General features: G+C 66.4%; 228 protein-coding genes, 5 tRNA genes and 1 other RNA gene (2 of these 234 cut by a window edge). 90 read left to right on the top strand and 144 right to left on the bottom strand.

Annotated elements, in window-relative coordinates:
- The 5 genes from secF to queA all read right to left on the bottom strand — a co-directional run.
- Positions 1-726: the 5' portion of a protein translocase subunit SecF gene (secF, locus tag AC5P8C_RS12460; RefSeq protein ID WP_495218853.1), read on the bottom strand. It extends 255 nt beyond the left edge of the window; 726 of the gene's 981 nt are visible here — the first part of the coding sequence; it begins with the start codon at positions 724-726; its stop codon lies off the left edge, out of view.
- 15 nt (positions 727-741) lie between these two features.
- Positions 742-2,598 (bottom strand): protein translocase subunit SecD, encoded by a 1,857-nt coding sequence (gene secD, locus AC5P8C_RS12455; protein ID WP_019661260.1) that lies wholly within the window; start codon positions 2,596-2,598, stop codon positions 742-744.
- A gap of 61 nt (positions 2,599-2,659) precedes the next feature.
- Positions 2,660-3,004: a preprotein translocase subunit YajC gene (gene yajC, locus AC5P8C_RS12450; RefSeq protein WP_006434333.1), complete on the bottom strand. Its 345-nt coding sequence runs from the start codon at positions 3,002-3,004 to the stop codon at positions 2,660-2,662.
- Positions 3,005-3,137: 133 nt separating this feature from the next.
- Positions 3,138-4,268: a tRNA guanosine(34) transglycosylase Tgt gene (tgt, locus tag AC5P8C_RS12445; protein ID WP_233652970.1), complete on the bottom strand. Its 1,131-nt coding sequence runs from the start codon at positions 4,266-4,268 to the stop codon at positions 3,138-3,140.
- A 237-nt stretch (positions 4,269-4,505) separates the two neighbouring features.
- On the bottom strand, positions 4,506-5,582 hold the full coding sequence (gene queA / locus AC5P8C_RS12440) for a tRNA preQ1(34) S-adenosylmethionine ribosyltransferase-isomerase QueA (protein WP_019661258.1): 1,077 nt from the start codon (positions 5,580-5,582) through the stop codon (positions 4,506-4,508).
- A 211-nt stretch (positions 5,583-5,793) separates the two neighbouring features.
- On the opposite strand from queA, the gene AC5P8C_RS12435 reads away from it, so the two are divergent.
- Positions 5,794-7,290, top strand: a complete 1,497-nt coding sequence (locus tag AC5P8C_RS12435; protein WP_495218852.1) for an aminotransferase class III-fold pyridoxal phosphate-dependent enzyme — start codon at positions 5,794-5,796, stop codon at positions 7,288-7,290.
- Between the two features lie 183 nt (positions 7,291-7,473).
- A complete protein-coding gene (locus AC5P8C_RS12430) occupies positions 7,474-8,067 on the top strand; it encodes an LOG family protein (RefSeq protein ID WP_019661256.1) in 594 nt (197 codons plus the stop codon).
- Between the two features lie 20 nt (positions 8,068-8,087).
- Here the strand turns inward: AC5P8C_RS12430 and AC5P8C_RS12425 are convergent, their stop codons facing one another.
- Entirely contained in the window at positions 8,088-10,931 is a 2,844-nt protein-coding gene (locus AC5P8C_RS12425; RefSeq protein WP_019661255.1) for a bifunctional diguanylate cyclase/phosphodiesterase, read from the bottom strand.
- 247 nt (positions 10,932-11,178) lie between these two features.
- Between AC5P8C_RS12425 and AC5P8C_RS12420 the strand changes: the two genes are divergently transcribed.
- The 5 genes from AC5P8C_RS12420 (at position 11,179) to AC5P8C_RS12400 (ending at position 15,365) form a co-directional block, all read left to right on the top strand.
- The gene (locus AC5P8C_RS12420) at positions 11,179-11,697 is read left to right on the top strand and encodes an RNA polymerase sigma factor (protein WP_229301621.1); all 519 of its coding nucleotides are present in this window, start codon (positions 11,179-11,181) and stop codon (positions 11,695-11,697) included.
- Positions 11,694-12,698: a hypothetical protein gene (locus AC5P8C_RS12415; protein ID WP_495218851.1), complete on the top strand. Its 1,005-nt coding sequence runs from the start codon at positions 11,694-11,696 to the stop codon at positions 12,696-12,698. Before AC5P8C_RS12420 ends, AC5P8C_RS12415 begins: the two co-directional genes overlap by 4 nt.
- A gap of 40 nt (positions 12,699-12,738) precedes the next feature.
- Positions 12,739-13,335: an IMPACT family protein gene (locus tag AC5P8C_RS12410; protein WP_100448361.1), complete on the top strand. Its 597-nt coding sequence runs from the start codon at positions 12,739-12,741 to the stop codon at positions 13,333-13,335.
- Positions 13,328-15,100 carry an ABC transporter transmembrane domain-containing protein gene (locus AC5P8C_RS12405; RefSeq protein ID WP_100448359.1) on the top strand — a complete coding sequence of 591 codons (1,773 nt, stop codon included), beginning with the start codon at positions 13,328-13,330 and terminating at the stop codon, positions 15,098-15,100. The genes AC5P8C_RS12410 and AC5P8C_RS12405 overlap by 8 nt, the downstream gene beginning before the upstream one ends.
- A 70-nt stretch (positions 15,101-15,170) precedes the next feature.
- A complete protein-coding gene (locus AC5P8C_RS12400; RefSeq protein WP_005409247.1) occupies positions 15,171-15,365 on the top strand; it encodes a hypothetical protein in 195 nt (64 codons plus the stop codon).
- 227 nt (positions 15,366-15,592) lie between these two features.
- Here AC5P8C_RS12400 and AC5P8C_RS12395 read toward each other — a convergent pair whose 3' ends face one another.
- The 3 genes from AC5P8C_RS12395 to AC5P8C_RS12385 all read right to left on the bottom strand — a co-directional run bounded on the left by AC5P8C_RS12395 (position 15,593) and on the right by AC5P8C_RS12385 (position 19,514).
- Entirely contained in the window at positions 15,593-16,717 is a 1,125-nt protein-coding gene (locus AC5P8C_RS12395; RefSeq protein WP_495218850.1) for a prephenate dehydrogenase, read from the bottom strand.
- Positions 16,714-17,622, bottom strand: a complete 909-nt coding sequence (gene pdxY / locus AC5P8C_RS12390; protein ID WP_019661249.1) for a pyridoxal kinase — start codon at positions 17,620-17,622, stop codon at positions 16,714-16,716. The genes AC5P8C_RS12395 and pdxY overlap by 4 nt, the downstream gene beginning before the upstream one ends.
- Positions 17,623-18,314: 692 nt before the next feature.
- Complete coding sequence (locus AC5P8C_RS12385; protein WP_495218849.1) at positions 18,315-19,514, bottom strand: MFS transporter; 1,200 nt, start codon at positions 19,512-19,514, stop codon at positions 18,315-18,317.
- A gap of 72 nt (positions 19,515-19,586) precedes the next feature.
- Between AC5P8C_RS12385 and AC5P8C_RS12380 the strand changes: the two genes are divergently transcribed.
- Positions 19,587-20,384, top strand: a complete 798-nt coding sequence (locus AC5P8C_RS12380) for an AraC family transcriptional regulator (protein ID WP_019661247.1) — start codon at positions 19,587-19,589, stop codon at positions 20,382-20,384.
- 59 nt (positions 20,385-20,443) lie between these two features.
- Here AC5P8C_RS12380 and dnaJ read toward each other — a convergent pair whose 3' ends face one another.
- The 4 genes from dnaJ to hrcA all read right to left on the bottom strand — a co-directional run bounded on the left by dnaJ (position 20,444) and on the right by hrcA (position 25,467).
- The gene (gene dnaJ, locus AC5P8C_RS12375; RefSeq protein WP_495218848.1) at positions 20,444-21,565 is read right to left on the bottom strand and encodes a molecular chaperone DnaJ; all 1,122 of its coding nucleotides are present in this window, start codon (positions 21,563-21,565) and stop codon (positions 20,444-20,446) included.
- 154 nt (positions 21,566-21,719) lie between these two features.
- Positions 21,720-23,642, bottom strand: coding sequence for a molecular chaperone DnaK (gene dnaK, locus AC5P8C_RS12370; protein ID WP_005416183.1), 1,923 nt, complete (start codon positions 23,640-23,642; stop codon positions 21,720-21,722).
- Between the two features lie 181 nt (positions 23,643-23,823).
- Positions 23,824-24,339: a nucleotide exchange factor GrpE gene (gene grpE / locus AC5P8C_RS12365; RefSeq protein ID WP_019661244.1), complete on the bottom strand. Its 516-nt coding sequence runs from the start codon at positions 24,337-24,339 to the stop codon at positions 23,824-23,826.
- A 63-nt stretch (positions 24,340-24,402) separates the two neighbouring features.
- Positions 24,403-25,467 carry a heat-inducible transcriptional repressor HrcA gene (gene hrcA, locus AC5P8C_RS12360; RefSeq protein WP_019661243.1) on the bottom strand — a complete coding sequence of 355 codons (1,065 nt, stop codon included), beginning with the start codon at positions 25,465-25,467 and terminating at the stop codon, positions 24,403-24,405.
- 115 nt (positions 25,468-25,582) lie between these two features.
- On the opposite strand from hrcA, the gene recN reads away from it, so the two are divergent.
- Positions 25,583-27,244, top strand: a complete 1,662-nt coding sequence (gene recN / locus AC5P8C_RS12355; protein ID WP_019661242.1) for a DNA repair protein RecN — start codon at positions 25,583-25,585, stop codon at positions 27,242-27,244.
- A gap of 110 nt (positions 27,245-27,354) precedes the next feature.
- Here recN and AC5P8C_RS12350 read toward each other — a convergent pair whose 3' ends face one another.
- Complete coding sequence (locus tag AC5P8C_RS12350; RefSeq protein WP_495218847.1) at positions 27,355-28,272, bottom strand: LysR family transcriptional regulator; 918 nt, start codon at positions 28,270-28,272, stop codon at positions 27,355-27,357.
- Positions 28,273-28,370: 98 nt separating this feature from the next.
- Between AC5P8C_RS12350 and AC5P8C_RS12345 the strand changes: the two genes are divergently transcribed.
- Entirely contained in the window at positions 28,371-29,615 is a 1,245-nt protein-coding gene (locus tag AC5P8C_RS12345) for an SGNH/GDSL hydrolase family protein (protein WP_111099306.1), read from the top strand.
- 58 nt (positions 29,616-29,673) lie between these two features.
- Here the strand turns inward: AC5P8C_RS12345 and fur are convergent, their stop codons facing one another.
- Positions 29,674-30,090: a ferric iron uptake transcriptional regulator gene (gene fur, locus AC5P8C_RS12340; RefSeq protein WP_014646807.1), complete on the bottom strand. Its 417-nt coding sequence runs from the start codon at positions 30,088-30,090 to the stop codon at positions 29,674-29,676.
- A gap of 103 nt (positions 30,091-30,193) precedes the next feature.
- On the opposite strand from fur, the gene AC5P8C_RS12335 reads away from it, so the two are divergent.
- Positions 30,194-30,586, top strand: coding sequence for an outer membrane protein assembly factor BamE (locus tag AC5P8C_RS12335; RefSeq protein WP_005409234.1), 393 nt, complete (start codon positions 30,194-30,196; stop codon positions 30,584-30,586).
- Between the two features lie 36 nt (positions 30,587-30,622).
- Here the strand turns inward: AC5P8C_RS12335 and AC5P8C_RS12330 are convergent, their stop codons facing one another.
- On the bottom strand, positions 30,623-30,880 hold the full coding sequence (locus AC5P8C_RS12330; RefSeq protein ID WP_019661240.1) for an RnfH family protein: 258 nt from the start codon (positions 30,878-30,880) through the stop codon (positions 30,623-30,625).
- A 3-nt stretch (positions 30,881-30,883) separates the two neighbouring features.
- Positions 30,884-31,309, bottom strand: coding sequence for a type II toxin-antitoxin system RatA family toxin (locus tag AC5P8C_RS12325; protein ID WP_019661239.1), 426 nt, complete (start codon positions 31,307-31,309; stop codon positions 30,884-30,886).
- 57 nt (positions 31,310-31,366) lie between these two features.
- On the opposite strand from AC5P8C_RS12325, the gene smpB reads away from it, so the two are divergent.
- Positions 31,367-31,870: an SsrA-binding protein SmpB gene (smpB, locus tag AC5P8C_RS12320; protein ID WP_019661238.1), complete on the top strand. Its 504-nt coding sequence runs from the start codon at positions 31,367-31,369 to the stop codon at positions 31,868-31,870.
- A 157-nt stretch (positions 31,871-32,027) separates the two neighbouring features.
- Here the strand turns inward: smpB and AC5P8C_RS12315 are convergent, their stop codons facing one another.
- Positions 32,028-32,600, bottom strand: coding sequence for a hypothetical protein (locus AC5P8C_RS12315; protein WP_019661237.1), 573 nt, complete (start codon positions 32,598-32,600; stop codon positions 32,028-32,030).
- 219 nt (positions 32,601-32,819) lie between these two features.
- Between AC5P8C_RS12315 and ssrA the strand changes: the two genes are divergently transcribed.
- Together ssrA and AC5P8C_RS12305 are read left to right on the top strand one after the other, a co-directional pair.
- Positions 32,820-33,173: a transfer-messenger RNA gene (gene ssrA, locus AC5P8C_RS12310) on the top strand.
- A 105-nt stretch (positions 33,174-33,278) separates the two neighbouring features.
- Entirely contained in the window at positions 33,279-34,544 is a 1,266-nt protein-coding gene (locus AC5P8C_RS12305) for a tyrosine-type recombinase/integrase (protein ID WP_495218925.1), read from the top strand.
- Positions 34,545-34,547: 3 nt separating this feature from the next.
- Here AC5P8C_RS12305 and AC5P8C_RS12300 read toward each other — a convergent pair whose 3' ends face one another.
- Positions 34,548-35,051 (bottom strand): hypothetical protein, encoded by a 504-nt coding sequence (locus AC5P8C_RS12300; RefSeq protein WP_495218846.1) that lies wholly within the window; start codon positions 35,049-35,051, stop codon positions 34,548-34,550.
- 244 nt (positions 35,052-35,295) lie between these two features.
- Between AC5P8C_RS12300 and AC5P8C_RS12295 the strand changes: the two genes are divergently transcribed.
- On the top strand, positions 35,296-35,961 hold the full coding sequence (locus AC5P8C_RS12295; protein ID WP_495218845.1) for an SOS response-associated peptidase: 666 nt from the start codon (positions 35,296-35,298) through the stop codon (positions 35,959-35,961).
- A gap of 32 nt (positions 35,962-35,993) precedes the next feature.
- Here the strand turns inward: AC5P8C_RS12295 and AC5P8C_RS12290 are convergent, their stop codons facing one another.
- The 8 genes from AC5P8C_RS12290 to AC5P8C_RS12255 are packed head-to-tail and all read right to left on the bottom strand — an operon-like array spanning position 35,994 to position 41,809.
- Entirely contained in the window at positions 35,994-36,746 is a 753-nt protein-coding gene (locus AC5P8C_RS12290; protein WP_495218844.1) for a LamG-like jellyroll fold domain-containing protein, read from the bottom strand.
- Between the two features lie 5 nt (positions 36,747-36,751).
- On the bottom strand, positions 36,752-39,070 hold the full coding sequence (locus AC5P8C_RS12285) for a hypothetical protein (RefSeq protein ID WP_495218843.1): 2,319 nt from the start codon (positions 39,068-39,070) through the stop codon (positions 36,752-36,754).
- A gap of 9 nt (positions 39,071-39,079) precedes the next feature.
- Positions 39,080-40,114 (bottom strand): hypothetical protein, encoded by a 1,035-nt coding sequence (locus AC5P8C_RS12280; RefSeq protein WP_495218842.1) that lies wholly within the window; start codon positions 40,112-40,114, stop codon positions 39,080-39,082.
- Positions 40,111-40,386, bottom strand: a complete 276-nt coding sequence (gene lysC, locus AC5P8C_RS12275; protein ID WP_495218840.1) for an Rz1-like lysis system protein LysC — start codon at positions 40,384-40,386, stop codon at positions 40,111-40,113. The genes AC5P8C_RS12280 and lysC overlap by 4 nt, the downstream gene beginning before the upstream one ends.
- On the bottom strand, positions 40,362-40,796 hold the full coding sequence (locus tag AC5P8C_RS12270; RefSeq protein ID WP_495218839.1) for a hypothetical protein: 435 nt from the start codon (positions 40,794-40,796) through the stop codon (positions 40,362-40,364). The genes lysC and AC5P8C_RS12270 overlap by 25 nt, the downstream gene beginning before the upstream one ends.
- Positions 40,783-41,007, bottom strand: coding sequence for a DUF7940 domain-containing protein (locus AC5P8C_RS12265; RefSeq protein ID WP_134730544.1), 225 nt, complete (start codon positions 41,005-41,007; stop codon positions 40,783-40,785). The genes AC5P8C_RS12270 and AC5P8C_RS12265 overlap by 14 nt, the downstream gene beginning before the upstream one ends.
- The gene (locus AC5P8C_RS12260; RefSeq protein WP_483008118.1) at positions 41,004-41,315 is read right to left on the bottom strand and encodes a hypothetical protein; all 312 of its coding nucleotides are present in this window, start codon (positions 41,313-41,315) and stop codon (positions 41,004-41,006) included. Before AC5P8C_RS12260 ends, AC5P8C_RS12265 begins: the two co-directional genes overlap by 4 nt.
- A 2-nt stretch (positions 41,316-41,317) precedes the next feature.
- Positions 41,318-41,809, bottom strand: a complete 492-nt coding sequence (locus tag AC5P8C_RS12255) for a glycoside hydrolase family 24 protein (RefSeq protein ID WP_495218838.1) — start codon at positions 41,807-41,809, stop codon at positions 41,318-41,320.
- Between the two features lie 120 nt (positions 41,810-41,929).
- On the opposite strand from AC5P8C_RS12255, the gene AC5P8C_RS12250 reads away from it, so the two are divergent.
- Positions 41,930-42,394, top strand: coding sequence for a hypothetical protein (locus AC5P8C_RS12250; protein ID WP_495218837.1), 465 nt, complete (start codon positions 41,930-41,932; stop codon positions 42,392-42,394).
- Between the two features lie 493 nt (positions 42,395-42,887).
- The gene (locus AC5P8C_RS12245; RefSeq protein ID WP_495218836.1) at positions 42,888-43,100 is read left to right on the top strand and encodes a hypothetical protein; all 213 of its coding nucleotides are present in this window, start codon (positions 42,888-42,890) and stop codon (positions 43,098-43,100) included.
- On the opposite strand, the gene AC5P8C_RS12240 is transcribed toward AC5P8C_RS12245, so the two are convergent.
- From AC5P8C_RS12240 to AC5P8C_RS12190, 11 genes are all read right to left on the bottom strand, one after another.
- On the bottom strand, positions 43,038-45,143 hold the full coding sequence (locus AC5P8C_RS12240) for a hypothetical protein (RefSeq protein WP_495218835.1): 2,106 nt from the start codon (positions 45,141-45,143) through the stop codon (positions 43,038-43,040). The genes AC5P8C_RS12245 and AC5P8C_RS12240 overlap by 63 nt on opposite strands.
- Positions 45,143-46,249, bottom strand: coding sequence for a hypothetical protein (locus AC5P8C_RS12235; protein ID WP_495218834.1), 1,107 nt, complete (start codon positions 46,247-46,249; stop codon positions 45,143-45,145). The genes AC5P8C_RS12240 and AC5P8C_RS12235 overlap by 1 nt, the downstream gene beginning before the upstream one ends.
- Before the next feature lies 1 nt (position 46,250).
- Positions 46,251-46,880, bottom strand: a complete 630-nt coding sequence (locus tag AC5P8C_RS12230) for a hypothetical protein (protein ID WP_495218833.1) — start codon at positions 46,878-46,880, stop codon at positions 46,251-46,253.
- 23 nt (positions 46,881-46,903) lie between these two features.
- Complete coding sequence (locus AC5P8C_RS12225) at positions 46,904-47,341, bottom strand: hypothetical protein (RefSeq protein WP_111097958.1); 438 nt, start codon at positions 47,339-47,341, stop codon at positions 46,904-46,906.
- Entirely contained in the window at positions 47,338-47,952 is a 615-nt protein-coding gene (locus tag AC5P8C_RS12220) for a hypothetical protein (protein WP_111097957.1), read from the bottom strand. Before AC5P8C_RS12220 ends, AC5P8C_RS12225 begins: the two co-directional genes overlap by 4 nt.
- Entirely contained in the window at positions 47,952-48,461 is a 510-nt protein-coding gene (locus tag AC5P8C_RS12215; RefSeq protein ID WP_495218832.1) for a hypothetical protein, read from the bottom strand. The genes AC5P8C_RS12220 and AC5P8C_RS12215 overlap by 1 nt, the downstream gene beginning before the upstream one ends.
- Before the next feature lie 37 nt (positions 48,462-48,498).
- A complete protein-coding gene (locus tag AC5P8C_RS12210) occupies positions 48,499-50,979 on the bottom strand; it encodes a hypothetical protein (RefSeq protein ID WP_495218831.1) in 2,481 nt (826 codons plus the stop codon).
- On the bottom strand, positions 50,979-52,391 hold the full coding sequence (locus AC5P8C_RS12205; protein ID WP_495218829.1) for a phage adaptor protein: 1,413 nt from the start codon (positions 52,389-52,391) through the stop codon (positions 50,979-50,981). Before AC5P8C_RS12205 ends, AC5P8C_RS12210 begins: the two co-directional genes overlap by 1 nt.
- A gap of 69 nt (positions 52,392-52,460) precedes the next feature.
- Positions 52,461-52,991, bottom strand: a complete 531-nt coding sequence (locus AC5P8C_RS12200; RefSeq protein ID WP_495218828.1) for a hypothetical protein — start codon at positions 52,989-52,991, stop codon at positions 52,461-52,463.
- Positions 52,991-53,302, bottom strand: coding sequence for a hypothetical protein (locus AC5P8C_RS12195; RefSeq protein WP_281055519.1), 312 nt, complete (start codon positions 53,300-53,302; stop codon positions 52,991-52,993). The genes AC5P8C_RS12200 and AC5P8C_RS12195 overlap by 1 nt, the downstream gene beginning before the upstream one ends.
- Before the next feature lie 47 nt (positions 53,303-53,349).
- Positions 53,350-54,411, bottom strand: coding sequence for a phage major capsid protein (locus AC5P8C_RS12190; RefSeq protein ID WP_495218826.1), 1,062 nt, complete (start codon positions 54,409-54,411; stop codon positions 53,350-53,352).
- A gap of 238 nt (positions 54,412-54,649) precedes the next feature.
- Between AC5P8C_RS12190 and AC5P8C_RS12185 the strand changes: the two genes are divergently transcribed.
- Positions 54,650-55,138, top strand: coding sequence for a hypothetical protein (locus AC5P8C_RS12185; RefSeq protein WP_495218825.1), 489 nt, complete (start codon positions 54,650-54,652; stop codon positions 55,136-55,138).
- A gap of 35 nt (positions 55,139-55,173) precedes the next feature.
- Here AC5P8C_RS12185 and AC5P8C_RS12180 read toward each other — a convergent pair whose 3' ends face one another.
- The 7 genes from AC5P8C_RS12180 to AC5P8C_RS12150 form a co-directional block, all read right to left on the bottom strand.
- Entirely contained in the window at positions 55,174-56,259 is a 1,086-nt protein-coding gene (locus AC5P8C_RS12180; protein WP_495218823.1) for a hypothetical protein, read from the bottom strand.
- A 24-nt stretch (positions 56,260-56,283) separates the two neighbouring features.
- Positions 56,284-58,329: a hypothetical protein gene (locus AC5P8C_RS12175; protein ID WP_495218822.1), complete on the bottom strand. Its 2,046-nt coding sequence runs from the start codon at positions 58,327-58,329 to the stop codon at positions 56,284-56,286.
- Positions 58,326-59,681, bottom strand: a complete 1,356-nt coding sequence (locus tag AC5P8C_RS12170) for a phage terminase large subunit (RefSeq protein WP_495218821.1) — start codon at positions 59,679-59,681, stop codon at positions 58,326-58,328. The genes AC5P8C_RS12175 and AC5P8C_RS12170 overlap by 4 nt, the downstream gene beginning before the upstream one ends.
- The gene (locus AC5P8C_RS12165; RefSeq protein ID WP_495218820.1) at positions 59,668-60,186 is read right to left on the bottom strand and encodes a terminase; all 519 of its coding nucleotides are present in this window, start codon (positions 60,184-60,186) and stop codon (positions 59,668-59,670) included. Before AC5P8C_RS12165 ends, AC5P8C_RS12170 begins: the two co-directional genes overlap by 14 nt.
- 321 nt (positions 60,187-60,507) lie before the next feature.
- Positions 60,508-60,921 carry a hypothetical protein gene (locus AC5P8C_RS12160; RefSeq protein WP_495218819.1) on the bottom strand — a complete coding sequence of 138 codons (414 nt, stop codon included), beginning with the start codon at positions 60,919-60,921 and terminating at the stop codon, positions 60,508-60,510.
- Between the two features lie 29 nt (positions 60,922-60,950).
- The gene (locus AC5P8C_RS12155) at positions 60,951-61,481 is read right to left on the bottom strand and encodes a hypothetical protein (protein ID WP_495218817.1); all 531 of its coding nucleotides are present in this window, start codon (positions 61,479-61,481) and stop codon (positions 60,951-60,953) included.
- The gene (locus AC5P8C_RS12150; protein WP_495218816.1) at positions 61,466-61,861 is read right to left on the bottom strand and encodes a Ref family recombination enhancement nuclease; all 396 of its coding nucleotides are present in this window, start codon (positions 61,859-61,861) and stop codon (positions 61,466-61,468) included. Before AC5P8C_RS12150 ends, AC5P8C_RS12155 begins: the two co-directional genes overlap by 16 nt.
- A gap of 31 nt (positions 61,862-61,892) precedes the next feature.
- Between AC5P8C_RS12150 and AC5P8C_RS12145 the strand changes: the two genes are divergently transcribed.
- Positions 61,893-62,141 carry a hypothetical protein gene (locus tag AC5P8C_RS12145; RefSeq protein ID WP_495218815.1) on the top strand — a complete coding sequence of 83 codons (249 nt, stop codon included), beginning with the start codon at positions 61,893-61,895 and terminating at the stop codon, positions 62,139-62,141.
- Positions 62,142-62,198: 57 nt separating this feature from the next.
- Here AC5P8C_RS12145 and AC5P8C_RS12140 read toward each other — a convergent pair whose 3' ends face one another.
- From AC5P8C_RS12140 to AC5P8C_RS12110, 7 genes are all read right to left on the bottom strand, one after another.
- Positions 62,199-62,651 (bottom strand): recombination protein NinB, encoded by a 453-nt coding sequence (locus AC5P8C_RS12140; protein WP_495218814.1) that lies wholly within the window; start codon positions 62,649-62,651, stop codon positions 62,199-62,201.
- Positions 62,648-62,818 carry a hypothetical protein gene (locus tag AC5P8C_RS12135; protein ID WP_495218813.1) on the bottom strand — a complete coding sequence of 57 codons (171 nt, stop codon included), beginning with the start codon at positions 62,816-62,818 and terminating at the stop codon, positions 62,648-62,650. The genes AC5P8C_RS12140 and AC5P8C_RS12135 overlap by 4 nt, the downstream gene beginning before the upstream one ends.
- Positions 62,815-64,296, bottom strand: a complete 1,482-nt coding sequence (gene dnaB, locus AC5P8C_RS12130; RefSeq protein ID WP_495218812.1) for a replicative DNA helicase — start codon at positions 64,294-64,296, stop codon at positions 62,815-62,817. Before dnaB ends, AC5P8C_RS12135 begins: the two co-directional genes overlap by 4 nt.
- The gene (locus AC5P8C_RS12125) at positions 64,293-65,132 is read right to left on the bottom strand and encodes a hypothetical protein (protein ID WP_495218811.1); all 840 of its coding nucleotides are present in this window, start codon (positions 65,130-65,132) and stop codon (positions 64,293-64,295) included. Before AC5P8C_RS12125 ends, dnaB begins: the two co-directional genes overlap by 4 nt.
- The gene (locus AC5P8C_RS12120) at positions 65,081-65,452 is read right to left on the bottom strand and encodes a hypothetical protein (RefSeq protein ID WP_495218810.1); all 372 of its coding nucleotides are present in this window, start codon (positions 65,450-65,452) and stop codon (positions 65,081-65,083) included. Before AC5P8C_RS12120 ends, AC5P8C_RS12125 begins: the two co-directional genes overlap by 52 nt.
- Positions 65,453-65,713: 261 nt before the next feature.
- Entirely contained in the window at positions 65,714-65,929 is a 216-nt protein-coding gene (locus AC5P8C_RS12115; RefSeq protein ID WP_134730596.1) for a hypothetical protein, read from the bottom strand.
- A gap of 3 nt (positions 65,930-65,932) precedes the next feature.
- Entirely contained in the window at positions 65,933-66,133 is a 201-nt protein-coding gene (locus AC5P8C_RS12110) for a helix-turn-helix domain-containing protein (protein WP_111097938.1), read from the bottom strand.
- A gap of 92 nt (positions 66,134-66,225) precedes the next feature.
- Between AC5P8C_RS12110 and AC5P8C_RS12105 the strand changes: the two genes are divergently transcribed.
- The 9 genes from AC5P8C_RS12105 (at position 66,226) to AC5P8C_RS12065 (ending at position 72,125) form a co-directional block, all read left to right on the top strand.
- Entirely contained in the window at positions 66,226-66,900 is a 675-nt protein-coding gene (locus AC5P8C_RS12105; protein WP_134730597.1) for a S24 family peptidase, read from the top strand.
- Positions 66,900-67,220 carry a hypothetical protein gene (locus AC5P8C_RS12100; RefSeq protein ID WP_495218809.1) on the top strand — a complete coding sequence of 107 codons (321 nt, stop codon included), beginning with the start codon at positions 66,900-66,902 and terminating at the stop codon, positions 67,218-67,220. Before AC5P8C_RS12105 ends, AC5P8C_RS12100 begins: the two co-directional genes overlap by 1 nt.
- Entirely contained in the window at positions 67,210-67,584 is a 375-nt protein-coding gene (locus tag AC5P8C_RS12095) for a hypothetical protein (RefSeq protein WP_495218808.1), read from the top strand. Before AC5P8C_RS12100 ends, AC5P8C_RS12095 begins: the two co-directional genes overlap by 11 nt.
- Before the next feature lie 226 nt (positions 67,585-67,810).
- Positions 67,811-68,134 (top strand): hypothetical protein, encoded by a 324-nt coding sequence (locus tag AC5P8C_RS12090; RefSeq protein WP_495218807.1) that lies wholly within the window; start codon positions 67,811-67,813, stop codon positions 68,132-68,134.
- Between the two features lie 109 nt (positions 68,135-68,243).
- Positions 68,244-68,393, top strand: coding sequence for a hypothetical protein (locus AC5P8C_RS12085; RefSeq protein ID WP_495218805.1), 150 nt, complete (start codon positions 68,244-68,246; stop codon positions 68,391-68,393).
- Positions 68,394-68,443: 50 nt separating this feature from the next.
- Positions 68,444-68,971, top strand: coding sequence for a hypothetical protein (locus AC5P8C_RS12080; protein WP_164158749.1), 528 nt, complete (start codon positions 68,444-68,446; stop codon positions 68,969-68,971).
- A gap of 97 nt (positions 68,972-69,068) precedes the next feature.
- The gene (locus AC5P8C_RS12075) at positions 69,069-69,485 is read left to right on the top strand and encodes a hypothetical protein (protein WP_495218804.1); all 417 of its coding nucleotides are present in this window, start codon (positions 69,069-69,071) and stop codon (positions 69,483-69,485) included.
- Between the two features lie 94 nt (positions 69,486-69,579).
- The gene (locus tag AC5P8C_RS12070; protein ID WP_495218803.1) at positions 69,580-70,428 is read left to right on the top strand and encodes a recombinase RecT; all 849 of its coding nucleotides are present in this window, start codon (positions 69,580-69,582) and stop codon (positions 70,426-70,428) included.
- Positions 70,429-70,430: 2 nt separating this feature from the next.
- On the top strand, positions 70,431-72,125 hold the full coding sequence (locus tag AC5P8C_RS12065; protein WP_495218802.1) for a lambda-exonuclease family protein: 1,695 nt from the start codon (positions 70,431-70,433) through the stop codon (positions 72,123-72,125).
- 47 nt (positions 72,126-72,172) lie between these two features.
- Here AC5P8C_RS12065 and AC5P8C_RS12060 read toward each other — a convergent pair whose 3' ends face one another.
- Positions 72,173-72,790 (bottom strand): hypothetical protein, encoded by a 618-nt coding sequence (locus AC5P8C_RS12060; protein ID WP_495218801.1) that lies wholly within the window; start codon positions 72,788-72,790, stop codon positions 72,173-72,175.
- Between the two features lie 38 nt (positions 72,791-72,828).
- Between AC5P8C_RS12060 and AC5P8C_RS12055 the strand changes: the two genes are divergently transcribed.
- Positions 72,829-73,119, top strand: coding sequence for a hypothetical protein (locus AC5P8C_RS12055; protein ID WP_495218800.1), 291 nt, complete (start codon positions 72,829-72,831; stop codon positions 73,117-73,119).
- 107 nt (positions 73,120-73,226) lie between these two features.
- Here the strand turns inward: AC5P8C_RS12055 and AC5P8C_RS12050 are convergent, their stop codons facing one another.
- A complete protein-coding gene (locus AC5P8C_RS12050; RefSeq protein WP_495218799.1) occupies positions 73,227-73,937 on the bottom strand; it encodes a hypothetical protein in 711 nt (236 codons plus the stop codon).
- Here AC5P8C_RS12050 and AC5P8C_RS12045 point away from each other — a divergent pair.
- From AC5P8C_RS12045 to AC5P8C_RS12025, 5 genes are all read left to right on the top strand, one after another.
- Positions 73,936-74,088: a hypothetical protein gene (locus AC5P8C_RS12045; protein WP_366559711.1), complete on the top strand. Its 153-nt coding sequence runs from the start codon at positions 73,936-73,938 to the stop codon at positions 74,086-74,088. The genes AC5P8C_RS12050 and AC5P8C_RS12045 overlap by 2 nt on opposite strands.
- Positions 74,081-74,272, top strand: coding sequence for a hypothetical protein (locus tag AC5P8C_RS12040; protein ID WP_495218798.1), 192 nt, complete (start codon positions 74,081-74,083; stop codon positions 74,270-74,272). Before AC5P8C_RS12045 ends, AC5P8C_RS12040 begins: the two co-directional genes overlap by 8 nt.
- Positions 74,269-75,183: a DNA cytosine methyltransferase gene (locus tag AC5P8C_RS12035; RefSeq protein WP_495218797.1), complete on the top strand. Its 915-nt coding sequence runs from the start codon at positions 74,269-74,271 to the stop codon at positions 75,181-75,183. Before AC5P8C_RS12040 ends, AC5P8C_RS12035 begins: the two co-directional genes overlap by 4 nt.
- 55 nt (positions 75,184-75,238) lie before the next feature.
- Positions 75,239-75,457, top strand: coding sequence for a helix-turn-helix transcriptional regulator (locus AC5P8C_RS12030; RefSeq protein ID WP_065183319.1), 219 nt, complete (start codon positions 75,239-75,241; stop codon positions 75,455-75,457).
- 253 nt (positions 75,458-75,710) lie between these two features.
- Entirely contained in the window at positions 75,711-76,193 is a 483-nt protein-coding gene (locus tag AC5P8C_RS12025; RefSeq protein ID WP_026347159.1) for a hypothetical protein, read from the top strand.
- Positions 76,194-76,207: 14 nt separating this feature from the next.
- Here the strand turns inward: AC5P8C_RS12025 and AC5P8C_RS12020 are convergent, their stop codons facing one another.
- Entirely contained in the window at positions 76,208-76,669 is a 462-nt protein-coding gene (locus tag AC5P8C_RS12020) for a methyltransferase family protein (protein ID WP_495218924.1), read from the bottom strand.
- A 145-nt stretch (positions 76,670-76,814) separates the two neighbouring features.
- Between AC5P8C_RS12020 and AC5P8C_RS12015 the strand changes: the two genes are divergently transcribed.
- The 6 genes from AC5P8C_RS12015 to AC5P8C_RS11990 all read left to right on the top strand — a co-directional run bounded on the left by AC5P8C_RS12015 (position 76,815) and on the right by AC5P8C_RS11990 (position 82,095).
- Positions 76,815-78,824, top strand: coding sequence for an esterase/lipase family protein (locus AC5P8C_RS12015; RefSeq protein WP_495218795.1), 2,010 nt, complete (start codon positions 76,815-76,817; stop codon positions 78,822-78,824).
- Between the two features lie 84 nt (positions 78,825-78,908).
- Positions 78,909-79,781, top strand: coding sequence for a glyoxalase III HchA (gene hchA, locus AC5P8C_RS12010; protein WP_026347157.1), 873 nt, complete (start codon positions 78,909-78,911; stop codon positions 79,779-79,781).
- Between the two features lie 5 nt (positions 79,782-79,786).
- Positions 79,787-80,491: a PA1136 family autoinducer-binding transcriptional regulator gene (locus AC5P8C_RS12005; RefSeq protein WP_019661232.1), complete on the top strand. Its 705-nt coding sequence runs from the start codon at positions 79,787-79,789 to the stop codon at positions 80,489-80,491.
- Between the two features lie 87 nt (positions 80,492-80,578).
- Positions 80,579-80,815, top strand: a complete 237-nt coding sequence (locus AC5P8C_RS12000; RefSeq protein WP_021203968.1) for a hypothetical protein — start codon at positions 80,579-80,581, stop codon at positions 80,813-80,815.
- Positions 80,816-80,874: 59 nt separating this feature from the next.
- Positions 80,875-81,102 (top strand): hypothetical protein, encoded by a 228-nt coding sequence (locus AC5P8C_RS11995; RefSeq protein WP_227200225.1) that lies wholly within the window; start codon positions 80,875-80,877, stop codon positions 81,100-81,102.
- A gap of 138 nt (positions 81,103-81,240) precedes the next feature.
- Positions 81,241-82,095, top strand: coding sequence for an endonuclease/exonuclease/phosphatase family protein (locus tag AC5P8C_RS11990; protein WP_043399271.1), 855 nt, complete (start codon positions 81,241-81,243; stop codon positions 82,093-82,095).
- A gap of 19 nt (positions 82,096-82,114) precedes the next feature.
- Here the strand turns inward: AC5P8C_RS11990 and AC5P8C_RS11985 are convergent, their stop codons facing one another.
- Positions 82,115-82,378 (bottom strand): hypothetical protein, encoded by a 264-nt coding sequence (locus tag AC5P8C_RS11985; RefSeq protein ID WP_021203970.1) that lies wholly within the window; start codon positions 82,376-82,378, stop codon positions 82,115-82,117.
- A gap of 140 nt (positions 82,379-82,518) precedes the next feature.
- Between AC5P8C_RS11985 and AC5P8C_RS11980 the strand changes: the two genes are divergently transcribed.
- A complete protein-coding gene (locus tag AC5P8C_RS11980; RefSeq protein ID WP_111104702.1) occupies positions 82,519-82,896 on the top strand; it encodes a VOC family protein in 378 nt (125 codons plus the stop codon).
- A 41-nt stretch (positions 82,897-82,937) separates the two neighbouring features.
- Here the strand turns inward: AC5P8C_RS11980 and AC5P8C_RS11975 are convergent, their stop codons facing one another.
- The 6 genes from AC5P8C_RS11975 to AC5P8C_RS11950 all read right to left on the bottom strand — a co-directional run bounded on the left by AC5P8C_RS11975 (position 82,938) and on the right by AC5P8C_RS11950 (position 90,765).
- Complete coding sequence (locus AC5P8C_RS11975) at positions 82,938-84,359, bottom strand: efflux transporter outer membrane subunit (protein WP_495218794.1); 1,422 nt, start codon at positions 84,357-84,359, stop codon at positions 82,938-82,940.
- The gene (locus AC5P8C_RS11970; RefSeq protein ID WP_233652984.1) at positions 84,353-85,090 is read right to left on the bottom strand and encodes an SDR family oxidoreductase; all 738 of its coding nucleotides are present in this window, start codon (positions 85,088-85,090) and stop codon (positions 84,353-84,355) included. Before AC5P8C_RS11970 ends, AC5P8C_RS11975 begins: the two co-directional genes overlap by 7 nt.
- Positions 85,091-85,154: 64 nt before the next feature.
- Complete coding sequence (locus tag AC5P8C_RS11965) at positions 85,155-88,325, bottom strand: efflux RND transporter permease subunit (protein ID WP_155029349.1); 3,171 nt, start codon at positions 88,323-88,325, stop codon at positions 85,155-85,157.
- A gap of 127 nt (positions 88,326-88,452) precedes the next feature.
- Complete coding sequence (locus AC5P8C_RS11960) at positions 88,453-89,679, bottom strand: efflux RND transporter periplasmic adaptor subunit (protein WP_019661223.1); 1,227 nt, start codon at positions 89,677-89,679, stop codon at positions 88,453-88,455.
- 91 nt (positions 89,680-89,770) lie between these two features.
- Entirely contained in the window at positions 89,771-90,541 is a 771-nt protein-coding gene (locus AC5P8C_RS11955) for an SDR family NAD(P)-dependent oxidoreductase (protein ID WP_019661222.1), read from the bottom strand.
- Positions 90,538-90,765 (bottom strand): hypothetical protein, encoded by a 228-nt coding sequence (locus AC5P8C_RS11950; RefSeq protein ID WP_019661221.1) that lies wholly within the window; start codon positions 90,763-90,765, stop codon positions 90,538-90,540. Before AC5P8C_RS11950 ends, AC5P8C_RS11955 begins: the two co-directional genes overlap by 4 nt.
- A 146-nt stretch (positions 90,766-90,911) precedes the next feature.
- On the opposite strand from AC5P8C_RS11950, the gene AC5P8C_RS11945 reads away from it, so the two are divergent.
- The gene (locus AC5P8C_RS11945) at positions 90,912-91,943 is read left to right on the top strand and encodes a LysR family transcriptional regulator (protein ID WP_005416157.1); all 1,032 of its coding nucleotides are present in this window, start codon (positions 90,912-90,914) and stop codon (positions 91,941-91,943) included.
- A gap of 222 nt (positions 91,944-92,165) precedes the next feature.
- On the opposite strand, the gene AC5P8C_RS11940 is transcribed toward AC5P8C_RS11945, so the two are convergent.
- Both AC5P8C_RS11940 and AC5P8C_RS11935 read right to left on the bottom strand, forming a co-directional pair.
- Complete coding sequence (locus AC5P8C_RS11940; protein WP_005416156.1) at positions 92,166-92,861, bottom strand: YiaD family glycine zipper/OmpA-like lipoprotein; 696 nt, start codon at positions 92,859-92,861, stop codon at positions 92,166-92,168.
- Between the two features lie 140 nt (positions 92,862-93,001).
- Positions 93,002-94,417 (bottom strand): cryptochrome/photolyase family protein, encoded by a 1,416-nt coding sequence (locus AC5P8C_RS11935; protein WP_495218793.1) that lies wholly within the window; start codon positions 94,415-94,417, stop codon positions 93,002-93,004.
- 109 nt (positions 94,418-94,526) lie between these two features.
- Here AC5P8C_RS11935 and AC5P8C_RS11930 point away from each other — a divergent pair, with 109 nt between their 5' ends.
- Positions 94,527-95,111: a hypothetical protein gene (locus AC5P8C_RS11930; RefSeq protein WP_134730638.1), complete on the top strand. Its 585-nt coding sequence runs from the start codon at positions 94,527-94,529 to the stop codon at positions 95,109-95,111.
- Between the two features lie 19 nt (positions 95,112-95,130).
- Here AC5P8C_RS11930 and AC5P8C_RS11925 read toward each other — a convergent pair whose 3' ends face one another.
- The 4 genes from AC5P8C_RS11925 to AC5P8C_RS11910 are packed head-to-tail and all read right to left on the bottom strand — an operon-like array spanning position 95,131 to position 100,748.
- A complete protein-coding gene (locus AC5P8C_RS11925) occupies positions 95,131-95,745 on the bottom strand; it encodes an inorganic diphosphatase (protein WP_021203979.1) in 615 nt (204 codons plus the stop codon).
- Between the two features lie 10 nt (positions 95,746-95,755).
- Positions 95,756-97,105 carry a purple acid phosphatase family protein gene (locus AC5P8C_RS11920; RefSeq protein ID WP_233654136.1) on the bottom strand — a complete coding sequence of 450 codons (1,350 nt, stop codon included), beginning with the start codon at positions 97,103-97,105 and terminating at the stop codon, positions 95,756-95,758.
- Between the two features lie 14 nt (positions 97,106-97,119).
- Entirely contained in the window at positions 97,120-98,235 is a 1,116-nt protein-coding gene (locus AC5P8C_RS11915) for an NHL repeat-containing protein (RefSeq protein WP_233652986.1), read from the bottom strand.
- Entirely contained in the window at positions 98,235-100,748 is a 2,514-nt protein-coding gene (locus AC5P8C_RS11910; RefSeq protein ID WP_495218923.1) for a TonB-dependent receptor, read from the bottom strand. Before AC5P8C_RS11910 ends, AC5P8C_RS11915 begins: the two co-directional genes overlap by 1 nt.
- A gap of 218 nt (positions 100,749-100,966) precedes the next feature.
- On the opposite strand from AC5P8C_RS11910, the gene upp reads away from it, so the two are divergent.
- Together upp and AC5P8C_RS11900 are read left to right on the top strand one after the other, a co-directional pair.
- Positions 100,967-101,599 (top strand): uracil phosphoribosyltransferase, encoded by a 633-nt coding sequence (gene upp, locus AC5P8C_RS11905; RefSeq protein ID WP_005409099.1) that lies wholly within the window; start codon positions 100,967-100,969, stop codon positions 101,597-101,599.
- Between the two features lie 186 nt (positions 101,600-101,785).
- On the top strand, positions 101,786-102,079 hold the full coding sequence (locus AC5P8C_RS11900; RefSeq protein ID WP_019661214.1) for a PsiF family protein: 294 nt from the start codon (positions 101,786-101,788) through the stop codon (positions 102,077-102,079).
- A 40-nt stretch (positions 102,080-102,119) separates the two neighbouring features.
- On the opposite strand, the gene AC5P8C_RS11895 is transcribed toward AC5P8C_RS11900, so the two are convergent.
- The 6 genes from AC5P8C_RS11895 to rsmD all read right to left on the bottom strand — a co-directional run bounded on the left by AC5P8C_RS11895 (position 102,120) and on the right by rsmD (position 106,935).
- Positions 102,120-103,007 carry an MBL fold metallo-hydrolase gene (locus AC5P8C_RS11895; RefSeq protein WP_019661213.1) on the bottom strand — a complete coding sequence of 296 codons (888 nt, stop codon included), beginning with the start codon at positions 103,005-103,007 and terminating at the stop codon, positions 102,120-102,122.
- Between the two features lie 119 nt (positions 103,008-103,126).
- A complete protein-coding gene (gene ggt / locus AC5P8C_RS11890; protein ID WP_495218792.1) occupies positions 103,127-104,857 on the bottom strand; it encodes a gamma-glutamyltransferase in 1,731 nt (576 codons plus the stop codon).
- A complete protein-coding gene (locus tag AC5P8C_RS11885) occupies positions 104,854-105,135 on the bottom strand; it encodes a YfhL family 4Fe-4S dicluster ferredoxin (RefSeq protein WP_010484376.1) in 282 nt (93 codons plus the stop codon). The genes ggt and AC5P8C_RS11885 overlap by 4 nt, the downstream gene beginning before the upstream one ends.
- A gap of 133 nt (positions 105,136-105,268) precedes the next feature.
- On the bottom strand, positions 105,269-105,760 hold the full coding sequence (locus tag AC5P8C_RS11880; protein ID WP_495218791.1) for a hypothetical protein: 492 nt from the start codon (positions 105,758-105,760) through the stop codon (positions 105,269-105,271).
- Between the two features lie 60 nt (positions 105,761-105,820).
- Positions 105,821-106,330, bottom strand: coding sequence for a pantetheine-phosphate adenylyltransferase (coaD, locus tag AC5P8C_RS11875; RefSeq protein ID WP_005416145.1), 510 nt, complete (start codon positions 106,328-106,330; stop codon positions 105,821-105,823).
- A 26-nt stretch (positions 106,331-106,356) separates the two neighbouring features.
- Positions 106,357-106,935 carry a 16S rRNA (guanine(966)-N(2))-methyltransferase RsmD gene (rsmD, locus tag AC5P8C_RS11870; RefSeq protein WP_495218790.1) on the bottom strand — a complete coding sequence of 193 codons (579 nt, stop codon included), beginning with the start codon at positions 106,933-106,935 and terminating at the stop codon, positions 106,357-106,359.
- Positions 106,936-107,560: 625 nt separating this feature from the next.
- Between rsmD and htpG the strand changes: the two genes are divergently transcribed.
- A complete protein-coding gene (gene htpG, locus AC5P8C_RS11865) occupies positions 107,561-109,450 on the top strand; it encodes a molecular chaperone HtpG (RefSeq protein ID WP_495218788.1) in 1,890 nt (629 codons plus the stop codon).
- 180 nt (positions 109,451-109,630) lie between these two features.
- Here htpG and AC5P8C_RS11860 read toward each other — a convergent pair whose 3' ends face one another.
- A complete protein-coding gene (locus tag AC5P8C_RS11860; protein ID WP_019661209.1) occupies positions 109,631-109,930 on the bottom strand; it encodes a hypothetical protein in 300 nt (99 codons plus the stop codon).
- A 129-nt stretch (positions 109,931-110,059) separates the two neighbouring features.
- Here AC5P8C_RS11860 and ftsY point away from each other — a divergent pair, with 129 nt between their 5' ends.
- From ftsY to AC5P8C_RS11845, 3 genes are all read left to right on the top strand, one after another.
- Positions 110,060-111,340: a signal recognition particle-docking protein FtsY gene (ftsY, locus tag AC5P8C_RS11855; RefSeq protein ID WP_019661208.1), complete on the top strand. Its 1,281-nt coding sequence runs from the start codon at positions 110,060-110,062 to the stop codon at positions 111,338-111,340.
- A 94-nt stretch (positions 111,341-111,434) separates the two neighbouring features.
- Positions 111,435-112,559: an A/G-specific adenine glycosylase gene (mutY, locus tag AC5P8C_RS11850; protein WP_019661207.1), complete on the top strand. Its 1,125-nt coding sequence runs from the start codon at positions 111,435-111,437 to the stop codon at positions 112,557-112,559.
- Between the two features lie 5 nt (positions 112,560-112,564).
- The gene (locus AC5P8C_RS11845; protein ID WP_019661206.1) at positions 112,565-112,834 is read left to right on the top strand and encodes an oxidative damage protection protein; all 270 of its coding nucleotides are present in this window, start codon (positions 112,565-112,567) and stop codon (positions 112,832-112,834) included.
- A gap of 67 nt (positions 112,835-112,901) precedes the next feature.
- Here AC5P8C_RS11845 and AC5P8C_RS11840 read toward each other — a convergent pair whose 3' ends face one another.
- The 10 genes from AC5P8C_RS11840 to AC5P8C_RS11795 form a co-directional block, all read right to left on the bottom strand.
- Positions 112,902-113,351: a DUF6491 family protein gene (locus AC5P8C_RS11840; protein ID WP_021202024.1), complete on the bottom strand. Its 450-nt coding sequence runs from the start codon at positions 113,349-113,351 to the stop codon at positions 112,902-112,904.
- A 188-nt stretch (positions 113,352-113,539) separates the two neighbouring features.
- Positions 113,540-114,253, bottom strand: a complete 714-nt coding sequence (gene lolD, locus AC5P8C_RS11835; protein ID WP_019661204.1) for a lipoprotein-releasing ABC transporter ATP-binding protein LolD — start codon at positions 114,251-114,253, stop codon at positions 113,540-113,542.
- Positions 114,246-115,487, bottom strand: coding sequence for a lipoprotein-releasing ABC transporter permease subunit (locus AC5P8C_RS11830; protein ID WP_019661203.1), 1,242 nt, complete (start codon positions 115,485-115,487; stop codon positions 114,246-114,248). The genes lolD and AC5P8C_RS11830 overlap by 8 nt, the downstream gene beginning before the upstream one ends.
- A 23-nt stretch (positions 115,488-115,510) precedes the next feature.
- A complete protein-coding gene (locus AC5P8C_RS11825) occupies positions 115,511-115,960 on the bottom strand; it encodes a hypothetical protein (protein WP_021202023.1) in 450 nt (149 codons plus the stop codon).
- Positions 115,911-116,159 carry an FAD assembly factor SdhE gene (locus AC5P8C_RS11820; RefSeq protein WP_495218787.1) on the bottom strand — a complete coding sequence of 83 codons (249 nt, stop codon included), beginning with the start codon at positions 116,157-116,159 and terminating at the stop codon, positions 115,911-115,913. Before AC5P8C_RS11820 ends, AC5P8C_RS11825 begins: the two co-directional genes overlap by 50 nt.
- Before the next feature lie 132 nt (positions 116,160-116,291).
- The gene (locus AC5P8C_RS11815; protein ID WP_005409079.1) at positions 116,292-117,077 is read right to left on the bottom strand and encodes a succinate dehydrogenase iron-sulfur subunit; all 786 of its coding nucleotides are present in this window, start codon (positions 117,075-117,077) and stop codon (positions 116,292-116,294) included.
- Positions 117,078-117,143: 66 nt separating this feature from the next.
- Complete coding sequence (gene sdhA / locus AC5P8C_RS11810) at positions 117,144-118,934, bottom strand: succinate dehydrogenase flavoprotein subunit (RefSeq protein WP_014036803.1); 1,791 nt, start codon at positions 118,932-118,934, stop codon at positions 117,144-117,146.
- 31 nt (positions 118,935-118,965) lie between these two features.
- The gene (gene sdhD / locus AC5P8C_RS11805) at positions 118,966-119,352 is read right to left on the bottom strand and encodes a succinate dehydrogenase, hydrophobic membrane anchor protein (RefSeq protein WP_005409077.1); all 387 of its coding nucleotides are present in this window, start codon (positions 119,350-119,352) and stop codon (positions 118,966-118,968) included.
- On the bottom strand, positions 119,349-119,741 hold the full coding sequence (gene sdhC, locus AC5P8C_RS11800; protein ID WP_005416132.1) for a succinate dehydrogenase, cytochrome b556 subunit: 393 nt from the start codon (positions 119,739-119,741) through the stop codon (positions 119,349-119,351). Before sdhC ends, sdhD begins: the two co-directional genes overlap by 4 nt.
- A gap of 56 nt (positions 119,742-119,797) precedes the next feature.
- A complete protein-coding gene (locus AC5P8C_RS11795) occupies positions 119,798-119,968 on the bottom strand; it encodes a DUF1674 domain-containing protein (RefSeq protein ID WP_005409075.1) in 171 nt (56 codons plus the stop codon).
- A 39-nt stretch (positions 119,969-120,007) separates the two neighbouring features.
- Between AC5P8C_RS11795 and ygfZ the strand changes: the two genes are divergently transcribed.
- A complete protein-coding gene (ygfZ, locus tag AC5P8C_RS11790; protein WP_346470169.1) occupies positions 120,008-120,883 on the top strand; it encodes a CAF17-like 4Fe-4S cluster assembly/insertion protein YgfZ in 876 nt (291 codons plus the stop codon).
- Between the two features lie 159 nt (positions 120,884-121,042).
- Here the strand turns inward: ygfZ and AC5P8C_RS11785 are convergent, their stop codons facing one another.
- Complete coding sequence (locus AC5P8C_RS11785; protein WP_019661198.1) at positions 121,043-122,125, bottom strand: ABC transporter ATP-binding protein; 1,083 nt, start codon at positions 122,123-122,125, stop codon at positions 121,043-121,045.
- A gap of 352 nt (positions 122,126-122,477) precedes the next feature.
- On the opposite strand from AC5P8C_RS11785, the gene zwf reads away from it, so the two are divergent.
- The 5 genes from zwf to eda all read left to right on the top strand — a co-directional run bounded on the left by zwf (position 122,478) and on the right by eda (position 128,477).
- Positions 122,478-123,914 carry a glucose-6-phosphate dehydrogenase gene (zwf, locus tag AC5P8C_RS11780; protein WP_019661197.1) on the top strand — a complete coding sequence of 479 codons (1,437 nt, stop codon included), beginning with the start codon at positions 122,478-122,480 and terminating at the stop codon, positions 123,912-123,914.
- Positions 123,911-124,918, top strand: coding sequence for a glucokinase (gene glk, locus AC5P8C_RS11775; protein ID WP_019661196.1), 1,008 nt, complete (start codon positions 123,911-123,913; stop codon positions 124,916-124,918). Before zwf ends, glk begins: the two co-directional genes overlap by 4 nt.
- Entirely contained in the window at positions 124,915-125,637 is a 723-nt protein-coding gene (gene pgl / locus AC5P8C_RS11770) for a 6-phosphogluconolactonase (protein WP_019661195.1), read from the top strand. Before glk ends, pgl begins: the two co-directional genes overlap by 4 nt.
- A 58-nt stretch (positions 125,638-125,695) precedes the next feature.
- Positions 125,696-127,612, top strand: coding sequence for a phosphogluconate dehydratase (gene edd / locus AC5P8C_RS11765; protein WP_021202019.1), 1,917 nt, complete (start codon positions 125,696-125,698; stop codon positions 127,610-127,612).
- A gap of 205 nt (positions 127,613-127,817) precedes the next feature.
- Positions 127,818-128,477 carry a bifunctional 4-hydroxy-2-oxoglutarate aldolase/2-dehydro-3-deoxy-phosphogluconate aldolase gene (gene eda, locus AC5P8C_RS11760; RefSeq protein ID WP_019661193.1) on the top strand — a complete coding sequence of 220 codons (660 nt, stop codon included), beginning with the start codon at positions 127,818-127,820 and terminating at the stop codon, positions 128,475-128,477.
- 319 nt (positions 128,478-128,796) lie between these two features.
- Here eda and AC5P8C_RS11755 read toward each other — a convergent pair whose 3' ends face one another.
- The 3 genes from AC5P8C_RS11755 to ispG form a co-directional block, all read right to left on the bottom strand.
- Positions 128,797-129,444 carry a response regulator gene (locus tag AC5P8C_RS11755; RefSeq protein ID WP_004153112.1) on the bottom strand — a complete coding sequence of 216 codons (648 nt, stop codon included), beginning with the start codon at positions 129,442-129,444 and terminating at the stop codon, positions 128,797-128,799.
- 200 nt (positions 129,445-129,644) lie between these two features.
- Entirely contained in the window at positions 129,645-130,394 is a 750-nt protein-coding gene (locus tag AC5P8C_RS11750) for a phosphatase PAP2 family protein (protein ID WP_058980273.1), read from the bottom strand.
- Complete coding sequence (gene ispG / locus AC5P8C_RS11745) at positions 130,375-131,640, bottom strand: flavodoxin-dependent (E)-4-hydroxy-3-methylbut-2-enyl-diphosphate synthase (RefSeq protein WP_495218785.1); 1,266 nt, start codon at positions 131,638-131,640, stop codon at positions 130,375-130,377. The genes AC5P8C_RS11750 and ispG overlap by 20 nt, the downstream gene beginning before the upstream one ends.
- A gap of 114 nt (positions 131,641-131,754) precedes the next feature.
- Here ispG and AC5P8C_RS11740 point away from each other — a divergent pair, with 114 nt between their 5' ends.
- Positions 131,755-132,981, top strand: a complete 1,227-nt coding sequence (locus AC5P8C_RS11740) for an ATP-binding protein (RefSeq protein ID WP_019661188.1) — start codon at positions 131,755-131,757, stop codon at positions 132,979-132,981.
- Positions 132,978-133,541, top strand: a complete 564-nt coding sequence (locus AC5P8C_RS11735) for a response regulator transcription factor (RefSeq protein ID WP_005409063.1) — start codon at positions 132,978-132,980, stop codon at positions 133,539-133,541. Before AC5P8C_RS11740 ends, AC5P8C_RS11735 begins: the two co-directional genes overlap by 4 nt.
- Before the next feature lie 21 nt (positions 133,542-133,562).
- Here the strand turns inward: AC5P8C_RS11735 and AC5P8C_RS11730 are convergent, their stop codons facing one another.
- The 8 genes from AC5P8C_RS11730 to pcnB form a co-directional block, all read right to left on the bottom strand.
- Positions 133,563-136,460, bottom strand: coding sequence for a type 2 lanthipeptide synthetase LanM family protein (locus AC5P8C_RS11730; protein ID WP_495218784.1), 2,898 nt, complete (start codon positions 136,458-136,460; stop codon positions 133,563-133,565).
- A gap of 80 nt (positions 136,461-136,540) precedes the next feature.
- A complete protein-coding gene (locus AC5P8C_RS11725; RefSeq protein ID WP_010484314.1) occupies positions 136,541-136,747 on the bottom strand; it encodes a DUF6229 family protein in 207 nt (68 codons plus the stop codon).
- A gap of 280 nt (positions 136,748-137,027) precedes the next feature.
- Positions 137,028-138,542 (bottom strand): glucose-6-phosphate isomerase, encoded by a 1,515-nt coding sequence (pgi, locus tag AC5P8C_RS11720; protein ID WP_019661186.1) that lies wholly within the window; start codon positions 138,540-138,542, stop codon positions 137,028-137,030.
- The gene (panD, locus tag AC5P8C_RS11715; protein WP_005409061.1) at positions 138,539-138,919 is read right to left on the bottom strand and encodes an aspartate 1-decarboxylase; all 381 of its coding nucleotides are present in this window, start codon (positions 138,917-138,919) and stop codon (positions 138,539-138,541) included. The genes pgi and panD overlap by 4 nt, the downstream gene beginning before the upstream one ends.
- 160 nt (positions 138,920-139,079) lie before the next feature.
- The gene (panC, locus tag AC5P8C_RS11710) at positions 139,080-139,919 is read right to left on the bottom strand and encodes a pantoate--beta-alanine ligase (RefSeq protein ID WP_021202011.1); all 840 of its coding nucleotides are present in this window, start codon (positions 139,917-139,919) and stop codon (positions 139,080-139,082) included.
- Positions 139,916-140,731, bottom strand: a complete 816-nt coding sequence (gene panB, locus AC5P8C_RS11705) for a 3-methyl-2-oxobutanoate hydroxymethyltransferase (protein WP_111103699.1) — start codon at positions 140,729-140,731, stop codon at positions 139,916-139,918. Before panB ends, panC begins: the two co-directional genes overlap by 4 nt.
- Positions 140,732-140,765: 34 nt before the next feature.
- A complete protein-coding gene (folK, locus tag AC5P8C_RS11700) occupies positions 140,766-141,251 on the bottom strand; it encodes a 2-amino-4-hydroxy-6-hydroxymethyldihydropteridine diphosphokinase (RefSeq protein WP_019661182.1) in 486 nt (161 codons plus the stop codon).
- A gap of 3 nt (positions 141,252-141,254) precedes the next feature.
- Positions 141,255-142,634 (bottom strand): polynucleotide adenylyltransferase PcnB, encoded by a 1,380-nt coding sequence (gene pcnB, locus AC5P8C_RS11695; protein WP_111098753.1) that lies wholly within the window; start codon positions 142,632-142,634, stop codon positions 141,255-141,257.
- A gap of 52 nt (positions 142,635-142,686) precedes the next feature.
- Between pcnB and AC5P8C_RS11690 the strand changes: the two genes are divergently transcribed.
- Positions 142,687-142,761, top strand: a tRNA-Glu gene (locus tag AC5P8C_RS11690).
- 387 nt (positions 142,762-143,148) lie between these two features.
- Here the strand turns inward: AC5P8C_RS11690 and AC5P8C_RS11685 are convergent.
- Entirely contained in the window at positions 143,149-144,573 is a 1,425-nt protein-coding gene (locus AC5P8C_RS11685; RefSeq protein WP_019661180.1) for a sugar porter family MFS transporter, read from the bottom strand.
- 193 nt (positions 144,574-144,766) lie between these two features.
- Here AC5P8C_RS11685 and fdxA point away from each other — a divergent pair, with 193 nt between their 5' ends.
- Positions 144,767-145,090 (top strand): ferredoxin FdxA, encoded by a 324-nt coding sequence (fdxA, locus tag AC5P8C_RS11680; RefSeq protein ID WP_004153066.1) that lies wholly within the window; start codon positions 144,767-144,769, stop codon positions 145,088-145,090.
- Between the two features lie 169 nt (positions 145,091-145,259).
- On the opposite strand, the gene AC5P8C_RS11675 is transcribed toward fdxA, so the two are convergent.
- Together AC5P8C_RS11675 and dapA are read right to left on the bottom strand one after the other, a co-directional pair.
- Positions 145,260-145,775, bottom strand: coding sequence for a hypothetical protein (locus AC5P8C_RS11675; RefSeq protein WP_019661179.1), 516 nt, complete (start codon positions 145,773-145,775; stop codon positions 145,260-145,262).
- A gap of 32 nt (positions 145,776-145,807) precedes the next feature.
- Positions 145,808-146,701, bottom strand: coding sequence for a 4-hydroxy-tetrahydrodipicolinate synthase (gene dapA, locus AC5P8C_RS11670; RefSeq protein ID WP_019661178.1), 894 nt, complete (start codon positions 146,699-146,701; stop codon positions 145,808-145,810).
- 164 nt (positions 146,702-146,865) lie between these two features.
- Between dapA and AC5P8C_RS11665 the strand changes: the two genes are divergently transcribed.
- The 10 genes from AC5P8C_RS11665 to AC5P8C_RS11620 all read left to right on the top strand — a co-directional run bounded on the left by AC5P8C_RS11665 (position 146,866) and on the right by AC5P8C_RS11620 (position 152,763).
- Complete coding sequence (locus tag AC5P8C_RS11665; protein ID WP_019661177.1) at positions 146,866-147,426, top strand: glycine cleavage system transcriptional repressor; 561 nt, start codon at positions 146,866-146,868, stop codon at positions 147,424-147,426.
- A gap of 79 nt (positions 147,427-147,505) precedes the next feature.
- The gene (locus AC5P8C_RS11660; RefSeq protein ID WP_019661176.1) at positions 147,506-147,985 is read left to right on the top strand and encodes a peroxiredoxin; all 480 of its coding nucleotides are present in this window, start codon (positions 147,506-147,508) and stop codon (positions 147,983-147,985) included.
- A gap of 84 nt (positions 147,986-148,069) precedes the next feature.
- Positions 148,070-149,470 carry a PhoH family protein gene (locus AC5P8C_RS11655; protein WP_019661175.1) on the top strand — a complete coding sequence of 467 codons (1,401 nt, stop codon included), beginning with the start codon at positions 148,070-148,072 and terminating at the stop codon, positions 149,468-149,470.
- Entirely contained in the window at positions 149,467-149,973 is a 507-nt protein-coding gene (locus AC5P8C_RS11650; protein ID WP_019661174.1) for a hypothetical protein, read from the top strand. The genes AC5P8C_RS11655 and AC5P8C_RS11650 overlap by 4 nt, the downstream gene beginning before the upstream one ends.
- Before the next feature lie 12 nt (positions 149,974-149,985).
- A complete protein-coding gene (locus AC5P8C_RS11645) occupies positions 149,986-150,654 on the top strand; it encodes a YoaK family protein (protein WP_019661173.1) in 669 nt (222 codons plus the stop codon).
- A 65-nt stretch (positions 150,655-150,719) separates the two neighbouring features.
- Positions 150,720-151,529, top strand: a complete 810-nt coding sequence (thiD, locus tag AC5P8C_RS11640; protein WP_329832638.1) for a bifunctional hydroxymethylpyrimidine kinase/phosphomethylpyrimidine kinase — start codon at positions 150,720-150,722, stop codon at positions 151,527-151,529.
- Positions 151,526-152,452 (top strand): alpha/beta hydrolase family protein, encoded by a 927-nt coding sequence (locus AC5P8C_RS11635; protein WP_495218783.1) that lies wholly within the window; start codon positions 151,526-151,528, stop codon positions 152,450-152,452. Before thiD ends, AC5P8C_RS11635 begins: the two co-directional genes overlap by 4 nt.
- Positions 152,443-152,519 (top strand) — tRNA-Arg (locus AC5P8C_RS11630). The genes AC5P8C_RS11635 and AC5P8C_RS11630 overlap by 10 nt, the downstream gene beginning before the upstream one ends.
- Before the next feature lie 58 nt (positions 152,520-152,577).
- Positions 152,578-152,654 (top strand) — tRNA-Arg (locus AC5P8C_RS11625).
- 32 nt (positions 152,655-152,686) lie between these two features.
- Positions 152,687-152,763: transfer RNA gene (locus AC5P8C_RS11620), tRNA-Arg, on the top strand.
- Positions 152,764-153,376: 613 nt separating this feature from the next.
- On the opposite strand, the gene AC5P8C_RS11615 is transcribed toward AC5P8C_RS11620, so the two are convergent.
- Positions 153,377-154,297 (bottom strand): LysR family transcriptional regulator, encoded by a 921-nt coding sequence (locus AC5P8C_RS11615; RefSeq protein WP_111097995.1) that lies wholly within the window; start codon positions 154,295-154,297, stop codon positions 153,377-153,379.
- A 140-nt stretch (positions 154,298-154,437) separates the two neighbouring features.
- Here AC5P8C_RS11615 and AC5P8C_RS11610 point away from each other — a divergent pair, with 140 nt between their 5' ends.
- On the top strand, positions 154,438-155,139 hold the full coding sequence (locus AC5P8C_RS11610; RefSeq protein ID WP_171952198.1) for a pirin family protein: 702 nt from the start codon (positions 154,438-154,440) through the stop codon (positions 155,137-155,139).
- Positions 155,140-155,220: 81 nt separating this feature from the next.
- Here the strand turns inward: AC5P8C_RS11610 and AC5P8C_RS11605 are convergent, their stop codons facing one another.
- Positions 155,221-155,916, bottom strand: coding sequence for an alpha/beta hydrolase (locus AC5P8C_RS11605; RefSeq protein WP_019658847.1), 696 nt, complete (start codon positions 155,914-155,916; stop codon positions 155,221-155,223).
- Positions 155,917-156,100: 184 nt separating this feature from the next.
- On the opposite strand from AC5P8C_RS11605, the gene AC5P8C_RS11600 reads away from it, so the two are divergent.
- Entirely contained in the window at positions 156,101-157,240 is a 1,140-nt protein-coding gene (locus AC5P8C_RS11600) for an MFS transporter (protein WP_019658848.1), read from the top strand.
- 80 nt (positions 157,241-157,320) lie between these two features.
- Here AC5P8C_RS11600 and AC5P8C_RS11595 read toward each other — a convergent pair whose 3' ends face one another.
- A complete protein-coding gene (locus AC5P8C_RS11595; protein ID WP_019658849.1) occupies positions 157,321-158,439 on the bottom strand; it encodes an alpha/beta hydrolase in 1,119 nt (372 codons plus the stop codon).
- A gap of 183 nt (positions 158,440-158,622) precedes the next feature.
- On the opposite strand from AC5P8C_RS11595, the gene AC5P8C_RS11590 reads away from it, so the two are divergent.
- The 4 genes from AC5P8C_RS11590 (at position 158,623) to AC5P8C_RS11575 (ending at position 165,504) form a co-directional block, all read left to right on the top strand.
- The gene (locus AC5P8C_RS11590) at positions 158,623-159,969 is read left to right on the top strand and encodes a c-type cytochrome (protein ID WP_019658850.1); all 1,347 of its coding nucleotides are present in this window, start codon (positions 158,623-158,625) and stop codon (positions 159,967-159,969) included.
- On the top strand, positions 159,966-160,892 hold the full coding sequence (locus tag AC5P8C_RS11585) for a c-type cytochrome (RefSeq protein WP_495218781.1): 927 nt from the start codon (positions 159,966-159,968) through the stop codon (positions 160,890-160,892). The genes AC5P8C_RS11590 and AC5P8C_RS11585 overlap by 4 nt, the downstream gene beginning before the upstream one ends.
- Before the next feature lie 116 nt (positions 160,893-161,008).
- Positions 161,009-163,387, top strand: coding sequence for a TonB-dependent receptor domain-containing protein (locus AC5P8C_RS11580; protein ID WP_164145208.1), 2,379 nt, complete (start codon positions 161,009-161,011; stop codon positions 163,385-163,387).
- 8 nt (positions 163,388-163,395) lie between these two features.
- A complete protein-coding gene (locus tag AC5P8C_RS11575; protein ID WP_019658853.1) occupies positions 163,396-165,504 on the top strand; it encodes a phosphocholine-specific phospholipase C in 2,109 nt (702 codons plus the stop codon).
- Between the two features lie 108 nt (positions 165,505-165,612).
- Here AC5P8C_RS11575 and AC5P8C_RS11570 read toward each other — a convergent pair whose 3' ends face one another.
- The 4 genes from AC5P8C_RS11570 to AC5P8C_RS11555 form a co-directional block, all read right to left on the bottom strand.
- On the bottom strand, positions 165,613-167,208 hold the full coding sequence (locus AC5P8C_RS11570) for an alkaline phosphatase D family protein (RefSeq protein WP_495218780.1): 1,596 nt from the start codon (positions 167,206-167,208) through the stop codon (positions 165,613-165,615).
- 10 nt (positions 167,209-167,218) lie between these two features.
- Complete coding sequence (locus tag AC5P8C_RS11565) at positions 167,219-170,152, bottom strand: TonB-dependent receptor (protein ID WP_019658855.1); 2,934 nt, start codon at positions 170,150-170,152, stop codon at positions 167,219-167,221.
- Between the two features lie 143 nt (positions 170,153-170,295).
- Positions 170,296-171,318 carry a FecR family protein gene (locus AC5P8C_RS11560; RefSeq protein ID WP_019658856.1) on the bottom strand — a complete coding sequence of 341 codons (1,023 nt, stop codon included), beginning with the start codon at positions 171,316-171,318 and terminating at the stop codon, positions 170,296-170,298.
- Entirely contained in the window at positions 171,315-171,830 is a 516-nt protein-coding gene (locus AC5P8C_RS11555; protein WP_019658857.1) for an RNA polymerase sigma factor, read from the bottom strand. The genes AC5P8C_RS11560 and AC5P8C_RS11555 overlap by 4 nt, the downstream gene beginning before the upstream one ends.
- A 139-nt stretch (positions 171,831-171,969) precedes the next feature.
- Between AC5P8C_RS11555 and AC5P8C_RS11550 the strand changes: the two genes are divergently transcribed.
- The 3 genes from AC5P8C_RS11550 to aceE all read left to right on the top strand — a co-directional run bounded on the left by AC5P8C_RS11550 (position 171,970) and on the right by aceE (position 175,188).
- A complete protein-coding gene (locus tag AC5P8C_RS11550) occupies positions 171,970-172,110 on the top strand; it encodes a hypothetical protein (RefSeq protein WP_495218779.1) in 141 nt (46 codons plus the stop codon).
- Between the two features lie 9 nt (positions 172,111-172,119).
- On the top strand, positions 172,120-172,269 hold the full coding sequence (locus tag AC5P8C_RS11545) for a hypothetical protein (RefSeq protein WP_495218778.1): 150 nt from the start codon (positions 172,120-172,122) through the stop codon (positions 172,267-172,269).
- A 246-nt stretch (positions 172,270-172,515) separates the two neighbouring features.
- Positions 172,516-175,188 carry a pyruvate dehydrogenase (acetyl-transferring), homodimeric type gene (gene aceE / locus AC5P8C_RS11540; RefSeq protein WP_495218777.1) on the top strand — a complete coding sequence of 891 codons (2,673 nt, stop codon included), beginning with the start codon at positions 172,516-172,518 and terminating at the stop codon, positions 175,186-175,188.
- A 51-nt stretch (positions 175,189-175,239) separates the two neighbouring features.
- On the opposite strand, the gene AC5P8C_RS11535 is transcribed toward aceE, so the two are convergent.
- Positions 175,240-175,722 carry a LuxR family transcriptional regulator gene (locus AC5P8C_RS11535; protein ID WP_495218775.1) on the bottom strand — a complete coding sequence of 161 codons (483 nt, stop codon included), beginning with the start codon at positions 175,720-175,722 and terminating at the stop codon, positions 175,240-175,242.
- Positions 175,723-175,943: 221 nt separating this feature from the next.
- Here AC5P8C_RS11535 and AC5P8C_RS11530 point away from each other — a divergent pair, with 221 nt between their 5' ends.
- Complete coding sequence (locus tag AC5P8C_RS11530) at positions 175,944-178,274, top strand: TonB-dependent receptor (RefSeq protein ID WP_019658861.1); 2,331 nt, start codon at positions 175,944-175,946, stop codon at positions 178,272-178,274.
- Between the two features lie 119 nt (positions 178,275-178,393).
- Complete coding sequence (locus tag AC5P8C_RS11525; RefSeq protein WP_019658862.1) at positions 178,394-178,849, top strand: DUF4189 domain-containing protein; 456 nt, start codon at positions 178,394-178,396, stop codon at positions 178,847-178,849.
- Between the two features lie 74 nt (positions 178,850-178,923).
- Here the strand turns inward: AC5P8C_RS11525 and AC5P8C_RS11520 are convergent.
- The 15 genes from AC5P8C_RS11520 to rlmE form a co-directional block, all read right to left on the bottom strand.
- Positions 178,924-179,016: transfer RNA gene (locus tag AC5P8C_RS11520), tRNA-Ser, on the bottom strand.
- A 78-nt stretch (positions 179,017-179,094) separates the two neighbouring features.
- Entirely contained in the window at positions 179,095-179,298 is a 204-nt protein-coding gene (csrA, locus tag AC5P8C_RS11515; protein WP_004152909.1) for a carbon storage regulator CsrA, read from the bottom strand.
- A 147-nt stretch (positions 179,299-179,445) separates the two neighbouring features.
- Positions 179,446-182,094, bottom strand: a complete 2,649-nt coding sequence (gene alaS, locus AC5P8C_RS11510) for an alanine--tRNA ligase (RefSeq protein ID WP_495218773.1) — start codon at positions 182,092-182,094, stop codon at positions 179,446-179,448.
- Positions 182,095-182,203: 109 nt separating this feature from the next.
- The gene (gene recX / locus AC5P8C_RS11505; protein ID WP_019658864.1) at positions 182,204-182,695 is read right to left on the bottom strand and encodes a recombination regulator RecX; all 492 of its coding nucleotides are present in this window, start codon (positions 182,693-182,695) and stop codon (positions 182,204-182,206) included.
- A 110-nt stretch (positions 182,696-182,805) separates the two neighbouring features.
- Positions 182,806-183,843, bottom strand: a complete 1,038-nt coding sequence (gene recA / locus AC5P8C_RS11500; protein WP_026346904.1) for a recombinase RecA — start codon at positions 183,841-183,843, stop codon at positions 182,806-182,808.
- A 204-nt stretch (positions 183,844-184,047) separates the two neighbouring features.
- On the bottom strand, positions 184,048-184,683 hold the full coding sequence (lexA, locus tag AC5P8C_RS11495) for a transcriptional repressor LexA (protein WP_005412936.1): 636 nt from the start codon (positions 184,681-184,683) through the stop codon (positions 184,048-184,050).
- 209 nt (positions 184,684-184,892) lie between these two features.
- Entirely contained in the window at positions 184,893-186,575 is a 1,683-nt protein-coding gene (gene ubiB / locus AC5P8C_RS11490) for a 2-polyprenylphenol 6-hydroxylase (protein WP_495218772.1), read from the bottom strand.
- Between the two features lie 34 nt (positions 186,576-186,609).
- A complete protein-coding gene (locus tag AC5P8C_RS11485; protein WP_495218771.1) occupies positions 186,610-187,104 on the bottom strand; it encodes a CinA family protein in 495 nt (164 codons plus the stop codon).
- Between the two features lie 119 nt (positions 187,105-187,223).
- Positions 187,224-188,534: a ribosome rescue GTPase HflX gene (gene hflX, locus AC5P8C_RS11480; protein ID WP_005412934.1), complete on the bottom strand. Its 1,311-nt coding sequence runs from the start codon at positions 188,532-188,534 to the stop codon at positions 187,224-187,226.
- 14 nt (positions 188,535-188,548) lie between these two features.
- Complete coding sequence (gene hfq, locus AC5P8C_RS11475) at positions 188,549-188,824, bottom strand: RNA chaperone Hfq (protein WP_004152891.1); 276 nt, start codon at positions 188,822-188,824, stop codon at positions 188,549-188,551.
- Positions 188,825-188,920: 96 nt separating this feature from the next.
- Positions 188,921-189,874 carry a tRNA (adenosine(37)-N6)-dimethylallyltransferase MiaA gene (gene miaA, locus AC5P8C_RS11470; protein ID WP_058980123.1) on the bottom strand — a complete coding sequence of 318 codons (954 nt, stop codon included), beginning with the start codon at positions 189,872-189,874 and terminating at the stop codon, positions 188,921-188,923.
- A complete protein-coding gene (gene folP / locus AC5P8C_RS11465) occupies positions 189,874-190,770 on the bottom strand; it encodes a dihydropteroate synthase (RefSeq protein ID WP_495218770.1) in 897 nt (298 codons plus the stop codon). Before folP ends, miaA begins: the two co-directional genes overlap by 1 nt.
- Before the next feature lie 594 nt (positions 190,771-191,364).
- The gene (locus AC5P8C_RS11460) at positions 191,365-191,550 is read right to left on the bottom strand and encodes a hypothetical protein (RefSeq protein WP_019658870.1); all 186 of its coding nucleotides are present in this window, start codon (positions 191,548-191,550) and stop codon (positions 191,365-191,367) included.
- A 101-nt stretch (positions 191,551-191,651) separates the two neighbouring features.
- Positions 191,652-193,586: an ATP-dependent zinc metalloprotease FtsH gene (gene ftsH, locus AC5P8C_RS11455; RefSeq protein WP_058980127.1), complete on the bottom strand. Its 1,935-nt coding sequence runs from the start codon at positions 193,584-193,586 to the stop codon at positions 191,652-191,654.
- Positions 193,587-193,655: 69 nt separating this feature from the next.
- Positions 193,656-194,288 (bottom strand): 23S rRNA (uridine(2552)-2'-O)-methyltransferase RlmE, encoded by a 633-nt coding sequence (gene rlmE, locus AC5P8C_RS11450; protein ID WP_005409014.1) that lies wholly within the window; start codon positions 194,286-194,288, stop codon positions 193,656-193,658.
- Positions 194,289-194,353: 65 nt separating this feature from the next.
- Between rlmE and yhbY the strand changes: the two genes are divergently transcribed.
- Both yhbY and AC5P8C_RS11440 read left to right on the top strand, forming a co-directional pair.
- Positions 194,354-194,659, top strand: a complete 306-nt coding sequence (yhbY, locus tag AC5P8C_RS11445) for a ribosome assembly RNA-binding protein YhbY (protein WP_019658872.1) — start codon at positions 194,354-194,356, stop codon at positions 194,657-194,659.
- A 13-nt stretch (positions 194,660-194,672) separates the two neighbouring features.
- Positions 194,673-195,047 (top strand): Mth938-like domain-containing protein, encoded by a 375-nt coding sequence (locus AC5P8C_RS11440; RefSeq protein ID WP_019658873.1) that lies wholly within the window; start codon positions 194,673-194,675, stop codon positions 195,045-195,047.
- A gap of 139 nt (positions 195,048-195,186) precedes the next feature.
- Here the strand turns inward: AC5P8C_RS11440 and AC5P8C_RS11435 are convergent, their stop codons facing one another.
- From AC5P8C_RS11435 to surE, 4 genes are read right to left on the bottom strand one after another with little or no spacing between them, the layout of a single operon-like run.
- Positions 195,187-195,972, bottom strand: a complete 786-nt coding sequence (locus AC5P8C_RS11435; RefSeq protein WP_180832955.1) for a peptidoglycan DD-metalloendopeptidase family protein — start codon at positions 195,970-195,972, stop codon at positions 195,187-195,189.
- Entirely contained in the window at positions 195,969-196,583 is a 615-nt protein-coding gene (locus AC5P8C_RS11430; protein ID WP_021204087.1) for a YqaA family protein, read from the bottom strand. Before AC5P8C_RS11430 ends, AC5P8C_RS11435 begins: the two co-directional genes overlap by 4 nt.
- An 18-nt stretch (positions 196,584-196,601) precedes the next feature.
- Positions 196,602-197,279, bottom strand: a complete 678-nt coding sequence (locus AC5P8C_RS11425; protein WP_010485977.1) for a protein-L-isoaspartate(D-aspartate) O-methyltransferase — start codon at positions 197,277-197,279, stop codon at positions 196,602-196,604.
- Positions 197,276-198,055 carry a 5'/3'-nucleotidase SurE gene (gene surE / locus AC5P8C_RS11420; protein WP_495218768.1) on the bottom strand — a complete coding sequence of 260 codons (780 nt, stop codon included), beginning with the start codon at positions 198,053-198,055 and terminating at the stop codon, positions 197,276-197,278. Before surE ends, AC5P8C_RS11425 begins: the two co-directional genes overlap by 4 nt.
- Positions 198,056-198,264: 209 nt before the next feature.
- Between surE and AC5P8C_RS11415 the strand changes: the two genes are divergently transcribed.
- On the top strand, positions 198,265-198,804 hold the full coding sequence (locus tag AC5P8C_RS11415; protein WP_019658878.1) for a Smr/MutS family protein: 540 nt from the start codon (positions 198,265-198,267) through the stop codon (positions 198,802-198,804).
- Between the two features lie 123 nt (positions 198,805-198,927).
- On the opposite strand, the gene truD is transcribed toward AC5P8C_RS11415, so the two are convergent.
- From truD to AC5P8C_RS11365, 10 genes are all read right to left on the bottom strand, one after another.
- Positions 198,928-199,959: a tRNA pseudouridine(13) synthase TruD gene (gene truD / locus AC5P8C_RS11410; RefSeq protein WP_164145311.1), complete on the bottom strand. Its 1,032-nt coding sequence runs from the start codon at positions 199,957-199,959 to the stop codon at positions 198,928-198,930.
- Positions 199,956-200,453, bottom strand: coding sequence for a 2-C-methyl-D-erythritol 2,4-cyclodiphosphate synthase (ispF, locus tag AC5P8C_RS11405; RefSeq protein ID WP_005409005.1), 498 nt, complete (start codon positions 200,451-200,453; stop codon positions 199,956-199,958). The genes truD and ispF overlap by 4 nt, the downstream gene beginning before the upstream one ends.
- Positions 200,454-200,487: 34 nt before the next feature.
- Positions 200,488-201,186, bottom strand: a complete 699-nt coding sequence (ispD, locus tag AC5P8C_RS11400) for a 2-C-methyl-D-erythritol 4-phosphate cytidylyltransferase (protein WP_418081862.1) — start codon at positions 201,184-201,186, stop codon at positions 200,488-200,490.
- Complete coding sequence (ftsB, locus tag AC5P8C_RS11395; RefSeq protein ID WP_019658881.1) at positions 201,183-201,536, bottom strand: cell division protein FtsB; 354 nt, start codon at positions 201,534-201,536, stop codon at positions 201,183-201,185. The genes ispD and ftsB overlap by 4 nt, the downstream gene beginning before the upstream one ends.
- A 4-nt stretch (positions 201,537-201,540) precedes the next feature.
- The gene (gene eno / locus AC5P8C_RS11390; RefSeq protein ID WP_014036739.1) at positions 201,541-202,833 is read right to left on the bottom strand and encodes a phosphopyruvate hydratase; all 1,293 of its coding nucleotides are present in this window, start codon (positions 202,831-202,833) and stop codon (positions 201,541-201,543) included.
- A gap of 96 nt (positions 202,834-202,929) precedes the next feature.
- Positions 202,930-203,259, bottom strand: a complete 330-nt coding sequence (locus AC5P8C_RS11385; protein WP_197602326.1) for a hypothetical protein — start codon at positions 203,257-203,259, stop codon at positions 202,930-202,932.
- Positions 203,259-203,606 carry a hypothetical protein gene (locus tag AC5P8C_RS11380; protein WP_197602325.1) on the bottom strand — a complete coding sequence of 116 codons (348 nt, stop codon included), beginning with the start codon at positions 203,604-203,606 and terminating at the stop codon, positions 203,259-203,261. Before AC5P8C_RS11380 ends, AC5P8C_RS11385 begins: the two co-directional genes overlap by 1 nt.
- On the bottom strand, positions 203,603-204,433 hold the full coding sequence (gene kdsA, locus AC5P8C_RS11375) for a 3-deoxy-8-phosphooctulonate synthase (RefSeq protein WP_010485995.1): 831 nt from the start codon (positions 204,431-204,433) through the stop codon (positions 203,603-203,605). The genes AC5P8C_RS11380 and kdsA overlap by 4 nt, the downstream gene beginning before the upstream one ends.
- Positions 204,434-204,522: 89 nt before the next feature.
- Positions 204,523-206,187 (bottom strand): CTP synthase, encoded by a 1,665-nt coding sequence (pyrG, locus tag AC5P8C_RS11370; protein WP_005416023.1) that lies wholly within the window; start codon positions 206,185-206,187, stop codon positions 204,523-204,525.
- Positions 206,188-206,586: 399 nt separating this feature from the next.
- Positions 206,587-206,820, bottom strand: coding sequence for a hypothetical protein (locus AC5P8C_RS11365; protein WP_019658885.1), 234 nt, complete (start codon positions 206,818-206,820; stop codon positions 206,587-206,589).
- A 170-nt stretch (positions 206,821-206,990) separates the two neighbouring features.
- Here AC5P8C_RS11365 and parE point away from each other — a divergent pair, with 170 nt between their 5' ends.
- The 3 genes from parE to AC5P8C_RS11350 all read left to right on the top strand — a co-directional run bounded on the left by parE (position 206,991) and on the right by AC5P8C_RS11350 (position 211,219).
- Entirely contained in the window at positions 206,991-208,880 is a 1,890-nt protein-coding gene (gene parE, locus AC5P8C_RS11360; protein ID WP_019658886.1) for a DNA topoisomerase IV subunit B, read from the top strand.
- Positions 208,881-209,033: 153 nt separating this feature from the next.
- Positions 209,034-209,612 carry a GNAT family N-acetyltransferase gene (locus AC5P8C_RS11355; RefSeq protein ID WP_019658887.1) on the top strand — a complete coding sequence of 193 codons (579 nt, stop codon included), beginning with the start codon at positions 209,034-209,036 and terminating at the stop codon, positions 209,610-209,612.
- A gap of 110 nt (positions 209,613-209,722) precedes the next feature.
- A complete protein-coding gene (locus tag AC5P8C_RS11350; protein ID WP_021204094.1) occupies positions 209,723-211,219 on the top strand; it encodes a S10 family peptidase in 1,497 nt (498 codons plus the stop codon).
- Positions 211,220-211,592: 373 nt separating this feature from the next.
- On the opposite strand, the gene AC5P8C_RS11345 is transcribed toward AC5P8C_RS11350, so the two are convergent.
- Positions 211,593-212,714, bottom strand: coding sequence for an inorganic phosphate transporter (locus AC5P8C_RS11345; protein ID WP_019658889.1), 1,122 nt, complete (start codon positions 212,712-212,714; stop codon positions 211,593-211,595).
- Positions 212,715-212,727: 13 nt separating this feature from the next.
- Complete coding sequence (locus AC5P8C_RS11340) at positions 212,728-213,354, bottom strand: DUF47 domain-containing protein (RefSeq protein ID WP_004152833.1); 627 nt, start codon at positions 213,352-213,354, stop codon at positions 212,728-212,730.
- Positions 213,355-213,646: 292 nt separating this feature from the next.
- Here AC5P8C_RS11340 and AC5P8C_RS11335 point away from each other — a divergent pair, with 292 nt between their 5' ends.
- Together AC5P8C_RS11335 and AC5P8C_RS11330 are read left to right on the top strand one after the other, a co-directional pair.
- The gene (locus AC5P8C_RS11335) at positions 213,647-214,951 is read left to right on the top strand and encodes a hemolysin family protein (RefSeq protein ID WP_005416017.1); all 1,305 of its coding nucleotides are present in this window, start codon (positions 213,647-213,649) and stop codon (positions 214,949-214,951) included.
- Positions 214,935-215,594 carry an exopolysaccharide biosynthesis protein gene (locus tag AC5P8C_RS11330; RefSeq protein ID WP_019658891.1) on the top strand — a complete coding sequence of 220 codons (660 nt, stop codon included), beginning with the start codon at positions 214,935-214,937 and terminating at the stop codon, positions 215,592-215,594. Before AC5P8C_RS11335 ends, AC5P8C_RS11330 begins: the two co-directional genes overlap by 17 nt.
- A 92-nt stretch (positions 215,595-215,686) precedes the next feature.
- Here the strand turns inward: AC5P8C_RS11330 and AC5P8C_RS11325 are convergent, their stop codons facing one another.
- The 4 genes from AC5P8C_RS11325 to AC5P8C_RS11310 all read right to left on the bottom strand — a co-directional run bounded on the left by AC5P8C_RS11325 (position 215,687) and on the right by AC5P8C_RS11310 (position 218,871).
- Entirely contained in the window at positions 215,687-216,184 is a 498-nt protein-coding gene (locus AC5P8C_RS11325) for a pyridoxamine 5'-phosphate oxidase family protein (protein WP_495218765.1), read from the bottom strand.
- 69 nt (positions 216,185-216,253) lie between these two features.
- Entirely contained in the window at positions 216,254-217,249 is a 996-nt protein-coding gene (locus AC5P8C_RS11320) for an LLM class flavin-dependent oxidoreductase (RefSeq protein ID WP_423161279.1), read from the bottom strand.
- A 201-nt stretch (positions 217,250-217,450) separates the two neighbouring features.
- Positions 217,451-218,218: a sulfurtransferase gene (locus AC5P8C_RS11315; protein ID WP_019658894.1), complete on the bottom strand. Its 768-nt coding sequence runs from the start codon at positions 218,216-218,218 to the stop codon at positions 217,451-217,453.
- 287 nt (positions 218,219-218,505) lie between these two features.
- Positions 218,506-218,871, bottom strand: a complete 366-nt coding sequence (locus tag AC5P8C_RS11310) for a DUF6164 family protein (protein WP_019658895.1) — start codon at positions 218,869-218,871, stop codon at positions 218,506-218,508.
- A gap of 70 nt (positions 218,872-218,941) precedes the next feature.
- Between AC5P8C_RS11310 and AC5P8C_RS11305 the strand changes: the two genes are divergently transcribed.
- Both AC5P8C_RS11305 and AC5P8C_RS11300 read left to right on the top strand, forming a co-directional pair.
- Positions 218,942-219,376, top strand: a complete 435-nt coding sequence (locus AC5P8C_RS11305) for an FKBP-type peptidyl-prolyl cis-trans isomerase (RefSeq protein ID WP_019658896.1) — start codon at positions 218,942-218,944, stop codon at positions 219,374-219,376.
- Complete coding sequence (locus AC5P8C_RS11300; RefSeq protein ID WP_233653009.1) at positions 219,363-220,610, top strand: TIGR03862 family flavoprotein; 1,248 nt, start codon at positions 219,363-219,365, stop codon at positions 220,608-220,610. The genes AC5P8C_RS11305 and AC5P8C_RS11300 overlap by 14 nt, the downstream gene beginning before the upstream one ends.
- Positions 220,611-220,732: 122 nt before the next feature.
- Here AC5P8C_RS11300 and AC5P8C_RS11295 read toward each other — a convergent pair whose 3' ends face one another.
- Positions 220,733-220,769, bottom strand: partial view of a GNAT family N-acetyltransferase gene (locus AC5P8C_RS11295; protein ID WP_019658898.1) — the 3' portion only. Its footprint extends 425 nt past the window's final position; the window shows 37 of its 462 coding nt (coding positions 426-462); its start codon lies beyond the right edge, outside the window — the gene reads right to left on this strand; the stop codon is at positions 220,733-220,735.

Genomic DNA, 220,769 nt, shown 5'->3' with positions numbered 1-220,769 from the left:
GTTCAGCACTTCCATCGAGTCCACGCGCAGGCTGCGGAAGTTCTCGCGGACGCGGTCGAAGACCACGATGATGTCGTTGATCGCAAAGCCCATCACCGAGAGCAGGCCGGCCAGCACGGTCAGGTCGAACTCACGGCCCAGCAGGGACACGTAAGCCACCGTCACGATCAGGTCGAACATCGCCACGATGCTGGCGGTGACCGCGAACTTCCATTCGAAGCGCACCGCGATGTAGATCAGGAAGCCGGCCAGCATGAAGATGGTGGCGTACAGGCCATTCATCGCCAGGTCCTTGCCGATCTGCGGGCCGACGAACTCGTTGCGCAGCACGGTGGCCTGGTTGTCAGCCGTGGACAGTGCCTTCACCACGGCAGCGGCAGTGGCCTTGTCCTCGGCAGCGACATCACCGGTGCCCGGCGCATGCTCGCCGTGCGGCGCCAGGCGGATGAGCAGATCGGTGTTGCCACCGACGCTCTGCACCTGCGCGCCTTCGAAGCCGTTCTGCTCGAGCTTGGTGCGGACCTGCTCGACGTCCACCGCCTTGTCGAAGCGGGCTTCGATCAGGGTGCCGCCGGTGAAGTCCAGTGCGTAGTTGAAGCCCTTGATGCCGATGATGGCGACCGAGGCCAGGAACACCACGATGGTGACTGCCATGGCGACATGGCGCCAGCGCATGAAGTCGATCTTGGTGTCGTTCGGGAGGATGTGCAGCGGAAACAGTTTCATGTGCGTGTCGTCCCGTCAGATGGCCACGTTCTGGAGCTTCTTGCGGCGGCCGTAGATCAGCGTCGCCAGCGCACGCGACACGGTGATCGCGGTGAACATGGAGGCGAAAATACCGATGATCATGGTCAGCGCGAAGCCCTTCAGCGGACCGGTACCGAATGCAAACAGCGCCACACCGACGATCAGGCCGGTCAGGTTGGCGTCGAGGATGGTGCCCGAAGCACGCTCGTAACCGGTCACGATCGCGGTCTTGCCCGGCACGCCGGCACGCAGCTCTTCTCGGATACGCTCGTTGATCAGCACGTTGGCGTCCACCGACAGGCCGACCGACAACGCCAGGCCGGCGAAGCCCGGCAGGGTCATGGTCGCGCCGAACAGCGACATCACCGCCACCACGATCAGCAGGTTGAACAGCATCGCCGCCGACGTGATCACACCGAACATGCGGTAGTAGATGCTGAAGAACACCAGGGTGAACAGGAATGCGAACACGACCGCGCGCATGCCGTTCTTGACGTTCTCGGCGCCCAGGCTCGGGCCGACCACGCGCTCTTCGACGAAGTCCATCGGCGCAGCCAGCGAACCCGACTTCAGCAGCTTGGCCAGGTCCTCGGCTTCCTTCTTCTGCAGGCCGGTGGTCTGGAAGTTCTTGCCGAACACACCATTGATGTTGGCCACCGAGATCACTTCCTCGTTGACCTTGAAGCCACGCACTTCCTGGCCGTCGACGACGGTCACGGTCGGCACGCGCTCGGTGTAGACCACCGCCATCGGCTTGTTCACGTTGGCGCTGGTGAAGTCGAACATGCGCTGGCCGCCGACATTGTTCAGCGTCACGCTGACGGCCGGAGAGCCACTGTTCGGATCGGTCACCGCCTGCGCGCCGACCATCTGGTCACCGGTGACGATCACGCGCTTGTTCAGCAGCACCGGGCCCAGGCCGTCACGACGCTGGTACACCTTCGCCTCCGGCGGGATGCGGCCGGAATTGATGGCGTCCTGCGCATTGCCCTCGACCACCGCGCGGTACTCCAGGGTGGCGGTGGCGCCGATCATGCGCTTGGCTTCGGCGGTGTCCTGCACACCCGGCAGCTGCACGACCACGCGGTCCGCACCCTGCCGCTGGATGATCGGTTCGGCCACGCCCAACTGGTTCACACGGTTGCGCAGGGTGTTGATGTTCTGCTCGATGGCGCCATTGGCGATCTGGGTGATCTCGGTCTCCGGCACGGTGACCGTGATGCGGTTGCCACTGACGTCATAGCCCAGCGTCGGCTGCGCCTTCACCAGGGCGGCGCGCGCACGCTGCGCGGCGTCGTCGCCGGCGGACGGGCTCAGGTTGGCCACGATGCTGTTGTCGGCACGGCGTTCCACCGACTGGTACGGAATGCGGGCGTCGCGCAGCGTGCTGCGCACGTCTTCGGTATAGGCGTCCAGACGCTTGTCGAGGGCAGCCTTCTGGTCAACCTGCAGCACGAAGTGCACGCCGCCCTGCAGGTCCAGGCCGAGCACCATCGGGCGGCCACCGAGTTTGGCCAACCAGTCCGGCACGGTCGAGGCCAGGTTCAGGGCCACGGTGTAGTTCTCGCCGACGGTGTCACGCAGGGCGTCGCTGGCGGCGGACTGCGCCTTCAGGTCCGGCAGGCGGACGATCAGGCTTTCCCCTTCCTTCTCGGCGCCGACGGGAGTGATACCGGCCTTCTTCAGGTCGGCCAGCACACGGTCGCGCAGCGCATCATCGATCTGCCCGCCACGGTTGGCGGTGATCTGGACGGCCGGGTCCTTCTGGTAGATGTTGGGCAGCGCATACAGCGCACTGAGCGCCAGTACGATCAGGATGACGACGTACTTCCAGCGTGGAAATTCGAGCATTGCTTGGGTCCCGCGCGGCGCCATCCCCGGCGCCGCGGTTGTGCATCGGAAAGGGAGTGGCTTACTGGGCCGACTTCAGGGTACCGGCCGGCAGCACGTTGCCGACAGCGCCCTTCTGCACGCGGATGCGCACGTTGTCAGCCACTTCGATGGTGATGAAGTTGTCGCCGATGTCGGTGACGATGCCGGCGATGCCGCCGTTGGTCAGCACTTCGTCGCCGCGCTTGATCTTCTCCAGCATGGCCTTGTGCTCCTTCTGCCGCTTCATCTGCGGGCGGATCATCAGGAAGTACATGATGGCGATCAGGATGATCGGGAACAGCAGCGTGGTCAGGCCCATGCCCTGCGGTTGGCCGCCGGCGGCCTGGGCGTGGGCGGCGGGAATCAGGAAGGCAAGCAGGTTCATCGTTGGTCCTTTGGTTGGGCGGCGCTCCCGTCCCTTCAGGGGCGGGGGTGTCGACCGCGGATCTGGGTCAGCCTTGAAGTATGCCACGGCCCCGGGCGTTCGTCCTTGGGCCGTTTGGCAGGGGGCGTCCGGGTTACAGGACCGGCGCGACCGCTCCGCGTGCCGCGTAGAAAGACTCACGGAAGGCCAGGAAGGTTCCCGCCTCGATCGCCGCGCGGATGTCGGCCATCAGCTTTTCGTAATAGAACAGGTTGTGCAGCGTGCCCAGCATCGGCGCCAGCATCTCGTTGCAGCGGTCCAGGTGGCGCAGGTAGGAGCGGGTGTAGCCGCCGGTGCAGGCCACGCAGCCGCAGCCCGGCTCGATCGGATCCATGTCCCGCGCGTACTGGGAGTTGCGGATGCGGACGGTACCGAACGAGGTGAAATAGTGGCCGTTGCGGGCGTTGCGGGTGGGCATCACGCAGTCGAACATGTCCACGCCACGTGCGACACCCTCCACCAGGTCCTCCGGCCGTCCCACGCCCATCAGGTAGCGCGGGCGGTCACCCGGCAGCTCCGGGTCCAGGTGGTCCAGCATGGCGTTGCGCTCGTGCTCCGGCTCGCCCACGGCCAGGCCGCCGATGGCATAGCCGTCGAAGCCGATCGCCTGCAGGGCATCGGCCGAACGGCTGCGCAGATCGGTGTGCACGCCCCCTTGGACGATGCCGAACAGGGCCGCGTCGTTGCCGAGCTCGTCATGCGCGTTGCGGCTGCGCTGGGCCCAGCGCAGGCTCAGCTCCATCGAGCGGCGCGCCACATCCTCGGTGGCCGGATAAGGGGTGCACTCGTCGAAGATCATCACCACGTCCGAATCGAGCACCTTCTGGATCTTCATGCTCTCTTCCGGGCCCAGGAACACGCGGGCACCATCGGTGGGCGAGGCGAAGGTCACGCCCTGCTCGGTGATCTTGCGGCGGTGGGCCAGCGAGAACACCTGGAAACCACCCGAATCGGTCAGGATCGGGCCATCCCAGCGGCAGAAGCCGTGCAGGCCGCCGTGGTCGGCGATGATGTCCAGGCCCGGGCGCAGGTACAGGTGGAAGGTGTTGCCGAGGATGATCTCGGCGCCCAGCGCCCGCACCTGGTCCGGCAGGATGCCCTTGACCGAGCCATAGGTCCCCACCGGCATGAAGGCCGGCGTTTCCACCGTGCCACGCGGGAAGGTCAGGCGGCCACGGCGGGCACGGCCGTCGCGGGTCTGGAGCTGGAACTGCAATCGGGACATGGAGCGGTCATTCGGGCAAATAGTTGCCCATTGTCTCCCAAAACCGCCCTCCCTGCTCCGGTAGCGCCGGGCCATGCCCGGCGGAGCGGTTTGCCCGGGATGGCCGGGGCTACCGGATTCATCACGCATGGTGTGGATCTACCTGGGCAGTAGAGCCACGCCTTGCGTGGCTTTCCTGGTCTCCAGGCACCTGCAAGTGCGCACCAACGGTGCGCACCCACCACAAGCAGGCAGAGGTCAGCGCCCTACCCCCGCCTGCGGGAACAGCAGCATCGCGTCGCCGTAGCTGAAGAAGCGGTAGCGCTGCTCGATCGCGTGCCGGTAGGCCTCGAACACGCGTTCTTTGCCGGCAAACGCGGAGATCATCATCAGCAGCGTGCTTTCCGGCAGGTGGAAGTTGGTCACCATCGCGTCGACGCTGCGGATGCGGTAGCCCGGGGTGATGAAGATCTGCGTTTCACCGGCAAACGGCAGCAGCTCGCCATCGCGCATCGCGCTTTCCAGCGCGCGTACCACGGTGGTGCCGACGCCGATCACCCGGCCGCCGGCGGCGCGCGTGCGCCGCACCTGCTGCACCAGTTCGGCGCCGACGTTCAGCCACTCGCGGTGCATCACGTGGTCCTTCAGGTCATCGGCGCGCACCGGCTGGAAGGTGCCCGCCCCCACGTGCAGGGTGACATGGCCGAAGTCCACGCCCTTCTCCTTCAGCGCGGCCAGCAGCGGTTCGTCGAAATGCAGGCCGGCGGTCGGTGCCGCCACCGCGCCTACCTCGCGCGCGAACACGGTCTGGTACCGCTCGCGGTCGTCCACGCCCGGCTCGCGCTGGATGTAGGGCGGCAACGGCAGGCGGCCGGCATGCAGCAGCCACTGCTCCAGCGACTCCGGCACATGGAACTGCAGCACGTAGAACTCGCCATCGCGGCCCAGCACCTCGGCTTCGCCACCGGCATCCAGCGCGATGCGACTGCCGGCCTTCGGCGACTTGCTGGCGCCGACCTGCGCACGCGCCTGCTGACCGCCGAGCAGGCGCTCGATCAGGATCTCCACGCGGCCGCCGCTGGCCTTCTGCCCGAACAGGCGCGCCGGAATCACCCGGGTGTCGTTGAACACCAGCAGGTCGCCCGGCTGCAGCAGCGACGGCAGGTCACGCACCTGCAGGTCGGTGAAGACGGCAGGTGCCGGCGGTACCAGCAGCAGGCGGCTGGCGGAGCGTTCGGCCAGGGGAGCCTGCGCGATCAGTTCAGCCGGCAGGTCGTAGTGGAAATCGGACTTCTTCAAGGCAGTGGGCGGCAACAGGTCGACAATGGCGCGCATTGTACGCCCAGCGTCTGCGAGCCGGCGCGCTTCGCGGCGAACGTCGCGCAAAATGCTGCTATGCAGCAGGTTTCTGCGGGGTTATCGCGCAAAAAAACAAGTGCTAGCATCGAGTTGGAAGTCCGCTGCACGAGCCTGCCCCCAAGCGCGCGTGATGACGCGCGTTTTGCATTTGAAGGCCCGTGCGACCCATCGTTTCAGGAGATCTGCAATGAGCTTCATCGAACGCCTCGCCCCCCTGCGCGCCCAGCCCGGCACCCGCCTCACCTCCGGCCTGGACGACGCCACGCTGACCGCCCTGTCCGCCAACCACCCGCAGCTGATCGCCGCGGTGGACGCCGCCGCCGAGGAATTCGCGCGCGTGCAGGCCGACCTGGGGCCGCTGCTGGCGCAGGACGAACAGGCGCAGATCGACGCGATGCAGGATGGTTTCGTCAACTTCTACGCCGATGACGCGGTGACCCCGTACGTGGCACTGGCTGCGCGCGGCCCGTGGGTGGTCACCCTGAAGGGCGCCGTGCTGTACGACGCTGGCGGCTACGGCATGCTCGGCTTCGGGCACACCCCGGACGCCGTGTTGGAGGCAATGGCCCGCCCGCAGGTGATGGCCAACATCATGACCCCCAGCCTGTCGCAGCAGCGCTTCATCACCGCCCTGCGCGCCGAGATCGGCCATCGCCGTGGCGGCTGCCCATTCGCCCGTTTCATGTGCCTGAATTCCGGCTCCGAGGCCGTCGGCCTGGCCGCGCGCATCGCCGACGTCAACGCCAAGCTGCAGACCGACCCGGGTGCGCGCCACGCTGGCGCTGCGATCAAGCGCGTGGTGGTCAAGGGCAGCTTCCATGGCCGTACCGACCGCCCTGCCCTGTATTCCGATTCCAGCCGCAAGAGCTACATGCAGCACTTGGCCAGCTACCGTGGCGAGGATTCGGTGATCACCGTGGCGCCGTACGATGAGGCCGGCCTGCGCAAGGTGTTCGAGGACGCCGCACGCAACCAGTGGTTCATCGAGGCGGTGTTCCTGGAGCCGGTGATGGGCGAAGGCGACCCGGGCCGCTCGGTGCCGCCGTCGTTCTACGCCGTGGCCCGCGAACTGACCCGTGCGCATGGCAGCCTGCTGCTGCTCGACTCGATCCAGGCCGGCCTGCGCGCGCATGGCGTGCTCTCGGTGGTCGATTACCCGGGCTTCGAAGGCCTGGACCCGCCGGACATGGAAACCTATTCGAAGGCGCTGAACGCCGCGCAGTACCCGCTGTCGGTGCTGGCGGTGACCGAGCATGCCGCGCAGCTGTACCGCAAGGGCATCTACGGCAACACCATGACCAGCAACCCGCGTGCGCTGGACGTGGCCTGCGCCACGCTGGCCCAGCTGACCCCACAGGTGCGCGCCAACATCGCCGAACGTGGCACCGAAGCCGTACGCAAGCTGGAGCAGCTGAAGAACGAGCTGGGCGGCCTGATCACCAAGGTGCAGGGTACCGGCCTGCTGTTCTCCTGCGAGCTGGCGCCGCAGTTCAAGTGCTACGGTGCCAATTCCACCGAAGAATGGCTGCGCCAGCACGGCATCAACGTGATCCACGGTGGCGAGAACTCGCTGCGCTTCACCCCGCACTTCGGCATGGACAGCGAGGAGCTGGACCTGCTGGTGGGGATGGTCGGCCGTGCCCTGCGTGAAGGCCCGCGCCGCGAACAGGCCGCTGCCGCGTAAGCCTGCTTGGCGTTTGTAGAGTCGAGCCATGCTCGACTCGGCCTTTGCCGCGATCTGAACGAAGAGCAGCCGAGCATGGCTCGGCTCTACAGAAGGGCTCATAATCCAAGGACACCCCGTCCCCGACCGCCCTGCGGTTGGCGACGGGGCGTTTTCGTTTCCGGCCAAGAGACAGGAAGATCCATGAAATCGATCTGTGTGTACTGTGGTTCCAACGCTGGCAGCAAGCCGGCCTACACCGAACGCGCCATTGCCCTGGGCGACCGCATTGCCCGCGACGGCCTGCGCCTGGTGTATGGCGGCGGCAACGTCGGCCTGATGGGAACCGTGGCCAATGCCGTGCTCGCCGCTGGCGGCGAGGTGACCGGCGTGATCCCGCGCCAGCTGGCCGACTGGGAAGTGGCCCACCGCGGCCTGACCGAACTGGAGATCGTCGGTTCGATGCATGAGCGCAAGTCGCGCATGTTCGATCTTGCTGACGGCTTCGTCGCCCTGCCCGGCGGCTTCGGCACCATGGAAGAGATCTTTGAAATGCTGACCTGGCGCCAGCTGGGCATCGGCAACAAGCCGTGCGCCTTCCTCGATGTGGAAGGTTTCTACGCCCCGCTGATCGGCATGATCGATCGCATGGTGGAAGAGCGCTTCCTGCACCCGGACCAGCGCCAGGACCTGTGGTACGGCTCGGACATCGAAGCGATGCTGGAGTGGATGCAGAACTACCAGCCGGCCCAGGCCTCGAAGTGGATCGACGAGAAGCGTCGCGCTGCCCTGCGTTGATGCAGCCGCACGCGGTGGGCTCAGGCCGCCGCGTGCGACCACGGGGCGGGCCGCCCCAACAGGTAGCCCTGGCCGTAGTCGCAACCCAGTTCGCGCAGGGTCTGCCGCTGCGCCTCGGTCTCGATTCCTTCGCCGATGGTTTCGATGCCCAGCGTGCGCGCCAGCGACAGCACGCCCTCGACCAGCGCGCGCGTGCTCTGCACTTCCGGCCCATGCAGGCCAGCGATGAAACTCTGGTCGATCTTCAACGTGCTGATCGGGAAACGGTGCAGGTAGGACAGCGCGGAGAAGCCCGTACCGAAATCGTCCAGCTGCACCTGGATGCCGCGCTCGCGCAGCCCCTGCAGGATGCGCAGGGTGTGCGGGGCATCATCCAGCAGCGCCACCTCGGTTATTTCCAGCCGCAGCCGCTGCGGATCGGCCCCGTATGCGTCCAGCAGGCCGAACAGGCGGCCGCTGAACTCTGCAGAGCGGAAATGCCGCGGTGATACGTTGACCGATACATAGCTGTGCCCGCCTTCGGCGAGGCCAATGATCACCTGTTCGTAGATCAGCCAGTCGACCTGCTCGATCAGGCCGCTTTCCTCGCCCAGCTCCAGGAACGCGCCGGGCAGCAGCAGGCCACGGCGCTCATGCTGCCAGCGCAGCAGCGCCTCGTGGCCGACCACTTCACCGTCGGACAAGCGCACGATCGGCTGGTAGAACGGTACGAAATCGCGGTTGTTGATCGCACGGCGCAGGTCGGCTTCCAGGTCCAGGCTGCGCATGGCTTCTTCGCGCATGTCCTCGTCGAAAATCGCACAGCGGTCATGGCCCTGCGCCTTGGCCCGGTACATGGCCGCATCCGCATCGCGCAGCAGCTCTTCTCCGGTGCGGTAGCGCGGATTCCACAGGGCAATGCCCAGGCTGCCGGACGGAAACAGTTCGCGCCCGGCGATCCACATCGATTCCTGCAACGCCAGCAGCAGCCGCTGGCCGAAATCCAGTGCCTGGGCCAGACCTTGCGGGCATTGCAGCAGCACCGCGAATTCATCACCGCCCAGCCGTGCCACCACGTCGTCGGCGCCGGCCATCGATACGATGCGCTTGGCCACTTCCTCCAGCATGCGGTCGCCGGCGGCATGCCCGATGCTGTCGTTGACCAGCTTGAAGCGATCCAGATCGAGGAACAGTACGGCGAACACCGGGCCACCCTCACGCCTGGCCAGCACCAGCGCATCCTGCAGTCGATCCAGCAGGTGCAGGCGATTGGGCAGGCCGGTCAGCGCATCGTGCATGGCCTGATGGGTGAGCCGCTGCTCGGCCCGCAGCCGCTCGCCGATCTGCCCGAGCAGCTTTTCGTTGACCTCGGCCAGCTCGCGGGTACGTTCTTCCACGCGCTTTTCCAGTTCGGCATGCGCCGAACGCAGCCGCTGCTGGTCGCGTTGACGGGCCAGGCCGGTACCGATGTTCTGGGCGACGAAGGTCAGCAGGCGCTGGTCGTGAACGCTGAACGTGCTGTTTTCGCTGTAGCTCTGCACCACGATCGCGCCGACCACTTCGTCGTCGCGCAGCAGCGGCACGCCCAGCCAGCAGTGCGAACGTGCACCGGATTCACGCACCTCGCCACTGGCCAGCAGCGCATCGATCTGCGCGCGCGAGGCCAGCAGCGGGCGCCGGTTGCGCACCACGTATTCGGTCAGGCCCCGGCTGAAGGGCCGTGGCGCGCGGCTGGCATTGTGCTCGTCCACCGAATACACGAAATCCAGGCCGTTGCCGGCCGGGTTGACCAGGGCGATGTAGAAATTGCGCGCGTCGAGCAGGCGCCCGACCACGCCGTGCACCTGCCCGTAGAACTGAGCCAGGCTGTCGGCCGACATCGCCATTTCGGCGATGTTGTACAGGGCGGTCTGCAGCTGTTCGGCACGACGACGCTCGGCTACCTCGTCCTGCAGGCTGTGGTTGGCCCGCTGCAGTTCCTGGGTGCGCCGCGCCACCTGCTGTTCCAACCGGACCTGCGCCTGGCGCCGATCCATCGCGGTCTGCACGTGCTGGGCGACGAAGCCCAGCAGTGCGCGCTCGGCCTCGCCGTAGCGGGCGGCCTGTTCATAGCTCTGAACCACGATGGCCCCGCAGACGCGGCCGTCGCGCAGCATCGGCACGCCCAGCCAGTCCAGGCTTTCGGGACCGCGCTGCGGGTCATGCTCCTGTTCCATCACCTGCGCCAGCAGTTTGCGCGAAGGGCCACTGAGCGGCTTGCCATGGCGCAGCAGCGCCACGGTCAGGCTGCGCGGCATCTCGCTGGCGTCATGGCTCTGCGTGGGATCGGCGACGAAGTCATCGACCTGATCGGCAAAGTACAGGAACCGGATCTGGTCGCGCACATCGTCGTATTCCACGATGTAGCAGTTCTCGGCATACATCAGCGTGCCGAGCACGCCATGCACGTGGCGCAGCATCTCGGGCATTTCCAGATCGGCACCGGCCAGATCGGCAATCTGGAACAGGGCCTGCTGCAGCCGCTCGGCCTCTTCCAGTGCCTTGATCTGGCCGGCTTGGCGGCCGCGCTGCAGCGCCAGTTCCATCGCCTGCCGGGCAACCCCCCACCATGCAGGCGAAGGTGCCGCCCCGGCTACCGACAACAGCAACCGCGCACCGTCGTATTCCCAGCCATGCTGACCCTCGCCGATTCCCGGCTCCGCGGCCACCTGGCCGGCAACTGCTGGCGACGGCCAGCCGCCCTGGCCACGACCGAGCTGCGGGTCGTCCCAGCCAACGCGAACCACGGCCGTTTCCGGCAAAAGCGCATGCAACGCGCGCACCAGCGCCGTGCTCAGCACGGCCTCGTGTGGTGACTCTTCCGCCGGTTCAGCATGCGTGGACAAATGACAATCTCTTGGCGCCGTCTGTGCGTCGCCTCCCCTGAGCCGCCGAGCATAGCGCGCCACCCGGGGGGCAATGGAAGCCCGTAAACCCCGAATCGTGCACCCGTACGTTTTTCCTGCTGTCCGTAGCCCCATCCGAGCCATGACCCTCGCCCTGCCCGCCCCCGCCACCGGCTATGCGCCATCGCCCGCAGGCCTTACCCTGTACGCCGTGGAAGCCAGCGCACTGCCAACCGATGAAGCCTTGATGCTGGCCTGGGCCGGTGGCGACCTGCGCGCCTTCGAAAGCCTGTATGCGCGCCACCGCAAGCGCCTGTTCGGCTTCCTGCTGCGGCAACTGCGCGACAACGCGCTGGCCGAGGAGATCTTCCAGGACGTCTGGCAGCGGGTGATCAGCGCCCGCGCCGGCTGGCAGCCCGAGGCCGCGTTCAGCACCTGGCTGTTCCGCATCGCCCACAACCGCCTGAATGACCATTGGCGTGCCGCCCGTCATCGCCCCGCCGCGCCGGCCGACGCCGATCTGCGCCTGGCCGCGATCGAGGATGGGCAGACCCCGGAGGGCGAGCTATCCGAATTCGAGCAACGTCGCCGCATCCAGCTGGCGATGGAACAACTGCCGCCGGAGCAGCGCGAAGTGCTGCAGCTGCGGCTGGATCAGGAACTGAGCCTGGAGGAGATCGGCCAGATCACCGGCGTAGGCCGGGAAACCGTGAAATCGCGGCTGCGCTATGCGATGGACAAGCTGCGTGCGGGATTGAACGCATGAACCGAGACGAACCACTGACGCCGGAAGAACGCGAGCTGTCCCGGCTGCTCGGCCGTCGCGCCGAACAGGCACCGCCGGCTGCACTGGACACCGCCATTCTGGCCGCGGCCCGTGCCGCCGTGGATGCTCCGCCTGCCGATGCAGTGGCCTCTCCGGAGGCGCCGCGCACGCAGCGCACACGCCCGCGTTGGCCGGCCGTGTTCGGCATCGCCGCCTCGATGGTGTTCGCCATCGGCATCGCCTGGCAGCTGCGTCCGGAACCGCCGCCGATTCCGGCCGGTGAGGCGGCCGTGGCTGCGGCACCGGCTGCGGCAGAAGACAGCGCGGCTGCCGATCAGGCCGCTGGCAACCACGCAGCCGACAGCGCGGTGGTGGCAGCGGATCCCGCTACTGCGCCCGCAGCACCCGAGGCGGCCCCCGTTGCCGCCGCCCCGGCACCGGCCATAGCGCGGGCGTCCAAGCCCGTTCCGGCCGAACCCGATGAAGCGTCGGCCCAGGCAGCACGATCGATGGCTGCGGATGCGGCCGCCGATGTCTCCTTTGCGGCCCTCCCGCCCGCACCGGCAGCGGCGCCGCCTGCGCCACCTGCGCCACCGGCACCCGCCGCCTACTCGGCACCCACACCGGCACCGGCCCTCGCGCCGGCAGCGTCCGGGGCACTGAAAGCACGCGCGGCCAGCGCACCGGCCGCCAATGCAGCCGAGGTCGAGCGGGCGCAGGCGCTGGATCGGGTGGAGATCACCTCGATGAAGCGTGAGGCTCCCAGCCGTTCCGCACCGGGCATCATGCGCCGCGGCAGCGATGCGCGCCTGAGCGCGGATGCCGTGCAGGCCGAAGTGGACGCCGACGCACGACTGCCGCGCCGGCAGTGGCTGCAGAAAATCCGTACACGACGCGACGACGGCCAGCGCGATCTGGCCCGTGCCAGCCTGGAGCGTTACATGCAGCAGTACCCGGAAGCGCGCCTGCCACGCGACCTGCGCCCACTGCTGGACGACTGAAGCGGACGGGAATACCCGGCAACCCCGTAGAATGGCGGGAATGCTCGATACTCTCGCCCAGCCGGTCAGCCACACGCTGGAAGTCAAACACAGCCGTTTCATCGCCCATGCCGCGCCGATCGAAGGCGCCGCAGCGGCCATGGCGTTCCTGCAGCAGGTCGCGGTGACCGATGCCACCCACAACTGCTGGGCCTACCGGCACGGCCAGGACTATCGTTCCAGCGACGATGGCGAGCCGGCCGGCACGGCTGGACGTCCGATCCTTGCGGCGATCGACGGGCAGGGCTTCGACCGGGTGATGGTGGTGGTGACGCGCTGGTTCGGCGGCATCAAACTCGGCGCCGGTGGCCTGGTACGCGCCTACGGTGGCGCCGCCGCCGAGTGCCTGCGCACCGCCCCGCGCCTGCCGCTGGTGGCGCTGGCCCGGTTGCAGCTGCTGGCTGGCTTTGAGGACCTCGGCACCCTGCACGCCACCCTGCCCGCCTTCAGCGCGGAAAAGCGCGATGAACAGTTCGATGCCAATGGCGTGTGCCTGCGGATCGAATTGCCTGCCGATCAGGTCGACGCATTGAAAATCCGCCTGCGCGACGCCACCCGTGACCGTATCCGCATAGAAGACGACGACCAGGATGACTGACAAGGACGACGCCCCCGCTTCGACCCCGCCGCTGCGGCGCCTCGGCAGCCTGCGCACGCTGTGGCCATTCGTGCGCCGCCATAGCGGGCTGTTCACCGCCTGGCTGCTGGCCCTGGCGGTGTCTTCGGCCGCCACGCTGAGCCTGCCGCCGGCGGTGAAGCAGATGATCGATCATGGTTTCAGCAGTGGCGGCCAGATCAACCGCGCCTTCGCCCTGCTGATGCTGGTGGCGGTCGTGATGGCGTTGGGCACGGCCGCGCGTTTCTACTTCGTGTCGCTGCTCGGCGAAAAAGTCGTGGCCGACCTGCGCAGCCAGCTGTATGCCCACCTGATCCAGCTGGGCGCCGGCTTCCACGACCGCAGCCGCAGCGGCGAACTGGTCTCGCGCCTGACCGCGGACACCGAACTGCTGCGCAGCGTGGTCGGCTCGACCATGTCCGTAGCATTGCGCAGCACGGTCACTGTCATCGGCAGCCTGGCGATGCTGTTCGTCACCAGCCCGCGGCTGGCCGCATGGTCGCTGCTCGGCATTCCACTGGCGGTGCTGCCGATCATCATCGGTGCGCGCAAGCTGCGCACGGTCGCGCGCAACAGCCAGGACCGCATCGCCGATGCCAACAGCCTGGCCAGCGAGACGCTGGGCGCGGTGCGCACGGTGCAGGCACATGCACGCGAACCATACGAACGCGGTCGCTTCGACAAGGCGCTCGGTGACGCCATCGGCGCCGCCCGCCGCCGCATCGGTGCACAGTCGCTGGTCACCGCCAGCGCCATCCTGCTGGTGTTCGGCGCCATCGTCGGTGTGCTGTGGCTGGGCGCGCACGACGTCATCGACGGCCGCCTCAGCGCCGGCACGCTGGGTCAGTTCGTGCTGTATGCCTTGATCGGCGGCGGCTCGGTGGGCGCCCTGGCCGAAGTATGGAACGAGCTGCAGCGCGCGGCCGGCGGCATGGGCCGCATCGGCGAACTGCTGCAGGAAGACATCGAGATCCGCGCACCGGCACAGCCGCACGCACTGCCGCAGCCGCTGCGTGGCGAAATCCAGTTCAACGACGTGGTGTTCCACTACCCGCAGCGACCGGACCAGGCCGCACTGGACCACTTCAACCTGCATGTGCGCCCCGGCGAGACCGTAGCGCTGGTGGGTCCGTCAGGGGCGGGCAAGAGCACGGTGCTTTCGATGCTGCTGCGCTTCCATGACCCGGCCGGCGGCCGCATCGACGTGGACGGCATCGACGTGCGCCAGGTCGACCCGGCCGAGCTGCGTGCGCAGCTGGCGCTGGTGCCACAGCAGCCTACGCTGTTCGCTGCCAGTGCCCGCGACAACATCCGCTATGGCCGCCTGCAGGCCAGCGACGCCGAGGTCGAGGATGCCGCACGAGCGGCCGAGGCCGACGGTTTCCTGCGCGCGTTGCCGCAGGGCTATGACAGCGAGCTGGGTGAGCGCGGTGCCCGCCTGTCCGGTGGGCAGCAGCAGCGTGTGGCGATTGCCCGTGCGCTGCTGAAGGATGCGCCGATCCTGCTGCTGGATGAAGCCACCAGCGCGCTGGATGCACAGAGCGAACACAGCGTGCAGCAGGCATTGGAACGGTTGATGGCGGGTCGCACCACGCTGGTCATCGCCCACCGCCTGGCCACCGTGCTCAAGGCCGACCGCATCGTGGTGATGGACCAGGGCCGCATCGTCGCCGAGGGCACGCACGCACAGCTGCTGGCCGAAGACGGACTGTACGCTGAACTGGCACGCCTGCAGTTCATCGATTGATGACGTCCGGCTAACATCGGCGCGGCCAAGCTGGCCGCGCAACTGCAGCATCCGCTGAAGGAGGTGCACGGTGTCGTTCCGTCAGTTCCCCGCCGTCGACAGCAACGGCGAAAGTCACATCATCATCGAGTTCAAGCCCGAGGCGAATGGCAGCGGGCACCATTCCGAAGCCACGCCGCGCTACGAGCTGGATGATGGGCGGCCGCTGGTGCGCGATGGCCGCGAGTTCACCACCAGTGGCGGCGAGTTGAGGTTGACGATCTGAGGTTCGCCGGGCATGGGCCGGCGCTATCGGATTTCATTCCGCCCCGCTCTGGTGGGTGTCGACCTTGGTCGACATGCTTTTTGCCAAAGGCGGTCGAGCATGGCTCGACGCTACAAAAAAGCATGGTCAATTTTTCACCAAGCATCTTGACAGCCTTGGCTGCCAAGGGCTGCGCGCGGTTATCCACACCTTTGCTCAGAAACCATCCACATCGCCTGTGGATGAATTCAGCCCAGCACCCGTCCGATGCCGCTGGCGTCCACCTCGGCCGCCGCCCGGGTGATCGCCGCCGGATCGCTGCCGGCCACGAATCCGATACGGAAATGCACTTCGCCGCCAGGCGTTCGCGAAGAATGGATCGACGCCAGGCTGATGCGGTGCTGCTCGAACACGTTCAGCAGTTCACGCAACGACCCCGGCCGGTCTTCCGGCAGGTGCACTGACAACGCATTGCGCTCGGTCAGGTCAGCCAGCAGATAGCCCACGCGTTCGAATGTGTAGTTGCCGTCCGCCAGCGCCTGCTCGCCGAAGGCAGTGCGATTGGCCGACAGCAGCTGCTCCCGGAATGCAGCACGTGCACCGTCGTCACCCTGACCGACCTGCGCCTGCAGGGACTGCAGCTGGCCGACCAGCCGCTCCAGCATCGGCGCTACGTATGGGTTGCCGAACTGGATGTCTTCGTAGATCGCCGGGTTGAGCGACAGGATGCGCGAGATGATCGCCGTATCCAGCTCGAACGATGCCGACCGGTACGGCATCATCGCGGCCAGATCGCCCAGCTGCGGCTGGTACTGGCGCAGCACGCCGGCCTGGGCCAGGTGAGTGGCATGCACCATCGCCTGTACCAGCGCCATCATCTGGTCGTGGTGCTGCGGCGTGGCGCGCACGCACTCAGCCTGCAACGCCGTGCACAGCGTATCAACCCACGGTTGCCAGTGCCGCAGCCGCACTTCGCAGACCACCATCACCCGGCCCTTCAGGGTCGGCGCCTTGGGCGGCGCGGTCATCGGGTGCAGGCCGACCACTTCGGCTTGAGAGGCCAACATCGCCTGCACCGGCGCTTCTTTTACCGAGGCCACGTCCAGCCACAGCCGGTCCTGCTCGCGACCGGCCGACTGCTGCACGTACGCGGCAATCAGAGCCGGCGTATGCCGGATCGGTGCCGAGAACACCAGCACGTCAGCCTGCGCCAGCAGCTGTTCCGGCGTATGCGAGTCCGGATCGGCCGGATCGTGGCCGATCACCTGCAGCTGCATGTGCTGCTGGAAGAAGCGGGTCAGCCAGCGCCCGTAGGCGCCGGCACTGCCGATGATGCCGACCGTGCGCGGCGTGCGTGGGTCCAGGCCGCTCATGCCACGCGTTCGGCGCGGAAGCGCGTTCCTTCAGCCAGCGCCGCCGGCGCTGCAGCAATCACGTCGAACTCTTCGAAGCCGTTGTCGAGGGTCGCCTCCAGCGCCGCATGGGTGCCGGCAATCGCGCGCGAGATCGCTTGCTGCATCGATTCGCCGCGCAGCAGGAACGACACCACCAGCGACATCAGCACATCACCGGTGCCTGCCACGTCCACTGGCAGCAACGGCGAGGTCCAGCGCCAGGTTTCCTCGCGGCCAACGGCCAGGGTTACCAGTTCACCCGGGGTGCCGCCCACGCTGTGCGCGATCACCCAATGCGGGCCGCGATCCAGCAGCGTGCGCGCGGCGGCGATGGCATCGGCCTCGGCCAGCGCTGGCATGCCGGTCAGGCGATTGAGTTCAAAGGCGTTCGGGGTCACCAGCCAGGCATGGGGCAGCAGGCGCTCGGCGAAGATCGCTTCCAGGCCCGGTTCCACGTACGGGCCGGTGTGGGTGTCACCGATCACCGGGTCCAGGCAATAACGCAGTTGCGGGCAGCCCGGCAGGATCGCGTCCAGCCAGTCGGCGAAGGCGGCACCGTTGGCGGTGCTGCCGAAGTAGCCGGACACCAGCATCTTCGCGCGTTGCGGCAGGCCGCGCTCGTGGCTGCCGAGCAGCAGGTCGGCGAACCAGTCGGCCGGCAGCACGCGGCCACGCGTGGTGTCGTAGAACGGCGCGTTGCTGAGCAGCACCGTCGGAATGCTTGCCACACGCACGCCCAGCGCGCGCATCGGTGGGATTGCCGCGCTGTTGCCGGCATGACCGTAGACGAGTTGCGACTGGACCGAGATGACATCGATCGGCGACGGACCGTCGGGCCGCTGGCGGCGGCCGTGGACCAGGTGGTTATCAAGGGATTCGCTCATGGCCGCATTCTACGCCCAAGGGGGTTTTCGGCAGGGCTTGCAGCCCTGCACCTGCCGAAGGCGAAGCAAGATCAAGAGCCGCATTCCGTGGGATGGCGGGGCGGTGTGGGTGGTCAGGACACGCCGTAAACCCATCCATGGGGGCTCGATGGCGCCATCCATGGCGCCAACGGTCCTGCCCACCCACACCGCCCCGCCTCTGACAGATTCCCGCGACTGTTGGTGGGTGCCGACCGTTGGTCGGCACATCTGTGGGATACCGAAATAAATCGGGGTCAGATCCGTTTTCCGAAGGAAAACGGATCTGACCCCACGAGCTGTTCCGACAGATCGCGGAAAACTGTCGAAGGCGGGGTGGGCCCGGTTGAGGGGGCGAGAGCCGCATGGGCCCGAGGTATGCCTCGGGCGGGTTGGGCAGGACGCCCAACCCCGGTCTTGCCGTGTGCGCAGGACTGCGCACACGAGCAAGCGGCGACTGAGCTTACATGGGTGAGGGCGCTTTGCTTGCGAAGCACCGCTTCGCAAGCGCCCGAACGCACAGCCGCCAGCGGCTGGGCCGGGCCCCGGAGGGGGACTTGCAGCGTCCCCCTCAACCGGACCCACCCCGCCAACCCACGGATAGCCAGCTTCTGCTGTTGACGTTGACGTTGCCTCGGCAGGTGCAGGGCTGCAAGCCCTGCAACCCAACCCCCTCATTGAGCGGCAGGCCGCGACGGCGGCAGCCACGCCGCCACGATGCCCAGCAGCGGCAGGAACGCAGTCAGCTGATAGACGTACTCGATGCTGGTCTTGTCCGCCAGCAGGCCCAGCACGGCGGCACCCAGCCCGCCCATACCGAACGCGAAACCGAAGAACAGGCCGGACACCATGCCGATCCGGTGCGGCATCATTTCCTGCGCATAGACCACGATGGCCGAGAACGCCGAGGACAGCACGAAACCGATCAGCACCGCCAGCACCGTGGTCCAGAACAGATCGGCATGCGGCAGCATCAGTGCGAACGGCGCAACGCCCAGGATCGAGGTCCAGATGATCGGCTTGCGGCCGATGCGGTCACCCAGCGGGCCGCCGAGGAAGCCGCCGGCCGCGGACGCCACCAGGAATGCGAACAGGTGCAGCTGCGCCTTTGCCACCGGAATGCCGAAATGGTGGATCAGGTAAAAGGTGAAGTAGCTGCCGATGCTGGCCATGTAGAAGTACTTGCTGAAGATCAGCACCAGCAGGATCGCCAGCACCTTGGCCACGGTGCGCGGCGGATGGCGCGGCGCCGTCGAGGCGGTGCTGGCCGGGCGCGGGATGCCCAGGTGCAGCGCGTACCAGCGGCCGACATAGGTCAGCAGCGCGATGCCGATCAGGGCGGCGCCGGCAAACCACGATGCGGCATGCTGGCCATACGGCACGATCACCGCCGCTGCAATCAGCGGGCCCAGCGCGGTACCGAAGTTGCCACCGACCTGGAACACCGACTGCGCGAAACCATGGCGACCGCCCGAGGCCAGCCGCGCGATGCGCGAGGCTTCCGGATGGAAGATGGCCGAACCAATGCCGACCATCGCCGCCGCCATCAGCACCACCGCGTAGTTCGGTGCGAAGCCCAGCAGCAGCATGCCGCACAGGGTCGAGGCCATGCCGATCGGCAGCGAGTACGGCGCCGGGCGGCGGTCGGTAGCCATGCCGATCAACGGCTGGAAGATCGAGGCGGTGAGCTGGTAGGTCAGCGTGATCAGGCCGATCTGGGTGAAGCTGAGGTTGAAGCCGCCCTTGATCACTGGATAGATGGCCAGGATCAGCGACTGCATCATGTCGTTGACGACATGCGAGGTGGAGATGGCGGCCAGCACGCCGGGGGCCACCGGGCGTGAGGTGGTTGCGGGAGAAGCCAGGGTCGACATGGATACAGTCAGGTTGGGGGCGAGCCACGCATGCTACGGTGACCTCCCCCTCCCTTCTGCCGCGTTCGGGTCATGGCATATCGCAAAAAGGACATCCCCTGCCAGGTCCGCGAGACTGCGCCGTGGAACGAGGTTCCGGTGCACCGCCCAGTGACCTGCCGCGCCCGCCATTACAAGCCCGGGACACACATCGCGCCCCACCGGCACCGGCGTCACCAGCTGGTGTTCGCCATGTCCGGACTGATGGTGGTGCGTGCAGACGGCGGCCGCTGGGTAGTGCCTTCAACCCGCGCGATCTGGGTCCCGGCCGGCATGGCCCATGCGGTGGACTGCATCGCCGAAGTACACATGCGCAGCCTGTACGTGGAGCCGGACTTCGCGCCGCAGCTGCCGGACGAAGCGTTCGCGGTACAGGTGGCGCCGCTGCTGCGCGAGCTGCTGCTGGCCGCCAGCCTGATCGAGACCGCGCATGTGGACGACAGCCGCGACGGCCGCGTGGTGCGCCTGCTGCTGGACGAGCTGCACCGCATGGACGTGCTGCCGCTGCACCTGCCCTCGCCCACCGACCCGCGCCTGCAGCGGATCTGCCAGCACATCCAGAAGCATCCCGGCGACGACGCCACGCTGCAGGATTGGGCGCAGGCCCTGCAGGTGGACGTGAAAACCATCCAGCGCCATTTCGCCAGCGAACTGGGCATGACCTTCGGGCAGTGGCGACAACAGGCGCGGCTGCTGGCCGCACTGGAACGGCTGGCCGTCGGCGACAAGGTCATCGATGTCGCGCTGGCGATGGGTTACGACAGCCCAAGCGCGTTCACCAGCATGTTCAAGCGGCAGCTGGGGCAGACACCTGCGGCGTTTTTCCGCTGACCGCATACGAAAACGCCGGGCATGGCCCGGCGCTACCGTTCAATGCTTGCGTTGAGAACTCAGGACGTCATGCGGTCCCAGAAGCCCTTCACGCCATCGATGAAGGTGGCCGACTTCGGCGAATGCTTGCGCGCTTCCTCACCGACGAAGGTGGCTTCGAACTGCTCCAGCAGCTTGCGCTGCTCGTTGGTGAGGTTGACCGGGGTCTCCACCACCACACGGCAGTACAGGTCACCCTCGCTGCGGCTGCGCACCGAACGTACGCCCTTGCCACGCAGGCGGAACAGCTTGCCGGTCTGGGTCTCGGCCGGGATGCGGATCTCCGCCTCGCCGCCGAGCGTGGCCACGCGCACGGTGTCACCCAGTGCCGCCTGCGAGATGCGGATCGGCACTTCGCAGTGCAGGTCGTCGCCATCGCGCTGGAAGATCGCATGCTCGCGCACGCGCACTTCCACGTACAGGTCACCCGGCGGCGTACCGGCCGGACCGGCTTCGCCCTCGCCCTGCAGGCGGATGCGGTCGCCGGTATCGACGCCGGCCGGCACCTTCACCGACAGCACCTTGTCTTCCTCGACGCGGCCGTTGCCATGGCAGGTCTTGCAGGGCTTGGCGATGATCTGGCCACGGCCGCCGCAGTTGTGGCAGGCCTGCTGCATGGCGAAGATGCCGCGCTGGATGCGCACCTGGCCACGGCCGTGGCAGACGTTGCAGGTCTCGACCTTGCCGTCCTCGGAGCCACTGCCATCGCAGTCGCTGCACTCGGCCAGGGTCGGAATCTCGATGCGGCGCTCGACGCCGCGCACGGCTTCTTCCAGGTCCAGCTCCATCACGTAGCCGATGTCGGCGCCGCGACGGGCCTGCCGCGGACCACCGCCGCCACCAAAGATGTTGCCGAAGATATCGCCGAAGATATCGTTCATGTCCGGGCCGCCCGGACCACCGCCGCCCATGCCGTGCTCGAACGCGGCGTGGCCGTGGCTGTCGTACATGCGGCGCTTGTTGCCGTCGGACAGTACTTCGTAGGCTTCCTTGCACTCCTTGAAGGAGGCCTCGGCCGCCGCATCACCCGGGTTGCGGTCCGGGTGGAACTTCATCGCGCAGCGGCGGTAAGCCTTCTTCAGCTCTTCGTCGGTGGCGGTGCGGGCAACGCCCAGCACTTCGTAGTAATCGCGCTTGCTCATATCGTGAATCGGGTTCCGGAACGTCGGGATTCGTCAAAGCGGAAGAGCGGAACCAGGTCCGCTCTTGCGTCGGGCGCCCCGACACGCCGGTGGGCGGTCAGGACCCTGATGCGACAACGGGACGCTGGTGGCCAGCGTCCCGCGTCGGTCCGGATCAGGACTTCTTGTCGTCCTTGACTTCGGTGAACTCAGCGTCGACCACGTCGTCCTGCGCCTTGCCGGCATTGCCGGCGTCGGCACCCGGGGCACCGCCCTGGTCGGCCGAAGCAGCGGCGAACAGCGACTGGCCAGCTTCTTCCAGTGCCTTCGACTTGGCTTCGATCTGTGCCTTGTCGTCGCCCTTCATCGCGGTTTCCAGGTCAGCCAGCGCTGCCTCGACCTTGCCGATGACATCGCCGCCGACCTTGCTGCCGTGCTCGGTGATCGCGCTACGGGTGCCGTGGATCAGGGCGTCGGCCTGGTTGCGGGCCTGCACCAGTTCCTGGAACTTCTTGTCTTCTTCGCGGTTGGCTTCCGCGTCGGCGACCATGCGCGCGATCTCCTCCTCGGACAGGCCCGAACCGGCCTTGATCTCGACCTTCTGTTCCTTGTTGGTCTTCTTGTCCTTGGCCGACACATGCAGGATGCCGTTGGCGTCGATGTCGAAGGACACTTCCACCTGCGGCAGGCCGCGCGGGGCCGGCTCGATGCCGGACAGGTCGAACTTGGCCAGCGACTTGTTGAAGCGGGCCTGTTCGCGCTCACCCTGCAGCACGTGCACGGTCACGGCCGACTGGTTGTCCTCGGCGGTGGAGAACACCTGCGAGGCCTTGGTCGGGATGGTGGTGTTCTTCTCGATGATCTTGGTGAACACGCCACCCATGGTCTCGATGCCCAGCGACAGCGGGGTCACGTCCAGCAGCAGCACGTCCTTGACGTCGCCGCCGAGCACGCCGCCCTGGATCGCCGCACCCAGTGCCACGGCTTCGTCCGGGTTGACGTCCTTGCGCGGTTCCTTGCCGAAGAACTCGGTCACGGCCTGCTGCACCTTCGGCATGCGGGTCTGGCCGCCGACCAGGATCACTTCGCTGATGTCGCTCGAACGCAGGCCGGCATCGTTCAGGGCGACGCGGCACGGCTCGATCGACTTCTTGATCAGGTCGTCCACCAGTGCTTCCAGCTTGGCGCGGGTCAGCTTGATGTTCAGGTGCTTCGGACCCGACGCGTCAGCGGTGACGTACGGCAGGTTCACTTCGGTCTGCTGGGCGCTGGACAGCTCGATCTTGGCGCGCTCGGCAGCGTCCTTCAGGCGCTGCAGGGCCAGCGGATCCTTGCGCAGGTCGATGCCCTGGTCCTTGTTGAACTCTTCAACCAGGTACTCGATGACGCGGTTGTCGAAGTCTTCGCCGCCCAGGAAGGTGTCGCCGTTGGTGGCCAGCACTTCGAACTGCTTCTCGCCGTCGACGTTGGCGATCTCGATCACCGAAACGTCGAAGGTGCCGCCGCCCAGGTCGTACACCACGATCTTGCGATCCTTGTTGTCGCCCTTGTCCAGGCCGTAGGCCAGCGCAGCCGCGGTCGGCTCGTTGATGATGCGCTTGACGTCCAGACCGGCGATGCGACCGGCGTCCTTGGTCGCCTGGCGCTGGCTGTCGTTGAAGTAGGCCGGCACGGTGATGACCGCTTCGGTGACCTTCTCACCGAGGAAGTCCTCGGCGGTCTTCTTCATCTTCTCCAGCACCTTGGCCGAGATTTCCTGCGGGGCCATCTTCTTGCCGTCGCTGGTGGCGACCCAGGCGTCGCCATTGTCATGGGCCAGGATGCTGTACGGGACGTGGGCGATGTCCTTCTGCACCTCACCATCGGTGAACTTGCGGCCGATCAGGCGCTTCACCGCGTAGAAGGTGTTCTTCGGGTTGGTCACGGCCTGGCGCTTGGCCGAGGCACCGACCAGGACTTCGCCGTCCTTGGTGTAGGCGACGATCGACGGGGTGGTGCGATCGCCTTCCGAATTCTCGATGACGCGGGCCTTGCCGCCGTCCATGATCGCCACGCACGAGTTGGTGGTGCCGAGGTCGATACCAATGATCTTGCCCATGGGGGAGACTCCTGAGGATGCTTGTTGGGGTCAGTCCGGCCGTTCGGCCGGTGGATGAATACGATGTGGGGGAGGCTCGTGGAACATTCAAGCCATCCTCCGAACGCTGTGTTTCCGGTCATCCGGCGCGTTCAGCGTCGGGTCGGGTGGCGGGTCTGTCCGCCGCCCCGGCCCTGCGGGATCACTCGGCGGCCACCACCACCAGCGCCGGCCGCAGCAGGCGCTCGTTGAGCAGGTAGCCCTTCTGGAACACGGTCACCACGCTGCCCGGGGCGGCGCCCGGGGTCGGCGCCTGGCTGATCGCCTGGTGGTGTTCCGGGTTGAACGGCTGGCCGATCGGGTCCAGCAGGACCAGGCCGTTGTCGGCAGCGACCTTGAGCAGCTGCTTGTAGGTCAGCTCCAGGCCTTCGCGCAGCGGGTGCGGGTCGTCGCCGGCGGCCTTCAGGCCGGCGTCCAGGCTGTCGAACACGGGGAGCAGATCGCCCAGCAGCTTCTCGTTGGCGAACTTGCGGGCCTGTTCGATGTCACGGGCAACGCGCTTGCGCTGGTTCTCCAGGTCGGCGCGCTCACGCAGGGCATCGGCCTTGACCTGTTCGATTTCGGCGCGCAGGCGCTCGACTTCGTCGTTGACGCCGGCGGTGGCGGCCGCATCGGCGGCACTCTGCTGGGATTCGATATCTGGCTGTTCGTGGTTCATGTCTGGGTCCCTGGCGGTCAAACTCCGCCTCCAACCACCCTAGTGTGGGCGGGATGCTGCGTTTCAAGCGTCGGATGTTCCCGGCGTGCGCGAGGCCGGTGAAAAGGCCGCGCCGAGCACATCGGCCGTGGCCTGGACCAGCGGGATCACGCGGTCGTAGGCCATCCGCTTGGGACCGATCACGCCCAGCACGCCCAGCACCTGGCCGTTGGCGGTGTACGGGGCGGTGACCAGCGAGACGCCCTGCAGCGGCATCATCCCGGTCTCCTCGCCGATGAAGATGCGCACGCCCGGCGCCTGGATGGTCCGCTCCAGCAGCTGCAGGATCTCGCGCTTGCTGGAGAACAGCTCGAACAGTTCGCGCAGGCGCTCCAGGTCAGACAGGTCCTGCACCCCCATCAGCCGGGTCTGGCCGGCCACCAGCATGTCGTCGGCCGGCGGCTGCAGGGCCTGTTCGGCCAGTTCGATGCTGTGCGCCAGCAGCTGTTCCAGTTCGGACCGGGCATCGCGCAGTTCCAGCAGCAGGCGGGTGCGGATCTCGGCCAGCGGCAGGCCGGCGAAATGCGCATTGAGGTAGTTGGCGACCTGCTCCAGCTGCCCCGGCGCAAACTCCTGGCGGGTCTCAATGACCCGGTTCTGTACCTCGTTGTCGGCGAACACCAGGATCGCCAGCACCCGCCGTCCGTCCAGCGCCACGAAATCGATCTGGCGGAAGGCGAACTGCTCCCGCCGCGGGGCGCTGACCACGCCGACGAAGTGGCTCATCGCCGACAACAGTTCCGAAGCGCTGCCGAGCAGGGCCTGGGTGCTGCCACCGCCGGCCAGCTCCTGGCGCAGCCGGGCCAGCTCGCCCTCGCCCGGCGGCTGCATCTGCAGCAGGCTGTCGACGAATACCCGGTAGCCGTGCGCGGTCGGTACCCGCCCGGCCGAGGTATGCGGCGAGGCCAGCAGGCCCAGGTCCTCCAGGTCGCCGAGGATGTTGCGGATGGTGGCCGGGCTGACCTCCAGCCCGGCCACGCGTGCCAGCGTCTGCGAGCCCACCGGCTCACCGTCCTGGATATAACGCGCGATCAGCGTGCGCAGCAGATGGCGCGCACGCGGGGCAAGCTGGTCGGGAGAACCGTGCATGGAATCAACCTGTGAGACACGGACACTAGATAATGGCGGCGCATCACCTTGGCAAGTCATTGGACCTCGCGCGCCCGCGTGCTAGCGTTGCGCGGCTGCTGATACCCCCTTACCCATGCTCAGACATCTTTCGATCAAGGATTTCGCCGTCGTCCGCGCTACCGAACTGGAGTTCGGGCCAGGCATGACCGTGGTTTCAGGCGAGACCGGCGCCGGCAAGTCGCTGATGGTCGACGCGCTGGGCTTCCTGTCCGGCCTGCGCGCCGACAGCGGCGTGGTCCGCCATGGCGCCGCCCGCGCCGAGCTTTCCGCAGAGTTCGTGCTGGACCAGCTTCAGGCTGCGCGCCAGTGGCTGGCCGACAACGAGCTGGACGACGAGGACCAATGCCAGCTGCGCCGCGTGATCCGCGCCGACGGCGGTTCCCGGGCCTGGATCAACGGCCGCCCGGTGACCCTGGCCCAGCTGGGCGACCTGGCCTCGTTGCTGGTGGAGATCCACGGCCAGCACGAACAGCAGGCCCTGCTGACGCGCCCGTCGCAGCTGGCGCTGCTGGATGCCTATGCCGGCAACGAGAACGAACGCCGCCAGGTACGGCGCGCCGCCGCGGCCTGGCAGGCACTGGTCGATGAATCGCTGGCGCTGTCGCAACAGGGCGACGTCAGTGACCGGATCGGCTTCCTCGAGCACCAGCTGCGCGAACTGGACCGGGAAGACCTTGAGCCGGAATCGATCGCGGCACTCGGCGCCAGCCACCGTCGCCAGGCCCACGCCAGCGCCCTGCTGAGTGCCTGCCAGGCGGCCAGCAACCAGCTCAACGGTGACGACGGCAGCTCCGCGCTGGACCTGTTGCAGCAGGTGCGCCACGAGCTGTCGCGCCTGATCGAACACGACCCACGGCTGGGCGAGGTGGACGGCCTGATCGAGAATGCCTCGATCCAGCTGCACGAAGCCCTGTCGCTGCTTGACCGCGTGCATGACGATCTGGATGCCGACCCGGAACAGTTCGAGGAGAACGAGCGCCGCCTCGGCCGCCTGCACGACCTGGCCCGCAAGCACCGCGTGCCGATGGACGAGCTGGGCGCGCAACGCGAGCGCATGCATGCCGAAGTGGAGCAACTGCGCGGCGCCGACGAGCGCCTGCAGCGCCTGGCCGGCGAGATCGACAAGGCCGCCGCCGCCTGGCGCGTGCAGGCTGAAGTGCTGACCGCCAGCCGCCGCAGCGCCGCCGCCGAACTGTCGGCCACCACCACCGGCATCATCGCCGAGCTGGGCATGGGCGGCGGCCAGTTCCTGATCGAGCTGGAACCCCAGGACGCCGGCAAGCCCGATCCGCAGGGCGCCGAACGCGTGGAGTTCCTGGTCGCCGCCAACGCCGGCCAGCCGCCGCGCGCCCTGCGCAAGGTGGCCTCGGGCGGTGAACTGTCACGCATCTCGCTGGCCATTGAAGTGGCCGCGCTGGATCTGGACGCGGTGCCGACGATGGTGTTCGACGAAGTGGATTCAGGCATCGGCGGCGCGGTGGCCGACATCGTCGGCCAGAAGCTGCGCGCACTGGGCGAGAAGCGCCAGGTGCTGTGCGTGACCCATCTGCCGCAGGTCGCCTCCAAGGGCCATGCCCATTACCGGGTCAGCAAGGCGCCGGTGGAAGGCATGACCCAGAGCGCCGTGGAAAAGCTGGACAGCAAGGCGCGCGAAGAAGAGCTGGCGCGCATGCTGGGTGGCGTGGAAGTGAGCAAGGAAGCGCGCGCCGCCGCACGCAAGCTGCTGCAGGTGTAACGCCGCCCGAGCCGGGCATAGGCCCGGCTTCCGCGCGGTAGTGCCGGCCGCTGGCCGGCAACCCAACACGGGTGGGCGAAGATCGTGAGGTTGCCGGCCAGCGGCCGGCCCTACCCCCGTGGCTGCGTCAGATCGACCTGTTCCACCAGGAAATCGAGGAACGCGCGCACCCGCAGCGGCAGGTAACCGCCCTGCCCCAGGAACACGGCGTGCACTTCTTCCAGGTCACCCGGATTGGCCTCTTCCAGCACCGGCAGCAGGCGCCCGGCGGCGACGTCGTCCTGCACCTGGAACGCGGCCAGGCGGGCCATGCCCAGACCACCCAGCACCAGCTGGCGCAGTGCATCGCCGTTGCTGGCACGGGCGTTGCCGCTGGGCAGCACCATCCGCTCTCGCCCCTCCTGCAGCAGCGGCCAGCCCTGCATCGCACGCGCGTGGCCGATGTCCAGCCGGTTGTGCGACTGCAGTTCGTCGGCGTTGCGCGGCATCCCGTGCCGCTGCAGGTACGCCGGCGCGGCCACGATCATCATCCGCGTCGCGCCCAGCCGTCGCGCCACCAGGCTGGAGCTCTTCAGCGGACCGGCCCTTACCGCAACGTCGGTGCGCTGCTCCAGAAGGTCAATCACTTCATCATTGAGGGTCAGGTCCACCCCCACCTGCGGGTTGCGCGCCAGGAACGCCGGCAGCAGCGGCAACAGGAAATGCTGGCCGAACGGCACGTTGGAGTTGACCCGCAGGCGTCCACGCGGTTCGGCATGGGCACTGGCGCAGCGCTCTGCTTCTTCCAGATCGGCCAGCACCCGCAGGCCCCGCTCGTAGAACGCGCAGCCTTCCGGGGTCAGCTGCAGCTGGCGGGTGGATCGCAGCAGCAGTCGCGTGCCCAGCCGCTGCTCCAATCGTGCCACGAGCTTGCTCACCGCAGACGGCGTCATGTCGAGCGTGCGCGCGGCGGCGGAGAAGCCGCCGGTCTCGATGACCCGCACGAACACTTCCAGCTCGCCGGATCGGTTGATGTCGGGTCGCGCCATGACGATGAATCCAGTTCACAGATGATTATCCATGCGCAGTCTAGTTCACAGATGGCCGGAGAATCACCATGGCGATTCCTCCTTCCCGGGATTGCCCGATGAACCGCTTGAGCCAGTTCACCGCCGCCGCATTGATTGCCCTGTCCGGCGCTGCCAGCGCGGCCACGGCCCCGCACTGGGTCGCCAGCTGGCAGGCCAGCCCGCAACCGGTCTGGGGCGCGGATTTCCTCTTCCCAACCCTGGTTCCGGCCGCGCTGCATGACAAGACTTTCCGCCAGACCGCGCGCATCAGCCTGGGCGGGGCGCGGCTGCGGGTGCGGCTGAGCAATGCCTACGGTACCCAGCCGTTGCGGATCGGAGCGGCCAGCATCTCCGCACGCATGGGCGGCGCGCCTCACCCGCTCAGCTTCGACGGCCAGCCCAGCGTGGTGATCGGCCCCGGCCAGGAACGGCTGAGCGATCCGCTGGCGCTTGCCACGGATGACCGGCAGGCGCTGCAGGTCAGTGTCTTCGTGCCGGGGCCGGCGGCGGTCCAGACGTTCCATTGGGACGGTCGCCAGACCAGCTGGATCGCCGCTGGCGACCAGAGCCGGGCCCAGGCGCTGCGCGCTGCCAGCAGCACCACCGCGCGCCTGCTCCTGGCCGGTATCGAGGTCGAGGCCAACGCCAGCGCGCGCAGCGTGGTGGTGATCGGCGACTCGATCACCGATGGCGCCACGGCCAGCCTCGACCAGGACCAGCGCTGGACCGACCATCTGGCCGCGCGCCTCGCCCCGCGCGGGGTGGCGGTGGTCAATGCGGGCATTTCCGGCAATCGGCTGCTGAGCGACGGCATGGGTGAGTCCGCCCTGGCCCGTTTCCAGCGCGATGCACTGGATCAACCCGGCGTGGCGAGCGTCATCGTGCTGATCGGCATCAACGACATCAGCTGGCCCGGCACGGCGTTCGCCCGGGGCCAGGCCAGGCCAACGCTGGCCGAACTGCAGGCGGGCTATCGCACCCTGGCAGAACAGGCCCGCAGGCGTGGTGTGCGGATAATCGGCGCCACCCTGCCACCGTTCGCTGGTGCCCTGCCCGGCACGCCGCTGGACGACTACTACCACCCGGACAAGGACGCCCTGCGGCGGCAACTCAATGCCTGGCTGCGTACGGACAGCCCGTTCGACGCGGTGATCGACCTGGACGCGGCGCTGCGCGACCCGGCCGAGCCGTTACGGATGGCCGCCGCCTACGACTCCGGCGATCACCTGCATCCGGGTGATGCAGGGAACCGGGCGATGGCCGAGGCGGTGGACCTGGACCTCCTGATGGGATCATCCAGGCGTGGCGGGAATCTACCGTAAGCAACGAAAAACCCCGGGCAGGCCCGGGGTTTCGTCGCATCCAGCGGGCCTGAACGGCCTACTTCCGCTTCTTGCGCACGTACAGCACCAGCGAGTGCTCTTCCAGCTCGTAGCCATGGTCGGCCGCGATCTTGCGCTGCAGCTCCTCGATCTCATGGCTCTCGAACTCGATGATCTTGCCGCTGTCCACGTCGACCATGTGGTCGTGGTGGCCACCACGGTCCAGTTCGTAAACGGCCTGGCCGCCCTCGAAATTGTGCTTGAGCACGAGGCCGGCAGCCTCGAACTGGGTCAGCACCCGGTAGACGGTCGCCAGGCCGATCTCGTCGCCATGCTCGAGCAGCTGGCGGTAGATGTCCTCGGCGGTCATGTGATGCTGGTGGTGCTGGGCATTGCGCTGCTCGAGCAGCGCCAGGATCCGCATCCGCGGATGGGTCACCTTCAGGCCGACTTTACGCAGGTCGTGGGTTTCCATAGGTCTCCGTTCATTGGCGATTTAGCGCCAGCTGCCTCGGATTGGGTCGCGGTGGCACGCCGGGAGTGTATCATCGGTTTGATTTCCCCAACCGCCAGTCCCGATGCGCAATCTCCTGTTGGTCGCCGCCGTCGCCCTGTCCACCACCGGGTGCGGCATCATCTACAAGCAACCCATCTATCAGGGCAACCTGATCCGGGAAGATGCCGTGGCCAAGCTGCAGGTCGGGCAGAGCAAGCAGCAGGTCACCGCGCTGCTGGGCACCCCGTCCATTCCCGACCCGTTCCACGCCCAGCGCTGGGACTACACGTCCAGCCAGCGCGTGAACCGCCTGGGCCGTACCGAAGTGAAGAACTTCGTGGTGTTCTTCGAGAATGACACCGTGACCCGCTGGGAGGGCGATTACTTCCCGGGCAACGACAAGGCCCTGGCCCAGCAGACCGTGCGCCAGTTCGGCCGCAACCTGCCCAAGGACAAGAAGAAGAAGGGCCGTTAAGCGCCCAGCCCCGTCCGCAGGGACGGGTTGCCGGGATCAACCGCCGAGCGCGCGACGCCGGCGGTTGTCCTTGGGATCGGCCAGCAGCGGGCGCAACAGCTCGACGCGGTCGCCATCCAGCAGCACCTGCTGCGGACGCGCCAGGACGCCGTGCACGGCAGCGGCCGGACAATCGGCACTGCCTTCCAGCGCCGCAGCGGCAATGGCGTCGGCCACGGTGGCACCCTCCTCCAGTTTCAGTCGGCGCGACAGCACCTGCTGCGGCCAAGCCAGTACCACTTCGACCTCGATCACCGCTCAGTCCTCGTCGGCGACGCGGACGAAATCGTTGACCATCCGATCGGCCAGGCCCTGGAAGCCGATCGCCAGCGCCGGACCGAGCAGGCGCGAGCTGGGCTCGAACTCCAGGGTGAGGGTGACCTTGCAGGCGTCCTCGGCCAGCGCATGGAATTCCCAGCGGCCGTGCAGCCGCTTGAACGGTCCATCGCGCAGCTGCATATCGATGCTGTGTGGGCGCTGCAGGGTGTTTTCGGTCTGGAACCAGGTGCTGAACGAACCCAGGCCCAGGTCCAGGCGTGCCACCAGGCGGTCCTCGCCCTGCTCCAGGATCTGGGCGGCCGAACACCAGCGGAAACGGCGCGGATAGGCCTGGACATCGTTGACCAGGTCGAACATGCGCGCAGCCGAATGTTCGACCAGGGCGCTGCGGCGGATAGTAGGCATGAATACAGGACGTTTCGGCAATCGACCGGGCGGGCCCGAATCGGAGACAATACGGAAATGAGCAAGAACAGCGGCAAGGATAAAGCAAAGAGCGCGACGGCCAACAAAACCATCGCGTTGAACAAGCGTGCCCGCCACGAGTATCACATCGAAGAGCGCTTCGAGGCCGGCCTCGCCCTGCAGGGCTGGGAGGTCAAGTCGATCCGCGCAGGCCGTGGCAACATCATCGACGCCTACGCCTATGTGAAGCGCGGCGAGATCTACCTGATCGGTGCACAGATCACCCCGTTGATCCAGGCCTCCACCCACGTGGTCGCCGAGGACCGCCGCGAGCGCAAGCTGCTGCTGCACCGGAACGAGATCGACAAGCTGATCGGCAAGGTCGAGCGCGACGGCTACACGATCGTGCCTACCGCGATGTACTGGAGCAAGAACAAGATCAAGCTTGAGATCGCACTGGCCAAGGGCAAGCAGAACCACGACAAGCGCGATGCCGCCAAGGACCGCGACTGGGCGATCGAGAAACAACGCGTGATGCGTCGCGGCAACCGCGACGCGTAAGGCGGCTGCGCAGCACCCTGTAGAGCCGAGCCATGCTCGGCTGCTTTGGCTTTCTGTAGAGCCGAGCTGTGCTCGGCTTCCGCGTTCGTAGAGCCGAGCTGTGCTCGACTGCCGTGAAGCAGCCGAGCATAGGCTCGGCTCTACAACACGATGCGGCTCAGCTGGCCAGAACGCCCTGCCTGCGCATCCTCGGCGCCAGCGCCGCATGCATCACCGCCAGGTGCATCACCACCGAAAGTTCCGGAGCGTGGCGATCATCACCGGCGCGCCACTGCTGCGCCAGCCGCGCGGCGTCGACGGGCAGCAGGGCCAGCAACTGGGCGTCGTCCAGCGCATCGGCGGAAGCCTGCAACTGCCGCGCAACTTGCCGCGACTGCCACACATGCACGCCAATGCTGAGGCTGGCCAGCGACATCAAGGTCAGGGCCAGTCCATGTTCGAACCACTGTGACAGTACATCCGGGCCCCACAGCAGCGCGGCGAGCACCGCCAGCGCCGGCAGCCGCCAGCCCAGCCAATGCAAGCGCCCACGCTGCGGCCAGTGCACCACCACCGCACTGGAGACCAGCGCGGCTGCCGCCGTCGCCGGCAGCTCGGTCGGCCAGGTGGCCGCCAGCAGCACCGCCAGCACCGCCCAGACCCAGCCGGGCGGCAACGCGCGCCGCTGGTAGTCGGCCCCGACGGGTCCAACCAGCTGTCGCAGGCTGCGTTGTTGGCTTGCCTCGGTCACCCACAGTCTCCCTGTCTGTCCTGGCTTGGATGGTCGTCGCCAGTGTGTCGCAAATTCGTGCCCATGACGTTACCAATCCGCTATGACGGAGGCTCTACAACTTGTTGTGGATTGCCACGGTGACTGTTCAGCTGTTTTGGCGTAGCATTGGCAGCGTTGGGCAGGCCCCGCTCGTGGCAACACGGCATTGGCCCTGTACCTTGCAGCACTGTAGAAACCGGGGGTGCATTGGTTTCGACGGGGGTTGTGAAGTCGCCTGGCGCATGCCGAGGGGGTAGCTTTCCTCGTAAATCCAGCTGCAAAACTCTAGTTGCCAACGACGACAACTACGCTCTGGCCGCTTAAGGCCTAAGCCTCGAAACCGCTTGTGTCCATGCTCGCGGTGTAGAGTCACTATCATGGAATCGCGCTGGGCGGCTGCCTGTCAGCCCGGCACTAGAACACAACAGGCTGGTTCCCGGATGCGCTTTGCGCACCGTGCTGTTCGGGGACGAGATCCAACGGTGAGCTAAGCATGTAGTGCTGGGGATGGAGTGCCTTCGGACGGCGGTTCAATTCCGCCCACCTCCACCAACGAACGGTTCGTAAAGGACCGGAGAAGCCCGGAAACCCCCGCATCACAAGGGTTTCCGGGCTTTTTTATTGTCCGCAGCAGACCGGGGCAATCCGTTTCAATCCATGAGACGGTGGGGGTATATCAAGGGGTATCCGACCGCCCCCACTGAAGCGATACCCCCAATGCCTCTGACCGACGCAGCCATCAGGCGCGCCAAGCCCAGCGACAAGCCGCAGAAGATCACCGACGGTGGCGGCCTTTACCTCTACCTCACCCCGACCGGCGCACGCAGCTGGCGCTGGAAGTACCGCATCGCCGGCAAGGAGAAGCTGCTGTCGATCGGCCTGTACCCGGATGTCTCCTTGGCGCGCGCCCGCGAGGCCCGCGACGAAGCCCGCCGACTGCTGGCCCGAGGCGTCGACCCTGGCGCGCAGAAGAAGGCCGCTGCCCTCGCCCACTCCGCCCTTGGCTCGGACAGCTTCGAGACCATCGCCAATGAGTGGCTGGCCACACGCCCATGGGTGCCCAGCTATGCGGAGAAGGTCGAAGCCTGGATGAAGAACGATGTGTTCCCTTGGATCGGGTCACGCTCTGTGGCCGACCTCACCGCACCGGACTTCCTCCGGGTGGCCCGGCGCATTGAGGAACGCGGCGCGATCGAATCCGCGCACCGGATCATGCAGAACTGCGGCCAGATCATGCGCTACGCCGTGGCCACCGGCCGCGCCGAGCGAAACCCGGTTGCCGACCTGAAGGGAGCGCTCGCGCCGCCGAAGGAAGCCCACCACGCAGCGATTACCGACCCAGTGCAGCTGGGTGGCCTGCTGCGCTCCATCGAGGCATACAGCGGATCTGCCATCACCCGGGCGGCGCTGCGGCTGGCGCCGCTGGTGTTCCTGCGTCCTGGCGAACTGCGGCATGCGGAATGGGAGGAGTTCGACCTCGACGCGGCCGTGTGGACCATCCCTGCCAGCAAGATGAAGATGCGTGCTGCGCACCTGGTGCCGCTGTCCAGGCAGGCGCTGCAGATCCTGGAGGACATCAAGCCGATCACCGGCCGGCACAAATGGGTGTTCTCTGGCGCCCGCGATGCCAAACGCCCGATGTCGGAGAACGCCGTTACTGCGGCGCTGCGCAATATGGGTTACGACCGAACGATGATGACCGGCCACGGCTTCCGCGCGACGGCTCGCACCATTCTGGACGAGGTCCTGCACTTCCGCCCGGACATCATCGAGCACCAGCTTGCGCACGCGGTCAAGGATCCCAACGGCCGGGCCTACAACCGCACATCGCACCTGCAGGAGCGCGTGCGGATGATGCAGGTCTGGGCGGATTACCTCGATGGCCTGCGCGATGGCAACGTGGTGAAGCTGCGGGCTGGATGATGCCTACACGCCCCGCCGCATCTGCCGCAGCCCTGCCCTCACCCACGCCTTGGTGCGAATGTCCCTCGCTCGGGGCTTGGTCTCTGCCGGCGGCTTACGCGGTTCGAGCGCTGCCTTGATACGCTCGATTTCCCTTGCCCCGGCCTCGGCCAGACGCCGGGCCTGTTGCCGCTGCTCGCGGGTCGGAGGCAGACCGGGCAATGGCGGCTCCGGCTGAATCGGGGTGCTGTCGGTCAGCCGGGCGACGGCCTCACGCAGCGGGAGCTCGGGATAGAGCCTGGCCGCACACCAGCGCTCGGCGTAGCGCTTCGCCTGCCGGACGTTGGCGGCGCGCACTTCCTTCACCTGCCACATCTTCTGGCCTTCCATCCATAGCCTGACCCCAGGACCGCCATCGGGCGTGACGCTGGCCGTCTCGCGGCCGTTGTACCAGAGCGCCCAGCGCTCACCGGTCTGGACCCAGCCAGATGGGATCGGGGCGGTGCGGAAGCCGTGGGAGTACTGCATAGCCGGAAGGATACGGCTGGCGGTCGCAGATCCTGCGAACACGGCGGCGACCTGGCTGAATCGTTCGGACTGGGTGCCGGCGCGGCGCTGCTCACGCGCCCCCGGGTTGAGCTGCCTGCGGCCCCGGATCCGGCGAAGTCAGGATGCCCGCCCTGCCCCGCCGACACCATCGGGCAACCTCGCCCTGTCGGGTCGGGGTGTCCCTACACGCCCCGGGCACGGCCGGCCGGACTACCCTCCGGCCATGTGCGGCCGATTCGTCCAGCTCCCCGTGATCGACTTCGGCCAGCCGGGGCTGGCTGACCTTGCGCCCGGCCTGGCCGAGATCCAGCCCAGCTACAACCTCGCACCGACACAGCGGGCCTCGGTAATCCTGGACCGGGCCGAAGGCCGGCAGGTCACCCGCCTTGCGTGGGGCCTGCTGCCGTTCTGGGCCAAGGCCAAGGGCCTGCAGGGCTCGACCATCAACGCCCGGATCGAGACGGTGGCCACCAAGCCCGCCTTCCGATCGGCCTTCAAGAAGCGTCGCTGCGTGATCCCCATGGCCGGGTACTACGAGTGGTCGGTCAGCCCCGAGGACGGGAAGAAAGACCCGTGGTTCATCCACGCGACCGGGCCGCTGCTGGCCGCCGGCCTGTGGGAGGACACCAGCCCCCTGCTGCCCGACGGCAACCTGGGCACCTTCACCATCATCACCGGCGACAGCAGCGGCGTCTCGGCCGACATCCACGACCGCATGCCGGTGTGGCTGCAGGCCGGCCAGATCGATGAGTGGATGGCAGCCGGCCCGGACGACGCGATGGCGATGCTGCTGGCCAGCGAGACGCCGGCAATGGAGGCCTACCGCGTCAGCCGCGCGGTGAACACGCCTCGGAATAACCGCGAGGATCTGCTGCAGCCGGTTGCCTGAGAGGGTCGAGACAAACTCGACCCTGCCAGGTGTCAGGCAGTCAAGCCGTACACGTTCTGGAAGTAGTTTCGCAACTTGGCTGCCACCTCGTTCCCTGCGGCGCTGCCATCGAGCGCACCCAGCCCGTTGCAGAAAATCACGTCACTGACTGAACCATTCCAGAATTGAGACCCGCCGGGCAGTGCGCCCAAGGCAATGTTGGTAGTTCCGGGGGCGCCAGAGGCCGCTGCGGTATTCACCTGCCCCCCGATCGCCAAAGCAATGTTGGTGCCGTCATAGCTCGCGATGAACGCGAACGGCACTCCTATCTGCACCGGCAGCTGCGCTGTCGACGTCCCTCGTTGGAATCGGAGGATGCTCGTTCCAGCGCTCACGTTGAGAATGCTGCGCGTGCTGCTGTTCGTGAAAACTGCCAGCAGGTTTCCAGTCGACGCGTTGTTGTCGAGCCTGGCAATACCGGCCCAGGTATATGGCTGGGTGAGGTCCACGGACTCGCCAAGGATGCAGTAGTCGGGGTCCGCTGGATTGAAGACCGCCCCGCTGTACCCCGCGAACTGGTTGGGAGAAAGGTCCGGCGAGTTGGCAGCACCGTTTCTGTTGAACTTCGAGTTGGCGTTCTTCCGGTTGATGAAAGCGGAAATCCCGCTGGAATCGGTCTCGGTGAAGCGCGCATCCGCTTGGAACCAGTGAGAGACCCTTGCATCAGCCAGCAGCGCGCTTGCATGGCTCGGGTACACCGGGATACCCGGATTATTGAACGGCTGGGGATAGGTGAATCCAGACATGAGGGTTACTCCGTAACGGGGATTTCAAAGCGGATGGCGTAGTGGCGCACATGAGACGGGACATCAATTCCCCGCTGGCGCCACCAGCTCGCGCGGTCCGTCGTCACCATCAGATTGCCGCGGCGGGTAGGCCAGTAGGGAACGTCACTGAAAGCGTCGATCGCATATCGGAGCTTCTTGCCACCGCCGGTGGGTGCCGTCGCGAGGGTGATCCGCACAGTTCGCGGGCCTTGCAGAGCCACAGCAGCGATTACCGGTGGCGAGGCGTCATCGGTGTAGCTGAAGCCATGATTGAGCGTCGCCGGCACCCAATCGGCGTCGATGGCCAGAGCCGCACCAGGGCGATCCAGCATGGTGCCCTCGAACGTCACGTCGATGATGTTCCCCGAACGCACTGCCGAAACAGGCTGGATAGGCTTCCACGCGCCCTTGTCGACAATCGACGCATACACGTCCGCATAGGTCTCGCCCAGCATCAGCCGCCCTTCCGGTCCGGTGTGCACCGTGCTGGGACCCGTCGATTCATCCCCAAGCTTGAACTGGTACATGGGGCCAGCCAGGAAAGAGTCGGCGCGCGAATTCGCAACATCCCACTGCCCTTGGCTGGCGTAGTTCTCGCTCGCACTGGCCTTGCTCATGTTCGTCTGCCAGATTGCAACCCTCACATCGGCCGTCTGACCGGTTGCGGCCTTGAATCCGGGCAGAACAGTGTCGAACAGGTCATTGAGCTGGGTCGCGTAGTTCTCCCTGCCGGATGGCCCTGCCTCGCCTTGGATCCACTGCATCACATCCAGCTCAGCGGTCCGGCCATAGGTTGCCGCCAGAGCGACGGAACGCTGCAGGAAGGTCACAGCATTCTCGTAGTTCCAGAATCCGCTGATGGCGTTCGGATAGAAGCTGGTGATCGGCTGAGACCCATGCCATGCCGTCGCAGCGATGTAGCCGGGATCCTGCCGACCTGCCCATGCGTTGTACTGGGTGATGCCGTAGCTTGAACAGATCGCGGGCGTCTGTGCCAGGTCGAAATCCAGCGCCGCCACGAAGTCGGTCAGCGTCGCCGCAGACATATGCACGGTGCCCTGCTGGCTAGAGCCGTTGACGCCGGCAAAGCCCACGGTGGAATGCGGCCAAGGTGCATCGGACACGATCCGACCGGTGGATCCACCCAGGCCAGCGTTGGACTGGCCGTAGACGAACACCACCTTCATTCGCTGGCTCGACGGTGCAGCCATCATCAGCGTGGGCTGTGCCCCCGCAATCAGCTGACGCGCGTCGTAGGTGCGCGAGGCGCGGTCGGACACCGTCGCCGTGTTGTACGCGGCATTTGCATAGTGACGAACGTTGTAGACGTTGCTACCCCAGTCCCCGCGCAGTGATGGCGGCGCGCCGGCAATGTTCTCGCCGATGTAGGCGAGAGAGGCTGCGTCCGGCAGCACATAGGTGAGGCCGGTGCTTGGATCGAACCCGATACCCACTTTCCCATCCACCGACGATGCAACTACCCCGATCATCCGCGGGCCGTCTCGCGACGGGACGGTGTTGGTGCCAGGCACCACCACGTCTGCAACGTTTACGCCACCTTTCGAATTGAACCCGACCACACGGCCGTCGCGCGCTTGAATCGGGAACGAAAAACCGGTGATTCCATCGCGCTCCAGGTTTCGCAGCGCCTCCCCTTGCTGGGCGACCGCGAGACCCCGTGCCGTTGCCGCTACCGGCGCCAACGCAGACTTATCCGCTTTCTGCGCAAGAATATCGGCGCGCAGCCACTGCCAGGCCGTGCCGGTCCACTTGTACTGCCCCGAGTTACTCACCGGCTGACCACTGACAGGATCCGTGTGGTTGCCGTTGTCGCTGGTGACGAACGCACCCTGCCCCGCGAAGGTGCCAGACGATGCTGCCAGCTCGGCCCAGGTAGCAGTGTAGATAGCGTCGCTGGACTGCGCCGCCTCCAAGTTGTCCACACGTACATTGGTTGCGGCGTTGGTCGTGTCGATCTTCGCATTGATCACCGCAACCGAGGCGTCCAGTACCGCAGGCTGTACGGCGCTGGCGGCTAGGCTGCCCTGGGCGGCTGATGCGAAAGCATCTGTCGGTTCGAACGCCGCGCTACCAAGGCTCTCGGTCAGGTTTTCCAGCGCTCCCACCTTAAAGTCTATGGAATCGACGTCATCGGACTCATTTACTCCCAACTTGCGCTGCACAGCCTCGATGGCGTCGTTTGCGTCGCCGTGCTGATCTGAGTGCGTGCGCGCCTGCGCTTGACTGTCGTTCGGCCGCGGGTTCTCGAACTGGTCGATTTCGGCAGGAAATTTCGTAGTCATCGGGCTACCTCAGGAGATGCGAACGCAAAGGACGGAACCGTTGCGGTACATCGCACCGACCGCCACACCAGCGGTTGCGGCTGCGGCGTCATCAACGGCGTTGGGAAGGGTGGCCAGCGAAGCGATGGCCACGAAGTCGGTGGCGGCGCGCGTGGCGGCAGTGCCAAGGCCGAGGGCGTCGGCGATGTCCGTCGCGGTCACGTCGCCCTGCAGGCCCACCACGGAACGGGTGGCATCCACGTCCGCTGCGTCCAGCGAGACGGTGCCGGTCTGACCGTTCACGGATTGCACCAGGTCGGGCGGCGTCTGCAGCAGCGTCCAGTCGGCCATCGTGCCGGCGTTGCCGCCGTTCTGGATGTAGGTGCGGCTCTGGTCCGTGCGCACGGCGACATCGCCCTCCTGCGCATCCAGCGCCAGCTGCGCGGCCTGGCTGTTCACCACAAAGGTGGACGTGATCGCCAGCGCCGGCAGGTACTGCGTGGGGATCTTGCTGGCCGCATCCAGCGGTGCCAGGCCGTTGGCGGCACCCTTCTGTGCGGTGATGCGCGCATCGGCCCGTGCATCAGCACGCGCGGCGGTGAAGTACAGGTTGCTGCCACCCTCGGCCAGGTCGTCGGTGCTTGCTGCCGCGGTGGCGATGACACGGCCATATACGTCGCGGGTGATCTTCACCAGCGCCTGGCCGTCTTCGGTGTTGCCGACTTCCTCCAGCCGCAGAACGGTATCCCCGTCCCGGCCGTTACCGTTGACGACGGTAATTCCACCACCGGCGCGGAACGTGCGCATGCGCCAATCGCCCGGTCCAGTCAGCGCCGGGTACCCGATCCCCGACAGTTTGGCGAACGCATCCAGGTCCTTCGGGACGTTGGTGACTTTTTCCCAATCAAGGCTGCTGTTGCCGCTGCCGCCGCCGAGTTGGGCCGGATCGATCAGTGTCTTGCCATCTGCCGCGTACAAGTTGACGCCCACGATCGCGCCCTTGGTGGCATCTGCGTTGATGTTCACCACACGGCCGAGATTGTCCTGGAGCTTTACCTTGCTCACGGCTGGGTCTTCCCCTCGCCCAAGCTGCGGATCTCGCCCATGCGGTTGTCGCAGTCCTGCAACGTCACCAGGTTGGCGTTATAGGCGGCCACCACGGCCTCAACCGTGCGGGACGTGGCGCGTTTGACCGGGCACGGCTTGGTCAGGCGGGCGTCGACCGGTACCTGCTTCTCGACAGGGACCAGCACCTTTTCCGGAATGGCCGGTCGCTGCGGCGCGCTGGCACACCCGGCCAGCACCAGCAGGATCAAAGCAGCGGGATGGAATCGCACAGGGTCTGCTCCAGTTGTGCCCGGCACGCGGGCTGGGTCTTGGCGGCCTGCAGGGCCTTCTCGGCGGCAGTGGCACGGCGCTGGCCCTCAGCCGCTGCGGCTTCAGCCCGACGGGCCGCGGCATCGGAAGCCTTGCGTGCTGCCTCGGCCGCATCGATGGATGCCTGGGTCTGTCGGTTCACCTCCTGCAGCAGCTCGCCGGCGGCGTTGGCCGCGCGCAGGTTCTCTGCAGCCTCGGCGCGCGCGCCTTCCAGCTGTCGCTGCACGGCCTCGATCTGTTCCTGGTCCTGTGCAGCCTGACGATCCTCGCCACGCTGGCAGCCGGCCACGAACAGGCCGCCGGCAAGCAGCGCCGCAAGGCCCCAGCGCATCAGGTCCGCATACGGCCGGATCGGGTCAGGGATTTGCATCGGAACGCCTCCGGGCCTTCAGCACACGGGCCACCACGCCGACCGCGCCAAGCACACGGATCGACCACTTCGCCGGCTCGGGCAGCTCGTCCATCCAGCCCATGGCGGCGATCGCGTCGTACATGTCCGGGAACAGGCACACCAGGCCGAACACCCATACCGAGGCCAGCTTCCAAGCGCGGCGCCACCCGTCGATCAGCTCGACCTTCATTTCAGCCCCCTGAGCTGCTTCAGCTCCTTGATGTCGGCCTTGTTCTGCTCGACCTGCACGGCCTGCTTGGCCAGTTCGAGCTTCAGCGCCGGCACGTCGGCCAGCTGCGTGTTGAAGGTCTGCAGCTGCTGCTGCACGGTGGCCATCTGCTGGTTCGTGACCTGCTGCTGGGTCAGCACCGCCTGCATGGAGCTGATCAGCCAGTAACCGCCAGCAACGATGAATCCGGCGAAAGCGGTCACGAACCACTTTTCCACCGGGCCTAGGGAAACGCGGGTGCGGCCGTCCTGGCTCGGCTGGGCTTCCATGCTCATACGCCCCCACCCAGAGTGCCGCCGGCGTTCTTGTAGATCTGCCGCAGCTTCTCCAGGCTCTGCTCGTGCTGGCCGTAGTTGGCGCCCGGCAGGCTGGCCCACTCCTTGGCGCAGAGGGACACGGCACGGTCGAACTGGCCGGCCTTCACCGCGTCGAGCGCACGGCGGCCGCGGATCAGCTCGATGCAGCCCTTGTCTTGGCTCAGCGGGCCGAAATCGGGCAGCTTCAGCCTCGCCTGCAAGGTGGCCCAGGTCCGCTTCAGGAACTGGTACCGGCCGGCAGCGGTGGAGCTGAGCGTGGAATTCAGCCGTACCAGCCGTTCGGGGTGCTTGCTGAGGTCGGAGAACACGCCGCCGCCTACCAGGACGTCGTAGCCGTGCTGCTTGGTCGGCTGCCGGCCGTTGTCGGTCCCCTCGGACCAGGCCAGCATGTCCAGGAACGCCACGACGTTCTGCCCGCCCGCCTCCTGTGCTGTGATTCGTGCCACTGTCGGCCCCCTTGGAAGTGATGGGCCTACGGTGCCTTCAGGGGGTACCGGTTCAATGGGCGCTAGACGCGCGGTCCTACGCGCGGGCTAGAATCCGGGCTCCAACCAAGGAGACGGTTAGTGGCTATCAAGGCAAGCGTTTTCGAAATCAGGAAGGACTACGACCTTCCGCTTGGTTCATTGATACAGCAGGGCACTGATTGGTACATGCGGATTCAGCTCGAAGAGAATGGGCGGACTGCGGAACTCGCTTTGTGCCTGACCGGTGCGGATATGGGCACATGGAAGTACTTGGACCAGCCGACGAACTGCGTGACCTTAAAAGCTGGGACAAAGCTCGATCTCCGTGTCGAAGGGCCCATTGAGGGGCCGAACCATCCCCCAATAGGCTCGTTGGTCTGGTCGGTGGACGGTGTGTCCCAGGCGATTTGTGTGCCGCACAACTTTTTCGTAACGATGGATGGCAAGCAGTCCAAGCTGTTTTCTGGGCACCGCAGCTACTTCTCACGCAACTGGGGCATCTGGTTGATCAGCGAGGACGGAAAGGACGTTTGCAACGAACCGTTGGTGGCTGTGAGCGCGTAACGGTCTGGCCCGGGCAACCGGGCCCTCCTTTTGGCGCAGGAGCCGGCCGGGGCTGGTGGTACCATCCGCCTGCCCGGGATGGCCGGGTCATGGAGGACCTATGAGAATTTCCACGCTCGCTCTAATTGCCTGGGCAAGCACTGCGGTTCCTATGAGCGCTAGTGCGGACCAGTTGGAAGATCGCTTCCAAGCGTTCGCCCGAATCACCTATGCGTGCAAGGCGCAGTATTTGAGTGACTCTGGACTTGCTGCCAGCCTCATCCGAGCCAATGTCGGATCTCTCTCATCACATTGTGAATGCGTAGCTTTGACCGCTACGGCAAGCCTAGCCGACGCTGAGATTCAGGTGGTACTGAATGGCACCGATCCTCAAAAGTCTCTCGAAATATTGAGAAACAACACCGCGGCCTGCGTCCGGATGGGCAAATAGGCGTTCCAGAGAGGCGGCCCGCCGTTTGGCGGGCTACCATCGCTGCAGTGATAGGGAATGACTATGAGCGAAGACCGATTCAAGGGAACCGGTGAGTTCCACCCGGAAAAGGCCTGGAGCGAGATCCAGCGCAAGGACTGGGAGCGCAAGCATGAAGCTGGCGGCCGTGGTGGCGGCCGCGTTGCCATCTACCTTGTAGCGGGGATGATTCTTCTACTCGGCGGCCTGGCCGTTTTCTTCTTCCGCGTTCCTCAGCTGCTCAGCAATCTGCTGTAGCTCCGGATCGTTGGTGTTGGCTGCAATGTTTCGCAGCGACGCCAGGCTGCCAGCAACTGACCCGATCGGAGCAGTGGTAGCCCTGGCCAGCCACTTCACGAATCGCGGATTCACCATCGCCCGGGCGACAACGTTCGCCCCCGCGCCACTTCCAAGCAGGCTCGCAGTGGACACGCCACTCACGTCCATCAGGGACGCGACCAGCGCAGCGCCGTAGGTGTATGCAGCAGCGCGGTTTGCGCTGCCACTGGGGTTGGCGAAAACCTGCGATCCGCTCTTGATGTTGTCGGCCACCCGGGCGATCTGGTCCATATCCTTGGCGAAGCCCGGGCCATAGTGGCCGAACAGTTCGCGCCTCGCCTCGTCGGACAACCTGCTCCAGTTGGTCATGAAAGTGCCTGGGCTGAACTGCTCGGCCGGCAGCCCAGCCTGGCCGGGCGTCGGACGGCCCATTCGGTTCAGCACAGCGGCCGTCAGGGACTTTTTCCCATCATCCGGCAAAGCCTCCATCACGCGCTTCAGCGTGGTTCCGCCTTCGCCAGCACCGGCCATCACGGCGTTGTAGACCTTCTCCGGGCCGCCAGCCTTGTTCACCACGCGCTCCAGCTGCTTCAACTGTTCCTGCGTTGACTTGAAGTAGGCGTTCGCGCGCGCCAGCGCCTCGGGTGCCTTGCCGCCCTGAGCCTGCACAGCCGCCTCGATGTCGTCACCCATGGCGCGGTACACGCCGCGCAGCTGCGAAGTAGCTCGGTCAGGGGTCAGTGTGAAGTCGAACAGGCCGTTGCCCAGGTTTGACCGAAGATCCTTGAAGGTCTGGTAGGGCAACGCGGTTCCCCCCTCACCCAGGTCCGACGCGATGTTGCGCGCCAGCTGCGTGACTTCGTCAGGAATCATCGACGCGGCGGAGGCCGGCGCGCCGGGATCGACTGCGGTCAGCCGTGCCAGCTCGGCATTGGTCCGATCCAGGCGTACTGGGGTATCCGACGGCACCAGCTGGTCCACGGCGTCATACAGCGCCCGGCGGCGTGCGGTGACGTCGCCCTTGAAGGCCGCGACGCCCTTTTCGATGGCGGTGCCGGCGTTTTGCCGGGTGGGATCTGCCGCCAGTGCGCGCGATCGCTCCCCGAGGTTCCTGGCGATATCGTCGCCCTGCCCCTCGGCGAAACGGCGCATCACCCCCGAGCTGGTCGGCGCGCCCGCCAGCAGGTTTTCCACACCCTGCAGATTGGTGTTGCCCGATGCCTGGCCGACGGAGGGTGTCGTCCCCAGCGCTTCGAAGTCGGCGATGGTGTTCCGCATAGCCTCGCCAGAACGGCCACGCACTGCACCTCGCACAGCTGCGGCGCCGCCCTGCATGAGAGCCGCCGGGCCGATGCCGCCGGCGAGCGCGGCCGCCAACTGGCCAAAAGGACCTGCGCCGCTCTCTCGGGCCAGCCCGGCCGCACCAGAACTGCCTATCGTGCTGATCGCCTGCAGCACTGGCTGAGCAGTGAGGAATTCTCCAGCGCGCCTGGCAAGACCAGGTACTGCCGTGGTCGCCGGTGCAGCTGAAGTCAGGGTGGGTGCCACCGCACGCCCTGCATTGAGGGCTGCACCGCCGCCAAGCGTCAGTGCGGTACCAGTCAGCGCCTCGCCGACATCGCCCAGCACGCGGTCGCCGGCGGTCTGTGCCTGCGGTAGACCCAGAACATCGGCCAGGCGAGCCGCGTTGTCGCGGAAGCTGGCCACGGGGCGGCCGGTGATCTTCGTCTCCAGTGCGCCCAGGGCGTCACCACCCAGGGCGCCGAGCAGGCTGCCGCCGCCCTGCAGGATTGAGCGTAGGCCGAAGGCAGCATCACGCCCTATGCCGTACTCCCAGCCATCGGGTGCCACGGCCTGCACCGGAGGCAGATCGGTGATTGGCGGCTTGGCAGGCGCAGTCGGAGCCCCTTGCTCCGCGTCGCGCTGTGTCTTGTAGGCCTGCGCCAACCGGCGCGCGTCTTCAGTGTTGCCGGCAGCGTCAGCCGCACGCAGGGCCTGTTCGATCTGTTCCAGAGTGGCCATCAGCGGATCCCGTACTTGCCGAGGAGGTCATCCACACCGCCTGCACCAGGAGCCGGTGCCGCACCGGGTTGTGATGCGGCTCCACGCATGAGGGCGCGGTAGATCAGGTCGGCATTGACGCTGGCCGGCTTGGTAGAGCTGAAAACCGAGCGCTCCGCAGCCTTGAAGTCGGCATCGGTGACCGGGCCAGATGGGTTGTTGATACGTGCCTGTCTGCCGGCTGCCGAGCTGGTGTACGCGTCAAGGTCGCTGTTGGCCAAGATGTTGGCACCAGGCAAGCGCCCGATCAGCGGGCCGGCAGTGAGCCGCCCACCCTTAGCCACTGCGTCACGGATATCCTTCGGACTCATCTGCCGGATCTGCTCAGGAGTCTTGCCGAGGTACGCCGCAGCGAAATCGTAGGCATCGTCGGCCAGGGCCTTACCGGCAAACGCTTGCTTCAGCTCGTCGCTGCTCATCTTCTGGCCGGCGCTGCCAGTTGCACCGCCGGCGGCAGTTCCGCCTGGGTTCCAGCGGCCATCCCTCTGCAGGCCAAACTGCTCCTGCGCGATCGCCAGCCGTTGCCGCGTTGAGTCGGCAGTGGCGTAGGAACTCGCCGCGCTTGCGTCGGAGGCGCGCGCGCGAGCGGCGTCTGCCGCGATGCTTGCCCGCCCCTGGTCCGTCGTGCTGACGCCACCGCCGCCGGGCAGCAATCGGTTGTTGATCAGGTTCTGCCCCTGGATGGCGGCCAGCTCGACGGGGCCGTTCGCTACGCCCATCAGGTAGGCGTTGCCGCCGCCGAAGTCGCCGGCGAGCGATCGCGCCACCGCGCCTTGGCGGAAGTCCTGCTCCTGCAAGTCGCCGCGGTATCCGCTGATCTGCGTCGGGTTGAAGCCGGCCCGGAGTGCATTGGAAAGCACGCTGGCCTGCTCAGGCGCATACCCGGCATCTGCAAGGCTGGCCTGGAACTGGTCGCGCGCCATCGCTTCGTCGCGCTTGATCTGTGCACCGGCCAGCAACGTGGCCAGCTGTGCGGCACGCGTCTGGCCGGCCTGATATGCCCGCTCCTGCCCCGCGCCACCGCCTGCAAATGCCTGGCCCAGAGAGGCCCATCCATTCGTCGCCATCTCAGCGCCTCCAAAGGTTCGGATTCTGGTACCAGGTGCCGGCCTGGTTGCCGAAGTTGGCCGTAGCGCCAGCATTGGTCTTGGGCGCAGAACCACCACGCGCGGCCATGCCGCTTCCGATGCCCTGCGCGATCTGGCCTGCGGCGGTCAGCCACGGGTCGGGGCGAATTGCCTGCAGCCGGAGCTGTGCCAGGAAGTCATCGCTGGCCGCCTCGCGCCCAATCAGGCCCAGCTGCGATGCGAGATTCCCGCTCTGTAGCGCCTCGCGCCTGCGCTGCTGCTGTGGCGCGTCGATTCGGGCCATCAGGCCGGCTGCGCGCTGGCCGTAATCGCTGATCCCCAGCGCGGCATCATTGGCCGAAGTTCGATATGCGTCGCTGACCGCACCCGCCTGATTCAGCCCCCGGCTCGCCGCCATCTGGGCGGCCTGCGACTGGTCCATCAGGCTGCGGGTGACGTTGGCCCGCTCGGCGCTGCCGTCGTCGGTTGCGCGCTTGGTCAGCAGCTGGTTCACCGCATAATCGGCCCGCTCCTGGTTGGCCGCCTGCTGGTAGATCCGGTTCGCCGCCTGGTTGTCGGCCTTTTTGGCAGCCTGGTGCTGCGTGAACTGCTGCGTTGCGGCGCCGATCACCGCAATGGCCGTTGCGACCCACGTCATGGCTGTGCCTCCAATTCCAGCGGCTCGTCGTCGGGCATGATCACCAGCGCCTCGATCCGCTCCAGATCTGTTTCGTCCGTGAGGTGGACGGTTACCAGTTCGCTCGGCGCGTGCGCGTAGATGGCGCGCTTCATGCCAGGCGGCGAGTCGATGACGTGGAAGCCCTGCAGCTCCACCATGCCGTCGGCAGTGCGCAGGGTGACGTGGCCAGAGACAATCAGGGCGTGCCGGAAGCGGTGACGCTTCCCCACCACCAGCGCGCCGGCCGGCATCGACATACGGCGCAGATACTGGCCGGGGAGGAATGTGTGCTCCACCGGCATGTCTGCCTGCGGCAGCTGCGCGCACAGGTCCTGCAGCTGCACGATGTCAGCCAGCGAAGGCTGGCTCACCAGCCGTGCCATGGTACTGATCACGTCAGGCAGCGCGCTCATCGTGCACCGCCGTAGCCGAAGCCGGGCTGGTACAGCGTGTTGTAGACGTCGCGGAAGCCCCGGCGGTCCGCTGCCGCCTCGCGACTGCGGGTGTACACGTCAGCCAGGCCGCCGAAGATCTCGCCCAGCGAATCAGCCCGAAGTCGGCCCTGCGCGGCCTGCAGGTTACCTTGCAGCGCCTGCGCCGACTGCGTGGCGCCGCTGGTCAGGCTCATGCCGCCGGCGACCTGCGACAGCAGGTTCTGGCGTGAGGTCTCGTCCGATGCCTTCAGGTCGGCCAACGCTCCCTGCGCCAGGCGCTCGGCATCCAGCACGCCGCGCTGATAGTCCTCGCCCAGGCGGCGGTTGGCGTCCACGGCCGCAGATCCGCCGGCGAGACCGCTGCGGGCCATCGCGAACTTCAGGCTTCGGTCTGCCTGCTCCTTCTGCCGACCGAGCTCGCCGCCGTAGAAATCCCGAGTGGCGCCCAGGAAGTCGTCGTAACCGGCCTGCCGCGAGGGTGCGCTGTAGAGCCGGTTCACCTGGTCGGTGGCGCGATTGATGTTCGAGGTTCGCCACGCCTCGGTCTGTGCCGCGGCGTTGGCCGCCTTGCTTCCGCTACTGCCGCCCATCAGGCACCTCGCATACGTGAAAAGTGAGCGATGTCCTCGCCGTTGGCGCCCTGCCCGCTCCAGACACCGTCGTCCTGCATCCCCAGCGATCGTTCGAACCATTCGATGGCTGCCAAGCGGTCAGCCAGAGCGTTCACCTGCAGCCGCCGCGCTCCGGCTGCAAACAGCTGGTCGATCAGCCAGCGGCTGGCCTTCGTCATGGCGCGCCACTGCTCGGCCCAGCCCTGTTCCGTGCCAACCATCCACGATTGCCAGATGCCCGGGCCGACTGGCTCGAATCCACCAGCGGCAGCCGGTGTGCCATCGGCGCGCAGGACAGTGAGGGCATACGGTGAAGAGGTGGCCCAGGCATTCACCAGCGCGTGTGCGGTGGTGTCGGGGCTGTAGGCGGGGCCGCCCAAAACGGCCCGGAACTGGCGCTGCTCGTCGTGCCGAAGGATGTCGGCCAGCACCACCAAGTGGAGTGGCCGACAGGGCACAACATTGCGCGGGAGACGGGGGGAAATCATGCCGAAATGCTGACTTCCTACCCCCCTTGATCAATGGTCACGCCATCGGGCGGAAGTCCTGCACATAAAGGCCGAAGGCATTCCACTGCCACGCCTCGGTGCCGTCGTAGACCAGCCGCACCGCGAACGTTGGCGCCGCCATCGACATTGGCACCGGGCCACCGGTGAGCGTGTCCGGATCGACCTGGTATGCAGGGGTGAACGCCCCGCCATTGGTCTGGTCGAAACCGATCTGAATGCCGACCTTGCCCCGCCCGACCACCTCGAACCCGTACAGCATCTTCGTGACGCCCGCCGGGCCGAAGTCGAGCCACGGCCACTGGATGACGCCTTGGAACGGGGTGACCACGCCTGGGGAGAGCTCGTCCCCGATCGCACCGTCCACCATGCGATAGATGCGGTTGGCCGAACGCAGATAGAGTGCGTCGCCCTGGATGGCCCAGGTGTGCACCTCGAACGGGAAGACATACCGCGACCAGGCGCCCACCTGCCCGATCTGGGTCATGGTGTAGACGAACACCTCTGTCTGGCCGTCCTTCGCGAACATCAACCAGTACTGGCCAGCGGCCGGGAAGTACAGGCCGCGCGGCACCACCGAAGCCTGCGCCAGCCATGCCTGCACCAGCGGGTCGATCGGCATGCCTACGTCGCCGGCCTGGAAGTTGGTGCTGCTGGCGGCGATGCCCACGCTGCGCACGCCCTGGCTGGCCAGGAACAGCAGGTCGTTGCCCACGGCTGCGATGGCGCGGTGCTGGGTGCTACCCACCGGCAGCGCGTCGAGCAGCGACATGCTGGCCGGGTCTTCATCGATCTGCCACAGCTGGAATGCCTCGGCGTTGAAGACGGTCAGGTTGCCGCGATAAAGCCCCATCGCTGCCACTGGGTTCGCGCCGTAGTTCTGCAGGCCGGTGGGGAGGAACCCTGCATCGTTGGCGCTACTCCAGTCCTTCGGCGCCACGGTTGCGCTGTAGGGCACGGTGTCGCCATCGCCGGCGAAGACCTTCGAGGCACCGATCAGCACCACCTTGCTGTTCGGGCAGTTCGGGTCCTCCACGCGTCGGCTCACGGCTTGCCACGTCACGCTGCCATCCGCGACGGTACCACCCACGCTGGTCGGCCATGCTGGCTCACTGCCGCCGCTGACGTACAGCGGAGAGGCCGTCCAGGTCACGCGGGTGACCGCGACAGCTTCCCAGGTCACCCCGCCATCGACCACGCGCTTGCCCAAGATGTTTGGCCAGGCCGGTTCCGTGGCACCGGTATGAGCTACCACATCCTGCACGGCGCGATACACCAGGCCAGCAGGGAGACCGTTCACCGCTCCACTGACAGTGAGATTGTCGGCGTAGGTCAGGTGGTCATGGTCACCCACCGACCACAGCGCGACGACGGCCCTGGCATATGCCGCGCCGCTGGGCTTCTGCGAGACGGCAGTGGAGATCGCCGCATCGCTGCTGACAATGTTCCCCTGCGCGTAGGAGATCATCACGTCGTCCTTGTCGTACCACCGGACCTCCACCCAGCCGCGCGTTGCGCCGGCCTTGGCCGGTCCTTGCTCAATCAGGCAGTTCGCCGTGAGCGATGCTCCATCAGCGACCACAAAACGCGCCTTGTTCACCGCGGCGCCGTCGCTGATGCGCCCCGGCAGTTGCAGCTTGCCCGCAACGATCTGTGCACCGCCTTCCAGATCCCAGCCGGTGTTGCCGTCGGTGAAGTTGCCGTTGATCGGTGCCGTGTCCGTCGGACTGGGCAGGTTCACCGGCCGGATCAGGTCGCCCTTGGCTACCTGCTTGGCAGCAGTCCACTGCGGCACCGAGCCGCCGGCAGTGCCGCTGCCGGCATTCCCCAGCGGGTTCTCCAGTGGAACGTCCTCGTTCACGGTGCCGCCGGTAATGGCTGGCCACTGCGGCTCAGTGTCGCCGGAGCGCGCGTTCGCTCCGCTCACCGAGCTGACCGTGTACTTGAAGCCGTTGTTCGCCGTCGGCACTACGACGTTGCCCACCGTGCGCGCCGCGTAGGCCTCCCACGTGGCGTGGCCACCACCGGTGTCGACCAGCGAATAGGCCAGGCCGTTGGGGGCCGTCGGACTGACCAGTGCCCCCGGCAGGTAGGTGGTGTTGGCTGCCCACGGCTTCCCCTCTTCCAGCCAGTAGTGATAAGTCGACCCGTCGGAGAACTCGGCCACCACGTACAGGAACCCAAGGTATGGCAGCGAGTAGTGGATCTCCTTCAGCGTCGCCGCGCCGTTGCTCGGGTGCTTCAGCACCACCACCGAGTAGCCAGGGCCAGCCGGCATCACCTGGTCGGCATAGACCACGAACGCGCCCTTGAAAGAGGTCAACCCGATCGTCCCGGGCGGCAGGTCCAGCTGGATGCGCGCCGCCTGGCGCATGCGGATGGTCCGCGCAGCAGTAACGTAACCATTGAGCAGGTCGAACAGCGCATCCTCCGATGCGCCGCCCTTGTCGCGCAGGCGGGTGATGCCGGCCTTTACGGCAGTCAGGTAGGTGGCGCGCATCAGTAATCCTCCGGCCAGCCGCCAACGGGGATCGGGCGCCGCGCCGGCGGGATCTGCCGCGTGCCGGGGATGTAGCGTCGAGTGCCATGGGACCCGGCGATCAGCTGCCGCACGTAGGCCTGGGCCTGCTGCATGTAGTTGCCGGCGTCTGGCTGCTTGTAGTGCGCCTTTGCGTTCGCCAGCGCGTGCAGGAACACCGCGCGGCTGTTGACCGTCAGCAAGTCGTCGTCACCGGTGAGCCACTTCAGGCCCAGGTGACCGCGGATCTTGATCGTGTACGCACGGTCAGGCGCCGGGAAAATCTCTATGCAGTCGGTGATCCGGTAACAGGCGGGCTTGCTCAGCGAGGTGCTGGTGTACAGCACCGGGTCGATGCCCTCGATCAGCGGCGTCCACTGCACGTCGTCCTGAATCCCCGCCCACGTGATGCGCCGGAAGTCCAGGTACTGGTCCAGATCCAGCGGCACGTCGTACAGATTGGCACCGGGCACGCACTGGATGGTCCACCAGCGCTCGGTGCGCAGTTCCTTGTACTGCTGGTACAGCTGGTCCTGAGCGTCACGAATGAAGCTGTCGACCATCGCATCGAGGTCAAACGGCCGGCGCTGCGCCATCTCCTGCAGGCGGCTGTAGTAGGCCTCGGCATCCTTCTGGCCGTACTTCGCCTTCGCATCGGCGATCGCCTGCATTTCCACGGCCACGCCGTCGATCAGGGTCTTGTCGTCGCCTTCGACCAGCGGCGCCTTCCCGTCGCTGTAGCGATCCATGGCGTACCGCTGCAGCAGCGAGTCCTGCGCGGTGTTGATGATCTGGTCCACGTCTGCAGACTTGGCCACCGTGGTGATGTAGCCGCCCAGCTGGTCGTAATAGGCCTTCGCGTCCTGCTGGCCGTGGTGGGCCTTGCCGTTGGCCAGGGCCAGCAGGAAGACGGCCCAGGGGTCGAGCGTGGTCACGTCGGCGTCGTCATGGAACGGTGCCAGCGGCGTGCTGACGCTCAGCCGGTACTGGTGCTGCAGCGCAACCTGCGCTTCGGAAAGGAAGTTGGTCAGCAGCTCCTTGACGCCCGGCGCCCAGGCATCGGCCGTGGCCTGAGCAGAGAAGCCGAGCCGGCGCAGCAGGTCCAGCCGCAGCGATGCCATCGTGCGCGGTGCAGGCGTGCCCACATAGGTGAAGCCAAGCGCCGTCGATACCGTCTGCCGCAGCTGGTCGAACGTGCGCTGCACCTTCACCGGCTCGACCACGAAGCCAAGCCGGCGGATCACCTCCTGCCGTGCCTTCTTCAGGGACCATTCCACGCCCAGCGATGACAGGTTCACCTGGCCGGTGTCGTAGTTGATCGGCGCGTCATACCCCAGCGGGCTGTCGTAGACGTTGCCGCCATTGACAATGATCGGTGCGTTGTTGCCGCCCATATCGTTCTCCAGAAAGAAAAACGGCCGACCGAGTCGCCCCGGCCGGCCGCCAGCCCGCCGCCAGCGGACTTAAACGGTTTCGCTGCCCTGGTCGCCCAGCGCCGCGCTGATGGCGTCGATCACGCCCTTGCGGTTCTTGCCTGCCTTCTCGATCTCGGCCAGTTCCTGCAGCTCTTCATCGGTCAGGTTGTCCAGCGCTTCCTCGATCTCGGCGACGGTCTTGCCGGCGAGGGCTTCCAGCTCGGTCGGCTGGTCGTCTTCTTCCTCGTCGTCTTGGTCTGCCTGCTGGGCTTCGTCCTTGGCCGCAGCGATGCTGGATGCCACCGCCTTGGCGAAGTCACGTTCGTTGCGGTAGGCGTACTTCAGTGCCTCGGCACCTTCCGCAGTACGGCCGTACTTGTTCTGCAGGCCGGCGAACACTTCCGCCATATCGAAGTTTTCAACCCCGATGGCCTCGCGCTTCGATTCGCTGATGGATTCCGGCGGATACAGCTCTTCCACGATCGGCAGCTCGTAATCGAAGATCTGCACCGGAAGCTTGGTGGTTGCGTCGCGGTCGATGACCAGCGTCAGCAACAGCAGGGATACGGTCTTGGCCATTACTGCACGCCCTCCAAGGTGATTGGCGCCGTCGCGGCGGTGCCAGTGCGGATGAAGTCCGGCAGGTCGGCGATCTCGACCACCGGCGCCAGGTTGGCGGCCGCGCTCAGCACGGTGAACCAGCCCGAGCTGCCTGCGGCCGGGGTGCTGCCGTCGGCCGGCGCTTCATGGCCTTGCAGCAGAACTCCGGTGGTCACAGCAGTGTTGTCGCCCAGGTTGGCAAGGCCTTCGCGGCCCCAGCCGCCCAGCAGCGGGGTCTTGTTGAGCTTGACGATGGTGCCCCCGGTCGGGAGCGTCTTCACGTTCGGCATTTCGTTCTCCTGCCGGCGAGGCATGCCCCCGCCGGCGTTGCGTGGGGTCAGGCGATCGAGAAGACCGCGTTGCTGTTGCCCTTCTTCAGCGTCAGGCCGTAGTGCGCCGTCATGCCGAAGTAGTGGGTGTGGCGGTCGTACACGCGCGGCGGCGTGCGGCGGACCATCCAGCGGCCCTTCACCGGGCGCAGCTTCAGCGACTTGCTGTTGAGGAAGTAGCCGCGCTTCTTCCACGGCACCGCGATGGTGCCCAGCAGGTCGTCCAGGGCGTCGAAGGTCGGATCCCACACCACCGGCACGCCCTTGAAGGCCAGGGCCTTGGTGGACGGATCGAGGGTGACGCCACCGGTGGCCGAGGTGCCCATGGTGATCTGGCGGCTCATGACCTTCAGCGCGTCAGCCTGGATGGCGTCGTACATGTCAGAGCCGACCACGATGAAGTCGGGCGCACCCAACTTGCCGTAGGCGATGGACTTGCGCCACAGGGTTTCCAGATGCGAGATCAGGTTGCCGGCCGTGGTGGTGCTGATGCCGATGTCGGCCCAGTTGCGCCAGTACGGGGTGGCCGCGCGATCGATGCCGCCGACCGTGCCCACGGTCGGGGTGGTGCTGACCAGCGCGTCCAGACCTGGAACAGCCTTCGGGTTGGTGGCGCCGTCCAGGTGCACTTCGATGTCCCAGTTTTCCTGGAAACCGTCCTTCAGGGTGGTCCAGTTCTCGTCCAGGATGTTGACGATCTGGATCTTCTCGGCTTCGGTCATCACCGCGTTGCGGTCATCGGTGAGGATGATGCCGTTGTTGGCCAGCTCGGTTTCGTTGAGGGTGAAGCCGTCGAAGGCCTCGTAGGCCTGGAACGGGGCCAGGCGCACGGTCTTCTTGCGGTTGTAGGTGACCTGGTCGTCACCGGTGTAGTTCTGGTAGTTCGAGTCGTTGGTGTAGCGGATCTTCTCGTTGAAGACGCCGTTGCCGAAGATCGAATCCTGGCGGTTCTGGATCAGCCAGTTGGCCAGCGGGCGCTGGGTGGTGAACTGATCGATCGGGTCGTTGGTGGCGTAGGACTGCAGCTGGGTATTGGCACCAGACAGCAGTTGCGCTGCGGTAAGCGGCATGGGAATGGCCTCGGAAGGAAAGATGGCCAGCCCGCAAGGGCTGAGGGTCTTTCCGCGTTCCGAGGGCGCGAGGCTCGTTACAGCGCTACCGGCGGCGAACCCGGCTTACGTCACACGCGGGGCGGCTGGTGCGCCGCTCGGTGGTCAAGATGCCAGCGCTGGTGGACCCGTCAATGGGCGCTGGCGGTACACTCGGCGAGCCGGGGCAAGCCGGCTATCCAAAAACAGGGGCAATGGAATGATTTTTCCCGCAGAAGCATTTTTCGCTGCTGAAGCACGCGAGGTTCCCGCCGGTCATTTCTATTTGAAGGACGGCAATTGGTTTCTCTCAGTTGATGCAAACCAGGGCCAAGGCGGGTACATGTCCGCCGTGCAGCTCACTGGCGATTTGGTAGGGCTGTTTCTCCCCAACCCGGCCGGCGTTTCGACCTACATCGGCGGCGGATGGAAGGTGGAGGCGCGCATCGAATGGATTTCTGAAACCGTCGATGGCCAACGCGGAAACTGGAACGCCGCATTGGTGCTGGGCGACAAGCCCTACCTCTACGCCCAGTACGGCCAAGGCGACAGGTTCTTTGGCTTGGACGGTACCCAGTCGAATGGAAGTGGTCTCAGCGATTCGCGCCGTCGCTTCACCCAGTGGTCTGGATGGATGGTCGGGCCGGATGGCGATGACATCGGCGACCAGCCATTGTTCGAAGTGGTTTCGGTCCCGCGAATCTACTGATCCAGAAGAGAAGGGGCCGAAAGGCCCCTTCTCCGTTACTGCCCGCGCGCCCGGGCCGCTTGCACACCGATGTCGAACGCGTTCTCGGGAGTGATCTTCGGCGCCACCGGCGCAGCAGAGTTTGCCCTGACCGGGTTGGGGGCACTTCGGGCGATAGGTGCCGCCGCCGCGGGAGCAGCGACGGCCGTGGCGGGCAGGGCCAGGTAGGCGCGGTGGATCTCGGTCTGCCACTGAGCAGGCGGCAGCGTGCGCTGGATGATGTCGATCGTCGGTGCCAGCAGCGCCAGCTTCTGGTCGAACTGGGCATCGCCTGCCCGGAGCTGCGCGCCCAGCTGCTGCACGGACGTCAGCCCCTGCTGGTACTGCAGATCCTGCTGCTGGCGCTCCTGCTGCGCCTGAGTGTGGTTCTGCTGCAGCTGGCCGGTCTGCCGGTGCTGAGCCAGTTCCAGCGCCACGTCGCGGGTGATGTCGCCCGAGTTCACGCGGCCGGCCAGGTCTGGGTGCGCGCTCAGCGGGTCGAAGCCAGGCGCCTCGCGGCCCAGCTGCTGGCCCAGCCACTGCAGTTCGCCCTGCATGCGCTCGTAGGCGTCTGCCATGCGCCTCGGGTCGCCGGAGTTGATGTCGGACAGGTACCGCAGCGCGCCGCCAAACTGCTCCGGCGTGGCGCCGGTGCTCTGGACGGTTTCCTGCCACTGGCTGACCCGCTCGCGGGCATCCCGCGCCTGGGTGTGCAGCTCCTGGAAGCGCTCGGCTGCGCGTTCCTTCAGGCCCAGCTGCTTGACCTCGTCGTCAACGGTCGGCTGCTGCGGCTGCGCGGGCGGTGCAGGCGGCGTCTCGTTTGCGGGCGGTGCGTTCGGGTCGGCGGCTGCCGGCGTGGCCGGTGCGCCGTCCTGCGGCGGCTGGCCGTCTGCTGCCGCCAGGGCGTCGCCGGGCAGTGCGTCCTCACGGGCCTCCTGCTCGCGCGCGGCTTCAACGCCGGCGGAGAAGGCATCCAGATCAGCAGCAGCGGGCTGCGGTGCGTCCCCACCGTCGGCAAGCGGCGGTGCGCCAGTGTCGGCCGGCTGGACGTCGGACGGGATGGTATCCGGCGTGGCCGGGGTGTTCGGGTCTTCGATGTGCATGGTGGTACCTCTGTTGGCGGCGGGTTAGAGAGGCGGGGCGACAACGCCGCCCACGGGTGCTGCGGTGGGTACCGGCGCTTCGGCCGGCGGGAGGGCTTGCATCGGGTCGGCAGGCGGCATGCCGGGCATTGGCGGCGCATCGATCACGGCGCCAGGCGCAACCTGCGGCACCTGCGGAATGAAGGTGTAGGCGTCGATCGACGTGTCGCCGGTGCGCTCGATGGTTTCGACCATCAGCTGCTCCAGGCTGTTGGCGATGTCCAGCGGCGTTGCGCCGCGCATCTGGCCGATGGTGACGACGGCCTCCTGCAGCTGCGGCAGGATCGCGCCCCACTGCTGCCGGCGCAGGTTTGACGCCGGGCGTCCCGAGCTGCCGGCGCGGATGTCGACGTTCAGCAGCGCGGAGACCAGCTCAGGCAGCGGCGCGTTGAACCACAGCGCCTCGGGCCCGGCGATGTCGCTGACCTCTTCAGGCGACAGGCCGGCGGGCGACATGGATTCCTCGGCCGTGTATTGCGCGATCTCGCCCAATACGTCGTCCAGGCTGTCGCGGCTGTAGCCCAGGCGGGATTCGGTGCCCTGCTGCTGGATGTCGGCCTCGGTGGCCGTCTTCGCGGTCTGGATGCTGGAGGACAGCGCCTCTTGGATGCCCCAGATCAGTTCCAGCTCGGCGCGGATCGGCGCGGTGTCATACAGGACGGCGTCGATCTGGTTGTACTGGATGGGGAACAGCACGCTGGTGGTGGGCAGGCCCTTCAGGTCCAGGCCGACCATTTCGCCGACTGCGGCGCCCTCCAGCTTCGCCGCATCGTCCGGCTCTACAGCGCCGCGATCGAAGCCCAGCTTCGGGATGGCTCGGCGGCGATGCTCGCGGTAGTTGGTGCGGGTGCGGTTGTACTCGTCCAGCAGGGCTCGCGAACGGTCCACCAGCGACTGCGGGTGCCGCTCCCCATCCACCCACAGCGGCGCCCATTGGAAAAACGGGTAGAAGCGCGTGCTGCGCTGGTCGGGGGTGTACGGCTGACGCAGGTTGCGGCGCAGGCCGGGCGTGATGGTGTGCACCAGGTTGGTGGTCAGGTCCCACACCTCCCAGATGCACAGGAAGCGCGGGCCGGCGTCACTGCCCTGCCCCGCTGCCGTTGCGCTGCGGAACACCTCAGCATCGCTGTCGCTCACCACGCCATCGGCCGAGGCGAAACCGCCTTCGCGCGTACGGCTCTCGGGCTGCACGTGGTAGTAGGCCTCAGCCTTGCCCAGGTCGTCGCGCAGCTCCGGGAACGTGGCCTGCGCCTTGTCGTACGGCATGAAGGTGCGGTGGGCGATCCACGGCGAGATGGCGTAGTCCTTCAGGGTAGCCACGTCCATGGAGACCTGGATGTCTTCGCCGCGCACGAAGTCGAAGACCAGGCCGTTGTAGATGATGTGCTCGACCTGGGATTCCAGCGTCTGCATCTGCTGCTCATATTGAGCCTTCAGCAGGTCCGGGTTGGCGGCGTTGCCCTCGGCCAACTCGGTTTCCATCAGCGACAGCGCTTCGAGTTTGGCGCGCAGGTCGGCAATGCGCTGGTCCGTGGTCGGGTCGCGCTCGGTCTCGCGGTGCCATGCCGCCTTGATCCAGCCAATGCCGATGCTCAGGCCCGAACGCACCATGGCGTCGGCGGCGTGCTTCAAGCGCCCGCGCTTCCACAGCGAGGCGATGACGATCTCCAGCGTGCGGCCGACCTGCTTGGCCAGCTTCACCCGGCTGGAACCGACCGACTCGGCGGGCTGCACGGCTGGTTCGGGGTCGCGCGCATACAGGAACGAGGTCAGCAGGTTCACGTACGTGCCGGCGATCGGCACGCTCACGTCATAGACCGGATCCACCTGGTTGCGGCAGTAGCGCCGATCCAGCGCATAGCCCTTGCGGGCGTGCTTGTCGAACTCGCGCGACTCCTTGATGCGCTTGTGCCAGTTGGCAACGTCTGCCTCTTCCTGTGCCAGCGCCTGGGCCTGCGCCTCGCGCTCTGCGTCGGCTGCCTGCTCGGCCGCCAGTGCGTCGGTGAAGCTGTCGGCGGTGGGCATGGTCACAGGGCGGATCTCCTACGTTCGGCGAGTGAGGGCTGGTCGGAATGCTCCAACCACTGGCGGCTATGGGGCACCAGCACCCGAGGCCGTTCAATGGACGGTCGGTCTCGCGCGCTTACTGCGGCGGGGAATTTGCTGTGGATGAAGTAGCCGAGGGCATCCGGCGGATGGTCGAAACCGGTCGTCTTGTCGGGCAGCCCGTTGGCGTCGTACGGCTGCTTCTCCAGCGCCTCGGTCAGCTTCGGGCAGTTGCGCACGTTCACCAAGAAGCGGCGGCGGCGCTTGGCGTTGAGGATCATCGCGTTGACGCTGACCACGCGGGAGCGGATGCGCGGGTTGGCCGCCGGCACCACGATCGTCATCGACCGCTCGGCGCGGATCAGGCCCAGATCGGACGTGCTGGCGTTGTTGGTGTGCTGGCTGTCGCCACTGGCGTCCGGGTAGATCGTCATGCGGTGGCCACCGAACTGGTCCCGCAGCGCCTGGATCATCGCCGGGGTGTCGCGGATGCCAGTCAGCTCAGCCAGCGCCATCGGCTCGCCGTCACGGATCACGCAGACGATGGCCGTCATGTTCAGCACGTTGAAGTCCATGCCGATGTGCAGCGCCTCGCCGTCCTGGATCTCGGCCGTCGTGTTGTTGGCGGTGCGGGAGAACGCCGGGTATACAGACCCGGTGGTCAGGTTGACGAACATCCCGTCGATGTAGGCCTGCACCAACTGGGGCGGATAGCTCTCGAACAGCGACGGGATGTAGTCGTCCGGCAGGTTGGCCTCGTTGTCGTAGGTGCTTGCGTGCACCAGGCCGTACAGCTCCTGCAGCTTGGGGTTCTCACTGGGCAGCTGGTGGAACTGCTCGTAGACGAAGTTGAACCCCTCGGGGGTGGTCGTCACATCGATGCCGTTCTGCAGGCCGTCGGCCTTCACGCGCAGGCGGGCTATGATCTTGCGCCAGGCGTCCTGGGCCTTCCGCTTCTTCAGCGTGTCGATCTCATCGACCAGGGCCTTGCCGACCTTGAAGCCGACGATGCTGGCCGGGTTGTCCATGGACCGGCAGATGATCGTGCCGCGGTACTGGCGGCCTGAGTACAGGTGGGCCTCCTTGTTCGACTCGACGATGCGCGCGCGCAGGCCCCAGTCGTAGGCCACTTCCTCGATGGTCGGATAGAAGATGTCGCGGATCTGCGGATAGCTGGGGGCGAAGTAGCCGGCCGGCACGCGCGGATGCGTCCACACGTGGCTGCACAGCGAGCCACAGCCAACCCAGGTCTTGCCCGAGCCGAACCCACCCACGAAGGCGCGGAACTTGTGCGGCAGCTGCAGGAACGCGGCCTGCGGTTCGTTAAGGGTTGGCATTCCGGCGGCGCCCGCTGACCACGTTCACCGTGACCGCGACCGGTGCTGGTGTCTCGCCCTCGTCCTCGCCCTCTGGCTTGTCGCGCCAGCTGCCCGGCTTGCGGTTCTTCAGCCAGAAGATCGCTGCGGTGGTGTCCGGCGGAAACTGCTTGTCGGTCGAGGTGACCACGATCTCCCCTTCCACCACCCGGACGTCGTCCTCTCGGCAGCGGTAGCCGGTCGCCCGTTCGAACAGGGCGCGCTCCACCCGCAGGTCGGCCTCAGCCTTACTCAGCTTTAGGGCTTCCGAAAACTCGGGGTGCTTGATCTTCCACAGGTTGACCGTGGACAGGGCCACGCCGAAGAACTCCGCCACTTCCGGGTCGGTGCAGCCCCTACGGCCCAGCAGTGCGGCCTGGCGCGTGTACTCAGCACGGTACTTCGTTGGCCTGCCACCCTTCGAAGGGGATTTTGCGGCCTTCTTGGCCGGTTTGGCCTTCGGCGCTTCTGGCTTCTTGCGGGGCATCAGCTCGCCCTCTGCGGGCAAGGCTGCCGATTCCCGGGGGCATGAACGTCACCATGGAGAGGCAAGTCCCCATGGCCGCCGCAACGCGGCTCTCCCCGTGTCGGCTGCACGCTGTTGTCGACACCTGCGTGCTGGTCGTCCCGGTACTCGCCCCGGGTGGCTTCCTGACTGTTCCGCCACCAGGGCGACGGGCTGCGATCGATAGCCGGCACCGTTCCGTCGGGACGGACGATGCTCGCGTGCAGCAATTCCATGGTGGATAGCGTCTGGCGGTCGCTCATGCTGCTGTTATCCCAGCCTGAGCATTCCGATCAATGGCGATCAGGCGGCAGCGAACAATTCCAACTGCATCGGCCAGCGGATCGGCTCGGGCTGCTCCCAGCCGTAATGCTCCCGCAGGTCCTCGGCGATCTGCTCCGGGCTGGGGAAACTGACCCGTTTGCCGTCGGCGGTGTCGGCGCCGTAGAGCCCGAACAACCAGTCGGGGTGTTCGCGCAGCATGCCCTCCCCCGCTGCCGAGCCGATGCGCAGGGCGAAGATGCTGCAGGCCGGGTCACCGAACACATAGCTGCCCTCGCCCTGGGCATTGCGGATGTCGCGCACGCGGGAAAGCACCTTCCGGGCCACCACCAGCACGTCAGCCTCGCTGGCCACGGCAAGGCTGACCGCTGACCGGCGGAACTGCCGGTGCGGTGCTGCTTGCCTGGTCGTCTGGTTGTCGGTCTTCTTGCTCATGATCGTTCCCCCGGTGGGGTTCGTCGGGATCAGGCTGCGGCCTCGTCGGTGATGTGCGAGGCCAGGTGGGTGTTCTCGAACCACAGGGCGATGAGCAGCGCGTCGGCGCGGCCGTTGTCCTTCTTGCGGCGCAGGGACGGCGCAGCGGATGGGAACCGGCTGATCGCCAGCACGCGGGCGGCGTCCTTCTCCTGCTTCAGCAGCCCGAACGACCGCTTCCAGCTGGCCGGCTCTGCTCTGATGGTCGGTATGCCCAGCAGCTCCAGCACAGCCTTGGCCTTGCCGTAGGTGTCGCCGAAGTTCATGGAGGACTGCGCACCCTGCTTGCGGCCCTTAGCCGGCATGGCCCGCACGCGCTCAATGCAGGCCGAGACGTGGGCACCAGGGTTCATCTCTCTGGCGGCGCGGATGAACAACGCCAGGGCGCGCGCGTCGAGCTCGGTGTGGCCGTCGACTTCCATGGTGGGGGTGTCGATCACCGGCCCTGCCTCGCCGTCCACCAGCGTGGCAATGGCGCCGGTCAGGCCCGGGTCAATGCCGAAGGTCAGGCTGCGCGCCATGGCCGCACCCTCCCCCAGTACTGATCGAGCGCGGTGTTCTGCAGGTCCAGCAGGTAGTCGTCGTTGCCGATCTCCTGGCGGAACCGGCGCGGCTGCTTGGCGTAGGACGGGCCGAACAGCGCTTCGCAGGTATCCGCATCCATACCACCGAAGGGCTCGCCGCGGTGCGACCACGGATTCAGGCCGATGGTGAAGTCGTGGCCCCGGCGCTTCTGCCCATGCTTGCCGCCCACGGTCAGGTGGTGCACCTCACATGGCACTGGCTTCTCGCCGAAGGAAATGCCCAGCGCGTAGGCCACGATGCAGCCAATCTCGGCGATGGCGTCCATACGCTGCCGTTGTGCGATGGTCGGCTTGCCCGTCGATCGTCCGCCCTTCATCCTTGCACCTCCACGCACTCAAGGAGAAGCAATGAAGCTTGCGAAGGACGAGGAATTCCTCTTGGACCGCCTGCAGTATGTAATCGACGTCCATATCGCCCAGAACGTGGTTGCAGGGATCGAGAGCTTGTGGCAATTCGGCTACGTTGAGCCGTCTGACCCCACTGATAAGAACGCCCGTCTGCGGCACACTCCAGCAGGCGGGATGCGCTACGAAGAGCTACTCCGCAAGAAGTTGGCTCCGCAGCCAGCACCAGCGACGACGCCAAGCTGGATGTAGGTGAATATGGCGCCTGCTGATCAGTAGGCGCTTTCCTTTTGCTCTGCAGGGTCAGGATCATGCCGCATACCTCTGCAGTCGCTTCGGGGCTTGGTCGCTCAGGCGCACGTTGTTCTCCACGGCCCAGGCCTGCGCGAAGGTGATCAGTTCGGCCATCTGCCCCACGGTCATGCGCCGGGTCTGGATGGACAGGTTCACGATGCTGGCGCCGTCGAGAGACGGCACCACATCGCCCTGCTGGCGGTTGGACTCGCGCGCCCACGCGTCGACCAGCAGGCGCTTCCAGCCCTCGGCGTCGATGTAGCGGCCGGCCCACTTCAGTTGGGTGGCCATCTCGCCGCAGATGGCGTGGAACATGGCGTTCTGCTCCAGGCTACGGCTAGGCTTGTACTCCTTGACGGTCACACACACGTCCTGCCCCAGCTCCAGGAACTGGCAGGCGAAGTGCCATGCAGCTGCCATGCGGTCGCGGGCATTGCCGGCGCGGAGAATGAAGGTTCCCAGGTTCATGCGGCGCGCTCCTCTTCCGTCGCCAAGGTGGTGGCCATACCCCTGCACCAGCCGGCGATCGCGTAGCCGATGGGGATCAGATCCAGATCGGCATCCACCGGTGGCAGGCCTGCCTCGATTTCCTCGGCCTGCTGAATGCACCAGTCCGCCCTCTCGTTCGGGGTCATGCGCGCTCTCCAGTTGCCATGTCCTTGCCGCTCCTGCGGCGATCGCGCGGCGCGTCGAAGCCGCCGCTGTCATCGTCTGCATCGCGCAGAACGGTTTTGAGCGAGTAGTTCGGCTTCTCGCCGTGGTGGTTCTCGAATCGGCTGCATTCGAGGTGATGCCGCAGGTAGGCGGTGCCGGTCTCGCCCTGGCGGTTCTTGGCCAGGATGAATTCCGAGATGCCGGGAGCGCCGCAGGCGTCCTTCGTGTAGTAGTCGTCGCGGTAGATGAAGGCGATCACGTCAGCGTCCTGCTCGATGGCCCCGGACTCGCGCAGGTCGGCCATCACCGGGCGCTTGTCGGTGCGGGTCTCCAGCGAGCGGTTGAGCTGCGACAGCGCGATCACCGGGCAGCCGAGCGTCTTGGCCAGCTTCTTCAGCGTGCGCGAGATGTAGGAGACTTCCTCGGTCCGGTTACCGGCCTTGGCCGGCCCCGACAGCAGCTGCAGATAGTCGACCGCGACCACGCCCAACCCGCCCTTCACCTTGGCGTGCATGCGGGACGCGCGCGCGACCAGTGAATCCACCGGCAGCGAGCCGCAATCATCGATCGCCAGCGGCAGGCCATGTAGGAAGTTGCGGGCGATGCTCAGCTTGTGCCAGTCGTCGTTGGTCAGCTCGCCCTTCACGCGCATGCGCGACAGCGGCACGCCCGAGTGCATGCTCATCAACCGCGCCAGCAGCTGCCGGCGGGCCATCTCCAGGCTGAACACCGCAGCGTGCTTGCCCTGCACTGCCACGCTGTAGACCCACTCCAGCATGTTCGCCGTCTTGCCCATCGACGGCCGGGCCGCGAGGATCATCAGGTCCGTGGGTTCCAGACCGGGCAGCTTCCTCGCCACGTTCTGCCACGGCGGAACCAGCCCCAGGTCGGCGGTTCCCTCGAACCGGGCCTCCATTTCCTCCCACATGCCCTGCAGATCGCTGCGCACCATCACCAGGCCACCGTTGCCGCCCGACTGCACGCTGAGGTTGGCGAACTTGGCGGTGGCGCTGGCAACCAGGGCATCGGCGTCCTCGTCGGCCGTGCCGTAGGCGTCGTTGGTGATCTCGGTCGCGCGCTCGATCACGCCCCGCAGCAGCGCCTTGTTGCGCACGACCTCGGCATAGCCGCGGATGTTGGCCGCTGACGGCGTGGTGCTGGCCAGCTCGACCAGGTACGCGCCATCGCCCACCAGGTCCAGCTGCCGCTGGTTCTCGAACCAGTTGATCAGCAGCACCGTGTCGAAGGGCTGTTCGCGGTCGGCCAGATCGCAGATGGCGTGCCAGATCAGCTGGTGATCGCGGCGGTAGAAGTCCCGCTCGGTCAGCACATCGCGGACCTCGCGCAGCGCTTCCGGCGCCAGCATCAGGCCGCCAAGGACGGACTGCTCAGCGTCGATCGAGTGCGGCGGCACCGGCAGGTAGGCGTAGTCGTCGCGGTAGGCAGGCTGGGCACTCACGGGGCCTGCTCCTGCTCACGGGCCTTTTCGGCATCACGCTCACGGGCCAGCTGCACGCCGGCCGTGGTCAGCTCACAACCACCTGCAGGCGGCAACCACCAGAGCTTGAACCAGTTACGGCGAACGGCATCGCGGAAGTGAGCGCGCCAGTCCTTCTGCATCTTGCCGCTGTCGCGATGCCGGCCAGCGAACTCCCGCCATGCAAGGTGCAGGAAGTCCTTCGGGATCCCAGCGTCACGGGCGAAGGCAAAGATCGGGTCCGTCCTCGGGATAGCCGATTCGCCAGCGTCCTGGCACTGGTCGAGGAAGGCAGCGAAGGTGATCTTCTCCCGCTTCTTCCGCCCTGGCTTTGCCCCCACGGCGGCAGCCGGGGGGGTATGGGGGGGCTTTTCTCCTTTCCCTTCCTTTCCCTTCCCTTCCGGGGGTGAGGCCTCGTCGAGGCCTCGGCGATCATCGTCCGAATAAGCCGGATGTTTGTACGTTGGCTTGTCGATTTTCTGATGCTTCTTCCAGCCTGTGACGTGCAAGAACTCCTTGGAAGCGTTGGTGTAGAAGACGATCAAGGAATTCGACGACAGCTCGTCGAGCCATCCCTGAACATCCGACGAGGAAATATCGTCTCCGGGGAACACTTCGGCCTTGATGGTCTTCGCACTGGCAACGTGGTTGCCGCCGTCATCGCAGAAATTCCACAGGCCGATGAACAACAGACGAGCCATCGGCGAGCATTCCATCACCTGTTCGCTGGACCAGAATTCGGGTTTGACGGTGCGAATGCGAGCCATCAGGAAGCCCTCAGCATCCCGGCCAGGCGCGACACTTCCGAGCGCCAGCACGGGGGCTCCATGGCAGCCTGCAGGTCGAAGAACTGGCGTAGCAGATTCGATTCGGTCGCAGCGCACAGCGGACCAACGAGCCGGCGCGGGATCGGACGCACACCGCGGCGCATGCGCGACACGTAGCTCTCCGACTTGCCGATGGCTGCCGCCACGTTGGCCAGCTTGTGGTCGCCGGCCTTCATCGCGATGGCCAGCGCCTGGTCCGGCGACTCGATCTGCCGCACGACCTGCAGCGGTGCGTCCTTCGGCTTCCTGGTCACGCAGATGCCCAGGTGAAGCCGTCCAGTTGGATCCGTCAGGTTGTCAGTGATTTCCATGATTTGCCTTTTCTTGCCAGGGGGTTGGGGGCGGAAATGGAGGCCCACCACAACGGAAGGCCCCGATGCCCGGTTCACTGCGGAATGCCCACGGAAACGTCGTCCAGATGATCTGGACCGGTGGGCGGTGCTTTGCCCTCGTAAGGGCGGGGGGAAAGACCCACGTGCGACCGCTGAAGCGGAAGAAGCGCGAGCCGATGGCGGCCGGTGCGGTGGGCGTGGTTGTGCCCTTCCCCACCAGGCCGGTGTGAGGTGACCATGTCAGGTGCCATCGGATGCAGACAGGCGCTCGTCCTGCCACTGGCCGAACATGGAGGCTGCGAACTCGACGCTCGTGTGCGCTTCGACGCTACGCCAGAATGCGATCTCGGCCAGGGCCGACTCGGCGTAGCCTTCGGGCACGCCACCATTCGCGGCGGCCCAGGACAACATGTGGCGGTGCGCGGCTTCCAGGAGATTCGAAGTCTTGGCGGTCATGGTTCAGGCCGCCTCCGGCGGACGAGCGCCGGTGCTGTACAGGTGGTGCAGGTTGACCGCAGCCATCCCGCCCGGCTCTCTGGTCCGGCCCTGCTTCAGATCACTGACGGTCTGCGGCGACTTGCCGATGGCCCGGCCGATCTCGGTCAGGGACCAGCCGCGCTGTTCGAGCGCCTTGATTCGGTCTGCCCAGGTGATTTCCATGTGCGCGTTCCTATGGGATGCGCCGATCCTATGGGATGCCATAGACAGCTGTCAATGACATCCCATAATGGTTTTCCGTAATGCTCGCGCCCATGAATACGATTGGCGAACGGATCAAGGAAGCCCGGCGCGTGCGCGGGATGTCGCGGCCTCAGCTCGCCGAGGCCGCCAAGATCAAGTACCCCACCTTGGCCGGAATCGAGAACAACGACCAAGCCGGAACCACGCAGCTGCCGTTGATCGCCGAGGCGCTGGGCGTCTCAGCGAAGTGGCTCCAAACTGGCAAGGGCCCGATGGAAGTAGGACTGGCCGCCGTTGACCAAGATGACTACGCCGACGTAATCGGCTACTCCCAGGCCGTGGGGTTGGGGGCCGCGGGCGCTGAGGCAGAGGAATACGCCGAGACCCACAGCCTGAAGTTCAAGAAGGCGAGCCTGCGCCGCCGCGGCATCTACGGCCGCAACCTGGCGATCTACTACGGCAAGGGCGACTCGATGGAACCGACCATCGAGGACGGGGACGCGATCCTCTTCGACACCTCAGACACTCGGGTGGCCGATGGCTGCCTGTACCTGATCCAGGTGCACGGCGCGGCGAATCCCGAGTACTACGTGAAGAGGGCCATGGTGCTGGATGGCACGGTCTTCTTCAGCAGCGATAACCCCAAGGGCGACCACCACTGGCAAAAGCCGCGGCGGATGGACTCGAAGCGGGAACCGATCACGGTCATTGGCCGTGTCCACTGGATTGGCGGATGGGCCGATTGATGAGCAAGGTTGGCTACAAGAACTTCGTCCGTTTCATTCGGGCCAAGGGGAAGATGGACGGTGGTGATGTATGCGCTACCTGCGGCACAAGGAACTGGCACGTACAGCTTCCAGATGACGACGATGGTCCGGGCAGCGAGCAAACCCTTGGAGTCGGCTACTACTCGAGATCTCAGGACGGGAAAAATCAGCTGAGCCCGCTCGTCACCGGGGCTATGCCGGTAGTTGCCATCATCTGCTCAAACTGTGGCATGACGCGTCTTTATGCAACTTCGGTCGTGGCCGACTGGGTTAAGGAGAACCCTGAAGATGAGCAATGAGCCTGACTATTGGAAAAACGTCACGCCGATTCAGAAGAAGCGCCCCGTTGATCCTCCGCCTCCGCCACCCAATGATAGCGACATGGAGAAACGACTTTCCCAGCTAGAAGCATTGGTCCCCACATTGGCAACAAAGGCTGATGTGGAGAAGGCATCGCACGACATTGCGAAGTGGGTGGTAGGGACGATGTTGGGCGGCGTTGGCATGTTCATCGTAATCATGACCTTTGTCATGAACAATGCAGTCCCCAAGGCTGCAGAGAGGTCGCCACAGCCTTCCGCGCCGATCATTATTCAGATGCCACCCCAGCAGATCCAGGCGCCAGCACCGGCCCAGCCGCCACCGCTTCCGGCCAAGCCCTGACCCCAAGAACCCCGCTCCGGCGGGGTTTTTTGTTGCCTCAAAGAAAATCTATGGTATCCCATTGACGGATTGCTATGGAATGCCATAGAGTTGCCCCGTCGGCCCACCCGGGCCATCCAAGACGGGGTCCACCATGGCAGAAGCAGTTCTCTACCTGACCGCCTGGGCAGCGCTGGTCGCCAGCGCGGTGCTGCGATACCGCCGCCAGTGCGGGGAGGCCTGAGCCATGGCCCGCCACACTGCCCACGACCGGAGCCGCGCTGCCCAGCGCAGCCATGACGGCCTCGCACCGGCCGAACCGAACGACGAGGCCTTCCAGTTCGCCTGCGACCACGTGGCGGCGGAGCTGGAACGCGAGGGCGACGTCGCCCCGCTGGTCGAGAAGCTGAGCCAGGCTCGGCACGTGATGACCCACCTCCTGACGCAGGAGGTTCCGGCCCACCTGTTGCCCCACTTCCGCGAGCTGGCCGATCTGGTCCGCGACATGTCCCGCCGCGTGAACGCCTCGATGAACGATTTCGAGGCCGGGCACATGGAGGACGCCGCATGACCGCCGCCGAACGCGAGCAGCGCCACCACGTGGTGGCCACTGTCGCCGCCAATGCTCTGGCGTTCTGTCTGGGCGTCGTTGCCACCGTACTGCTGCAGGCGGTGCTTTCGTGAGCCGCCGTCTCCGCATTGCCTGGGCCGCAGTCGCGCTGTTCGCCGCCGTCGTCGTGCCGCTGCGCATCGCCGAGATCCGCCAGGCCCACGTCGATCGTGACGCTGCCAAAGCCCGCTGGGTTGCCACCAGCAGCGTGCGCGGCTGATCCGCTCCCCTTTCCCGCCGGCGCTGCCGGCATTACGAGAGGCACCACCGATGTTCGAACTGCGCGATGCGACCGCCAAGGTCGCCAACTTCAACCCCCGTGCGGAGAAGCACGGCGACGAAAACAAGCTGGCCGGCGACCTGAAGTTGGTCGTGGCCGTCAGCAGCAGCGTGCTGGACTACTTCCAGAAGGGTCTGCGCCAGGCCCTGTACCGCAAGGCTACGCAGGGCGAGCAGCAGGACCTGATCGAGGGCGGTGACGGCCTGACGGCGGTCAAGTTCCCGAAGCTCGGCGCGCTGCCGTGGGACGAAGAGTACCCGGGCTATTCCCTGCTGATCGGCAGCGGCCTTGGGCTGTCCGAGCCGCTGGTTATCAGCGACGTCACCCTGAAAAAGCTGTCCTTCGAACCACTGGAAGGCGGAACGCTGCAGCTGACCTTCAGCGCCGTGTTCCACCCGACCAAGGCCGAAGCCGGTGCCTTGTGCGAGCAGATCAAGAACGAGGTGCAGCTGACCCTCGTTTCGCCGCTCAACACCAGCAAGGGCGACAAGCCCGTGCAGGAAGACCTGGCCGCGTAACGAATTCCCCCGCCCTCACGGGCCCCGCGCCGGCCGGGATTCCACGACGCCGGCATCCATTCCCAACGCGCCGGCGCTGCCGGCAAAGGAAACTCTCATGTCAGCACCCACGCTCCAGATTCCGCAGGACGTCATACAGCCGATCATCCAGGCCAACATCACTGCAGCCATCGCGCAAGCGTTGGGCGGTAGCGCAAACGTGCTGGAGAAGGCTGTCAGCACGATCCTCGCGACACAGGTGGACAGCGACGGAAAGCCGAGCAACTACCACCACTCATCCCATAAGACGTGGCTGGACTGGGCCATCGGGGACGCCATTCGCAAAGCCGCACGCGCAGCTATCGAGGAGCAGATCGGAACGCTGCAGGCGGCGCTCAAGGAGCAGATGGTTGCCCAGCTCACGAAGAAGAACTCGCCTCTGATCAAGCAGATCGCGGAGGGCCTGGCAGCAGGCGCCTTCAGCCCCGAGGCAATCAAGTGGCGTCTGACGATCAGTCCCGAAAGCCGCGACTGATCCACACGACGCACCCGCCCGCCCGGCGGCGGCTCCGAGAGCCGGGCACCCATATCCCATTTTTGCCGGCCGCGCCGGCTGGAGATTCAACGCCATGAATGCACTTGTGCAGCAGCCCAGCGCGCTCCCCGCGCAGCCGCGCCACCAGTTTGACCTCAGCCCGCAGACGTTCGAGCAGGCCCTGACGTTCTGCGATTACCTCGCCGACAGCGACCTGGTCCCGAAGGACTTCAAGGGCAAGCCAGCCAACTGCCTGATCGCTATCCAGTGGGGCGCCGAGCTGGGCCTGAAGCCGCTGCAGGCGCTGCAGAACCTGGCCATCATCAACGGCCGCCCTGCCCTATGGGGCGATGCGGTCATCGCCTTGGTGCGCAGCTCGCCGCTTTGCGAGTACATCACCGAGGCGGACGACGGGAGCACGGCCGTTTGCCGCGTGAAGCGCCGCGGAGAATCCGAAGAGGTGCGCACCTTCAGCATGGACGATGCCAAGGTGGCCGGCCTGCTGGGCAAGAGCGGCCCTTGGACACAGTACCCGAAGCGCATGCGCCAGATGCGCGCCCGCGCCTTCGCCCTGCGTGACGTGTTCCCCGACGTCCTGCGCGGCATGCCCATCGCTGAAGAAATCATGGACATCCCCCAGGCCGGCGCGGCGAGCAACGAGCAGCCGCGCGCCGCCATCGAGGGCCAGGCCGACAAGCAGCTGCCGCTGTACTCGGAAGCCGACTTCGCGGCCAACCTTCCGAAGTGGTGGGACATCATCGCCAGCGGCAAGAAGTCCGCTGAGGACCTGATCGCCATGCTGCAGACGAAGGCTCGCTTCACCGCTGACCAGCTGCAGGAGATCCGGAACCCGCCGAAGGACGAAGCGGAGGGTGAAGGCGAGCCGCAGAGCGGTGTTGCCGCGGCTGCCGGCGGCCTGACCCAGACTGCGGTGGAGGGCTGAGCATGCGTACCGTGAACCTGATCCAGGGCACTCCGGAATGGCATGCCCACCGCGCCGCGCACTTCAACGCCAGCGATGCGCCGGCGATGATGGGCTGCAGCCCTTACAAGACCCGCACCCAGCTCGTGCGCGAGTTCGCCACCGGCGCCGCAGTCGAGCACGACGCCGCGACCTTGCAGCGCTTCGCCGATGGCCACCGCTTCGAAGACCTGGCCCGGCCGTTGGCCGAGACCATCATCGGCGAGGAGCTGTATCCCTGCGTCGGCGTGGACGGGAAGTTCTCGGCCAGCTTCGACGGCCTGACCCTGCTGGAAGACAAGGCGTTCGAGCACAAGTCGCTCAACGACGACCTGCGCCTGGCCATGCCGTTGGACGGCACCGACGCCTGCCTGCCGTTGCACTACCAGATGCAGATGGAACATCAGGCGATGGTCAGCGGCGCCGAGCGAGTGCTGTTCATGGCTTCGAAGTGGGCCGGCGACGAACTGGTGGAGGAACGCCACTGCTGGTACGTCCCGAACCCGGAGCTGCGCGCCAAGATCGTTGCGGGCTGGGCCCAGTTCGAGGCTGACGTTGCCGCGTACGAGCCGGCGTCGGTGGCCGCACCCGTTGCCTCCGGCCGTGCCCCGGACCAGCTGCCGGCCCTGCGCATCGAGGTGACCGGCATGGTCACCGCTTCGAACCTGGCCGAGTGGAAGGCCCAGGCCATCGCCGTGTTCCAGGGCATCAGCACCGAGCTGGTGAGCGACCAGGACTTTGCCGATGCCGAGACCACCGTGAAGTGGTGCGGCAACATCGAGGAACAGCTGAAGGCGGCCAAGCAGCACGCCCTCAGCCAGACCGAGAGCATCGACCTGCTGTTCCGCACGATCGATGACATCGCGGCCGAGGCCCGGGCCAAGCGTCTGGACTTGGAGAAGCTGGTGAAGCGCCGCAAGGACGAGCGCCGCACCGAGATCGGCAACGCCGCACGCCGGGCGGTGCAGCAGCACGTGCTGGCCATCAACGAGACCCTGGGCGAGCACGCCATTCCGATGCCGACGACGCTGGTTGCCGACATCGCCGAGGCGATGAAGGGCAAGCGCTCCTTCAGCAGCATGCAGGAAGCCGTGGACGCGGTGGCGGCCAATGCCAAGATCGACGCCAGCCAGTACGCCGAGCGGATCCGCGCGAACGTGGCCATCCTCGCCGGGCATGCCGAGCACGCAACGCTGTTCGCCGACCGGGTCCAGCTGTGCGCGACGAAGGCGCCGGAGGATCTGCGCAACCTGGTCGCGGCACGCATTGCGGAGCACCAGCAGGCCGAGCAGGCACGGCTGGACGCTGAGCGCGAGAAGATCCGCGAGCAGGAACAGGCCAAGGCTCAGGAAGCGGCGGCTGCAGCGCAGGCGGTACAGGTCCAGCCGGTGCCGACTGCGGATGCAGCGCCGGCGCAGGTCGAGGCAGCCACCACCGCCAGCGCGCCGTCGCCGAGCGCCACCCAGCGGCCGGTCGTCCGGATCAAGCTCGGCCAGATCGTGGATCTGATCGCACCGCTGAAGATCGACGCCGAGGGCCTGCGTCAGCTCGGCTTCGAGCCGGTGGCCACCGAGCGCGGATCGAAGCTGTACGACGCCGACCAGGTCGACGCGATGCGCGCCGCGATGATCCGCAGCCTGCAGCGCCCACTGTCGGGCATCAATGCGCAGGCCGCCTGATGGACGGCGCCCTGCACCCTTGTTGCATAAGCGACGACTGCACGCCGCTACCGCAGCTTCTTCCGAGGAAGCTTGTTGACGGCTTGACGAAGAGCGACCTCTGCAACCTCGATGTCGACGATCGCTTGATCCAAAACTTCAGCGACGGAGTCGAGCATACGTCCCCAGTCGCGGTCATCAGCCGGATCCGCAAGGACAACCGCACCTACTTGGAAGTGGCGTACAGACTCGATTGCGACAACCACTTTGGCTGCAAGGCCCAAGTCCACTGCTGGCCACTTGGTGAGATCCACTTCGCGGCGGGACAACACATCGAGCCACTTGGCACGTTCCAGAAAGCCGTCGCGGTGCGGCCCCTCGTTTGCAAGCAACGCCTCAACAGCCCAACACGCGCCATCCCGTTCCCTCATGGGGTAATCCCTGCGAATGTTCTCCAGGCGCAGTTGCGCATTGATCACGTCGGCGCGGTAGGCCAACGCAAACAACCCGTTCGCCTTGCGCCGGCTAAATGCTCGCTGGATCGACGGAGCCAGCACAGCCACAAAAACGGCCGACACCGTTCCAACTGCCGACCAGGCATCCCAGTTCACGGCGCACGTGGTGCCGAGCCACCAGCACTCGCTGACGCCTCGACGCATTTCCCACAAGACCTTCAGCAACTCCATTGGCTGTCCCCCTGTTCCCTACTGGAGCCGATTTTGCCATGAGCAGTACCCGCTACGATCGCCGGCTGCCGAAGCGCACCGAGGGCTTCGCCTGGGGCCGGTCCATCGATAAGGTGCTGGGCGGCCACGTCCTCACTTACCGCCTGTTCCGCCGCGACCTGGCCGGAAAGCTGCACATCGAGACGCGGACGTTCCAGCTCAACGACCACCGCCGGCACATCGCGCTGCAGCTGCTGATCGCACGCCGCCAGCTGCGCGAACGCGTCGAAGCCATTGGCTATGCCCTGATCGAGGCCGAACGGGCCTCGCAAACGCAGGAGATTGCATGACCATCGACGAAATCCTCACAACCCTCGCGACGGTGCTTCGCGGTTCAGGCCTGCATTTGAGCACTCGACCGCTCCGCCGGACAGGCACCAGTACAGGCGTTCAAACGCTAATCACGGCGCTCTTCCCGGTAATTTTTGTCGTATTCCTCTCGCGGGATAATCACGGCAGGCTGCCCTTCAGAGATAGCTTTAAGTTGAAGCGCAAGCCCGCTCGCTGCAGGCTCGTACTCCATGACAGGGAGTGCGCCGATCTGCTTGGCAAGATCCGCCCTGAGCAGATCTATGATCTTCAAAAAATCTTCATAAAGCGGGCAGAATTCCTTACCAACTACCTCTTCCCCTTCTTGAGCGACGCTCAGCCGCTTCTGAGAACGCAGGATCAGGTCCATTTGTGCCAAGCATTCGCCGGTGGCCAAGGCCGTCGATTCTGGAAACGCATCCAAGTATTGAATGAAGGATCGGCAGAGCTCGATATCAATGACTTTCACATTGTCAACAGCGGCATTGTAAAGCGCCGGTGTCAAAGGAGCGCGCATAACCTTCAACGTCGCAGCAACGTGGAGGCCTTGAATGTTCAAGGAGGACAAGAGAACTCTCGCCATCGCATGAGCGCGGAGTCGGTGCGCCTTTCGGGCAATAGTAACTGGCCGAATGCCGACATACAGAGCGACCGCAGCGGCGATGAACGTCGCAATTGCGGACCAAGCCGCCCAATCGATGTCGAGCAAAAAACACTGCGAGATGCTGCTCATGAAGTAACCCCCCTGTGGACTGGCCGGCATTCTGCCATGCCAATTCGGCTGGAGGAGATCGACCATGTCTGACCAGCTGCTCACCGCTGCAATGGTCCACGTGTTCGCCCTGGCCGGGTTTGCGGCCGGCATCGCCACCCTGTGGGCGATCAGCCGCGCATGCCGCGCCGCGCGCAATGGGCTGCGCTGGTGCTGGCGGAGGTGCGCTCATGGCTGAGGCAATCGACCACCGCGAGGTCGGCCGGCAGTTGGCCAGCATGTCCGGGGTAGACCTCGACTCGGCTCGGCCGGCGACCGTGCGCACCTGGGAAGCACGGGGCCTGGCCCTGCAGGCGCTAGCGCGCGGCGACATGGCCGAGGCGCAGAAAGTCATGAATCACGCGAAGGGAGGCATCGCATGAAGGCCATCGATCTGTTCGCCGGCGGCGGCGGATTTACTGAAGGCGCCGAGCAGGCTGGCTGCGAAGTGGTGTGGGCCGCGAACCATTGGCCTGCAGCCGTCGAGACGCACGCGGCAAACCATCCGCGCGCCCAGCACGTTTGCCAGGATCTGCAGCAGGCCGACTGGACGCAGCTCCCCGACTTCGACCTGCTGCTGGCTTCGCCGGCATGTCAGGGCCACACGCCGGCCCGCGGCAAGGAACGCCCGCACCATGACGCCACGCGCTCGACCGCCTGGGCCGTTGTGTCGGCGCTGGAATGCAAGTCACCCGAGGCCGCCCTGGTCGAGAACGTTCCGGCCTTCCTGAAGTGGAAGCTGTTCCCGGCATGGTGCGCCGCGGTCACGGCGCTGGGCTATGCAGTCAGCCCGCACCTGCTGGATGCCGCCGACTTTGGCGTGCCGCAGCACCGCGTGCGCATCTTCATCGTGCTGACCAAGAGTAAGCACCCATTGGAGCTGAAACTGCCGAAGTTGCCGCACGTTCCCGCGAGCAGCTTCATCGACTTCGACGCCGGCACCTGGACGCCCGTTGAGCGCCCTGGCCGTGCCGCGGCAACCATCGCCAGGGTGCGTGCAGGCCGGGCAGCGTTCGGTGATCGATTCGTGGCGCCCTACTTCGGCACCGGCTCCGGCCTGACTGGCCGATCGCTGGACCGTCCAATCGGCACGATCACCACCCGCGACCGCTGGAGCATCATCGACGGCGACCGCATGCGCATGGTGTCGGTCGAGGAATCCAAGATCGCCATGGGCTTCCCGAAGCACTACCTGCTGCCGAGGAACAAGAAGGACGGCATGCAGATGATGGGCAACGCGGTGTGCCCGCCGAAGGCCAGTGAAGTCATCCAGGCACTGAGGGCTGCCGCATGAGCACCGCCACCAAGCAGCTGCGCGCTGCGCTGGCCACGAACTGAAGGAGGACACCATGGCTACCGAGCCGCTCGTTTTCATCAAGATGCCCGAGGTCAAGCGCCGCACGGGCCTGGGCAAGACCACGATCTACGATCGGATCAGCGCCGGCACCTTCCCGGCGCCTGTGCCGCTGGGCGGCAACGCGGTAGGCTGGATCGAGGCCGAGGTGGACGCCTGGCAGGCCGCCCGGGTTGCCGAGCGGGATGGAATTGAACCCGCCAAGGCTGCATAGAGTGGGGGTATTGCTGGGGGTATCGGTTTCATACACCAGCATCAACTGCCTGCACCATCAACAACTTACATTCACATTGCGGTAGGGCCCACCTCCACCATCTGTATGGCCTGTCGAGGCCGCAAGAAGCCGGATCTCCCGTCAACCGGGGTTCCGGCTTTTTTGTGCCTGCACGTCGCGGAGGATGTGTGGCGCATAATCGGGATGACACCTCCAACAGCCCCTCACCCCGCGATCGCCAGAAGGATTTGCCATGAAAGCCCCCCTCGCGATGTCCCTGCTCCTCACCGCCCTGGCCGCAGCCCCAGCCACGCACGCCTCCACACCCACCATCGCGCCGCCAGGCACCGCAACGTTGGAAGCCCTGCTGTCCTGCAGACCTGGCTCCAACTTCAGCGAGGCCGAAGCCATCGATGCGCTGCAGGCAGCCGGCCTGGCCAAGAAGCCGGGCGGTACATTCGAACCGGAGGACAAGCCGGTCGCGCTGTTTGGCGGCACGGTCACCAATGCCGATGTGAACGTGGCCGAAGGCGAGAGGAGCCTCTTCGTGTACTTGAACGGTGTCGATGCCAAGCGCCTGGCCAAGGCCTGGTCGGTGACCGAAGTCAACGAGCACGCCAATACCGAAGAACCGTCGTACGCGAAGCGCGTCGACAAGCGCCATACCCTGCACGTGATCGCGGGCGACGACTACGAGGGCTATTCGGCCGCAGTGAAATGCCAGATCAGCCGCTGATGGCGTAGCCAACGCTACAGCCAGCGCGGCACGCGACGACGGTACTGCGCGTACGCCGCGGGAAAGCGCGCCATCAGTGCCCGCTCCTCCGGCAGGATCTGCAACCGGGTGATGTACGCCAGGAACAGCGGGACCACCATCAGCGCGGTCGGCTGCTGCAGGTACACCATGGCTCCCAGCAGAACCAGCGCCTGGCCCAGATACATCGGATTCCGTGTGCGGCGGTAGATCCCGCTGGTAACCAGCACGCTCGAGGCCGAAGGTCGCAGAGGATTGACGGTGGTGCCTGCTCGCCGGAAGGAGACCTTGGGCAGCAGATTGAGCACCACACCGAGCGCCATCGTCAGACCCGCCAGTAGCGCCGGCGCCGGTGCCCGAAAGGCAGAACCCGGCCACAGCCTGCACGCTGCATAGCCGACAGCTGCACACAGCAGCATCACCACGGGCGGGGGAACACGTGTTTCCAGCCAGGTCATCACGATCACCAAGCACGTTCCACCACAGTGTCACACGGGAATGCCCGGATCGCACGGCGGACGCATCGGCCAGGCCCAATCCGGCCAGTGGATTCCACTTTGACAGACCGACCGCTAGAGTGGCGCCTCCGCGCAGGAGGATCGCATGGCTACCACGGGCTTGGGCTTGATCGGCCGCACGACCCTCATCATCGCCGCGCTGCTCAGCCTGGGAGGTTGCGCGACCCTGCGGCAGTTCGGGCCTTCGGTGCAGGTCGCCTCGGTCACGCCCGGCCAGTACATCGCGCTCAAGCGCGGTGACATCCTCACCTCCGGCAAGCTCAGTGCGGCGACCACGGAGACGCTGCGCGTGGCCGGCCTTGATGAAGGTGTCTGCGCCAAGCCCGGCCTGCCCTGCATCGAAGCGATGGAAGCCAGCATCGTGCGCGAGGAGGACAAGCGCTCCAGCCTGGCCGAGCTGTGGCTGCAGTATGCGATGACCCTGCCGGCGCCGAAGCGCGAGTACTCCACCTCGGGTCGCGCCAAGACCGCAGTCAACGAATTGGATGCCGACTTCCAGCCGCGCCTGGACGCATGGATGCAGGTCGCGCGCCAGGCCTACGCCTACCTGTTCTTCACCGAGCGCACCGCCAACCAGCGCGGCTTCGAAGACCGCCAGACCCAGGTGCGCGACTATTACAACCTGGCCGTGCAGGAGGCGTCGGTGCAGCTGTACGACGCCTACGCCACCGGGCGCGTGCACAACGATGCCAACCATCTCCAGCTGGGCCGCTGGACGTTCGTGCTGGCCCCTCCAGGGGAAGCATCGGCGTTGGACGAGCGTACACCGACCGAACTGGTACCCGCCGCCTCGCTGTCGTTCACCGGCACGCTGCGCAGCGTGCACCGCCGCGATGGCTTCGGTGCCGAACTGGTGGCCGTGATGGATGACCCGGCCGCAACCACGCCCAGCACTACGCCGGCAGCGGTGCAGGCAAGCCCTTCCGCCACGCAGAGCTGGAGCGAGATGCCTTCGCCATCGATGACGGTGCTGCTGCGCTTCTCGGGAAAGAACCTGTGGGAAGTGCTGCACGATGACGAGCCGGAGCTGGAGATCCACGATCCCTACCAGGTTTCGGAAGTAACCCTGCACGGCCAGCAGGTGCCATTGGCGGCCAACTTCACCGCCGGCTATGCGTTGTGGCTGGCCCGTTCCAACTTCAGCCGGCAGTCGCTGCGCTCGCTGTTCGGGGGCAAGGGCGGCATCGACACGCCGCATCTGTACATGATGCAGCCCTACGATCCCAACCGTCGCGTACTGCTGGTGATCCATGGCCTGGCCAGCAGTCCGGAAGCCTGGGTCAACGTGGCCAACGAACTGCTGCGCGACGACGAGATCCGCCAGGACTTCCAGGTCTGGCAGTTCTACTACCCCACCAACATGCCCATCGCGATGAGCCACGATGCGATGCGCCACACGCTGGATGAGGTGTTCAAGCATTTCGACCCCAGCGGCAAGGCGCAGGCTTCGCACGACATGCTCCTGGTCGGGCACAGCATGGGTGGGGTGATCGCGCGGTTGATGGTTTCCTCTTCCGGCGATCATCTGGTCGATACCCTGCTGGCAACCGCGCAGATGACGCCGGCACAGCGTGAACTGCTGCGCACCAAGGGCGCACCGGTGCTGACCTTCCTGCCGGAACCGGCAGTGTCGCGGGTGGTGTTCATCGCCACCCCACACCGCGGTACCGACGTGGCGGGCACCCGCCTGGGCCGCTGGATCGGTCGCCTGGTGCGGTGGCCGCTGACCGTGCTGGAAGACGTTGCCACCATCGCCAACGACGGCCAGATCGACCGCACCGACGGCAAGCACGGCTACCAGATGAACAGCATCCAGAATCTGGACAAGGACGATCCCTTCGTCCGCGCCGTGGCAGACCTGCCGATGTCGCCGAAGGTGCACTACCACTCGATCATCGCGCGGGCAAAGGCCGATGGTCCGCTGGGAAAGACCAGCGACGGGCTGGTGCCCTACTGGAGCTCGCACCTGCCGCATGCGGATTCGGAGAAGGTGATCGTCTCCGGGCACAGCGTGCAGGAAGCCACGCTGGCCATCGTCGAACTGCGGCGGATCCTGCATGAGGACATGCAGCAACACGGGAACCAGGCCAATTAGCCGTGGGCAGCTGAGGGAAATCCCTCATCGCGCGTGCGCACCCACCCTCCTATGCTGGCCTCACATTTCCCGCAGGAGGTCTGCATGAACACGCAAGAGCCCAGCCGCCAGCCCAGCCCCGACCCGGCCGAGCGCGATGCCTTCTTCCCGTCGCCCTACTCGCTGTCACAGTTCACATCGCCCAAGAGCAACCTTTCCGGTGCCGACTACCCGGATGCGCGCCGCGATGGCCGCTGGAAGGTGCTGATGATCGCTGCCGACGAACGCTATCTGCCAACTGCCGATGGCCACCTGTTCTCCACCGGCAACCATCCGGTGGAGACCCTGCTGCCGATGTACCACCTCGACAAGGCCGGCTTCGGCATCGATGTAGCCACGCTGTCGGGCAACCCCGCCAAGTTCGAGTGGTGGGCATTTCCAAACGAGGACAAGGAAATCGGCGGGCTGTACGAACGTTATGCCTCGTGCTTCCGCCAGCCGCTGCCACTGGACGAGGTGGTCGCCGGGCTCGATGCAGATTCGGACTATGCGGCAGTGTTCATCCCCGGTGGCCATGGCGCCCTGATCGGACTGCCGCAGAGCCGCGCGGTGAAGTCCGTCCTGCATTGGGCGATGGCCCAGCAACGCCACATCATCACCCTTTGCCACGGTCCGGCCGCACTGCTGGCTGCGGGCGTGGACGAGGCCGATGGCGGTTCGCTGTTCCGCGGCTACCGCATCTGCGCTTTCCCCGATGCGATGGACCGGCAGACGCCGGAGATCGGCTACATGCCTGGACAGTTGCCGTGGTTCTTCGGTGAGCGCCTGGCACAGCGGGGCGTGCAGATCGTCAATGACGGCATCGATGGCAGCGTGCTGCAGGACCGCCTGCTGCTGACCGGCGACAGCCCGTTGGCTGGCAATGCGCTGGGCAAACTGGCTGCACGCGCCCTGCTCGACGCCTTGGCCGGGCGCTGAGCCGGATGACCGAGCTGGTGCAGGCGCTGCTGGAGCTGGAACGCGCCCGTTCGCTGAGCGCGGTGGGTGCAGTCCTGCGAGGCATCGCGGCACCGCTCGGCTTCGACCGCGTGCTGGTGTTTGCCACCGGCACCGGGCTGGAGCGGGGTACGCAACGCGTGTACTGGATCGAGGGCGACTGGTTCGGCGATGGCAGCGATACCGACCTTGCGCGCTACCTCCACGCCTGCCCCGTCAATCGCCACGTGCTGGACAGCAACGCGCCGTTCTTCTGGAGCAAGCGCCTGGGCGTTCGCGGCGAGCGCTACCAGGTGGTGAAGCAGCCTCGCGGCGAAGGCCTGCATGGGCTGCAGGTGCCGGTGTTCGGCATCACCGGCCTGGAAGGCGCGGTCAGCGTTGCCGGTACGTCAATCGACGCGTCGGCCAACGCGCGCCTGCGGCTGGAAGCTGCTGCAACCGCAGCATTCCGGGCCGCGCGCCGTCTGGCCGAATCGCCTGCCGAGCGTTCGGGAAGCGCACTGAGCAACCGCGAGCGCGAAGTGCTGCGCTGGGTCGCCGCCGGGCGCCGGCAAGCTGAGATCGCGGCCACGCTTGGGCTTTCCACGCGCACGGTGGAGAACCACCTGCGCCACGCGCGGCAACGGCTGGGTGTGGCGACCACCGCGCAGGCAGTGCGTGCCGCCAGCCGTCGCGGCGAGATCGAAGACTGATCGCGGCGAGGCACTTCCGGATCTCTGGTTCGCGTGTTACACACGCCATGCGCATGTGCGCGATTGCAGAAAGCAAGGATGATGCTTATGAAACTGCAACTGGCCGCGATGGCCGCATTGATGTTGGCATTGGGTAGTGGGATACCGGCGACTGGCCACGCGGCCGGGTCCCCCGGATCGACGACCGATTGCGTGCCCGTAAGACTTGGGCCCAACCTCGTGCATCAGCGCTGCACCGTCACCCGCACTCTGGCAGACGGCACCGTTTTCACGTCGGTGTACTGGATAGACGAGAACGGTCAGTGGTACCTCCCGGCAGACTGATCTGCATCGGACACCGACTACGGCTACAAGGAGTGTGATCAATGACGCTGCACAATCGAATGACCGCTTTTTCTTTCGCTGCAGTAGTTGCACTTGCGGCCCTGGTGCCCTCGCCGCCGGCGAATGCAGCCGAAGAGGTCGGCCTGCAGGAGGAGTGCGTGCCCTTCCGCATCAGCGGCAACGTGTTCCACCAGCGTTGCACGCTGTACGTGGTCCATGACGACGGCACCCGCGTGGCCAGCGACCACTACAACCGCGACGAGAACGGGATGATCTACGACCCCTGATCGGGCAAGGGGCATCTGCCGGGCGGAGCGTCCAGCGTCCGCCCGGCGTCTCCAAGTCGCCCGTCCCGGCATACCACTGCCCCCGCCTTCCATGGCATGCTCCATGAAACCGTTTTCATGGAATGGAGGGATTCCACGATGTTGTCGCGTTTCCGTCGCCCGGCGCTGAGTGCGCTGCTGGCGCTTGCTCTGCCTGCCGTTGCCTGGGCCGTCACGCCGGCGCCGTTGAAGGTGATGTCATTCAACGTCCGTACCCCGGCTGACACCGAGCCGGGCAAGCGCTGGCCCGACCGCCGTGATGCGATGGTCAAGGTGATCCTCGACGCGCACCCGGCAGTGATCGGCACCCAGGAACTGGTGAAGGAACAGGCCGACTACCTGTCAGGGCACCTGCCCGGCTACCGCTGGTTCGGTGAAGGCCGCCGCGGTGGCAGCGGCGATGAGCACATGGGCGTGTTCTACGACAGCAAGGTGCTGGCCATCGAGGAATCCGGCAACTTCTGGCTTTCGGATACGCCGGACGTCCCTGGCAGCATCAGCTGGGGCAACCTGTACCCGCGTATGGTCACCTGGGCCCTGTTCCGGCGCCTGGACGATGGCCGTCGCTTCTACTTCCTCAATACCCACCTGCCCTACCGCGACGAGGACGAACCGCGCCGGGTGAAGGGTGCCGAGCTCATCGGCAAGCGCCTGCAGGCCATGCCGGACGACCTGCCGGTGGTGTTGACCGGTGACTTCAACAGCGAGCCCGGCGGTGACACCTACAGGGCGTTCACCCGCCTGCTGCAGGACACCCGTACCCAGGTGAAAACACCGCAGGGTCCGCGCCCGACCTTCCACGACTTCACCGGCAAGGCCACCGTGCAGCTGGACTGGGTGCTGGTGCGTGGCTTCCGTGCGCGCAGCTTCCTTACCGATGATCGTCGCATCGACGGCGTGCTGCCGTCGGATCATTTCCCGCTGGTGGTCGAGCTGGACTGGCCGAAGCCCTGAATTCCCGCGGCAGCCGTGGCTACGGCGGCGGCTGCCGCGACAACAGCCGGTACAACGCCTGGTGCTGGTTGCGCGCCTGGCAGATGCGGGCGCCGACGGCAAGGAACACGGCGACACCGATCAGCCCGAGCCCCAGCATCGGATCGGGCAGTCGCAGGAAACCGATCGCAGCGGCCATCGTCGCCAGCACCAGCAGCACAACGACCGCCACCGAAAGGCCCGCACCGGGTGGCCCCGGGTCTCCAAACAGCATGCGCTGGGTATCCCGCCTGTCATCGCTCATCGTGTGTACTCCCTGGAATCTGCCCCACTAGTTACACGGCGGACACGGCTTCCGGCAGAGTCAGAAACGTCACGACTGTGACAACGTCCACAGCAGACGCCGCGCTACCCTGCCCCTGTTCCCGAACTGTGGAGAAAGGCATGGCACACCAGAGTCGCCTGGCCGGTTTCATCATCGATTGCGAGGGCATTCCCGCCGACGAAGGCGCCCGCTTCTGGGCCGCCGCGCTTGGCCTGCAGGCGCAGCCCGCCCGTGCCGAAGACGCCGCCGAGTACGCCGACCTGCTCGGTGCTCCGGCGGGCCTGGACGTTGAAGTCCAGCGCGTCGATCACCCGTCACGGGTGCATCTGGACATCGAGAGCGACGACATCGATGCCGAAGCCGACCGCCTGGAGAAACTCGGCGCGCGACGGATAGGCTTCGTCAAGCGCTGGTGGGTGATGGAAGCACCAACCGGCCATCGCTTCTGCATCGTGCGCATGCGCGAGCGTGAGGTACCGGCCAACCACTGGCCCTGAAAGAACAAGGGGACGGAAGTCCCTGCTTCCGTCCCCTGCGGTTACTGCGCCTGCGCCAGGCTTGGCGGCTGCGGTGATTGACCCCAACCACCCAGCGCCTTGTACACACCCACCACGCTGACGTTGACGTCGGCCTCGGCCGCCGCCAGCGCATCATCGGCTGCCAGCTGGGTCCGCTGCGCGTCCAGCAGGGTCAGGAAGTCCTCCGATCCCTCGCGATAGCGGATCTGCGCCAGCGATTCGGCACGCCGAGCCGCCTGCGCCTGCTCCACCACGATCGCCAACCGTGCCTGCTGCTTGGAATAGCGGGTCAGCGCGTTCTCGGTGTCCTCCAGGGCGAGCAGTACCGCCTGTTCGTACTGCGCGGCCACGCCTTCGGCTTCAGCCTTGCTGGCACGCAGGCGCGCACGCACGGTGCCGAAGTCGAACGCGGCCCAGCTCAGCGAGGGCGTCAGCGACCAGGCCTTGTTGCTGCCATTGACCAGGCCACTGGCATCGCCGCCGAGGAAGCCGACGAAGCCTGACAGCGACAACCGCGGGAACAGGTCCGCTGTGGCCACACCCACGCGTGCGGTCGCGGCAGCCAGGCGACGCTCGGCCATACGCACGTCTGCACGCTGGCGCAGCAGTTCGCGGGTATCACCCAGCGGCAAGGCCTTGGCGAACGCCGGGACTTCCTGCGGCGCCAGCATCGCCGTCAGCACTTCCGGGCGCTGGCCCAGCAGCACGGCCAGCCGGTTGCGCGACTGCGTCTCGGCTACTTCCAGCAGCGGGATATCGGCCTCGATCGCCTTCAGGCGGGCGCGGCTGCTCTGCACGTCCAGTTCGCTGCCGGCCCCAAGTTCCCAGCGTGCTTCGGTCAGCTTCTGCGTATCGCGCAGGTTCTCCAGCGTGTGCTGGGCCACTGCGATGCGCTTCTGGGTGCCACGCAGTTCGAAGTAGTTACGCGCCACTTCAGCGGCAACCAGCACCTGCGCGTCGGCCAGGTTGGCCTGCTCGGCGTCCAGGTCGGCGCGCGCGGCTTCTGCAGCACGCCGCTTGCGGCCGAACAGATCCAGCTCCCAGCCGGCGTCGAAGCCGAGCTGGTAGCTTTCACTGAACACCCGCTGCCCACCCAGCTGCGGATCGGGTTGCTTGCGGCGGTCGTAACTGCCGCCTGCGGTGATGTGCGGGGCCTGGTCGAAACGGCTTTCGACGAACACAGCACGGGCCTGGCTGACACGGGCCACGGCCACGCGCAGGTCCAGGTTATCCGACAGTGCACCGTGCACCAGTTCTTCCAGCACCGGATCGTCGAACTGCGCCCACCAGCTGGCCACCGGCGAGGTAGTGCTGAACACAGGCTGCTGCGCCCCCTGCAGCACCACCGGTTCCTGCACCGGCGCCTTGTAGTTCGGGCCGACGCTGACACAGCCCGCCAGCACCAGGCTGGAGACGGCCATCGCCAACGTGCGGATCACCATGGCAGCACCTCGCCCAGGTAGGTGAAGCTGCCGCTGGCACCGGATTCACCGATGAGTGCCATTTCCACGCTGGACCGCGCGCCTTCACTGATTTCGATCTCGCCGTTGCCGCCGTTCATGTCGGTCTTGACGTAACCCGGATGCACGGTATTGACCTTGATCGGCGTGTTGCGCAGTTCGTAGGCCAGGCTCAGGGTCCAGCTGTTCACCGCGGCCTTGGAGGCGTTGTACGCCGGAATCTTGAAGTCATAGATGCCCGAGGAGGGATCCGCGTGCAGGGTCTGCGAGCCGAGCATGCTGGACACATTGACGATGCGGCCGGACTTGGCTTGCCTGATCAGCGGCAGGAAGGCCTGGGTGACCGCCACCAGCGCATAGACGTTGGTGTCGAAGGTGCGCTTCCAGGTGTCCAGCGACTGCTCCGACGGTGCCTGGGCCGGGTTTTCGATCATGATGCCGGCGTTGTTGACCAGGATGTCGAGGCGGCCATGGCGCTGGCGCACCTGCTCGACTGCCTCGGCGATGCTGGCCGCGTCGGTCACGTCCAGCTGCAGGGCTTCCACCGGCAGGCCCTCGGCCTGCAGCTTCAGGGCCAGCTCCACCGCCGTTTCGCGCTTGCGACCGGCCAGCAGCGTGTGCACGCCCGCCTGGGCCAGCTGGCGCACGGTTTCCAGGCCGATGCCACGGGTAGCGCCAGTGACCAGCGCGATCTTGTTCTGATGGGTGTTCATGGATTCATGCCTCGTGAGGGAAAAGCCGCCGCCGGCCGGTAGCCGGCGACGGCGGGGTTCCATGTCAGTGATGGATGGTCGGTTCGCCATGCTGCACCAGCTGGCCGCCACCGTTGCGGGTAACCAGCTTGCGCAGTGCCACGTAGAACACCGGGGTGAGGAACAGGCCGAACAGGGTCACGCCCAGCATGCCCGCAAACACGGTGATACCGGTCACCGAGCGGACCTCGGCACCTGCACCGTGCGACAGCACCAGCGGCACGGTGCCGGCGATGAACGCGATGGAAGTCATCACGATCGGGCGCAGTCGCAGGCGGCAGGCTTCCAGCGCGGCTTCAACGATGCCCTTGCCGCCCATCTCCAGCTCTCTGGCGAATTCGACGATCAGGATCGCGTTCTTGCACGCCAGGCCCATCAGCACCACCAGGCCGACCTGCACGAACACGTTGTTGTCACCACCGGTCAGCCACACGCCGAACAGCGCCGACAGCAGGGTCATCGGCACGATCAGGATCACCGCCAGCGGCAGCGACCAGCTCTCGTACAGCGCGGCCAGCACCAGGAAGGCCAGCATGATCGCCACCGGGAACACGATGAAGGCGGCCTTGCCCTGGGTTGCCTGCTGGTAGCTCAGGTCGGTCCATTCGGTGGTCATGCCGACCGGCAGTACCTTGCCGGCGATCTCGGTCAGCTTGGTCATCGCCTCGGCCGAGGACAGCAGGCGCGGGTCAGCCTCGCCGGCCAGGTCCGCTGCCGGGTAGCCATTGAAGCGCAGCACCGGATCCGGGCCGAAGGTCTGCTTGATGGTGACCATCGAACCGATCGGCACCATCTCGCCACGGTCGTTGCGGGTGCGCAGCTTGCCGATGTCCTCGACCGTCTCGCGGTACGGACCGTCGGCCTGGGCGATCACCTGCCAAGTACGGCCGAACTGGTTGAAGTCGTTGACGTAGGCCGAACCGAGGTAGGTCTGCAGGGTGTCGAACAGTTCGGTGAGCTGCACGCCCTGCGCCTTGGCCTTGACGCGGTCGACCTCGGCATCCAGCTGCGGCACATTGGCCTGGTAGCTGGAAATCGGGAAGGCCATGCCCGGCGTCTGCGCCACGGTGCCCTGCATCGCCTGTACGGCATTCTGCAGCGCGCCGTAACCCAGGTTGCCACGGTCCTCGATGAACATCTGGTAGCCGTTGCCGTTGCCCAGGCCGAGGATCGGCGGCGGCATCATCGCGAAGGCGAAGCCTTCCTGCAGCCCGGCGATCTTCTGGTTGATCTCGGCGTTGATCTGCGCGGCGGTGCGGCCATGGCGCTCGGCGAACGGCTTGAGCGGAATGAACGCCACACCAGTGTTCGGCGTGTTGGTGAACTGCAGCGCGTTCAAGCCCGGGAACGAGATGGTGTGGGCCACGCCATCGGTTTCCTGGGCGATCTTGGCGACCTTGCGCAACATTTCATCGGTACGCGCGATCGAGGAGCCTTCCGGCAGCTTCACACCCGCGATCAGGTACAGCTTGTCCTGGGTCGGGATGAAGCCCGGCGGCACCAGCTTGAAGATCACGCCGGTACCGACCAGCAGGATCGCGTAGACCACGAACACCGCACCGCGACGGCCGAGGATGCGGGCCACGCCACGCTCGTACTTCTCCGAGCTGGACTTGAAGAAGCGGTTGAACGGACGGAACACCCAACCGAACAGGCGGTCGATCAGGCGGCTCGGGCCGTCCTTCGGTGCACCATGGGCCTTCAGCAGGCGCGCGGCCAGGGCCGGCGACAGGGTCAGCGAGTTGATCGCCGAGATCACCGTGGAGATGGCGATGGTGACCGCGAACTGCTTGTAGAACTGTCCAGTAACACCCGACAGGAACGCCATCGGCACGAACACGGCGCACAGCACCAGCGCGATCGCCACGATCGGGCCGGAGACCTCGCGCATGGCCTGGTGGGCCGCTGCGGTGGGCGACAGCCCTTCCTCGATGTTGCGCTCGACGTTCTCCACCACCACGATCGCATCGTCGACCACGATGCCGATCGCCAGCACCAGGCCGAACAGGCTCAGCGTATTGATCGAGAAGCCCAGCAGGTACAACGCGGCGAAGGTACCCACCACCGACACCGGCACCGCGATCAACGGGATGATCGAGGCACGCCAGGTCTGCAGGAACAGGATCACCACCAGCACTACCAGGGCGATGGCTTCCAGCAGCGTGGAGACCACGGCCTTGATCGAGTCACGCACGAAGATGGTGGTGTCATACACGGCTTCGTACTTCACGTCGGCCGGCATGGTCTTCTGCATCTCGTCCATCGTCGAGATGACCTGGTCGCGGATTTCCAGCGCGTTCGCACCCGGCGACTGGAAGATACCGATACCGACCGCGTTCTTGCCGTCCAGCTGCGAGCGCAGGGTGTAGTCGCCCGCACCCAGTTCCAGGCGGGCCACGTCGGACAGGCGCACGATCTCGCCATCGGTGCCGCTCTTGAGCACGATGTCGCCGAACTCCTTTTCGGTCTTCAGCCGGCCCTGGGCATTGATCAGGGTCAGGAACTTGCTGTCCGGCAGCGGTTCGGCGCCGAGCTGGCCGGCCGACACCTGCACGTTCTGCTCGCGCATGGCGCGCACCACGTCGCTGGCGGTCAGGCCGCGCGACGCCACCTTGTCCGGGTCCAGCCAGGCACGCATGGCGTAGTCGCCGCCACCGAAGATCTGCGCGTCACCCACGCCCGGAATACGCGCCAGCGCATCCTTGACGTGCAGGCGCGCGTAGTTGCGCAGGTACAGAGTGTCGTACTTGCCTTGCGGCGAGGTCAGGTGCACCACCATCAGGAAGGTGGGCGACTGCTTCTGCGTGGTCACGCCCTGCCGGCGCACGTCCTCGGGCAGGCGTGCCTGTGCCTGCGCCACGCGGTTCTGCACCTTCACCGCCGCCGCGTCCGGGTCGGTGCCCGGGCGGAAGGTGACGGTCATCTGCAGCACGCCGTCCGAGCCGGCAACCGACTTCAGGTACATCATGCCTTCGACGCCGTTGATCGCCTCTTCGAGCGGGGTAGCAACGGTCTCGGCAATGACCTTGGGGTTGGCGCCCGGATAGACCGTGCGCACGACCACCGACGGCGGCACCACTTCGGGGTACTCGCTGATCGGCAGGATTGGAATCGTGATCAGGCCTGCGGCGAAGATCACGATCGACAGCACCGCCGCGAAGATCGGCCTGTCGATGAAGAAGCGGGAAAAGTCCATGGAGGAATTCCTGGGAAAGGCATTCGGCGGGCAACAGCCGCCCCGCCCCTCGCCAATATGACGAAGGCAGGGAAGGCTGCCGCTGGCGCCGGCAGCTAAGCGGGGACGCGGATCAGGAGCGGGCGGATCAGTGGTTCAGCGCAGCGGTGGCATCGCGGCCCGGTGCGGGCTTTGCGGCCGGTGGCTGCATGGCCACCGCCTTGGCCTGCACCGGCATGCCCGGCATGAAGACCTTCTGCACACCGTCGATGATGACCTTGTCACCGGCGGCAAGGCCATGCTCGACAATGCGCAGGCCGTCGGCGGTACGGCCGAGCTGGATGTCGCGGCGCTGGGCCTTGCCATCCTTGTCGACCACATAGACGTACTTGCGGTCCTGGTCGGTCAGCACGGCCTTGTCGTCGATCAGCAGGGCCTGGAACTGGCCGCTGCCAAGCAGCTGCACGCGAGCGAACAGGCCCGGTGTGAACTGGCGGTCGGCGTTGTCCAGCAGCGCACGGACGCGGATGGTGCCGGTGCTGCGCGCCACCTGGTTGTCGAGGAAATCGACCTTGCCCGAGTGCGGATAGCCCTCTTCCCCCGACAGGCCGACCTTCACCGGCAGCTCGCTGTCCCGCTCGCTCGGGCGCTCGCCCTTGCGCGCCATCTGGGCGTAGCGCAGGAAAGTGCTCTCGTCGGCATCGAAGTAGACGAACACCGTGTCCAGCGAGACCAGCGTGGTCAGCACGCTGGCGCTGTCGCCAGCAGTGACCAGGTTGCCGGCGGTGACCATCGCGCGGCCGGCACGGCCGTCAATCGGCGCGCGCACCTTGGTGAATTCCAGGTTGAGCCGGGCTGCATCCAGGGCCGCCTGCGCGGCCTGCACGGCAGCCCCCGCCTGGTCGGCAGCCGCGCGACGCTGCTCGGCGGTCTCCGTGGAGATCGCCTGCTGCTCGGACAGCCGCTTGGCACGCTCGGACTCGCTTCGGGCCAGGCTGGCCTGGGTGCGGGCACGGGCCAGCTCGGCTGCTGCGCGGTCGTACTCGGCCTGGTAGCTGCGGGCGTCGATGGTGAAGAGCACATCGCCCTTCTTCACTTCCTGGCCTTCGACGTAGTTGACCTTGTCGATGTAGCCGGACACGCGCGGGCGCAGTTCAACGCTCTGTACCGCTTCGACGCGGCCGCTGAACTCGTCCCACTGGCTGACCTGCTTGACCAGCACCGGCGCGGCGCTGACCTGCGGCGGCGGCGGTGCACCGGCCTCTTCGGCATGGCCGCCGCTGCAGGCCGCCAGCACGGCCGCGGCGAGGATCGACACGCCAACCATCGCAATGCGATGGCCGAAACGATGTGGGGTGGTATTGGGGGAAGTCATGGCATGCATCCGTACGGAGGGGTGGTACAGCAATATGGGAACGTGTTGCAAAAATCGGCGGCGCATACTGCGACCTCAACCTTGGTCGAGGTCAAGCGACGCCTGCGGTATCGCGCCACAAAGGGGGAACTTCCAGGTGCAGCAGGCCGCGTGGCAGTTCGGCATCGCTGCTGTCGCAGCGGACGATGGCGCGGTTGTCCCGGCAACCATCGAGCAGCGACACCACGCGGCGGCCGACCAGCAGCGAGCTGGGCCACTCGATGCAGGCGTTGGCCGCGTTGGCCGGGGTACACACCGGGCTGCAGACTTCCAGCATCTGCGCGCGCACGCCCAGCGCCTGCGCTTCCTGATGCACCACCTGCGCGTACATGCGCAGCGCGGCGGTAGTGATCGAGGTCTCGCCGTAGCCCGCCCAGGGCTTGGCGCTGGCCGGGCTGCCGATCATCACATAGCGCCGCGCATGCACGTTGTCCTGCAACAACGGCAGCAGGTGGCGCACCGCATGCACATGCGGCATCAGGTCGGCCTGCATGGCCCCGAGCAGCTCCTCGCCGTTGCGGTCGATCACCCGGCCGCGACGGTAGGGCCCGCCCATGGCCGCGATCACCGCGGCCAATGGACGCGGGCGCTGCCCGATGCGTTCGGCCAGGGCGCGTGCCGAGCCGTCATCGCTGAGTGAACCCAGCAGCGTCTCCAGGCCCGGCTCATCGGCGAACTGCTCATGCAGCGCAGCCAGCCGGCCCGGATCGCGACCGACCACCAGCACCGGACTGCCGGCTTCCAGCAAGGCGCCGACCACGCCCTGGCCCACGGCACCGGTACCACCGAGGACCAGAACTTCGGGCGTCAGTATCCCATTCACGGGACATTTCCTCCCAAATCCGGGATAGTCCCGATCCGGCGCAGCCGGTCACCCTTGTGGGGGGCCAAGCGGATGGCGCCGCCACGCTGCTGACGCATGGGCGCGGTAAACTCACGAAAGTCCTTGTGTACCAAGGAACTCGGACGGGCTTCGACGGTCATCGCCAGGTCCAGGGTGCTCTGGCCGGCGTTCCGGAGTCGGGCAAGAATGTTGCGCAGGCTCATGGCGGACGGGCTCCAATTAACGAATGGCGCCACGATAGACCTCAAACCTTTACTTGATTAGTCCTGATTAAGGGGAATAATCATCCCGCTCCCGGTCCAATCGTTCTGTCACGATTGTCCCATCCCCGACGTCCAGGATCCCGACCATGTCCCACGATCTCAACGAGACGCTGATCTTCGTCAAAGTGGTCGAGCAAGGCAGCTTCATTGCCGCTGCCAAATCGCTCGGCCTGCCCAAGACCACGGTCAGCCGCAAAGTGCAGGAGCTGGAAACGCGCCTGGGCGCGCGCCTGCTGCACCGGACCACGCGCCGCCTCGGGCTGACCGAAGCTGGTTCGATCTACCACGAACATTGCCAGCGCATCGCACGCGAGCTTGAAGAGGCCGAAAGCGCGGTGAGCCAGCTGCAGTCCGGCCCGCGCGGCTGGCTGCGCTTCACCGTGCCCTATTCGATCGGCATCACCTGGATCGCCCCGCTGCTGGGCCAGTTCCATGCGCAGTACCCGGAGATCCGCCTGGACATGCACATGGGCAACGAAAAGCTGGACCTGATCGCCGGTGAAGCGGACCTGGCGCTGCGCGTGGGTGCCCTGCCCGATTCCAATCTGGTCGCACGCAAGCTGGGCAGCCTGCGGACGCAGGTGTTCGCCAGCCCGGCCTACATCGAGCGCTACGGCGAGCCGCTGCATCCGGAAGAACTGCAGTTCCATCGCATCCTTGCGATGCGCAAGCCGTACCACACCGGCAACTCGCCGCGCTTCACCTGGCAGCTGGGCGAGAACGGTGGGGAACTGCGCGACTTCCCGGTTACCCCGCTGATGACCGCCAACGACATGTCTGCGTTGAATGGTGCATTGGTCTGTGGCGAAGGCCTGCTGCTGACCGGCGACGTGATGGCCAAGCCGTTCGTTGAATCGGGCATGGTGCGCCGCGTGCTGGCCGGCTGGACCGGCCCGGAAGTGGACTTCAACGCCGTGTTCGCCGGCGGCCGCCTGGTCTCGCCAAAGGTGCGTGCGTTTGTCGACTTCCTGGTCGAGAAGCTCAACTTCGATGCCAACTACATGCTGGCGCAGTGCCCTGGCGCGAAGCTGGCACAGCAGCAGAAGGCACAGGAAGATGCCGCGCTGGAAAGCAGTGGCAAGCGGATCCTGGAGAAGGTGGCCGCTTCGGCGGCGTAGCCGGGGGTATCCACGCATGGCGTCGCTCTACCCGGGCGCGCGATGCCGGTTTCTGTAGAGTCGAGCCACGCTCGACTGCTTCTGGTGAGTCGAGCACGGCTCGACTCCGCATACGCCATCGGCGTGCCGAGCAACGCTCGCCACCCACAAAAATGCCGCCTGCAAGGGCGGCATTTTCGTTCCGGCCGATGGCCGGACCGGCTCAAGCAATAACGCTACGCGTTACTGCTTGAGCGGAATCACCCGAATCTCGACACGGCGGTTCTTGGCACGGCCGGCGTCGGTGCTGTTGTCGGCAATCGGATACGCCTTGCCGGCGCCCAGGGTTTCGATACGTACGCTCTGCACGCCCTGGCCGATCAGGTACTGGGCGACCGAGTCGGCGCGTTCCTTCGACAGTCGGTTGTTCACAGCGTCGCTGCCGATGCTGTCGGTGTGGCCGACCACTTCGATCATGGTCTGGTTGTACTCACGCAGCGTACCGGCGACGCCGTTGAGCGAGCCGTAGAACTGCGGCTTCAGGGTGGCCTTGCCGAAGTCGAAGGTGATGCCGTCCGGCAGGTTCAGCATGATGTTGTCGCCCTGGCGCTGCACATCGATGCCGGTGTTGGCGGTGCGCTCGCGCAGCGCGCGTTCCTGGCGATCCTGGTACTGGCCGACCGCGGCGCCGCTGAGCGCACCGATACCGGCACCGATCAATGCGTGCTGACGGCGCTCGGTGGCGCTGTCGCCGGTCAACAGGCCGGCAGCCACGCCGATGGCGGTACCGATCAGCGCGTTACGACCGGTGCGGTTCTGCTGCTCGGTCGGATTGCCGTACTGGTCACTCTGCACGTAGGAGCCGCCGGTGGCGCAGGCCGACAGGACGGCCGCACTCATCAGGGCCAGTGCGACGTTGCGGGTGGTGTTGCGGATCATGAGGTTCTCCTTGGTTTCCGGACGGGCCGGCGGCTTGCGGGCGCAGAGAGAATAAACAGCCCGATGCGACGTCGGGATGATGATCCGGTGCGCCGACAGGGCCGCGTTCAGCTAACTGACCGGATCGCTCGGGTCACCCTTTACCCCGCCCCCGACTGGCGGTATGCCGCCAATGCGGCGTCGCGGCCCGCGGCCAGGTCCACCAGCGGCGTACGCGGATAGCCCGGGGCATGCGCCGCCAGCAGCAGCGGATGCTGCCACGGCGCAAACCGGGCCTTCACCGGCAGCGCGGCCAGTTCGGGCACCCAGCGGCTGACGTACCGTGCCTGCGGATCGAATTTCTCGGCCTGAGTCACGGGGTTGAACACCCGGAAGTACGGAGCGGCATCGGCGCCAGTCCCGGCCACCCATTGCCAGCCCATGGTGTTATTGGCCAGGTCGGCGTCGACCAGGGTGTCCCAGAACCAGCGCGCGCCATGCAGCCAGTGCGCGCGCAGGTGCTTGCACAGGTAGCTGGCCACGATCATCCGCACCCGGTTGTGCATGTAGCCGGTGTGCCACAGCTCGCGCAGGCCGGCATCGACGATCGGCACGCCGGTATTGCCGCGCTGCCAGTCGTGCAGCTGCGTGCCACTCGGAGTGGCCCACGGGAAACGGTCGAAGCGCGGGTTGAGGTTGTCGGTCGGCGTCTTCGGGAAGTGATGCAGCAGGTGGTAGGCGAAGTCACGCCAGCCCAGCTGGCGCAGGTAGCCGTCGATGTCGGCATCGGTGGCCGCACTGCGCAGCCCTTCAAGGGCTTGCGCGATGCGCCACGGCGCGATCTCGCCGAAGTGCAGATGGGGCGACAACCGCGAGGTCCCGACACGGTCCGGCAGGTCACGCTGCTCGCGATACCCGCGAAGGGCACCGTCTTCAAAGACGGACAGTGCTTCCAGCGCACCGGCTTCACCCGGCTGCCAGTGCTCCCAGAAGCCGGTATCCCAGTCCAGCGTCGGTGCCAGCTGGAGATCATCCAATGCCAGGCTGTCGACCGCGTGCGGCGCCAGTGCTTCCGGTGCAGCCTGCAGTGCCGGCAGGCGCCAATGACTGAGTACATTGCGCCAGTACGGCGTAAATACCTTGTACGGCTGGCCCTGCTGGGTGGCAATGTCCCAGGGTTCGAACAACAGGCTGCCATTGCAGCTCTGCGCGTCGATGCCCTGCTCGCGCAGCGTGCGCTTGATGGCCGCGTCGCGGGGCTGGGTGGCCGGTTCGTACTTGCGGTTCCAGTACACCGCCTCGGCGCCCGCCTGCTCGATCAGCAACTGCAGGGCCGGCAGGCTATCGCCGCTGCGCAGCACCAGCGAGGAACCCCGCGCGCGCAGGTCCGCATCCAGCGCGGCCAGTGAACGGTGGCGCCAGGCATCGGAGGCCGCACCGGGCACCCATTCGCCTTCCTCGTGCGGCGCGTGGATGTAGACCGGCACCACATCGTGACCTGCGTCCAGCGCGGCCTGCAGGGCCGGATTGTCCTGCAGCCGCAGATCACGGCGGAACCATACCAACGCTACCGACACAGGCACTGCCTTCGTTGTGGAAGGCGCACATGATAGCCAGCGGTGGTGAAGGCGATGCGCGCAGACGCTGTCTGCTAGGCTGCACGGCCGCTACCCGTTGGACTCTGACATGGAAGATCTGCACGCCTCATTCGCCCGCTTCGGGCTGCTGCATGCCCAGCACGAGCGTGACTGGCAGGGCCCGTTCCCGCTGCCCCCCGTACTGGCACGTTTTTACGCGCAGGTGGGGCCGCTGGGCGAAGAGATCAATGCCAGGGTTGGCCGCGCCGGCATCACCGTTCCCGGCCTTGATGTCTGGATACCGCCACTGCAACGCCTGTGGAGCCAGCAGGCCGGCTATCGATGGCACGGCGTCAGCGGCGAACGGATCAACGACTGGCCATCGAACTGGCTGGTGATTGCCGATCGCAGCGCCGACCCGTTCATCCTCGACCTGGACGATGGCCGTGTACTGTTCAGCCATCACGGTGCCGGCCTGCTGGATGCCGGCGAGATCACCGCCGATGTGCCGACCCTGATGGCGGCTCTGGCTGCAGCGGGCACGGTATACCTCGATGCCGGCGATGACCTCTACAACGACGATGATGATGGCGGCATCCGCCCTGAACACCAGGAGGCAGCAGTACAGGCGGTGGCCCGGGTACTGGGCGACCGCCTGCAGGCCGAATCGTTCATCGAGACGTTGCTGGACTGAATCCACGCATGGCGTGGATCTACTTTTCGAAGCGCTTCATCGCTTCGCTGATCAGTGCCCTCGCCTCGGCGGCGTTGCCCCAACCGTTGAGCTGCACCGGGTTGCGCCCGGCCGGCAGGTCCTTGTAGACCCGGAAGAAGGCCTCGATGCGCTGGCGCTCGACCTCCGGCAGATCCTTCAGATCGCGGATCGTGGCGTAGGTCGGGTCGACCTTGTCGGTCGGTACGCCGATGATCTTTTCGTCGTGCTCGCCGCCATCGATCATCTTCAGGTAACCGATCGGCCGGAAGCGCACGATCACGCCCGGATGCAGGGGTTCACGGGTCAGCACCAGCGCGTCCAGCGGATCGTTGTCGCCAGCCAGCGTGCGCGGCATCGAACCGTAGTTGGCCGGATAGGCGACCGGCATCGACTGGAAGCGATCCACATGCACCAGGCCGTCTTCCTTGATCTCGTACTTGGTGAAGCTGCCGGCAGGAATCTCCACCGCCAGGTGAACTTCATCCGGGGCCTGCTTCGGCTGGTCGGCCAGGAACGGGTGCAGCACGGTATCGGCAGCGGTCACTGCACTGGCCAGCAACAGCAGTGCCGCACCGATGGCAGCGAGAGGAACGATACGGCGGTGTGTGGTCATCGGCATCTCCTCATTCCCAGCAGCGGTCGGTACGACCCTTGGCGGTCTGTGCGCGCGGGCAGTCGCGTGGCGTAATGCGGCCTTCGGTCAGCTCCGTGCGCTGCTTGCCCCCCTTGGCATCGCGGCGCAACTCGAAGGCATCGTAGAGACGACCGGTCACGGTACGCGCCTCATAGCGCAGGCGCTGCGGATCGATGTTCAACACCTGGAACAGCTGGGTGTCCTCGGCCACCGGATCCATCGTCTTTCGTGCCTCGTCGGAGAGACGGTACTGCTTGGGCCCGGCCACGGTCACCACGTACTGCGGGGTTGCGGCCTGCCCTTCGCCACGGCGGCCGTAGGTGTGATCGTGGCCCTGCAACACCAGGTCAACATTATGGCGGCGCACCACCGGCAGCAGCACGTCACGCAATGCGGCGTTCTCGCGGCCTTCGCGCGGCGAATAGAACGGCTGGTGCAGCAGCACGATGGTCCACGGCTGGGGATTTCCGGTCAGCACCTTGTCCAGCCATTGTGCCTGTGCCGTGGCGGTGCCCAAGTCGAGTGCTGACGTGCCATCGACCACGGCCACGCGCACGCTCTGCGCGTCGAACCAATAGCTGGTCTGCTGTGCAGCGGTGGCACCATTTCCCGGCAGTGCGAACGTCAGCGGCCAGTGCCTGCCCAGCACGCGGCGTTCCTGCGGGGTGTCCTCGAACTCCTCGAAATACTCGTGGTTGCCGATGGCCGGGGCCACCAGGGTTTCCTGCGCCAGCCAGCTGGTCGCAGCAAACCACTCGCCCCACTCGCTGTCATCCATGTTGTCGCCGCCGCTGACCAGGTCGCCGGCAAACAGGCTCACGCGCGCCTGCGGTGCGGCCTTCTGTGCGGCGCGCACTACCCGGCTGACATGGCTGACGTTCTTGTTCTGGGTATCACCGAAGTACAGCAGGGTCAGCGGCTGGTCGGCCGCGGCCAGTGTGCGCAACTGGTTCCAGGCGCTCCAGCTGCCGTTGCCCTGCACGCGGTAGACGTACTGGGTATCCGGCTGCAGGCCGCTGATGTCGGCGCGATGATGATGCGACAGACCGTTCTCGGCCTGTAGCGAACGGGTCGTTGCGCGCACCTGGCGGATGCCCTCGATGGCGGGCGAATCCGAGGCGGGGGCAATCTCCAGCAGCGGTGTCTGCACGCTGCCGTCGGTACGCCAGGCCACGGCGAACCCATGGCTGGGATCGGCCGACGGGGAGGCGACGATGCGGTCCGGTACCGTCGTCGCCGCGTAGTGGCGGCTGCCCGCCGGCACCTGGGTATTGGCTTCGGCTGCTGCGAACGACAGCGACGGGAGGGCCAGCAGCAGGCCCAGTGCCAACGTAGGCATCACGCAGTGCCGGCTCATGCACCACACTCCAGCGGTAGCGCCAGCTGCTTGGCGATGCTCTCCCAGTCGAAGGCCACCACGCCCTGGTCGTCGTGCACGGCGTACAGCGCACCATGCGGGAAGCGCGCGCTGGGTTGCTGCATCATCCAGATGCCATCGGTGTTGGCCACGGTATTGCCCTGGAACGCGCCGACCGGTTTCAGCGTGTGCCGGTCGAACAGGTGGAACACGCTGCGCTGCTTGCCCTGTTCGGTGGTGATCCACCAGCCGTCCTTGCCACAGGTGCGCAGGGTCACGCCTTCGGCCTGTGCCTTGAACACGTCGCGGCCGAAGGTGGTGCCGGTAAAGCGGCCCGCCAGGGTGTAGACCTTGAACTCGCTGGCGTAGCTCTCGTCCTCTTCGGCGATCAGCAGGCGGTCGTTCTCGGGATCGCCCCAGATCGACTCGACCACGCGCAGCGCACCGGCCTCGGTGGTGTCACCGATGCTGGCGACAAGCTTCGCGTCGACCTTCGCGCCATTGCGGGACACGTGGTACTGGCGCACGCGCTTGTCCAGCTCGGCCAGCGGCGGCAGGATGTCACGCCCCTGCGCATCCTCGCCGTTGTCCCAGGAGTCGGTGACGTAGACGCTGTAGCCATCGGCACGGCGGTCGACCCACAGCCCGTACGGCTTGCGCAGGTCGTCGGCAGCGAACGTCGCCAGCGGCGTGAAGTCCGGCAGTCTCAGCACCTGCACACGGTGATTGTCGCGCTCCACGATCCACAGCAGGTCGTCGATCACCGCGATACCGTTTGGGCGGTCGAACTGCCCCGGTGCGGTGCCGCTGCTGCCGACGTCACGCAGGTGCTGCCCGGTGCTGCCGTCGTAGACCACCAGCTTGTCGGTCGCCTTGGCCGTGGCGATCAACCACAGCATGCCATCCGGAGCGCGCCAGGCCGCCGGCGAATCGATGTTGTCAGCCGGGGTCATCGGCGAAAGGAACGCCTCGGCGATGGTGGTCACCGTGCGCTCGCCGCTGGCCTTCGCTGGCGTCGCGGCCATGGCAGGATCGTTGCCGGCGGACGGTGTGCAGCCGGCGGCCAGTGCAACGGCCAGCGCGGCGGCCAGGGCAGTGATGCCACGCGCCATCACAGTGCCACCTTCAGGCCCAGCGCATAGGTGCGGCCATATTCTTCCATCTGCAGGGTGCGCGAACGCGTGCCCTGGTACAGCTCCAGCGGCTTGTCCAGCAGGTTCTGCGCCTCGAAGTACATGCTCACCCGCGGGGTGAACTTGTAATCCAGCGAGAAATCGAGCTGGGTGTTGGGTGCAACATAGATGTCGAACGCGCGGCCCTTGCCGATGCTGTCCAGGTACTCGCTGCGGTATACGGCCGCCAGGCGCGTGCTCACACCGTATTTTTCATAGCCGATGTGTGCGCTGTAGACATGCTTGGAGGCGCGCGGCAGCGTGAAATCCTCCCCTGCACGGTCCTTGATGCCGGCATCGAATTTGGTATCCAGCCAGGTGCCACTGGCACCGACCAGCAGTCCATCCAGCCCGGAAGGCAGGAAGGCCAGCTGCTGCTGCCAGTTGAATTCGGCACCACGCACGGTGGCCTTGCGGCCGTTGATCGGCTGGGTCACGTCGAAGCCGCCGTAAGCCGGGTCGTTGGTGCGCACGGTCTCCACGATGTAGCCGTCGATGGACTTGTGGAACAGGCCCAGCGAGACGATGCCGGTGCTTCCGATGTACTTCTCCACCGACAGGTCGATGTTCTTCGACTCGTACGGGTCCAGTTCCGGATTGCCCAGGCGCACTTCCTCGTCACCGCGGCTGTAGCCCACGCGCGGTGAAATGTCACCGAACGAGGGGCGCGATACGGTCTTGTTGGCCGAGGCACGCAGCACCCAGTCGTCTGCAGCGTCATAGCGCAGGTGCAGGCCCGGCAGCACGTTGGTGTAGCTGCTGTTGGCCACGCGCGGGGCAACGGTGAAGCTGCGGCCGTTGGCAGCGACGTCCACCTGGTTGCCAATCGCCTTGAACTGCGTGTTTTCCACGCGAACACCGCCGATGATGCGCAGTGCGCCCACGTCCCAGGTACCCATGGCATAGCTGGCGAAGATGTCCTCGCTTGCCACGTAATCCTCTTCCAGCGACGTCATCGCATTGCCACCGGCGTCCTGCGGGCGGGCGCTGTACTGGCCGCCGTTGGCAGCCCAATAGGCACGCATCGCGGGCGAATCCATGCCGTCACCGATATCGCCGTGGCGGTGTTCCGGCGAGGTGGTGGTCCAGCTCGACAGCGCCACCTTCGGGCCGACACGCAGTTCGCGCTCGTCCACATTCACGTCGCGGTCGCGCCAGCGGCCCAGCAGGCCGAACTTGATGCTGCTGCTGTCGCCGTCGAAGCGCACGTTGACCTGCGCGCTGTGTTCCTTGTCATTCACCTGCTTCGGCGAGATCACGAAACGATCGAACGCGTAGTTGGCATTGTCCAGCCACTGCGGATTGTCGAAGCTGTAGCTGGGCAGGCGGCTGCGCTGGTCCAGCGTGCCGTTGAAGGCCTTTCCGTTGAGCTTGAAGCGCGCCTCCATCTCGTCATTTACCCGCTCTTCGGTACGGGTGTAGCCGATCCGGTAATCGACCACGGCATTGGTCAACTTGTTCTCGCCGCCCAGGCTCGCCGCGAAAGTGTTTTCCTTCTTGGTGCGATAGCGCATGCGCTTGTCGATGGAATCCTTCGGCATGCCGTCCAGGCGGTACTGGTCGGTGCCGGTCTTGACCATCTTCGCGTCATCGAAGTTGAAGATCACGCGCTGACGGGTCTCCGCATCATCGAACTGACTGTACAGCGTGCGCAGGTAGTACTTGCTGTTTTCGTTCGGCCGCCAGTCGAGGTTGAGGTTGGCGCCGATGCGCTTGCGCTCGATCTCGTACTTGCGGTGCTGCAGGTTGATCGCGGTGACGTCGCCAGGTGCGGCGTCATCCTCGCCGTCGTACTCCACTTCGGTGTTGTCCGACTCGAACTTCCGCTTCTGGTAGTTCACGCCCAGGGCCACGCCGAAGGTGTCGTTGAACACTTCGCTGTAGTTGAAGGCGGCCTTGGGGCTGGTCTCGCCGGACAACTGCTGGTGGCTGCCTTCGATCTTGCCACGCAGGCTGCGACCGTCGCGGTCGAAAGCCGAGGCTGATTCCACCAGTACGGCGCCGCCGATGGCATCACCGGGCATGTCCGGGGTCGGCGACTTGACCACGCGCAGGCGTTCGGTGGAGTCGGACGGGATAACGTCCAGCGGCGCGGCGCGGCTGGAATCTTCCGGCGTGCCGACGGCGATGCCATCCACGCTGACGCTGTTGAGATTGGCATCCAGGCCGCGGATGACCACGAAGCGGCCCTCGCCCTGGTCGCGGGTCACGCTGATGCCCGGCAGGCGCTGCAGCGACTCGGCCACGTTCTTGTCCGGGTACTGGCCCAGTGCGTCGGAGGACACTGCATCCTCGATGGCGTCGCTGCTGCGCTTGAGGTCGACTGCGCGGATCTGCGACTCGAGCTGGGCGCGTACTTCGATGCGGTCCAGGTCGACCGCGTCGGCGGCCACGGCGCCGGTGGCGGCTACCGCCTGCTGCCCGGCCGCCTGCAGCGGTGCTGCGGCCCCCATTGCCAGGGTCAGGGTGATGGCAACGGCCAACGGAGTCTTGATATGCACTGGGAATCCCCATTCCTGTTAAGAATGGGTCTGCACGATATGTCCGCAAGGTTGCATGGCCATGACATGCACCTGCACATTTCCGGTCACGCCGCTCCGGGGCCGGTTTGGGATTCGACACGCCAATCCGGCAAAATGGCCTCCTCTCTCTCCTTTCCCCCTTCCCGACCATGAAGATCGTCGAAGTGCGCCACCCGCTGGTGCAGCACAAGATCGGCCTGATGCGCAATGCCGCGCTCAGCACCAAGGATTTCCGCGAACTGGCCAACGAGCTGGGTACCCTGCTGGCCTACGAGGCCACCGCCGACCTGGACACCGAGCCGCACACCCTGCCCGGCTGGGCCGGCCCGGTGACGGTTCAGCGCATTGCCGGCGCCAAGATCACCGTGGTGCCGATCCTGCGTGCCGGCCTGGGCATGCTCAGCGGCGTGCTGTCGCTGATCCCGGCGGCCCGTGTCAGCGTGGTGGGCCTGCAGCGCGATGAGGAAACCCTGCAGCCGGTGCCCTACTTCGAGCGCCTGACCGGCCGCCTGGAAGAGCGCGACGCACTGATCCTCGACCCGATGCTGGCCACCGGCGGCACGCTGATCGCCACCATCGACATGCTCAAGCGCGCCGGCGCCCGTCGCATCAAGGGCATCTTCCTGGTGGCCGCGCCGGAAGGCATCGAAGCAGTCAAGGCCGTGCATCCGGACGTGGAGATCTACACCGCGGCCATTGATGCCCAGCTCAACGACAAGGGCTACATCCTGCCGGGCCTGGGCGACGCCGGCGACCGCATCTTCGGAACCCGCGTCGGGTAATCCCGGTGAACGGGTCGGGTCCCTCTCCGCAGGAGAGGGCTCTGACCCGCCAACCACTCGCGGGCGCGCTTCGCCGCGGCACGTGAACGCCCGTGGACGCAGGCGTGGCCGACGCGTGGTTCTTCACGTGGCCTTACCGGTCGGAAGCGAATGCTCCGCGCACCCGCCACCGCTTGGAGCATTCCGATGAAAGCCGCTTTCCTGCTGGCCGCCGTCCTGCTGGTTGGCCTGCCCCTCGCTGCCAACGCCACCACCCCGCAGCAGCAGCGCATGGCCGAATGTTCGGCCAAGAACAAGGGGCTGAAGGGTGATGCCTACAAGACCGCGCAGAGTTCCTGCCTCAGCGGCCACGCCGCCGAAACCAAGGCGGTCAATCCACAGCAGGAACGCATGCGCAAGTGCAATGCCGACGCGGGTGCGAAGAAGCTGGCGGGCGATGCGCGCAAGACCTTCATGAGCAGCTGCCTGAAGGCGTCGTAACGAGAGTGATGTAGAGCCGAGCCCACGCTCGGCTCTGCCATTAACCCAGGGCGCGCGCCTTCAGCTCGCCCTGTTCGTGCAGGGTCACGAAACGTCCCTTGTCATCACGGCCCAGCTGCGCCAGCGCCACCTGCGGGTCGTGGGTGAAGAACAGCCGCACGTTGCGCGCCAGCTTGTCTTCAAGGAACTGCCGCTTCTCGTCGATCAGCAGCTCGGCGTTGCGGTCGTAGCCCATGGTGATCGGCACGTGTACCCATGAGCGCCCCGGGATCAGGTCGGCACAGAACACCACGCCACCGTGCGCATCTTCACCGGCATGCGCATGACCAACGATCTCGGCCAGCATCAGCCCCGGCGTATGCCCGTCGCTGTAGCTGAAGCGCACGCTGCGGCCAAGTGCCTTCGAGTACTCCCCCTCCACCACTTCCAGGCGGCCACTGGCCTGCAGCAGGCCGGGCAGCTCAGGAATGAAACTGGCCCGATCGCGCGGGTGTGGCTGCACGGCGCGCTGCCAATGCTGCGCACCGACCACGTAGGTCGCGTTGGGGAACAGCAGCTCGGGTTCACGCCCTTCGCTCCATGCCGCCAGCAGGCCGCCAGCATGATCGAAATGCAGGTGGCTGAGCACCACCACGTCGATATCCTCGTGCTCGAAGCCGGCTTCGCGCAACGAATCGATCAGTACGTGCTGACTTTCCTGCACGCCGTAGCGCTCGCGCATGCGCGGATCGAAGAACGCCCCGATACCGGTTTCAAACAGCACGGTCTTGCCTTCCAGCGGACTGGCAAGCAGCGCGCGGCAGGCCAGCTCGATGCGATTGAGCTCGTCCGGTGCCGCCCATTTTTCCCACAACGCGCGCGGCGCGTTGCCGAACATCGCGCCGCCATCAAGGCGTTGCGAGTTTCCACGAATAGACCAGAGTTTCATGTGTCGATTATCGGCGCCGGACCGTTAAATAATCGCTAGAAAGTAAACGGAAAACCCCGCCGGCGAAGACGGGGTTTCGATAACCGCCGAAGTGCCGGCCAGTGGCCGGGACTCCCACGTCAATGGGCCGGCACGACCTGGGCACTGCCCACCGGATTGCGCGGGTCGCTGCCGCCGAACAGTCGGTTCGCCTTGCGGTCCCATTCCACGGTCTGCAGGTTGCCCCACACGTGGCTGGAACCGCGGCCGCCTGCGGCGACATTGCCCGGCAGGTCGATCTTGTGGCCCATCGCCTGCAGCTGCTTCACCGTCGCCGCGTCGAATGCATCGTCCTCAGCTTCGATCAGGTCCGGCAGCCACTGGTGGTGATAGCGCGGCAGCGCAGCAACCTGCTGCGCGTCCAGGCCGGCGTCGTAGCCGAGGATGCCCAGCAGCACCATGGTGATGATGCGGCTGCCACCCGGGGTGCCCAGCACGATCACCTTGTCGCTGTTTTCCATGAAGGTCGGCGTCATCGAGCTGAGCATGCGCTTGCCCGGCTTCGGCGCATTGGCCTCGTAGCCCATCACGCCGAATGCATTGGGCGTGCCTGGTTTCAGCGCGAAGTCGTCCATCTCGTTGTTCAGCAGCACGCCGGTGCCCTTCGGAATCAGGCCCGAGCCGTACAGCAGGTTGACGGTCTGGGTGGCGCCGACGCGGTTGCCGTCACGGTCGATGATCGAGAAGTGCGTGGTCTCGTCATCTTCCAGTGGCGTCGGGTTGCCCGACAGCAGGTCGCTGGGCGTGGCCTTCTCCGGATGGATGGTCGCGCGCAGGCCCTGCGCGTAGTCCTTGCTGGTCAGCACCTTCTGCGGGATCTGCACGAAGTCCGGATCGCCGAGGAAGAAGGTACGGTCGCGGTAGGCACGGCGCATCGATTCCACCACCAGGTGGGTGCGGTGCGCCGGGTCCATCTTCCCGATGTCCCAGCCTTCCAGGATCTGCAGCATGCTGGCCAGCGCGATGCCTCCGGATGACGGCGGCGGCGCGGTGGTGATCTTCCAGCCGTTGTAGTTGAACACGATCGGTTCGCGCTGCTTCACGCGATAACCGGCCAGCTCTTGAGCGGTCCAGTTGCCGCCGGCCTGCTTCACGCCGGCCAGCAACAGCTTTCCGGTCTGGCCCTTGTAGAAGCCATCGAAGCCACCCGCAGCCAGCCGCTCCAGCGTCTGCGCCAGTTCCGGCTGCTTGAACAGGTCTCCGGTAGCGATCGGCGTGCCGTTACGCAGGTAGACCTCACGCGTGCCGGGATAGCGCTCCATCACTTCACGGCGCGAGGCATAGCCCTTGGCCATGCGCTCGTACACCGGGAAGCCTTCGCGCGCGATGCGGATGGCCGGCTGCAGCGAGGCCGACAACGGCAGCCTGCCGTGCTTGGCCGACAGTTCAACCAGCGCTGCAGGCAGGCCCGGGATGCCGGCCGACCAGGCGCCGTTGACCGAGCGGTCACGGTCCAGGTTGCCCTGCTTGTCGAGGAAGGCCTGCGGGGTCGCGGCGGCCGGCGCGGTCTCGCGCGCGTCCAGCATCACGTCCTTTCCGGTGGCCGCATCGTGCAGCAGGAAGAAGCCGCCACCGCCCAGACCTGAACTGATCGGCTCGACTACCGCCAGCGTGGACGACACCGCCACTGCTGCGTCGAAGGCGTTGCCGCCCTGGGCCAGGATGTCGATACCGGCCTGGGTGGCCAGCGCATGGCCGCTGGCAATGGCGGCGCCATCGGGGCGCTCGGCACGGACCGGGCTGCCGGCCCAGGCAATCGGGCTCAGCAGCAGGCCGAGCAGCAACAGGGGGCGAACGATCAGCGTCTTCATTCGGATGGGGGCTCCGCGTAGAGTTCGGGGTGATCGTGCTGCAGCTGGCGCAGCTTGGCCAGCAGCTGGTCTTCCGTTTCCACGATCTCCGGGTCCGGGTCGATGCACTCGACCGGGCAGACGACCACGCACTGTGGCTCGTCGAAATGACCGACGCATTCGGTACAGCGCGCAGGGTCGATCACGTAGATGGTTTCACCCATCGAAATGGCCTGGTTCGGGCAGGCCGGCTCGCAGACGTCGCAGTTGACGCAGAGCTCGTTGATTTTCAGCGACATGGCGATACTCCTCGCCCGCGCCTTGGGACAAAGGACCGGCCAGCGCGGGCGCGCGGGCCGGTCAGGTCATCAGCGGCACCCTTGCGGGGTTGCCGCCCGGGCCATGCCGGAGCATGGCCGCCATGGCTCGGTATTACTTGGCTTCGACGAAAATGTACTCGGCGCCGGTCGGCTGGACCGCCGCCTGCACGCGGGCGTTGTCGGCCGACTGGCCGATGAAGACGACGCGCACGCCCTTCATCGAATCCGGCGCCACGTCCTTGAACACAGTCTGGATCATGTCAGCCATCTTGCCCGAGGCCGACGAACCGAAGGCCAGCATGTTGCCCGGCTGCACGCCACGGGCCACCGCCTGGGTCGCGCTCTCGGTCTGGCGCTCGTACTTGGCCTGGAAGTCCGGGTCCGATTCCGGCGAGAGGTAGTACAGGAACGGGCTGTTGCTGATGTTGCCCATGTTCTGGATGGCCACTTCCTGCAGGTACTTCTTCCAGCCTGCATCGTCATCCTTGGACGGCGCGACCAAGGCCTGCTTGGCCTCGTCGACCGGAGCGGCCTCTTCCTTCTTGCAGGCGGTGAAGGCCAGGGCCAACGAAGCGATCAGCATCGCGCGCATGGTGGTGTTCATGGGTTTCCTCCCGGAATGGTGCGTGGTGGTGTACGTAATGGGGTGCGGGTACAGCGGGGCTTACGACTGTGCCGCCTTCGCTTCGCGGACCTTGCGCAGGGCTTCGAGCACCGCGGCCGGCACGAAGCCGGACACGTCGCCACCCAGGCGGGCGATCTCGCGGACCAGCGAGGACGAAATGAAGCTGTGCTGCTCGGCCGGGGTCAGGAACAGGGTCTCGACCTCGGGGATCAGGTGGCGGTTCATGCTGGCCATCTGGAATTCGTATTCGAAGTCGGACACCGCGCGCAGGCCACGCAGCAGCACCCCGCCCTGCACCGAACGAACGAAATGCGCCAGCAGGGTATCGAAGCCGATGACCTCGACATTGCCGTGATGGGCCAGGGCGCCGCGTGCCAGCTGCACGCGCTGCTCCAGCGGCAGCGCCGGGCCCTTGGACGGGCTCTGCGCCACGCCGACCACGACTTTTTCGAACAGCGGCGCGGCCCGGCTGACCAGGTCGATATGACCGTTGGTGATCGGATCGAATGTGCCGGGATACACGGCAATGCGGCGGTTGGCCACGGTCATGGGCGGGTGCAGATGTTCAGATGAGGTCAAAGTGTAGCAGTGGCGCGGCGGTACAGGGCAAAGCGCACCTCGCGGGTGCCGCCCTCGCGGTGCAGCAGCCAGTCCGGCGGCAGCACCGGCACGTGGCCGGCCGGCGATTCCAGGTACAGCCAGGCATCGGCGGCCAGGTGCCGCGGCAGCTGGGCCAGCACGTCCTGCCACAGGCCATCGGCGAACGGCGGGTCGATGAAGACCAGATCGGCCTGCTGCGCCTGCGCCCCTTGCAGCCAGCGCAGGGCATCGGCCTGCACCACGGTGATCTGGTCGCTGGCCTGCAGCCTGGTCACGGCGGCGGTCAGGTTGCGCCCCAGCTGAGCATCACGCTCGACCAGGGTGGCGTGAGCAGCGCCGCGCGAGACCGCCTCCAGGCCCAGCGCGCCACTGCCGGCGAAAAGGTCCAGCACCCGCGCCGCGCCCAGCTTGGGCATCAGCCAGTTGAACAGGGTTTCGCGCACGCGGTCGCTGCTGGGTCGCAGCCCCGGCAGGGTCGGCACCGGCAGGCGGGTGTTGCGCCAGCGACCACCGATGATGCGGACCTGGCCGTCTTTGCCACCTCGGCCGCTCACAGGCGCCCCCGGCGGGGTTCATTCGAGAATTTCAGCATGAGCGGGATTGTAGTTCGGCCGGGCCGCGCCCGGCACCCGCAGAAGCCACAGCAACGGCCGAAGCAACTTCAAAAGCTGGTTCCCTGGGGGTTGGCGCGGTGGGTCAGGTTGTGGGGGACGCCGTGAACCCGTCCATGGGGGCTTGGCCGCGGCATCCATGCCGCGGACACCCCCACAACCTGACCCACCCCGCCTTCGACAGTTTCCTGCAATCTGCCGAAGGGCTCTTGGGGTCAGATCCGTTTTCCGTGGGAAAACGGATCTGACCCTGGATTGGATTTCGATATCTGAGAGATTTCATCCACGCATGGCGTGGATCTACTGGCTGCCAGCCAACTGTCGAAGGCGGGGCACTGTGGGTTTGCAGGGTGTGAGCGGCATGGATGGGTTTACGGCGTCCCCGCAAACCCACAGTGCCCCGCCATCCCACGGATAGCCCGCTGTTGCTGTTGCTGTTGCTGTTGCTTCGGCCTCTGCAGGTGCCGGGCGCAGCCCGGCCGACCAACCCCTTGATTTCGGGACAATCACCCCTACCCCTTGGCGAGGCCGCACGCGCTGGCGCGGCATTGCAAACGGAGCCTTATCGATGACCGAGACGACCCAGACCGAAACCCTTGGCTTCCAGACCGAAGTCAAGCAGCTGCTGCAGCTGATGATCCACTCGCTGTACTCCAACAAGGAGATCTTCCTGCGCGAGCTGGTCTCCAATGCCGCCGACGCCGCCGACAAGCTGCGCTTCGAGGCCCTGACCCAGCCGGCCCTGCTGGAAGGCGACAGCGAGCTGCGCGTGCGCGTCAGCTTCGATCCCACCGCCCACACCATCACCATCGAAGACAACGGCATCGGCATGAGCCGCGCCGAGGCCATTACCCACCTGGGCACGATCGCCAAGTCCGGCACCGGCGACTTCCTGCGCCAGCTGTCCGGCGACCAGAAGAAGGATTCGCAGCTGATCGGCCAGTTCGGCGTCGGCTTCTACAGCGCCTTCATCGTTGCCGACGAAGTGGAAGTGACCTCGCGCCGCGCCGGGCTGCCTGCCGGCGAAGGCGTGCGCTGGACCTCGCGCGGCGAAGGCGATTTCGAGGTGGCCACCGTCGACAAGCCCGAGCGCGGCACCCGCATCGTGCTGCACCTGAAAGACGGCGAGCACGACTTCGCCGACGGCTGGCGCCTGCGCAGCATCCTCAAGAAGTACTCGGACCACATCGGCCTGCCGATCCAGATGCCGAAGGAAGGCGAAGAAGGCGCCGCCGTCGAGTGGGAGACCGTCAACCGCGCCAGCGCACTCTGGACCCGTCCACGCACGGAGATCAGCGACGCCGAATACACCGAGTTCTACAAGCACGTGGCGCACGACCACAGCGACCCGTTGGCGTGGAGCCACAACAAGGTCGAAGGCAAGCTGGAGTACACCTCGCTACTGTACGTGCCCGGGCGCGCGCCGTTCGACCTCTATCACCGCGATGCCCCCAAGGGCCTGAAACTGTACGTGCAGCGCGTGTTCGTGATGGACCAGGCCGAACAGTTCCTGCCGCTGTACCTGCGCTTCATCAAGGGCGTGGTCGATTCCAACGACCTGTCGCTGAACGTCTCGCGCGAAATCCTGCAGTCCGGCCCGGTCATCGATTCGATGAAATCGGCGCTGACCAAGCGTTCGCTGGACATGCTGGAGAAGCTGGCCACCGACAAGCCCGAGCAGTACGCCACGTTCTGGAAGGAATTCGGCCAGGTGCTGAAGGAAGGCCCGGCCGAGGACTACAACAACCGCGAGAAGGTGGCCGGGCTGCTGCGCTTCGCCTCCACCCGCGGCGACGGCGATGCGCAGACGGTGTCGCTGGCCGATTACCTCGGCCGCATGAGCGAAGGCCAGGACAAGATCTATTACCTGACCGGCGAGAGCTACAGCCAGGTACGCAACAGCCCGCACCTGGAAGTGTTCCGCAAGAAGGGCGTGGAAGTGCTGCTGCTGACCGACCGCATCGACGAGTGGCTGATGGGCTACCTGACCGATTTCGACGGCAAGGGCTTCGTCGACATCGCCCGTGGCGACCTCGACCTGGGCGCGCTGGAAACCGATGCGGACAAGCAGGCACAGGAAGCGGCAGCAAAGGACAAGCAGGGCCTGGTCGAGCGCCTGAAGACGGTACTGGGCGATGACGTGGCCGACGTGCGCGTCTCGCACCGCCTGACCGATTCGCCGGCGGTGCTGGCCATCGGCGAACAGGACCTGGGCCTGCAGATGCGCCAGATCCTGGAAGCCAGCGGGCAGAAGGTGCCGGACAGCAAGCCGGTGCTGGAGATCAATCCGGGCCATCCGCTGATCGCCAAGCTGGATGCAGAAGCCGACGGCGCACGCTTCGATGATCTCGGCCGGGTGCTGTTCGACCAGGCCGCACTGGCCGCCGGTGACAGCCTGAAGGACCCCGGCGCCTATGTGGCGCGCCTGAACAAGCTGCTGCTGGAGTTGTCGGCCTGATCGAGGCGGTGGTCGCCGGGCATGGCCCGGCGATGCTCTGGTAGGTGCCAACCTTGGTTGGCACTGCAGCCCTGGCAGAGGCCAACCTTGGTTGGCGCCCCAAAAGCGTGCCAACCAAGGTTGGCACCTACCAGGGGGGAGCGTGTCAACCCAGGTTGACACCCACCAAAGCCGGGCGGCTCAGACCTCCCGATCCAGCAGCGAACCCAGCATCTGGTCCTGGCGCCGTATCACCGTGGCATTGGCGGCGAAGGCCACCACCTCGGCTTTCGCCGCCAGCAGGTCCCCCAATGGCACGCCAGCATCGGCGTCGGCAGGGGTCATCGCGGCCTGCACCCCGCCCTGCTCCGCCTCACTGCGCAGCAGTTGCAGGCGTCGGGCATCAGGAGTCGCCAGGTTGGCCACGTTGTGCGCGGCCACCTGCACTCCCTGGTGGGCCGCGCGCATCCCGCCGAGAGCGATTCCCATCACGTCGTTCATGGCGGTCTCCGGGCCGCGCTGCGCAGCCCTTCGGACCGGTTAACGGCCGGCGGGCCGCGACCTTGAGTCCACATCAGCCCGACAGGCCCGAGTGGTAGCATATCCCCCTGATTTCAGCGCCTTTTGCCAATGCTCAGTTTTTTCCGCCGCAAGAAGCCCCAGGATGCCCCCGCCACGGAGGCACCCAAGACCCAGCACTACTCGGCTGAAGAGCTGGCGGCGGCGTTCCCGTCAGCCGCCCCGGCCGAAGACGCCGCCACGATCCCGGTAGTCGAAGCCGCAGCACCGGCACCTGTACCGGAACCGGCGCCCGTCGCCGAATGGCCTGCCGTACCGGCTGCGCAGCCGGTCACCGCGCCGGAGGACGTCCAGGCCGAAGTGCTGGCTGCGGCCGCCGTGCTGGCCCCTCTGGCTCCGGTCATTCCGGTCGAGGAACCAACCGCCCCGGCCGCCGACCTGCCAGCTCTGGTGGATGCCCCGCCAGCCCCGGCCGGCAAGCCCGGCTGGCGCGAGCGCCTGCGCAACAGCGTCATCGCGCGCAGCTTCGGTGGCCTGTTCTCGCGCAATCCCAAGCTCGACGACGACCTGCTGGACGAACTGGAAACCGCACTGATCACTGCCGACGTCGGCGTGGGTGCCACTACCGATCTGGTCGAGGGCCTGCGCAAGCGCATGAAGTCGCGCGAGTTCGCTGATGCCAATGCGCTGCTGGCCGCGCTGCGCGCCGAGCTGATCGCGATCCTGCAACCGGTCGCCAAGCCGCTGGTGATCGACCGCAACGCCAAGCCCTTCGTGGTGCTCACCGTCGGCGTCAATGGTGTCGGCAAGACCACCACCATCGGCAAGCTGGCCAAGCGCTTCAAGGATGATGGCCACAGCCTGATGCTGGCCGCCGGCGATACCTTCCGTGCCGCTGCCGTGGCGCAGCTGCAGGCCTGGGGCGAGCGCAATGGCGTGGCCGTGGTCGCGCAGGGGCAGAACGCCGATGCCGCGTCGGTGGCGTTCGACGCGCTGCAGGCCGGCAAGGCCCGTGGCACCTCGGTGCTGATCGCCGACACCGCCGGCCGCCTGCACACCCAGTCCGGCCTGATGAACGAGCTGGGCAAGATCCGCCGCGTGCTCGGCAAGATCGATCCCACCGCCCCGCACGAAGTGCTGATGGTGATCGATGGCACCACCGGCCAGAACGCGCTGTCGCAGCTGCGCCAGTTCAATGCTGCGGTGAACGTGACCGGCCTGGTGGTGACCAAGCTGGACGGCACCGCCAAGGGCGGCGTGGTGTTCGCACTGGCCCGCGAGTTCGGCATTCCGATCCGCTTTGCGGGCATCGGCGAGCGCCCGGAAGACCTGCGCGTGTTCGACCCGGAAGCCTTCGTCGACGCCCTGCTGCCCGAAGCGCTGGGCGCCTGATACACCGTGCAGCCACGCATGGCGTGGCTCTACTGCACCGCAACCGCAATCCAGTAGAGCCACCCTACGGGTGGCTGCCTTCCCCGGAACACCCATGCCCCGCCAGCCGCACGCCAGCGCCGACAACCCCCAGCAAGACGACTTCATCGCTCGCCTGCTGCACTGGTTCGACGACCACGGCCGCCACGACCTGCCCTGGCAGCACCCGCGCAGCCCTTACAGGGTCTGGTTGTCGGAGATCATGCTGCAGCAGACCCAGGTGACCACGGTCATCCCGTACTTCCTGCGGTTCCTGCAGCACTTCCCGACCCTGCCCGACCTCGCCGCCGCCAGCAATGACGCGGTGATGGCGCAGTGGGCGGGGCTTGGCTACTACGCCCGTGCGCGTAACCTGCATGCCGCTGCAAAGCGCTGCGTGGAACTGCACGGCGGCGACCTGCCGCGCGATTTCGATGCATTGCATGCCCTGCCCGGCATTGGCCGCAGCACCGCTGGCGCGATCCTCAGCCAGGCCTGGAACGACCCGTTCGCGATCCTTGACGGCAACGTCAAGCGCGTGCTCAGCCGCTATCACGGCATCGACGGCTTCCCCGGCCTGCCAGTCATCGAAAAGCAGCTATGGGCGATCGCCGAGGCACACGTGGCGAAGGTGCCGGCCGGTCGCATGGCCGATTACACCCAGGCACAAATGGACCTGGGCGCGTCCGTATGCAGCCGGGCCAAGCCCGCCTGCGTCATCTGCCCGCTGCAGGACACGTGCGTGGCACGCCGCGAAGGCCGCACCGCTGAACTGCCCACGCCCAAGCCCAGCAAGACCCTGCCCGAGCGCGAAGCCGTGGCTCTGCTGCTGCGTGACGCCCAGCAGCGCGTGCTGCTGCAGAAGCGGCCGGACACCGGCATCTGGGCGCAGCTGTGGACGCTGCCGCAGGCGGAGGCCGGCAGCGACCTGCAGGACTGGTTCGACGCACATGTCGACGGCTCGCTGGAAGATGCAGAGGAACTGCCGGTGCTGCAGCACACCTTCAGCCACTACAGGCTGCACCTGCAGATATTGTCACGGAAGGTGCGCGGCCTGCGCGTGGAAGAACCCACGCTGCGCTGGGTCGCCAACGACGAGCTACCCGCATTGGGCCTGCCAGCGCCGATCCGCAAACTGCTCGACGGCGCCACGATCAGGACGCCAAAACGAACTTCCAAGAAATCCCGCAACCACGAGTGAGTGCCATGCCCCGAACCGTCTTCTGCCAGTACGAACAACGCGATGCCGAGGGCCTGGACTTCGTGCCCTACCCCGGCGAGCTGGGCCAGCGCATCTTCAACAACATCGGCAAGCAGGCCTGGGCCGCATGGCTGGCGCACCAGACCATGCTGATCAACGAGAACCGGCTGTCGCCGCGCACCCCGGAGCATCGTGCGTTTCTTGAAGGCGAACTGGTCAAGTTCCTGTTCGAGAAGGACGCAGAGAAGCCGGCTGGCTTCGTTCCGGAAGCCTGACCTGCCGGTAGCGCCGGGCCATGCCCCGCGTCCAGGAATCCGCCGGGCATGGCCCGGCGCTACCCGTTTACTTCCCGGATTCCTCGCGCTCCTGCACCTGCGCCTGGCGCAGCTCCTGCTCGGACGCGCGCAGCGCCTTCACATCCAGCTTGCGGATGCTGTCGATGAAGCACGGCATGCGCGGGCCACCGGTAGGGTCGCGCACCAGCACCTTGTCGAAGCGCGCCGAAACACGATTCATCTGGCTGGTCAGGCCGATGGCGGTGGCATACGGCAGGTCCTGGCAGGGGCCTCTCAGCTCCAGCAGGTAGGCCTCGCTCGGGCGCGTCCAGACCGCCAGTGCGCTGTCGCCCAGTTCGGTCCAGCCATTGAGGGTGCCGAAGAACTGCATGTCGCTCTGCGGCGCACCGGCGTGGGCGCGGTAAAGGTCAAGCTTCTCGGCGCTGCTGAGCCGGCCGGTGGTCGCGCAGGCGACCAGGGCGAGGCAGAGGCCGGCCAGCAGGATCGGGGTCTTCATGGCGATCTCCTCGGGGAACTGTCGCCATCATGCGCCCGGGCTCGCAACGCTGGCGCGACGACCGGCAGCCCATTCAGCCGCCGGTCGGCGGCTCCTGGCCGGACCACGGTAGACGCCAACCTTGCTTGGCGCTTGCCCTGAAGGAGCAGCCGACCCAGGTCGGCTTCCACCAAAGCGGGCCCAGCGCCTCAGACGTCGGCGTGGGCCAGTGCGTGCAGGCGCCCTTCCCGCAGTTCCAGCACCCGGTCCAGGCGACGCGCCAGGCTGCGGTCATGGGTCACCAGCACCAGGCTGGTATGGCGCGCGCGGTTGAGTTCAAGCATCAGCTCGAACACCGTTGCCGCCGTGCGGTCATCCAGGTTGCCGGTAGGCTCGTCGCCCAGCACGCAGGCCGGGTGATTGACCAGTGCCCGCGCCACCGCAGCACGCTGCCGCTCACCACCAGACAGCTCGCCCGGCTTGTGATCCAGGCGATGGCCGAGGCCGACCGCTTCCAGCAGCATGGTGGCCCGGCTGCTCGCTTCGGCCACCGCGGTGCCAGCCAGCAGCACCGGCATCATCACGTTTTCCAGCGCGGTGAACTCCGGCAGCAGGTGATGGAACTGGTAGACGAAGCCCAGCGCCTGGTTGCGCAGCAGGCCGCGCGCGGTGTCCGACAGCGCCGACATGCGCTGGCCGGTCACATAGACCTCACCGGCAGTGGGAATGTCCAGGCCACCCAGCAGGTGCAACAGCGTGCTCTTGCCGGCGCCGGAGGCACCGATGATCGCCACCGTTTCGCCGGCGGTCACGGTCAGGTCCAGCCCATCGAACACCGGGGTCTGCATGCGCCCTTCAGCGTAGGTCTTGCCCAGTGCTTCGGCACGGATCACTTCGTCGCCGCGGTTGAAGACCTTATTCATAACGCAGGGCCTCCGCCGGCTGGGTGCGTGCTGCCCGCCAGGCGGGATACAGGGTGGCCAGGAAGCTCATCAGCAGCGCGACCACGGTGATCGCCACCACGTCGCCCGTCTGCATGTCGGTCGGCAGGCCGGTGATGTAGTACACATCCTCCGGCAGCAGCTTGACGTTGAACACGCTCTCGATGGCGCCGAGGATGCGTTCCAGGTTGAGGGTCAGGGTGATGCCGCCGATCAGGCCAGCCAGCGTACCGAAGATGCCGATCAGCGAACCCTGCACCATGAACACCTGCATCACGCCACCCGGGGTCAGGCCGAGGGTGCGCAGGATGGCGATGTCGGCCTGCTTGTCGGTCACCAGCATCACCTGCGAAGACACCAGGTTGAACGCACCCATGGCGATGATCAGCGACAGCAGGATGCCCATCACCACCTTTTCCATGCGCAGTGAGTGGTAGAGGTTGGCATTCTGCTGGGTCCAGTCGCTTACGCGGTAGGCGCCACCGAGGTTCTGCGCAAGATCCACGCCCACCTCCAGCGAGCGGTCCATGTCGTGCAGTTTCAGGCGCACGCCGGTGGCACCGTCGCTGCGCAGCACGCGCTCCAGGTCCTGCATGTTGGCGAAGCCGACGCCGCGATCGACCTCGTTATAGCCGGCCTCGAAGAGGCCACTGACGGTGAAGCGTTTCATCCGCGGCACCGCGCCGGCCGGCGTGCCCTGCACTTCGGCAAAGGTCACCAGCACCTGGTCACCAACGTCCACGCCCAGCCAGATCGCCAGCTCCTTGCCCAGCAGCAGGTTGAAGCTGCCCGGCTTGAGGCTGTCATAGCTGCCCTTGGTGATCTTCTTGTCGATCACCGAGACGTTCGGCTCCAGCGCCGGATCGATGCCTTGGATGATCGCGCCCTGCACGCGCGGGCCGCTGATCATCGACTGGATCTCGATGTACGGTGCGGCGCCGGCCACACGCGGATCCTTCCTGGCCACGTCGACCACCCGCATCCAGTCCGGCATCGGTTCGCCGTCGCGGCTGATGGTGGTGTGCGCGGTCATCTGCAGCAGACGGCTGCGGATTTCCTTCTGGAAACCGCTCATGACGGCCAAGGTGGTGATCAGCACCGTAACGCCGAGCGCGATGCCCAGGATCGATGCCATCGAGATGAAGGAGATGAAGCCGTTGCGGCGCTTGGCACGCAGGTAGCGCAGGCCGATCGCCACGGGAATGGGTTTGAACATGCAGGCACGCCAGTCAATTCAGCTTATGGTGCCATTGACCGGGGCCGACGGGAAACGCCGCGTGCGGCCACGGCCAGTCGCAGTTCACGTCGCTGCCCGGAATCGAGCACATCGGGCCAGAACAGCAGGCGCCGGCGGCGCCGATCCTCACACCACAGCAACAACAGCCATGGGCCACGCACCACCAGCCGTGGCGTATCAACGTCCTGCCCGGCCACCTGCAGTGGTTCGGGAAGCGGCGCAAGAAGCACCTGTACGCGTGGCCTGCGCTGGCGCCAGGCCAGTTCGGCCAAGCCGACGCCCCAGGCCAGCAGCAGCGCGGGCATCAGCAGCCGCGCAGGTAGATCCGAGGCGCGCAACAGCCAGGGTGCGGCCAGCAGCACCGCCAACTGAGCGGCGGCCTGCAGCCTCGAAGGGCGCCACTCAAGGCTTGAGGGTGAGGATCTTCTGCATGAGGGGGATCGCGTGCGCATGCGGACAGGCCTCGTAGCCCATGAACCAGCGCCACAACCTATCGTCCTCGCAGTCGAGCAGGAACAGGAAAACCTCGCGCTCTTCGGTCGGCGCAGTGCGCCATTCGTGGTCGAGATAGCGCTCGAACAGCTGATCCAGCTCACGCATGCCGCGGCGGCAGCGCCAGCGCAGCTTCTTCAGCAGAACGTCTTCTTCCATCGTGCTTCTCCAGATACAGCAAAGCCACGCATGGCGTGGCTCTACTGAGGTGGTGCAGCCACGCATGGCGTGGCTCTACTGAGGTGGTGCAGCCACGCACGGCGTGGCTCTACCAAGTACAGCCAGGCCTGATCAGGCGCGGCGTTCCATCATCAGCTTCTTGATCTCGGCGATCGCCAGCGCCGGGTTCAGGCCCTTCGGGCAGGTGCGGGCGCAGTTCATGATGGTGTGGCAGCGGTACAGCTTGAACGGATCTTCCAGATCGTCCAGGCGCGCACCGGTGTCCTCATCGCGCGAGTCGATGATCCAGCGGTAGGCCTGCAGCAGGATTGCCGGGCCCAGGTAACGCTCGCCGTTCCACCAGTAGCTCGGGCAGCTGGTCGAGCAGCAGGCGCACAGGATGCACTCGTACAGGCCGTCCAGCTTCTTGCGGTCTTCCGGCGACTGCAGGCGCTCGCGGTCCGGCGGTGCCGGGGTCTGGGTGCGGATCCACGGCTTGATCGAGGCGTACTGCGCGTAGAAGTGGGTCAGGTCCGGAACCAGATCCTTGACCACGTTCATGTGCGGCAACGGGTAGATCGGCACTTCCTTCTTGCCGCAGTCCGAGATGGCTCGGGTGCAGGCCAGGGTGTTGGTGCCGTCGATGTTCATCGCGCACGAACCACAGATGCCTTCGCGGCACGAGCGGCGGAAGGTCAGGGTCGGGTCGATCTCGTTCTTGATCTTGATCAGGGCGTCCAGGACCATCGGGCCACAGGCATCCAGATCGACCTCATAGGTATCGGTGCGCGGGTTGCTGTCGTCGTCCGGACTCCAGCGGTAGATCTTGAAGGTGCGCACATTCTTGCCGCCGTTCTTGACGGGGAAGTGCTTGCCCTTCGTGATCTTGGAATTCTTGGGGAGTGAAAACTCGGCCATGGCTGCTCTCGTTGGCTCAGGCGGCCCGCGCCCGTGGGCGCGGATTGCATGGTAGGCGGGGTCGGATCAGTACACGCGCGGCTTCGGCGGCACCACGGACACGTCGTCGGTCAACGTGTACATGTGCACCGGACGGTAGTCGAAGCTGCACTTGCCCTTCTCGTCGACGCTGACCAGGGTGTGCTTCTGCCAGTTGACGTCGTCGCGGTCCGGATAGTCCTCGTGCGCATGCGCACCACGGCTTTCCTTACGCTGTTCGGCCGAGTTGATCGTCGCCACCGCGTTGAGCAGCAGGTTGTTCAGCTCGTAGGTCTCGATCAGGTCCGAGTTCCAGACCAGCGAGCGGTCGGAGACCTTCACGTCCTGGAACGAGTCGAAGATCTTGTCCATCTTCTCGCAGCCTTCCTTCAGCGTCTGGCTGGTGCGGAAGACCGCCGCGTCGGCCTGCATGGTGCGCTGCATGCGGTCGCGGATGACCGAGGTCGGGGTATCGCCGTTGGCGTGGCGCAGCTTGTCCAGCAGGCCCAGCGCCTTGTCGCAGGCATCGGCCGGCAGCGGCTTGTGCGCGGCGCCCGGCTTGATGGTCTCGGCGCAGCGGTTGGCCACCGCACGGCCGAACACCACCAGGTCGAGCAGCGAGTTCGAGCCCAGGCGGTTGGCGCCGTGCACGGAGACGCAGGCCGCTTCGCCGATGGCGTACAGGCCCGGCACCACGGCGTTGTCGTTGTCGCCGACCTTCTGCACCACTTCACCGTGGTAGTTGGTCGGGATGCCGCCCATGTTGTAGTGCACGGTCGGAATGACCGGGATCGGCTGCTTGTGCACGTCGACGCCGGCGAAGATGCGGGCGCTCTCGGCGATGCCCGGCAGCTTCTCGTCGATCACGCCCGGGCCGAGATGGGTCAGGTCGAGCAGGATGTGGTCCTTGTGCTCGCCGACGCCGCGGCCTTCGCGGATCTCGATGGTCATCGAACGGCTGACCACGTCGCGCGAGGCCAGATCCTTGTAGTGCGGTGCATAGCGCTCCATGAAGCGCTCGCCGCTGCTGTTGCGCAGGATGCCGCCTTCACCGCGGACACCCTCGGTGATCAGGCAGCCGGCGCCGTAGATGCCGGTCGGGTGGAACTGCACGAACTCCATGTCCTGCATGGCGATGCCGGCACGCATGGCCAGGCCGCCACCGTCGCCGGTGCAGGTGTGCGCCGAGGTGGCGCTGAAGTAGGCACGGCCGTAGCCGCCGGTGGCCAGCACCACGCCCTGGGCGCGGAACAGGTGCAGCGTGCCATCGGACATGTCCAGGGCCAGCACGCCGCGGCAGGCGCCTTCGTCGTCGAAGATCAGGTCAAGCGCGAAGTACTCGATCATGAAGCGCGCATCGTGCTTCAGCGACTGCTGGTACAGGGTGTGCAGCATCGCGTGGCCGGTACGGTCGGCCGCCGCGCAGGTACGTTGCGCCGCCGGGCCTTCGCCGTACTTGGTGGTCATGCCACCGAACGGACGCTGGTAGATCTTGCCTTCGGCGGTGCGCGAGAACGGCACGCCGTAGTGTTCAAGTTCGATGATGGCCGGGATGGCCTCACGGCACATGTACTCGATGGCGTCCTGGTCACCCAGCCAGTCCGACCCCTTGATGGTGTCGAAGAAGTGGTAGCGCCAGTCGTCCTCGCCCATGTTGCCGAGTGCGGCCGAAATACCGCCCTGGGCGGCAACGGTGTGCGAACGGGTCGGGAAGACCTTGGTCAGGCACACGGTCTGCAGGCCCTTGGCGGCCAGGCCGAACGTGGCGCGCAGGCCGGCACCGCCGGCGCCGACCACGACCATGTCGTACTTGTGTTCGGTGATCTTGTAAGCGGACATCTAATCTGGATTCCTGTGTAGGTGCCTGGGCTCAGGCAACGCCGAGGGCGATGCGGCCCACCGCAAACACACTGACGATCATGCCGAGCACGGCGACGAACTTCACCGCGGTCTGCAGCACCAGGGCCAGCAGCGATTCGTGGATGTAGTCTTCCAGCACGACCTGCATGCCGAGCTGCGCGTGCCAGAACATGGCGATCAGCAGGCCGATCAGCGGCACCGCGTTCCACGGCTTGGCCACGGCGGCGGCGGCGGTCGCGTAGTCCGAGCCGAGCAGGCCCAGCACGAAGACCAGGAACCAGATGCCCAGCACCACCAGTGCGGCGGCGGTCAGGCGCTGGTGCACGAAGTGCTCGGTGCCGGTCTTGGCCGAGCCCAGGCCGCGCACGTTCTTCAACGGAGTACGGAACTTGCTCACGCGGCACCTCCGAACATCACATAGGCCCACACCAGCAGGGTGATCACCAGGCTGCCGATGACCGACAGCCAGCTGCTGCGGATGAAGGCCGGGATGCTGAAGCCGATGGCAAAGTCCTGCACCACGTGGCGGATGCCATTGCACAGGTGATAGGCGAACGACCATGTCCACGCGAACAGGAACACGCGGCCATACCAGGCCCCGGCATGGCCGGTGAAGCAGTTCCAGGACTCGGGCCCCATCATCAGGGCCAGCAGGCCGGCAGCGATGATGAGGGCACCAACAGACAGAAAGATGCCGGTGGCTCGATGCAGGATCGAGGTGGCCATCTGAATCTGCCAGCGATACACCTGAAGGTGCGGGGAAAGTGGGCGTTGTCTGGTCGCCATTCGCTGGGCTCGTTGTCTCGGCTGGGCGGCACGCGGCCGCGTTGGCTCAATGCTGATCAGAAATCGATGCAGCGTCCGTTTTTCTCCCAATCGCCATACCGCACCGGATCAAGTCCGCCGCGGCCGCCGAATTCCTCTGCCTTTTCCTGCTCCACGGGCACGGGTGCCGCAGGGACCAGCGGGGCTTCAGATTCGTCGTCGGGAGTGGGGGTTGTTTGGCCTATCATGTTCGGTCTCGCAACGCACAAATTTTAGACCTCGTTCACGTGCCTGACAACCTGCCCCCTGCTTTCGTCGGATATCCGCGCCTGCCCGGCCACCAGCTGCTGAGCCTGCAGGGCCCGGATGCGGCCGCCTTCGCCCACGCCCAGTTCAGCAGCGATGTCACCGCCCTGCCCCTGTTGCACTGGCAGTGGAGTGCCTGGCTGAGTGCCAAGGGCCGCACTCTGGCGGTGTTCCAGCTGCTCCGGCTGGCCGACGATCACGTGATGCTGGTGCTGGCCGACGGCGATGCCGATGCGATTGCGTCGCAACTGCAGCGCTTCGTGTTCCGTCGCAAGGTGAAGGTGCAGGGACGCAGCGATCTGGCAGCGGCCGGCGCCTTCACCGCGCCCGAGGCCGCCAGCGGCGCGGCGATTGCGCAGGCCGCAGATGAGGGTTGGGAGCTGGACCTAGGCAGCGATGCACTGCCGCGCACCCTGCGCATCGGCAGCGCCGAAGCGTTCGCCGCCAGTTCTGAAGCCGATGAGGCCGCCTTCGCTCTCGCTTGGCGCCAGGCCGACCTGCGCTACGGCCTGCCACGGCTGGAAGAGAGCCAGCGCGAAGTGTGGACCCCGCAGCAGCTGGGCCTGGACCGCCTGAATGGCTACAGCGTGAAGAAGGGCTGCTACCCCGGCCAGGAAATCGTCGCCCGCACCCATTTCCTCGGCAAGGCCAAGCGCGCGGTGCAGCTGCTGCATACCGCGGCACCCGCACAGGCCGGCGATGGCGTGCAGCAGGACGGCGCGACGCTGGGCACAATCGCCAGCGTGGCCGGCGAGCTGGCGCTGGCGGTGCTGCCACTGGAGGCTGGCGACGCCGAGCTGCAGGTGGGTGATGCCATTGCGCAGCGCGTGCCGCTGCTGGATGGATTGGCGCGCTGAATCTGACGCGCCCTCATCCACGCATGGCGTGGATCTACTGACCGACCCGGTGGGTGCGGACCGTTGGTCCGCACGCCTTCGGTGAAGGAATGGTAGTGCCGGCCGCTGGCCGGCAACCATGCAGGGTTGAGGTTGCCGGCCAGCGGCCGGCGCTACCCGTTACAGGCGCTCGCCGCTCTCTGCGTTGAAGAAATGCAGGCCCTGCGGGTGGATCGCCACGCGGATGTCATCGCCCACCGCAGGCAACGCCTGCGGTGCCACGCGCATGGTCAGCGCATGCTGGCCACTGCTGAGGTTGACGAAGATCTCGTTGCCGACCGGTTCGATGCCCTCAATGCGCGCGATGAACGCGTGCGCATCATCGGCAGCAGCCGGTTGCAGGTGCTCCGGGCGCACGCCCACCGCGATCGGTTTCTGCAGCCATGCCGGATCGATCGTGGCCTGGCCCAGCGGTGCACGCCACTGGCCGTCGACCACGGTCACGCCACCGGCATCGCCCTGCAGCGTGCCACGCAGCACGTTCATCGCCGGGCTGCCGAGGAAACCAGCCACGAACAGGTTGGCCGGGCGGTCGTACAGCGCCATCGGCGTATCGATCTGCTGGATGATGCCGTCCTTCAGCACCACGATGCGCTGACCCAGGGTCATCGCTTCAACCTGGTCGTGCGTCACGTAGATCATGGTGGTGCCCAGCTTCCGGTGCAGCTGCGCAATCTCGGTACGCACGCTGTGACGCAGCTTGGCGTCGAGGTTGGACAGCGGCTCGTCGAGCAGGAACACCGCCGGCTCGCGCACCAGCGCCCGGCCCAGTGCCACGCGCTGACGCTGGCCACCGGACATCGCCTTGGGCAGCTTGTCCATCATCTCGGTCAGGCCCAGCGTCTGCGCCGCCTCGGCAATGCGCTTGTCGATGGTCGCCTTGTCATGCCCGCGCAGCTTCAGGCCGAAGGCCAGGTTCTCGGCCACGGTCATGTGCGGGTACAACGCGTAGCTCTGGAACACCATGGCGATGTCGCGATCCTTCGGCGCCACGTCGTTGACCACGCGATCACCAATGGTCAGCGTGCCACCGCTGATCTCTTCAAGGCCGGCCACCATCCGCAACAGGGTCGACTTGCCACAGCCGGACGGTCCGACCAGCACCATCAGCTCGCCATCGGCGACCTCGAAGGTGGCGTCCTTCACCGCGACCTGGCCGTTGTCATAGACCTTGCGCACACCCTGCAACTGCACTTTTGCCATATCACCTATCCGGTCCGCCCGAAGCCGGGCTGTCTTTTGGGACTGCCTCGGCCCTCCCGATGGCAGTGATGATTGCGCGCCTGCCGCATGACGGCGAGCACTGCAATCGAATACAGTTGCCCATTCTGCCATGTAAACGTTTTCACGTGGCACTATCCGATGATCGGTGCGCACCGATCTGCGTCGGCGGTTGAACGAAGGTTCCGCCGAGGTAGTGGTTTCGAATGGAACGATCTTCCGCAACACCGGAGATCGCCCCTGACGAACCTCGGACAGGCAGTTGCGCGGATGTCCCCCGAACCCAGCCATGAAGCGATTGACAACGATGTCACCCGGATCTGAAACTCGAGCGATGCACGACACCCTCTTCCTGTTCGGTGCCACAGGTGATCTGGCCCAGCGCTACCTGTTCCCTTCGCTGCTTCGCCTGCTTGGCGACGGCCTGCTGCCGGAGGACTTCCGCATCCGCGCACTGGCCCTGTCCGGGCATGACACCGAAGCTTTCCATGACATCCTCCGGCCGCGCCTGCAGCAGGCCATGCCGATGGCCACGCAGGACGACATCGCTGCCCTGCTGCGCCGCATCGACTACCGTTCGGTGGACCTGCGCGATGTCGACTCGGTTGCCGCCGCCGTCTCCGACCTGGTGCACCGCAAGTGCGTCAGCTACCTGGCCATTCCGCCGGGCCTGTACATCTCCACCTGCGAAGGCCTGGCCAAGGGCGGCGCCCTCGCCGCGCCGGCACGCCTGATGCTGGAGAAGCCGATCGGCAGCGACAGCGAGAGCGCCGAGGAAATCATCAGCACCATCGGCCAGTGGATCGACGAGGACCGCGTGTTCCGCCTCGACCACTACCTGGGCAAGGCCGCGGTGCAGAACCTGATCGCACTGCGCTTCGGCAACACGCTGCTGGAAGCGGTGTGGAACCGCAACTACATCGAATCGGTGCACATCCTGGTGGCCGAAAGCGAAGGCGTGGATGGCCGCGATGCCTATTACGCCCGCTCCGGCGCGCTGCGGGACATGGTGCAGAGCCACATCCTGCAGCTGCTGTGCATGGTGGCGATGGAACCGCCGGCATCGCTTGAAGCCGATCGCATCCGCGACGAGAAGGTCAAGGTGCTGCGCGCCCTGCGCCCGCTCGATGCCAGGCACGCCGCGCGTGACAGCATCCGTGGCCGCTACACCGCCGGCACCATCAATGGCCAGCCGGCCCAGGCCTACCAGCCGCCGGAAGGCAGCGACGTGGAAACCTTCGCCGGTGTCACCGCGCATATCGACAACTGGCGCTGGAGCGGCGTGCCGTTCCACCTGGTCACCGGCAAGCGCCTGCCCGAGCGCACCACCCGCGTGGTGGTCACGCTGAAGCCGGTCACCCACTGGCTGTTCGAGCGCCCGCAGCGCGCGCAGGCCGCGCCGAACCGCCTGGTGTTCCAGCTGCAGCCGCAGGAAAACATCGAACTGGGCCTGATGAGCAGCCTGGCCGGCCCGGAATGGGGTGCCCTGGAACTGCATCCGCTGGAACTGGAACTGTCGGTGCCGACCGGCCTGCACCGCCGCATCGCCTACGAACGCCTGTTCCTGGATGCCTTCAACGGCAACCACACGCTGTTCGTGCGCGACGACGAAGTGCGCGCAGCGTGGGCCTGGATCGACAGCGTTGCCGACGCCTGGAAGGAGGCCAAGCTGCCGCTGGAACCGTATCCTGCTGGCCAGTGGGGCCCGAGCAATGCAGGCGAGTTCCTGCCGCAGGGCGTGGACGCGCCGGACAGCGGGGCCTCGGCATGAGTGCCATCTCGCAGCCGGTGCTGGTTGCCGACATCGGCGGCACCAATGCCCGCTTCGCCCTGGCCGACACCTCGCAGGACGCGCCGCTGCTCAAGGAGAGCATCCGCGAGTACGCGGTGGCGGAATTCCCGTCGCTGGGTGATGCCGCGCGCCACCACCTGGAGCAGATCGGCGCTGCGGCCAGCCGCGGCGTGTTCGCAGTGGCCGGCCGCGTCGACGGTGACGAGGCGCGCATCACCAATCATCCGTGGGTGATCTCGCGCAGCCGCACCGCCGCGATGCTGGGGTTCGACGAGCTGCACCTGATCAACGACTTCGCCGCACAGGCGATGGCGATTTCGCTGCTGCAGCCCGAGGACGTCGTCCAGGTCGGCGGCGCCGCCTGGGTACCGGGCAAGCCGGGACAGCCGCGCAACTACGCGGTGATCGGGCCCGGTACCGGGCTCGGCGTCGGTGGCCTGATCATGCGCCACGGCCGCTGCTATCCGCTGGAAACCGAAGGCGGTCATGTCAGTTTCCCACCGGGCACACCGGAGGAAATCCGCATCCTGGAAATCCTCTCCGAGCAGTTCGGCCGCGTCTCCAACGAACGCCTGATCTGCGGACCCGGGCTGGTCAACATCCATCGCGCCGTGTGCGAGATGGCCGGCATCGACCCCGGCCAGCTGCAGCCGGTAGACGTGACCGCGCGTGCCCTGCACGGTGATCCGCAGGCAATGCGCACCGTGGACGTGTTCTGCGCGGTGTTCGGCGCCATCGCCGGCGATCTGGTACTGACCCAGGGCGCCTGGGACGGCGTGTTCCTGACGGGCGGCCTGACCCCGAAGATGCTCGATTCACTGCAGCACTCCGGCTTCCGCCAGCGCTTCGAACACAAGGGGCGGTTCTCTTCGATCATGGCGAGGGTGCCATCGCTTGCCGTGATGCATCCCCACGCCGGACTGCTGGGCGCTGCCGCCTATGCTGCCGACGCCGAACGTGACGCACCAGGAGTTGCCGCATGAGCCCCACCTTGCACGACGACCGCATCGAGTTCATTCAGCACGGCGACGCCGATGGCTGGATCGAGGCGGTGGCCGCCGAAATGGCGCAGACCCTCAACCACGACATCAATGAGGTGGGCCGGGCCCGCATCCTGCTCTCCGGTGGCACCACGCCGGCGCCGGTATACCAGGCACTGGCCGAACTGGACGTGCATTGGGACCGGGTGGAAGTGAGCCTGGCCGATGAGCGGTGGCTGTCGCCGCAGGATCGCGACAGCAACGCCTGGCTGGTGCGCGAGCACCTGCTCAAGCGTGCCGAGGGTGCGCACTTCGATCCGCTGGTGCGGATCGGCAAGCCGCTGACGGAGTGCGTCTACACCGCCAACCTGCAGGCCCAGCACAGCCAGCCACCCAGCCTGGTGGCACTGGGCATGGGCAACGATGGCCACACCGCCTCGCTGTTCCCGGGTTCGAAGGACCTGGCCCGTGCACTGGAAAGCACCCTGCCCTATGCGGCACTGGATGCCACCGGCTGCCCGGGCGCGAACCAGTGGCCGCTGCGCATCACCCTGACCCCGCACGGCCTGCGCCAGTGCCGCCAGCGTCTGCTGCTGCTGCGCGGCAAGCAGAAGCTGCAGGTACTGCGCCAGGCACTGGACAGCAATGACCCCCAGCAGTACCCGATCCTCAATGCAATCAACCTGGAAGGCGCGCGCCTGCGCGTCCACTGGGCTGATTGATGTCGGCGGCGGCGCCACGCCGCCGCTTGCCTCTCGCCACCACGAACGCCGGTAGCCAATGAGCCTCCATCCGCAACTGCAAGCCATCACTGAGCGCGTCATCCGCCGCAGCGCGGCCTCGCGCGCCGCCTATCTGGCCGCGATCGACGCCTCCCTGCGCGAAGGCCCGTTCCGCAGCCGCCTGAGCTGCGGCAACCTCGCCCACGGATTCGCCGCCTGTGGCGGCACCGACAAGAGCCGCCTGCGCGGTGGGGTGACACCGAACCTTGGCATCATCACCGCCTACAACGACATGCTGTCGGCGCACCAGCCGTTCGAGACCTATCCCGAGCAGATCCGCCAGATCGCCCGCGAGCTGGGCGCCACCGCGCAGGTGGCCGGCGGTGTGCCGGCGATGTGCGACGGCGTCACCCAGGGCCGTGGTGGCATGGAGCTGTCGCTGTTCTCGCGCGATGTGATCGCGCAGGCGACGGCGATCGGGCTCAGCCACGACATGTTCGATACCACCGTCTACCTTGGTGTCTGCGACAAGATCGTGCCGGGGCTGCTGATCGGCGCACTGGCCTTCGGCCACCTGCCGGCGGTGTTCGTGCCGGCCGGCCCGATGACCCCGGGCATACCCAACAAGCAGAAGGCGGAGGTTCGCGAGCGCTATGCCGCCGGCGAAGCCACCCGTGAAGAACTGCTGGAAGCCGAGTCGGCCTCCTACCACGGCGCCGGCACCTGCACCTTCTACGGCACGGCCAACTCCAACCAGGTGCTGCTGGAAGCGATGGGCGTGCAGCTGCCGGGCGCGTCGTTCGTCAATCCGGGCACCCCGCTGCGCGACGCTCTTACCCGCGAAGCGACCGAACGTGCACTGGACATCACTGCGCTGGGCGATGACTTCCGTCCGCTGGGCCGGATCATCGACGAGCGCGCGATCATCAACGCGGTCATCGCGCTGATGGCCACCGGCGGTTCGACCAACCACACCATCCACTGGATCGCGGTGGCGCGTGCGGCCGGCATCGTGCTGACCTGGGACGACTTCGACGAGCTGTCGCAGCTGATTCCGCTGCTGGCCCGCGTCTACCCGAACGGCGAGGCCGACGTGAACCGCTTCGCCGCCGCCGGTGGCCCGGCGTTCGTGTTCGGCGAGCTGATCAAGGCCGGCCTGATGCATGGCGACCTGGTCAGCGTGGCCCGTGGCGGCATGGCCGACTACGCCCGCGAACCCCAGCTGCGCGACGGCCAACTGGTTTATCTGCCGGGCCTGGAACGCAGCGCCGATGACGAGGTGGTGCGTGGCGTCGACAATCCGTTCGAACACCAGGGTGGCCTGCGCCTGCTGCGCGGCAACCTGGGCAAGTCGCTGATCAAGCTGTCGGCGGTGAAGCCGCAGTACCGCACGATCGAAGCACCGGCCGTGGTGGTCGATGCACCGCAGGTGCTGAACAAGCTGCACGCCGGTGGCCTGCTGCCCGAGCATTTCGTGGCGGTGGTGCGTTACCAGGGCCCGCGTGCGAACGGCATGCCGGAACTGCATTCGCTGGCGCCGCTGCTGGGCCTGTTGCAGAACCAGGGCCGACGCGTGGCGCTGGTCACCGACGGTCGCCTGTCCGGCGCCTCGGGCAAGATTCCGGCGGCGATCCACGTGACGCCGGAAGCGGCGCGCGGCGGCCCGCTGGCGAAGGTCCGCGAAGGCGACATGATCCGGCTGGACGGCGAGGCCGGCACGCTGGAGGTGCTGGTGGACCCGGCCGAATGGGCGGCGCGTCCGCTGGCTCCGAACACTGCGCCGGCCGCGCATGACCTGGGCCGCAATCTGTTCGCGGTCAACCGTCGCGTGGTGGGCCCGGCCGACCAGGGAGCGATGTCGATTTCGTGCGGTCCGGCGGCGGCCGATGGCGGGCCGTGGGAGTACGACGCGGAGTACGAGCTGGGGCATGATGCCGCGGCGGCGGCAGCGCCGCATGAGGCGAAAGACGCCTGAAGCGAAAAGCCGCGGCAGGCTTCCCGGCTTGGGCAGTAGAGCGCCCTGGCCGGGACACGCCGTAAACCCATCCATGGGGGCTCGATCGCGGCATCCATGCCGCTCACGGTCCCGGCCAGGGCACTCCACTGCCCTTGGACAATTCCCGGCGCGTCATTTGCGCTGCGGCCACTGAATCAAGAAGAGCAAAGGCAAGGGCAAAAGCATGGGTATCGAACAACATCAGGTGAAGGCGGCGGAGCTGTTGCATGCGGCGGGCATCCTGCCGGTGGTGACGGTTCATACGCTGGACCAGGCGCGGGCGGTCAGTGCGGCGCTGCTGGACGGTGGTTTGCCGGCGATCGAGCTGACGCTGCGTACGCCGGTGGCGATGGAAGCGTTGGCGATGCTCAAGCGCGAGCTGCCCGATGTGGTGGTGGGTGCAGGCACGGTGCTGACCGTGGAGCAGATGCAGCAGTCGATCGATGCGGGCGCGGACTTCCTGGTGACCCCGGGCACGCCGCCAGCGCTGGCCGATGCACTGGCTGCTGCGCCGCTGCCGGTGGTGCCGGGTGCGGCCACGCCGACCGAGCTGCTGTCGCTCTACGCCCGCGGCTTCCGCGTGTGCAAGCTGTTCCCGGCCACGGCCGTGGGCGGGCTGGCGATGATCAAGGGACTGGCCGGCCCGGTGGCGGACCTGAAGCTGTGCCCGACCGGCGGCATCACCGAAAACACCGCCGCCGAATACCTCGAGCAGAAAAACGTGGTCTGCATCGGCGGTTCGTGGATGGTGCCGGGCAACTGGATTGCCAACGGCGAATGGGACAAGGTGCGCGCCAGCGCCGCCGACGCCGCGAAGATCATCAAGCGCGTTCGCGACCACTGAGCCCAACGCAGCTGTAGAGCCGAGCCCACGCTCGGCTCCACGCCAGCGGAATGGAAAGCAGCCGAGCATGGCTCAGCTCTACAGGACCAGCATCCAGAGCGCGACCCGCTCCCGCTCTTCCTTCTTCATTCCGCGGTGGCGGCGCACGAAAACCGTCCTTGGCCCTGCGGAGGGATTGCGCAGGGGCGTGAGCGCCATGGATGGCGCGACCGAGCCTCCAGGGATGGATTCACGGCGTCCCCTGCGCAATCCCTCCGCAGGGCCAACCCCACGAATCCTGCCGCACACCGCAAGGGGCTCAGCCGTTGGCCGAAACCCGTTACAGCGGCCGCGCCGGATCCACCAACCCGTACTGGCTGGCCATCCGCGCCAGCGCGATGTTGTCGTGGATCCCCATCTTCTCGAACAGCCGCGCCTTGTGCGTGTTCACCGTCTTCGCACTCAGGCTCAGCCGCCGCGCGATATCTTCCTGGCGCAGGCCCTGGGTCAGCAGCAACGCCACTTCCAGCTCGCGCGGCGACAGGCTGTCGAACGGCGAACCGTTGCCTTCCACCGTCGACAGTGCCAGATTCTGCGCGATGCTGGTGCCCAGGTAGCGGCGCCCACCTGCCACGTCACGCACCGCGCGCAGCAGTTCCTGCGCATCACAACCCTTGCCGATATATCCGGCCGCGCCGGCTTCGAGCAGCCGCTTCGGCAGCGGGCCATCTTCCAGCACCGACACGATCACTACGCGGGTGTTGCGGTGGCTGCGCACGATGCGCTCGGTCACTTCCATGCCGCTCACACCCGGCAGGTGCAGGTCACACAGCACCACATCCGGCAGCAGCTGGCGGACTTCACGCAGCGCGTCTTCGCCGGTCTCGGCTTCGCCCACCACCTCGATGTCGGTTTCCCCCGACAGAATCATCTTCATCCCGGTGCGGACCAGCGCGTGGTCATCCACCAGGTAGACTCGAATCGTCATTCACGTACCTCTTCGAATGCGGCCATTGCAGGTCAAGCTAGGCAGGGTGCCGATACCCTGCAAGCGCGTTCGGAATGCGGCCCCGGCAATCTGCCTTGCGCATCACAGTACCGCGCGTTGTGCTTGCCCCCTGTCTTGCAGAACCTGCTGCAACGAAACAACTGATCTATCACGTAGACGTCCCGCGCGGGGCATCCACGTCAATCCCCCTGTGATGATGCTTCGCTGGCCTTCGCTGGCCGCGTGCCATGATGCCGCCAAGGGTGCCGGCGACTGAACATGACCAGATAGCACCCTACCACCCAAACCAGCGCGGCACACCATCCGGCCAGGATATCGGAGGGGTAATGCACCCCCAGATAGACCCGGGAGACGCTGACCAGCAGGCTGAATGCCGGTGCCAGCAGCAGCACCGGCCAGCGCCAGCGGGTGTTCCAGGCCAGCAGTACCAGGGTCACCGCCAGGGTCATCGAGCCCATCGCGTGGCCGCTGGGAAAGCTGAACGTCGATTCCGGCGCGATCGATTCCCACAGGCTGGGGCGCTGGCGCTGGAAGAAGTGCTTGCTGCCCATGTTCAGCAGCGCCGAGCCGACGAAGCTGACCGCCACGAAGGTGGCCTCGCGCCAGCGCCGGTAGCCCAGCAGCACGCCGATGATCAGCACGTCGGCCGGGATCAGGAACCACTCATAGCCCAGTTTGGAAATGAGCACGAAGAAGCGGTCCAGCAGTGGCGAGTGCAGGCCATGCATCTGCCACAGCAGCGGCGCGTCGAAATGGAACGATTCAAACTCGTGCACCTCGTCCGCCAGGGCGACGAAGCCAGCCAGCGGCAGCAGCACGCCGCCGAACAGCAGGACCAGGCGCCAGGCATTGCGCGCCATCCAGTGGCGGAAACCGGAGGCGGACTCCGGTGCAGCGAGGATTGCAGGCTTATCCGGCGCTTCGGACATACGTGTGTTCGACGTAATCGTCGATCAGGGCGACGAACTCCTGGGCGATGTTGTCGCCGCGCAGGGTCACCTTCTTCTCGCCATCGACAAACACCGGCGCTGCGGGTGTTTCGCCCGTGCCCGGCAGCGAGATGCCGATGTTGGCATGGCGCGACTCGCCCGGCCCGTTCACGATGCAGCCCATCACCGCCAGGGTCATGTTCTCCGCCCCCGGGTGGTGGATCTTCCACAGCGGCATCTTCTCGCGCACGTGGTTCTGCACCACCTTGGCCAGCTCCTGGAAGAACTCCGAGGTGGTGCGGCCGCAGCCCGGGCAGGCCGTGACCAGCGGCGTGAAGGCGCGTTGGCCGGTGGTCTGCAGCAGTTCCTGGGCGACGATCACTTCCTGCGTGCGCGACTGGCCCGGTTCCGGGGTCAGCGAGATGCGGATGGTGTCACCGATGCCTTCCTGCAGCAGCACGCCCAGCGCCGCCGACGACGCGACGATGCCCTTGCTGCCGATACCGGCTTCGGTCAGGCCCAGGTGCAGGGCGAAATCCGAGCGCTGGGCCAGGTCGCGGTATACCGCGATCAGCTCCTGCACGCCGCTGACCTTGGCCGACAGCACGATGCGGTCGCGCGGCAGGCCGAGTTCCACCGCCTGCTCGGCCGAATCCAGGGCCGAGCGGATCAGCGCTTCGCGCAGCACGCGGCCGGCATCCCAGGGCTGTTCGCGCAGGCTGTTCTCGTCCATCAGCTTCGCCGCCAGGGCCTGGTCCAGCGAGCCCCAGTTGGCGCCGATGCGCACCGGCTTGTTGTAGCGGATCGCAAACTCGATCAACTGCGCGAACTGCAGGTCCTTCTTCTTGCCGAAGCCGACGTTGCCGGGGTTGATGCGGTACTTTGCCAGCGCTTCGGCACACGCCGGTTCGGCGGTCAGCAGCTGGTGGCCGTTGTAATGGAAGTCACCGATCAGCGGCACGTCGATACCCATCATCGCCAGCTTGTCGACGATGCGCGGGATCGCCGCAGCCGCTTCCACGGTGTTGACGGTCAACCGCACCATTTCCGAACCCGCGCGCCACAACTCGGCCACCTGCTTGACGCTGGAAGCCACGTCGGAGGTGTCGGTGTTGGTCATCGACTGCACCACTACCGGCTTGCCTCCGCCTACGGTGACCCCGCCGATCTGCACGGCATGGGTCTGGCGGCGGGGCCAGGAGGTGGCATCGGAGGGAGGCGTAGGGCGGGTCACGGCGTCGTGCATGGGCGCATTCTACCGCCCGCTCCCGCATTCGGGGTGACTCGCATTCAGCCGGCGGCACGGCTGCGGCCGATTGTCGCAGGCACGCGCGCCCGTGAACGCATACGATGAGCATGAATGACCGGTCCCGACGCCCCGTTCCTCCGTACCCTGTGCAGCCTGCGCTGGCTTGCCGTAGGCGGCCAGGCCGCCACCATCCTGGTCGCCAGCTGGGTGCTGGGCCTGCCGTTGCCCCAGCTGCCACTATGGGCCGGCGTGGCCGTGCTCACCTTGTTCAACATCTACACCCAGCTGCGCCCGGAAGCGGCCGACACCGCCCCGCTGACCGCATTCGGCCATATCCTGGTGGACGTGATCATCCTGACCTGGATGGTGGGCTGGAGCGGCGGCATGGCCAACCCGTTCAGTTCACTGTTCCTGATCCTGATCGCGCTGGCCGCCTTCGCCCTGCCCCTGCGCTGGGCACTGGCAGTGGCCCTGGCCTGCCTGCTCGGCTACGCCGCCAGCGGCATCTTCGGCCAGCCGCTGCCGGACGGCTATTTCCGCGCGCAGGACCTCAACCGTTGGGGCGTGGTCGCCAACTTCCTCATTTCCGCAGCGGTCGTGCTGACCTTCTCCACCCGCCTGGCGCTGGCGCTGCGACAGCGCGAACTGGAACTGTCGGCACTCAGGGAACGCTTCGCCCGCAACGAAGGCATCGTCGCCCTGGCCACCCATGCCGCCTCGGTGGCGCATGAACTGAACACGCCGCTGGCGACCATGACCCTGCTTGCCGATGACGTCGCCGAGCGCAGCGAAGAGCCCGAAGTGCGCGAAGACATGGAGACCCTGCGCGAACTGCTGGTGCAGTGCCGGGAACGCGTGCTGGCGCTGGCCGCACCGGCCTCGGCCGACGCACCGGGCCGCAGCCACTCCAGCGCCCAGCAGGTACTGGAACAGTGGCGCCTGGTGCGGCCGACCATCGACCTGCATCGCAATGACGATGCGCCGCTGCGGTTACCACTGGATCCGGGCGTGGGCCATCTGCTGATGGTCCTGCTCAACAATGCCGCAGATGCCGGCGAACAGGCCGGGCGGCCACGGGTAGACCTGGACCTGCGCATCGAAGGCGACGACCTGATCGGCGAAGTCCGCGACTACGGCCACGGCTTCGATGCCCGTGCCGCGGTGCTGCCAGGCAAGCTGTTCGGCAGCAGCAAGAGCGAGGGCATGGGCGTTGGCCTGGCCCTGTCCCATGCCACCATCGAACGCCTCGACGGCGAGATGTGGATGCGCCCGGCCCAAGGCGCCGGCAGCCGCGTCGGCTTCCGCCTGCCGCTGGTCCCACGCGAGGAAACCCCATGAGCGCCTCAACCCTCGGCCTGCTGGTCGACGACGACGAACTGTACCTGCGCACCCTGCAGCGCAGCCTGGCCCGCAAGGGACTGGAAACGCAGACCGCGCAGGATGCCGCCAGCGCGCTGGCATTGGCCCGCCAGCATCCGCCGGCGTTCGCGCTGATCGACCTGAAGCTGGGCAGTGATTCCGGCCTGGCGCTGATCCAGCCGCTGCGCGCGCTGCGCGCGGACATGCGTATCCTGCTGGTGACCGGCTACGCCAGCATCGCCACTGCCGTTGAGGCGATCAAGCTGGGGGCCGACGATTACCTGCCGAAGCCGGCCACGGTACCGATGATCCTGCGCGCGCTTGGCGAGGAAGACGACGGCCCGGCCGACGATGGCGAAATGGAAGTGCCGGACGCGATGACGCCGATCAGCCGCCTGCAGTGGGAACACATCCAGCAGGCGATGCACGAGACCGGCGGCAACGTGTCCGCAGCGGCACGCCTGCTCGGCATGCACCGGCGTTCGCTGCAGCGCAAGCTGGCAAAGCGGCCGAGCCCGGAACGCGATCCGAGCCGTTGATCGCTGACGGACCGGTCCGGCTCAGGCCTCGACCAGCGCCGGCCGGTCCTGCGCGGCGCTGGAGCGCACCGCACACGCATCGGCCCGCGTGGCCATCGTCTCCTGCAGCAGCGGCGATGGCAGTACGCAGGCCGGATGCATGCGCAGGAAGCCGTAGATCGAACCCGCCAGGCCGATCATCAGGCCCGGGGTAAAGGCCGCGCGGGTGAGGCCGCCAACCATCCCCTGGTGCTCCTCGATCGAAGAAATGATCTCGATGGCGGCCTCGTCCTGCGGATAGGGACACCCTGCCGGATCCAGCGCAGCGGCCAGCACCAGCAGTTCCCGGGTGGACACATCGCCATGGCACAGGGTGTGGCTGAACCCCCATTTGCCGCGCGCATCGGCCACGGCGCGACGCATGTCGCGCAATTGCGCGGCATCACCGGTGCGGGCATACAGGTCCGCCGCCGCCAGGCCGATGCCCACGCTGCCGTGGCACCAGGTCGGGAAGTTCTTCTGCCCATCCTGCAGGTGGATGTCCCGCCAGTGCCCGGTATGTGGCTCGAACAGGGCTGCCTGGAATGCAAATGCTCCTTCGGCCAGCCGCCGCCATGCGGCCCGCTCGGGCACGCTGCCAGCCTCGGAGCGGGCCAGTCGTGCCAGCGCCCAGCCCATGCCCATCGCACCGTGGCCAAAACCACCGATCGGCTCGCTGAACTGTGGCGTCGGCCAGCGCGCACCGTCTGCGTCGACAATCGCAGCGTCCTGCATGCGGCGTCCCGCTGCGGCCGCCAGTTCCAGCCAGCGTGCGTTGCCGGTGGCTTCAGCCAGCGCCAGCAACGGCAGGATCATGCCGGACACACCATCAATCAGTTCGAACTTTGCCGCCTGCTGGAAACCGCGATGCTCCGCGGCTTCCGCGCAGCGCTCTGCCAGCGCCAGCAGCGCCGGTCGCTGCAACAGGTCGTGCAATGCCAGCAATGCCCACATTTGCGAACCGGTTCCGACGAATCCACCGTCAATTTCGGCGGGGTGCCGCTCGCACAGGGTCTGGAACACCGCAAGGGCGCCCTCGATGGCCGGATCCAGCCCGGCCACCGGATCGGCACGCCCCTGCTCCACTTCGTGGCGATAGGCTGCCAGTGCGAAAGCGATGCCGCCCAGCCCGAAGTACAGGTCTGGCTGCACCGGCTGGACGGTCCATCCGGTACGCGTCACTTCAGGTGTGATCCAGGTCATCGAGCCGTCTTCGCCGTGCACCGCCAGCCGCAGCAGGCTTTCCACCGCGCGCGTGGCCAGCGTGCGACGGCGTGCGTCCAGGTCGTCGGCGCGCGGATGCCGTGCTGCATAGCTGTAGCCGGACCGGGCCTCGGCTCGGGCCAGTGCATGCTGGTTCAGGTCGGTGGCGACCAGCGTGCTGCGGATCGTCACGTCTTCCAGGTCGATCCGCATCGCGCGCCAGTTGGCGACGACGGAGTGGATACGCGCCGCGTCCAGCTGCGATGCGAAGATCGGAATGTCACCGTGGCGCAGGTCATCGACCTCTCCGCGTACGGTTTCCAGGTCCGATGGCGCAGCGGGCGACACCGCCGCATTCCGCACCAGCAGGTCGATCGCGCGCTCAACCGCCCGAGCTTCGTTGTGAAGCGATGCTGGATGCCAGAGCATCCGCCCGAGCTCGGCGTAGGCCATTGTCGGCCGCCGTACATCCCGCACCTGGCAGCCTTCGAAGGCCGTCAGCAGCGGCATCAGTTCGCCGTTCGCGTCCAGCGCGCGCAGACGCCCACTGGCGTCGATGAAGCCCTCGCTGATGTGGTCCCAGTACAACGACACATCGGGCTGTGCGCTGGGATGGTTCTGCGCAATGGAGACCTCGGCCTCGACCATGCCCAACCGGGCCGGTTCGGTCCCGTCGTCGACGATCACCGGCACCTGCACCCGTGGCTGCTCGCCGGGCAGCGCGCCGGCTGCAGACAGGTCCACGCCCTCCATGCCCAGGCCGGCAGTACGGAACGGCACGATTCCGGTACGCAGCACTGAATTGCGCATCAGCTTGACGGCGGTGTCGTACGCATCGCCAAGCCCTGATGGCTCGATTTCGATTACCCGGCAGAACACGCTTTCGGCGTCGACCACCACCGGCACCGGCCCGACCGCGATCAGATTCTCCAGATGAATGTCGGTGCCACCGATCAGGCGCAGGATGGCCAGCCAGTGGCCGAGGCCGCGGTAATAGCACCGCAGTTCAGCCTCGCCGGAACAATAGCGATGCGCGGCGAATGCAGCCCAGCCGTGGCTGCCACGATCGATCACCTTCGGCACGCGCACGCGGTCAGGGGCATCACCGAAGACCGCGGACAACAGGCCATCGAGCGTGGCATCGATGCGCAATGAGCGTGGCTTGTACATCACCGTGCCGCCTTCGAACTGCAGCCGTGCCACGGTGCGGCCGCCACCGTGCAGGTCACCGCGGCCCAATGCAACGGCATGCAGCGTGCCCGCCGGCGCACCCAGCAACTCGGCCAACGCAACACGATCACTGCCGATGCGTGCAGCGAGCTCCACCACGGCCGCGCATTGTCCTTCGAGCATGCGCGTCAGGCGCGGCAGCAGTACCGGATAGCGTTGCTGCAGATGCGCGCGGAAGCCCTCGCTCGTGGCCAGGGCAACGAATTCGTCCAGCGCACCAGCACTGTCAAGCGGGCCGATGTCACCGCTGCGTGCAGCGGCGTGCAGCTCCAGCAGGAGCACGCGGTTGAGCTTGAGCTGGGCATGCTCACGCAGCGCCGCCTCGCCCTGCGAATGCAGCAGCGCACGTTCGCCGGGCTGCAGGGCGATGGCGGGATCATGCAGGCCGGCAGCCAGCGCAGCGCGCGCCTGGGCAAGGAAATGTTCGGTGATGCGCGCAAACGCGGCCGCAGCCGGAGAAGCGGTCATTACGCCCCCTGCGAGATTCAAGAGTCTGTTCCAGTCGCCGGCACGCAGCTGCATGCCTCTGCGTGCCGGCACGGGCTACATCAGCAACACAGGCAGTGGTTGATCACCGATACCGTGGTGGTGCACTCGTTGGTGCCACCGGTGATCATGGTGTCCGAAGCCCCGGTGAGGGCCGCTTCGGTGGCTGCCGCACCGTAGATGAACAGCGAACCCGCAGGGTTGGCGCACCCATCCACATCGTCCGAGCCATTGAGCCAGCCGGACACAACGTCGTCATTCAGATCCATTCGCAATCTCCTGTCATTCACAACATGAGGCGTTGAGGACATGGATCGATTCCACGTCCCTCCGGATACGGCCAGTCCCTGGCATCAACATCATGCTGCGAGCGATACTGGATGACAGGTACAGCCGCCCATGCACACTGCATTGGCACGCCATGCGTAGTCAAGCTGCGCTGCCGCAGGCACGCGAATACGCTGCATGGGCAACGCCGCAGGGCCCCGGAATGGCAGGAACGGAAGGCATGGGATGGCCGGCCTGTCGCCGGCGCATCCACGACCGGGCTCAGCGCTTCAGCTGCGCCAGTATCTCGCGGGTCATCGGATCGGCAATCGCCACATCCTCACCCTGCAGCGCCGGCAACAGGCCACTGGCCAGCTGCTTGCCAAGCTCGACACCGAACTGGTCGAAGGCATTGATGTTCCAGATCACCGACTGCACGTACACAGCGTGTTCGTACATGGCGATCAGTGCGCCCAGCGCCTGCGGGGTCAGTGCGTCGAGCAGGATCAGCGTGCTCGGGCGGCCCCCGGGGTAATCGCGGTGCGGGTCGTCGCTGCTCTGGCCATTGGCCAGTGCTTCGGTCTGCGCCAGCAGGTTGGCCAACAGGGCCTGATGATTGATCGTGTAGGGATCGTCGCTGTGCACGCAGCCGATGAAGTCGGCCGGAACGATGCTGGTGCCCTGGTGCAGCGCCTGGAAGAAGCTGTGCTGCACGTCGGTGCCCGCCCCGCCCCACCACACCGGCACGGTGTCGGTGGTGACCGGCTGTCCGTCACGCTGCACGCGCTTGCCCAGGCTTTCCATCACCAGCTGCTGCAGGTAGGCCGGCAGCAGCGCCAGGCGCTGGTCGTAGGTCATCACCGCGTGCGTGGCATGGCCCAGCAGGTTGCGGTTCCAGATGTCGGTCAGGCCGTGCAGCACCGGCAGGTTGCGCTCCAGCGGTGCATCCAGCGCATGCGCATCCATCTGCGCGGCGCCTTCCAGCAGCTGCTCGAAGCGCTCGAAACCGATGGCCAGCGCGATCGGGAAACCCACGGCCGACCACAGCGAATAACGGCCACCGACCCAGTCCCACATCGGCAGCACGTGATCGGCGGCGATCGCGAAAGCCTTGGCCGCGCGTTCCGGATTGGCGCTGACGGCATACAGGCGCTCGCTGCCCCCCAGCCAGTCGTGCAGGATCTGGCCGTTGAGCAGGGTTTCCTGCGTGCCGAAGGTCTTGGAAATCAGGATGCCCGCGGTCTTCGCCGGATCCAGCGTGGCCAGCGTGCGCTGCATGGCGGCGCCGTCCACGTTCGACACGAAATGCACGCGCAGGCGCGCACCGCTGACCGGACGCAGCGCATCGGCGACCAGGCGCGGACCGAGGTCGGAACCACCGATGCCGACACTGACCACGTCGGTTACGCCGCTGTCTTCCAGCGCGCGCACCAGCACGCCCATGCGCTGGCGGATCTCGCGCGCGGTGGCATAGGCCTCAGCGGCAACCGGTGCATCGACCACGTCGCCGCGCAATGCGGTGTGCAGTGCGGCGCGACCCTCGGTCAGATTGACCTGCTCGCCACGGAACAGGCGCGTGATGGCGCCGCCGACATCACGTTCGGCAGCCAGCGCCAGCAACGCCTGCAGCGCGGCGGCATCGTATTTCTGCCGCGCGAAGTTGACGTACAACGGACCGACCCGCAGCGCCAGATCCTGCACGCGGCCGGGTTCGGCGGCGAGCAGGCTGGGGATGCTTGCGCCCTTCAGGCGCTGGGCGTGGGAATGCAGCGAGTCGAATCCGTTGTTCGTTGTCATGCGGCCTGGGTCGGGATCGTGTCGTTGGTGTGGGTGATCTGGTTCTTGCCATCAACGTACACCAGCTTCGGCTTGAAGCTGTCGGCTTCCTGCTCGGTCATGCTGGCGAACGCGGCGATGATGATGATGTCACCGACCTGCACGTGGCGCGCGGCGCCACCGTTGAGCGAGACAACGCCGCTGCCGGCTTCGGCGCGGATGGCATAGGTCGAGAAGCGCGCACCGTTGGTCACGTCCCAGATGTGCACCTGCTCGAACTCGCGGATGCCGGTGGCAGCCAGCAGGTTGTCATCGATGGCGATCGAGCCTTCGTAGTTCAGCTCGGAATGGGTGACGGTGGCGCGATGGATCTTGGTCTTGAGCAGGGACAGGTGCATGGGGGCGCTGCAACGGCAAAGGAAAGAGCGGATTCTAGCACCCGCACAGCGCGGGGCATCACGGCCGGCAACCTGTTCAGGTAGGCGGTGAAACCGGGGTCAGAACCCTTTCCCCTGGAAAAGGCATCTGACCCCATGCATCGCGCGGCGCCGCCGGAGCTCAGAATTCCAGGTTGTCGATCAGCCGGGTCGTACCCAGTCGCGCGGCGATCAGCGCCACGCGGCCACCGCCGTCGAAGGTCGGCTCGGCCAGCTCCGGGGTGCGCAGCACCGCATAGTCGACCTGGAAACCGGCCGCCTGCAGTGCGGCGGTGGCATCGGCCTCGATGCGTTCGCGCGGGTGACCGGCCACGTAGCCCTCGCGCATGCCCAGCAGGGTGCGGTGAATGGCGGTCGCGACCGGGCGCTGTTCCGCGCTCAGGTACTGGTTGCGCGAACTCTTGGCCAGGCCATCCTCGTCACGCACGATCTCGGCACCGACGATCTGGATCGGGAACGACAGTTCGGCCACCATCTGCCTGATGACAGCCAGCTGCTGGTAGTCCTTGCGGCCGAACACAGCCACGTCCGGCTGCACCTGCAGGAACAGGCGCGCTACCACCGTGCACACGCCGTCGAAGTGACCCGGGCGACTGGTACCTTCAAGCACTTCACTGACACCCGGCGCGTGCATGCGCGTGGTCTTGTCCACGCCCAGCGGATACATCGCCTCCACGCTGGGCAGCCACACCGCATCGCAGCCGACCTGTTCCAGCCCGGCCACATCGGCCTCGGGCGTACGCGGATAGCGACTGAAATCCTCGTTCGGCCCGAACTGGGTCGGGTTGACGAAGATGCTTGCCACCACCTTGTCGGCGTACTGGCGGGCCAAGGTCACCAGGGAATGATGGCCACCGTGAAGGTTGCCCATGGTGGGCACCAGCGCCACGCGCAGGCCCTCGCGCTTCCAGTGGGCGATCTGCTCGCGCAATGCGCCAAGCTCGTTGAAGGTCTGGATCATTGGGCGTAGGCGTGCTGTTCGTCGGGGAAACTGCCGTCGCGCACGGCGTCGGCAAAGGCACGGGTGGCACCGGCCACCGAGCCGCCTTCGGCAAGGAAATCCTTGACGAACTTGGGGCGGCGATGACCGCTGTCCAGGCCGAGGAAATCGTGCAGCACCAGCACCTGGCCATCGCAGTGCGGGCCGGCACCGATGCCGATGGTCGGCACCTCCACCGCAGCGGTCACCTCGGCGGCAACCGGGGTCGGCACGCACTCAAGCACCATGATGCTGGCGCCGGCAGCGGCCACGGCCCTGGCATCTTCCACCAGCTGGCGCGCGGCATCGCCGCGGCCCTGGATCTTGAAGCCGCCCAGGCGCAGCACCGATTGCGGGGTCAGGCCCAGGTGCGCGCAGACCGGAATCTCGCGCTCGACCAGGTAGCGGATGATGTCGACCTTGAAGCCGGCACCTTCGATCTTGACCATCTCGGCACCGGCCTGCAGCAGCTGCAGCGAGGCATCCAGCGCGCGCTCCGGGGTGGCATCGGCGCCGAAGGGCAGGTCCGCCACCAGCAGCGCACGCTGCAGCACGCGGGCCACGGCGCGGGTGTGGTAGACCATGTCGGCCACGGTCACCGGCAGGGTCGAATCATGGCCCTGCACCACCATGCCCAGCGAATCGCCGATCAGGATCAGGTCAACGCCATTGGCGTCGAAAGTGCGGGCGAAGCCGGCGTCGTAGGCGGTCAACATGACCAGCTTCTGGCCATTGCGCTTGGCCTCGGCCAGGGCGGGAACGGTCCAGGGCTTGCTGTCTGCGTGGGTGCTCATGTGCTGATAACCGGGGGAGATAACCCGGGCATTATCACCCTATCGGGGTAATCCCGCAGGCGTCCACCCGCACCACTGCGTCCCGCACGCGGCCGTGGCCGGGAATGGCCAGATCCGGCGCGATTTCGGCCAGCGGCACCAACACGAAGGCCCGTTCGTGCATGTACGGGTGTGGCACCTTCAGCCCGGGCTGGTCGAGCTCCTGCACGCCGTACAACAACAGGTCCAGGTCCAGCGCGCGCGGGCCCCAGTGCACTGCCGGATCGCGCACGCGACCGAAGCGCTGCTCCAGCGCCAGCATGGCCTGCAGCAGCTCATCGGCCGGCAAGATGGTTTCGACCGAGGCCACCGCATTGACGAACGGCAGCTGGTCTTCATTGCCCCAGGCCGGCGTTGCGTAAAGCCGCGAGGCCTGGCGCAGCCGGGTCCCGGGCAGGCCGTCCAGCGCGGCAATCGCCGCGCCGACGGTGGCGGCCGCGTCGCCGAGGTTGGCGCCGAGGCCGATCCAGGCAGGGGTCATCGCCTACTCGCCCGCTGCACCGGCCGGGGCACCCGGACGACGGCGGCGACGGCGGCGCTTGCGCGGCGCTCCGCTCTCGTCATCGCCTTCTTCGCTGTGCATCGCATCCAGCGACGACTCCAGCTCACGCCCGGACTGCGCCTGCGCTTCGCGCCAGAACTCGACATCGGCGGCGTGCTCGGACGACGCCACCTGGCGCAGGCTGAGGAAATCGAACGCGGCACGGAAGCGCGGATGGGTCAGGGTGCGGAACACGCGCTTGCGCTGGCGCGAGCTGAAGCGCGACTGCAGCAGCCAGATTTCCTGCATCGGCAGCGAGAAGCGGCGCGGCAGCGCGATGGTGCTCAACTGCTGCACGGTGACGCGGTCGGCGGCGCGGCGCTGCGCCTCTTCCGGTGCCACGCCCTGCTTGAGCAGGGTCGCCTGTGCACGGCAGAACGCCGGCCACAGCAGCAGCGCGAACAGGAACGCCGGCGAGACCGGTTCGTCGTTGGCCACCCGCGCATCGGTATTGGCCAGGCCCTCGACCAGCATGCGGCGCAGCGCGCCGGTGCGGTTGGCTTTCAGCGCCTTGGCGCTTTCCGGGAACAGCACGTCGAGCAGGCCGTAACGCTCAAGGCCTTCGAAGCTGGCCACGCCGTGTCCGGACAGGAACAGCTTGAGCACTTCCTCGAACAGGCGCGCTGGCGCGGCTTCGTTGAGCAGGCCGGCCAGGTGCGGGATCGGCGCGGCAGTACCCTCCTCGATCTGGAAGCCGAGCTTGGCCGCCAGGCGCACCGCTCGCAGCATGCGTACCGGGTCTTCCTGGTAGCGCTGCACCGGGTCGCCGATCAGCTTCATCAGGCGCGCCTGCACGTCCTCGAAGCCACCGGTGTAGTCGCGCACCGAGAAGTCCTCGATGGCGTAGTACAGGGCGTTGCAGGTGAAGTCGCGGCGGATGGCGTCGTCTTCGATGGTCCCGTACACGTTGTCGCGCACGAGCATGCCGTTTTCCATCTCGCGGTCGCCGCTGCCGTCATCGCTGTTGGCGCGGAAGGTGGCGACTTCGATGATTTCGCGGCCGAACACAACGTGGGCGAGGCGGAACCGGCGGCCGATCAGTCGGCAGTTGCGGAACAGCTGCTTGACCTGTTCGGGCGTGGCGTCGGTGGCCACGTCGAAATCCTTGGGTTGGCCATTGACCAGCAGATCGCGCACCGCGCCGCCGACAAGGTAGGCGCCGAAGCCGGCATCGCGCAGGCGATAAAGCACGCGCAGGGCGTTCGGGCTGATGTCCTTGCGGGAGATCGTGTGCTGGTCGCGCGGGATGACGCGCAGGCTGAACGGTGATGTAGCAGGGGAAATGATGTTGGCGCTTCCGGTTGAAGTTTCGGGATTGCCCAATGGCATCGAGGTGCATATACTAGCGCTCCTGCCTCGGCAGCGACACAGTTACGCTCCCTTCGTCTAGTGGTTAGGACGTGGCCCTCTCAAGGCTAAAACAGGGGTTCGAGTCCCCTAGGGAGCGCCAGTCGCCGCAGCAGGAACCGAAAAAGCCCGCCTTGTGCGGGCTTTTCTGTTTTCCGGGGTTTGCATCGGCATCGGTCGGCCTGGTCGCAGTAGCGCCTTCCTGTTCCTGCGTGGGAGGGGGTGGGCCACCCTGACAGTTTCCCGCGACGGCGGCACGAACAGCCTCGCTCCTCCGCAGCCAATTCAATCCCGACGCGCAGACCTGCGTCCGCCAGAACCGCAATGCCTGACGCGAAGGCGGGGCAGCTCAAGCCGGGACCGTTGGCGCCATGGATGGCGCCATCGAGCCCCCATGGATGGGTTCACGGCGTGTCCCGGATTGGGCTGCCCCGCCTTCGCCCTCGATGACACCGAGGCGCCAACGGAATGCAACCGAAGCCGGGCAGCGTCAGCCTTCCATCTGCTCCAGCTCCTTGCCCTTGGTCTCGCGCACGTAGCGGACCACGAAGAAGATCGAGAGGATGGCCGCCACCGTATAGATCCCGTAGGCCCCGGCCAGGCCGATGCCCGCCAGCAGCATCGGGAACGTCACGGTGATCGCGAAATTCGACGTCCACTGCGCCGCACCGGCGACGGCCAATGCCGGGCCGCGGATCTGGTTGGGGAACATTTCACCCAGCATCACCCACATCACCGGGCCCCAGGACATGTTGAAGAACACCACATAGACGTTGGCCGCCACCAGCGCCAGCCGGCCCATGCCGTCGGACAGTTGCAGGCGACCGTCGGCGAGACTGCCACTGGCGAACGCGACCACCATCAGTACCAGCGCTACCGACATGCCGACCGAGCCGATCCACAGCAGCGGCTTGCGTCCGATGCGGTCGATCAGCAGCACTGTCAGCAGGCAGGCACCGATGCTCAGCGCACCGGACAATACATTGATCAGCAGCGCGTCGCTTTCCGAGAACCCCACCGCCTGCCACAGCACCGCGCCGTAGTAGAACACCACGTTGATGCCGACCAGCTGCTGGAACATCGCCAGGCCGATGCCGACCCAGAGGATCGGGCGCAGCCTGCCGGTGACCTTGTCGCGCAGGTCGGCGAAGCGTGGCTTGTGCTGGTCCTGGGCCAGGCTCGCCTCGATCTCGGCCTGCTTGGCCGTGGCTGCGGCCTCGCCGTACAGCCGCGCCAACACCGCCCTCGCCTGCTCCGGGCGCCCCTTCACGACCAGGAAGCGCGGGCTTTCGGGAATCACCAGCAACAGCAGCAGGAACAGCCCCGATGGCAGCGCCTGCATCCAGAACATCCAGCGCCAGGCCTCATGGCCCAGCCATAGCGGCTCGGTCGACGCCCCAGCGGCACGGGCCAGCAGGTAATTGCTGAGGAAGGCGGCGAACAGGCCGCAGATGATCGCCATCTGCTGCACCGTGGCCAAGCGCCCGCGATAGCGCGCCGAGGCCACCTCGGCGATGTAGGCCGGCGACATCACGCTGGCCGCGCCCACCGCGAAACCGCCCAGCACGCGCGCGGCGATGAACAGCCAGGAAGCGTGAGCGGCACCGGCGCCCAGCGCCGAAACCAGGAACATCAGCGCCGACACGATCAGCACGCCTCGGCGGCCCAGGCGATCCCCCAGCCAGCCTGCCAGGAAGGCACCGACCGCACACCCCAGCAGCATCGAAGCGACTTCGAAACCAAGCGCCGCCTCGCTGGAGTTGAAGGCCTGGCGAAGGCCGTCGACCGTGCCATTGATGACACCACTATCGAAGCCGAACAGGAATCCACCGAGGGTGGCCACGCAGCTGATGAGGACGATGAATGCCGTGTTTTCGCCGCCGTGGGAGGCGATGCCGGGTTGGCGCTGGGACATGGATGAACCTGTTGGGAAGGGAGGCCGGCCATCCGACGCAGCCGGCTGACCCGCAGCGTCGCACAGGCCTTGCCCTGCCGCCAATGTCCGCCACGGCCGCGCCTGCCAGGCGCCCGATTTCCGCCCCGCGCCGACACTGGGGGCCAACCTGTTCTAGAATTGGCGGGTTCAGGAATCGATCCGCCCCCAGCCCATGCCCTTTGTCGTCACCGAAAACTGCATCAAGTGCAAACACACCGATTGCGTGGAAGTGTGCCCCGTGGATTGCTTCCACGAAGGCCCGAACTTCCTGGTGATCGATCCGGATGAGTGCATCGACTGCACCCTGTGCGAACCGGAATGCCCGGTCAACGCGATCTTCCCGGAGGACGATGTTCCTGCCGGCCAGGAGAGCTTCGTCGCCCTCAACGCCGAGCTGGCGAAGGAGTGGCCGGTGCTGACCGTGCGCAAGGACCCGCCTGCCGACGCCGGCGAATGGGATGGCAAGCCGGACAAGCTGAAGCTGCTGGAACGCTGAGAAGCGCCTGCTGCGACAACGAAAAAGGGCGCCTTGGGCGCCCTTTTCCATTTCCGGTAGCGCCGGGCCATGCCCGGCGGATCCTGGGCCGCGCTTCAAGCTCGCCGGGCATGGCCCGGCGCTACCCAAGGCAGGTGCGGACCAAGGCCCGCATCCACCCGACCAGCCCTTACTGCGCCAGCTTCGCCTTGAGCGCGGCGATCAGCTTTACCGGCGCTTCGGCCGTGGCCGGCAGGCCGCGCGGGTCCACCGCGGAGATGTAGGCGCCGGCATCGACGGCCACCACGCGGACCAGGAAGTTGCTGCCTTCGTAGGCCACGTCATACGAGCCCAGCAGCTGCGCGCGGCTGGCGATGGTCACGCCTTCCACGCCTTCCAGCGCGGTGCCGACCTTGGCGAAGGCCTCATCCTTGCCACCGGCGATGGTGAAACCCGTGTTGCCCACGGCCGGGGCCGCAGCCACCGGGGCCGCCGGCTTGGTCGCCGAGGAAAGGGTCGGCACCTTGTTGTCGCCGGTGGTGGCCGGCAGGTTCAGGTCCGGCGGCACTTCCAGCGGACGCATTTCCGGGGCCAGGGCGTAGTCGCCCTTGACGCCGCGCTTGAAGCAGCCGGTGGTGCCGGCAGCGACCGCCACAGCAAGCAGGGCATAGGACAGCACGCGGACGGTGGAAACGGATTGACGCATGTGAATCTCCTGGGTCAGACCAAGACGGAAGGTCAGTGGCTGGAAAGGGCTTCGAGGGCGGCGATGTCGCCGGCAAGGTGGTCGGCGGCCGCATGGTGCGGCGCCGACAGCGGCAGCAGCGGCAGGCGCAGGTCATGGCCGACACCGATGCGGCGCAGCAGCGCCTTGACCGGAATCGGGTTCGGTTCAACGCCGCAGAAATCGTGGAACGGCTGCAGGCGCGCGTCCCAGGATTCGGTGGCTGCATGGTCGTGCGCGGCGGCCAGTTCGCACATCCGGCGGTAGGCACCCGGAAGCACGTTGGAGCCCACGGAGATCAGGCCATCGATGCCGGCCCGGATCGAGCGCGCGGCGGTGCCGTCATCGCCACTGAGGACCGCGAACTTCGGGCTGCGCAGCGCCAGCAGCGCCTGCACCCGGCCGGTGTCGCCCACCGCCTCCTTGATGCCGACGATGTTGGGGTGGCTGGCCAGTTCGGCCACGGTCTCCGGCTGCATGTCGCAACCGGTACGGCCGGGCACGTTGTACAGCACGACCGGCAACCCGCCCTGGTCGGCGACCGCACGATAATGGGCAATCAGGCCGGCCTGGGTCGGCCTTACGTAAGGCGGGGTGACCACCAGTGCATGGCTGGCGCCAAGCGCGGCCGCACGACGGGTCTGTTCGATGGTTTTGGCAGTACCGGACAGGCCGGTGCCGGCCATGACCGGGATGCGGCCGCCAATGCGTTCGACCGCGCTGGCCAGCAGCAGGTCGTACTCGGCATCGGTGAGGGTTGCCGCTTCGCCGGTCGAGCCGGCAACGACAACGCCATGGACGCCACCTTCCAGTTGCAGGTGCAGCAGGCGCTGCCAACCGTCGGGATCGAGGGCGCCGTCGGCCCGGAACGGGGTCGCCAGCGCGGTGATGAGGCCGGAAAGGGACAAGGACGTGCTGCTCTTGGCTGGAAAGGGAAAACGCCCGCCACGAAAGGCCGGGGGCGACCTGAATGTTACTTGCGGCGCGAAAGCACGGGCAAGTATGCTGGACACCGGTGGATCCCCGCCTCTGGCGGGCATTCAGACTCACGCATGCATTACCCGGAATCGCCTTGACCGACACCACCCCGCGCCCCGCGCCGAGCGAAAACCACCTCCTGATCAACGCCTACACGACGCATCCGGAGTCCCCCCTGCTGCCCGTCACCCGCCGCATCGCCGACAGCGGCTGCAATCTGGTGGACGCACGCCTGGCCACGGTCGGCCGCGACGTCTCGGTCACCGCCCTGGCCACCGGCTCCTGGGACTCGGTGGCCAAGCTGGAGGCGATGCTAACCCGGCTGGAGCGCGAGGAAGGGCTGAAGCTGGTCTGGTACCGCACCGCCGCCAAGCAGGCGCAGTCCAACCTGCTGCCCTACATCGTCGAGGTGATCGCCGCCGACAAGCCGGGCATCCTGTTCCAGCTGGCCGATTTCTTCGACCGCCAGGGCATCACCATCGAGAACCTGCAGAGCACGCGCTACCGCGCCATGCAGACCGGTGCGGAAATGTTCAGCGCACAGGTCACCATCGGCGTGCCGGCCAACATGCATATTGCCGCGCTGCGCGACGATTTCCTTGAGTTCTGCGACCACCTGAACCTGGACGCGATCATGGATCCCATGAAGTTCTGATTCTTCGCGCGTCTCTCACGCGCGCGTGGCGTTTCATGTAGCTGTAATGGCAAGAACCCAGGCTCGACAGAAGGACCTCATGAACAACGGCGACACCCTGGACAGCACTACCCTCTCCCTGCCGCTGGCCCTGTCCGGCGGCGACCACGCCACCCTCGGCGACTATGCCGGCCAATGGCTGGTGCTGTACTTCTATCCCAAGGACAGCACGCCGGGCTGCACCACCGAAGGCATCGACTTCAACGCCCTGCTGCCGAAGTTCAGGAAGGCAGGCGCGGTGGTACTGGGCGTCTCGCGCGATTCGGTGAAGTCGCACGACAACTTCTGCGCCAAACAGGGCTTCAACTTCCCGCTGGTCAGCGATGGCGACGAAGCGCTGTGCAGCGCCTTCGACGTGATCAAGATGAAGAACATGTACGGCAAGCAGGTACGCGGCATCGAACGCAGCACCTTCCTGATTTCCCCCGACAGCCGCATCGTGCAGTCCTGGCGCAAGGTCAAGGTTGCCGGCCATGCCGATGCCGTTCTCGCCGAACTGAAGGCCTCCCAGTCCAAGTGAGACCCACTGCCTACCGTGTCTGCCATCACCCTGCCCCGCTGCAGGCCGTGGTGGTTTTTCCCTGCCCGTAACCAGGAATCGACGATGACCCGAGGCAAGCGCATCTACGTGCTGGATACCAACGTGCTGATGCACGATCCCACCGCGCTGTTCAAATTCGAGGAGCACGACATCTACCTGCCCATGCAGGTGATCGAGGAGCTGGACAACGGCAAGAAGGGCACCTCCGAAGCCAGCCGCAACGCTCGCCAGGTGAGCCGTTTCCTCAACGAGCTGGTGCAGGAATCCGGCCTGGACAACCTGGCCGACGGCATTCCACTGCAGCGTCCCAATGGCCTGCAGCTGCGCGGCAAGCAGAGCGCCGGCAAGCTGCGCTTCCAGACCAGCCATTTCGACGCAGGCAAGAGCTTTGGCAAGGTCATTCCGGACAATGCCATCCTCGGCGCGATCCTGGCCCTCAAGGAAGAAACGCCGGACCTGCCGGTGGTGTTCGTTTCCAAGGACATCAACCTGCGGATCAAGGCCGCCATCGCCGGCATCGTGTCCGAGGACTACGAGAACGACCGCGCACTGGACGATTTCAGCCTGCTCTACACCGGTGCCACCGAGCTGCCCGAAGACTTCTGGAAGCGCCACGGCGAGGATCTGCGCAGCTGGAGCGACAAGGGCCGCAGCCATTACGAGATCCAGGCGCAGGATGGCGAGGAGTGGTACCCGAACCAGTACGTCTACCTGCCCGGCGAAGACGAAGTCGAACTGCGCGTCAGCCGCGTGGTCGGCGACGGCAAGGTAGTGCTGTCGCTGGTCGATGATTTCCGCCACGGCAGCCATGCCGTGTGGGGCATCAGCGCACGCAACCGCGAGCAGAATTTCGCCCTCAACGCACTGATGGACCCGGAGATCGACTTCGTCACCCTGCTGGGCACCGCCGGTACCGGCAAGACCCTGCTGGCACTCGCCGCCGGCCTGGCGCAGACGATGGACCAGCAGCGCTACCGAGAGATCATCATGACCCGCGCCACGGTCAGCGTTGGCGAGGACATCGGTTTCCTGCCGGGTACCGAGGAAGAGAAGATGACGCCGTGGATGGGCGCGCTGACCGACAACCTGGAAGTGCTCACGCACAACCAGGAAGGCGGCACCTGGGGCCGCCAGGCCACCAACGACCTGCTCGCCAGCCGCATCAAGATCCGCTCGATGAACTTCATGCGCGGCCGCACGTTCCTGTCACGCTACCTGATCCTGGACGAGGCGCAGAACCTCACCCCCAAGCAGATGAAGACGCTGATCACCCGTGCTGGCCCCGGCACCAAGATTGTCTGCCTGGGCAACGTCGAGCAGATCGACACCCCGTACCTGACCGAAACCACCTCGGGCCTGACCTACGCGGTGGATCGCTTCAAGAACTGGCCGCATAGTGCGCACATCACCCTGCGCCGTGGCGAACGCTCGCGCCTGGCCGATTACGCGTCGGAGGTGTTGTGAACCGCTGCACCCGCCTGCTGCTGCCCACGGCTGCGATCGCCCTCGCAGCCGCGCTCGGCGCCTGCACCACCACGCGCGGCCCGGCCAGCGTGCCGACCGCCGAACGTACCGGACAATCCTGGGTGGTCACCCGCCCGATCATCGCCGCGCAGGTGCTCGACACCTGCTCGCGGCCCAGTCCAGGCCGCGAGGCGGGCCGGGTCAGCGGCTATTGGGCACCCAGCCGGCAGCAGATCGACCAACTGGAAGCACAGCTCTCGTCGCTGCAGGCACAGGTCCCGAAGGTGCTGGACTTCGACCGCCAGTACGTCGGCATCGAAAGCGCCGGCAAGCGGCTGATCTACGTCAACGCCTTCCATCTGCCCGATGGCAGCGGCATCAATCCGGCACGGGAAGCGATCCGCGTCTGCGACGGCGGCACGCAGTTCTGGGGCGCGGTGTTCGACCCCTCCAGCAATACCTTCAGCGAGCTGCAGTTCAACGGCGGCTTCGGCGGGCCCTGAGGGGCCTTGCCGATGGGAATACGCCTGCCCACCTGGGTCTGGATTGGTGCGGTCGCGCTCTCGTGCGTGGCCGGCATGGTCAACGTGGTCGGCTTCCTCGGCTTCGAGCATCAGGCGGTCAGCCACATGACCGGCAGCACCAGCCAGCTGGGCATGGCGCTGGCGCAGGGCGACTGGCGCGCGGTCGGCCATCTGTGGGGGCTGCTGATCGCGTTCTCACTGGGTGCGATGCTCAGCGGCCTGTTGATCCAGGACAGTACCCTGCAACTGGGCCGACGCTACGGCGTGGCGCTGGCCTTGGAGTCCGCGCTGCTGCTGGTGGCCATTCCGCTGTTCGAACGCCACCAGATCTGGGGCGCACTGGCCGCCGCCATGGCCTGCGGCCTGCAGAACGCGATGGCCACCACCTTCAGCGGCGCGGTGGTACGCACCACCCATCTCAGCGGCATGTTCACCGACCTCGGCATCGGCCTGGGCCACCTGCTGCGCGGATTGCCGCTGCAGGTACGACGCCTGACCCTCAGCGGCCTCATCATCAGCGGCTTCCTGGCCGGCGGCATCCTCGGCGCCTGGCTGTTCATGCGTTGGCAATATGACGCCCTGCTCGCCCCTGCCCTGCTGACTGGCCTGACGGGCCTGGGCTATGTGCTGTACCAGCAGTGGGCGCGCTGGCGGCATTGAGGTGGAGCGCATCCACGCATGGCGTGGGTCTACCTTCCCCTGCGGGACCACGGCACAATCGCTGGATGAGCCCGACCACCCCCGTTTCCGCCCTCACCATCGCCGGCTCCGACTCCGGTGGAGGGGCGGGCATCCAGGCCGACCTGAAAACCTTCGCCGCGCATCGCGTGCACGGCCTCTCCGCAATCACCGCACTGACCGCACAGAACACGCGTGGCGTCATCGCCGTGCATGTGCCGCCCATCGACTTCCTGCGCGCGCAGCTGGATGCCTGTTTCGACGATTTCGACATTCACGCGGTAAAGCTGGGCATGCTGGCCAACGCCGGCGTGATCAACGCCGTTGCTGACGCACTGGAGAAGCATCGTCCGCCGCACGTGGTGCTGGACCCGGTGATGGTCGCCACCAGTGGGGCGCGCCTGCTGGAAGACAGCGCATTGCAGGCCATGCGTGAGCGCCTGATCCCGCTGGCCACGCTGATCACCCCCAACACACCGGAAGCAGAACTGCTGGTCGGACGGAAGATCAGCAATGGCGATGACGCTGAGCGCGCGGCGTCAGCCCTGCTCGATCTCGGTGCCGGCGCCGTACTGCTGAAAGGTGGCCACCTGCAGGAAGGCAACCGCGTAATCGACCGCTACTTCGACGGCGTCAGCAACGAAGAATTCATCCACGCCCGCCTGCCACTGGATGCACATGGCACCGGCTGCACGCTGGCTGCGGCCATCGCCGCGCAGCTGTGCAATGGCCTGAGCCTGGCCAACGCCTGCGAAGCCGGCATCGATTACGTCGCACGCAGCCTGCAGCGGAGCCATGCCCCTGGTCGCAGCGAGGTGCGGGTGCTCGATCACTTCGGCGGGGCACCACACGCATGAACCTGGCGCCGCGCATCCTCGCCGTGCAGTGCAACGACGGCCATCGCTACGAAGTGATTGCCTGCGTGCCCGCGCACCCCATTGCGCGCCTGCTGTGGCTGCCCGCGCTGGGCGTGGCCGCGCGCCATTACCTGCCGTTGGCGCAGGCGCTGGCTGCGAAGGGCGTGGCGGTGTACCTGCACGAGTGGCGCGGCAACGGCAGCAGTTCGCTGCGCCCATCGCGCGCGCTGGACTGGGGCTATCGCGAGGTACTCGAACAGGATCTGCCAGGCAGCCAGGCCGTTCTGGCTGCAGCGGATGAAGAGGCTGGCACCCTGCCCTGGATCATCGGCGGCCACAGCCTTGGCGGGCAGCTGGCTTGCGTGCATGCCGGCCGCAACCCGCACTACTTCAACCGGCTATGGCTGGCCGCCAGTGGCTCACCGTTCTGGCGCGGGTTCCCGCCACCCCGTGGCTGGCTGCTGCCACTGGTCTACCGCTTCCTGCCGTGGATCGCGCAGCGCCAGGGCGTGCTGCATGGCCGTCGCCTTGGCTTCGGCGGCACCGAGGCGCGCGGCCTGATTGCCGACTGGGCGCGCGTGGGCCTGAACAACCACTACGCCGCGTCCGGCATGGACGAAGACCTCGATGCGCAGATGGCGCGCGTGCATGGCAGCGCGCAGGCGGTGCTGATGGAGCACGACTGGTTGGCCCCCACCGGATCGATGCAGACGCTGCTGGCGAAGCTGCCGAATGTGGACGCGCAGCTGCGCGTGCTGTCCGCGCAGGAACTGGGCACGCGCGCCGATCATTTCGCGTGGCTGAAGGCGCCGGACGCCGTGGCTGACAGCTTTTTCATTCAGTTGGATGAAAATTTTCACAAAACTGTTGACGGTCCGCGCCGACATCCGCATAATTCCGCTCCTGTCGCAGGGCGCCCGTAGCTCAGTTGGATAGAGTACCTGGCTACGAACCAGGCGGTCGGGAGTTCGAATCTCTCCGGGCGCACCACTCGACAGGTTTCCGGCATCCGCCGCTGGAAATGCAGTAAAATTTGATTGTGTACCGCGCGCCCGTAGCTCAGTTGGATAGAGTACCTGGCTACGAACCAGGCGGTCGGGAGTTCGAATCTCTCCGGGCGCACCATACACAGTCAACACAACAAGTTTATGTAATTGGCGCCCGTAGCTCAGTTGGATAGAGTACCTGGCTACGAACCAGGCGGTCGGGAGTTCGAATCTCTCCGGGCGCACCATTACACCGAAACAGCAGGCCTCGGCCTGCTGTTTTTTTATGTGCGTTTTTCGGCAGGGCTGCGCCCTGCACCCGCCGAAGCAACAGCTATGGCCGAAGCAACAGCAACAGCAACAGCTGGTGTTCCGTGGGCTGGCGGGGCGGCATGGACAGGCAGGACACGCCGTAAACCCATCCATGGGGGCTCGATGGCGGCATCCATGCCGCCAACGGTCCTGCCTGCCCATGCCGCCCCACCTCTGACAGATTTCCGCGATCTGATGGATCCACGCCATGCGTGGATGAATCTCCATCGAGTTCGAGTTCGAAAATTTCGACAAGTGATCGAAGAGCATCCACGCATGGCGTGGATCTACCGTGTCGACCAAGGTCGACACCTACCAGAGCAGTACGCCGTTCCGACAGATCGCGGAAACTGTCGAAGGCGGGGTGGGTCCGGTTGCGGGAGTGTCCGCGGCATGGATGCCGCGGCCAAGCCCCCAAGGACGGGTTTACGGCGTCTCCCGCAACCGGACCCACCCCGCCATCCCTCAGGAAACCAGCTGTTGCTGTTGCTGTTGCTGTTGCTGTTGCTCTGGATCGTAGCGGGTGCAGGGCGCAGCCCTGCCAAACCCCTACCCCCTGGCCATTGCCTGCCACCACTGCGACAGCAGCTCCGGCCTGCGCAAGCGCTCGCGCCACCAACGCAGTGCGGCGCCGTCCTCGCCGGTGCGCCAGGCCAGCCAGAAGGTCTCTTCCGGCTTGTGCTCCTCCACCTCGCGGATCACCAGCTGGCCACGCGCCACCGCAGCGCGCGCGCACGGCTCGGGCAGGAAACCGAAGCCCACGCCTTCGCACTGCAGTTTCAGCTTGCTGGCCATGTCAGGCACCGTCAGCATCTCCTGCCCCATCAACAGGCCCACCGTGCGCGGCAGCAGCCGTCGTGCCGAATCGGAGACCGCGATCGCGCAGTGCTCGACCAGCTGCTCGCGACCGAGCACGCCAGGCACGTTGGCCAACGGATGTTCGGGCGCGACCGCGAATACGAACGCCACCGTACCCAGCGGCTCGACGACGTAGCCACCGCCGCTGGGGCCCTCGCCCGGCGCGCCGACCAGCAGGTCGGCACGGCGGTCCAGCAGGGCCTCCCAGGTGCCGGACAGGGCCTCGCCGATCAATCGCAGCCGGGTCGGTGCCTCGGCCTCACGAAACGCGGCGATGTCCGGGCCGAGCAGCCAGGTCGGGAACACCGAGTCCACCGCCAGGGTCAGTTCGGTCTCCCAGCCCGAGGCCACCCGCCGCACCCGCAGTTCCAGCTCGCGGGCTGCACGCAGCAGGTGTCGACCCTCGTCCAGCAGCGCGCGGCCAGCTGCGGTCAGCTCGGCGCGCGGGCCAACCCGGTCGAACAGCTGCACGCCCAGGTCCTCCTCCAGCTTGGCCACGGTGTAGGAGATGGTCGAGGGCACCTTGTGCAGCGCCTTGCCAGCGCCCGCAAACGAGCCGCGGCGGTCGATGGCATCCAGGATCTGCAGGGCATCGAGGCTGAGCTTGAGCATTCGAATTTTTCGATGGTGGCTGTCAAAACTATCCGTTTTTCAAACCCGGGGCGCAAGCGGATACTTCTCTCCAACGGGGAAATGCAAGAGCTACTCGCCCGTCCCGCCCCATCGAAACCATCGAACAAGGAGATTCCATCATGCTGCAGATCCGCAAGAGCGCTACCCGTGGCCTGGCCGAGCATGGCTGGCTGTCCTCGCGCCATACCTTCTCCTTCGCCAACTACTACGACCCGCGTTACGTCAGCTTCGGCCCGCTGCGGGTCATCAACGAAGACAAGGTCATCGGCGGCCAGGGCTTCGGCACCCACGGCCACAGCAACATGGAAATCATTTCCTATGTGCTGGGTGGTGCGCTGGAACACAAGGACTCGATGGGCACCGGTTCGGTGCTGCGCTACGGCGACGTACAGCGCATGAGCGCCGGCAGCGGCGTCACCCACAGCGAGTTCAACCACTCGGCCGACGAAACCGTGCACTTCCTGCAGATCTGGATCTTCCCGGACACCGAGAACATCGCGCCGTCCTACGAGGAGACCCACTTCTCGCCGGAGGCCAAGCGCGGCCAGCTGCGCCTGATCGCCTCGCCTGACGGTGCCGACGGTTCGCTGCGCATCCACCAGGATGCCCGCATCTTCGCCACCATTCTTGATGGCGGCCAGAAGCTGCATCACGCCCTCGGCAACGGTCGTGGCGCCTATGTGCAGGTGGCGCGTGGCCAGCTGCAGGTCAACGGCATCACCCTGGAAGCCGGCGATGCACTGCAGGTCAGCGACGAAGCCCAATTGACGCTGGAAAACGGCAACGATGCCGAAGTGCTGGTGTTCGACCTGCCGCTGTAACCACAAGGCCCTCGATGCTGCTGAGCATCGGGGGCCTTTTCGTAGAGCCCGGCCTGCGCCAGGCGTGCTACAGGAGGAGTGTTACCCACCGATGGCGGCGCAGGCCTCCAGGATCAGCGCGGTCACTTCCTTCGGCTGCGAGGCCAGCGAGGCATGGCTGGCATCCAGCTCCAGCAGGCGCTTGGGCTGCATTCTTGCGGCCATGGCTTTCTGGTTTTCCGGCGCGATCATGCGGTCGTGGCGGGACAGCTGGTACCAGCTCGGCCGGTGCTTCCACGCCGGATCGCTGACCGTGTCGCCGAAAGTGCTGGCCAGCGGCGCCTTCTGGGTCACCGCCATCACCCGGCCCTCGTCGGCACTCAGGTCCTGGCAGAAGCTCTCATGGAACTTGTCCGCACGCAGCCAGAGGTAGCCATCGCTGTCCGGTGCCAGATTCGGCGCCGCCTCCGGCAGATGCTGCTGGGTGATGCCACCCGGGCTCTCGCCGGCATCAGGCGCGAAGGCAGCGATGTAAACCAAGCCCTTCACGTTGGGCTCGTTACCGGCCTGGCTGATCACCGCACCGCCGTAGGAGTGGCCGACCAGCAGCACCGGACCGTCGATCTGCCGGATCATTTTCTGGGTGCGTCCTGCGTCGTCGGCCAGCGACGTGAGCGGCAATTCCACCGCCTGCACCCGGTCGTGGCCGTTGCGATGCAGTTCCAGGATCACCTTGGCCCAGTGTGCGGCCCCGCCCCAGAATCCATGGACGAGGAGGATGGTCGGTGTCGTGCTCATGTACGGATCTCCGGCAGCGGCCGGCGGGGTGCCGACCGTGCAGCCACTGTCCGTGGGCGACGTTAATCGCTGGTGACGCGATCGGGTCACTGCAATCGTATGCGTCGCCCGATGTCACGCATGGCACTTGCCGATCCGGCCTGAAAACGTTTTCATAAAAGTCCCCTGGAGCTTCGCATCGCGCATGACGCCTTCATCCCCGCGTGCCCAGCAGCACGCCACCCGTGCCGCCTTCTTCATTCCTGGATTCGCCACCGCCGCGTGGGCGCCGATGGTGCCTTACGCCAAGGCCAAGGCCGGGCTGTCCGACGCCAGCCTCGGCGCCGTGCTGCTGTGCCTCGGGCTCGGCTCGCTGCTGGCGATGCCGTTGGCGGGTGCGCTGACCGGGCGGCTGGGCTGCCGCCGGGTGATGGTGATCACCTGCGCGATGATGCTGTGCGCCCTGCCCTTGCTGGTGCTGGCGCCCTCGCCGGTGGCGCTGGGCGCGGCGCTGTTCGTGTTCGGCGCCGGCGTCGGTGCACTGGATTGTGCGATGAACATGCAGGCGGTCGCGGTAGAGCGCGACGCCGGGCGCGCAATGATGTCCGGCTTCCACGCCTTCTACAGCATCGGTGGCTTCGTCGGCGCCGGCTGCATGACCGGCCTGCTGATTCTGGGCACGCCGCTGTGGCTGGCCGCGCTGGCCACAGTGGCAGCACTGCTGCTGGTTGCAGTTCTGTCGGCGCCGCACTGGCGCCCACAACGGATCCTGCATGAAGGACCGTTGCTGGCACTGCCGCACGGCGTGGTGCTGTTCATCGGCGTGCTGGCGTTCGTGGTATTCCTCGCCGAGGGCTCGATGCTGGACTGGAGCGCGGTGTTCCTGGCCGAAGTGCGGCAGGTGCCGCGTGACCAGGCCGGCGCCGGCTTCGCGTTGTTCACCCTGGCGATGACCGCGATGCGCCTGTTCGGCGACGGCATCGTCGAGCGCCTCGGACGGACCCGTACCCTGGTCTTCGGCGGCATCACCGCCGCAACAGGCTTCACCCTGGCCACGCTGGTGCCCTCGTTCCCGGTGGCGCTGGCCGGCTACGTGCTGGTCGGGCTGGGCTGCGCCAACATCGTGCCGGCACTGTTCTCGATGGCCGGCCAGCAGCGGGTGATGCCGGAGAGCATCGCCATCACTGCAGTGACCACACTGGGTTACGCCGGCATCCTCGCCGGCCCGGCGGCGATCGGTGCACTGGCACACGGCACCAGCCTCGGATTCGCCTTCCTTTGCGTGGCCGCGCTGCTGCTGGGCGTAGCCGCATCCGCGCGAGCACTGGCACGACGGGTGGCCTGACAAAAAAAGGGGACGGAGGGGATTAAGTCGCATCTGCCACGGGTGTGCTGCAAACGACTTAATCCCCTCCGTCCCCTTTTTCAGCCGTGTGCCAGCCATTCGGCCTGGGCCGGCAGCTGCGGCGCCGGGCATGCGCTCTGCGGGTGGTGCTCGTCGCGCGCCATCCAGTCGTCAACCACTCCGGCCAGCAGATCCAGCCGCAGCGGCAGGGTGATATGGTCTTCGCCGCGCATCTCGATGTAGTGCGCGCGCGGGTTGGCCTGGGCCAGTTCGCGGCCCTGGCTGACGGGTATGTGCTGATCGCCCTGCCCGTGCAGCAGCAGCACGCAGGCGCGGGTATCGGCCAGCGCACGCGCGACGTCGACGCGGTCCAGATCGACGTCGATGCGACGGCTGGCGTCGGCGATCACCTGGTTGATGTCCTGGCCGCCGTAGCGCCAGCGCGCGTACGACGCCATCGCCTGCGCCTTCAGGCCTTCCGGCTGCAGCCCCATCAGGTGCGGGATCATCGTGCGGATCGCTACACCGGCATTGGCGAACGATTCCATCGCCACCACGCCTTCCACCTGGTCGCCGAGCTTGTCGGCGGTGAATACCGCTGTGGCGGCGCCATAGGACACGCCGAACAGGTACAGCGGGCCGGTTACTTCACCACGTGCGCGCAGCTCGCCGATTACATCCACCACATCGTCGGATTCATAGGTGCCATAGCCCGACGGCCCAGTACCGGACTGTCCATGGTTGCGCAGGTCGAGCGTGACCACGCGGTAGCCGGATTCGGCCAGCTGCAACGACCACGGCAGCATCGAATCACCATTCATCATCCAGCCGTGCAGCAGCACCACGGTGCCGCGCGGTGCCTGCGCGCGGAACGGTCGCGGTACTGCCAGGCTCAAGCCGGTATCCAGCGGCAGGCCGTTCTCGTGGCGCTGCGGCAGGTAGTGATAACGCGCGCCGTAATCGCCAGGATCGAACACACGCCAGAAGATCGGCACGCCATCGCGGCCCCGCGCAAAGCCGTGGCGGTTGGGCAGTTCGGCGATGGCCGCGGCGATGCGCGGGCGATCGAGCAGGGTCGATACGCCACCCGGCGCGATCAGCCGATCGGCGAGCGAGGTGGACGAGGCATTGATCGAGGACGAGCATGCAGCCAGCCACAGGCCGGCGCACGCCAGCAACAACAGCAGCAGGCGCTTCATGGGCAATCGGGGAAAAGGTGCGACAGCGTGGCAGGTTAGCGACGCGCGCGTGGGCCATCTATCGCGCGTGGATGACGGCTTGATGACAACGCAGGAACGATTCAGCTTGGTGTAAAAGCTGTATCCGTTCAGTCATTGATCCGGATCAATGAACGCGCGCGCGGGATTGCCCACAGTGCCGCCATGCGCACCTCGTTCAAGCTCGCCATTGCCCTGGTCGCCACGCTGGCCGCCGCCTACGGCGTCGCCCGCACCACGCCCTACTGGTTCGCACCGCGACAGGCCGCGCAGGTCGACATCCACGATCCGGCATTGATCGCGCAGGGACAATACCTGTCGCGCGCCGCAGACTGCGCGGCCTGCCACACCGCACCGGGTGGCAAGCCGTTCGCCGGTGGCCTCGGCATGCAGACGCCGATGGGCACGATCTACTCGACCAACATCACGCCCGATCCGTACACCGGCATTGGTGCCTACGACTACGCCGACTTCGAGCGCGCGGTACGTCGCGGCATCCGTCACGATGGCCAGCCGTTGTATCCGGCCATGCCGTACGCCTCGTACGTGATCGCCAGCGACGCCGAGATCAAGGCGCTGTACGCCTACTTCATGGGCTCGGTGCAGCCGGTGAAGCAGAACAACGCCGACAGCACGATCCCGTGGCCGGTAAACATGCGCTGGCCATTGGCCTGGTGGCAGCTGCTGTTCGCACGCCCGCGCACGTTCAACCCGGATCCGTCGCTGGATGCCAGCCAGCAGCGCGGCGCCGAACTGGTGGAAGGCCTGGCCCACTGCGGCGCCTGCCACACGCCACGCGGCCTGGCGTTCCAGGAGAAGGCCATGGCCGATGATGGGGGCCGGCAGTTCCTTTCCGGCTCGGTGCTGGAAGGCTGGTATGCGAAGAACCTGCGCAATGAAGCGAGCGGCCTGGCCAGCTGGAGCGAGGGCGAGATCGTGGACTTCCTGCGCACCGGACGCACCGATCGGTCGGCGGCCTTCGGTGGCATGGCCGACGTGGTCGAGCACAGCACGCAGTACCTGTCCGACGCTGACCTGCTGGCGATGGCCCGCTACCTGAAGCAGCTGCCCGCCCGCGAAGGACGCAGCGCACAGTGGTCGCCCGGCAGCGACACGACCACCGCCGCACTGCGCAGCGGCGACTACCGCGTGGCCGGTTCGCTGGCCTATGCCGAGCACTGCCAGGCCTGCCACCGCGCCGACGGGCGCGGCATGCCGCGCGTCTATCCGGCCCTGGCCGGCAACTCGATCGTGTTCGCTGACGATCCCAGCTCGCTGGTGCAGGTGACCCTGATCGGTGGCCGCACGCCGCATACCCCGCACGACCGCATGGCCTTCACCATGCCCGGCTTCGAACAGCTGCCGAACGCGCAGCTGGCACAGATCCTGACCTTCATCCGCAGCAGCTGGGGCAACCAGGCCAGCGCAGTGAGCGAGGTCGACGTGGCACGCATGCGCCGGGTGGTGCGCGACAAGCCAGTGCACTACGTTCCGCAGGAGTCCGCACGATGAAACGTTCGCGCAAACGCTCCCGCCTGCTGATCGGCAGTGCGATCACCCTCGTGCTGCTGGCCGGCGCCGGTACCCTCGCTTACCGCCATCTGTACCCGGACCTGGATGCCGCCGTGGCCAGCACGATCGATATCCTCGATGCACAGGGCAAGGTGGTCGGCCACTACCGTGCACCCAGCGCCGAAGAAATCGCCGGGCTCGGCAATGCCGAGTCGGTGATGCTCGGCCGCCGCCTCCTCAACGAGACCGCACGGCTGCTGCCGGACAACGTCGGCAACGATCTGAACTGCAACTCGTGCCACATGGCCGAAGGCAAGCGGCCGTTCGGCAATCACTACTTCAACACCGGCGGCGGCGCCTATCCGCGCTACATGCCGCGTCCGGGCAAGGTGATCGGGCTGACCGAGCGCATCAACGGCTGCCTGCAGCGTTCAATGAACGGCAAGCCGCTGCCGAAGGACTCGCCGCAGATGCGTGCGATGCTCGACTACATGGCGTGGCTGAGCAGCCCTGTGCCAGTGGGTGCAAGGGTGGCTGCCCCCAGTGAGGGGCCCATCGACAGCACGCTGGTCCCGGACCCGATCCGTGGCCAGGCGCTGTACGCCGTGCAGTGCGCTGCCTGCCATGGCGACAATGGCGAAGGCCGGCGCGACGCCAGCGGTGACATCGCGTTCCCGCCGCTATGGGGCGACCACAGCTTCAACATCGGCGCCGGCATGGCGCGCCTGTACAAGGCCGCCGGTTTCGTCAAACACAACATGCCGCCGGCAGTGACCAGTGAACCGCCACTGGGCCAGCAGGTGATGCCCGACCAGGATGCGGTGGACATCGCCAGCTACTTCATCAACCAGCCACGCCCGGACTTCGCCAACAAGGCCAAGGACTGGCCGCGCGACCCGAAACCCAAGGACGCGCGGTACTGAGCATAAGCCATTGGAACCGGCCGTCACACAACACGGTTCCTGCTTCGCCGCGTCATGCCGATGTCATGGGCACTGCCGACACTCCGGGGCTTCCCTCCCCTGAAGGTCCGGTTTCAATGCGAACGTTTGCGCGTTTTCCCCGTGTCTCGCTGCTTGCCGTGCTGATCGCCCCCGCCCTGGACGCCCTCGCAGAAGCACCGCAGGGCGATACGGGCGAAGCGCACAGCAGCGATGCCCGTACCCTGGACCAGGTACAGGTGATCGGCCAGGCCACCAGCTACGCCAAGACGTCGGTGCGCGCAGAAACACTGAACCGGCAGACGGTGATGAGCAGCGTCAACGATGCGCTCAATGAAGTGCCGGGCGTGGTGGTCAGCGAGGCCGACGCTACCGGTTCGTCGGTGTGGGGCACGCAGATCAGCATGCGCGGTTTCGTCACCAATCGTGATACCCAGCAGATCGGCACCACCATCGACGGCCTGCCCAACGGCGGCTCAGGTTACGGTGGCGGCTCGCTGGCCAACCGCTACATCGACACCCTCGACCTGGAGACGGTGGAAGTCAGCCAGGGCACCGCTGACATCTCCTCGCGCTCGAACGAAGCACTGGGCGGCACGCTCAACTTCCTTACCAGCGACCCGCTGCAGGACAGCCGCCTGCGCTTCGTGGTCGGTGCCGGTGACAACGAGGCGCGCAAGTACTACGTGCGCTACGACACCGGCCTGCTCGGCGGCCACACCCGCGCCTGGGTCAGCGCCTCCTCGTCGAAGGTGCACGACTGGATCGACGGCACCGGCCACGCCAGCAACGACCACATCGCCGGCAAGTTCATCACCGAACTGGATCGCTGGACGCTGGCCGGCTACCTGTCCTACAACGATGCCGACGAGCCCGAATACACCAGTGTTTCGCCGAAGGGCTTTGCCACCCATCCGGATCGCGACAACCTGGTCGGCACCCTCACCGGCATTCCCTATCTGGACCAGAACTTCCGTTCGGGCTCGCGTGCGCTGCGCGAGAACACCTTCGGTTACCTGCGTGCGGCCTTCGACGGCGGCAACGGGCTCAAGGCCTCGGTGGCCGCCTACGGGCACCGCATGCAAGGTCGTGGCGACTGGCTTCCACCCTACCTGGCGCAGGTCAGCGATGAGGGTGCGGGCCGCCCCGAATCGGAATATCTCGGTGGCAAAACCGTGTACGGCGGCAGCAACCGTGGCCAGATCTTCTTCGTCAATACCGATGGCAGCGCCGCGCAGCGCCTGGCCAGCTGCACCCCGCGCCTGGGCTTCACCGCCGAGTACGATCCGAACTGCTACGCCGGCAACGTGCTGGGCGCGCAGTCCTACCGCCACACCCACTACGACAACGACCGCATGGGCGTGACCGCCGACGTCGAATGGCGGCAGACCTTCGGTGCGATCGACAACACCATCCGTGGCGGCCTCTGGGTGGAGAAGCTGGACCGTTCGGCACGCCGTGACTGGCACCGCCTGCTCAACGTCGGCCAGGACATCGCCTTCGACCACCAGCCGTACTGGGTGCAGTTCGAGGACAAGTACAAGGTCGACGAGCAGATGTACTACGTCGAGGACGTGGCCCGCTTCGGTCCGTTCAGCGCGCGCCTGGGCGTGAAGCAGTTCTTCGTCGACCAGTCGCGCCGCCGCGTGATCGGTGCCAGCGAGCACGTCAAATCCGATTCCAGGTCCGATCCACTGTTGTCCACCGGCGTCACCTGGGCACCGGGTGTGGAAGGCATGGAGCTGTTCGCCGGCTTCTCGCAGAACTTCGCTGCCATCCCCTCCGGCGTGCTTGGCGAGACCGACCCGCAGCGCTTCCGCAACGTCGAGCCCGAAACCGCCGACAACATTGAAGTGGGCATGCGCATCAGCCGCTGGCCGCTGACCGCCTCCGTCACGCTATACAACATCAAGTTCGACAACCGCATCGTCTATCTGCCGGCAGGTTTCGTCAGTGGCATCGACTACCTGGGCGAGACCGATGGTGTCTACGAGAACTTCGGCGGCGTGGAAAGCAACGGCCTGGAAGCCGCGTTCGGCTATGGGTGGAACAACGGCTGGCGGATCAACGCGGCCTACACCTACAACCGCTCCAAGTACCTGGGCAGCGGCAATGCCGCGCGTGATGCCCAGCTGGGCATCGTCGACGGCGCCAAGGTGATCGGCCAGCCGGAGAACACCCTGGTGCTGTCGGCCGACTGGCAGGGCGCCAACTGGAACTTCGGCCTGTCCGGCCGTTACCTGGGCACGCGCTACCTTGATGCCGCCAACGTCAACACGCTGCCCTCGGCCACCGTGTTCAACGCCAACATCGGCTTCGACCTGCAGGGGCTGTCGCCGCGCCTGAAGGGCATGGGTGCCAACCTGGTGGTGAGCAATCTCACCGACAAGCGGTATCTTGCAGGGGTGGACGGCCGCGACAACGCCTTCATCGGCGCTCCGCGCACCGTCGGCATCTCCTTCCGCGTGGACCTGTGAGTGAGCCCGTGACCGATATCGGCCGACGCCGGTTGTTGCAGGCCGGCGTTGCCGCCGGCCTTTCTCCGCTGCTGCCCAGCATCGCCCGGGCCGCAGCGATCGCCCCTGCCGCGCAGACGCGCAGCCTGGAAGACCTGCAGCACATCGTGGTGTTCATGCAGGAGAACCGTTCGTTCGACCACTACTTCGGCACGCTGCCGGGTGTACGTGGTTTCGGCGACCGCTTCGTGGCCCCTGCCCCCGCGCTGCAGGCCGGTGGCCGCACCCGCAGCCTGTGGCTGCAGCCCGATGCCAGCGGCACGCGGGCGATCGCGCCGTTCCCGCTGGATACCGCCGCGCACTTCGGCTACATGCGCGTGGAAGGTACGCCGCATACCTGGCCCGATGCGCAGCGCGCCTGGGACCACGGCCGCATGGGGCAATGGCCGAAGGCCAAGCAGAACCACTCGATGGGCTACTTCCAGCGCAGCGACCTGCCGTTCCAGTTCGCGCTGGCCGATGCCTTCACGATCTGCGATGCGTACCACTGCGCGATGCAGGCCGGCACCAACCCGAACCGGGTGTTCCTGTGGACCGGCCACAACGATGCACAGGCCCGTGCCGGTGGCCCGGTAATCGCCAACTCGCATGACAACTTCCCCGAACACGGCGGGCATCCGGCGTCGTACCGCTGGACCAGCTATGTCGAGCGCCTGCAGAACGCCGGCGTGTCCTGGCAGATCTACCAGGACATGGCCGACAACTTCACCGACAACCCGCTGGCCGGCTTCGAGGCGTTCCGTCGTGCCTACAGCGCGGCACCCGGACATGATCCGCAGCTGCGCGCACGCGCTGTCAGCACCCGTGGCCTGCCACAGCTGCGCCAGGACGTACTCGACGGGCGCCTGCCTCAGGTCAGCTTCATCATCGCCGATGCCGCCGGCAGCGAACATCCCGGCCCGTCCAGCCCGGCCCAGGGCGCGGCCTATACCGCGCGCGTGCTGGATGCGCTGACCGCCGATCCGGAAGTGTGGAGCCGCACCGCCCTGCTGCTGATGTTCGACGAGAACGACGGATTCTTCGACCACATGCCGCCACCGGCCCCTCCCTCACCGGTGAACGGTGGATGGGCAGGTGCCTCGTCGGTCAGTACCGAGGGCGAGTATCACCGTCATCCCGCACCGGGCGACGAGAAGTACGATGCCGCCGAACTGCGCGGGCGCCCGTATGGTCTCGGTCCGCGTGTGCCGCTGTACGTGATTTCGCCGTGGAGCCGCGGCGGCTGGGTCGATTCGCAGGTGTACGACCACACCTCGGTCATACGCCTGATCGAACGTCGCTTCGGCGTGGCCGCACCGGACATCTCGCCGTGGCGCCGTGCGGTCTGCGGGGATCTGAGCAACGCGTTCGACTTCGCCCAGCGTGATACCCGTCCGTTCGTGCGCGGCCTGCCGGACATGAGCGCGGTGGCCGCGCGTGCCGCCGCCCTGCCGGGACGCACCGTGCCCGCGTTGCCCGAGGGACTGAAGCCGGCGAAACAGGAAAGCGGTGTACGCCCGGCGCGTGCCCTGCCCTACCGGCCGCAGGCATCGATCGCTGCGGTCGACGCTGCGGGCGTGGACCTGACGTTGTCCTGCGAAGGCGCAGCGGCTGTGCTGCATGTCTACGACCGGCTGCGGCTGGATGCGGTGCCACGCCGCTACACGCTGCTGCCCGGTAGGCCGCTGCGCGAGCGCTGGCCGCTGGATGCCCAGGGCCGCTATGACCTGTGGTTGCTCGGCCCGAACGGCTTCCACCGCCACTTCCAGGGAGCGGCCACGGGTCCTGCCGTGCAGGCTTCAATCGATCGCGTCGATGACCAACTGCGGCTCCGCCTGCGCAATCTGGGTGACAGTGCACAGCAGGTGCGCGTGCACGGCGGCGCCTATGCAGGACACATGCCCGAACAGACATTGGCGCTGCCCGCACATGCGCAGACTTCATTGGCGTGGGATGCTACGCCTACCGCCGGCTGGTATGACCTGCGCGTCAGCGCGGGTGGGAGTGTGCTGCGTTTGGCCGGCCGCGCCGAGGATGGGCGCCCCGGCACCAGTGACCCGGCGATGGGCACCGAGCCGCTGCGGTTCGAGCACGATTGAAGAATCCCTGTAGAGCCGAGCCCATGCTCGGCTGCTTTCGCCCTGGTCGCATTGCCCCGAAAAAAGCAGCCGAGCGTGGGCTCGGCTCTACAGCGCAGACCGGTAGATTCAGGCCTCCTGCAGCCCCGGCCGGCCGTGCTCCACCGCGTAGCGCTTCCAGCTCTGCAGCGCGCCATTCGGCTGCATCACGGTATCCAGCGTCTTCATGTCGCCGATCCACGCATCGCGGGTGACATCACACAGCACGTAGCCACGCTTGTCGGTGGTCGCCTTCAGGTAGGGGCTGTGGGCAAGCTGGTTCCTGGCATACGCGTCCACGCCCTGGCCGTCGGCACCGGAAGTGATCGAGGTGGCGAGGAACTCGCTGGAGACCACGCCCGAGTCACGGTGGTCCTGCACCAGATCGCTGGCGTAGTGGCGATGCGCGTCGCCGCAGGCGGTCACCACGTTGCCGAAGCCCACCCTCTGGATGTGATCGAGCAGGCGCCGGCGGCTTTCCAGATAGCCCGACCACTGATCGTCGGACGACTGCACCACCCCATCCTTCTCGCGCATGTAGTTGCCCAGTGCCACCTGGTGGGCGATGGTATGCCAGCGCGGCGCAGCATCGGACAGGCCGTCGAACAGCCAGCGTTCCTGCTTCGCCCCCACCATGCTGCGCTCCGGCGATTCCACCTCCTCGCGCAGCGTCATGTTCACCTGCTTGCTGCGGTACTGGCGGGTGTCGAGCAGGTGCAGGTCCATCAGCGTGCCGTAGCGTGCACGTCGGTACATCTGCATGTGGCCATCGCGCGGGAATGCCGAACGGCGCAACGGCATGTTCTCGTAGTAGGCCTGGAACGCCTGTGCGCGGCGCAGCAGGAATACTTCGCTGGGCGTGTCATCCTGGTCTTCGGCGCCGGCCCAGTTGTTGTCCACTTCATGGTCGTCAAAGGTGACGAACCACGGTGCCGCCGCATGCGCGGCCTGCAGGTCGGCATCGCTCTTGTACTGGGCGTAGCGGCGGCGGTAATCATCCAGCGTGTAGATCTGCGGGCCGACGTGGTTGCGCAGGTTGGTGAACGGCTGTCCGTTCATCTTCCGCAGGCCCGGCTGGCATTCGCCTTCGTAGATGTAGTCACCGTAGTGGAAGACGAAATCGAGTGGTTCCTCGGCGATGCGTCGCCACGCGGTGTAGTGGCCTTCTTCGTAATGCTGGCAACCGGCCACCACGAAGCGAACGCGATCCACCGCTGCCGTGGCTGCCGGCAGCGTGCGCGTGCAACCCACTGCGCTGGCGTGGCCGCCTACGGTGAAGCGGTACCAGTAGGGCCGTCCGGGCGCCAGCCCGTCCAGCTCCACGTGCACCGCGTGGCCGAGTTCGGGATGCGCCATTGCCGAACCCTGGCGTACCACTCTGCGCATGCCTTCGTCTGCTGCCAGCTGCCACTCGACCACCATCGGCCGGGCCGGCATGCCACCGCCGAACACCAGCGGCTCGGTCGCCAGCCGTGTCCACAGCACCATGCCATCGGCCGAGGGATCACCCGAGGCCACGCCCAGGGTGAAGGGCGTGCTGGCAAAGCGCGGCTTGGCCAGCAGGTTGCGCGGGTTCAGCGCGGTGGCATCGGCCTGCGCGGCCAGCGCGTGTGCCGTGCCCATCCAGGCGCCGGCAGCAGACAGGCCGGCCAGGGCCAGGAATCGCCTGCGATTGATCGTATCCACGGCGCTGCCCTCAGTTGTAGATGATGTGGAAGTAGAAGAAGCGGCCGTAGTCGTCGATCTCGGTACGGAAGCGCCCATTCGGGCCGGTGCTGTAGGTCGGCTGGGTGTTGAACAGGTTCTTGGCTTCATACTTCAGCGTCACGTGCCTGCCGACTTTGTGGCTGAAGGCCATGTTGAACGTCATGTACGGGTCGTAGTACGAATCCAGCCATTCGGTGTCACCGAAGTCGACCAGCATCCGGCTGCGGTAGGTTCCGGAAAGGCGCAGCTGCGCGCTCCTCCACGGCATGCGCCAGATCACCGAACCATTGAGCGACCAGTCCGGCTGGTACAGCAGGCGATCCAGGCGGCGCGCGGTGCCATCACTGATGCGGTAGTCGGTCTGCCCTTCCAGCCGCGTGGCGTTGAAGTACATGTCGAAGCGCTGGCGGCCCCACTGCAGGTTGCGGTTGGCCACCGCGAACTCGACACCGCGTAGCTTCGACTCATCGGTGTTCATCGGCTGGGTGATCCGATAGCGGGTATCACCCACGTTCTCGAAGGTGGTCAGGGTGTAGATGTCGTCCTTGATCACCTTGTCGAACAACGCCACCGAGACCAGGCCGTTGTTGCCGTTGAAGTACAGGTCCCATGCAAGATCGATGTTGGTGGAACGGCGCGGCTGCAGATCGGCATTGCCCTGCTTGATGGTGCAGAAGCCCCTGCCCTCCTCGTCATCGCCACAGCTGGTGCTGGTGGCCTGGGCGATGTTGCTCGGCGTCGGCCGGCCCAGCGTGCGGCTGGCGGAGAAGCGCAGGCGCTGGTCCTCGGTGAGCTTGAAGGTTGCGTTCAACGAGGGCAGCAGGTTGTTGTAGCCACCGCTCGTGTTGCGGAACGCAGAGGTATAGGTAGCGCCGCCATCATCGCTGAACGGACTGTAGGCATCGAAGCGGGTGTGGTCGTAGCGCAGGCCGCCGATCAGCAGCAGCCGGTCCCAGGCGTAGTGCGCGGATACATAGGCATTGGTGATGTCCTCCACGTACTTGTAGTCGCTGGTGAAGTTGGCATTCGGATACGCCGCATTGTTGCTGCCCAGTTTCGGCAGCAGTTCCTCGGTCCACTTGCGGTTGTCGATCAGCGGGAAGCCGGGCACGCTGCCCAGCAGTGTCGAACCCGGATATAGGTAGTCGTTGAGCGTGGCGCTGCTCTTGAAGTAGTCGAAGTCGATGTCCTGCCAGATCTTCAGGTGGCGGTACTCGGCGCCGGTGGCCAGGCCGAAGCCACGCGCATCGGCGTCGATGTTGTAGCTGAAATCGGCGCGCAGGTTGTCGATGCTCTCCTTGGCATCGCGCGGGGAGACGTAGGCCTGCGCCGGATTGAGCTTGAACGCGGAGCTGGTCAGCAGGCTGGAATCGGAAACCGCCACCGCGTTGGGGAACCCATGGCTGTCGTTTTCGTAGTCGACGAACAGATTGCTTGGGTAGGCGCGCACACCCCAGTAGACCTGGTTGTTGTGGAAGGTCTCTTCGGTATGGCCGCCACGCAGGGTCAGCCGCGAACGGTCGCCCATGTCCCAGTTGAAACTGGCGATGGCACCACGGTTGCTGCGGTCCCAGCGGTCGTGACGGTTCTTGATGTAGATGCTGTTGATCTGGGTGGTGCCGCTGTCCTCGGTCTGGTTGCGGATCGGGAACTTGGCATTGCCGTACAGATCGGTCTTGTTCATCGTCGAGTTCTCGTAGAACCGGTACGAGTACAGCAGCAGCGATGCGTAGAACGGATCATCCGAGGGCTTCCACTCAAGCTTGGCGGAGCCACCGAAGTTGGTGATGAAGTTGGTATAGGTGCCGGTGCTGAAGTTGCCAGGCGCACGCAGCCCGTTCCAGCCCTTGGCCTCGTCCGGACCGGTGGTACCGTCGGTGAGGTATTTGCCAGCGTCGTTGTAGTAGTAGTTCGACTCCACCCAGCGCTTGACGCTGTTGCGTGAACGCTGCTCGTAGCGTGCCACCGCAACGATGCCGAACTCCTGGTCGGCGCCGAACTGGTTGGAGAACACCATCTTGGCGCTCTTGCCGAAGTGGCCCAGAGTCTCGTGGTTGCCGCCTGCGCTGCGCTCGACGTTGGTCTCGGCGGTGGAATAGATGCCCGCAACATCGGCAAACACGTACTTGCCGGACCGGTCGAAAGCACTGCGGCTGATGATGTCGATCACGCCGCCGATCGCATCCGGTGCCTGCTCCGCACTGAAGCTCTTGTAGATGTCGGTACGGGTGCCGATGTCGCTGGGAATCAGCTGCAGGTTGTTCATTCGCTCGCCGGAGCCACTGCCTCCCACGCTGGCAATCGCGATGCCATCGATGGTGGTGTAGTTGAGGTTGGCCTGTACGCCGCGCACGGTCACGTAACGTGGCTCACCGGCATCCTCCACCGCACTCAGGCCTGGAGCGGCCATCAGGCTCTCGGCCAAGGTCTCGTCGCCGTAACTGTCCATCTCGTCGTACACCACCGAATCCTTGATCACCGGTGAGCGCTTCTTCTGGTCGATGACCTCATGTGCAGCAATCACCTTCACCGTGTCCAGGGTCGGCGCCACCATTGCCTCGGCCTCGCGCGGCTTCGGCGCGGCCGGCTTCGGTTGGTTGCGTGCTGGCGCCGGATCGATGGCGATGACATTGCCATCCACCACGGTGTACCCCAGGCCGGTACCGGCCAGCAGCGCGTCCAGCGCCTGCCTGACGGTGGCACCGCGCGGCACCGCACCGGCCATGCGGGCATCACCGCCGGCCGAGTACAGGAACTGCACCCCGGAACTGCGCGACAACTGCTCCAGCGCACGCGCCAACGGCTGCGCCGCGATCGGCGTGGATACACGCGCCTCCAGGCCATCGGCACCGGCGGCGAAGGCCAGCGGCACGCTGCAGGGAGACAGGGCGAGGATGATCGACAGGTAGAGCGTGTTGCGCATCACGGGTCCTTGGAAGAGAGAGAAGGCAGCAGGCGCCGCTGCGTGGCTCGGCAGCGGCTTCTCCCAAGTAAGAGCCCGCATCCACCGAAGTGGAGAACGCGGATTCGATGAATTTTTTTTGACAGTCCACGGCCATTTCGGCCTCAGCGACTGCCAACCCGCACGGTGTCGCCTTCGCGCCTCACCACGAAACGCGGGTCGCGTTCGAGGAAGGCCTGCAGCGCACCGATGCGATGCGCATCGAGACTGCCCGACAACCGTGCCGATGCCGCGCCTTCGTCCAGCACGCGGACCTGCACCTGGTTGTGCCGGTTGAAGGCAGCGGCCACCTCGTCCAGCCGCTCATCCAGGAAGGACACCTTGCGTTGCTGCCAATCCAGCAGCATCGACAATGGCAGGTCCAAGGACTCGACCGCATGGCTGCCCGCGTCGACCTGCACCACTCGGCCTTCGCCCAGCTGCGCAAGACGCCGGGCGTCCGCACCCTGGCTCCATACCTCCACCTCGCCGGAGACCACGCCGATGCGCGTGCTCTGCAGCCGTCGCGATACATCGAATACCGTGCCGATATCCCGGATCTCCAGGCCGTTCACCTGCACCTCGAACGGACGGCGGTCGCGGGCGATGTCGAACGTGGCCTCACCCTGCAGCAGCTCCACCTTGCGGCTGAACCAGCCCATGCGTACCCGCAGGCGGCTGTCCGCGTTGAGCTGCACCTGGGTCTGGTCGGGCAGCACCAGGTCGCGAAGTTCACCCTGTCCGGCACTGTAAAGCTGCTCGGTGGGCATCAGCTGCGGAACCAGGCCCACGCCGAGCAAGGTGATACAGGCTGCGGCAGCTGCCACCCACCAGCGCGCACGACCGCGCCGCGGCACAGCGCGCGGCGGCGCGTGCACGCCACCGAACAGCGGCACCACCTTGGCCGACGTCGCCTCCCGCAGCGGCGGCGCCTCGTCAGCCAACGACGATTGCAGCGCTTCGCCCACCTGCCGGTGCAACGAGAGGACGCGCAAGTAGGCGCGCACATGCTCCGGCGAGCGCTTCATCCAGTCCAGGAACGCGAGGCGCCCGGCCTCATCCAACGGCCCCTCGCGGTTGCCCAGGAACCAGTCCATGGCCTCGCAGGCGATCGTGTCGTCGGCCACGGGCGATGAGGTCCGGTTCATGTGAGCTCCCTGGCGCCCAGCACCTTCCTGCAGGCCTCCAGCCCCTTGCCGATGTGCTTGCGCACCATGTGCACCGACACCTGCAGCTGCTGGCTGATTGCCGGGCAGTCCAGCCCGTCGCGGTAGTGCAGCTCCATCACCCGCCGCGTGGTTGCCGGCAGTCGTGCGATGGTGCTGCGGATATCGTTCCAGCGCTGCGCACGCTCGAAATCACCTTCGATGTCTTCTTCGCTTTTCAGCACTTCGGCCAGCAGGTCGACGTCTTCCAGCGGCGGCAGCGACGACCGCGCGCGCGCATGCTCGCGCGCCAGGTTGGCCGCCACGGTGAACAGGTAGGCTTCCGGGTTCTCGACCGCATCGGCATCTTCGCCGGTGCTGCGCAGCAGGCGCAGGTAGACCTCCTGCGCCAGGTCTTCGGCATCCTCGCTGGCCGAACCGCGACGCAGGAAGAAGCCACGCAGTAGCCGGCGCCGCAGCGCGTAGCTTTTCTCCCAGATCCTCACGCTGTTCACGGCCGGCCAACCACCCCGAGGCTGGAAAGCCCCGCAGGGTGACCGCCATCGATGACAGTGGCGTTTCAACGACCGGCAGGCAGCCGCTAGAATGCGGCCCCTGCAATGTCCCGGCAGCCGGCACAAGGAGTGCCCCGCAATGAACGCCCGCACCGCCATCAACACCCTCAGCAGCCTGCTGTTCCTGCTGCTGGTCGCCCACACCACCGCCTACCAGCAGCAGATGTGGCCGCCCAGCCGGGTCATCCATGTGCATCCGGTGATCGTCGTCCTCGCCTAGGCGCTAGGTGTGCTCACGCTGCTGTTGTGGATCGGCGGTCGTCGTGCACCGGAACCCGCCCAACGCCTGGCGCGCTGGTTGCCCGTCGTCGCCTGGTGCCTGCTGGGCGTCGGCGTGGCGATCATCCCGGTGTTCCTGCCGGGGCTGTCCCCGGCCTGATCAGCGGCCGCGCCCAGCGCATCGGCCCATGATACGGCGCGCGGCACCAACCCTTGCTTGCCAGAGACCCAAGCCCCGCCCGCCTATCGAGGCGTGGGGGGGCAGGCCTACGCTTGTCTTCTCGGTGGCCGCCACGGTCGCCCTTCGCGTCACGGCGCCCGCCATTGCGACCCCGCTCCAGTGCTGTGCGCCCTGCCGGTGTTGTCGCCCAGGCAGACCTCCGACCGGCGCCCTCTGGAGACAGCCATGAACCAAGCCCTCATTCCCTTCGATACCGATCCACTGGAAACCCAGGAGTGGCGTGAATCGCTGGAGGCGGTGATGCAGGCCGGCGGCCGGCCGCGCGCGCACTACCTGATCGACCAGCTGAGCGATCTGGACGCCCGGCAGCACGGCGACCTGCATACCCGTGCCTGGACCGCCTACGTCAACACCATCCCGCCCGAGCGCCAGCCGGCCTACCCGGGTGACCTGGCCATCGAGCGCCGCCTGAACGCGATGATCCGATGGAACGCGATGGTGATGGTGCTGCGTGCCGGCAAGCATTCCAACGTCGGCGGCCACATCGCCACCTACCAGTCGGCGGCAGTGCTGTACGACGTGGGCTTCGATCATTTCTTTCGTGGCCGTACCGACACGTTAGACGGCGACATGATCTACATCCAGGGCCACTCCGCGCCAGGGATCTACGGCCGCGCGTACGTGGAAGGCCGTATCGATCCGGCACGGATGGACAACTTCCGCCGCGAAGCCGGCCGCGAAGGCCTGTCCTCATATCCACACCCGCGCTTGATGCCGGAGTTCTGGCAGTTCCCCACCGTGTCGATGGGGCTGGGCCCGTTGACCGCTGCCTACCAGGCGCGCTACATGCGCTACCTGGAATACCGCGGCCTGAAAGAGCACCAGGGCCGCAAGGTCTGGGCCTTCCTCGGCGATGGCGAAATGGATCAGCCCGAATCGCTGGCGGCGATCTCGCTGGCCGGCCGCGAGCGGGTGGACAACATCGTGTTCGTGGTCAACTGCAACCTGCAGCGCCTGGACGGGCCGGTGCGCGGCAACGCCAAGGTCATCCAGGAACTGGAAGGCACCTTCCGCGCGGCCGGCTGGAACGTGATCAAGCTGATCTGGGGCAGTGGCTGGGACGACCTGCTGGCCCGCGACCACAGCGGCCTGCTGCGCCAGCGCATGATGGAATGCGTGGATGGTGACTACCAGACCTTCAAGTCGCAGAGCGGTGCCTACGTGCGCGAGCATTTCTTCGGCCGCTACCCCGAACTGCTGGAGCTGGTCGCGCATATGAGCGACGACGATATCTGGGCGCTGGCGCGTGGCGGCCATGATCCGCAGAAGGTCTTCGCTGCCTACCAGCAGGCGGTGAACACCCGCGGCCGGCCGACGGTGATCCTGGCCAAGACGGTCAAGGGTTTCGGCATGGGCGAAGCCGGCGAAGGCCAGAACATCAACCACCAGCTGAAGAAGATGAGCGCCGAGGCGGTGCGTGCCTTCCGCGATCGCTTCAACCTGCCGGTCAGCGACGAGCAGCTGGAGGACATGCCGTATCTGCGACCGGAGCCGGGCAGCCCCGAGGCGGCCTACTTCGCCGAGCGCCGCCGCATCCAGGGCGGCCAGCTGCCGGCGCGGCTGGCGAAGGTCGATCCGCTGCCGCTGCCGCCGCTGTCGATCTTCAACACCCAGCTGCAGGGCAGCGGCGATCGCGGCCAATCCACCACCATGGGCTTCGTGCGCATCCTCACCCGCCTGCTGAAGGACCCGGAGCTGGGCAAGCTGGTCATTCCGATCGTGCCCGATGAATCGCGCACCTTCGGCATGGAAGGCCTGTTCCGCCAGATCGGCATCCACTCCTACCTTGGCCAGCTGTACACCCCGCAGGATGCCGGCCAGCTGAGCTACTACAAGGAAGCCAAGGACGGCCAGATCCTGCAGGAAGGCATCAACGAATCCGGTGCGATCTGCTCGTGGATCGCGGCCGGTACCGCCTACAGCAACCACGGCCTGGCGACGATCCCGTTCTACATCTTCTACTCGATGTTCGGCCTGCAGCGCGTCGGTGACCTGGCCTGGGCCGCCGCCGATGCGCGCACCCGCGGCTTCCTGCTGGGTGCCACCTCCGGCCGCACCACGCTGATGGGCGAAGGCCTGCAGCACGATGACGGCCACAGCCACGTGCTGTCGTCGGTGATTCCCAGCTGCGTGTCCTACGACCCGACCTACAACTACGAGCTGGCGGTGATCATCCACGACGGTCTGCGCCGCATGTATGTCGAGCAGGAAGACGTCTACTACTACATCACCGTGCTCAACGAGAACTACCCGCAGCCGGCACTGCCGGAGGGCGTGGAAGCGGGCATCCTGAAGGGCCTGTATCTGCTGCATCCGGCAGCGGCCGACAGCGCCTCGCAGCCACGCGTGCAGTTGATGGGCAGCGGTTCGATCCTGCGCGAGGTGGAAGCCGCGGCGAAACTGCTGCTGCAGGACTTCGGCATCGCCAGCGATGTCTGGAGCGCGACCAGCCTGACCGAACTGCGCCGCGATGGCCTGGCTGCCGAACGCTGGAACCTGCTGCACCCGGCTGAGGAACCGCGCGTACCCTACGTGCAGGAGTGCCTGCAGGGCCATGATGGCCCGGTGGTGGTGGCCACCGACTACATGAAGATCGTAGGCGACCAGATACGTCCCTTCATCAACGACCGCCGCTTCATCGCACTCGGTACCGATGGCTTCGGCCGTTCCGACACGCGTGAGTCGCTGCGCACGTTCTTCGAAGTGGATCGCCACTTCATCGTGCTGGCCGCCCTGAAGTCGCTGGCCGACGAAGGCCGCATCGAACGCTCGCGGATGCAGGAGGCCATCGACAGGTACGGCATCGACGCCGGCAAGCGCGACCCGGCCGCGGTATAAGGCTGCTGCATTCACCACGCCCGCTGTGCGGGCGTCGTGCAGGCGGCGCCGCTACGGTATTCGCTTGAACAGATTGGTCTGCAGGATCGGCGTACCGTCGTGACCGTAGAACGCCTTGGTCTCGGTCATCGTCGTACGGTCGGCCGCCACGGTATAGATGCGGGTGGAGGCCGGCGTGCCGTGGTCCACCAGCTGCATCACCAGGGTGTTCGGCGCCGGCAGTTTCAGGTTGGCCTTGTCCGCGCCGTAGGTGCCGGACAAAGGCCCCGGCGTGCCGTCGAGGGACAGCGTGCCATCGGACTTCATGGTCCTGCCGTCGTGCAGCACGATGTCGACGTGCGAACTCCAGCGTCCACCCCCGGCATCCTTGAATTCCAGTACCACCTGTTTCGGGCGCTGCGCCTCGGGCAGCGCCGAGGTGGCAATGTCCAGCGACCAGCGTCCCAGCAGCGGTGAGGGCGAAGCCTCCACGGCCAGCGCCGGAACGGCGGCCAGCGAAAGCGCAGACAACAACACAGCGGACAGCCGCTTCATACGTTGCTCCGTTTCCGTGAAGAAGATGCTGCGTGAAGCGCTGTGGGGCGCAGCATCCGGATCGTGCACAGCATCGGCGCCCCGCACAAGGCAGAGCGCTGAACGGCCGGCAACCTCATTCGCGCCTCCCGTGTGTTCGGCCTCGCGACTAGAGCCAAAACGCCCTTGTTGCCCGCAATAGTTACGTTATAACATTTCATGTAATCTTCACGGAGCGTGTCATGCGTCGCCATCTGCTTGCTGCTGCCATTCTGTTCGCCGTCCACACCGCCCAGGCCGCAGACGAACCCACCCTCCCCACCCTCCAGGTCCAGGCCTCCCAGCCCTCGCGCATCGACACCCGGGTCACTGTCGACAACCCACATGCGCAGAACCGCACCCTCGGCGGCCTGCTCGAACACGTCTCCGGCGTGCAGAGCAGCGCCTTCGGGCCAAACGCGGGCGCTCCGGTCATCCGCAGCCTCAGCGGCAACCGCGTGCTGATCCTGCAGGACGGCCAGTCCATCCTCGGCATGAACGCGATCAGCGGCGACATCAACATTCCGTTCGATCCGCTGTTCGTACGCAGTGTGACCGTCAACAAGTCCTCCGACACCGTGCGCTACGGCGGCAATGCGATCGGAGGCAGCGTGGAGATCGATCCGGGCCTGATCTCGCGCAGCATGGAAGACAAGGACCAGTCGATGGAACTGGTCCTGCGCAAGGGCTTCAATGCTGCGGACGCGCAGGGCTTCCGCATGAACTTCAACAACCAGCGCAACGTCTCGACCAACCTGCAGGTCTCTCGGCAGCGCATCTCGCACTACGACATCCCCGGCAACAGCAAGGCCAGTGTCTGCAACACCCGACTGTTTCCGCCGACCGGCGGCGTCAACTCGGCGCTGGCCGACAGCTGCCAGAAGGAGGCGCGCGTCCAGCAGATCTACAACAAGGCCTCGCAACCTTACATCGACCAGTTCATGACCGAGAACCCGGACTGGGCCGACGGTGATTTCTCGTTCTACACCAACAACCCGACTTCGGTCTGGCAACGCCGTACCTATATCAATCCGGTCAATCCGGCCTATGTCGCCGGCGCGCCGTCATACGTACAGAAGCAGATCAACAATGATGTGACGCCCGATTACCATCACCGGTTGGGCAACAGTTACGCGCGCAATTCGCAGGTGGCGTTCGGGTCGACCCTGTTCTTCGACCGTGGTTACGTGGGTGTCAGCATCGATGCCAAGGACAGCGAGTACGGCGTGCCGGGATTCTCGATGCAGAACCTGTCGTTCGGTTCCAACTACGCCAACGCATTGCCGGTGGGCGTGGTGATCGAGCAGGAACGCTACGCACTGGAAGCCCTGTTGCGTGATCCGCTGCCGTGGTTCGAGCGCGCCGAACTGCGTGTTTCGAAGCTGGACAACACCTCGGGCGAACGGCTGGGTGCCACCCGGGCCAACGACTACGATTTCGAGAGCACCCAGGCCGAACTGCTGTTGAGCCATCAGCGTGTCGGTCCGCTCAGCGGCCTGCTCGGTTACAGCCACCAGTCGCGCGATGTCACCGGCAGCGGCTCGCTGCGCTACCTGCCTGACGTCGACACCCGCAGCAACGCGGTGTTCCTGAAGGAGACGCTGGACTTCGGCTGGGCCAGTTTCGACGCTGGCGTGCGCCACGAGCGCGTTGACCATGACCTGCAACCAAGCCGCTTCAAGACCGCGCGCAATGCCGCCAACACGAAACTGCAGGACCGCGACTACCGGCTCAACAGCTACAGCTTGGGATCGTATGTCGAGCTCGGTCCGTTGTTCGCCGCCAAGGTGCGCTACTCGTCCTCGCAGCGCGCACCGGAGATCAATGAGTTGTATGCGAGCAACGCGCACTACTCGGTGATGACCCAGGAAGAAGGCAACCAGAACCTCGAGCCAGAGCGCGCGAAAAACCTGGAGCTGACCGGCCTGTTCCATATCGGAGGGTTCGAACTGTCGGCCACCGCGTATCGGATGAAGTACGAGAACTATCTGTACCTGGGTTACTCGGGCGTGCAGACCGCCAACCGCCTGCCGCTGAAATACTGGAAGCAGACCGACACCACGGTGAAGGGCTTCGAGATCGACGCATCGCATGCCCTGGACCTTGGCCGCTATGGCACGTTGAACATCTCCGCCTTCGCCGATCTGGTGAAGAACAAGGCCGATCACCCCGATTCGCTGCGTGCCCACAACGACGGCGAGTACCTGCCGAACATGCCGACCAACCGCTACGGCGCCAATCTGCAGTGGCAACGCGAGGGTTGGAAGGCGCAGCTGTCCAGCACCTACTACGACACGCAGAAGTACCTCGGCCGCAACGTCAGCGAGGAAGTGCCACTGGATGCCTTCAACCTGGTCGACCTGCAGATCAGCCGTGAGCTGCCGGTACGCAACAGCTACATCGCCGGCATGGAAGTGTTCATCAACGGCAGCAACCTGCTCAATGAAGAAGCACGGCCGCACAACTCACCGTTGAAGTACATCGCGCCGTTGCCGGGGCGTGGGTTCCAGGTGGGGGTGACGGTGAGGCTCTGACGATCGAACGCGTCGGTACGCGCCTGCGGGCAAATGGCCTGCAGGCGTTCTCCCCCGCCCCCTGCGGGGTTGCGCCACATTCACCGGTTGATTCACCATCGGCAAAACAGGAGAGCGTGATGAACTGGAAGCATGCGGTTTCACTGGCGCTGTTGTTGTCCGCTTCATCAGCCGCAAATGCTGCGTCTGCGATCACCTACGACAAGGATGGCCGCTACGGCTATTCGATGAACCAGTCTTCCCTCACCACTGCGATGCAGCAGTCGCTGCACTACTGCGCAGCGCGATCGCGCAATTGCGGCCAGTCCGCCAGCACCATCGGCGAAGGTTATTCGGCCATAGCGACCGGCACGATTGCGTTGGGCTTTGCACTGGGTGAGAAGACTGCGGACGCCGCGCAGCGGAAGGCCGAAAGAATGTGCAGGGAACGTGCCAACGACTGCACGCTTGCGTTGCTGTGGCGGGAAATTCCACCTCGTCACATTGAACCGCCACAGCTGCCGGGTGCGCCCGCTCCGGCACCAGCGACGACGCCCATGCCAACGCCTGCCACCCGCACCGATCAGCCAGGATAGTCAGCTCCACGCTGCGAGTGTCGGATAAAGAAAAACGCCTGCAGATCGAGGATCTGCAGGCGCTTCTTTATATCTGGCGGAGTGAGAGGGATTCGAACCCTCGATAGAGCTTTTGACCCTATACTCCCTTAGCAGGGGAGCCCCTTCGGCCACTCGGGCATCACTCCGGGGTTTTCTCCGCATCTGGTGCGTTGCACCTCAGCGGGGCGTGAATCATAACGTTAATCGAGTGCGAAGGTAAAGCGTTATTCGGCAGAATTTTCGCTACCGGTGCCACCGGCTTCATCACCACGCTGGATGCGCTGATAGATCTCTTCGCGATGCACAGCGACGTCCTTCGGCGCGGTGATGCCGATACGCACCTGGTTACCCTTGACGCCAAGCACGGTGACGCTCACCGAGTCACCGATCATCAGGGTTTCGCCGACGCGGCGAGTCAGGATCAACATTTTTGTAAGTCTCCATGGAACCGTGTGGAAGGGTATCCCCCACCGGCTTGACGCTCCGTCAAGAAGCGCTACCACGACAAAGGGAAAAGATTCGCAATGGTACCGTCAGCCGTCCCGCTCCTACAAGGAGGGGGACGGCCAGGTTCATCACAGGCGGGGGCTGACCCATTCGACGACTGCAGCCAGCGCAGTGGCAAGGGCGGGCCCGTCCTCGCCACCACCCTGGGCGAGGTCCGGGCGTCCGCCGCCCTTGCCCCCGATCTGACTGGCGATATGGGACAACAGTTCCCCGGCCTTGACCTTGCCCATTGCACTGCCGTTCACACCCGCAACCAGGGCAGCCTTGCCGTCCTGGGCACCGGCCAGCACGATCACCGCATCGCCCAGCTGCTGCTTCAGGCGGTCCATGGCGTCACGCAGGGCCTTGGCATCGAAGCCCTCCAGGCGGGCGGCCAGCACCTTCACGCCGGCAACCTCGACGGCCTGGCCGGACAGGTCGGCCGTGGCGCCGGCGGCGACCTTGGCCTTCACGGCCTCCAGTTCGCGCTCCAGCTGCTTCTGGCGCTGGCCGAGGGCACGGATCTTCTCGACCACGTCGGCGGCGCTGCCGCCGAGCAGTTCAGCGGCTTCGGCCAGGCGGGCCTCCTCGGCGTCCACGTAATCCAGGGCGCCCTGGCCGGTGACCGCCTCGATACGGCGCACGCCGGCCGAGACACCGCCCTCGGAGGTGATCTTGAACAGGCCGATGTCGCCGGTACGGTTGACGTGGGTACCACCGCACAGCTCAGTGGAGTAGTCACCCATCTTCAGCACGCGCACGTGCTCGCCGTACTTCTCGCCGAACAGGGCCATCGCGCCGAAGTCCAGCGCTTCCTGCATGCCCATGTTGTGGACTTCGGCCGCGTTGTTTGCGCGTACCTGCTGGTTGACCTTGCGCTCGATCAGCGCCAGTTCTTCCGCGCTGATCGGCTGGAAGTGCGAGAAGTCGAAACGTAGGCGGTCCGGCGCGACCAGCGAGCCCTTCTGCTGCACGTGGGTGCCCAGCACTTCGCGCAGGGCGGCATGCAGCAGGTGCGTTGCCGAGTGGTTGAGTATGGTGGCGCCGCGGCGCACGCCATCGACCTGGCCGGATAGCACATCGCCCACTTTCAGGCCGCCGTCGGACAGGGTGCCGACGTGGCCATGGAACTGGCCAGCGAACTTCTGGGTGTCTTCCACCACCAGGCGCACGCCGTTGCCGGCAAGCACGCCCGTGTCACCGACCTGGCCGCCGGATTCGGCGTAGAACGGGGTCTGGTTGGTGATCACGATGACCGAATCACCGGCATCGGCCGACTGCACCGGACGGCCGTCCTTGAGCAGGGCCAGCACGCTCAGGCCGTCGGCCTGCAGGCGGTCATAGCCCAGGAACAGGGTCGGGCTGAGCGTTGCCACCAGCTCGGCCGGCAGGGTCACGCCGCCGCCGAACTTGCCGGCTGCGCGTGCGGTCTCGCGCTGCTGCTCCATTGCGGCGTCGAAGCCGGCGATGTCGACGGTCAGGTCGCGCTCGCGGGCGATGTCCTGGGTCAGGTCGAGCGGGAAACCGTAGGTGTCGTAAAGGCGGAAGGCGTCAACGCCCGGGATCACGCCGTTGCTGGCCTTGCCCGCCACGTCCTCGAAGATCTTCATGCCGGCATCGAGGGTTTCGGCGAAACGCTCTTCTTCGGCCTGCAGCGCACGGGTGACGGTGTCCACCGCCGCCGGCAGTTCCGGATAGGCCTCGCCCATCTGCTCCACCAGGGTCGGCACCAGCTTGCTGAAGAACGGCTGCCGCACGCCCAGCATCCAGCCGTGGCGCAGGGCGCGGCGGATGATACGGCGCAGCACGTAGCCACGGCCTTCGTTGGACGGCAGCACGCCATCGACGATCAGGAACGAACAGGCGCGGATGTGATCGGCGATCACGCGCAGCGACTTGTTTTCCAGGTCGGCGGTGCCGGTCAGCTCGGCGGCCTTGCGGATCAGCGCCTGGAACAGGTCGATCTCGTAGTTGGTGTGAACGTGCTGCAGGATCGCCGCCAGTCGCTCCAGGCCCATGCCGGTATCCACGCACGGCGCCGGCAGCGGCACCAGGGTGCCGTCGGGCTGGCGGTCGAACTGCATGAACACCAGGTTCCAGATTTCGATGAAGCGGTCGCCGTCTTCATCCGGCGAACCCGGGGGGCCACCGGCGATGTGGTCGCCGTGGTCATAGAAGATCTCGGTGCACGGGCCGCACGGACCGGTGTCGGCCATCTGCCAGAAGTTGTCCGAGGCGAACGGTGCGCCCTTGTTGTCGCCGATGCGCACGATGCGCTCTTCCGGCACACCGACCATGTCACGCCACAGTTCGTAGGCTTCGTCGTCGGTCTGGTACACGGTAACCAGCAGGCGCTCGGCCGGCAGCTTCCAGACCTGGGTCAGCAGCTCCCAGGCCCAGGCGATCGCGTCCTTCTTGAAGTAATCGCCGAACGACCAGTTACCCAGCATCTCGAAGAAGGTGTGGTGGCGTGCGGTGTAGCCAACCTGGTCGAGATCGTTGTGCTTGCCGCCCGCGCGCAGGCAGCGCTGGACATCGGCCGCGCGCACGTAGCTGCGCTTTTCCGCGCCGAGGAACACGTCCTTGAACTGCACCATGCCGGAGTTGGTGAACAGCAGGGTCGGATCGTTGCCCGGCACCAGCGGCGCCGACGGCACGATGGTGTGGCCTTTGCCCTTGAAGAATTCAAGGAAATCGCTGCGGATCTGGGAAGTCGTGAATTTGGCGGATGCGTTCATTGGGGGCTGGCAGTCTGCGGGCCGGCGGACCCGGACCACCGGCCGCGTTGGCCAGGGTCGCGAGGGACCGCCGAAAACCTAAAGGGTATCAGGCCCGGCGCCGCCAGTCTCAGTCATCCGGGTCGTAGCGGGTCGCGCGGCGGATGCTGTCGCCGTCGAAGCCCCGTCGGGCCAGCAGATCGGCGGCCTTGCGCCGCTGCGCCAGGTCCTGCGGGCCGGCCTCGCCAAAGCGCCTGCGGACCAGATCGCGAGCATTTTCCTGCCAGTCGCCTTCGTAGCTGTCCATTGCTACGGCAATCGCGGCACTGTCCAGGCCGTGGGTGCCAAGCTCGGCGCGGACATGGATCGGCCCATAGCCGGTGTTGGCGCGCATCCGCACCAGGTTCTCAGCGAAGCGGGTGTCGTCCTGCCAGCCGGCCTCGGTCAGCTTGGCGACAGCGGCCTGCGCGGCTTCGTCTTCAATGCCACGGGCGGTCAGCTTGCGGGTGAGTTCCTTGCGCGAGTGTTCGCGGCGGACCAGAAGGCCCAGCGCCCGCTGCACGGGAGTCTGCTCACGCGGTCGGCGCTTGCGGCCGGTCGGAATGTCTTCGGCGTCGGACATGGGTACTCCAAGGGTGGCGCCATCCGTGGCACCCAGCCCATCCATGGGCGATTCGAACCTGCGGGACAGGGCGACGTCACTGACGGCGCCGCCCTGCCCCACAGCAAGCCTTACTCGTCGTCGCCTTCGTCGTCACCATCCTCGCGGGCCGCTTCGGCCGGCTGGAACTTCTCGCGCAGTTCTGCCTCGAGCTTTGCAGCGACGGTCGGGTTGTCGCGCAGGTAGCCGCGGGCGTTGTCCTTGCCCTGGCCGATGCGTTCTTCACCGTAGCTGTACCAGGCGCCGGCCTTTTCGACCAGCTTGGCATCCACGCCCATGTCGATCAGTTCGCCCTCGCGGCTGATGCCTTCGCCGTACAGGATCTCAGTGATGACCTGCTTGAACGGAGGCGCCAGCTTGTTCTTGACCACCTTGATCTTGGTCTGGTTGCCGATGATCTCGTCACCCTTCTTGATCGCGCCGATACGGCGGATGTCCAGGCGGACCGAGGCATAGAACTTCAGCGCGTTGCCGCCCGTGGTGGTTTCCGGGCTCTGGCCCGGCATCATCACGCCGATCTTCATGCGCAGCTGGTTGATGAAGATCACCAGGGTGTTGGAGCGCTTGATGTTGCCGGTCAACTTGCGCAGCGCCTGGCTCATCAGGCGGGCCTGCAGACCCGGCAGCTGGTCACCCATCTCGCCTTCGATTTCGGCCTTCGGGGTCAGTGCGGCGACCGAGTCGACCACCAGGATGTCGACCGAGCCCGAACGGACCAGCATGTCGGCGATTTCCAGCGCCTGCTCACCGGTATCCGGCTGCGACAGCAGCAGGTCGTCCACGTTCACGCCCAGCTTGGCGGCATAGATCGGGTCAAGCGCGTGCTCGGCGTCGATGAAAGCTGCGGTACCGCCCATCTTCTGGCACTCGGCGATGGCCTGCAGGGTCAGGGTGGTCTTGCCCGAGGATTCCGGCCCGTAGATCTCAACGACACGGCCCTTCGGCAGACCGCCAATGCCCAGTGCGATGTCGAGCATCAGCGAACCGGTCGGGATGGCTTCGACGGGCTCGACCACGCGGTCACCCATGCGCATCACCGAGCCCTTGCCGAACTGCTTCTCGATCTGGCCCAGAGCAGCAGCCAAGGCGCGCTTCTTGTTCTCGTCCATCGTATTGGTCCTTGCAGAGGTCATGTCGTTGGGGGTGCTGTCTTTGGGGGTCTTCTTTGCCATGGGTTCACTTTAAGTCGGACGTATCGCACAGGCTGAGATTCTGCCCGGCGCTCTGAAAAGAATTATCGGACATCCGTACCAACCTCAGTGGAACCAGAGAATCGCCACAAAAGACCGCGGGGTAATGCGCTATGGAACGGGTCAACGGTTGGGCCGCAGCAGGCCGCAATAGAGGCCCTCGATCGCGAAATCCTGGTCCGGCAGCACCTCGATCGGCTTGTAATCGGGATTGCGCGGCAGCAGGCGGATGCGGTCCTTGGCGATCTTCAGCAGCTTGACCGTGATCTCGTCATCGATGCGCGCCACCACGATCTGCCCGGAATGGGCGTCGCGGGTGCGGTGCACACCGATCAGGTCACCGTCGAAGATGCCCTCGTCGATCATCGAATCGCCCTGCACCTTCAGCAGGTAGTCCGGCGCTGGCGAGAAGAACACCCGGTCCAGCACCACGAAATCGTCCGAGCCGATGTCGGCGCCGATTGGGAGGCCGGCCGCAACCCGGCCCAGCACCGGCAGGCGCAGCACACTGTCGGGCAGGCCCGGCTCGGCCAGCTTCTCGACCGGCGGCGCCTGCACCAGGCGGATGCCGCGCGCCTGGCCCGGGATGCGACGGATCGCACCGGCCTGCTCCAGGGCTTCCAGGTGGTACTGGGCCGCGCGCACGCCCTTGAAGCCGAACGCACGTGCGATTTCAGTCTGCGAGGGCGGTGCGCCTTCGCTCTCGATACGCTCGGCGATCAACTGCAGGATCGCCTGCTGGGTGTCGGTCAGGTCCATGGTTAGTAGTATTACTACTAACGCACACAACTGCAAGTGCCGGGTACGACAAACAGGTGATGGGGATCTGTAGTGCCGAGCCATGCTCGGCAGTTGGGCCAATGGCCGGGCGGCAAAGGCAAAAGCAAGAGCAGCCGACCAGCGGTCGGCCCTACAGGAATCGCGCAGCGATTCCACGGTTCCGATGGGGAACCGCTGCGGCAAGCACACTATGTGTGCTTGCCGCTCCTCCATATGGAGAACAGGATCCACACACCACAGAAGCCGGCGCCGATGAAGCCGCACACGCCCAGCGCCAGCAGCCAGCGGCTGGAAACCCCGCCGACGCTGTGCATCACGATCGACGAGCCGATGATCAGGGCAGCCGTGATCACGCCTACCACCAGCCGGTTTGCCGCACGGTTCACCTGTTCGCCGAAGCCCTGCAGCGCGGTGGTTTCGACCTTCAGCTGCAGTCGTCCGCGGCGCGCCGCCTGCACCAGCTTGCGCAGGTCGCGCGGCAGCTCACCGGCGAAGTCGACCAGCCCCAGCAGGCTGCGGCGGCCACGCTTGAGCAGCGCCCTGGGCGCATAGCGCTGCAGCACTACCCGCTCCAGGAACGGGCGCGCGGCACTGGCCATGTCGAAATCCGGGTCGAGCTGGCGGCCCATGCCTTCCAGGGTCAGGAAGGCCTTGATCATCAGCGCCAGATCGGCCGGCAACGTCAGACTGTAGCTGCGCAGCAGCTGGGTGATATCGCCCAGCATCAGGCCGATACGCAGGTCCTTCAGCGGCACGCCGCGGTACTGGTCGACGAACTGGCTGATGTCGTGCTGCAACCGGTTCTCGTCCACTTCCACGCCACCGGCCCAGTCCAGCAACACGTCGGCCACGCCCTGCGGGTCCTGCTCGACCAGCCCGTGCAGCAGCTGCGCGACCTGGAAGCGGCGCACGTCGGACAGCGCGCCGACCATGCCGAAATCGATCACGCCGATGCGGCCGTCGCGCAGGTAGATGATGTTGCCTGGGTGTGGATCCGCGTGGAAGCTGCCGTCCTCCAACACCATCTTCAACACGATGCCGGCGCCGCGCCGGGCCAGTTCGCGGCGGTCCAGCCCGGCCGCATCGACACCGGCAAGGTTACGGCCGGGAATGCCGTCGACGAAGTCCTGCACGTTCAGGCTTTCGCAGGTCCACTGCCAGTGCACGCTGGGAATCAGGATGTCGTCGCGGCCGCTGAAGTTGCGCGCGATGCGTTCGGCGTTACGGCATTCGGCGGCGAAATCCAGTTCGCGTCGCAGCGACACGGTGAACTGCTGCACGACCTCGGCCGGACGATAGCGGCGCAGGTCCGGCAGCCGCGCCTCGACAATCTCGGCCAGGCGGGCCAGCAGCCGCAGATCGGCCTCGACCACATCGCGGATGCCGGGCCGCCGGATTTTCAGCACCACCTCACGGCCATCGTGGAGCCGGGCGCGATGGGCCTGCGCCAGCGAGGCGGCGGCCATCGGGGTTTCATCGAGGAAGGCGAACACCTCCGTCGGCGAGGCGCCAAGGTCGGCTTCGAGCTGCTCGCGGATATCCGCGTACGGCAGCGCCGGCACCGCGTTCTGCAGTTCGGACAGTTCAGCGATCCATTCCGGCGGCAGCAGGTCAACGCGCGTCGCCAGCACCTGCCCGAGCTTGACGAAAGTGGGACCCAGATCCTGCATAGCGCTGCGCACACGCACCGGCGCGGTCATCCGCAGCAGTTCCTGGCGGTCCTCGTTCCAGTGCAGCAGGCGCCCTGCCCGCTCCAGCGTGGTGGCCAAGCCGATGCGCCGCACCACGTCGCCGAAGCCATAGCGGATCAGGACGACGGCGATTTCCTGCAGTCGGCCCAGGTCACGGACAGTACCCAGCGTCTCCCACATCATGCGTGCTCCGGACGATTACCGGAGCAGCATGTCACAGCTGGGCGTCGATACCGCGCAATGCCGCCGCCACGGTTTGCCGGCGGATGGCTTCGCGGTCGCCATCGAACTGGAACAGCTCGGCGCGGGCATAGCCGCCACGGCGCTTCCAGCCAATCCAGACACTGCCGACCGGCTTGTCCGGGCTCCCGCCACCGGGGCCGGCAATGCCGGTCACCGCCACGGCGATGCCGGCACCGGAATTGACCAGCGCGCCGGAGACCATTTCCAGCACGGTTTCGCGGCTGACCGCACCGAACTGCTCCAGGGTCTGCGCGCGCACGCCGAGCAGGCGCTGCTTGGCTTCGTAGCTGTAGACCACCATGCCGCAGTCGAAGAACGCCGACGAGTCGGCAATGTCGGTCATGCACTTGGCGATCCAGCCACCACTGCAGCTTTCGGCGGTCACCAGCTGCAGCGAGGCCTGCTGCAGGCGCTGCCCGAGCGCGGCGGACTGGGCATTGAGATCGGCGTCGGTGGGGATGGACATCGGCATGACGGTGGGGTGAAGAACCACGTTGTACCGCAGATGACAGGCGGATGTCGCGCCCCTCCGGCACGGTTGCGTTGCCGGCCAGCGGCCGGCACTACCGGGCACCGGTCGCTACCTCACCACTCCGGCAGTTTTTCCGGCAGCAGCGCTCGGATCGGGGCGCCATCGGCACTGGCGGCCAGCTTTTCGGCTTCGGCGATCGGCAGGTCGACCTGCAGCAGCCAACCATCCTCATCGGCCTGCTCGCTGCGGATCACCTCCAGCTGGTGCAGGCGCGCGCGCAGGCGGCCTGCATCCGGGGGAAGACGCAGTTCGCCGGTGACATGCTGCAGGCCCAGGCGCTTGCCCAGCACCGCCTGCAACAGCTCCAGGCCCTGACCGTCACGCGCGGAAATCCACACCCGCTCGCGACGCGATTCGTCCGGGATACCGTCCTGGCCGTCGTGGCGCACGTCGGCGCCGTCAATGCGGTCGATCTTGTTGAACACCAGCAGCTGCGGCAGATCGCCGGCACCGACTGCGGTCAGCACTTCGTCCACCTGGGCGATGCGCTCCTCGCGGTGCGGGTCGGCAGCATCGACCACGTGCAGCAGGAAATCGGCCTCGCGCGCCTCGGACAGGGTCGAGCGGAACGCAGCGACCAGGTCATGCGGCAGGTCGCGGACGAAGCCAACGGTGTCGGCCAGCACCACGTTGCCGCCCGGCACCGCGATGCGGCGCACGGTCGGATCCAGCGTGGCGAACAGCTGGTCGGCGGCATAGGCCTCGGCGCCGGTCATGGCGTTGAACAGGGTCGACTTGCCGGCGTTGGTGTAGCCCACCAGTGCCACACGGGGCAGCTCGCTGCGCACACGCGCACGACGCATCTGGGTGCGCTGCACTTCCACCTTTTCCAGGCGCTTCTGCAACTGCTCGACCCGCTTCTGCAGCAGGCGGCGGTCGGTTTCCAGCTGGGTTTCACCCGGGCCGCGCAGGCCAATTGAACCACCGCGCTGGCGCTCCAGGTGGGTCCAGCCGCGCACCAGCCGCGTGGCCAGATGCCGCAGCTGCGCCAGCTCGACCTGCAGCTTGCCCTCGTGGCTGTGCGCACGCTGGGCGAAGATATCCAGGATCAGGCCGGTACGGTCGATCACCCGGCGCTCCAGGAACCGTTCCAGGTTGCGCTCCTGGCCCGGGCTCAACGCATGGTTGACCAGGATCAGGTCGGCACCGCTGGCGTCGGCCGCAGCCTTGATCTCGTCCAGCTTGCCGCTGCCGATCAGGGTCGACGGATTCGGTCGGTCCAGGCGCGCAGTGATCGTCGCGGCGATGCTGGCCCCAGCCGAGCGGGCCAGATCACCGAATTCTTCGAGCACATCGTCTTCCAGCTTGCCGAAATGGGGCTGGATCAACAGGGCGTGTTCGCCCTTTTTCGAGCGGTCAAACATTCACCGCTCCGGTCTTACTCGTCTGCTTCATCACCTGCCTGACCACCTTCACCCGACTGCACGTAACCACCGCCCGGACCGACCTTCACGTTACGTGCCGGAACGACCGTGGAAATGGCGTGCTTGTAGACCATCTGACTGACCGTGTTGCGCAGCAGGACCACGAACTGGTCGAACGACTCGATCGTGCCCTGCAGCTTGATGCCGTTGACCAGGTACACCGAAACCGGCACGCGCTCGCGCCGAAGTGCATTCAAGAAAGGATCCTGCAGCGATTGCCCCTTGGACATTGCACACTCCTGATTATTGTTCTTATTGGGTTGCCGACGGTTGCCACGGCCCCCGAGCCGCCCGCCGACCGATGATGTTACACGGCTGGCGGGGGTTCAGCGTGCGACGAAGGTCGACACCGCGCCGGCCAGGCGCTCCCCATCGACATGGGGGTCGAACCAGCGCGCATCAAGCTCGCCGCGCAGCCAGGTCAGCTGGCGCTTGGCCAGCTGCCGGGTGGCGAAGATGGCCTTGTCACGGAAACGGGCAGCATCGCCCTCCCCGTCCAGGTATTCCCAGGCCTGGCGATAGCCAACCGCGCGCACCGCGGGCAGGTCCAGCGGCGCCGCCACGGCGGTCATTTCCGGCATTGCACGCAATGCCCGCACCTCGTCCAGGAAGCCCTGCGCCAGCATGGCGTCGAAGCGCGCCTCGATGCGCTGGTGCAGTACCGCGCGGTCACGCGGGGCGAGGATCAGCTTGAGGGTGCGCACCGGCAACGGCGCGACGCCCGGCCGGCGCTGCCATTCACTGATCGGCGTGCCGGTGAGGCGATAGACCTCCAGCGCCCGCTGGATGCGTTGCGGGTCGGTGGCATGGATACGTGCGGCGGCGGCCGGGTCGACCTTGGCCAGCTCGGCGTGCAGTGCCGCCCAGCCCCGCTCGGCCGCCTCGGTGCTGAGTGCTTCGCGCATCACCGGGTCGGCCTCCGGCATCGGCGACAGGCCCTGCAGCAGGGCCCGGAAGTACAGCCCCGTGCCACCTGCCAGGATCGGCGTTTTGCCGCGTGCCACGATGTCGGCCACGACGCGGCCGGCATCGGCGGCGAACTCGGCCGCCGAATAGGTCTGCCACGGATCGCGCAGGTCCAGCAGATGGTGCGGCGCCTGCGCCCGCTCGGCCGCATCCGGCTTGGCCGAGCCGATATCCAGATGCCGATAGACCAGCGCCGAATCGACGCTGACGATCTCGCCATCCAGCTGCTTCGCAAGGGCGATAGCGGTGGCGGTCTTGCCACTGGCGGTCGGCCCCATCACGGCGATCGCCAGTGGCCGCCGGTCGATGCCCATCAGTCTTCGTCCGGCCAGCGGATCGTCGGCGTGGCGTCGGCGCGCGGCGTTGGCACGGCCTCGACTGCCTGCCAGATCTTCAGCGCATCGACGGTGGCGGCCACGTCATGCACGCGCACGATGCGTGCGCCACGCTGGACTGCGATCAGGTGCGCGGCCACCGAAGCCGCCACCCGCTCGGACGCCGCGTCGCGGCCGGTCAGCTCGCCCAGGCTGCGCTTGCGCGACAGGCCGGCCAGCATCGGCACGCCCAGTTCCAGGAAGTGTTCCGAGCGCGCCAGCAGGGTCATGTTGTGGGCGGTGGTCTTGCCGAAACCGAAACCGAGATCGATCAGCAGGTTCTTCTTTGCGATGCCAGCCATTTCGGCAGCGAACAGGCGCTGCACCAGGAAACCGTGCACCTCGGCGACCACGTCGTCGTATTGCGGATCGGCCTGCATGTGGCCCGGCTCACCCTGCATGTGCATCAGCACCACCGGCACGCCGGCTCCAGCGGCGGCGTCCAGCGCCCCTTCCTGACGCAGGCCGTAGATGTCGTTGATCATGCCGGCGCCGGCGGCTACGGCCGCGCGCATCACCTCCGGCTTGAAGGTATCGATGCTGATCGGCACCTGGGTACGGGCAGCCAGCTGCTCGATCACCGGAATCACCCGGCGCAGCTCTTGTTCAATCGAGACCGGCGCGGCGCCCGGGCGGGTCGATTCGCCGCCAATATCAAGAAGATCCGCGCCCTCCTCGACCAGCTTGAGGCCATGTGCGACCGCAGCCTCGGTGGTGTCGTGCGCGCCGCCATCGGAGAACGAGTCCGGGGTGACGTTGACGATGCCCATGACCCGGGCACGGTCGAGGCGCAGGATGCGGCCGGCGCAATCGAGCTGGGGCGAGGTATCGAACATGGGCAATCCTGCTGGGACAACGGCAGGTAGTTTAGTTCGGCAGGGCGGCGCCCTGCACCCGCAGAGGCAACGGCCACAGCAAAAGCCCAAGCAACAGCAGAGGCTGGTTTCCTGAGGATAGGCGGGGTGGGTCCGGTTGCGGGGGCCGCTGCAAGTACGTCCATGTAAGCTCGGTCGCCGCATCCATGCGGCTCACGCCCCCGCAACCGGACCCACCCCGCCTTCGACAGATTTCCACGATCTGTCGGGCCTTGTTTTCTGTAGAGCCGAGCCATGCTCGGCTCAGATCTCCCGGATATCGAGATGTTCGATTTAGATGGAGATTCATCCACGCATGGCGTGGATCTACGTGTCGACCAAGGTCGACACCTACCAACAGCAGCAGGAATCTGTCAGAGGTGGGGCGGTGTCGGAGGGCGGGGTGTCAGCCGCATGGATGCGGCTGCCAAGCTTACAGGGACGTACTTGCAGCGTCCCCGCACTCCGACACCGCCCCGCCATCCTACGGAAAGCCCGCTGTTGCTGTTGCTGTTGAGGTTGCCGGCCAGCGGCCGGCACTACCACGGGTGCAGGGCGCAGCCCTCCCGCCCCTCCTCAGTGGCGGCGGCGCTTGCGGTCCACGTACAGGGTCCTGGCAATGCTCAGCACAATGCCGACACCGATACCCACCACGCAGCCCAGCAGCAGGTTGTCGGCCCCAAGGCCCACACCCACGCCGACCACGGTGGCGATGACCATTTCGGCGGTGTGGGAAATCGGTTCGGGCTTCGGGGCGGACATGCGGGCTCCAGCGTCAGATCGGATCTTCGGGATGGGCCAGTGGCCCGGAAACGACGAAGCCGGGTTGCCCCGGCCTCGTCTGGTGCACCTGCAGCGGGCCGTCAGTGCGATTCGGCCGGGCCCGCGATCGGCGGCAGCGGACGGGCGTCGCCGCCCTTGTCGTTGCCACCGTCCTTGTTCGACTTGCTCCAGCCCGCCGGTGGCGGCGGATCACGGCCTTCCATGATCGCGTCTATCTGCGGCGCGTCGATGGTCTCGTACTGCAGCAGCAGCTGGGACATCGCGTGCAGCTTGTCGATGTTCTCGGTCAGCAGCTGGGTAGTACGGGCGTAGGCCTTGTCGAGGATATTGCGCACTTCCTCGTCGATACGGCGCGCCGTGTCGTTGGACACGCTCTTGTGCTGGGTAACCGACCGGCCCAGGAACACCTCATCGTCCTCTTCGCCATAGGCGATCGGACCGAGCTGCTCGGACAGGCCCCACTTGGTGACCATGTTGCGGGCCATCTTGGTGGCACGCTCGATGTCGTTGGAGGCACCGGTGGTGACCTTGTCCTCGCCGAAAATCAGCTCTTCGGCGACGCGGCCGCCGTACAGCGAGCACAGCTGCGACTGGATCGCGACGCGGTTCATCGAGTACTTGTCGCCTTCCGGCAGGTACATGGTCACACCCAGCGCACGGCCACGCGGAATGATCGTGACCTTGTAGACCGGATCATGCTCGGGTACCAGACGGCCGACAATGGCGTGACCGGCTTCGTGGTAGGCGGTGAGGGTCTTCTCCTCTTCGCTCATGGCCATCGAGCGGCGCTCGGCGCCCATCAGGATCTTGTCGCGGGCACGGTCGAAGTGGTCCATGCGGACTTCCTTCTCGTTGCCACGCGCAGCGAACAAGGCGGCCTCGTTGCAGAGGTTGGCCAGGTCGGCGCCGGAGAAGCCCGGGGTACCGCGCGCGATCACCATCGGCTCGACGTCGTCGGCCAGCGGCAGCTTGCGCATGTGGACCTTCAGGATGTGCTCGCGGCCCTTCACGTCCGGCAGGCCGACCACGACCTGGCGGTCGAAACGGCCCGGGCGCAGCAGCGCCGGGTCCAGCACGTCCGGACGGTTGGTCGCGGCGATCACGATCACGCCTTCGCCGCCTTCAAAACCGTCCATCTCGACCAGCAGCTGGTTCAGGGTCTGCTCGCGCTCGTCGTGGCCGCCGCCCAGGCCGGCGCCACGGTGGCGGCCGACAGCGTCGATTTCATCGATGAAGATGATGCACGGGGCATGCTTCTTGGCCTGCTCGAACATGTCGCGCACGCGGCTGGCGCCGACGCCGACGAACATTTCCACGAAGTCCGAACCGGAGATCGAGAAGAACGGCACCTTGGCTTCGCCGGCAATGGCCTTGGCCAGCAGCGTCTTGCCGGTACCCGGCGGGCCCACCATCAGCACGCCGCGCGGAATCTTGCCGCCCAGCTTGGTGAACTTGGACGGGTCGCGCAGGAAGTCGACCAGCTCGCCCACTTCTTCCTTGGCCTCGTCGCAGCCGGCGACGTCGGCGAAGGTGACCTTGATCTGGTCCTCGCCCTGCAGCTTGGCGCGCGACTTGCCGAAGGACATCGCGCCCTTGGCACCGCCACCGCCGCCCTGCATCTGGCGCATGATGAACAACCAGAAGCCGATGATCAGGATGACCGGCAGGAAATTCATCAGGATCGCGCCGAGGGAAATGCCGCTGGACGGCTCCTCCTGCACGATCTCCACGTTCTTGGTGCGCAGCACGTTGATCAGGTCGCGATCGAACGGTGCGGTGATGGTGGATGTCTGCCCGCCGCGGGTGGTGTAGGTCAGCTGGCTGGTGCCGCCGCGCATGTCGCCGCCGAAGGCGACCTTCTGCACGTTGCCGCTGTCCACCTGGTCCAGGAACTGCGAGTACGACGCGCCCTGCGCGCCGGCTCCGGAGGACTTCGGCGAGAAGCTCTGGAAGACCACCATCAGCACGACGGCGACGACCACCCATAGCAGGAGGTTCTTGGTCAAGTCGTTCATCCTCATTGGCTCCGGTGTTCCTCTCAGTGCTGGCGTTGCGTGGGGGTCGAACTTGCGTACATTGCGAGCTTACTTCATGTGGGCGCGTTTTCCCTGACCCAAGGCATACACCTCGGGAGAGCGCTTGCGCGAGGCTTCCGGCTTGCGGATGGAGACCTTGTCGTACCGGCGGCGCATGTCGCGCACGTAGTCGTCAAAGCCTTCACCCTGGAACAGCTTGATCAGGAACGCCCCACCGGTCTTGAGGTGGTTGTCGGCAAAATCCAGGGCCAGCTCCGCCAGGTGCATCATCCGCGGCTGGTCGACCGCACCCACACCACTCTTATTGGGGGCCATGTCCGACAGCACAAGGTCTACCGGCTGATCCCCGAGCATGGCTTCAAACTGCGATAGGACGGCTTCTTCCCTGAAGTCACCATGAAGGAACTCCACGCCGGCCAGCGGCGGCATGTCCAGGATATCCAGGGCCAGCACCCGGCCGGTATCGCCGATCTGTCTCCGCACCTGTTGAGACCAGCCGCCCGGGGCCGCGCCGAGGTCGACCACCACCATGTGCGGCTTCAGCAACCGGTCACGTTCCAGCAGCTCTTCGAGCTTGTAGGCGGCACGCGAGCGCATGCCTTCGGCCTGGGCCTTCTTCACGAAGGGGTCGGAGAAGTGTTCCTTGAGCCAGCGCTGGCTGCTTTTGCTGCGGGTAGCCATTGAAAATAGGGGCTGATGGGGTCCTCATGATACCCTGATCGCCCCATTCAACCGTCTTTTCCTGCATGTCCATCGCCCTGACCGCCTCCCAGACCCGTTTCCTGCGCGGCCAAGCCCACGACCTGAAGGCCCTGCTGCAGACCGGCGGCAAGGGTGTGACCCCGGCCTTCATTGCTGAGCTGAACGAAGTGCTGGAGCGCCACGAGCTGGTCAAGGTGAAGGTCGCTGCCGAAGACCGCGAGGCCCGTGACGTGATGATCGGCGAGATCGTCGAAGCCACCGAAAGCGCGCTGGTGCAGCGCATCGGCCACGTCGCCGTGCTGTACCGCCCGAGCAGGGAACAGCGCCAGATCGTGCTGCCGCGCGGCTGATCGGCCTACTGCCATGCAGCTGAACCACGAACCGCCGGACTACGCCTACAGCCTGCGCGCCGCCGATGGCCGCTCGGCCAAGGTCAATGACCAGCTGCTGGGCAGCAGTTTCTTCCTGACCCCGGACCAGCTGGTCACGCAATGGCCGGCGGTGAGCGCCACTGCGCTGCAGCTGGCTGACCTGGATCCGATCCTGGCGCTGAACCCTGCGCTGATCGTGCTCGGCACGGGTGACCGTCAGGTGTTCCCGCCGGCGGCGGTGATGGCCGCCTGCCTGTCACGCGGCATCGGCCTGGAAGTGATGAACAATCCAGCCGCCGCGCGTACGTTCAACATCCTGGCCGGCGAAGGCCGCAAGGTCGCCGCCGCCTTCATTCTCGAAGGCTGACGTGGTGCCGCCGGACATGGCCCGGCGCTACCCTGGATCACACTTGACTCTGTAGCGCCCGAGCCCGTGCTCGGGCGGCGCCGCATCGCGGCGCGGAAAGCCGCCGGGCACGGCCCGGCGCTACCCGTCTCTGCCTGCGTCAGCGCGCCGGCAGATACTGCTGCGGGTCGACCGGCTTGCCGTTGTAGCGAATCTCGAAGTGGACCATGTCGCGGTTCGCACCGGTGCGGCCCATTTCGGCGATCTGCTCGCCGGCTTTCACGCTCTGCCCTTCATTCACCAGGCGCTTGCGGTTGTGGCCATAGGCCGACAGCCACTGGTCGCTGTGCTTGATGATGATCAGCTCGCCGTAGCCGACCAGGCCGGCACCGGAATACACCACCACGCCATTGGCGGCGGCCTTTACCGGCTGGCCGCTGGTACCGGCGATGTCCACGCCCTGCTTGGTCGCGTCACCGGCCACGTAGCGGCCGACAATCGCGCCGTCGGCCGGCCAACGCCAGGCAATGTTGCTCTTCACCGGCCCCACCGGCGCCGTCGTCGGTGCGGTACTGCCAGCACTGCCGCCACCTTGGCGCGGCGCAGTGACCACCGTGGTCGGCGCACGGCCGCTGGTGGCCCCCTGCGGATACAGGCGGATCACCTGGCCGGGGTAGATGGTGGACGGATTGTCCAGGCGGTTCCAGGCGATCAGGTCGGCCGGGGTGATGTCATGGATGCGAGCCAGCGCATAGATGGTGTCGCCCTTGCGCACCACCACGGTCTGCCCGGGCTTGGGCACCGAGGTCTTCGGCGTGCTCACGCCGCCACCGGCGCTGCCGCCTCCCGGGCGGACCACGGTGGCGGTACCGCAGGCGGCCAGGGTGGAAACCAGCAACGCCAGCGCGCCGATGCGCACTCCCTTGCTCAGACGATCAGGACTCATGCGAACTTCGACCTCCATACAAGCCAGGCGATCAGCACCACCACCAGCGCAGTGGCGATCCAGCCCAGCGGTTCAATCCAGCGACGCAGTGCGGCTTCGGCACGCGCACCACCGATACGGATGACCGCGGCCAGCACGAACACGCGCTTGCCGCGACCGATCAGCATGCTCAGCAGGTACTGCGGCATGGGTACGCCGACGATACCCGATGCCCACGTGAAGACCTTCATCGGGATGGGCATGAATCCGCCCAGCACCAGGAAGGTGAACACCGCCCAGGGCGACTCGGCCATCTTCGCCTGCACGGTGGTGATGCCCTGCTCGATCGCCGGCAGCATGCCCAGCGCTTCGAACAGCGGCTTGATCGCCTCGAAGGCGTAATGACCCAGTGCATAGCCAACCAGCGCGCCGAGCATCGAGCCGGCCAGGCTGAGGGTGGCGAACCACCAGCCGCGCTTGGGCTGGGCCACGCACATCGGCGCCAGCATCACCTCCGGCATCACCGGGAAAATGATCGCTTCGAAGAAACTCAACACCGTCAGGTAGGTCGGCGCGCGTTCGTGCGCCGCCCACTTCATCGCCCGCTCGTACAGCGGCCCGAAAATCTTCATGCAACCCTGCTCCGTGGATTAGTCGAGCATGCCAGACAGCAGCGGCACGAAGGTGACCGGCGCCAGCACGTGTTGTTCGATGCTGCCGTCGGCCTTGCGGTCCAGCTGCACCAGCGACTGCGCCCCGGGACCACCGACCGGCGCCACCAGCCGGCCGCCCTCGGCCAGCTGCTCGATCAGCGCGTCGACCAGTGCAGGCGCTGCCGCAGTGACCACGATGGCATCGAAGGGACCGTGCTCGGCCCAGCCGACGCGACCGTCGTCATGCTTGGTGCGGATGTTCATGCCCAGCGCACGGAAGCGCTTGCGCGCCTGGCGCAGCAGGTCGCCGATGCGCTCCACGGTGTAGACCTCCAGGCCCAGCGCACCGAGGATGGCGGCCTGGTAACCGGAACCGGTGCCGACTTCCAGCACCCGCTTCGGCGCGACCTGGAGCACCGCCTCGGTCATCCGCGCGACCACCCAGGGCTGCGAGATGGTCTGGCCGTGGCCGATCGGCAGCGCGGTGTCTTCATACGCGCGCGAGGCCAGCGCTTCGTCGATGAACAGATGGCGCGGCACCACCCGGATCGCGTTCAAGGTCGGCTCGTCGACGATGCCGGCTTCGCGCAGGCGGTCGACCAGACGGTCACGCACGCGCTGCGAGGTCATGCCGATACCCACAGCTTCCGGTTGCAGGCGCAGGCGTGGGCTCATGCCGGCTGGTCCAGGGCTGCGCTGAGGCCGCCGACCCAGCTGGCCACCTTCTCCAGCGCCTGGTAGCGGGTGAGGTCGACCTGGATCGGCGTGATCGAGATGTGGTCGGTGCGCACGGCGTGGAAATCGGTACCCGGGCCGGAGTCCTGCTCGCGGCCGGCCGGGCCGATCCAGTACACCTCGTTGCCGCGTGGATCCTTCTGCGCGATGCAGCCTTCGGCGCGATGGCGGTTGCCGAGGCGCGTAACCTCGAAGCCCTTGACCTCGCTCCACGGCAGGTCCGGCACGTTGACGTTGAGGATGGTGTCGGCCGGCAGCGGATCGGCCTTGAGCCGTGCAACGATCTCGACCGCGGCGCGCGCAGCGGTTTCGTAGTGCTTCGGATCGTGGTTGCGGCTGACCAGCGACACCGCCACGGCGGGCAGGCCCAGGAAGCGACCTTCCATCGCCGCCGAAACAGTGCCGGAATAGATCACGTCATCACCGAGGTTGGCGACGTTGTTGATGCCGGACACGACAATGTCGGGCTCGAATTCAAGCAGGCCGGTCAGCGCCAGGTGCACGCAGTCGGTCGGGGTGCCGGCCACCGAGACGGTGTAATGGTCGATGCGCTTGAGCCGTATCGGCAGATCCAGCGTCAGCGAGTTGCTGGCGCCGGAGCGATCGCGGTCGGGTGCGACCACCGTAACCTCGTGCCCAGCCTCGCGCAGGACCGAGGCAAGCATCCGGATGCCTGCAGCGTCGACACCATCGTCATTGCTGACCAGGATTCGCATCTTCGATTTAACCGCTTGATTTTCCAAGAATTCGATTCCGTCACCGTGCAGTGTGGGCGGGACCGCCGCGCTCCCCTGCGGAAGCCGTCGACCCTGCAAGCGCATCGTCTATTGTGCCGCATGCGAGCCGCCGGTCCTACCCTGCCGGCGGTCACGGCCGACATCGAACCGTCATAGGCAGACCTGCGCCGGCGGTTTACCCTGTGCGCATGTCGCACCCTGAAGACGAAGATCCCGCCGCGCTGTTCCGTGCGGCCATCGGCGAAGTGACGCCGCTGCGCAAGGATGCCGAGCCGGCACCTGCCGCGCCGCGACCGAAGCCGCGTGCGCGGATGGCCGAACGTGACGAGGCCGACGCCGCCGGCGAGTTCGCCCGGCTGCTGCGCGACAGCACCCCGCTGGAAGCCGGCGATGTGGCCAGCTATCGACGCGACAACCTGCCACCACGCCTGTTCCAGCGCCTCAAGCGTGGCCAGTACTCGGTGCAGGACGAGCTGGACCTGCACGGCGCCACCGCCGCGCAGGCGGAGACGCTGCTGCGCCAGTTCCTGCTTGAAGCGCATGCACACGAATATGGCTGCGTGCGCATCATCCACGGCAAGGGCCTGCAAGCCGATGGCGGTGCGCCGGTGCTGAAGAACCTGGTTGACCGCCTGCTGCGGCTGCGCAACGACGTGCTGGCGTTCCATTCAGCGCCGGCCGGGCAAGGCGGGACCGGCGCGGTACTGGTGCTGCTGGCGCGGCGCTGAAAAAAGGGGACGCCATGAGTCCAGGTAGAGTCGACTGTCAGTCGACTGCTCTTCCAGCGGCAAGCGAATACCCCGCGCTGCGCGCGCAAGTCGACTGACAGTCGACTCTACCGTGCGCCCTGCTCAGGCCTGCGAGGCGTCTTCGACCGGGCCCAGCTCGTGCAGTACAGCGGTGGCGTAGCAGCCCGGCGGCAGCGCGAACGAGAGTTCCAGCACGTCATCGGCCAGCCACTGATGCTGCAGCAGCGCCGGGCGCAGGCGCAACGCGCGGCGCTCCTGTTTCAACCGTGCGTCTTCCAGGCCAGCGCGCAGCGCCTTCGATTCCTCGTCGTCCAGCGCGGCCAGCTCCAGCTCACGTGCAGCGTCGGCGCTGCGCAGTTCGCCTTCGCCCCACAACGGTGCGCTGGGGTGGATGTCGAACCGCGCGAGGCGCTCGGCCAGCACGTCGGTGTACGGCTCGGGGCCGAACACGCTGCGACTGCCGTCCAGCATCCACACTTCGCCCTCCAGTGGCTGATCCCAGCTGCCCTGCTCCACGCGCGCGGCCAGCACGCGGTTGAACAGCGCCGAACGGGCGGCAGACAACAGCAGCGAACGCTGGTCCTTGCGCATGCGGCGGCCCCCGAACATCGCCAATGCGGCCGGCACGTTGCCGCCGTCGCGGCCGAAGCGCTGCTCACCGAACCAGTTCGGCAGGCCCCGGCTGGCAATCTGCTGCAAACGCTCACTGATCGCTGCAGCATCGCCCCGCACCTCGCGCAGCACCAGCTTGAAGCGGTTGCCGGCCAAGGCGCCGCGCTGCAGCTTGCGGTTGTGCCAGGTGGCTTCGAGCACTTCGATCTCATCACTGGCCAGCTCGGCCAGATCCGGTGCAATGCGCTTGGGCAGGTGCACGCTGAAGCGCTGGGTGGTGACCGCATGGCGGTCCTTCATGCCGGCGTAGCTCACCGCCATTTCCGGCAGGCCGGCCCACTTGGCCAGCAGCTTGGCCACATGCACGGTGTTGGCACCGCGCTTGCGGATGTGCAGCAGCAGGTGCTCGCCCTCGCCAGTGGCCTCGAACGCCGGCAACTCGTCGACCTGGAAATCTTCCGGCGTGGTGCGGATGCGCGCCGACAGCAACGGCGCACCAAACGCAAGCGGCAGCGGGATCATGCCGCCACCAGCAACACCACCGCCTGTGCGGCGATGCCTTCTCCACGGCCGGTAAAGCCCAGCTTCTCCGAGGTGGTGGCCTTGACGCTGACCGCATCCAGCGGCAGCTGCAGCAGGCCGCCGATGCGCTCACGCATGGCCAGCGCATGCGGACCGACCTTCGGACGCTCGCAGATCACGGTGATGTCGGTGTTGCCGACGCGCCAGCCACGCTCGCGCAGCAGGCTGTCGCAATGGCGGACGAAATCGCTGCTGTCAGCGCCCTTCCAGCGGTCATCACTCGGCGGGAAGTGCTGGCCGATGTCACCCAGCGCCAGCGCACCGAGCATCGCGTCGCACAGGGCATGCAGGATCACGTCGCCGTCGCTGTGCGCGAGCACGCCGCAGCTGTGCGGCACGTTCACCCCACCGAGCATGATGTGATCGCCCTCACCGAAGGCATGGACGTCGTAGCCCTGGCCGATGCGGACGGGCGGGAACGGGGCGGTGCTCATGGATGCAACCCTTGCAGCAGGGCCGCGCGGGCAATCAGCCGGCGCGGCGGGAAAGTACGAATTCGAACCGGTCGAGATCGGCCGGAGTGGTTACCTTGAAGTTGTCCTCGCTGCCTTCCACCAGCAGCGGGCGCTGGCCCTGGCGCTCCATGGCCATGGCCTCGTCGGTGACTTCGACACCGGCGGCAGCGGCTTCGGACAGCGCGCGGCTGAGCTGGTGGCGGCGGAACAGCTGCGGCGTCAATGCACGCCACAGGCGCTCGCGCGGCTCGGTGCCATCGATGCCACCGTCATCGCCCGCGCGCTTGAGCGTGTCGCGCACCGGGGCAGCCAGGATCGCCCCGACCGGATCGGCACGACCGACTTCAAGCAGCCGCCCAAGATCGGCAAGTGACAGGTTCGGCCGCGCCGCATCGTGGACCAACACGAATTCATCGGCACGCACCGAGTCCGGCAGGGCCTGCAGCCCAGCCAGCACCGAGGCGGCACGGGACGCGCCGCCGATGCAGGTCAGCACCGGCTTGCCGGCCCATTCACTCCAGCCAGGCCAGTCACCGTCGTCCTGTCCGATCACCACCATTGCGCCGGCCACGGCCGGGTGCGCCAGCAGCGCGTCCAGGGTATGGGCGAGCAGGATCTGCCCGCCGGCCTGCAGGTACTGTTTGGGCAGCGGTGCGCCGAAGCGGGCGCCACGGCCGGCGGCCGGAACCACCACCCAGATCGCCCCACTCATGGCACGTCCGCCGGATGATCGCCGACCTGGGCGCTGACACCTGCCGCAGGTTGCGCCGGTTGGACCGGCGCATCCTCGACCACACGGTAGAACTTCTCGCCAGGCTTGATCATGCCCAGCTCGCTGCGCGCGCGCTCCTCGATGGCGGACTGGCCTTCCTTGAGGTCCTTCACTTCGGCGGCCAGCGCGTCGTTGCGCTGCTGCAGGCCCTCGTTGTCCCGCTCCTGGTTGGCGACCTGGGCTTCGAGCATCATCACTTCACCCGAATTGCCCGGACCGAACCAGAAGCGGTACTGCAGCCAGCCCAGCAACAGGGCCAGCACCAGCAGCATCCAGCGCCAGTCGCGCATCGGCTCAGCGCTTCAGCGAAACGAACGCGTCACGACCGGCGTAACGCGCGCCGGCGCCGAGGGCTTCCTCGATGCGCAGCAGCTGGTTGTACTTGGCCACGCGATCGCTGCGGCACAGCGAGCCGGTCTTGATCTGGGTGGCGGTGGTAGCCACGGCGATGTCAGCGATGGTGGTGTCTTCGGTTTCACCCGAGCGGTGCGAAACCACGGCGGCGTAGCCGGCACGATCAGCCATGGCGATCGCTTCCAGGGTTTCGCTTAGCGTGCCGATCTGGTTGACCTTGATCAGGATCGCGTTGGCGGTGCCCGAGTCGATGCCTTCCTGGAAGATCTTCGGGTTGGTCACGAACAGGTCGTCGCCGACCAGCTGCACCTTCTTGCCGATGCGGTCGGTCAGCAGCTTCCAACCCGCCCAATCGTTCTCGGCCAGGCCATCTTCAATCGTGATGATCGGGTACTGCGCGGCCCAGTCAGCGAGGAAGTCGACGAACTGCTCGGAAGTCAGGCGCTTGTTCTCGCCGACCAGGTTGTACTTGCCGTTCTCGAAGAATTCGCTTGACGCCACGTCCAGGCCCAGCAGCACGTCTTCACCGGCGGTGTAGCCGGCCTTGCCGATCGCTTCGAGGATGGTGTCCAGCGCTTCGACGTTGCTGCGGAAGTCCGGCGCGAAACCGCCTTCGTCGCCCACCGCCGTGCTCAGGCCGTGGCCCTTCAGCACCGACTTCAGCGAATGGAAGATTTCGGTGCCGGCGCGCAGCGCTTCGGAGAACGAGGTGAAGCCGACCGGCAGCACCATGAACTCCTGGAAGTCCACGTTGTTGTCGGCATGCGCACCGCCGTTGATGATGTTCATCATCGGCACCGGCAGCGACGGGGTAACGCCGGTCTTGGCGGCCAGGTACTGCCACAGCGCCTGCTTGTTCGATGCAGCGGCGGCGTGCGCGGCGGCCATCGAAACACCCAGCAGCGCGTTGGCGCCCAGGCGGCCCTTGTTCTCGGTGCCATCAAGATCGATCAGGCGACGGTCGAGGCCGGCCTGGTCGGTGGCTTCAAAACCCTTCAGCGCGTTGGCGATGGTGGTGTTGACGTTGTCGACGGCCTTGCGCACGCCCTTGCCCAGGTAACGGGTCTTGTCGCCATCACGCAGCTCGACCGCTTCCTTGGTGCCGGTCGAGGCGCCGGAGGGAACCGCGGCACGACCGAACGAACCGTCCTCCAGGATGACTTCGGCTTCCAGCGTGGGGTTGCCACGGCTGTCGAGGATTTCACGGGCGTGGATGCTGCGGATCGTACTCATGGTCGGGCCGGTTACCTGTCTGGAGAGGGGGCGACAAAACGAATGCCGCGTGATTATCCCCGGCTGCCCGCCACTTGCCAAATGGCGCGGGCGCCGTCAGGCCAGAGTGGCCCCGATCACCATCAGGATCAACGACATCATCACCACCAGCAGGCCACCGGCAATGGCGGCCAATACGCCGCCGCGGCGGCAACGCCAGGCCATCACCATCGCCACCAGGCTGCCAACGAAGGACAGCACGAGCATGGCCAGTGCAGCCAGGATCCAGTACTGCATGGCCTGCATGCCATGGCTGCCATCCCCGGGCGAACCGAAACTGGCGGCGAAGGCAAACACAGCGGCCACCAGGCCGGCCCAGGCCAGAACAGCCAGCGCCAGCGCGATCAGGCCCCAGGGCCGATCACGGGTTGCCAGGGTCGCACTCATCAGAGCAGCCCGTAGAACAGGGCACCGAACCACAGCGACAGCAGGACGATCGCCAGGCCGGCGGCCACCTTGCCTCGGTTCAGGCGCCAGGCCAGTACGGCGGCAGCGACGCATCCCACGGCGCCGACCAGCTCTGCCACCAGCAGCGCAATGAAGTACGCGCGCAGATTGAGCGCGCTGCCGCCATCGCCCGGTGGGCGCACTGACGCAGCGCCGATCAGCACCAGGCCGAACATGCCCACGGTGAACAGCACGGCTAGGCCCAGTGCAATCAGGCCCCAGGGCCACTGTTTCCAGTGCCGGCGGCGGCGCTGGTTTTCCAGCGCCAGCCACGGGTCACGACTCACGCGAAGCGCGAGAAGCCGTGCTTCTTGGTCACCGCATCGAGCTCCATCAGGGTCTCGAGCAGCGCTTCCATCTGGTCCAGCGGCCACGCGTTGGGGCCATCGGACAGCGCCTTGGACGGGTCCGGATGGGTCTCGGCGAACAGGCCGGAGATGCCCACCGCCACGGCAGCACGGGCCAGCACCGGCACGTGCTCGCGCTGGCCACCGGAACTGGTGCCCTGCCCGCCCGGCAGCTGCACCGAATGGGTGGCGTCGAACACCACTGGGCAACCGGTCTCGCGCATCACCGCGAGCGAACGCATGTCGCTGACCAGGTTGTTGTAGCCGAAGCTGGCACCGCGCTCGCAGACCATGATCTGCTCGTTGCCGGTGGCCTTGGCCTTCTCCACGACAGGCTTCATGTCCCACGGCGCGAGGAACTGGCCCTTCTTGATGTTGACCGGCTTACCGGCCGAGCACACCTTGCGGATGAAGTCGGTCTGGCGGACCAGGAACGCCGGGGTCTGCAGCACGTCCACCACCGAGGCCACTTCATCCATCGGGGTGTACTCGTGGACGTCGGTCAGCACCGGCACGCCGATCTGCTTCTTGACCTCGGCCAGGACCTTCAGGCCTTCTTCCATGCCCGGGCCGCGGAAGGCGGTGCCCGAGGTGCGATTGGCCTTGTCGAAGCTGGACTTGAAGATGAAGTTGACGCCGAGCTTGTCGGTGATCTCCTTCAGCTTGCCGGCGGTATCAAGCTGCAGCTGCATCGACTCGATTACGCAGGGGCCGGCGATCAGGAACAGGGGCTGGTCCAGCCCGACCTCGAATCCACACAGTTTCATGGCGTTTCCTTGTTGTCCGCAGCACCGGCCGGGCCGGTGCGCTGGGGGTTGAAGCATGCAGGATGGGGGCCCACGCCCCCATTCACAAGTCAGGCGCGCGCTTCGGAAAGCAGCTTGCCGCCCGCCTTGCGCTCGCGCGCGGCACGGATGAAACCGATGAACAGCGGGTGGCCGTCGCGCGGCGTGGACAGGAATTCCGGGTGCGCCTGGCAGGCCAGGAACCACGGGTGGGCATCGCGCGGCAGTTCGACCACTTCCACCAGGGTGTCGTCCATCGACTTGCCCGCGATCACCAGGCCCGCATCTTCCAGCTGGGTGCGGTAGCGGTTGTTGAACTCGTAGCGGTGGCGGTGGCGCTCGGCGACCACGTCCTTGCCGTACAGCTCGCGGGCCAGCGTGCCCGGCTTCAGGCGTTGTTCCTGCAGGCCCAGGCGCATGGTGCCGCCGAGGTCGCTCTTGTCGTCACGCTTCTCGACATCGCCGCTGGCGGTGCGCCATTCGGTGATCAGGCCGATCACCGGGTTCGGCGACTGGCGATCGTTCTCGGTGCTGTTGGCACCTTCCAGGCCGACCACGTTGCGCGCGTAATCGACCACTGCCGCCTGCATGCCGTAGCAGATGCCGAAGTACGGCACCTGCTGCTCGCGGGCGAACTTCGAGGTCAGCACCTTGCCTTCAAAGCCGCGGTCACCGAAGCCACCCGGTACCAGGATGCCGTCGACATCGGCCAGTGCAGCCATGTCGGTGCCTTCCAGGTCCTGTGCTTCCAGCCACTTCAGGTTGACCTTGGTGCGCTGGCGCAGGCCGCCGTGCTTCAGTGCTTCGCCGACCGACTTGTAGGCATCCTGGTGGTCGACGTACTTGCCGACCACGGCGATGGTCACTTCATCCAGCGGGTGCAGGGTCGCGTCGACCGCGTCTTCCCACATCGAAAGATCGACCGGACCGGCCTTGTCGGCCAGCTTCAGCTGGTTGACCACGATTTCGTCCAGGCCCTGTGCATGCAGGCCCGACGGAATGCGGTACAGCACGTCGACGTCCGGCACGCTGATCACCGCGCGCTCGGAGACGTTGGTGAACTGGGCGATCTTGCGGCGCTCCGAATCCGGCACCGCCTGCTCGGAGCGGCACAGCAGCACGTCCGGCTGGATGCCGATCGAGCGCAGCTCCTTCACCGAGTGCTGGGTCGGCTTGGTCTTCAGCTCACCGGCGGCGCCGATGTACGGCACCAGGGTGAGGTGCATGAACAGCGCCTTCTCCGGGCCACGTTCGGTGCGCACCTGGCGGATCGCCTCCAGGAACGGCAGCGACTCGATGTCGCCCACGGTGCCGCCGATCTCGACCAGTGCCACGTCGTAGCCTTCGGTGGCTTCGTCGATGCAGCGACGGATCTCGTCGGTGATGTGCGGAATGACCTGCACGGTCGCGCCCAGGTAGTCGCCGCGGCGCTCCTTGCGGATCACGTTCTCGTAGATGCGCCCGGTGGTGACCGAGTTCTTGCGGCTCAGGCGGGTGCGCACGAAGCGCTCGTAGTGGCCCAGGTCGAGGTCGGTCTCGGCGCCGTCGTCGGTGACGTAGACCTCACCGTGCTGGAACGGGCTCATGGTGCCCGGGTCGACGTTGATGTACGGGTCGAGCTTCATCATCGTGACCTTCAGGCCACGGGCTTCGAGAATGGCGGCCAGTGACGCAGCGGCAATGCCTTTGCCGAGCGAGGACACCACGCCGCCGGTTACGAAAATCAAGGGAGTCATGGCTGCAAGCATCCTGTCTGGAAATGGAAAACGGCAGCACCACGCGCGCCCGGAGGGCAGGCATGGTGCTCAGAGGGGGTTTTCCGGTTCGCTGGGACAGCGAGGGAGGTGCGGATCCGTGCGGTGGCAGGCGCCGGACAGGGACCACCGTGCGAGGTCGGGGCGGCCGTGCCGGTCAAATCGACCGTCACCTGCGACCCGCCATGCTGGAAGCCACGCTTGGCCGCTCCAGCCCATTCGCAAAGGGTGGACACGCACTTACTCCCGGAAAGCCATAGTTTACAGATTGATGGCCGCCAACCCAAGGGGCAGACGCCACGTTCCCAAAAGAAACGCCCCGCTGAGCGGGGCGTTCCGGAGCACAACCCTTGTCGCAAGGGCGCCTGGCAGGCTGCGGGATCAGCGCTTCTTGCGCGCTTCCTCTTCCTCTTCCTGCTGCGGGGCCGGCTGGCCCTGCGCCTTCATCTGGGCATTGGCCTGGGCCCGGCGCTTGGCCTTTGCATCGGCCTCGGCCTGGGCCTTGTCGGCCTGATCACCCTGTTGCGGGGCCGACTGGCCGGCGTTCTGCGCCACCACCAGCGGCACTGCAACGGCGGCAGCGGCCAGGATCGCAATGGTCAGCAACTTCTTCATGGAGTCCTCCTCGCGGTATGGCTTGGACGTTCTGATCCAACGGAGCGCCGGCGTTCAGATTCCAGCGGCTGCCATTTTACCCCCTCTGCGTCGCCGAGACTGAACCGCAGGCGTGCAAAATCCCGTGCCAGACCCCACACTTGCCCGTCGCTCCAAGCTTTCGAAGACAGATGAACGCCCGTTATAACGCCGCCGATATTGAAGTCCTGTCCGGCCTTGACCCGGTCAAGCGCCGTCCCGGCATGTATACCGACACCGCGCGCCCGAACCACCTGGCGCAGGAAGTGATCGACAACTCGGTGGACGAGGCCCTCGCCGGCCACGCCCGCTCGATCGAGATCACCCTGTACAAGGACGGCAGCGTGGAGGTCAGCGATGACGGCCGCGGCATGCCGGTGGACATCCATCCCGAAGAGAAGATCCCGGGCGTCGAGCTGATCCTCACCCGCCTGCATGCCGGCGGCAAGTTCAGCAACAACAACTACACCTTCTCCGGTGGTCTGCACGGCGTCGGCGTCAGCGTGGTCAACGCGCTGTCGACCCTGGTGGAAGTGCACATCAAGCGCGACGGTGCCGAACACCGCATCACCTTCCGCAATGGCGACCGCGCCACACCGCTGGAAGTAGTTGGCAGCGTCGGCAAGAAGAACACCGGTACCCGCGTGCGCTTCTGGCCGGACCCGAAGTACTTCGATACGCCGAAGTTCGCGGTGCGCGCGCTCAAGCACCTGCTGCGCGCCAAGGCCGTGCTGTGCCCGGGCCTGACCGTGAAGCTGACCGATGAAGCCACCGGTGAAGTCGATACCTGGTACTACGAAGACGGCCTGCGCGATTACCTGAAGCTGGAGCTGGGTGATCGCGAGATGCTGCCGGCCGAGCTGTTCGTCGGCAGCCTGAAGAAGGACACCGAGGTCGTGGACTGGGCAGTGGCCTGGCTGCCGGAAGGCGAGCTGGTGCAGGAAAGCTACGTCAACCTGATCCCCACCGCCCAGCACGGCACCCATGTCAACGGCCTGCGTACCGGCCTGACCGAGGCGCTGCGCGAGTTCTGCGACTTCCGCAACCTGCTGCCGCGTGGCGTCAAGCTGGCCCCGGAAGACGTGTGGGACCGCGTGTCGTTCGTGCTGTCGCTGAAGATGACCGACCCGCAGTTCAGCGGCCAGACCAAGGAACGCCTGTCCTCACGCCAGGCGGCCGGCTTCATCGAAGGTGCCGCCCATGATGCCTTCAGCCTGCTGCTCAACCAGAACGTGGAGCTGGGCGAGAAGATCGCGCAGATCGCCATCGAGCGCGCCAGCGCCCGCCTGAAGACCGAAAAGCTGGTCGTCCGCAAGAAGGTCACCCAGGGCCCGGCCCTGCCCGGCAAGCTGGCCGACTGCATCAGCCAGGACCTGTCGCGCACCGAGCTGTTCCTGGTGGAAGGTGATTCGGCAGGCGGCAGCGCCAAGCAGGCCCGCGACAAGGATTTCCAGGCCATCATGCCGTTGCGCGGCAAGATCCTGAACACCTGGGAGGTTTCCTCCAACAGCGTGCTGGCCTCGGAAGAAGTGCACAACCTGGCGATCGCGATCGGCTGCGACCCGGGCAAGGACGACATCAGCGGCCTGCGCTACGGCAAGGTCATCATCCTGGCCGACGCGGACTCCGACGGCCTGCACATCGCAACACTGCTGACCGCGCTGTTCCTCAGGCACTTCCCTGCGCTGGTCGATGCCGGCCACGTGTTCGTGGCCATGCCGCCACTGTTCCGCATCGACGTGGGCAAGCAGGTGTTCTATGCCTTGGACGAGGAAGAAAAGCGCTCGATGCTGGACAAGATCGAACGCGAGAAGATCAAGGGCGCCATCAACGTGACCCGCTTCAAGGGCCTGGGCGAGATGAACCCGCCTCAGCTGCGTGAATCGACCATCCACCCCGATACGCGCCGGCTGGTGCAGCTGACCGTGGACGATCGCGAGCAGACAAGTTCGCTGATGGACATGCTGCTGGCCAAGAAGCGCGCCTCCGACCGCAAGGGCTGGCTGGAGTCGAAGGGCGACCTGGCTTCGCTGGAAGTCTGACTCCCGCAGCCCTCCTGTAGAGCCGAGCCCACGCTCGGCTGCATTCCGCGCCGTGCCGGGCAGCCGAGCATCGGCTCGGCTCTACAGAGATCCCACCCCCATCGGCAAACCCGGCGGCGCCATAATGCGCGTCCATCCGTGTGGACCAACGTATTGGCCAGCCACTCCCTGCTGTTTCCCGGCCTGCCGCTGCACAGCGCGCGCCTCGTCCTGAGCCCGATCCGCCGCGACGATGCGGCCGCCCTGTTCGCAATCCAGTCCGATCCGGACGTGATGCGGTTCTGGAACCATCCTGCATGGACACGACCGTCCGAGGCACGCGCGCAGATCGACGATGACCTGGCGGCACAGGCCACCGGCACCCAGCTCAAGCTGGCCGTGCGCGAAACGCTGGACGGCCCGTTGCTGGGCATCTGCGTGGTGTTTGCGTTGGACCGCGATGCGGCACGCGCCGAGATCGGCTACCTGCTGGCACCGGATCGCCAGGGCCAGGGCTACATGCACGAGGCCCTGCAGCAGGTACTGGCCTACCTGTTCGGCACCCTCCACCTGCATCGCGTGGAAGCCGAGATCGACCCGCGCAACGCACCCTCCGCGCACGTGCTCGAACGCCTGGGCTTCCGCCGCGAGGGAGTGCTGCGCCAGCGCTGGCGGATCCAGGGGGAACTGGCCGACTCGGCCGTCTATGGCCTGCTGGCCGATGACGAAGCGGCCGCCACCCTGCCCGCTTGACCCAATCTGGCCAGTAGCGGGCTCAACGCACGGCCATGCCTTTGGACACATACGACATGGGCCGCCACCGGCCTAGCATCGGAATCCCCTTCCGCTGCCCACCCGGTGCCATGAAGTCCCTGCTGCACACTGCCGCGCTCTGCGTCGGCCTGCTCATCGCCCCAGCCAGCGTGCTGGCCGCGCCTGATGCCGACGCCAAGCCCGATCCGAAAGACGACAAGACCGAGGCACCTGCGTTGCCCGCAGACGCCTCAGCCCGCCAGAGCATGCGCCTAGCCGGCCGCACCCTGGACTACACCGCCACCGTCGGCACCCTGCCGGTACGCGATGCCAAGGGCAAGGTGATCGCCGATGTGGTGTTCACCGCCTATACGATGCCGGGCAAGGACCGGCCGGTGACCTTCGCGCTCAATGGCGGTCCCGGCGCGTCGTCGGTGTACCTCAACATGGGCGCGATCGGACCCAAGGTGGTGACCTTCGGCTCCGAGGGTGACAGCGCGTCGGCGCCGGCGACCCTGCACGACAACCCCGGCACCTGGCTGGACTTCACCGACCTGGTGTTCATCGATCCGGTCGGCACCGGCTTCAGCCGCGCGCGGATCGGCGACGATGAAGCGAAGAAGGCACTGTACAACCCCAGCGCGGACATCGAATACCTGTCACGCTCGATCTACGACTGGCTGCTGCGCAACCAGCGCATGGCGTCGCGCAAGTACCTGACTGGCGAGAGCTACGGCGGCTATCGCGGCCCGCGCATCACCCACTACCTGCAGACCCGGCTGGGCGTGGCGATGAACGGCCTGGTACTGGTCTCGCCGTACCTGAGCCCGACCCTGGAAGACAACGCCGATGTCTCGCCGATGGCGTGGATGCAGACCCTGCCGTCGATCGCCGCCGCGCACCTGGAGCGCCAGGGCAAACTGACCGATGCAGCGATGCGCGAAGTAGTGGAATACACCCGTGGCGACTACGCCACCGCCCTGATGAAAGGCCGTAGCGATCCGCAGGCAACCGAGGCGATGCTGCGCCGGGTGACCGAACTGACCGGCCTGGAGCCGCAGTTCGTGCGCCGTGCCGGTGGCCGCCTGGAAACGCAGGCCTACCTGCGCGAAGTATTCCGCGACAAGGGCACGCTGGGCAGCCGTTACGACTCCAACGTGACCGCGTTCGATCCATTCCCGAACGATCCGGAGCAGCGCGCCAACGATCCTCTGCTGGACAGCATCATCGCGCCGACCACCACGGCGATGGTCGACTTCGTGACGCGCGTGGTCGGCTGGAAGGTGGACGCGCGGTACCAGGCGCTGAACTACGACGTGAACCGGCTGTGGGACCGCAATGGCGAGCTGCGCGATGGCGCGGTGACCCAGCTGCGCCAGGCCGTGGCGATCGACCCGCACCTGCAGGTGCTGATCGTGCATGGCTGGAACGACCTGTCGTGCCCGTTCATGGGTTCGATCCTGACCGTGGACCAGATGCCGACGATGGGCAGCAATCCGGACCGGGTGCAGGTGCGCAGTTATCCGGGCGGGCACATGTTCTACAGCCGGGCCGACAGCCAGGCGGCGTTCCGGAATGATGTGAAGGCGCTGTTCCAGCGTAATTGAGGGGTTCGGCCGGGCCTGCGGCCCGGCACCCGCCGGATCAACGGCAACGGCAAGGTCCACGGCAAGATCAACTGCAAAAGCGGGCTTCCTGAGGGCTGGCGAGGTGGGGTGGATATGCAGGACACGCCGTAAACCCGTCCATGGGGGCTCGATGGCGCCATCCATGGCGCCAACGGTCCTGCATATCCACCCCACCCCGCCGCTGACAGGTTCCTGCTGCTGTTGGTGGGTGCCGACCGTTGGTCGGCACGCTTGGATACAGAGGAATGATCTGCCATGAGAAAAGCACGCCGGTATCCGGCGGGCTTTTTCGTTTACCGGGATCAGATCCTTTTCCCGCAGGGAAAGGGCTCTGATCCCAAGGCCGTTGGCATCAGGTCCAGCCGAACAGTTCGAACAGCTTCAGGATCAGGTACGCACAGCCGCCGGCCGCCGGGATGGTCAGGATCCAGGCCCAGACGATGCGCTCGATCACGCCGAACTTCAGCGAACGCGGGTTCTTGGCGAAGCCGACACCCATGATCGCGGTGGAGATGCTGTGCGTGGTCGAGACCGGCATGCCGAAGTGGGCCGCCAGGGTCAGGATGGTGGCCGAGCTGGTCTCCGCGGCGAAGCCGTGGATCGGGTGCAGCTTGACCATCTTGTGGCCCAGGGTCTTGATGATCTTCCAGCCACCCGAAGCGGTACCGGCCGCCATCACCACCGCGCAGGTCAGCACGATCCACATGGCGATGCCGTCACCGGCGTGCGCGTCCGGGTGCATGAAGGCCAGCCAGGACGGCAGATCGTTCAGTGCGCCGGTGGCTTCGGCACCAATCAGGGTCATCGCGATGATGCCCATGGTCTTCTGCGCGTCGTTGTGGCCGTGGGCGAAGCCCATGTAGGCCGCCGAGGCGATCTGCGCCTTGCCGAAGAAGGCATTGACGATGCGCGGGCGGGCCAGGCGGCCGATGGCGCCACCGACCTTGGCCAGGCCGGCGATCAGCGCCCACAGCAGCACCATCACCACAATGCCGAGCAGGAAGCCGGCGATCGGCGAGGTGATCATCGGCACGAACACCTTCCACAGCAGGCCCTTGTTCTGCGCCCAGCTGCCCAGGCGCTCGGACCAGATCAGGGCATCCCAGTTGTTGTGGGCCGCAGCCAGGCCGGCGCCGCAGAGGCCGCCGATCAGCGCGTGCGAGGACGAGGACGGCAGTCCCTTCCACCAGGTGATCAGGTTCCAGATGATGCCGCCCAGCAGCGCGCACAGGATCACCTGCGGGGTGACTTCCACCACGTTGGTGTTGAGCAGGCCCGAGGCGATGGTCAGCGCCACCGCCGTACCGGTCAGCGCACCGATGAGGTTCATGAAGGCGGCCAGCATCACCGCCCAGCCGGGCGAGAGCACCTTGGTCGCCACTACGGTGGCAATGGAATTGGCAGTGTCGTGGAAGCCGTTGATGAACTCGAAGACGAGCGCGGCCAGGATCACTACCAGGACAAGGGTCAACATGCGGCGGCGTCCGTCAGCTGTTCTTCAACACGATCTGGTACGCCACCACGCCAGCCTCGCGGCAACGGTCGATGGCCTTTTCCAGGATCTCGAAGAATTCCTTCAGCAGGAACATCTGCAGGTTGTCCAGGCGACCGGAGTAGATGTCGCGGTACAGCTCGAGCATCAGGCGGTCGGCCTCGTTCTCCAGCGAGCGCAGCTTCTCGTTCAGCGCGGTCATCCGGTCCAGGTTCATGTGGCGCAGGTCGGCCACCATCTCCACCACCACGCCGGCGGCCTGCTCCAGCATCGCCGCGCGCGGCGCGAAGTCGATGTGCTCCAGGTGGGTCGTGGCCAGCGAATAGCGATCGGCGAACTTCTCGATCTGCTTCGGAATCTTGTACAGGGCCGAACCCAGCGCTTCGATGTCTTCGCGCTCGATGGGGGTCATGAAGCTGTCCACCAGCGCCTGGCTGATCTTGTCCGAGGCCGCGCGTTCGCGCAGGCGGGCCAGCTTGAAGGCGTCCAGCGCGGGCTGGCGGTCGGCCTCGCGCAGCATGGAATGCAGCGCCTTGGCGGCATCGGAAGCCGCGACAGCAGCCTCATCGAGCAGGGTGTAGAACTGTTTGCCGGAACCGAAAATGGTCTGCAGAGAGAACATTGAGAAACCTGTCAGCCGTCGCGGGAAGGACGGCACCAGAGCGAATTATGACGGCTAGATGACCATCACGGGTATCCCCGCGCCCTTTCCGGGCTCTGGGAGCCCCAACCTGAACAGGCGGTTGCCACCCTGCCACGCCCCTTTGCTAAGATGCCAGCGCGCCTTCAGGCGCACCTTATGGACGACGACCCTTATCCCCCTGCGCCGCGCCGGACCCCGTTCCTGAGCGCCTGCCGCCATCGCAAGCACCCGCCCTCCCTGCCACCAACCGGGGACGACGCCCGTGTTTGAAATGATCCTGATTGTCTTCGCGCTGGTTCTGCTGAACGGCTTCTTCGCCATGTCCGAGATGTCGGTCATGACCTCGCGCAAGAGCCGCCTGAAGCAGATGGCCGCCACCTCCAAGCGCGCCGCCAAGGCGCTGGAGCTGTCGGAGAAGCCGGAGAGCTTCCTGTCCACCGTGCAGATCGGCATCACCGTGATCGGCGTACTCACCGGCTACCTCGGTGGTGATGCGATCGGCGACGCGATCGCCGGCTGGCTGCAGGGCCTGATGCCCGGCTTTGCGTACGCGCGCGAAGTAGGCACCGCCCTGGCGGTCTCGCTGATCACCTTCATCACGCTGATCTTCGGCGAACTGGTGCCCAAGCGCCTGGCCCTGACACGTTCCGAGGCCATTGCCGGCCTGGTCGCGATGCCGATGAGCTGGCTGGCCAGGCTCGCCCTGCCCTTCGTCTGGCTCCTGTCCAAGACTACCCAGCTGGTGCTGAAGGTGCTGGGCCTGGGCAAGGACGAGGCCGCGCAGGTGACTGAAGAAGAGATCCGGATGCTGGTGGCCGAGAGCCACGAGGCCGGCGTGATCGACGCCCACGAGCGCGACATGATGAACCGCGTCATGCGCCTGGGCGACCGCACCGCCGACAGCCTGATGACGCCGCGCAACCGCATCGCCTGGCTCGACACCCAGGCCGGGCTGGAGCGCAATCTGGACATCATGGCCGAGCACGAGTTCTCCCGTTACCCGGTGTACCGCGACAACGACATGGACGTGGTCGGCGTGCTGGAGCTGAAATCGCTGGCCACGCGCATGGCGCGCGGCGACAACGCGCTGTTCCAGACTCTGCGCGAACCGCTGTACGTCTCCGAATCGACCCACGCGATGAAGCTGCTGGAGATCTTCCGCGAGGAACAGCAGTCGATGGCGCTGGTGGTGGACGAGTACGGCGAGATCCAGGGCCTGGTGACCATCAGCGACCTGATGGGGGCGGTGGTCGGCCGCCTGCAGGCGGTCGAGAATGCCGACGAGGATGCCCTGGTGGTGACCCGCGAGGACGGCTCGCTGCTGGTGGACGGCTCGCTGCCGATCGAAGACCTGCGCGAGCTGATCGGAAGCAACGACCTGCCCGATGCCGAGGACGGCGATTACTACACGCTGGCCGGCATGTGCATCCACTACTTCGGCCGCATCCCGCACGCAGGCGAGTACTTCGACTGGGCCGGCTGGCGCTTCGAGGTGGTCGACCTGGACGGTGCGCGGGTGGACAAGCTGCTGCTGCGCACGTTGTCCGACGAGCAGGCCGATGAGCTCACCGCCTGAGGCCGGCCAGGGCCAGGGCGCTCAGCGCGCGGCCTACCGCAACGAGGGCATCCGCACCCTGCTGGAGATGTTCGCCTCCGGCGATCCCGCCGAGCACATGCCGCTCGGCCAGATCCTCAGCAACCTGCAGCAGAGCGCGTTCGGCGTGTTCCTGTTCGTGGCGATCCTGCCCTCGTTCATCCCGATCCCGGGCATGGGGGGTGCGGTCAGCGGCCCACTGGTGGTCCTGATCGGCCTGCAGATGCTGTGTTGCCTGCGCCGCCCCTGGCTACCCGGTTTCATTGCCCGACGCGGGCCGAAGCGCGGCACCATGCACCGCTTCCTGGACCGTATCGATCGCCCGTTGCGGCGGCTGGACAGGATGCTGAAGCCACGCCTGCCGCAGCTGCTGACACCGCTGCCCGCACACGCGTTCACTGGCCTGCTGCTGGTGTTGCTGGGCCTGCTGCTGTCGTTGCCGATTCCGTTCACCAACTTTCTGTTCGGCTTCCAGCTGCTGCTGTTCTCGCTGGCGCTGCTGGAACGCGATGGTGCGCTGATGCTGTTCAACTGGATCGCCGCACTGGTGGCGATCGCGTTCTTCGGCTTCAGTTCGGGGCAGCTGGTGGGCTATACAGTGGAGCTGTTCCAGCGCTGGTTCTGAAGCGGCATCCGGTAGAGCCGGCCGCTGGCCGGCTGCCACGTTTCCAGGGTTGCCGGCCAGCGGCCGGCACTACCAATACCGGACATCGGTCATCACCGAAGATCGATGAAGCCGTTGTCGGCCAATTGCCCCGGCTCGTCCTGCACGGCCGACAGCACGAAATTCAACGCTTTGCCCAACAGCGTGCCCGGACCATCCCAATACTCGGCCGAGTCGGCCCGCACGTGGATCAGGCGCAGGTTTGGATCATCCTTGCCACCCGGGAAGAACAGTTTCATCGCCGGTGACCACAGCTCCTCGATCTTCGCGCGGTCATCGACGACGCGGGCACGCCCGGCCACCGAGACATAGGTGTTGTTCGAGGGCGAGGCATACGCCACGTTGACCCGCGGGTCGAGCGCGATCTCGGCCACCTTCGGGCTGTCGGCGGTGATGACGAACCACAGGTCGCCGTCAAAGGCGACCTGCTGGGTGGCCAGCGGCCGACTGTAGAGCCGTCCGTCGACGCCGGTGGTGGTGAACATGGCCACCTCCACATCCTTGATCAGTTCGGCCAGCTGGTTGACGTGTTCGGCACGGGTGTCGGCCATGTGGGGGACTCCATCGGAATGAGCCCCCATCAGACCGGGCACGGCCGCAACAGCCCGTGACGCAATTGTTCAGCCCGCGTGGCGGGCGTGCCAGGCCTGCATGGTCAGTTCGAACGAGCGCAAGCGCGCGCGGTGGTCGTACAGGTTGGCGGTGAGCATCAGCTCGTCGGGCCCGTGCCGTTCGACAAACGCGGCGATGCCCTCCCCGACCTGCTGCGGATCGCCCAGCACGGTGCAGGCCAGCGCCCGCTCCACCCCCAGTTTTTCGTGCGGCTCCCAGAAGGACTCGATGTCGTCGATCGGTGCCGGAATCTTGCCCGGCCGGCCACGACGCAGGTTGACGAAACTCTGCTGCTGGCTGGTGAAAAGGCGGCGCGACTCCGCCTCGCTGTCGCTGGCAACGACGTTCAGGGCGAGCATCGCGTGCGGCTGCTTCAGCGCCGCCGAGGGGCGGAACTCGCGGCGGTAGACAGCAAGGGCTTCGTCCATCGCGTCGGGTGCGAAGTGCGAGGCGAACGCATACGGCAGGCCCATCGACGCGGCCATGCGCGCGCCGAACAGACTGGAACCGAGGATCCAGGTCGGTACCCGCAGGCCGCCACCTGGAACGGCCTGCACCGCCTGCCCCGGCTGAACCGGCTCGAAGTAGTGCAGCAGCTCGCGCACGTCCTGTGGGAACTGGTCCGCGCTGTCGAAGTAGCGGCGCAATGCACGCGCGGTCGGCTGGTCAGTACCCGGTGCGCGGCCCAGGCCCAGGTCGATCCGGTCCGGATACAGCGAGGCCAGCGTGCCGAACTGCTCGGCCACCTGCAGCGGGGCATGGTTGGGCAGCATGATGCCGCCGGCACCGACCCGGATGCGCCGGGTACCGCCGGCGACATGGCCGATCAGCACGGCGGTGGCCGCACTGGCGATGCCGGGCATGTTGTGGTGTTCGGCCAGCCAGTAGCGGCGGTAGCCCAGCGCATCGGCGTGCTGGGCCAGTTCCAGCATGTTGGCAAAGGCGGTGGTGGTGTCACTGCCCTCGCAGACCGGGGCCAGGTCAAGGATCGACAACGGGATCATCAGGCGTTTTTCCGTCACAGGATCCCCCATGCATGGGGACGACCCGGCGCAGCGGCCAGTGCCGGTGGCAGGATGCTGATTCCCGCAGCGCGGGTCCACGACTGGCTGCACGTGATCCGGTAGAGCCGGCCGCTGGCCGGCAGGCAACGTGCCCTGGCAGCCGGCCAGCGGCCGGCTCTACCGGGGAATCGACATCCCGGCTTAGAACGCGCTGGGGCGCGGATCAGGCAACGGCTGGTCGACCATCGGCTTCAGTTCCGCATCCAGCGCAATGCGCTCATCGAACACGAAGCAGCGGCCTTCGTAGCCTTCGCCGCCCACTTCCTCGAAGTAACCGAGGATGCCACCGTCCAGCTGCAGCACGTTGTCCATGCCGTCGTTGACCATCCACAGCGCCGCCTTCTCGCAGCGGATGCCGCCGGTGCAGAAACTGACCACGGTGCTGTCCTTCAGTGCTTCGCGGTGCGGCGCCAGCGCCTCCGGCAGGTCGGTGAACTTGTGGATGGGCAACACCAGCGCATCCTTGAAGGTGCCGTACTCCACTTCCTGCAGATTGCGCGTATCGAGCATCACCACCGGCTTGCCGGCATCGTCATGCCCCTGCCGCAGCCAGCGCTGCACGGTGGCCGGATCGACCGCCGGCGCACGCGGATAGTCCAGCGGCTGGCCGTCATCACGGCGGAAGCTGATGATCTCGTCCTTCACCTTGGCCTTCAGCCGGGCGAACGGCTGGTGCTCGCTGAAGCTGGTCTTGACCCGCATATCGGCAAAGCGCGCGTCAGAGCGCAGCGCTGCGTAGAAACCCTCGACCGCCTCTGGCGCACCCGCCAGGAACAGGTTCAGCCCCTCGCCCGCCACCAGGATCGTGCCGCGCAGCTGTGCCGCCTCGGCACGCGCCAGCAGCTGGTCACACAGGGCCTGAGGGGCGTCGATGACGGCGAAATGGTAGGCAGCGGTATTGGCGATCATCCCGCCATTTTAGCGCCTCCCGCCCGCACAGACAGATTCAGGGGTCAGTGCCCTCTGCGCAGCAGAGGGATCCGACCCCAAGCCCGGCAGACACCCGGAATCTGTCAGGGGTGGGGCGGTGTGGGCAGGCGGGGGCGCAGAGCGCCATGGATGGCGCTCTACGAGGCACGCAGGAGCAGCGTTTGCCGTCCCCCGCCTGCCCACACCGCCCCACCCTCCCACTGAAGCCCGGCTTTTGACGTCGACGTTGCGTCTGCGGGTGCCGGGTGCAACCCGGCCGAAACCCCTTACCCCCGCAACAGTACGAACGGCAGCAGCACCAGCGCAGCGGCAGCGGCCATCCCCAGCAGCACCAGCATTACGTACAGCGGCCGCCGCCGGAACAGGCTGCCGAAGGTCTCCGCCGTGCCATCACGCAATGCCTGCTCACGCTCGGCACGGATGCGCGGCCCGCGTTCGGCCTGGTACTCCGCCATCAGCGCCTTCGCACGTGGATGATCGGCGTCCTCGCGCAGCCACAGGCCTCCGTTGGAAATGCCCCAGGGGCTGGGTTCGGTGCGGTACCAGGCGATGCCGTGCTGGTCGAGCAGCGTGCAGACATCGGCGTATTCGTCGTCACCGACATTGCGCAGATTGAGCAGGAGTTTTGCCATGTCCCCATGATACCCGGCGCCGATGCGCTACCCTTGCCGCCCTCGACCTGCGCCCTACCGGAGACGCCCGATGCGCCGCCTGCTGCTTCCCCTGCTGCTGTCCCTCGCCGCCGCTGGCTGCTCGACCGAACCGTCCGGCCCGCCGCCCGGCGGCACCCTGACCGCCTTCGAGCGGATCGATATCGTGCCAGGTGCCGGTGCTGAAGCCGTTCCCGGCAGCAAGGTCACCGTGCACTACACCGGTTGGATCTACGACAACCGTACCGAGACCAAGCACGGCAAGACCTTCGACAGCTCCTTCAAGCACGGCCAACCGTTCACCTTCGCGCTTGGCGCCGGCCAGGTCATCCGCGGCTGGGATGAGGGCGTGGCCGGCATGAAAGTTGGCGGCAAGCGCACGCTGATGATCCCGCCGGACTACGGTTACGGCGACCGCAAGGTCGGCCCGATTCCGGCCGGATCGTCGCTGGTGTTCGACGTCGAGCTGCTCGATGTCAAACCGTGATGCCGCCATGCCCCACCGCGTCGCCGTCATCGGCGGTGGCCCGGCCGGCCTGTTCGCCGCCGAGCGCCTGCGCGCCGCCGGGCTGGACGTCGACCTGTACGAGGCCAAGGGGTCGCCCGGCCGCAAATTCCTGATCGCCGGCAAGGGCGGGCTCAACCTCACCCATTCCGATCCGCGTCCGCTGTTCGACAGCCGCTACCGCGAGCAGTCCACGGCCGTGGGCCGCTGGCTGGACGACTTCGATGCGCAGGCGCTGCGCGACTGGGCCGCCGGCCTGGGCGTGGAGACCTATGTGGGCAGCTCCGGCCGCGTGTTCCCGGTCGACCGGAAGGCTGCGCCGCTGCTGCGTGGCTGGGTGCGCCGGCTGAAGGAACAGGGTGTGCGCCTGCATGCCAACCACCGCTGGATCGGCTGGGGTGAGGATGGCGCGCTGCGATTTGAAACCGAAGATGGCGCCGTTGAAGTACATGCCGATGCCACCCTGCTGGCCATGGGCGGCGGCAGCTGGCCGCAGCTGGGCAGTGACGGCGCCTGGGTCGCGCCACTGCAGACCCGTGGCGTGGACATCGCACCACTGCAGTCGGCCAACTGCGGTTTCGACGTGGGTTGGACCCCATTCTTCGCCCAACGCAATGCCGGCGCGCCGTTGAAGCCGGTGGTCGCGCACTGGATCGACCTGGCCGGACAGCCACGGTCGCTGCAGGGCGAATGCGTGGCCAGCGAGTACGGCATCGAAGGCAGCCTGATCTATGCGATTGCGGCGGACCTGCGCGAGACCATCAACCGCGAGGGCCACGCGATGCTGTGGCTGGATCTGGTACCGGGCCGCGACGAGGCGCGCCTGCTTGCCGATCTGTCACGCCCACGCAAGGGCCGCAGCTTCGGCGAGCACCTGCGCCGCCAAGCCGGTCTGGATGCAGTGAAAGCCGCACTGGTGTTCGAGATCCTGGGTAAAGAAGCGGGCAGCGACCTGCCTGCCGTGGCGGCTACGCTCAAGCGCCTGCCGCTGCGCCTGCTGCGTCCCCGGCCGATGGCCGAGGTGATCAGCACCGCCGGCGGCGTGCGCCTGGATGCGCTGGATGATGGCCTGATGCTGCGGGCAGTGCCCGGCGTGTTCTGCGCCGGCGAGATGCTGGACTGGGAAGCGCCGACAGGTGGCTACCTGTTGACCGCGTGCTACGCCAGTGGCCTGCGTGCTGCGGAAGGCGTAATCGGGTGGCTGGCCGGGCGGTGACGCCTGCCTTGTAGCGTCGAGCCATGCTCGACGGCGTTACCTGTAGAGCCGAGCCCATGCTCGGCTTGAATCAAAAGCAGCCGAGCGTGGGCTCGGCTCTACAGAACGCAGAAAACGAGCACTCACCACGGCCGGCGCATGCTCACTGAAGCCAGCGCC

Source organism: Stenotrophomonas sp. YJH_SMC_46 (assembly GCF_059370315.1).
This window is presented reverse-complemented; position numbering and strand designations above follow the sequence as displayed.

Bases quoted from the DNA above. Each gene is read 5' to 3' on its own strand.
- secD (WP_019661260.1), bottom strand. From the start codon at position 2,598: ATGCTCGAATTTCCACGCTGGAAGTACGTCGTCATCCTGATCGTACTG.
- yajC (WP_006434333.1), bottom strand. From the start codon at position 3,004: ATGAACCTGCTTGCCTTCCTGATTCCCGCCGCCCACGCCCAGGCCGCC.
- tgt (WP_233652970.1), bottom strand. From the start codon at position 4,268: ATGTCCCGATTGCAGTTCCAGCTCCAGACCCGCGACGGCCGTGCCCGC.
- queA (WP_019661258.1), bottom strand. From the start codon at position 5,582: ATGCGCGCCATTGTCGACCTGTTGCCGCCCACTGCCTTGAAGAAGTCC.
- AC5P8C_RS12435 (WP_495218852.1), top strand. From the start codon at position 5,794: ATGAGCTTCATCGAACGCCTCGCCCCCCTGCGCGCCCAGCCCGGCACC.
- AC5P8C_RS12430 (WP_019661256.1), top strand. From the start codon at position 7,474: ATGAAATCGATCTGTGTGTACTGTGGTTCCAACGCTGGCAGCAAGCCG.
- AC5P8C_RS12420 (WP_229301621.1), top strand. From the start codon at position 11,179: ATGCTGGCCTGGGCCGGTGGCGACCTGCGCGCCTTCGAAAGCCTGTAT.
- AC5P8C_RS12415 (WP_495218851.1), top strand. From the start codon at position 11,694: ATGAACCGAGACGAACCACTGACGCCGGAAGAACGCGAGCTGTCCCGG.
- AC5P8C_RS12410 (WP_100448361.1), top strand. From the start codon at position 12,739: ATGCTCGATACTCTCGCCCAGCCGGTCAGCCACACGCTGGAAGTCAAA.
- AC5P8C_RS12405 (WP_100448359.1), top strand. From the start codon at position 13,328: ATGACTGACAAGGACGACGCCCCCGCTTCGACCCCGCCGCTGCGGCGC.
- AC5P8C_RS12395 (WP_495218850.1), bottom strand. From the start codon at position 16,717: ATGAGCGGCCTGGACCCACGCACGCCGCGCACGGTCGGCATCATCGGC.
- pdxY (WP_019661249.1), bottom strand. From the start codon at position 17,622: ATGAGCGAATCCCTTGATAACCACCTGGTCCACGGCCGCCGCCAGCGG.
- AC5P8C_RS12385 (WP_495218849.1), bottom strand. From the start codon at position 19,514: ATGTCGACCCTGGCTTCTCCCGCAACCACCTCACGCCCGGTGGCCCCC.
- AC5P8C_RS12380 (WP_019661247.1), top strand. From the start codon at position 19,587: ATGGCATATCGCAAAAAGGACATCCCCTGCCAGGTCCGCGAGACTGCG.
- dnaJ (WP_495218848.1), bottom strand. From the start codon at position 21,565: ATGAGCAAGCGCGATTACTACGAAGTGCTGGGCGTTGCCCGCACCGCC.
- dnaK (WP_005416183.1), bottom strand. From the start codon at position 23,642: ATGGGCAAGATCATTGGTATCGACCTCGGCACCACCAACTCGTGCGTG.
- grpE (WP_019661244.1), bottom strand. From the start codon at position 24,339: ATGAACCACGAACAGCCAGATATCGAATCCCAGCAGAGTGCCGCCGAT.
- hrcA (WP_019661243.1), bottom strand. From the start codon at position 25,467: ATGCACGGTTCTCCCGACCAGCTTGCCCCGCGTGCGCGCCATCTGCTG.
- recN (WP_019661242.1), top strand. From the start codon at position 25,583: ATGCTCAGACATCTTTCGATCAAGGATTTCGCCGTCGTCCGCGCTACC.
- AC5P8C_RS12350 (WP_495218847.1), bottom strand. From the start codon at position 28,272: ATGGCGCGACCCGACATCAACCGATCCGGCGAGCTGGAAGTGTTCGTG.
- AC5P8C_RS12345 (WP_111099306.1), top strand. From the start codon at position 28,371: ATGAACCGCTTGAGCCAGTTCACCGCCGCCGCATTGATTGCCCTGTCC.
- fur (WP_014646807.1), bottom strand. From the start codon at position 30,090: ATGGAAACCCACGACCTGCGTAAAGTCGGCCTGAAGGTGACCCATCCG.
- AC5P8C_RS12335 (WP_005409234.1), top strand. From the start codon at position 30,194: ATGCGCAATCTCCTGTTGGTCGCCGCCGTCGCCCTGTCCACCACCGGG.
- AC5P8C_RS12325 (WP_019661239.1), bottom strand. From the start codon at position 31,309: ATGCCTACTATCCGCCGCAGCGCCCTGGTCGAACATTCGGCTGCGCGC.
- smpB (WP_019661238.1), top strand. From the start codon at position 31,367: ATGAGCAAGAACAGCGGCAAGGATAAAGCAAAGAGCGCGACGGCCAAC.
- AC5P8C_RS12305 (WP_495218925.1), top strand. From the start codon at position 33,279: ATGAGACGGTGGGGGTATATCAAGGGGTATCCGACCGCCCCCACTGAA.
- AC5P8C_RS12300 (WP_495218846.1), bottom strand. From the start codon at position 35,051: ATGCAGTACTCCCACGGCTTCCGCACCGCCCCGATCCCATCTGGCTGG.
- AC5P8C_RS12295 (WP_495218845.1), top strand. From the start codon at position 35,296: ATGTGCGGCCGATTCGTCCAGCTCCCCGTGATCGACTTCGGCCAGCCG.
- AC5P8C_RS12290 (WP_495218844.1), bottom strand. From the start codon at position 36,746: ATGTCTGGATTCACCTATCCCCAGCCGTTCAATAATCCGGGTATCCCG.
- AC5P8C_RS12285 (WP_495218843.1), bottom strand. From the start codon at position 39,070: ATGACTACGAAATTTCCTGCCGAAATCGACCAGTTCGAGAACCCGCGG.
- AC5P8C_RS12270 (WP_495218839.1), bottom strand. From the start codon at position 40,796: ATGCAAATCCCTGACCCGATCCGGCCGTATGCGGACCTGATGCGCTGG.
- AC5P8C_RS12265 (WP_134730544.1), bottom strand. From the start codon at position 41,007: ATGAAGGTCGAGCTGATCGACGGGTGGCGCCGCGCTTGGAAGCTGGCC.
- AC5P8C_RS12260 (WP_483008118.1), bottom strand. From the start codon at position 41,315: ATGGAAGCCCAGCCGAGCCAGGACGGCCGCACCCGCGTTTCCCTAGGC.
- AC5P8C_RS12245 (WP_495218836.1), top strand. From the start codon at position 42,888: ATGAGCGAAGACCGATTCAAGGGAACCGGTGAGTTCCACCCGGAAAAG.
- AC5P8C_RS12240 (WP_495218835.1), bottom strand. From the start codon at position 45,143: ATGGCCACTCTGGAACAGATCGAACAGGCCCTGCGTGCGGCTGACGCT.
- AC5P8C_RS12235 (WP_495218834.1), bottom strand. From the start codon at position 46,249: ATGGCGACGAATGGATGGGCCTCTCTGGGCCAGGCATTTGCAGGCGGT.
- AC5P8C_RS12225 (WP_111097958.1), bottom strand. From the start codon at position 47,341: ATGAGCGCGCTGCCTGACGTGATCAGTACCATGGCACGGCTGGTGAGC.
- AC5P8C_RS12220 (WP_111097957.1), bottom strand. From the start codon at position 47,952: ATGGGCGGCAGTAGCGGAAGCAAGGCGGCCAACGCCGCGGCACAGACC.
- AC5P8C_RS12215 (WP_495218832.1), bottom strand. From the start codon at position 48,461: ATGATTTCCCCCCGTCTCCCGCGCAATGTTGTGCCCTGTCGGCCACTC.
- AC5P8C_RS12210 (WP_495218831.1), bottom strand. From the start codon at position 50,979: ATGCGCGCCACCTACCTGACTGCCGTAAAGGCCGGCATCACCCGCCTG.
- AC5P8C_RS12205 (WP_495218829.1), bottom strand. From the start codon at position 52,391: ATGGGCGGCAACAACGCACCGATCATTGTCAATGGCGGCAACGTCTAC.
- AC5P8C_RS12200 (WP_495218828.1), bottom strand. From the start codon at position 52,991: ATGGCCAAGACCGTATCCCTGCTGTTGCTGACGCTGGTCATCGACCGC.
- AC5P8C_RS12195 (WP_281055519.1), bottom strand. From the start codon at position 53,302: ATGCCGAACGTGAAGACGCTCCCGACCGGGGGCACCATCGTCAAGCTC.
- AC5P8C_RS12190 (WP_495218826.1), bottom strand. From the start codon at position 54,411: ATGCCGCTTACCGCAGCGCAACTGCTGTCTGGTGCCAATACCCAGCTG.
- AC5P8C_RS12185 (WP_495218825.1), top strand. From the start codon at position 54,650: ATGATTTTTCCCGCAGAAGCATTTTTCGCTGCTGAAGCACGCGAGGTT.
- AC5P8C_RS12180 (WP_495218823.1), bottom strand. From the start codon at position 56,259: ATGCACATCGAAGACCCGAACACCCCGGCCACGCCGGATACCATCCCG.
- AC5P8C_RS12170 (WP_495218821.1), bottom strand. From the start codon at position 59,681: ATGCCAACCCTTAACGAACCGCAGGCCGCGTTCCTGCAGCTGCCGCAC.
- AC5P8C_RS12165 (WP_495218820.1), bottom strand. From the start codon at position 60,186: ATGCCCCGCAAGAAGCCAGAAGCGCCGAAGGCCAAACCGGCCAAGAAG.
- AC5P8C_RS12160 (WP_495218819.1), bottom strand. From the start codon at position 60,921: ATGAGCAAGAAGACCGACAACCAGACGACCAGGCAAGCAGCACCGCAC.
- AC5P8C_RS12155 (WP_495218817.1), bottom strand. From the start codon at position 61,481: ATGGCGCGCAGCCTGACCTTCGGCATTGACCCGGGCCTGACCGGCGCC.
- AC5P8C_RS12150 (WP_495218816.1), bottom strand. From the start codon at position 61,861: ATGAAGGGCGGACGATCGACGGGCAAGCCGACCATCGCACAACGGCAG.
- AC5P8C_RS12145 (WP_495218815.1), top strand. From the start codon at position 61,893: ATGAAGCTTGCGAAGGACGAGGAATTCCTCTTGGACCGCCTGCAGTAT.
- AC5P8C_RS12140 (WP_495218814.1), bottom strand. From the start codon at position 62,651: ATGAACCTGGGAACCTTCATTCTCCGCGCCGGCAATGCCCGCGACCGC.
- AC5P8C_RS12135 (WP_495218813.1), bottom strand. From the start codon at position 62,818: ATGACCCCGAACGAGAGGGCGGACTGGTGCATTCAGCAGGCCGAGGAA.
- AC5P8C_RS12120 (WP_495218810.1), bottom strand. From the start codon at position 65,452: ATGGAAATCACTGACAACCTGACGGATCCAACTGGACGGCTTCACCTG.
- AC5P8C_RS12115 (WP_134730596.1), bottom strand. From the start codon at position 65,929: ATGACCGCCAAGACTTCGAATCTCCTGGAAGCCGCGCACCGCCACATG.
- AC5P8C_RS12110 (WP_111097938.1), bottom strand. From the start codon at position 66,133: ATGGAAATCACCTGGGCAGACCGAATCAAGGCGCTCGAACAGCGCGGC.
- AC5P8C_RS12105 (WP_134730597.1), top strand. From the start codon at position 66,226: ATGAATACGATTGGCGAACGGATCAAGGAAGCCCGGCGCGTGCGCGGG.
- AC5P8C_RS12100 (WP_495218809.1), top strand. From the start codon at position 66,900: ATGAGCAAGGTTGGCTACAAGAACTTCGTCCGTTTCATTCGGGCCAAG.
- AC5P8C_RS12095 (WP_495218808.1), top strand. From the start codon at position 67,210: ATGAGCAATGAGCCTGACTATTGGAAAAACGTCACGCCGATTCAGAAG.
- AC5P8C_RS12090 (WP_495218807.1), top strand. From the start codon at position 67,811: ATGGCCCGCCACACTGCCCACGACCGGAGCCGCGCTGCCCAGCGCAGC.
- AC5P8C_RS12080 (WP_164158749.1), top strand. From the start codon at position 68,444: ATGTTCGAACTGCGCGATGCGACCGCCAAGGTCGCCAACTTCAACCCC.
- AC5P8C_RS12075 (WP_495218804.1), top strand. From the start codon at position 69,069: ATGTCAGCACCCACGCTCCAGATTCCGCAGGACGTCATACAGCCGATC.
- AC5P8C_RS12070 (WP_495218803.1), top strand. From the start codon at position 69,580: ATGAATGCACTTGTGCAGCAGCCCAGCGCGCTCCCCGCGCAGCCGCGC.
- AC5P8C_RS12065 (WP_495218802.1), top strand. From the start codon at position 70,431: ATGCGTACCGTGAACCTGATCCAGGGCACTCCGGAATGGCATGCCCAC.
- AC5P8C_RS12060 (WP_495218801.1), bottom strand. From the start codon at position 72,790: ATGGAGTTGCTGAAGGTCTTGTGGGAAATGCGTCGAGGCGTCAGCGAG.
- AC5P8C_RS12055 (WP_495218800.1), top strand. From the start codon at position 72,829: ATGAGCAGTACCCGCTACGATCGCCGGCTGCCGAAGCGCACCGAGGGC.
- AC5P8C_RS12045 (WP_366559711.1), top strand. From the start codon at position 73,936: ATGTCTGACCAGCTGCTCACCGCTGCAATGGTCCACGTGTTCGCCCTG.
- AC5P8C_RS12050 (WP_495218799.1), bottom strand. From the start codon at position 73,937: ATGGTCGATCTCCTCCAGCCGAATTGGCATGGCAGAATGCCGGCCAGT.
- AC5P8C_RS12040 (WP_495218798.1), top strand. From the start codon at position 74,081: ATGGCTGAGGCAATCGACCACCGCGAGGTCGGCCGGCAGTTGGCCAGC.
- AC5P8C_RS12035 (WP_495218797.1), top strand. From the start codon at position 74,269: ATGAAGGCCATCGATCTGTTCGCCGGCGGCGGCGGATTTACTGAAGGC.
- AC5P8C_RS12030 (WP_065183319.1), top strand. From the start codon at position 75,239: ATGGCTACCGAGCCGCTCGTTTTCATCAAGATGCCCGAGGTCAAGCGC.
- AC5P8C_RS12025 (WP_026347159.1), top strand. From the start codon at position 75,711: ATGAAAGCCCCCCTCGCGATGTCCCTGCTCCTCACCGCCCTGGCCGCA.
- AC5P8C_RS12020 (WP_495218924.1), bottom strand. From the start codon at position 76,669: ATGACCTGGCTGGAAACACGTGTTCCCCCGCCCGTGGTGATGCTGCTG.
- AC5P8C_RS12015 (WP_495218795.1), top strand. From the start codon at position 76,815: ATGGCTACCACGGGCTTGGGCTTGATCGGCCGCACGACCCTCATCATC.
- hchA (WP_026347157.1), top strand. From the start codon at position 78,909: ATGAACACGCAAGAGCCCAGCCGCCAGCCCAGCCCCGACCCGGCCGAG.
- AC5P8C_RS12005 (WP_019661232.1), top strand. From the start codon at position 79,787: ATGACCGAGCTGGTGCAGGCGCTGCTGGAGCTGGAACGCGCCCGTTCG.
- AC5P8C_RS12000 (WP_021203968.1), top strand. From the start codon at position 80,579: ATGAAACTGCAACTGGCCGCGATGGCCGCATTGATGTTGGCATTGGGT.
- AC5P8C_RS11995 (WP_227200225.1), top strand. From the start codon at position 80,875: ATGACCGCTTTTTCTTTCGCTGCAGTAGTTGCACTTGCGGCCCTGGTG.
- AC5P8C_RS11990 (WP_043399271.1), top strand. From the start codon at position 81,241: ATGTTGTCGCGTTTCCGTCGCCCGGCGCTGAGTGCGCTGCTGGCGCTT.
- AC5P8C_RS11985 (WP_021203970.1), bottom strand. From the start codon at position 82,378: ATGAGCGATGACAGGCGGGATACCCAGCGCATGCTGTTTGGAGACCCG.
- AC5P8C_RS11980 (WP_111104702.1), top strand. From the start codon at position 82,519: ATGGCACACCAGAGTCGCCTGGCCGGTTTCATCATCGATTGCGAGGGC.
- AC5P8C_RS11975 (WP_495218794.1), bottom strand. From the start codon at position 84,359: ATGGTGATCCGCACGTTGGCGATGGCCGTCTCCAGCCTGGTGCTGGCG.
- AC5P8C_RS11970 (WP_233652984.1), bottom strand. From the start codon at position 85,090: ATGAACACCCATCAGAACAAGATCGCGCTGGTCACTGGCGCTACCCGT.
- AC5P8C_RS11965 (WP_155029349.1), bottom strand. From the start codon at position 88,325: ATGGACTTTTCCCGCTTCTTCATCGACAGGCCGATCTTCGCGGCGGTG.
- AC5P8C_RS11960 (WP_019661223.1), bottom strand. From the start codon at position 89,679: ATGACTTCCCCCAATACCACCCCACATCGTTTCGGCCATCGCATTGCG.
- AC5P8C_RS11950 (WP_019661221.1), bottom strand. From the start codon at position 90,765: ATGAGCCTGCGCAACATTCTTGCCCGACTCCGGAACGCCGGCCAGAGC.
- AC5P8C_RS11945 (WP_005416157.1), top strand. From the start codon at position 90,912: ATGTCCCACGATCTCAACGAGACGCTGATCTTCGTCAAAGTGGTCGAG.
- AC5P8C_RS11940 (WP_005416156.1), bottom strand. From the start codon at position 92,861: ATGATCCGCAACACCACCCGCAACGTCGCACTGGCCCTGATGAGTGCG.
- AC5P8C_RS11930 (WP_134730638.1), top strand. From the start codon at position 94,527: ATGGAAGATCTGCACGCCTCATTCGCCCGCTTCGGGCTGCTGCATGCC.
- AC5P8C_RS11925 (WP_021203979.1), bottom strand. From the start codon at position 95,745: ATGACCACACACCGCCGTATCGTTCCTCTCGCTGCCATCGGTGCGGCA.
- AC5P8C_RS11920 (WP_233654136.1), bottom strand. From the start codon at position 97,105: ATGCCTACGTTGGCACTGGGCCTGCTGCTGGCCCTCCCGTCGCTGTCG.
- AC5P8C_RS11915 (WP_233652986.1), bottom strand. From the start codon at position 98,235: ATGGCGCGTGGCATCACTGCCCTGGCCGCCGCGCTGGCCGTTGCACTG.
- AC5P8C_RS11910 (WP_495218923.1), bottom strand. From the start codon at position 100,748: ATGGGGGCCGCAGCACCGCTGCAGGCGGCCGGGCAGCAGGCGGTAGCC.
- upp (WP_005409099.1), top strand. From the start codon at position 100,967: ATGAAGATCGTCGAAGTGCGCCACCCGCTGGTGCAGCACAAGATCGGC.
- AC5P8C_RS11900 (WP_019661214.1), top strand. From the start codon at position 101,786: ATGAAAGCCGCTTTCCTGCTGGCCGCCGTCCTGCTGGTTGGCCTGCCC.
- AC5P8C_RS11895 (WP_019661213.1), bottom strand. From the start codon at position 103,007: ATGAAACTCTGGTCTATTCGTGGAAACTCGCAACGCCTTGATGGCGGC.
- ggt (WP_495218792.1), bottom strand. From the start codon at position 104,857: ATGAAGACGCTGATCGTTCGCCCCCTGTTGCTGCTCGGCCTGCTGCTG.
- AC5P8C_RS11885 (WP_010484376.1), bottom strand. From the start codon at position 105,135: ATGTCGCTGAAAATCAACGAGCTCTGCGTCAACTGCGACGTCTGCGAG.
- AC5P8C_RS11880 (WP_495218791.1), bottom strand. From the start codon at position 105,760: ATGAACACCACCATGCGCGCGATGCTGATCGCTTCGTTGGCCCTGGCC.
- coaD (WP_005416145.1), bottom strand. From the start codon at position 106,330: ATGACCGTGGCCAACCGCCGCATTGCCGTGTATCCCGGCACATTCGAT.
- htpG (WP_495218788.1), top strand. From the start codon at position 107,561: ATGACCGAGACGACCCAGACCGAAACCCTTGGCTTCCAGACCGAAGTC.
- AC5P8C_RS11860 (WP_019661209.1), bottom strand. From the start codon at position 109,930: ATGAACGACGTGATGGGAATCGCTCTCGGCGGGATGCGCGCGGCCCAC.
- ftsY (WP_019661208.1), top strand. From the start codon at position 110,060: ATGCTCAGTTTTTTCCGCCGCAAGAAGCCCCAGGATGCCCCCGCCACG.
- mutY (WP_019661207.1), top strand. From the start codon at position 111,435: ATGCCCCGCCAGCCGCACGCCAGCGCCGACAACCCCCAGCAAGACGAC.
- AC5P8C_RS11845 (WP_019661206.1), top strand. From the start codon at position 112,565: ATGCCCCGAACCGTCTTCTGCCAGTACGAACAACGCGATGCCGAGGGC.
- AC5P8C_RS11840 (WP_021202024.1), bottom strand. From the start codon at position 113,351: ATGAAGACCCCGATCCTGCTGGCCGGCCTCTGCCTCGCCCTGGTCGCC.
- lolD (WP_019661204.1), bottom strand. From the start codon at position 114,253: ATGAATAAGGTCTTCAACCGCGGCGACGAAGTGATCCGTGCCGAAGCA.
- AC5P8C_RS11830 (WP_019661203.1), bottom strand. From the start codon at position 115,487: ATGTTCAAACCCATTCCCGTGGCGATCGGCCTGCGCTACCTGCGTGCC.
- AC5P8C_RS11825 (WP_021202023.1), bottom strand. From the start codon at position 115,960: ATGCGCACGCGATCCCCCTCATGCAGAAGATCCTCACCCTCAAGCCTT.
- AC5P8C_RS11820 (WP_495218787.1), bottom strand. From the start codon at position 116,159: ATGGAAGAAGACGTTCTGCTGAAGAAGCTGCGCTGGCGCTGCCGCCGC.
- AC5P8C_RS11815 (WP_005409079.1), bottom strand. From the start codon at position 117,077: ATGGCCGAGTTTTCACTCCCCAAGAATTCCAAGATCACGAAGGGCAAG.
- sdhA (WP_014036803.1), bottom strand. From the start codon at position 118,934: ATGTCCGCTTACAAGATCACCGAACACAAGTACGACATGGTCGTGGTC.
- sdhC (WP_005416132.1), bottom strand. From the start codon at position 119,741: ATGGCGACCAGACAACGCCCACTTTCCCCGCACCTTCAGGTGTATCGC.
- AC5P8C_RS11795 (WP_005409075.1), bottom strand. From the start codon at position 119,968: ATGATAGGCCAAACAACCCCCACTCCCGACGACGAATCTGAAGCCCCG.
- AC5P8C_RS11785 (WP_019661198.1), bottom strand. From the start codon at position 122,125: ATGGCAAAAGTGCAGTTGCAGGGTGTGCGCAAGGTCTATGACAACGGC.
- zwf (WP_019661197.1), top strand. From the start codon at position 122,478: ATGCACGACACCCTCTTCCTGTTCGGTGCCACAGGTGATCTGGCCCAG.
- glk (WP_019661196.1), top strand. From the start codon at position 123,911: ATGAGTGCCATCTCGCAGCCGGTGCTGGTTGCCGACATCGGCGGCACC.
- pgl (WP_019661195.1), top strand. From the start codon at position 124,915: ATGAGCCCCACCTTGCACGACGACCGCATCGAGTTCATTCAGCACGGC.
- edd (WP_021202019.1), top strand. From the start codon at position 125,696: ATGAGCCTCCATCCGCAACTGCAAGCCATCACTGAGCGCGTCATCCGC.
- eda (WP_019661193.1), top strand. From the start codon at position 127,818: ATGGGTATCGAACAACATCAGGTGAAGGCGGCGGAGCTGTTGCATGCG.
- AC5P8C_RS11755 (WP_004153112.1), bottom strand. From the start codon at position 129,444: ATGACGATTCGAGTCTACCTGGTGGATGACCACGCGCTGGTCCGCACC.
- AC5P8C_RS11750 (WP_058980273.1), bottom strand. From the start codon at position 130,394: ATGTCCGAAGCGCCGGATAAGCCTGCAATCCTCGCTGCACCGGAGTCC.
- ispG (WP_495218785.1), bottom strand. From the start codon at position 131,640: ATGCACGACGCCGTGACCCGCCCTACGCCTCCCTCCGATGCCACCTCC.
- AC5P8C_RS11740 (WP_019661188.1), top strand. From the start codon at position 131,755: ATGACCGGTCCCGACGCCCCGTTCCTCCGTACCCTGTGCAGCCTGCGC.
- AC5P8C_RS11735 (WP_005409063.1), top strand. From the start codon at position 132,978: ATGAGCGCCTCAACCCTCGGCCTGCTGGTCGACGACGACGAACTGTAC.
- AC5P8C_RS11730 (WP_495218784.1), bottom strand. From the start codon at position 136,460: ATGACCGCTTCTCCGGCTGCGGCCGCGTTTGCGCGCATCACCGAACAT.
- AC5P8C_RS11725 (WP_010484314.1), bottom strand. From the start codon at position 136,747: ATGGATCTGAATGACGACGTTGTGTCCGGCTGGCTCAATGGCTCGGAC.
- pgi (WP_019661186.1), bottom strand. From the start codon at position 138,542: ATGACAACGAACAACGGATTCGACTCGCTGCATTCCCACGCCCAGCGC.
- panD (WP_005409061.1), bottom strand. From the start codon at position 138,919: ATGCACCTGTCCCTGCTCAAGACCAAGATCCATCGCGCCACCGTCACC.
- panC (WP_021202011.1), bottom strand. From the start codon at position 139,919: ATGATCCAGACCTTCAACGAGCTTGGCGCATTGCGCGAGCAGATCGCC.
- panB (WP_111103699.1), bottom strand. From the start codon at position 140,731: ATGAGCACCCACGCAGACAGCAAGCCCTGGACCGTTCCCGCCCTGGCC.
- folK (WP_019661182.1), bottom strand. From the start codon at position 141,251: ATGACCCCTGCCTGGATCGGCCTCGGCGCCAACCTCGGCGACGCGGCC.
- AC5P8C_RS11685 (WP_019661180.1), bottom strand. From the start codon at position 144,573: ATGTCCCAGCGCCAACCCGGCATCGCCTCCCACGGCGGCGAAAACACG.
- fdxA (WP_004153066.1), top strand. From the start codon at position 144,767: ATGCCCTTTGTCGTCACCGAAAACTGCATCAAGTGCAAACACACCGAT.
- AC5P8C_RS11675 (WP_019661179.1), bottom strand. From the start codon at position 145,775: ATGCGTCAATCCGTTTCCACCGTCCGCGTGCTGTCCTATGCCCTGCTT.
- AC5P8C_RS11660 (WP_019661176.1), top strand. From the start codon at position 147,506: ATGAACAACGGCGACACCCTGGACAGCACTACCCTCTCCCTGCCGCTG.
- AC5P8C_RS11655 (WP_019661175.1), top strand. From the start codon at position 148,070: ATGACCCGAGGCAAGCGCATCTACGTGCTGGATACCAACGTGCTGATG.
- AC5P8C_RS11645 (WP_019661173.1), top strand. From the start codon at position 149,986: ATGGGAATACGCCTGCCCACCTGGGTCTGGATTGGTGCGGTCGCGCTC.
- thiD (WP_329832638.1), top strand. From the start codon at position 150,720: ATGAGCCCGACCACCCCCGTTTCCGCCCTCACCATCGCCGGCTCCGAC.
- AC5P8C_RS11635 (WP_495218783.1), top strand. From the start codon at position 151,526: ATGAACCTGGCGCCGCGCATCCTCGCCGTGCAGTGCAACGACGGCCAT.
- AC5P8C_RS11615 (WP_111097995.1), bottom strand. From the start codon at position 154,297: ATGCTCAAGCTCAGCCTCGATGCCCTGCAGATCCTGGATGCCATCGAC.
- AC5P8C_RS11610 (WP_171952198.1), top strand. From the start codon at position 154,438: ATGCTGCAGATCCGCAAGAGCGCTACCCGTGGCCTGGCCGAGCATGGC.
- AC5P8C_RS11605 (WP_019658847.1), bottom strand. From the start codon at position 155,916: ATGAGCACGACACCGACCATCCTCCTCGTCCATGGATTCTGGGGCGGG.
- AC5P8C_RS11600 (WP_019658848.1), top strand. From the start codon at position 156,101: ATGACGCCTTCATCCCCGCGTGCCCAGCAGCACGCCACCCGTGCCGCC.
- AC5P8C_RS11595 (WP_019658849.1), bottom strand. From the start codon at position 158,439: ATGAAGCGCCTGCTGCTGTTGTTGCTGGCGTGCGCCGGCCTGTGGCTG.
- AC5P8C_RS11590 (WP_019658850.1), top strand. From the start codon at position 158,623: ATGCGCACCTCGTTCAAGCTCGCCATTGCCCTGGTCGCCACGCTGGCC.
- AC5P8C_RS11585 (WP_495218781.1), top strand. From the start codon at position 159,966: ATGAAACGTTCGCGCAAACGCTCCCGCCTGCTGATCGGCAGTGCGATC.
- AC5P8C_RS11580 (WP_164145208.1), top strand. From the start codon at position 161,009: ATGCGAACGTTTGCGCGTTTTCCCCGTGTCTCGCTGCTTGCCGTGCTG.
- AC5P8C_RS11565 (WP_019658855.1), bottom strand. From the start codon at position 170,152: ATGCGCAACACGCTCTACCTGTCGATCATCCTCGCCCTGTCTCCCTGC.
- AC5P8C_RS11560 (WP_019658856.1), bottom strand. From the start codon at position 171,318: ATGAACCGGACCTCATCGCCCGTGGCCGACGACACGATCGCCTGCGAG.
- AC5P8C_RS11550 (WP_495218779.1), top strand. From the start codon at position 171,970: ATGAACGCCCGCACCGCCATCAACACCCTCAGCAGCCTGCTGTTCCTG.
- aceE (WP_495218777.1), top strand. From the start codon at position 172,516: ATGAACCAAGCCCTCATTCCCTTCGATACCGATCCACTGGAAACCCAG.
- AC5P8C_RS11535 (WP_495218775.1), bottom strand. From the start codon at position 175,722: ATGAAGCGGCTGTCCGCTGTGTTGTTGTCTGCGCTTTCGCTGGCCGCC.
- AC5P8C_RS11530 (WP_019658861.1), top strand. From the start codon at position 175,944: ATGCGTCGCCATCTGCTTGCTGCTGCCATTCTGTTCGCCGTCCACACC.
- AC5P8C_RS11525 (WP_019658862.1), top strand. From the start codon at position 178,394: ATGAACTGGAAGCATGCGGTTTCACTGGCGCTGTTGTTGTCCGCTTCA.
- csrA (WP_004152909.1), bottom strand. From the start codon at position 179,298: ATGTTGATCCTGACTCGCCGCGTCGGCGAAACCCTGATGATCGGTGAC.
- alaS (WP_495218773.1), bottom strand. From the start codon at position 182,094: ATGAACGCATCCGCCAAATTCACGACTTCCCAGATCCGCAGCGATTTC.
- recX (WP_019658864.1), bottom strand. From the start codon at position 182,695: ATGTCCGACGCCGAAGACATTCCGACCGGCCGCAAGCGCCGACCGCGT.
- recA (WP_026346904.1), bottom strand. From the start codon at position 183,843: ATGGACGAGAACAAGAAGCGCGCCTTGGCTGCTGCTCTGGGCCAGATC.
- lexA (WP_005412936.1), bottom strand. From the start codon at position 184,683: ATGGACCTGACCGACACCCAGCAGGCGATCCTGCAGTTGATCGCCGAG.
- ubiB (WP_495218772.1), bottom strand. From the start codon at position 186,575: ATGTGGGAGACGCTGGGTACTGTCCGTGACCTGGGCCGACTGCAGGAA.
- AC5P8C_RS11485 (WP_495218771.1), bottom strand. From the start codon at position 187,104: ATGTCCATCCCCACCGACGCCGATCTCAATGCCCAGTCCGCCGCGCTC.
- hflX (WP_005412934.1), bottom strand. From the start codon at position 188,534: ATGTTTGACCGCTCGAAAAAGGGCGAACACGCCCTGTTGATCCAGCCC.
- hfq (WP_004152891.1), bottom strand. From the start codon at position 188,824: ATGTCCAAGGGGCAATCGCTGCAGGATCCTTTCTTGAATGCACTTCGG.
- miaA (WP_058980123.1), bottom strand. From the start codon at position 189,874: ATGGGCATCGACCGGCGGCCACTGGCGATCGCCGTGATGGGGCCGACC.
- folP (WP_495218770.1), bottom strand. From the start codon at position 190,770: ATGTTCGATACCTCGCCCCAGCTCGATTGCGCCGGCCGCATCCTGCGC.
- AC5P8C_RS11460 (WP_019658870.1), bottom strand. From the start codon at position 191,550: ATGTCCGCCCCGAAGCCCGAACCGATTTCCCACACCGCCGAAATGGTC.
- ftsH (WP_058980127.1), bottom strand. From the start codon at position 193,586: ATGAACGACTTGACCAAGAACCTCCTGCTATGGGTGGTCGTCGCCGTC.
- rlmE (WP_005409014.1), bottom strand. From the start codon at position 194,288: ATGGCTACCCGCAGCAAAAGCAGCCAGCGCTGGCTCAAGGAACACTTC.
- yhbY (WP_019658872.1), top strand. From the start codon at position 194,354: ATGTCCATCGCCCTGACCGCCTCCCAGACCCGTTTCCTGCGCGGCCAA.
- AC5P8C_RS11440 (WP_019658873.1), top strand. From the start codon at position 194,673: ATGCAGCTGAACCACGAACCGCCGGACTACGCCTACAGCCTGCGCGCC.
- AC5P8C_RS11435 (WP_180832955.1), bottom strand. From the start codon at position 195,972: ATGAGTCCTGATCGTCTGAGCAAGGGAGTGCGCATCGGCGCGCTGGCG.
- AC5P8C_RS11430 (WP_021204087.1), bottom strand. From the start codon at position 196,583: ATGAAGATTTTCGGGCCGCTGTACGAGCGGGCGATGAAGTGGGCGGCG.
- AC5P8C_RS11425 (WP_010485977.1), bottom strand. From the start codon at position 197,279: ATGAGCCCACGCCTGCGCCTGCAACCGGAAGCTGTGGGTATCGGCATG.
- surE (WP_495218768.1), bottom strand. From the start codon at position 198,055: ATGCGAATCCTGGTCAGCAATGACGATGGTGTCGACGCTGCAGGCATC.
- AC5P8C_RS11415 (WP_019658878.1), top strand. From the start codon at position 198,265: ATGTCGCACCCTGAAGACGAAGATCCCGCCGCGCTGTTCCGTGCGGCC.
- truD (WP_164145311.1), bottom strand. From the start codon at position 199,959: ATGATCCCGCTGCCGCTTGCGTTTGGTGCGCCGTTGCTGTCGGCGCGC.
- ispF (WP_005409005.1), bottom strand. From the start codon at position 200,453: ATGAGCACCGCCCCGTTCCCGCCCGTCCGCATCGGCCAGGGCTACGAC.
- ispD (WP_418081862.1), bottom strand. From the start codon at position 201,186: ATGAGTGGGGCGATCTGGGTGGTGGTTCCGGCCGCCGGCCGTGGCGCC.
- ftsB (WP_019658881.1), bottom strand. From the start codon at position 201,536: ATGCGCGACTGGCGCTGGATGCTGCTGGTGCTGGCCCTGTTGCTGGGC.
- eno (WP_014036739.1), bottom strand. From the start codon at position 202,833: ATGAGTACGATCCGCAGCATCCACGCCCGTGAAATCCTCGACAGCCGT.
- AC5P8C_RS11385 (WP_197602326.1), bottom strand. From the start codon at position 203,259: ATGAGTGCGACCCTGGCAACCCGTGATCGGCCCTGGGGCCTGATCGCG.
- kdsA (WP_010485995.1), bottom strand. From the start codon at position 204,433: ATGAAACTGTGTGGATTCGAGGTCGGGCTGGACCAGCCCCTGTTCCTG.
- pyrG (WP_005416023.1), bottom strand. From the start codon at position 206,187: ATGACTCCCTTGATTTTCGTAACCGGCGGCGTGGTGTCCTCGCTCGGC.
- AC5P8C_RS11365 (WP_019658885.1), bottom strand. From the start codon at position 206,820: ATGAAGAAGTTGCTGACCATTGCGATCCTGGCCGCTGCCGCCGTTGCA.
- parE (WP_019658886.1), top strand. From the start codon at position 206,991: ATGAACGCCCGTTATAACGCCGCCGATATTGAAGTCCTGTCCGGCCTT.
- AC5P8C_RS11350 (WP_021204094.1), top strand. From the start codon at position 209,723: ATGAAGTCCCTGCTGCACACTGCCGCGCTCTGCGTCGGCCTGCTCATC.
- AC5P8C_RS11345 (WP_019658889.1), bottom strand. From the start codon at position 212,714: ATGTTGACCCTTGTCCTGGTAGTGATCCTGGCCGCGCTCGTCTTCGAG.
- AC5P8C_RS11340 (WP_004152833.1), bottom strand. From the start codon at position 213,354: ATGTTCTCTCTGCAGACCATTTTCGGTTCCGGCAAACAGTTCTACACC.
- AC5P8C_RS11335 (WP_005416017.1), top strand. From the start codon at position 213,647: ATGATCCTGATTGTCTTCGCGCTGGTTCTGCTGAACGGCTTCTTCGCC.
- AC5P8C_RS11330 (WP_019658891.1), top strand. From the start codon at position 214,935: ATGAGCTCACCGCCTGAGGCCGGCCAGGGCCAGGGCGCTCAGCGCGCG.
- AC5P8C_RS11325 (WP_495218765.1), bottom strand. From the start codon at position 216,184: ATGGCCGACACCCGTGCCGAACACGTCAACCAGCTGGCCGAACTGATC.
- AC5P8C_RS11320 (WP_423161279.1), bottom strand. From the start codon at position 217,249: ATGATCCCGTTGTCGATCCTTGACCTGGCCCCGGTCTGCGAGGGCAGT.
- AC5P8C_RS11315 (WP_019658894.1), bottom strand. From the start codon at position 218,218: ATGATCGCCAATACCGCTGCCTACCATTTCGCCGTCATCGACGCCCCT.
- AC5P8C_RS11310 (WP_019658895.1), bottom strand. From the start codon at position 218,871: ATGGCAAAACTCCTGCTCAATCTGCGCAATGTCGGTGACGACGAATAC.
- AC5P8C_RS11305 (WP_019658896.1), top strand. From the start codon at position 218,942: ATGCGCCGCCTGCTGCTTCCCCTGCTGCTGTCCCTCGCCGCCGCTGGC.
- AC5P8C_RS11300 (WP_233653009.1), top strand. From the start codon at position 219,363: ATGTCAAACCGTGATGCCGCCATGCCCCACCGCGTCGCCGTCATCGGC.